Source organism: Streptomyces yamdrokensis (assembly GCF_053890455.1).
Genome location: NZ_CM132679.1, coordinates 1320119 through 1547560, shown reverse-complemented (window position 1 = coordinate 1547560; position 227442 = coordinate 1320119). Strand labels below are relative to the sequence as shown.

The 227442-nt window shown below is 72.1% G+C and carries 207 protein-coding genes, 7 tRNA genes and 6 pseudogenes (2 of these 220 only partly in view); 135 read left to right on the top strand and 85 right to left on the bottom strand.

Annotated features, from left to right (window positions below; translation table 11 throughout):
- Positions 1-706, bottom strand: partial view of a hypothetical protein gene (locus ACWZEH_RS06260; RefSeq protein WP_456196357.1) — the 5' portion only. 119 nt of this gene lie to the left of the window's left edge; only the first 706 of its 825 coding nucleotides appear in the window; the start codon lies at positions 704-706; its stop codon lies off the left edge, out of view.
- Between the two features lie 558 nt (positions 707-1264).
- On the opposite strand from ACWZEH_RS06260, the gene ACWZEH_RS06255 reads away from it, so the two are divergent.
- The 3 genes from ACWZEH_RS06255 (at position 1265) to ACWZEH_RS06245 (ending at position 3656) form a co-directional block, all read left to right on the top strand.
- Positions 1265-1987: a transglycosylase family protein gene (locus ACWZEH_RS06255; RefSeq protein ID WP_456196355.1), complete on the top strand. Its 723-nt coding sequence runs from the start codon at positions 1265-1267 to the stop codon at positions 1985-1987.
- A gap of 125 nt (positions 1988-2112) precedes the next feature.
- On the top strand, positions 2113-3099 hold the full coding sequence (locus ACWZEH_RS06250) for a helix-turn-helix transcriptional regulator (protein ID WP_456196354.1): 987 nt from the start codon (positions 2113-2115) through the stop codon (positions 3097-3099).
- 341 nt (positions 3100-3440) lie between these two features.
- Positions 3441-3656: an I78 family peptidase inhibitor gene (locus tag ACWZEH_RS06245; protein WP_456196352.1), complete on the top strand. Its 216-nt coding sequence runs from the start codon at positions 3441-3443 to the stop codon at positions 3654-3656.
- Positions 3657-3744: 88 nt separating this feature from the next.
- On the opposite strand, the gene ACWZEH_RS06240 is transcribed toward ACWZEH_RS06245, so the two are convergent.
- Positions 3745-4764, bottom strand: a complete 1020-nt coding sequence (locus ACWZEH_RS06240) for a phosphatase PAP2 family protein (RefSeq protein ID WP_456196350.1) — start codon at positions 4762-4764, stop codon at positions 3745-3747.
- A 266-nt stretch (positions 4765-5030) separates the two neighbouring features.
- Positions 5031-6326, bottom strand: a complete 1296-nt coding sequence (locus ACWZEH_RS06235; RefSeq protein WP_456196348.1) for a mannosyltransferase family protein — start codon at positions 6324-6326, stop codon at positions 5031-5033.
- 292 nt (positions 6327-6618) lie between these two features.
- Here ACWZEH_RS06235 and ACWZEH_RS06230 point away from each other — a divergent pair, with 292 nt between their 5' ends.
- Together ACWZEH_RS06230 and ACWZEH_RS06225 are read left to right on the top strand one after the other, a co-directional pair.
- Positions 6619-8286, top strand: coding sequence for an MFS transporter (locus ACWZEH_RS06230; protein WP_456196346.1), 1668 nt, complete (start codon positions 6619-6621; stop codon positions 8284-8286).
- A 129-nt stretch (positions 8287-8415) separates the two neighbouring features.
- Entirely contained in the window at positions 8416-9606 is a 1191-nt protein-coding gene (locus ACWZEH_RS06225) for an acyl-CoA dehydrogenase family protein (RefSeq protein ID WP_456196344.1), read from the top strand.
- 53 nt (positions 9607-9659) lie between these two features.
- Here the strand turns inward: ACWZEH_RS06225 and ACWZEH_RS06220 are convergent, their stop codons facing one another.
- Entirely contained in the window at positions 9660-10097 is a 438-nt protein-coding gene (locus tag ACWZEH_RS06220; protein WP_456196342.1) for a cell division protein SepF, read from the bottom strand.
- Between the two features lie 290 nt (positions 10098-10387).
- Between ACWZEH_RS06220 and ACWZEH_RS06215 the strand changes: the two genes are divergently transcribed.
- The 3 genes from ACWZEH_RS06215 (at position 10388) to ACWZEH_RS06205 (ending at position 14309) form a co-directional block, all read left to right on the top strand.
- Positions 10388-11587 carry a DUF5685 family protein gene (locus tag ACWZEH_RS06215; RefSeq protein WP_456196340.1) on the top strand — a complete coding sequence of 400 codons (1200 nt, stop codon included), beginning with the start codon at positions 10388-10390 and terminating at the stop codon, positions 11585-11587.
- 366 nt (positions 11588-11953) lie between these two features.
- A complete protein-coding gene (locus ACWZEH_RS06210; RefSeq protein ID WP_456196338.1) occupies positions 11954-12859 on the top strand; it encodes a S1 family peptidase in 906 nt (301 codons plus the stop codon).
- Between the two features lie 580 nt (positions 12860-13439).
- On the top strand, positions 13440-14309 hold the full coding sequence (locus ACWZEH_RS06205) for an esterase/lipase family protein (RefSeq protein ID WP_456196336.1): 870 nt from the start codon (positions 13440-13442) through the stop codon (positions 14307-14309).
- A gap of 99 nt (positions 14310-14408) precedes the next feature.
- Here ACWZEH_RS06205 and ACWZEH_RS06200 read toward each other — a convergent pair whose 3' ends face one another.
- Together ACWZEH_RS06200 and ACWZEH_RS06195 are read right to left on the bottom strand one after the other, a co-directional pair.
- On the bottom strand, positions 14409-15488 hold the full coding sequence (locus tag ACWZEH_RS06200) for a lytic polysaccharide monooxygenase auxiliary activity family 9 protein (protein WP_456196334.1): 1080 nt from the start codon (positions 15486-15488) through the stop codon (positions 14409-14411).
- A gap of 228 nt (positions 15489-15716) precedes the next feature.
- Entirely contained in the window at positions 15717-15854 is a 138-nt protein-coding gene (locus ACWZEH_RS06195; protein WP_456196332.1) for a hypothetical protein, read from the bottom strand.
- Positions 15855-15992: 138 nt separating this feature from the next.
- On the opposite strand from ACWZEH_RS06195, the gene ACWZEH_RS06190 reads away from it, so the two are divergent.
- Positions 15993-16613 carry a class I SAM-dependent methyltransferase gene (locus ACWZEH_RS06190; protein WP_456196330.1) on the top strand — a complete coding sequence of 207 codons (621 nt, stop codon included), beginning with the start codon at positions 15993-15995 and terminating at the stop codon, positions 16611-16613.
- A 16-nt stretch (positions 16614-16629) separates the two neighbouring features.
- Here the strand turns inward: ACWZEH_RS06190 and ACWZEH_RS06185 are convergent, their stop codons facing one another.
- On the bottom strand, positions 16630-17130 hold the full coding sequence (locus ACWZEH_RS06185; protein ID WP_456196328.1) for a ribonuclease FAU-1 family protein: 501 nt from the start codon (positions 17128-17130) through the stop codon (positions 16630-16632).
- Positions 17111-18040 (bottom strand): GNAT family N-acetyltransferase, encoded by a 930-nt coding sequence (locus ACWZEH_RS06180; RefSeq protein ID WP_456196326.1) that lies wholly within the window; start codon positions 18038-18040, stop codon positions 17111-17113. Before ACWZEH_RS06180 ends, ACWZEH_RS06185 begins: the two co-directional genes overlap by 20 nt.
- 82 nt (positions 18041-18122) lie before the next feature.
- On the opposite strand from ACWZEH_RS06180, the gene ACWZEH_RS06175 reads away from it, so the two are divergent.
- Positions 18123-18491 carry a GntR family transcriptional regulator gene (locus ACWZEH_RS06175; protein WP_456196325.1) on the top strand — a complete coding sequence of 123 codons (369 nt, stop codon included), beginning with the start codon at positions 18123-18125 and terminating at the stop codon, positions 18489-18491.
- 93 nt (positions 18492-18584) lie between these two features.
- Here the strand turns inward: ACWZEH_RS06175 and ACWZEH_RS06170 are convergent, their stop codons facing one another.
- The 4 genes from ACWZEH_RS06170 to ACWZEH_RS06155 form a co-directional block, all read right to left on the bottom strand.
- Complete coding sequence (locus ACWZEH_RS06170; protein WP_456196323.1) at positions 18585-19682, bottom strand: DUF5925 domain-containing protein; 1098 nt, start codon at positions 19680-19682, stop codon at positions 18585-18587.
- A 96-nt stretch (positions 19683-19778) separates the two neighbouring features.
- Positions 19779-20579, bottom strand: a complete 801-nt coding sequence (locus ACWZEH_RS06165; protein WP_456196321.1) for a polysaccharide deacetylase family protein — start codon at positions 20577-20579, stop codon at positions 19779-19781.
- Positions 20572-21597 carry a glycosyltransferase family 2 protein gene (locus ACWZEH_RS06160; RefSeq protein ID WP_456199467.1) on the bottom strand — a complete coding sequence of 342 codons (1026 nt, stop codon included), beginning with the start codon at positions 21595-21597 and terminating at the stop codon, positions 20572-20574. The genes ACWZEH_RS06165 and ACWZEH_RS06160 overlap by 8 nt, the downstream gene beginning before the upstream one ends.
- A 65-nt stretch (positions 21598-21662) precedes the next feature.
- Positions 21663-22484, bottom strand: coding sequence for a glycosyltransferase family 2 protein (locus ACWZEH_RS06155; RefSeq protein ID WP_456196319.1), 822 nt, complete (start codon positions 22482-22484; stop codon positions 21663-21665).
- Between the two features lie 771 nt (positions 22485-23255).
- Here ACWZEH_RS06155 and ACWZEH_RS06150 point away from each other — a divergent pair.
- Positions 23256-24062: an SGNH/GDSL hydrolase family protein gene (locus ACWZEH_RS06150; protein ID WP_456196317.1), complete on the top strand. Its 807-nt coding sequence runs from the start codon at positions 23256-23258 to the stop codon at positions 24060-24062.
- 74 nt (positions 24063-24136) lie between these two features.
- On the opposite strand, the gene ACWZEH_RS06145 is transcribed toward ACWZEH_RS06150, so the two are convergent.
- The 4 genes from ACWZEH_RS06145 to ACWZEH_RS06130 form a co-directional block, all read right to left on the bottom strand.
- Positions 24137-25810, bottom strand: a complete 1674-nt coding sequence (locus tag ACWZEH_RS06145) for a serine/threonine-protein kinase (protein ID WP_456196315.1) — start codon at positions 25808-25810, stop codon at positions 24137-24139.
- Between the two features lie 51 nt (positions 25811-25861).
- Positions 25862-27520 (bottom strand): urease accessory protein UreH domain-containing protein, encoded by a 1659-nt coding sequence (locus ACWZEH_RS06140; protein ID WP_456196314.1) that lies wholly within the window; start codon positions 27518-27520, stop codon positions 25862-25864.
- Complete coding sequence (locus ACWZEH_RS06135; protein WP_456196312.1) at positions 27517-29205, bottom strand: tetratricopeptide repeat protein; 1689 nt, start codon at positions 29203-29205, stop codon at positions 27517-27519. The genes ACWZEH_RS06140 and ACWZEH_RS06135 overlap by 4 nt, the downstream gene beginning before the upstream one ends.
- Before the next feature lie 189 nt (positions 29206-29394).
- Complete coding sequence (locus ACWZEH_RS06130; protein WP_456196310.1) at positions 29395-30927, bottom strand: DUF4331 domain-containing protein; 1533 nt, start codon at positions 30925-30927, stop codon at positions 29395-29397.
- 241 nt (positions 30928-31168) lie between these two features.
- Here ACWZEH_RS06130 and ACWZEH_RS06125 point away from each other — a divergent pair, with 241 nt between their 5' ends.
- The 3 genes from ACWZEH_RS06125 (at position 31169) to ACWZEH_RS06115 (ending at position 32950) form a co-directional block, all read left to right on the top strand.
- Positions 31169-31714, top strand: a complete 546-nt coding sequence (locus ACWZEH_RS06125) for a sigma-70 family RNA polymerase sigma factor (protein WP_456196308.1) — start codon at positions 31169-31171, stop codon at positions 31712-31714.
- Positions 31711-32550 carry an anti-sigma factor gene (locus ACWZEH_RS06120; RefSeq protein WP_456196306.1) on the top strand — a complete coding sequence of 280 codons (840 nt, stop codon included), beginning with the start codon at positions 31711-31713 and terminating at the stop codon, positions 32548-32550. Before ACWZEH_RS06125 ends, ACWZEH_RS06120 begins: the two co-directional genes overlap by 4 nt.
- 127 nt (positions 32551-32677) lie before the next feature.
- Positions 32678-32950, top strand: a complete 273-nt coding sequence (locus ACWZEH_RS06115; protein ID WP_456196304.1) for a hypothetical protein — start codon at positions 32678-32680, stop codon at positions 32948-32950.
- Positions 32951-33246: 296 nt separating this feature from the next.
- On the opposite strand, the gene ACWZEH_RS06110 is transcribed toward ACWZEH_RS06115, so the two are convergent.
- The 3 genes from ACWZEH_RS06110 to hmgA form a co-directional block, all read right to left on the bottom strand.
- Positions 33247-34488, bottom strand: a complete 1242-nt coding sequence (locus ACWZEH_RS06110) for a type ISP restriction/modification enzyme (protein WP_456196302.1) — start codon at positions 34486-34488, stop codon at positions 33247-33249.
- A gap of 25 nt (positions 34489-34513) precedes the next feature.
- Positions 34514-35263 (bottom strand): GntR family transcriptional regulator, encoded by a 750-nt coding sequence (locus tag ACWZEH_RS06105; RefSeq protein WP_456196300.1) that lies wholly within the window; start codon positions 35261-35263, stop codon positions 34514-34516.
- A 115-nt stretch (positions 35264-35378) separates the two neighbouring features.
- Complete coding sequence (hmgA, locus tag ACWZEH_RS06100; RefSeq protein ID WP_456196298.1) at positions 35379-36692, bottom strand: homogentisate 1,2-dioxygenase; 1314 nt, start codon at positions 36690-36692, stop codon at positions 35379-35381.
- A gap of 175 nt (positions 36693-36867) precedes the next feature.
- On the opposite strand from hmgA, the gene ACWZEH_RS06095 reads away from it, so the two are divergent.
- The 7 genes from ACWZEH_RS06095 to ACWZEH_RS06065 all read left to right on the top strand — a co-directional run bounded on the left by ACWZEH_RS06095 (position 36868) and on the right by ACWZEH_RS06065 (position 46322).
- Positions 36868-37542, top strand: a complete 675-nt coding sequence (locus tag ACWZEH_RS06095) for a hypothetical protein (RefSeq protein ID WP_456196296.1) — start codon at positions 36868-36870, stop codon at positions 37540-37542.
- 134 nt (positions 37543-37676) lie between these two features.
- On the top strand, positions 37677-37997 hold the full coding sequence (locus tag ACWZEH_RS06090) for a hypothetical protein (protein WP_456196294.1): 321 nt from the start codon (positions 37677-37679) through the stop codon (positions 37995-37997).
- A gap of 204 nt (positions 37998-38201) precedes the next feature.
- On the top strand, positions 38202-40451 hold the full coding sequence (locus ACWZEH_RS06085) for a molybdopterin oxidoreductase family protein (protein ID WP_456196292.1): 2250 nt from the start codon (positions 38202-38204) through the stop codon (positions 40449-40451).
- 184 nt (positions 40452-40635) lie between these two features.
- Positions 40636-42126 (top strand): CitMHS family transporter, encoded by a 1491-nt coding sequence (locus tag ACWZEH_RS06080; RefSeq protein WP_456196291.1) that lies wholly within the window; start codon positions 40636-40638, stop codon positions 42124-42126.
- 32 nt (positions 42127-42158) lie between these two features.
- Positions 42159-43433 carry an MFS transporter gene (locus tag ACWZEH_RS06075; protein WP_456196289.1) on the top strand — a complete coding sequence of 425 codons (1275 nt, stop codon included), beginning with the start codon at positions 42159-42161 and terminating at the stop codon, positions 43431-43433.
- 399 nt (positions 43434-43832) lie between these two features.
- Entirely contained in the window at positions 43833-45221 is a 1389-nt protein-coding gene (locus ACWZEH_RS06070) for an aldehyde dehydrogenase family protein (RefSeq protein ID WP_456196287.1), read from the top strand.
- Between the two features lie 15 nt (positions 45222-45236).
- Entirely contained in the window at positions 45237-46322 is a 1086-nt protein-coding gene (locus ACWZEH_RS06065; protein WP_456196285.1) for a Zn-dependent alcohol dehydrogenase, read from the top strand.
- 68 nt (positions 46323-46390) lie between these two features.
- Here the strand turns inward: ACWZEH_RS06065 and ACWZEH_RS06060 are convergent, their stop codons facing one another.
- Entirely contained in the window at positions 46391-47032 is a 642-nt protein-coding gene (locus tag ACWZEH_RS06060; RefSeq protein ID WP_456196284.1) for a TetR/AcrR family transcriptional regulator, read from the bottom strand.
- Between the two features lie 69 nt (positions 47033-47101).
- Here ACWZEH_RS06060 and ACWZEH_RS06055 point away from each other — a divergent pair, with 69 nt between their 5' ends.
- The 3 genes from ACWZEH_RS06055 to ACWZEH_RS06045 all read left to right on the top strand — a co-directional run bounded on the left by ACWZEH_RS06055 (position 47102) and on the right by ACWZEH_RS06045 (position 49404).
- Positions 47102-48253 (top strand): acyl-CoA dehydrogenase family protein, encoded by a 1152-nt coding sequence (locus ACWZEH_RS06055; protein WP_456196282.1) that lies wholly within the window; start codon positions 47102-47104, stop codon positions 48251-48253.
- Between the two features lie 96 nt (positions 48254-48349).
- Positions 48350-48637 carry a YiaA/YiaB family inner membrane protein gene (locus tag ACWZEH_RS06050; RefSeq protein WP_266077523.1) on the top strand — a complete coding sequence of 96 codons (288 nt, stop codon included), beginning with the start codon at positions 48350-48352 and terminating at the stop codon, positions 48635-48637.
- Positions 48638-48756: 119 nt separating this feature from the next.
- Positions 48757-49404 (top strand): TetR/AcrR family transcriptional regulator, encoded by a 648-nt coding sequence (locus ACWZEH_RS06045; protein WP_456196280.1) that lies wholly within the window; start codon positions 48757-48759, stop codon positions 49402-49404.
- An 18-nt stretch (positions 49405-49422) separates the two neighbouring features.
- Here the strand turns inward: ACWZEH_RS06045 and ACWZEH_RS06040 are convergent, their stop codons facing one another.
- A complete protein-coding gene (locus ACWZEH_RS06040; RefSeq protein ID WP_456196278.1) occupies positions 49423-49884 on the bottom strand; it encodes a MaoC family dehydratase in 462 nt (153 codons plus the stop codon).
- A gap of 127 nt (positions 49885-50011) precedes the next feature.
- Here ACWZEH_RS06040 and soxR point away from each other — a divergent pair, with 127 nt between their 5' ends.
- Positions 50012-50512 carry a redox-sensitive transcriptional activator SoxR gene (gene soxR / locus ACWZEH_RS06035; RefSeq protein ID WP_456196276.1) on the top strand — a complete coding sequence of 167 codons (501 nt, stop codon included), beginning with the start codon at positions 50012-50014 and terminating at the stop codon, positions 50510-50512.
- A 53-nt stretch (positions 50513-50565) separates the two neighbouring features.
- Here soxR and ACWZEH_RS06030 read toward each other — a convergent pair whose 3' ends face one another.
- Both ACWZEH_RS06030 and ACWZEH_RS06025 read right to left on the bottom strand, forming a co-directional pair.
- On the bottom strand, positions 50566-51168 hold the full coding sequence (locus tag ACWZEH_RS06030; RefSeq protein ID WP_456196275.1) for a hypothetical protein: 603 nt from the start codon (positions 51166-51168) through the stop codon (positions 50566-50568).
- A gap of 532 nt (positions 51169-51700) precedes the next feature.
- Positions 51701-52996: an exo-beta-N-acetylmuramidase NamZ family protein gene (locus ACWZEH_RS06025; protein WP_456196273.1), complete on the bottom strand. Its 1296-nt coding sequence runs from the start codon at positions 52994-52996 to the stop codon at positions 51701-51703.
- A 243-nt stretch (positions 52997-53239) separates the two neighbouring features.
- Here ACWZEH_RS06025 and ACWZEH_RS06020 point away from each other — a divergent pair, with 243 nt between their 5' ends.
- Together ACWZEH_RS06020 and ACWZEH_RS06015 are read left to right on the top strand one after the other, a co-directional pair.
- Complete coding sequence (locus ACWZEH_RS06020) at positions 53240-54013, top strand: SDR family oxidoreductase (protein ID WP_456196271.1); 774 nt, start codon at positions 53240-53242, stop codon at positions 54011-54013.
- Between the two features lie 194 nt (positions 54014-54207).
- On the top strand, positions 54208-54801 hold the full coding sequence (locus ACWZEH_RS06015; RefSeq protein WP_456196269.1) for a TetR/AcrR family transcriptional regulator: 594 nt from the start codon (positions 54208-54210) through the stop codon (positions 54799-54801).
- 47 nt (positions 54802-54848) lie between these two features.
- Here ACWZEH_RS06015 and ACWZEH_RS06010 read toward each other — a convergent pair whose 3' ends face one another.
- Together ACWZEH_RS06010 and ACWZEH_RS06005 are read right to left on the bottom strand one after the other, a co-directional pair.
- Positions 54849-56063 (bottom strand): acyl-CoA dehydrogenase family protein, encoded by a 1215-nt coding sequence (locus ACWZEH_RS06010; protein ID WP_456196268.1) that lies wholly within the window; start codon positions 56061-56063, stop codon positions 54849-54851.
- 3 nt (positions 56064-56066) lie between these two features.
- Positions 56067-57113 carry a phosphotransferase family protein gene (locus ACWZEH_RS06005; RefSeq protein WP_456196266.1) on the bottom strand — a complete coding sequence of 349 codons (1047 nt, stop codon included), beginning with the start codon at positions 57111-57113 and terminating at the stop codon, positions 56067-56069.
- Positions 57114-57287: 174 nt separating this feature from the next.
- On the opposite strand from ACWZEH_RS06005, the gene ACWZEH_RS06000 reads away from it, so the two are divergent.
- Positions 57288-58232: an NADP-dependent oxidoreductase gene (locus ACWZEH_RS06000; RefSeq protein WP_456196264.1), complete on the top strand. Its 945-nt coding sequence runs from the start codon at positions 57288-57290 to the stop codon at positions 58230-58232.
- 84 nt (positions 58233-58316) lie between these two features.
- Here the strand turns inward: ACWZEH_RS06000 and ACWZEH_RS05995 are convergent, their stop codons facing one another.
- The 3 genes from ACWZEH_RS05995 to ACWZEH_RS05985 are packed head-to-tail and all read right to left on the bottom strand — an operon-like array spanning position 58317 to position 59611.
- Complete coding sequence (locus tag ACWZEH_RS05995; RefSeq protein ID WP_456196262.1) at positions 58317-58652, bottom strand: DUF202 domain-containing protein; 336 nt, start codon at positions 58650-58652, stop codon at positions 58317-58319.
- On the bottom strand, positions 58649-59041 hold the full coding sequence (locus ACWZEH_RS05990; RefSeq protein ID WP_456196261.1) for a YidH family protein: 393 nt from the start codon (positions 59039-59041) through the stop codon (positions 58649-58651). The genes ACWZEH_RS05995 and ACWZEH_RS05990 overlap by 4 nt, the downstream gene beginning before the upstream one ends.
- Before the next feature lie 60 nt (positions 59042-59101).
- Entirely contained in the window at positions 59102-59611 is a 510-nt protein-coding gene (locus tag ACWZEH_RS05985) for an NUDIX domain-containing protein (RefSeq protein WP_456199465.1), read from the bottom strand.
- 267 nt (positions 59612-59878) lie between these two features.
- Between ACWZEH_RS05985 and ACWZEH_RS05980 the strand changes: the two genes are divergently transcribed.
- The 4 genes from ACWZEH_RS05980 (at position 59879) to ACWZEH_RS05965 (ending at position 64045) form a co-directional block, all read left to right on the top strand.
- Complete coding sequence (locus tag ACWZEH_RS05980; RefSeq protein WP_456196259.1) at positions 59879-60829, top strand: hypothetical protein; 951 nt, start codon at positions 59879-59881, stop codon at positions 60827-60829.
- Between the two features lie 105 nt (positions 60830-60934).
- Positions 60935-62476 (top strand): APC family permease, encoded by a 1542-nt coding sequence (locus ACWZEH_RS05975; RefSeq protein WP_456196257.1) that lies wholly within the window; start codon positions 60935-60937, stop codon positions 62474-62476.
- A gap of 260 nt (positions 62477-62736) precedes the next feature.
- The gene (locus tag ACWZEH_RS05970; protein ID WP_456199464.1) at positions 62737-63426 is read left to right on the top strand and encodes a molybdopterin-dependent oxidoreductase; all 690 of its coding nucleotides are present in this window, start codon (positions 62737-62739) and stop codon (positions 63424-63426) included.
- A complete protein-coding gene (locus tag ACWZEH_RS05965; RefSeq protein WP_456196255.1) occupies positions 63410-64045 on the top strand; it encodes a cytochrome b/b6 domain-containing protein in 636 nt (211 codons plus the stop codon). The genes ACWZEH_RS05970 and ACWZEH_RS05965 overlap by 17 nt, the downstream gene beginning before the upstream one ends.
- Positions 64046-64153: 108 nt before the next feature.
- Here ACWZEH_RS05965 and ACWZEH_RS05960 read toward each other — a convergent pair whose 3' ends face one another.
- Both ACWZEH_RS05960 and ACWZEH_RS05955 read right to left on the bottom strand, forming a co-directional pair.
- A complete protein-coding gene (locus ACWZEH_RS05960; protein WP_456196253.1) occupies positions 64154-65551 on the bottom strand; it encodes a GntT/GntP/DsdX family permease in 1398 nt (465 codons plus the stop codon).
- Between the two features lie 79 nt (positions 65552-65630).
- Complete coding sequence (locus tag ACWZEH_RS05955) at positions 65631-66149, bottom strand: gluconokinase (RefSeq protein WP_456196251.1); 519 nt, start codon at positions 66147-66149, stop codon at positions 65631-65633.
- Between the two features lie 137 nt (positions 66150-66286).
- Here ACWZEH_RS05955 and ACWZEH_RS05950 point away from each other — a divergent pair, with 137 nt between their 5' ends.
- Positions 66287-66988, top strand: a complete 702-nt coding sequence (locus ACWZEH_RS05950; RefSeq protein WP_456196249.1) for a FadR/GntR family transcriptional regulator — start codon at positions 66287-66289, stop codon at positions 66986-66988.
- Between the two features lie 49 nt (positions 66989-67037).
- Here ACWZEH_RS05950 and ACWZEH_RS05945 read toward each other — a convergent pair whose 3' ends face one another.
- The 3 genes from ACWZEH_RS05945 to ACWZEH_RS05935 form a co-directional block, all read right to left on the bottom strand.
- A complete protein-coding gene (locus ACWZEH_RS05945) occupies positions 67038-67997 on the bottom strand; it encodes an alpha/beta hydrolase family protein (RefSeq protein WP_456199462.1) in 960 nt (319 codons plus the stop codon).
- 245 nt (positions 67998-68242) lie between these two features.
- Complete coding sequence (locus tag ACWZEH_RS05940; RefSeq protein ID WP_456196247.1) at positions 68243-68617, bottom strand: YchJ family protein; 375 nt, start codon at positions 68615-68617, stop codon at positions 68243-68245.
- Positions 68618-68689: 72 nt separating this feature from the next.
- Positions 68690-68774: transfer RNA gene (locus tag ACWZEH_RS05935), tRNA-Leu, on the bottom strand.
- 254 nt (positions 68775-69028) lie between these two features.
- Between ACWZEH_RS05935 and ACWZEH_RS05930 the strand changes: the two genes are divergently transcribed.
- From ACWZEH_RS05930 to ACWZEH_RS05920, 3 genes are all read left to right on the top strand, one after another.
- A complete protein-coding gene (locus ACWZEH_RS05930; protein ID WP_456196245.1) occupies positions 69029-70357 on the top strand; it encodes a M20/M25/M40 family metallo-hydrolase in 1329 nt (442 codons plus the stop codon).
- A 142-nt stretch (positions 70358-70499) separates the two neighbouring features.
- Positions 70500-70733 (top strand): chaplin ChpH, encoded by a 234-nt coding sequence (gene chpH, locus ACWZEH_RS05925; RefSeq protein ID WP_456196243.1) that lies wholly within the window; start codon positions 70500-70502, stop codon positions 70731-70733.
- A 205-nt stretch (positions 70734-70938) separates the two neighbouring features.
- On the top strand, positions 70939-71625 hold the full coding sequence (locus ACWZEH_RS05920) for a chaplin (RefSeq protein ID WP_456196241.1): 687 nt from the start codon (positions 70939-70941) through the stop codon (positions 71623-71625).
- Positions 71626-71728: 103 nt separating this feature from the next.
- On the opposite strand, the gene ACWZEH_RS05915 is transcribed toward ACWZEH_RS05920, so the two are convergent.
- Positions 71729-71917 (bottom strand): DUF5703 family protein, encoded by a 189-nt coding sequence (locus ACWZEH_RS05915; protein ID WP_383386159.1) that lies wholly within the window; start codon positions 71915-71917, stop codon positions 71729-71731.
- A gap of 47 nt (positions 71918-71964) precedes the next feature.
- Between ACWZEH_RS05915 and ACWZEH_RS05910 the strand changes: the two genes are divergently transcribed.
- Complete coding sequence (locus ACWZEH_RS05910; protein ID WP_456196239.1) at positions 71965-72642, top strand: hypothetical protein; 678 nt, start codon at positions 71965-71967, stop codon at positions 72640-72642.
- Positions 72643-72771: 129 nt separating this feature from the next.
- On the opposite strand, the gene ACWZEH_RS05905 is transcribed toward ACWZEH_RS05910, so the two are convergent.
- Positions 72772-75063 carry an ATP-binding domain-containing protein gene (locus ACWZEH_RS05905; protein ID WP_456196237.1) on the bottom strand — a complete coding sequence of 764 codons (2292 nt, stop codon included), beginning with the start codon at positions 75061-75063 and terminating at the stop codon, positions 72772-72774.
- Entirely contained in the window at positions 75060-76046 is a 987-nt protein-coding gene (locus ACWZEH_RS05900; protein WP_456196235.1) for an aldo/keto reductase, read from the bottom strand. The genes ACWZEH_RS05905 and ACWZEH_RS05900 overlap by 4 nt, the downstream gene beginning before the upstream one ends.
- Positions 76047-76193: 147 nt before the next feature.
- Between ACWZEH_RS05900 and ACWZEH_RS05895 the strand changes: the two genes are divergently transcribed.
- A complete protein-coding gene (locus ACWZEH_RS05895; protein WP_456196233.1) occupies positions 76194-77249 on the top strand; it encodes an LLM class F420-dependent oxidoreductase in 1056 nt (351 codons plus the stop codon).
- Positions 77250-77557: 308 nt separating this feature from the next.
- Positions 77558-78326 (top strand): annotated as a pseudogene (locus ACWZEH_RS05890) (ferritin-like domain-containing protein); the annotation flags it as partial.
- A 93-nt stretch (positions 78327-78419) separates the two neighbouring features.
- Here ACWZEH_RS05890 and corA read toward each other — a convergent pair.
- The gene (gene corA, locus ACWZEH_RS05885) at positions 78420-79415 is read right to left on the bottom strand and encodes a magnesium/cobalt transporter CorA (protein ID WP_456199461.1); all 996 of its coding nucleotides are present in this window, start codon (positions 79413-79415) and stop codon (positions 78420-78422) included.
- 112 nt (positions 79416-79527) lie between these two features.
- On the opposite strand from corA, the gene ACWZEH_RS05880 reads away from it, so the two are divergent.
- The 4 genes from ACWZEH_RS05880 to mshC all read left to right on the top strand — a co-directional run bounded on the left by ACWZEH_RS05880 (position 79528) and on the right by mshC (position 83256).
- On the top strand, positions 79528-80214 hold the full coding sequence (locus ACWZEH_RS05880; protein ID WP_456196231.1) for a histidine phosphatase family protein: 687 nt from the start codon (positions 79528-79530) through the stop codon (positions 80212-80214).
- 78 nt (positions 80215-80292) lie between these two features.
- On the top strand, positions 80293-80883 hold the full coding sequence (locus tag ACWZEH_RS05875; RefSeq protein WP_456196229.1) for a DUF3090 domain-containing protein: 591 nt from the start codon (positions 80293-80295) through the stop codon (positions 80881-80883).
- Positions 80847-81683 carry an SCO1664 family protein gene (locus ACWZEH_RS05870; protein ID WP_456196228.1) on the top strand — a complete coding sequence of 279 codons (837 nt, stop codon included), beginning with the start codon at positions 80847-80849 and terminating at the stop codon, positions 81681-81683. Before ACWZEH_RS05875 ends, ACWZEH_RS05870 begins: the two co-directional genes overlap by 37 nt.
- A 343-nt stretch (positions 81684-82026) precedes the next feature.
- The gene (gene mshC, locus ACWZEH_RS05865) at positions 82027-83256 is read left to right on the top strand and encodes a cysteine--1-D-myo-inosityl 2-amino-2-deoxy-alpha-D-glucopyranoside ligase (protein ID WP_456196226.1); all 1230 of its coding nucleotides are present in this window, start codon (positions 82027-82029) and stop codon (positions 83254-83256) included.
- Between the two features lie 253 nt (positions 83257-83509).
- Here the strand turns inward: mshC and ACWZEH_RS05860 are convergent, their stop codons facing one another.
- From ACWZEH_RS05860 to ACWZEH_RS05835, 6 genes are all read right to left on the bottom strand, one after another.
- Positions 83510-84496 (bottom strand): PAC2 family protein, encoded by a 987-nt coding sequence (locus tag ACWZEH_RS05860; RefSeq protein WP_456196225.1) that lies wholly within the window; start codon positions 84494-84496, stop codon positions 83510-83512.
- A 204-nt stretch (positions 84497-84700) separates the two neighbouring features.
- A complete protein-coding gene (locus tag ACWZEH_RS05855) occupies positions 84701-85372 on the bottom strand; it encodes a FadR/GntR family transcriptional regulator (protein ID WP_456196223.1) in 672 nt (223 codons plus the stop codon).
- Between the two features lie 179 nt (positions 85373-85551).
- Positions 85552-87168 (bottom strand): glycerol-3-phosphate dehydrogenase/oxidase, encoded by a 1617-nt coding sequence (locus tag ACWZEH_RS05850; RefSeq protein WP_456196221.1) that lies wholly within the window; start codon positions 87166-87168, stop codon positions 85552-85554.
- Positions 87169-87186: 18 nt separating this feature from the next.
- Positions 87187-88746, bottom strand: coding sequence for a glycerol kinase GlpK (gene glpK, locus ACWZEH_RS05845; protein WP_456196219.1), 1560 nt, complete (start codon positions 88744-88746; stop codon positions 87187-87189).
- A gap of 86 nt (positions 88747-88832) precedes the next feature.
- Positions 88833-89624 carry an MIP/aquaporin family protein gene (locus ACWZEH_RS05840; protein ID WP_456196217.1) on the bottom strand — a complete coding sequence of 264 codons (792 nt, stop codon included), beginning with the start codon at positions 89622-89624 and terminating at the stop codon, positions 88833-88835.
- Between the two features lie 383 nt (positions 89625-90007).
- A complete protein-coding gene (locus tag ACWZEH_RS05835; RefSeq protein ID WP_456196215.1) occupies positions 90008-90772 on the bottom strand; it encodes an IclR family transcriptional regulator in 765 nt (254 codons plus the stop codon).
- 325 nt (positions 90773-91097) lie between these two features.
- Between ACWZEH_RS05835 and metH the strand changes: the two genes are divergently transcribed.
- The 3 genes from metH to ACWZEH_RS05820 all read left to right on the top strand — a co-directional run bounded on the left by metH (position 91098) and on the right by ACWZEH_RS05820 (position 97620).
- Positions 91098-94610, top strand: coding sequence for a methionine synthase (gene metH, locus ACWZEH_RS05830; RefSeq protein ID WP_456196214.1), 3513 nt, complete (start codon positions 91098-91100; stop codon positions 94608-94610).
- A 219-nt stretch (positions 94611-94829) separates the two neighbouring features.
- The gene (locus ACWZEH_RS05825; protein WP_456196213.1) at positions 94830-95570 is read left to right on the top strand and encodes an HAD family hydrolase; all 741 of its coding nucleotides are present in this window, start codon (positions 94830-94832) and stop codon (positions 95568-95570) included.
- 445 nt (positions 95571-96015) lie between these two features.
- Positions 96016-97620, top strand: a complete 1605-nt coding sequence (locus tag ACWZEH_RS05820; RefSeq protein WP_456196211.1) for an ABC transporter substrate-binding protein — start codon at positions 96016-96018, stop codon at positions 97618-97620.
- 106 nt (positions 97621-97726) lie between these two features.
- Here the strand turns inward: ACWZEH_RS05820 and ACWZEH_RS05815 are convergent, their stop codons facing one another.
- Positions 97727-98398, bottom strand: coding sequence for a response regulator (locus tag ACWZEH_RS05815; RefSeq protein ID WP_456196209.1), 672 nt, complete (start codon positions 98396-98398; stop codon positions 97727-97729).
- Between the two features lie 69 nt (positions 98399-98467).
- On the bottom strand, positions 98468-99439 hold the full coding sequence (locus ACWZEH_RS05810) for a RecB family exonuclease (protein ID WP_456196207.1): 972 nt from the start codon (positions 99437-99439) through the stop codon (positions 98468-98470).
- Positions 99440-99647: 208 nt separating this feature from the next.
- On the opposite strand from ACWZEH_RS05810, the gene ACWZEH_RS05805 reads away from it, so the two are divergent.
- From ACWZEH_RS05805 to ACWZEH_RS05795, 3 genes are all read left to right on the top strand, one after another.
- The gene (locus tag ACWZEH_RS05805) at positions 99648-101360 is read left to right on the top strand and encodes a site-2 protease family protein (protein ID WP_456196205.1); all 1713 of its coding nucleotides are present in this window, start codon (positions 99648-99650) and stop codon (positions 101358-101360) included.
- Positions 101361-101431: 71 nt separating this feature from the next.
- The gene (locus tag ACWZEH_RS05800) at positions 101432-102334 is read left to right on the top strand and encodes a tRNA (adenine-N1)-methyltransferase (protein ID WP_456196204.1); all 903 of its coding nucleotides are present in this window, start codon (positions 101432-101434) and stop codon (positions 102332-102334) included.
- Positions 102335-102542: 208 nt separating this feature from the next.
- Positions 102543-103121 (top strand): hypothetical protein, encoded by a 579-nt coding sequence (locus ACWZEH_RS05795; RefSeq protein ID WP_456196202.1) that lies wholly within the window; start codon positions 102543-102545, stop codon positions 103119-103121.
- A 114-nt stretch (positions 103122-103235) separates the two neighbouring features.
- Here the strand turns inward: ACWZEH_RS05795 and ACWZEH_RS05790 are convergent, their stop codons facing one another.
- Positions 103236-103541: a ferredoxin gene (locus ACWZEH_RS05790; RefSeq protein WP_456196200.1), complete on the bottom strand. Its 306-nt coding sequence runs from the start codon at positions 103539-103541 to the stop codon at positions 103236-103238.
- Positions 103542-103802: 261 nt separating this feature from the next.
- Here ACWZEH_RS05790 and arc point away from each other — a divergent pair, with 261 nt between their 5' ends.
- The 6 genes from arc to prcA all read left to right on the top strand — a co-directional run bounded on the left by arc (position 103803) and on the right by prcA (position 109978).
- Complete coding sequence (gene arc, locus ACWZEH_RS05785) at positions 103803-105569, top strand: proteasome ATPase (protein WP_456196198.1); 1767 nt, start codon at positions 103803-103805, stop codon at positions 105567-105569.
- Positions 105570-105804: 235 nt separating this feature from the next.
- Complete coding sequence (gene dop, locus ACWZEH_RS05780) at positions 105805-107316, top strand: depupylase/deamidase Dop (protein ID WP_456196196.1); 1512 nt, start codon at positions 105805-105807, stop codon at positions 107314-107316.
- 155 nt (positions 107317-107471) lie between these two features.
- Positions 107472-107687 (top strand): ubiquitin-like protein Pup, encoded by a 216-nt coding sequence (locus ACWZEH_RS05775; protein WP_042168504.1) that lies wholly within the window; start codon positions 107472-107474, stop codon positions 107685-107687.
- Between the two features lie 209 nt (positions 107688-107896).
- On the top strand, positions 107897-108340 hold the full coding sequence (locus ACWZEH_RS05770) for an endonuclease VII domain-containing protein (RefSeq protein WP_456196194.1): 444 nt from the start codon (positions 107897-107899) through the stop codon (positions 108338-108340).
- Positions 108292-109137 (top strand): proteasome subunit beta, encoded by an 846-nt coding sequence (prcB, locus tag ACWZEH_RS05765; protein ID WP_456196192.1) that lies wholly within the window; start codon positions 108292-108294, stop codon positions 109135-109137. Before ACWZEH_RS05770 ends, prcB begins: the two co-directional genes overlap by 49 nt.
- A gap of 61 nt (positions 109138-109198) precedes the next feature.
- Positions 109199-109978, top strand: coding sequence for a proteasome subunit alpha (gene prcA / locus ACWZEH_RS05760; protein WP_456196191.1), 780 nt, complete (start codon positions 109199-109201; stop codon positions 109976-109978).
- Between the two features lie 241 nt (positions 109979-110219).
- Here prcA and ACWZEH_RS05755 read toward each other — a convergent pair whose 3' ends face one another.
- Positions 110220-111236, bottom strand: a complete 1017-nt coding sequence (locus tag ACWZEH_RS05755) for a LacI family DNA-binding transcriptional regulator (RefSeq protein WP_456196190.1) — start codon at positions 111234-111236, stop codon at positions 110220-110222.
- Positions 111237-111366: 130 nt separating this feature from the next.
- Between ACWZEH_RS05755 and ACWZEH_RS05750 the strand changes: the two genes are divergently transcribed.
- The 17 genes from ACWZEH_RS05750 to ACWZEH_RS05670 all read left to right on the top strand — a co-directional run bounded on the left by ACWZEH_RS05750 (position 111367) and on the right by ACWZEH_RS05670 (position 128806).
- A complete protein-coding gene (locus ACWZEH_RS05750) occupies positions 111367-112626 on the top strand; it encodes an MFS transporter (protein WP_456196188.1) in 1260 nt (419 codons plus the stop codon).
- Between the two features lie 9 nt (positions 112627-112635).
- A complete protein-coding gene (pafA, locus tag ACWZEH_RS05745) occupies positions 112636-113997 on the top strand; it encodes a Pup--protein ligase (protein ID WP_456196186.1) in 1362 nt (453 codons plus the stop codon).
- Between the two features lie 135 nt (positions 113998-114132).
- Positions 114133-115134 carry an FKBP-type peptidyl-prolyl cis-trans isomerase gene (locus ACWZEH_RS05740; protein ID WP_456196184.1) on the top strand — a complete coding sequence of 334 codons (1002 nt, stop codon included), beginning with the start codon at positions 114133-114135 and terminating at the stop codon, positions 115132-115134.
- A 60-nt stretch (positions 115135-115194) separates the two neighbouring features.
- The gene (locus tag ACWZEH_RS05735; protein WP_257849908.1) at positions 115195-115566 is read left to right on the top strand and encodes an FKBP-type peptidyl-prolyl cis-trans isomerase; all 372 of its coding nucleotides are present in this window, start codon (positions 115195-115197) and stop codon (positions 115564-115566) included.
- A gap of 170 nt (positions 115567-115736) precedes the next feature.
- Complete coding sequence (locus ACWZEH_RS05730; protein ID WP_456196182.1) at positions 115737-116690, top strand: helix-turn-helix transcriptional regulator; 954 nt, start codon at positions 115737-115739, stop codon at positions 116688-116690.
- Positions 116691-116708: 18 nt separating this feature from the next.
- Positions 116709-117704 carry a helix-turn-helix transcriptional regulator gene (locus ACWZEH_RS05725; RefSeq protein WP_456196180.1) on the top strand — a complete coding sequence of 332 codons (996 nt, stop codon included), beginning with the start codon at positions 116709-116711 and terminating at the stop codon, positions 117702-117704.
- Between the two features lie 124 nt (positions 117705-117828).
- A complete protein-coding gene (locus ACWZEH_RS05720; RefSeq protein WP_055627898.1) occupies positions 117829-118089 on the top strand; it encodes a hypothetical protein in 261 nt (86 codons plus the stop codon).
- A gap of 89 nt (positions 118090-118178) precedes the next feature.
- Positions 118179-118373 carry a hypothetical protein gene (locus ACWZEH_RS05715; RefSeq protein WP_456196178.1) on the top strand — a complete coding sequence of 65 codons (195 nt, stop codon included), beginning with the start codon at positions 118179-118181 and terminating at the stop codon, positions 118371-118373.
- A gap of 241 nt (positions 118374-118614) precedes the next feature.
- Complete coding sequence (gene tatA, locus ACWZEH_RS05710; protein ID WP_456196176.1) at positions 118615-118902, top strand: Sec-independent protein translocase subunit TatA; 288 nt, start codon at positions 118615-118617, stop codon at positions 118900-118902.
- A gap of 48 nt (positions 118903-118950) precedes the next feature.
- On the top strand, positions 118951-119901 hold the full coding sequence (tatC, locus tag ACWZEH_RS05705; RefSeq protein ID WP_456196174.1) for a twin-arginine translocase subunit TatC: 951 nt from the start codon (positions 118951-118953) through the stop codon (positions 119899-119901).
- A gap of 30 nt (positions 119902-119931) precedes the next feature.
- Complete coding sequence (locus ACWZEH_RS05700) at positions 119932-120822, top strand: diacylglycerol kinase (protein ID WP_456196172.1); 891 nt, start codon at positions 119932-119934, stop codon at positions 120820-120822.
- Between the two features lie 29 nt (positions 120823-120851).
- The gene (locus tag ACWZEH_RS05695; RefSeq protein WP_456196170.1) at positions 120852-123707 is read left to right on the top strand and encodes a DEAD/DEAH box helicase; all 2856 of its coding nucleotides are present in this window, start codon (positions 120852-120854) and stop codon (positions 123705-123707) included.
- A 419-nt stretch (positions 123708-124126) separates the two neighbouring features.
- Positions 124127-125761 carry a sensor histidine kinase gene (locus ACWZEH_RS05690; protein WP_456196168.1) on the top strand — a complete coding sequence of 545 codons (1635 nt, stop codon included), beginning with the start codon at positions 124127-124129 and terminating at the stop codon, positions 125759-125761.
- Entirely contained in the window at positions 125758-126165 is a 408-nt protein-coding gene (locus ACWZEH_RS05685) for a roadblock/LC7 domain-containing protein (protein ID WP_042168469.1), read from the top strand. Before ACWZEH_RS05690 ends, ACWZEH_RS05685 begins: the two co-directional genes overlap by 4 nt.
- Entirely contained in the window at positions 126162-126569 is a 408-nt protein-coding gene (locus tag ACWZEH_RS05680) for a DUF742 domain-containing protein (protein WP_456196166.1), read from the top strand. The genes ACWZEH_RS05685 and ACWZEH_RS05680 overlap by 4 nt, the downstream gene beginning before the upstream one ends.
- Positions 126550-127170: a GTP-binding protein gene (locus tag ACWZEH_RS05675; protein ID WP_456196164.1), complete on the top strand. Its 621-nt coding sequence runs from the start codon at positions 126550-126552 to the stop codon at positions 127168-127170. Before ACWZEH_RS05680 ends, ACWZEH_RS05675 begins: the two co-directional genes overlap by 20 nt.
- 49 nt (positions 127171-127219) lie before the next feature.
- Positions 127220-128806, top strand: a complete 1587-nt coding sequence (locus tag ACWZEH_RS05670) for a cytochrome P450 (protein ID WP_456196162.1) — start codon at positions 127220-127222, stop codon at positions 128804-128806.
- Here ACWZEH_RS05670 and ACWZEH_RS05665 read toward each other — a convergent pair.
- The 4 genes from ACWZEH_RS05665 to ACWZEH_RS05650 form a co-directional block, all read right to left on the bottom strand.
- Complete coding sequence (locus ACWZEH_RS05665; protein ID WP_456196160.1) at positions 128800-129861, bottom strand: RluA family pseudouridine synthase; 1062 nt, start codon at positions 129859-129861, stop codon at positions 128800-128802. The two genes, ACWZEH_RS05670 and ACWZEH_RS05665, sit on opposite strands and share 7 nt — an antisense overlap.
- A gap of 11 nt (positions 129862-129872) precedes the next feature.
- On the bottom strand, positions 129873-130160 hold the full coding sequence (locus tag ACWZEH_RS05660; protein ID WP_456196158.1) for a hypothetical protein: 288 nt from the start codon (positions 130158-130160) through the stop codon (positions 129873-129875).
- A 209-nt stretch (positions 130161-130369) separates the two neighbouring features.
- Positions 130370-131224, bottom strand: a complete 855-nt coding sequence (locus ACWZEH_RS05655; RefSeq protein WP_456196156.1) for a siderophore-interacting protein — start codon at positions 131222-131224, stop codon at positions 130370-130372.
- Between the two features lie 80 nt (positions 131225-131304).
- On the bottom strand, positions 131305-132234 hold the full coding sequence (locus ACWZEH_RS05650) for a 5'-3' exonuclease (RefSeq protein ID WP_456199459.1): 930 nt from the start codon (positions 132232-132234) through the stop codon (positions 131305-131307).
- A gap of 237 nt (positions 132235-132471) precedes the next feature.
- On the opposite strand from ACWZEH_RS05650, the gene ACWZEH_RS05645 reads away from it, so the two are divergent.
- From ACWZEH_RS05645 to ACWZEH_RS05625, 5 genes are all read left to right on the top strand, one after another.
- Positions 132472-133560 (top strand): quaternary amine ABC transporter ATP-binding protein, encoded by a 1089-nt coding sequence (locus tag ACWZEH_RS05645; RefSeq protein ID WP_456196155.1) that lies wholly within the window; start codon positions 132472-132474, stop codon positions 133558-133560.
- Positions 133553-136177, top strand: a complete 2625-nt coding sequence (locus ACWZEH_RS05640) for an ABC transporter permease/substrate binding protein (RefSeq protein WP_456196153.1) — start codon at positions 133553-133555, stop codon at positions 136175-136177. The genes ACWZEH_RS05645 and ACWZEH_RS05640 overlap by 8 nt, the downstream gene beginning before the upstream one ends.
- A 466-nt stretch (positions 136178-136643) precedes the next feature.
- Entirely contained in the window at positions 136644-137213 is a 570-nt protein-coding gene (locus tag ACWZEH_RS05635; RefSeq protein WP_456196151.1) for a helix-turn-helix domain-containing protein, read from the top strand.
- 5 nt (positions 137214-137218) lie between these two features.
- Positions 137219-137941, top strand: coding sequence for a helical backbone metal receptor (locus ACWZEH_RS05630; protein ID WP_456199457.1), 723 nt, complete (start codon positions 137219-137221; stop codon positions 137939-137941).
- A 24-nt stretch (positions 137942-137965) separates the two neighbouring features.
- On the top strand, positions 137966-138901 hold the full coding sequence (locus tag ACWZEH_RS05625; protein WP_456196149.1) for a LysR family transcriptional regulator: 936 nt from the start codon (positions 137966-137968) through the stop codon (positions 138899-138901).
- 154 nt (positions 138902-139055) lie between these two features.
- On the opposite strand, the gene ACWZEH_RS05620 is transcribed toward ACWZEH_RS05625, so the two are convergent.
- The 3 genes from ACWZEH_RS05620 to ACWZEH_RS05610 form a co-directional block, all read right to left on the bottom strand.
- Positions 139056-139745: a gamma-glutamyl-gamma-aminobutyrate hydrolase family protein gene (locus ACWZEH_RS05620; protein WP_456196147.1), complete on the bottom strand. Its 690-nt coding sequence runs from the start codon at positions 139743-139745 to the stop codon at positions 139056-139058.
- Between the two features lie 32 nt (positions 139746-139777).
- Positions 139778-141172, bottom strand: coding sequence for an ethanolamine permease (eat, locus tag ACWZEH_RS05615; RefSeq protein WP_456199455.1), 1395 nt, complete (start codon positions 141170-141172; stop codon positions 139778-139780).
- Between the two features lie 390 nt (positions 141173-141562).
- Positions 141563-142297, bottom strand: coding sequence for a FadR/GntR family transcriptional regulator (locus ACWZEH_RS05610; RefSeq protein ID WP_456196145.1), 735 nt, complete (start codon positions 142295-142297; stop codon positions 141563-141565).
- Between the two features lie 95 nt (positions 142298-142392).
- Between ACWZEH_RS05610 and ACWZEH_RS05605 the strand changes: the two genes are divergently transcribed.
- The 4 genes from ACWZEH_RS05605 to ACWZEH_RS05590 are packed head-to-tail and all read left to right on the top strand — an operon-like array spanning position 142393 to position 147002.
- The gene (locus tag ACWZEH_RS05605; RefSeq protein ID WP_456196143.1) at positions 142393-143766 is read left to right on the top strand and encodes a glutamine synthetase family protein; all 1374 of its coding nucleotides are present in this window, start codon (positions 142393-142395) and stop codon (positions 143764-143766) included.
- 8 nt (positions 143767-143774) lie between these two features.
- Positions 143775-145259, top strand: coding sequence for an aldehyde dehydrogenase family protein (locus ACWZEH_RS05600; RefSeq protein ID WP_456196142.1), 1485 nt, complete (start codon positions 143775-143777; stop codon positions 145257-145259).
- Positions 145256-146047, top strand: a complete 792-nt coding sequence (locus tag ACWZEH_RS05595) for a 3-oxoacyl-ACP reductase (protein ID WP_456196140.1) — start codon at positions 145256-145258, stop codon at positions 146045-146047. The genes ACWZEH_RS05600 and ACWZEH_RS05595 overlap by 4 nt, the downstream gene beginning before the upstream one ends.
- A gap of 40 nt (positions 146048-146087) precedes the next feature.
- Complete coding sequence (locus ACWZEH_RS05590) at positions 146088-147002, top strand: DUF2510 domain-containing protein (RefSeq protein WP_456199453.1); 915 nt, start codon at positions 146088-146090, stop codon at positions 147000-147002.
- A gap of 233 nt (positions 147003-147235) precedes the next feature.
- Here ACWZEH_RS05590 and ACWZEH_RS05585 read toward each other — a convergent pair whose 3' ends face one another.
- Positions 147236-148438 carry an amino acid deaminase/aldolase gene (locus ACWZEH_RS05585; RefSeq protein WP_456196138.1) on the bottom strand — a complete coding sequence of 401 codons (1203 nt, stop codon included), beginning with the start codon at positions 148436-148438 and terminating at the stop codon, positions 147236-147238.
- 808 nt (positions 148439-149246) lie between these two features.
- Here ACWZEH_RS05585 and ACWZEH_RS05580 point away from each other — a divergent pair.
- Together ACWZEH_RS05580 and mycP are read left to right on the top strand one after the other, a co-directional pair.
- Positions 149247-150404, top strand: coding sequence for a hypothetical protein (locus tag ACWZEH_RS05580; protein WP_456196136.1), 1158 nt, complete (start codon positions 149247-149249; stop codon positions 150402-150404).
- Entirely contained in the window at positions 150401-151576 is a 1176-nt protein-coding gene (gene mycP, locus ACWZEH_RS05575) for a type VII secretion-associated serine protease mycosin (RefSeq protein WP_456196135.1), read from the top strand. Before ACWZEH_RS05580 ends, mycP begins: the two co-directional genes overlap by 4 nt.
- On the opposite strand, the gene ACWZEH_RS05570 is transcribed toward mycP, so the two are convergent.
- Entirely contained in the window at positions 151573-152358 is a 786-nt protein-coding gene (locus ACWZEH_RS05570) for a serine hydrolase (protein WP_456196133.1), read from the bottom strand. The two genes, mycP and ACWZEH_RS05570, sit on opposite strands and share 4 nt — an antisense overlap.
- A gap of 109 nt (positions 152359-152467) precedes the next feature.
- On the opposite strand from ACWZEH_RS05570, the gene ACWZEH_RS05565 reads away from it, so the two are divergent.
- The gene (locus ACWZEH_RS05565; RefSeq protein WP_456196131.1) at positions 152468-153199 is read left to right on the top strand and encodes an SseB family protein; all 732 of its coding nucleotides are present in this window, start codon (positions 152468-152470) and stop codon (positions 153197-153199) included.
- Positions 153200-153216: 17 nt separating this feature from the next.
- On the opposite strand, the gene ACWZEH_RS05560 is transcribed toward ACWZEH_RS05565, so the two are convergent.
- Positions 153217-153594, bottom strand: coding sequence for a DUF1844 domain-containing protein (locus ACWZEH_RS05560; protein ID WP_456196129.1), 378 nt, complete (start codon positions 153592-153594; stop codon positions 153217-153219).
- Between the two features lie 405 nt (positions 153595-153999).
- On the opposite strand from ACWZEH_RS05560, the gene infC reads away from it, so the two are divergent.
- The 10 genes from infC to ACWZEH_RS05510 all read left to right on the top strand — a co-directional run bounded on the left by infC (position 154000) and on the right by ACWZEH_RS05510 (position 165320).
- Positions 154000-154668 (top strand): translation initiation factor IF-3, encoded by a 669-nt coding sequence (gene infC / locus ACWZEH_RS05555; RefSeq protein ID WP_456199451.1) that lies wholly within the window; start codon positions 154000-154002, stop codon positions 154666-154668.
- 120 nt (positions 154669-154788) lie between these two features.
- A complete protein-coding gene (gene rpmI, locus ACWZEH_RS05550; RefSeq protein ID WP_015661694.1) occupies positions 154789-154983 on the top strand; it encodes a 50S ribosomal protein L35 in 195 nt (64 codons plus the stop codon).
- A 100-nt stretch (positions 154984-155083) separates the two neighbouring features.
- A complete protein-coding gene (rplT, locus tag ACWZEH_RS05545; RefSeq protein WP_004933571.1) occupies positions 155084-155467 on the top strand; it encodes a 50S ribosomal protein L20 in 384 nt (127 codons plus the stop codon).
- Between the two features lie 136 nt (positions 155468-155603).
- On the top strand, positions 155604-156464 hold the full coding sequence (locus ACWZEH_RS05540) for a TrmH family RNA methyltransferase (RefSeq protein WP_456196127.1): 861 nt from the start codon (positions 155604-155606) through the stop codon (positions 156462-156464).
- Between the two features lie 130 nt (positions 156465-156594).
- Complete coding sequence (locus ACWZEH_RS05535) at positions 156595-157740, top strand: sensor histidine kinase (protein WP_456196126.1); 1146 nt, start codon at positions 156595-156597, stop codon at positions 157738-157740.
- Positions 157741-157888: 148 nt separating this feature from the next.
- Positions 157889-159013, top strand: coding sequence for a phenylalanine--tRNA ligase subunit alpha (gene pheS, locus ACWZEH_RS05530; RefSeq protein ID WP_456196124.1), 1125 nt, complete (start codon positions 157889-157891; stop codon positions 159011-159013).
- Positions 159013-161523 (top strand): phenylalanine--tRNA ligase subunit beta, encoded by a 2511-nt coding sequence (gene pheT / locus ACWZEH_RS05525; RefSeq protein WP_456196122.1) that lies wholly within the window; start codon positions 159013-159015, stop codon positions 161521-161523. The genes pheS and pheT overlap by 1 nt, the downstream gene beginning before the upstream one ends.
- A 423-nt stretch (positions 161524-161946) precedes the next feature.
- Complete coding sequence (locus tag ACWZEH_RS05520) at positions 161947-163011, top strand: PP2C family protein-serine/threonine phosphatase (RefSeq protein WP_456196121.1); 1065 nt, start codon at positions 161947-161949, stop codon at positions 163009-163011.
- 278 nt (positions 163012-163289) lie between these two features.
- Positions 163290-164630, top strand: coding sequence for an NsdA family TPR-like regulatory protein (locus ACWZEH_RS05515; RefSeq protein ID WP_456196120.1), 1341 nt, complete (start codon positions 163290-163292; stop codon positions 164628-164630).
- Between the two features lie 144 nt (positions 164631-164774).
- A complete protein-coding gene (locus tag ACWZEH_RS05510; RefSeq protein ID WP_456196118.1) occupies positions 164775-165320 on the top strand; it encodes an NUDIX hydrolase in 546 nt (181 codons plus the stop codon).
- A gap of 40 nt (positions 165321-165360) precedes the next feature.
- On the opposite strand, the gene ACWZEH_RS05505 is transcribed toward ACWZEH_RS05510, so the two are convergent.
- Both ACWZEH_RS05505 and ACWZEH_RS05500 read right to left on the bottom strand, forming a co-directional pair.
- On the bottom strand, positions 165361-165618 hold the full coding sequence (locus ACWZEH_RS05505) for a hypothetical protein (RefSeq protein ID WP_456196116.1): 258 nt from the start codon (positions 165616-165618) through the stop codon (positions 165361-165363).
- A 240-nt stretch (positions 165619-165858) separates the two neighbouring features.
- Positions 165859-166719, bottom strand: a complete 861-nt coding sequence (locus tag ACWZEH_RS05500; protein WP_456196114.1) for a 3-hydroxybutyryl-CoA dehydrogenase — start codon at positions 166717-166719, stop codon at positions 165859-165861.
- 203 nt (positions 166720-166922) lie between these two features.
- Between ACWZEH_RS05500 and ACWZEH_RS05495 the strand changes: the two genes are divergently transcribed.
- The gene (locus ACWZEH_RS05495; protein WP_456196113.1) at positions 166923-168182 is read left to right on the top strand and encodes a glycoside hydrolase family 10-like protein; all 1260 of its coding nucleotides are present in this window, start codon (positions 166923-166925) and stop codon (positions 168180-168182) included.
- Positions 168183-168214: 32 nt separating this feature from the next.
- On the opposite strand, the gene ACWZEH_RS05490 is transcribed toward ACWZEH_RS05495, so the two are convergent.
- Together ACWZEH_RS05490 and ACWZEH_RS05485 are read right to left on the bottom strand one after the other, a co-directional pair.
- Complete coding sequence (locus ACWZEH_RS05490; protein ID WP_456196111.1) at positions 168215-168409, bottom strand: DUF1918 domain-containing protein; 195 nt, start codon at positions 168407-168409, stop codon at positions 168215-168217.
- A gap of 126 nt (positions 168410-168535) precedes the next feature.
- Positions 168536-169540, bottom strand: coding sequence for a DMT family transporter (locus tag ACWZEH_RS05485; RefSeq protein WP_456196109.1), 1005 nt, complete (start codon positions 169538-169540; stop codon positions 168536-168538).
- On the opposite strand from ACWZEH_RS05485, the gene ACWZEH_RS05480 reads away from it, so the two are divergent.
- Positions 169539-171041, top strand: a complete 1503-nt coding sequence (locus tag ACWZEH_RS05480; RefSeq protein WP_456196107.1) for an aminotransferase-like domain-containing protein — start codon at positions 169539-169541, stop codon at positions 171039-171041. The two genes, ACWZEH_RS05485 and ACWZEH_RS05480, sit on opposite strands and share 2 nt — an antisense overlap.
- A 104-nt stretch (positions 171042-171145) precedes the next feature.
- Complete coding sequence (locus ACWZEH_RS05475; RefSeq protein ID WP_456196105.1) at positions 171146-171739, top strand: histidine phosphatase family protein; 594 nt, start codon at positions 171146-171148, stop codon at positions 171737-171739.
- On the opposite strand, the gene ACWZEH_RS05470 is transcribed toward ACWZEH_RS05475, so the two are convergent.
- Entirely contained in the window at positions 171736-172254 is a 519-nt protein-coding gene (locus ACWZEH_RS05470; RefSeq protein WP_456196103.1) for a DUF6314 family protein, read from the bottom strand. The genes ACWZEH_RS05475 and ACWZEH_RS05470 overlap by 4 nt on opposite strands.
- Before the next feature lie 164 nt (positions 172255-172418).
- On the opposite strand from ACWZEH_RS05470, the gene ACWZEH_RS05465 reads away from it, so the two are divergent.
- Positions 172419-174926, top strand: a complete 2508-nt coding sequence (locus ACWZEH_RS05465; RefSeq protein ID WP_456196101.1) for an alpha-L-arabinofuranosidase C-terminal domain-containing protein — start codon at positions 172419-172421, stop codon at positions 174924-174926.
- A gap of 75 nt (positions 174927-175001) precedes the next feature.
- Here the strand turns inward: ACWZEH_RS05465 and ACWZEH_RS05460 are convergent, their stop codons facing one another.
- Positions 175002-175556, bottom strand: coding sequence for a DoxX family protein (locus ACWZEH_RS05460; protein WP_456196099.1), 555 nt, complete (start codon positions 175554-175556; stop codon positions 175002-175004).
- Between the two features lie 471 nt (positions 175557-176027).
- A pseudogene (locus tag ACWZEH_RS05455) lies at positions 176028-176171 on the bottom strand (VOC family protein); the annotation flags it as partial.
- 47 nt (positions 176172-176218) lie between these two features.
- On the opposite strand from ACWZEH_RS05455, the gene ACWZEH_RS05450 reads away from it, so the two are divergent.
- A complete protein-coding gene (locus ACWZEH_RS05450; RefSeq protein WP_456196097.1) occupies positions 176219-176338 on the top strand; it encodes a hypothetical protein in 120 nt (39 codons plus the stop codon).
- Positions 176335-176538: a DUF397 domain-containing protein gene (locus ACWZEH_RS05445; protein WP_456196095.1), complete on the top strand. Its 204-nt coding sequence runs from the start codon at positions 176335-176337 to the stop codon at positions 176536-176538. The genes ACWZEH_RS05450 and ACWZEH_RS05445 overlap by 4 nt, the downstream gene beginning before the upstream one ends.
- A gap of 105 nt (positions 176539-176643) precedes the next feature.
- Here ACWZEH_RS05445 and ACWZEH_RS05440 read toward each other — a convergent pair whose 3' ends face one another.
- Both ACWZEH_RS05440 and ACWZEH_RS05435 read right to left on the bottom strand, forming a co-directional pair.
- On the bottom strand, positions 176644-177510 hold the full coding sequence (locus tag ACWZEH_RS05440; protein ID WP_456196093.1) for an AraC family transcriptional regulator: 867 nt from the start codon (positions 177508-177510) through the stop codon (positions 176644-176646).
- A gap of 178 nt (positions 177511-177688) precedes the next feature.
- Positions 177689-179566: a hypothetical protein gene (locus ACWZEH_RS05435; RefSeq protein WP_456196091.1), complete on the bottom strand. Its 1878-nt coding sequence runs from the start codon at positions 179564-179566 to the stop codon at positions 177689-177691.
- Here ACWZEH_RS05435 and ACWZEH_RS05430 point away from each other — a divergent pair.
- Positions 179535-179606, top strand: a pseudogene (locus ACWZEH_RS05430) (hypothetical protein); the annotation flags it as partial. The gene ACWZEH_RS05435 and the pseudogene ACWZEH_RS05430 sit on opposite strands and share 32 nt — an antisense overlap.
- Positions 179607-179684: 78 nt before the next feature.
- Here the strand turns inward: ACWZEH_RS05430 and ACWZEH_RS05425 are convergent.
- Positions 179685-179816: pseudogene (locus ACWZEH_RS05425) on the bottom strand (RNA polymerase subunit sigma-70); the annotation flags it as partial.
- Positions 179817-179863: 47 nt separating this feature from the next.
- A complete protein-coding gene (locus ACWZEH_RS05420; RefSeq protein ID WP_456196089.1) occupies positions 179864-180241 on the bottom strand; it encodes a winged helix-turn-helix transcriptional regulator in 378 nt (125 codons plus the stop codon).
- Positions 180242-180404: 163 nt separating this feature from the next.
- On the opposite strand from ACWZEH_RS05420, the gene ACWZEH_RS05415 reads away from it, so the two are divergent.
- The 7 genes and pseudogenes from ACWZEH_RS05415 to ACWZEH_RS05385 all read left to right on the top strand — a co-directional run bounded on the left by ACWZEH_RS05415 (position 180405) and on the right by ACWZEH_RS05385 (position 188080).
- On the top strand, positions 180405-181400 hold the full coding sequence (locus ACWZEH_RS05415; protein WP_456196088.1) for a nuclear transport factor 2 family protein: 996 nt from the start codon (positions 180405-180407) through the stop codon (positions 181398-181400).
- 606 nt (positions 181401-182006) lie between these two features.
- Positions 182007-182765: pseudogene (locus tag ACWZEH_RS05410) on the top strand (transposase); the annotation flags it as partial.
- Between the two features lie 342 nt (positions 182766-183107).
- Positions 183108-184148, top strand: coding sequence for an N-acetyl-gamma-glutamyl-phosphate reductase (gene argC / locus ACWZEH_RS05405; protein WP_456196086.1), 1041 nt, complete (start codon positions 183108-183110; stop codon positions 184146-184148).
- On the top strand, positions 184145-185296 hold the full coding sequence (gene argJ, locus ACWZEH_RS05400) for a bifunctional glutamate N-acetyltransferase/amino-acid acetyltransferase ArgJ (protein WP_456196085.1): 1152 nt from the start codon (positions 184145-184147) through the stop codon (positions 185294-185296). The genes argC and argJ overlap by 4 nt, the downstream gene beginning before the upstream one ends.
- Entirely contained in the window at positions 185293-186207 is a 915-nt protein-coding gene (gene argB, locus ACWZEH_RS05395; RefSeq protein WP_456196083.1) for an acetylglutamate kinase, read from the top strand. Before argJ ends, argB begins: the two co-directional genes overlap by 4 nt.
- The gene (locus ACWZEH_RS05390; RefSeq protein ID WP_456196081.1) at positions 186204-187412 is read left to right on the top strand and encodes an acetylornithine transaminase; all 1209 of its coding nucleotides are present in this window, start codon (positions 186204-186206) and stop codon (positions 187410-187412) included. The genes argB and ACWZEH_RS05390 overlap by 4 nt, the downstream gene beginning before the upstream one ends.
- 128 nt (positions 187413-187540) lie before the next feature.
- Positions 187541-188080 carry an arginine repressor gene (locus ACWZEH_RS05385; protein WP_257849992.1) on the top strand — a complete coding sequence of 180 codons (540 nt, stop codon included), beginning with the start codon at positions 187541-187543 and terminating at the stop codon, positions 188078-188080.
- 45 nt (positions 188081-188125) lie between these two features.
- Here the strand turns inward: ACWZEH_RS05385 and ACWZEH_RS05380 are convergent, their stop codons facing one another.
- The 5 genes from ACWZEH_RS05380 to ACWZEH_RS05360 form a co-directional block, all read right to left on the bottom strand.
- Positions 188126-188863 (bottom strand): FAD:protein FMN transferase, encoded by a 738-nt coding sequence (locus tag ACWZEH_RS05380; protein ID WP_456199449.1) that lies wholly within the window; start codon positions 188861-188863, stop codon positions 188126-188128.
- A 55-nt stretch (positions 188864-188918) separates the two neighbouring features.
- Positions 188919-190076, bottom strand: coding sequence for an FMN-binding protein (locus ACWZEH_RS05375; protein WP_456196079.1), 1158 nt, complete (start codon positions 190074-190076; stop codon positions 188919-188921).
- A gap of 39 nt (positions 190077-190115) precedes the next feature.
- Positions 190116-191498, bottom strand: coding sequence for a ferredoxin reductase family protein (locus ACWZEH_RS05370; protein ID WP_456196077.1), 1383 nt, complete (start codon positions 191496-191498; stop codon positions 190116-190118).
- A gap of 141 nt (positions 191499-191639) precedes the next feature.
- Entirely contained in the window at positions 191640-192269 is a 630-nt protein-coding gene (locus tag ACWZEH_RS05365; RefSeq protein WP_456196076.1) for a pyridoxamine 5'-phosphate oxidase family protein, read from the bottom strand.
- 136 nt (positions 192270-192405) lie between these two features.
- Positions 192406-193296: a hypothetical protein gene (locus tag ACWZEH_RS05360; RefSeq protein ID WP_456196074.1), complete on the bottom strand. Its 891-nt coding sequence runs from the start codon at positions 193294-193296 to the stop codon at positions 192406-192408.
- Positions 193297-193570: 274 nt separating this feature from the next.
- Here ACWZEH_RS05360 and ACWZEH_RS05355 point away from each other — a divergent pair, with 274 nt between their 5' ends.
- The 3 genes from ACWZEH_RS05355 (at position 193571) to ACWZEH_RS05345 (ending at position 197602) form a co-directional block, all read left to right on the top strand.
- The gene (locus tag ACWZEH_RS05355; RefSeq protein ID WP_456196072.1) at positions 193571-194764 is read left to right on the top strand and encodes an argininosuccinate synthase; all 1194 of its coding nucleotides are present in this window, start codon (positions 193571-193573) and stop codon (positions 194762-194764) included.
- A gap of 128 nt (positions 194765-194892) precedes the next feature.
- Complete coding sequence (gene argH, locus ACWZEH_RS05350; RefSeq protein WP_456196070.1) at positions 194893-196338, top strand: argininosuccinate lyase; 1446 nt, start codon at positions 194893-194895, stop codon at positions 196336-196338.
- 292 nt (positions 196339-196630) lie between these two features.
- Positions 196631-197602 (top strand): aldo/keto reductase, encoded by a 972-nt coding sequence (locus ACWZEH_RS05345; RefSeq protein WP_456196068.1) that lies wholly within the window; start codon positions 196631-196633, stop codon positions 197600-197602.
- 127 nt (positions 197603-197729) lie between these two features.
- Here ACWZEH_RS05345 and ACWZEH_RS05340 read toward each other — a convergent pair whose 3' ends face one another.
- Positions 197730-198401, bottom strand: coding sequence for a lysophospholipid acyltransferase family protein (locus ACWZEH_RS05340; RefSeq protein WP_456196066.1), 672 nt, complete (start codon positions 198399-198401; stop codon positions 197730-197732).
- Positions 198402-198904: 503 nt separating this feature from the next.
- On the opposite strand from ACWZEH_RS05340, the gene ACWZEH_RS05335 reads away from it, so the two are divergent.
- From ACWZEH_RS05335 to ACWZEH_RS05325, 3 genes are all read left to right on the top strand, one after another.
- A complete protein-coding gene (locus ACWZEH_RS05335; protein WP_456196064.1) occupies positions 198905-200101 on the top strand; it encodes a glycerophosphodiester phosphodiesterase in 1197 nt (398 codons plus the stop codon).
- Positions 200102-200213: 112 nt separating this feature from the next.
- Positions 200214-200708 (top strand): sigma-70 family RNA polymerase sigma factor, encoded by a 495-nt coding sequence (locus ACWZEH_RS05330; protein ID WP_456196062.1) that lies wholly within the window; start codon positions 200214-200216, stop codon positions 200706-200708.
- A gap of 57 nt (positions 200709-200765) precedes the next feature.
- Positions 200766-201263: a GNAT family N-acetyltransferase gene (locus ACWZEH_RS05325; RefSeq protein WP_456199448.1), complete on the top strand. Its 498-nt coding sequence runs from the start codon at positions 200766-200768 to the stop codon at positions 201261-201263.
- 51 nt (positions 201264-201314) lie between these two features.
- Here ACWZEH_RS05325 and ACWZEH_RS05320 read toward each other — a convergent pair whose 3' ends face one another.
- Together ACWZEH_RS05320 and ACWZEH_RS05315 are read right to left on the bottom strand one after the other, a co-directional pair.
- Complete coding sequence (locus tag ACWZEH_RS05320) at positions 201315-201761, bottom strand: hypothetical protein (RefSeq protein WP_456196060.1); 447 nt, start codon at positions 201759-201761, stop codon at positions 201315-201317.
- 1 nt (position 201762) lies between these two features.
- Complete coding sequence (locus ACWZEH_RS05315) at positions 201763-202122, bottom strand: hypothetical protein (protein ID WP_456196058.1); 360 nt, start codon at positions 202120-202122, stop codon at positions 201763-201765.
- Between the two features lie 148 nt (positions 202123-202270).
- Between ACWZEH_RS05315 and ACWZEH_RS05310 the strand changes: the two genes are divergently transcribed.
- The 9 genes from ACWZEH_RS05310 (at position 202271) to ACWZEH_RS05270 (ending at position 214759) form a co-directional block, all read left to right on the top strand.
- Entirely contained in the window at positions 202271-202921 is a 651-nt protein-coding gene (locus tag ACWZEH_RS05310) for an HAD family hydrolase (protein ID WP_456196056.1), read from the top strand.
- 430 nt (positions 202922-203351) lie between these two features.
- Positions 203352-204434, top strand: a complete 1083-nt coding sequence (locus ACWZEH_RS05305; protein ID WP_456196054.1) for a methionine ABC transporter ATP-binding protein — start codon at positions 203352-203354, stop codon at positions 204432-204434.
- Complete coding sequence (locus tag ACWZEH_RS05300) at positions 204431-205165, top strand: methionine ABC transporter permease (protein ID WP_456196052.1); 735 nt, start codon at positions 204431-204433, stop codon at positions 205163-205165. The genes ACWZEH_RS05305 and ACWZEH_RS05300 overlap by 4 nt, the downstream gene beginning before the upstream one ends.
- A gap of 86 nt (positions 205166-205251) precedes the next feature.
- Positions 205252-206079 (top strand): MetQ/NlpA family ABC transporter substrate-binding protein, encoded by an 828-nt coding sequence (locus ACWZEH_RS05295; protein WP_456196051.1) that lies wholly within the window; start codon positions 205252-205254, stop codon positions 206077-206079.
- A 184-nt stretch (positions 206080-206263) separates the two neighbouring features.
- Positions 206264-206905 carry a GNAT family N-acetyltransferase gene (locus ACWZEH_RS05290; protein WP_456196049.1) on the top strand — a complete coding sequence of 214 codons (642 nt, stop codon included), beginning with the start codon at positions 206264-206266 and terminating at the stop codon, positions 206903-206905.
- A 147-nt stretch (positions 206906-207052) separates the two neighbouring features.
- The gene (cbiE, locus tag ACWZEH_RS05285) at positions 207053-208261 is read left to right on the top strand and encodes a precorrin-6y C5,15-methyltransferase (decarboxylating) subunit CbiE (RefSeq protein ID WP_456196047.1); all 1209 of its coding nucleotides are present in this window, start codon (positions 207053-207055) and stop codon (positions 208259-208261) included.
- Between the two features lie 381 nt (positions 208262-208642).
- On the top strand, positions 208643-212353 hold the full coding sequence (cobT, locus tag ACWZEH_RS05280; RefSeq protein ID WP_456196045.1) for a nicotinate-nucleotide--dimethylbenzimidazole phosphoribosyltransferase: 3711 nt from the start codon (positions 208643-208645) through the stop codon (positions 212351-212353).
- A 182-nt stretch (positions 212354-212535) separates the two neighbouring features.
- A complete protein-coding gene (gene cobA / locus ACWZEH_RS05275) occupies positions 212536-213801 on the top strand; it encodes a uroporphyrinogen-III C-methyltransferase (protein WP_456196043.1) in 1266 nt (421 codons plus the stop codon).
- A gap of 112 nt (positions 213802-213913) precedes the next feature.
- Positions 213914-214759 carry a TrmH family RNA methyltransferase gene (locus ACWZEH_RS05270; RefSeq protein ID WP_456196041.1) on the top strand — a complete coding sequence of 282 codons (846 nt, stop codon included), beginning with the start codon at positions 213914-213916 and terminating at the stop codon, positions 214757-214759.
- 160 nt (positions 214760-214919) lie between these two features.
- On the opposite strand, the pseudogene ACWZEH_RS05265 reads toward ACWZEH_RS05270, so the two are convergent.
- Positions 214920-216266, bottom strand: a pseudogene (locus ACWZEH_RS05265) (serine/threonine-protein kinase); the annotation flags it as partial.
- A gap of 196 nt (positions 216267-216462) precedes the next feature.
- Here ACWZEH_RS05265 and ACWZEH_RS05260 point away from each other — a divergent pair.
- From ACWZEH_RS05260 to ACWZEH_RS05245, 4 genes are all read left to right on the top strand, one after another.
- Positions 216463-216696, top strand: coding sequence for a hypothetical protein (locus ACWZEH_RS05260; protein WP_042174947.1), 234 nt, complete (start codon positions 216463-216465; stop codon positions 216694-216696).
- Positions 216697-216975: 279 nt separating this feature from the next.
- The gene (locus ACWZEH_RS05255) at positions 216976-217185 is read left to right on the top strand and encodes a hypothetical protein (RefSeq protein WP_257850016.1); all 210 of its coding nucleotides are present in this window, start codon (positions 216976-216978) and stop codon (positions 217183-217185) included.
- A 367-nt stretch (positions 217186-217552) separates the two neighbouring features.
- A complete protein-coding gene (locus ACWZEH_RS05250) occupies positions 217553-218500 on the top strand; it encodes a phosphotransferase (protein ID WP_456196039.1) in 948 nt (315 codons plus the stop codon).
- An 80-nt stretch (positions 218501-218580) separates the two neighbouring features.
- Positions 218581-218874 carry a TFIIB-type zinc ribbon-containing protein gene (locus tag ACWZEH_RS05245; protein WP_257850018.1) on the top strand — a complete coding sequence of 98 codons (294 nt, stop codon included), beginning with the start codon at positions 218581-218583 and terminating at the stop codon, positions 218872-218874.
- Between the two features lie 62 nt (positions 218875-218936).
- Here ACWZEH_RS05245 and ACWZEH_RS05240 read toward each other — a convergent pair.
- From ACWZEH_RS05240 to ACWZEH_RS05220, 5 genes are all read right to left on the bottom strand, one after another.
- A tRNA-Val gene (locus ACWZEH_RS05240) sits at positions 218937-219008 on the bottom strand.
- Positions 219009-219051: 43 nt separating this feature from the next.
- A tRNA-Val gene (locus ACWZEH_RS05235) sits at positions 219052-219123 on the bottom strand.
- Between the two features lie 19 nt (positions 219124-219142).
- A tRNA-Val gene (locus tag ACWZEH_RS05230) sits at positions 219143-219214 on the bottom strand.
- A gap of 1 nt (position 219215) precedes the next feature.
- A tRNA-Cys gene (locus ACWZEH_RS05225) sits at positions 219216-219289 on the bottom strand.
- A 36-nt stretch (positions 219290-219325) separates the two neighbouring features.
- Positions 219326-219398, bottom strand: a tRNA-Gly gene (locus ACWZEH_RS05220).
- 155 nt (positions 219399-219553) lie between these two features.
- Here ACWZEH_RS05220 and ACWZEH_RS05215 point away from each other — a divergent pair.
- From ACWZEH_RS05215 to ACWZEH_RS05205, 3 genes are all read left to right on the top strand, one after another.
- Positions 219554-220603, top strand: coding sequence for a chorismate-binding protein (locus tag ACWZEH_RS05215; protein WP_456196037.1), 1050 nt, complete (start codon positions 219554-219556; stop codon positions 220601-220603).
- The gene (locus ACWZEH_RS05210; protein WP_456196035.1) at positions 220600-221421 is read left to right on the top strand and encodes an aminotransferase class IV; all 822 of its coding nucleotides are present in this window, start codon (positions 220600-220602) and stop codon (positions 221419-221421) included. The genes ACWZEH_RS05215 and ACWZEH_RS05210 overlap by 4 nt, the downstream gene beginning before the upstream one ends.
- A 78-nt stretch (positions 221422-221499) precedes the next feature.
- On the top strand, positions 221500-222318 hold the full coding sequence (locus ACWZEH_RS05205) for a GNAT family N-acetyltransferase (RefSeq protein ID WP_456196033.1): 819 nt from the start codon (positions 221500-221502) through the stop codon (positions 222316-222318).
- A gap of 27 nt (positions 222319-222345) precedes the next feature.
- Here ACWZEH_RS05205 and ACWZEH_RS05200 read toward each other — a convergent pair whose 3' ends face one another.
- On the bottom strand, positions 222346-222870 hold the full coding sequence (locus ACWZEH_RS05200; RefSeq protein WP_456196031.1) for a DsbA family protein: 525 nt from the start codon (positions 222868-222870) through the stop codon (positions 222346-222348).
- Positions 222871-223154: 284 nt separating this feature from the next.
- Here ACWZEH_RS05200 and ACWZEH_RS05195 point away from each other — a divergent pair, with 284 nt between their 5' ends.
- Together ACWZEH_RS05195 and ACWZEH_RS05190 are read left to right on the top strand one after the other, a co-directional pair.
- On the top strand, positions 223155-223667 hold the full coding sequence (locus ACWZEH_RS05195; RefSeq protein WP_456196029.1) for a hypothetical protein: 513 nt from the start codon (positions 223155-223157) through the stop codon (positions 223665-223667).
- Between the two features lie 158 nt (positions 223668-223825).
- Positions 223826-223978 carry a hypothetical protein gene (locus ACWZEH_RS05190; protein WP_167353808.1) on the top strand — a complete coding sequence of 51 codons (153 nt, stop codon included), beginning with the start codon at positions 223826-223828 and terminating at the stop codon, positions 223976-223978.
- Positions 223979-224136: 158 nt separating this feature from the next.
- Here ACWZEH_RS05190 and ACWZEH_RS05185 read toward each other — a convergent pair whose 3' ends face one another.
- A complete protein-coding gene (locus ACWZEH_RS05185) occupies positions 224137-224697 on the bottom strand; it encodes a CGNR zinc finger domain-containing protein (RefSeq protein ID WP_456196027.1) in 561 nt (186 codons plus the stop codon).
- Between the two features lie 281 nt (positions 224698-224978).
- A complete protein-coding gene (locus ACWZEH_RS05180) occupies positions 224979-225392 on the bottom strand; it encodes an SsgA family sporulation/cell division regulator (RefSeq protein ID WP_004002642.1) in 414 nt (137 codons plus the stop codon).
- Between the two features lie 191 nt (positions 225393-225583).
- Here ACWZEH_RS05180 and ACWZEH_RS05175 point away from each other — a divergent pair, with 191 nt between their 5' ends.
- The 3 genes from ACWZEH_RS05175 to ACWZEH_RS05165 form a co-directional block, all read left to right on the top strand.
- The gene (locus ACWZEH_RS05175) at positions 225584-226045 is read left to right on the top strand and encodes a TIGR02611 family protein (RefSeq protein ID WP_456196025.1); all 462 of its coding nucleotides are present in this window, start codon (positions 225584-225586) and stop codon (positions 226043-226045) included.
- Between the two features lie 78 nt (positions 226046-226123).
- Positions 226124-226195 (top strand) — tRNA-Val (locus ACWZEH_RS05170).
- A gap of 422 nt (positions 226196-226617) precedes the next feature.
- Positions 226618-227442, top strand: partial view of an ABC transporter substrate-binding protein gene (locus ACWZEH_RS05165; protein WP_456196023.1) — the 5' portion only. The gene runs 501 nt beyond the window's last position; only the first 825 of its 1326 coding nucleotides appear in the window; the start codon lies at positions 226618-226620; its stop codon lies beyond the right edge, outside the window.

Below are 227442 nucleotides of genomic sequence, written 5' to 3'. Positions count from 1 at the left end.
CGAACAGCAGGACCTGCTGGTGCTTGTTGGCGGCCGCCCGCCAGCCCTCGGTGACCTGGAGCGGCTGGTGCGCCTGCCACCAGGCCACCGGCTGTCCGCCGTTCGGGTTCGGCTGGAGCACCGCGTGCAGTTGCCCCACGGCCAGCAGGACCGACCAGCCGTGCAGCACGGACGGCGCGGTGGACAGCTCGGTCACGGGCGTGAAGCCCTGCTCGACGAGCAGCGGCAGGAAGTCGTCGCCGGACCCGAGTGAGCCGGGCCGCGCCACCGGCGCGGTCGGCTCGACGACCAGCGCCGGGTGCAACTCCCCGGCGATCAGGACCAGCCCGCTGGTCACGCCGAGCACGGCCTGCTCCGGCACGACGTGCTGCGCGACGGCCTGACCGGGAGCGGCCTGCGCGTTCTGCACGGGTGCCGGCAAAGCCGCGGCGTCGCCGTTGATGGACCGCACGGCGCCCTGGAGCTGCGCCTCGGTGACCTGGACCACCTGTGAGGGCAGGCAGGTGGAGTGGGCGAAGGCGAGAACGGCGGTCTCGTCCCCGATGAACAGGACAGTGCTGGTCCGCTCCTGCTCCGGATCGCCCGGTGTGCGGCAGGAGGTGCAGTCGTAACCGCCCGGGGCGGAATCTCCGGCGAGCAGGCGGTCGGCTTCTTCGTCGCCGATCTCGGCGCGTACCTCGTCGCTGACGTCGAGCATGCGCGGCACGGGTGGCTCCCTCGGGATGCGGTGCGTGGCGAGGCCGGGTGGGTCCCGGCCCGTGGTCCGGGACGGGTCCCCGGCTCATACAGATGACAACGGGCGATCTGTGGCGGGAGTCACGCCCGGGAGCGAACGGAATCGAACCATCCCGCGCCCACGGTCACCTGCGGTGTGCGACCGGACACTCAACGTCAAATGACCGCAGTCTCAATGCCGTTGGTCGGGTGAGGTGGCTCACAGAGGACGTGGCCCGTTGGTCGACAAGTCATGAAATCAAGGAATGAAGTGGGTGTCCTGAAATCGCCGATACCGCGGGTAATCGCGAACTGGCCTGCGAGTACGGGGAGTTGCTTGATGCCGGTCCGGCCGGCTGCCTAGATTCCTCCGCCGTGTGCAGCGAGCACCGCTCGGGAACGTCCGCCGACCGCACCAGCCGGATCCATCGCACCACCGGATCCGTCGCACGACCCGACGGCGGGCGGGGCGAGCGCGACCCGCCGTGTCCCATGACGCGGCGACGGCGCTTTGCCCTGGGGGACCCCGGGTCCTTGGAGAGGGAACTACATGTCCGATTGTGCCGACACCACCCGCGACGACGTCCGCAGCACCCGGAAGACCCCGAAGCCCCGTACGGCGGCGGCTCTGGCCGGCGCGGCACTGCTCGCGCCCCTCGGGCTGCTGGCGTCGGCCGGCAGCGCCGCGGCGGCGGACAGCGGGGTGTGGGACCGCATCGCACAGTGCGAGAGCGGCGGCAACTGGCACATCAACACCGGCAACGGCTACTACGGCGGACTCCAGTTCTCCGCCTCCACGTGGCGCGCGTACGGCGGCACGGCCTACGCGCCGACCGCCGACCGGGCCACCAGGGCCCAGCAGATCGCCGTCGCCACCAAGGTCCAGCAGGGGCAGGGCTGGGGTGCCTGGCCCACCTGCTCGGCACGTGCCGGGGCGTCCGGAAGCGCGCCCGGCGCCGGCTCGGTGGCCGCCGGGGAGGCCCCGGCGAAGCCCGCGAAGCCGGCGGAGTCCTCCCCGCGGTCGACCTCGTCGAACCAGTCGGACCAGCCCACCCGGCCGAAGCGGTCGGTCCCGTCGAAGGAGCCGGCCCAGTCGTCGGGCGGCGCGCAGCGGAGCTCGTCCGGCGGTGACTACACCGTCCGCGCGGGCGACACGCTGAGCGCCGTCGCCGCCCGGCACGGCACCACCTGGCAGCAGCTGCACGCCGCCAACGAGGCCGTCATCGGCGGCGACCCCGACGTGATCCTGCCCGGACAGCGTCTCGTGCTCTGATCCGCCCCGGACGCACCGGGCTCCGAGGTGGGGCGAGGTCCCGTCCGGCCACCGGTTTCCGGCCGCCGGGCGGGCCTGCCCCCTTGCGGACAGCAGCTGTCCGCAAGGGCTGACAGACTCGGCCCATGTTGGAGACCTCGGCACGTCTGCTGCGTCTGCTGTCCCTGCTCCAGGCCCACCGTGAGTGGCCCGGCGCCGATCTGGCCGAGCGGCTCGGGGTCAGCTCCCGGACCCTGCGCCGGGACGTGGACCGGCTGCGCGGGCTCGGTTACCCCGTCAACGCCAGCCCCGGAACCGGCGGTGGCTACCAGCTGGGCGCGGGGGCCGAACTGCCGCCGCTGCTGCTGGACGACGACGAGGCCGTCGTCGTCGCGGTCGGGCTGCGTACGGCGGCCGGGCAGGGCATCGAGGGCATCGGGGAGACCTCGGTGCGGGCCCTGGCCAAGCTGGAACAGGTACTGCCGGACCGGCTGCGCCGCCGGGTCGGCGCCCTGAACGCCGTCACCGTGCCGATGCTGCGCGGACCGGGCGCCGACGCCGTCGACCCGGCCCTGCTCACCGAACTCGCCCAGCTCTGCCGCGACACCGAACGTCTGCGCTTCGAGTACCGCGACCATGGGGGCGCGACGAGTCGCCGCACCGTGGAACCGCACCGTCTGGTGTGCTCGGAACGCCGCTGGTACCTGGTGGCCTGGGACCTCGGCCGCGAGGACTGGCGCACCTTCCGGGTGGACCGTGTCAGCCCGAGGCCCCCGCACGGCCCGCGCTTCGTCCCGCGTGAGCCCCCGGCCGGGGACCTGGCCGCCTATGTCTCCCGGGGCATCTCCACGCGCGCGTACGCCTCGCAGGCCGCGGTCCGGCTGCTGGTGCCCGTCGAGGTGGCCGCGGAGCGGATCCCGCCATCCTCCGGCGCGCTCCGGGCGGACGGGCCGGACACCTGTGTCCTGAGCACCGGGGCGGCGAGCTTCGAGGTCCTGATGATCCACGTGCTGCTGCTGGGCTTCGAGTTCGAGGTGCTGGAGCCGGCAGGGCTGACCGACGTGGTGGCCGAGGCCCGCGACCGGCTCTCCCGCGCCCTGTCCCGGGCGGGGGAACCGGACGCGGCGAACTGACGCGGGGCGGGCGGATCGTGTGGGGGAACGGCGGATTTTCCGTGGGGAACCGCCGTCGGGAACGCGCGCCTGTGGTCACCTCGACGGAATGGAATGGCCTGAACGGGCTCCGGGGTACTTCTTCGGGAGCCCTTCCCCGGTTTATCCGCGGCGTCGGCGCGAGGGCCGGGAATTGTGTTGGACCTCCGCATGCAGAGACTCCAAATCACCCATTCGTGTGAGGGTCGTGGGCATAAACGTCTGTCGTGATCCTGTGACAGAAGTGTGACCGCCGGGGGATCCCGGGCAGGTGTTCCCGGTCCGGCCTTCCCCGTCCGCCGGGCAGGGCATAGCGTGACCGTATGGCACCCATTCCGACACCTTCCGCGGAACCCGACGACAGTCCGGACGCCTATGTGGGCCTGCCCGCGGCCCGGGCCGAGCAGCTCGCGCGCGAGCGCGGCTGGGCGACGGTCCGGGCGTTGCCGCCGGGCGCGATCATCACCATGGAGTACCGGGTGGGACGGCTGAACTTCGAGGTGAAGGACGGCACGGTGGCGAGGTCCTGGAAGGGCTGAGACACGGCGACGGCCCCGGTTCCACGAGGGAGCCGGGGCCGGGGCGGGCGGGCGTACCGGGCTGTCGCCGCGGGGCCCGGTGGGGCCGTCAGGGGCGGGTCGCCGGGGTGTTGCCGCGCGGGTGACGCTCGCCGTGCGGCGGGCGGCGGCTCCCGGCGGGGGTGACCGGTGTGCGCTCCCCACGCGTCGAGTGCGGTCCCGGCGTCAGACGGGCGGGTGGCCGACCGGCCGAGCGGGACGCCGAGACCGGCTCGGGGGCCGCGCTGCCCTCACGGCCGGTGAGCGGCTTGAGCATGACCAGGGCCGTGGCGGCGGGGGCCGTGAGTGCCGTCCGGCCCCGCCGGGCCTGTCCGCGGTCCCGCCAGTGGTCGCGCCAGCCGAAGATCCGGTCCTCGGCACGGGCGATCAGCGGCTCGAACCAGGGCAGGGCCAGCAGGATCAGCAGCCCCGCCACCCAGCCCAGCAGGACATCGCTCAGCCAGTGGGTGCCGATGTAGACGGTGGAGAGCCCGACGCCGAGCGAGGTCACCGCGGACAAGGCGGACAACCAGCGCCGGGCCCAGGGAGTGGAGGCCAGATAGGCCAGGATTCCCCAGGTCACCACGGCGTTCGCGGTGTGGCCGCTGGGAAATATACTGCCGCCGAGCCACATCTCGTTGGAGCCGATCTCGGTGGCGTAGTGCGGTCCGAGGCGCCCCATGCCGTACTTCGCGGCGCCTACGGTGACGTTGAGCAACAGCAGGGATACCGCGAGCGCGAGCAGCGGACGCAGGGTGTGCTGCCGCCAGGAGCGCCAGCCGAGCCAGGCCGCGACCATCACCGCGGTCGGACCGCGCTGGCCGAGCACCACGTAGTAGTCGACGAAGGCGTGCAGCTCCGCCCACTGCTCGTACGGGCGGAAGAACATCACCTGCCAGTCCAGCCGGACCAGCCAGGACGTGATGACGACGGCCCACACGATCGCCACGTAGAAGGCCAGGGTGGAGCCGAAAAGCACCGTCCGGTGCCGGCTCATTCGAGGCACGTCGAGGTGGGCCGGTCGTTCCGGCTCACGATCCAGCCTCGCGAACACCCGGTCCAGACGGGTGGTCTTCCGTTCGGTACGCACCCAATCGACGTTACAGGGAGTGAACGTGCTTCTCCGTCGAATCAGTGGCTTTGTGATGACGATGTGATGTGGGATTGCTCTCAAGGCGGCCTTTGTTTTCCGCGAATCGGCAATCTCCGGCCATGGTCGCCCTCAATTCCTTTGATCATTCGAGAGGGCTGCTTTATCGCGCTTTTGGAATGCGTTCACCGAAGGCTGGTGCAGATTTTCCCCGGTGCTCACCGACCGTCGGTGCGGGAGGGGCCGGGCGGGGTCCGCGGGAGCGGTCAGGGTGGCCCGGAGCCGTTCAGCCAGAAGGCGCCGTACACCGCGGAGGCCACCGCGAGGGACCCCACCACCAGCGCCGGCCCGGGCGTACGCAGCCGGGCCAGGGCCAGGGCGGGGGGCAGCAGCAACGGGAAGGCGGGCATCAGCAGACGCGGTTTCGAGCCGAAGTAGCTCGACGCGCACAGGGCGAGGAGGGTGACGACCCCGGCGTACACCAGCAGCGGGAGCGGCTGGCGCTGCCGTACACAGAGCACGTACAGCCGGACCAGCAGTCCGACCCCGAGGATCAGTCCGAGTCCCGCCGGGGCCGACGGAAACGACGTGAACTTCTCCGCCGTGAACCGGGCGAAGGCGAAACCGCCGTCGAACCCGTTCCGCCAGCCCGCCTGCACCGCGAGATACCCGAACAGGCCCTCCCCGGTCCGGTGCCCGACCCACAGAACGTAACCGGCGGCACCGAGCGGAGCGACGAACAGGCCGAGCGCCCGGCGGACACCCGCCCCGGGGGCGCCCGGCGGGACGAACGCGCCCCCGGCACGTGTCATGCGCCGGGTGGCCCCCTCCGGTGCGGCGCGTTCCCCGGGGCGCGCGCCGTTCACCGTCGCCGCGCCACCGCTTCCCCCGAACGGGCGGCGCTCGTCCTCACGGGCGCGGCGCTCGTGCAGGAAGGAGACGACGCCCGCCGCCCAGACGGCCGCGACCACCGCCAGCCCGACCGGGCGGGTCAGACCGGCCAGGGCCGCCAGGACTCCGGCCGTCACCCAGCGCCCGGTCAGCACCGCGTACAGCGACCACGCGGCGAGCGCGGTGAACAGGGACTCGCTGTACGCCATCGACTGGACGATCCCGACCGGCAGCACCGCCCAGAGCATCACCGCGCCCACCCCGGCCCGCGGCCCGTACGCATGGTCGGCCACCGCGAAGATCCCCCAGGCCGCGGCGAGCGAGGCCGATACGGCGACCACGAAGCCCCCGTCCGCGTGCGACAGCGGCGACACCGCCGCCACCAGTCGCTCCAGCCAGGGGAGCAGGGGGAAGAAGGCCAGGTTCGAGTGCACGTCCCCGTTCGCCAGGCGTACTTCGTAGCCGTACCCCAGTTCCGCGACCCTCGTGTACCACAGGGCGTCCCAGCGGGCCGTGAGCAAGGTGTACGCGCTCTTGCCGCGTGCCTCGCTCCACAGGGTCAGGACGAGGAGGCCCAGGGCGCGCACGGCGGCGTACCCGAGGAGCGCCGGCGCGGCCCTGCGCAGTGCTCCGGGGCGGGCCGGCGCGGCACGCGTCTCGAGATCGGTCACGGGCCCGATTATCGACCGGGGGCGCGGCCGGTCCCTCGCACGGGGCGTGCGAACCCCTGGAGCGGGCTGCGGGAAGCGGTGGGCCGTGGTGCGGAAGTGGCGCACGCCACACCTGTGCGCCCGAGATGTGAGAGGCCCGCCACTCGATACCGGCGCGGCCTCGCGTACGCTGCCTGTCACTCGCCGTTCGTCGCGCGGGCCGGAGCCCTACCGCTCCTCTCCGGCCGAGTCACGGGGGAGTCCCCACCCCGTGAGCCCGCCGAGGGCGAGGGAACATCTGGGAGGTCTGTACATGTCCGGGACGACCACGGCCGCCGCGCTGCGCCGTCGGGCGGCCGGGGCCGGTGCCAACCGCTGGGTGGTACTCGTCGTCCTCTGCGCCAGCCTGCTGCTCGTCGCCGTCGACGCGACCGTGCTGCACGTGGCGGTCCCCGCCGTCACGGAGGACCTCAGGCCCGGTGCGATGGAACTGCTCTGGATCGTCGACGCCTACCCGCTGGTCTGCGCCTCGCTGCTGATCCTCTTCGGCACCCTGGGCGACCGGGTCGGCCGCAGACGCGTCCTCCTGCTCGGCTACGCCCTGTTCGGCGTCGCCTCCGCACTGGCGGCCCTCGCGGACAGCGCGCCGGTGCTGATCGCGGCACGGGCGCTGCTCGGCGTCGGCGGCGCGATGATCATGCCCGCGACGCTGTCGATCCTGCGGCAGGTCTTCCCCCACCGGCGCGAGCGGGCGCTCGCCATCGGCATCTGGAGCGCGGTCGCCGCGGTGGGCGCGGCGGTCGGGCCGCTGCTCGGCGGTTTCCTGCTCGAGTACTTCTGGTGGGGTTCGGTCTTCCTCATCAACATCCCGCTGATGCTGGTCAGCCTCCCGGTGGGCAGGATCCTGCTGCCCGAGTCGAAGGGGGACGGCGCCGGCCCCTGGGACGTGACGGGCGCGCTGATGGCCGCCGCCGGACTGTTCGCGGTGGTCCTCGGCGTGAAGCGGCTCGGCGGTGAGTCCGCCGGGGGCCTGTGGACCGTACTGTCGCTGGCCGCGGGCACCGCCCTGCTGGCCGCCTTCGTCCGCCGGCAGCGCCGGCGCACGCATCCGCTGGTCGACCTGCGGATGTTCGCCCGGCCGGCGTTCAGCACTTCGGTGGGCTGCATCGTGCTGGCGATGCTCGCCCTGGTCGGACTGGAACTGATCGCCGCGCAGTACCTCCAGCTCGTCCTCGGACTCTCCCCGCTGGAGACCGGACTCCGCCTGCTGCCGCTGACGTTCGCCGCGATGGCGGCGGGGCTGGCCGGCGCGCGGCTGCTGCGCCGGTTCGGACCGCGCCGCATGGTCTTCTCCGGTTTCTGCCTGACGGCCGCCGCGGTGCTGCTGCTGACCCCGATGGGCGGGCAGGACAACCGCGTCCTGCTGCTGAGCGGATTCGTCCTGCTCGGCTTCGGTCTGGAGACCACCCTGTTCGGGGCGTACGAGTCGATGCTGAGCGAGGCACCGTCGGAACAGGCGGGCGGGGCCGCCGCCATAGGCGAGACCTCGTACCAGCTGGGCGCCGGAATCGGGATCGCGCTCCTCGGCAGCGTCATGAACGCGGCCTACGCGCCCGGCCTCCGGGACGTTCCCGGGGTATCCGCCTCGGAGTCCTCGGCGGCGCGGCACTCGCTGGGCGAGGCCTACGGGGTCGCCGCGCAGCTGGGAGGGCCCGCCGGAGCCGCCCTGAGGGACGCGGCCCGCCACGCCTTCGTGCACGGGTTGCATGTGACCCTGCTGGTCAGCGCGGCCCTGCTGCTGCTCGGGGCCGTCATGGCGCTGCGGCTGCCGCGGACGATGCAGTGCGAGCCGGCGTCCGCGGGGGAGACGTTGGCCGAGGTACCCACGGGCGGACCCGCCCGGGCTCCGGCCGATGTGCCCGCCGAGGCGGCCGGTCTCCCCGCGCCGAGAAAGGCCGCAGAGTCCCGCGTCTCGGTGTGAGGCGTGCCGCGGGGCGACGGGTGGACGTGCGCGGCACCGCGCCGTAACGTCGGCCCGAACCTGACTAGCAGTGCTAGTTGAGCAGCACGAGCCGCATCGGCCCCGGCCCGATCGCCCCGGAGGGTGTCCATGTCCGCGTCCGCGAAGTTGCCACCCTTCGACCCGGCCGACCCGCTCGGCCTCGACGACCTGCTGGAACCGGAGGACCTGGCCGTCCGGGACACCGTGCGTGCCTGGGCGGGTGACCGGGTGCTGCCGTACGTCGCCGACTGGTACGAGAAGGGCGAACTGCCCGGCATTCGCGAGCTGGCCCGGGAACTCGGCGGGATCGGCGCGCTCGGCATGCCGCTCAGCGGCTACGGCTGCGCGGGCGCCTCGGCCGTGCAGTACGGGCTCGCCTGCCTGGAGCTGGAGGCCGCCGACTCCGGCATCCGGTCCCTGGTCTCCGTCCAGGGCTCGCTCGCCATGTACGCGATCCACCGGTTCGGCAGCGAGGAGCAGAAGCGACAGTGGCTTCCGGAAATGGCCGCCGGCGAGATCATCGGCTGCTTCGGGCTCACCGAACCCGACCACGGCTCCGACCCCGCCGCCATGCGGACCCACGCCAAACGCGACGGCGGGGACTGGGTGCTGAACGGCCGCAAGGCGTGGATCACCAATGGGTCGGTCGCCGGCGTCGCCGTGGTGTGGGCGCAGACCGACGACGGGATCCGCGGCTTCGTGGTACCCACCGACAGCGCCGGGTTCTCGGCGCCCGAGATCAGGCACAAGTGGTCGCTGCGCGCCTCCGTCACCAGCGAGCTGGTCCTCGACGACGTACGGCTGCCCGCCGGCGCCGTACTGCCCGAGGTGACCGGTCTGCGCGGACCGCTCAGCTGCCTGACGCACGCCCGGTACGGGATCGTCTGGGGTGCGATGGGTGCGGCGCGCTCCTGCTTCGAGTCCGCCGTCGGCTACGCGAAGTCGCGGGAGCAGTTCGGGCGGCCCATCGGCGGGTTCCAGCTGACGCAGGCCAAACTCGCCGACATGGCGGTCGAACTGCACAAGGGGATCCTGCTCGCCCATCATCTCGGGCGGCGCATGGACGCCGGCCGCCTGCGGCCCGAGCAGGTCAGCTTCGGCAAGTTGAACAACGTCCGAGAGGCCATCGACATCTGCCGTACGGCCCGCACGATCCTCGGCGCCAACGGGATCTCGCTCGAGTACCCCGTCATGCGGCACGCGACGAACCTCGAGTCGGTGCTCACCTACGAGGGCACCGTGGAGATGCACCAGCTCGTGCTGGGCAAGGCACTGACCGGGATCGACGCGTTCCGGTAGGCCGGGCGGGACGTGTGGGCGGGGCAGGGGCGGGGCCGACGAGCGGCCCCGCCTCAGCTCTGGTTGAAGAAGCCGTCCGACCGGTGCGCCGCCGGTTCCCCGCTGACGACCTCGGTGTCGGCCGGGCTCAGCAGGAACACGCGGTTGGACACACGCTCGATGGAACCGCGCAGACCGAAGATCAGCCCGGCGGCGAAGTCGACGACGCGCTTGGCGTCACCGGCCTCCATCGCGGTGAGGTTGATGATGACGGGGACGCCGTCCCGGAACAGCTCGCCGATGGCGCGGGCGTCCCGGAAGCCGTCCGGGGTCACCGTGCCGATGCGGCGGCCCTTCTCCGCGGCGACGTCCGTGGCCACCTTGACCCGCGGATCGGTGACCCAGGCCTCCCCGGGCTCGGTTCCGTCGGAGTAGTCGTCGTCGTAGTAACGCTCGTCTTCGTTGTCGTCGACGAGGCCAAGCCAGGCACTTGCCTTGCGTACCGATCCCATGGACGCCTCCTCTCACAGCGGTCCTTCTTGCTTTCCGCATTCCTATGGTCGTCCATGATGCGGATGGCGCGCCAAGTGATTGGACGCCGCGCGGGGGGTTTGTGACGGTACTGGTGCAGGGCGCATCCGTCGAGAGCCCAAGCCCCCCAAGGGTCCTGATGTAAGCGGATGCTGACTGTGAGTGAAATATGATTCTTCTCGGCGTATGGGTGATCGGCGGCGCGTACGGGTGAACGCGACCATGGGTACGATGCCGCCGCTCCATATCGGATCACCCACGGGGGGACGTCATGTTCGGAATCGTCAGGCCCTGCCGGCACCGGCTCGGTGAACGGCTCACGGCCCAGTGGACGGCGCACCTGTGCGGACTGTGCCTGGCGTTGCGCGGGGACCACGGACAGCTCGCACGCGTCGTCACCAACTACGACGGGCTGCTCGTCTCCGTCCTGACGGAGGCTCAGGCCGAGCAGGCCGATGCCGGACGACGCAGGGCGGGTCCGTGTCCGCTGCGCGGTATGCGGACCGCCTCCGTCGCGCACGGTGAGGGCGCGCGGCTCGCGGCGGCCGTCTCGCTGGTCCTGGCCTCCGCCAAGGTGCGCGACCATGTCGCCGACCGGGACGGGCTGCTGGCCCGTCGCCCGGTGGCTCTCGCCGCCCGCCGCGTGGCTGCGAGCTGGGACCGGGCCGGGGCACGGACCGGTTCGGACGTCGGGTTCGACACGGCCGTCCTGGTCGACGCCGTCGACCGGCAGACCGGTATCGAGACCCTCGCCGGCCCCGGCACCCCGATCCTGACCGTCACCGAACCGACCGAGACCGCCACCGCGGCCGCCTTCGCGCACACCGCGGTACTCGCCGGACGGACGCACAACGCCGGGCCGCTCGCCGAGGCCGGGCGGCTCTTCGGCCGGCTCGCCCATCTCCTGGACGCAGTGGAGGACCGGGAGGCCGACGCCGTGTCGGGCGCCTGGAACCCCCTCACCGCCACCGGCACGCCGCTCGCCGAGGCGCGCCGGCTCGCCGACGACGCCGTGCGTGGCATCCGCCTCGCGCTGCGCGAGGTGGACTGGGGGTCCGGGGTCTCCCCGGAGGGGCACAGCACCGACGGCGGTCTGGCTCACCGGCTGCTCGTCCATGAACTGCCCAACTCCGTAGATCGTGCCTTCGACACCGTTTCTTGTGCCCACGGTTCTCACCCCTACGCACCGCCCGGCGCCCCCGGCACCCCGGGCGGTCCGGGTGGCCCGGTGCCGCCCGGGCCACCCGGGCCCCCGCGCCGGCGCGGGCTGATCGCCGGGTGCGCGGTGTGGGTGGGACTGTTCTGTACGTGTCAGTTGTGCTGCGGGACCTATGAGGACCCCTGGACCGGGGAGCGCAAGGAGGCCTGCTCCAACTGCGACTGCAGCGGGTGCTGCGACTGCTGCAGTTGTTGCGAGTGCTGCAGCTGCTGCGGTGAGGACGGCGGCTGCGACTGCGGGTGCGACTGCTGAACCCGGATGCAGGGCGGCCCGACATGCATCCGGCGGTTGTCGAGTCCTTCGGAGCCTGTTCGGAGAATCGTTCGCAGGAATATTCGGAGGGATTACTTCCGGACATCTCCGGGGTGTGAGCGACCGGTTGCGGCACGGAGGTATCGGCTGGTGACGTGAGGGGGGCGAGGGTCGTGCCGGACGGTCGGTGCGCAGGGCGACGACCGAAAGGCACTCTTGCGTCGACCGGGCCGTGGACCGAATACTCACCCCCAGCGCTTGTCAGGAGCACGGCATGTTCGGAATCCGGGCTACCGGTCCCCTGACTGCGCCTCACGGGCCCCAACCCCACGAGGGCCCCCTACTTCCTTCATGGAGGAACGAGAAGTGAGGATCAAGCGCACCACCCCCCGCAGCGGCATCTCGAGACACACCCGGCTGATCGCCGTCTCCACCGGTCTCGTGGCCGCCGCCGCGATCGCGATCCCCAGCGCGAGCGCGTCCGAGGCTCCCGCCACCTTCAGCTCCGCCGAGCTCAAGAGCGTCAGCGGTTCGGTGCTGGAAGCCGACGTCCCGGGCACCGCCTGGGCCGTCGACAGCAAGACCAACCGGGTTGTCGTCACCGTCGACAGCACGGTGTCCGAGGCCGAGATCGCGCAGATCAAGCAGGAGGCCGGCGCCGACGCCGACGCACTGCAGATCAAGCGCACGCCCGGCAAGTTCACCAAGCTCATCCAGGGTGGCGACGCCATCTACTCGAGCAGCGGGCGCTGCTCCCTCGGCTTCAACGTCCGTAGCAGCAGCGGCGTCGAGTACTTCCTGACGGCCGGTCACTGCACCGCGGGCTCGAGCACCTGGTACTCCAACTCCGCGCGTACCTCGGTCATCGGCTCCACGGCAGGGTCCAGCTTCCCGGGCAACGACTACGGCATCGTGCGCTACAGCGGTTCCGTCAGCCGCCCCGGCACCGCGAACGGCGTGGACATCACGCGTGCGGCCACTCCGAGCGTGGGCACCACCGTCATCCGCGACGGTTCCACCACGGGTACGCGCAGCGGCCGGGTCACCGCCCTCAACGCGACCGTGAACTACGGCAGCGGCCAGGTCGTCTCCGGTCTCATCCAGACCACGGTCTGCGCCGAGCCCGGCGACTCCGGCGGCTCGCTCTACGGCAGCAACGGCACCGCGTACGGTCTGACCTCCGGTGGCAGCGGCAACTGCTCCTCCGGCGGCACGACCTTCTTCCAGCCGGTGACGGAGGCCCTGAGCGCCTACGGAGTCAGCGTCTACTAGGCCGGGCGCCCGCCGACCGGGACCGGCCGGTACCACCGGTCCCGCAGCGCAGGGCCTCACCGCGGCCGACACACGACGACGAGCCCCCGCACGCAACCAGCGCGCGGGGGCTCGCCCTTGCCCTGCCCCGGCGTCACCTTCGAGGGGACGCGCCAGGACGCGCCAGGACGCGCCAGGACGCGCCAGGACGCGCCGGGGCGGGGCCGGTCGCGGGACCGCCTGATGCGCCACTTCGGGCCTGGGGGCCGTGAACGGCCGAGGACGCGGTGACGGTGGGAGCGGGGCCGGCGTCCGCCGGAGCGGTGCATCCGACGGCGGCGCTGGTCGTCACGCCGATCGCCTGGGGCGGGTTGGCCGAGAGGCGGGACATAGCCCTCAACGCGACGTTTTCCGGGGTTCGGTGACGACATATCAGGTGTCATCGGTGTCTCGCCGGGCATCGCCGGAAATTTTTACCGACGCGTAACTTCCCTGTTGGGCTACTCGCTCGTAACTTGACGGGTGAACAACAACCTCGTGATCCGGGTCACAGGGCGCAAGGCCCTCGCATCCTCCCCTTGACGTGCAAGGAGATCACACGATGCTGCCCTGGAAACGAGTGGTCAGATCCCTGGCCACGCTCCTGCTGGCCGCCGCGGCCCTCGTTGTCCCCACCGCCACCGCCACCGACGCCCACGCCCACGCCGCGCCCAGCTCGGGCTGGAACGACTACTCCTGCAAGCCGTCCGCCGCCCACCCCCGCCCCGTCGTCCTGGTCCACGGCACCTTCGGGAACTCCGTCGACAACTGGCTGGGTCTCGCGCCCTATCTGACCCACCGCGACTACTGCGTCTTCTCCCTCGACTACGGCCGACTCGACGGTGTCCCCTTCTTCCACGGCCTCGGCCCCGTCGAGGAGTCCGCGCAGCAGCTCGACGTCTTCGTCGACAGGGTGCTCGCCGCGACCGGAGCGACGAAGGCAGACATCGTCGGGCACTCGCAGGGCGGCATGATGCCCCGCTACTACCTCAAGTTCCTCGGCGGGGCCGACGAGGTGAACGCCCTCGTCGGGATCGCCCCCAGCAACCACGGCACCACCCTCGCCGGCCTCACCAAGCTGCTGCCGCACTTCCCCGGTGTCGGGGACCTGCTGACCGGGGCCACCCCCGCCCTCGCCCAGCAGGTCGCCGGCTCGGACTTCCTCACCAGGCTCAACGCGGGCGGGGACACCGTGCCCGGCGTCCGCTACACCGTCATCGCCACCCGGTACGACGAGGTGGTCACCCCGTACCGCAGTCAGTACCTGAGCGGGCCGAACGTGCGCAACGTCCTGCTCCAGGACCTGTGTCCGGTCGACCTGTCCGAGCACGTGGCGATCGGGCTGATCGACCGGATCGCCTTCCACGAGGTCGCCAACGCCCTCGATCCGGCCCGCGCCAGACCCACCACCTGTGCCTCGGTGTTCAGCTGACACGTGCGACCACCCGTACGCATGTCGGGGCCTGTCCGGCCTGAGCCGCCGGACAGGCCCCGGGTCACGGTCGACGCGAGGTCGGTGATCGGCGCGAGGTCAGCGGCCGTGCCGCCCGCTCGTCGCGCGCCGCCGGGTGGAGGCGAACAGCGCCGCCGAACCGAGCGCCAGGGCGGCGGCCCCGCCGACCATCAGGTACGGGGTGTTCCCGTCGCCGCCGGTCTCCGCGAGGTTCCCCGACGTGCCGGCCGCCTTGGGCTGGTTGACGGTGGCCCCGGGGGTGCCGTCCGCGTCGACGCCCGTAGCGTCACCGTCACCGTCACCGTCACCGTCGGTGACGGTGTCGGCCGGGGCCGGCTGCGCGGTGGTGTGCGGGTCGTCGTCTCCGTGACCGTGGTTCTCGATGGTCGACTTGTCGGTGCCGTCGTCGATCTGCTCCTCGGAGGGCGCGGAGGCGACCGGCGCCGGGGAGGCCTCGTCCTCGGGCGTGTCACCGGCGTCGGACCCGCTTCCGCTGTCGTCGGCGCCCCCGTCCGAATCTCCTCCTCCGCCGAACGAGACGTCCGAGCAGGAGTAGAACGCCTCCGGGCTGTCCGAACGCTGCCACACCGCGTACAGCAGATGCTTGCCCGACCGCTCGGGGAGGGCGCCGGAGAACGTGTAGAAACCGCCGGTCGCGGCCGGGTCGGTGGACGTCGCCACCGGGTTCGCCAGATCCAGGTCGCCCCAGCCCAGCGGTTTCGCCGGGTCGTAGCCGGGCTTGGTGACGTACACCTTGAAGCTGCCCTTGTGCGGAGCGGTCACCCGGTACTTGAAGGTGTACGAGCCGCTGCTCACCGATGTCGTGGGCCAGTCGGCACGGGCCAGGTCGAGCCCCTTGAACGCCTCGTTGCCCGCGCTGCACAGCTTGCCGTCGGGAATCAGCTCCTCATGACGTCCGCCCGCGTCGCCGATGCGTACGCCGTTCCAGTCGTAGAGCGCCTGGGTGCCGCCGGCCGCGACCGCCGCCTGGCACGCCGCCGACTTCGGGCTCTCCGGACCCTCGGCGAAGCACTGCGCGACCCTGCTGACCGGGTCACCCATCGAACCGTGCGCGGCCGCCGGCGAGGCGGACAGCCCGGTCAGGGCGAGCGGGACGATACCGACGGCGGCGACAGCGGCCTTGCGGCGTGCGGGCATGGGGCAGCAACTCCTCGGACGATCAATGGGCTTGGGGGGATCCCGTGGGGGGGATGGCTCAGAAACTAGCCCCAGGGAACCGGGAAATCGCCTGCCGAGGGCCGCTCGCGGAGATCCTTATGGCCCCGTTAAGGGAATGCTCAGGCTGGGATCAGGCAGGAACCCGCGAACGGCCTCGGACGAGGAGGCGCGTGGTGAACGGGAGGAGAGGAAGAGGGACGGCCGTGGTCAGGGAGTGGGCCACCAGGTCCGGGCGACGTCCCTACGGATCTCCGGGCGCGGAGCGGAGCGTTCCTCGGGCTCGTCGCGGACCCGGCGGGCGGCGGTCGTCCTCTTCAGGGGCTTCTGCACGGTGACACGGCGCATGGCTGCCTCCTTCGGGGTCCACGGGTGCGGCGGTCTCGCGGGGGTGGACCTTTCGGGGGAGAGTTCCTCATCGGTCCCGATCCGTCTGTGGCCGCGGTCACCCGTCGAGTGTCAGTGGCGGGTGTCACTCTTGGCCGCATGACCGATGACAGTGACGTTACGGACACGGTGGGTGCCGACTGGGATACGAGGGCGGCCGGCTTCGACGAGGAGCCCGATCACGGGTTGCGCGATCCGCGGGTGCGCGAGGCCTGGGCGGGGCGGCTGCGCTCCTGGCTCCCCGAGCGGGCGAGCGATGTCCTCGACCTGGGCTGCGGCACCGGCAGCCTGTCGCTGCTCGCCGCGGAGCAGGGCCACCGGGTCACCGGAGTCGACCGGTCACCGGCCATGGTGACGCTCGCCCGGGAGAAGCTCGCCGGCCGCGACGCGGTGTTCCTCGTCGGGGACGCCGCGGCACCGCCGACGGGGGAGCGGCGCTACGACGTCGTGCTGGTCCGGCATGTGCTGTGGACGCTGCCCGATCCCGGCCGGGTGCTGCGGCACTGGCGGGGGCTGCTGCGTTCCGGCGGGCGGTTCGTCCTGGTCGAGGGGGTCTGGGGAGCGGTAAGCCCGGTCGGGATACCGGCGGACCGGCTCACCGCCCTCCTGGATCCGCTCGGCGGGCGGGTGAGTGCGGAGCGGCTGTCGGACGACGTGGCGCTGTGGGGCCGGGAGGTGGACGACGAGCGTTACGCGGTGGTCGTGGCGACGGACGACTGACCCGGACCCGGCCCCTTCACGCGAGCAGCGCGCCCAGCCCGCCCTCCCGGGCCAGGGTGTCCAGTTCGTCGAGGGCGGCCACCGCGGCGGCCGCGGCCCCGGGATCCGTCGAGACGAGGCCGCTCGCCTCGAACTCGTCCTCGTCCAGCCGTCGTACCTCCGTGCCGTCCGCCGGGACCCACAGGTCCAGGTCGAGATCCTCGACCACCAGCCGGTTGCCGGAGAGCTCGGCCGGGCGGGTGATGTCGCAGTAGTGGCCCTTGAGGGTGCCCGTGGCGGTGCGCACCTCCTTCACCGCGTACCAGCGGTCGCGCCAGTAGTACTCGGTGAAGACGTCGCCGGGCTCGAAGCGGACGAAGCCGAAGTCCCGCACACCGTCGCCCGCCCAGGGGGCGCGCACGGTGACGCGGGTGCCGTCGTCGGCGAGCAGTTCGGCCGGGTAGCCGATCTTCGTGCGCCCCGCCTTGACGAGGACGACGTCCAGGAGGGCCGGGCGGTCAGCCGAGTTCACGGACATACCGCACCTCCGTGCCACAGACCTCGTAGCCGAACCACTTGTTGATCGCGATCATCGGCTCGTTTCTGGTGTCGTTGCCCGTGAACGCCTCCGTGTACCCGGCGGCGCGGGCGCGGTGCAGGGAGTCGTTCTTGGCGAGCTTGGCCAGACCCCGGCCGCGGTGGGCCCTGGCGGTGCCGGTCATGGCCGTGCCGTACCGGGTGCCACCGTCCGTGCGGGCCGCGGAGAAGGCGGCGGGCCGGCCGTCCACCACCGTCACCGAGGTCAGCTCGGGGCTGAACAGCGGATGCCGCCAGGTCTCCTCCAGCCAGGACTCGTAGTCGGTGAACTCCGTGGCCACGTCGCTCGGTTCGTCCGCCGTCGTTTCCGCGTCCAGCGCGAACAGCGGGCGTGGGTCGTCGGCGAAGTCCGAGCCCGTGCGCAGCTCCACGCCGGGTGGCGGGTCCTGGAGTGGGGGGAGGGTGCCGTTCACCAGGTCCAGGCGGAGGAAGTGGGCGGTGCGGCTCGCCCGGTAGGCGTGCCGCTCGGCGAAGGCGCGATTGCCGGGTTCGTCCAGCACCCAGGCGAACAGCCTGGCCGCCCCGTGCGCGGTCAGGTGCTTCTCGGCGGTGCGCACGAGCGCCGTCCCGGCGCCCCGGCGCGTGTGCCCGGGATGCACGTACACGTTGATGTTGCCCTGGCCCGGCTCGGAGCTCTCGTGGGTCAGGTGCACCTGCGCCGTGCCGATCACCTCGCCGTCGGCCACGGCGACGAGGGGACGGTAGCGGGCGTCGGGGTGCAGACGGGTGAGGTCGTGGGCGAGGGACTCTGGGGTCAGGAGGATGAACGGCAGCGCGGCGTGCCGGACGCGGGCGAAGCCCTCGAGGTCGGCGCGGGCTTCGGGGCGCAGATCGCGGACGGTCACAGTCATGGATGCGCACGCTACGGGGAGACGTGCCGGGACTGCCTCCCATTTTCCGCTCGTTCTGTGCCGGGTGCGGGACAATCGGGCCGTGACCCTGAAGATCCATATCGACGACAGCGCGCCGCCGTACGAGCAGGTGCGGGTGCAGATCTCCGAGCAGGCCAGGTCGGGGGTGCTGCCGGTGGGCCACCGGCTGCCCACGGTACGGGGCCTGGCGCAGAGCCTCGGCCTCGCCGCGAACACGGTGGCCAAGGCCTACCGCGGGCTGGAGGCGGACGGTGTGATCGAGACCCGGGGCCGCCACGGCACGTTCGTCGCCGCCGCGGGCTCGGCCGCGGAGCGCGAGGCCGCGGCGGCCGCCCAGGCGTACGCGGAGCGGGCGCGACGGCTCGGGCTGGACGAGGACGCGGCCCTGGCCACCGCACGGGACGCGCTGCGGGCGGCGTACGAGGCGTAGCCGCGGGCCGTCGTACGGGAGGAGGGGAGCAGGGTGCGGGCGGAGGCCGGCCCGGTCCCGAAGCACCCGCCCCGTGTCCCCGTGCCCCCGTGCCTACAAGTACAGCCCCGCCTCCGCGTCCCCCCGTGGTGGTGGCAGTGCCGTCGGGGAGGTGCCCCTGCGCAGGGCGTACAGTTCGGCCAGGGTGGCGCCCTCGCGGCCGACGCCGTCCTCGCGCCCCAGCCAGTCCACCGCCTCGGCCCGGGTCAGCGACCCCACCTCGATCCGGGCGAGACAGCGGCCGGGGCGGACCACGGCAGGGTGGAGGCGCTCCAGGTCCTCGTTGGTGGTGACGCCCACCAGCACGTTGCGGCCCTGGCCGAGCAGGCCGTCGGTGAGGTTCAGCAGCCGGGACAGGGCCTGCCCCGCGGTGTGCTTGGCCTCGCCGCGGATCAGTTCGTCGCAGTCCTCCAGCAACAGCAGCCGCCAGCGGCCCTTGCCCGTCGTCGTGTCCTCCTCGCCGATCGCGATGTCCATCAGATAACCGACGTCGGAGAAGAGCCGTTCCGGGTCCAGGACGCAGTCCACCCGGCACCAGTCCTGCCAGGAGCGGGCCAGCGTGCGCAGCGCGGACGTCTTCCCGGTGCCCGGCGGGCCGTGCAGCAGGAGCAGCCGGCCCGCGATGTCCTCGGGCGTGGTCTTCATCAGGCCGTCCATGGCGTCCGCCACCGGCGCGGTGTAGTTGGACCGGATCTCCTCCCAGGTCCCCGCGGAGATCTGCCGGGTGGTGCGGTGCGGGCCGCGACGCGGGGACACGTACCAGAAGCCCATGGTGACGTTCTCCGGCTGCGGCTCCGGCTCGTCCGCCGCGCCGTCCGTGGCCTCGTCGAGGACCTTCGCCGCGAGTTCGGCGGTGGTCGCGGTGACGGTGACGTCGGCGCCCCGGTTCCAGCGGGAGACCAGCAGAGTCCAGCCGTCCCCCTGGGCCAGGGTGGCGCTGCGGTCGTCGTCCCGGGCGATGCGCAGCACCTCGGCGCCCTTCGGCAGCAGGGTCGCGCCGGAGCGCACGCGGTCGATGTTCGCCGCGTGCGAGAACGGCTGCTCGCCCGTCGCGAAGCGGCCGAGGAACAGCGCGTCGACGACGTCGGACGGGGAGTCGCTGTCGTCGACGTTGAGCCGGATCGGCAGCGCGTCGTGCGGGTTCGCTGGCATACCGCCATGATCGGGCACACGGACGCCCCCGCGCACCCGGTTTCCCCAAGGCGCGCGGGGGCACGTGCCGTGCGTGAAGCGCGCCGTGCGCCCGCGTCACCGCCGCACGTGTGCCGCCAGCCGCCGCGCGTGCCGCACCCGCCGGAGCACCGCGTACCCCTTGGTCAGGGCCCGGTCCCGGACGAAGACGCGGGTGAGGTCGCGGCCGTCCACCAGCCGCTCGAACTCGGCGGTGTCCGTCGACCGGCGCACGGTCACGCGCCGCAGCGCGTACGGCCCCTGCGCGCGGCGGGCGAGCCCGTTGCCGACGGCGAGTGCCTGTGCGTACCCCGTCTCCCGCACCGCCTCCCGCACCCGGCGGCTGGAGTAGCCGTAGGGGTAGGCGAACGACGTGGGAGTGCGGCCCAGTCGGTCCGAGACGATCTCCTTGCACAGGATCAGTTCGGAGCGCAGCCGCCGGTCGTCGAGCTGGTCGAGCTGCGGGTGGCTGTGGCTGTGGCCGCCGATCTCCACGCCCGCGGCGGCCAGTTCGCGGACCTGCTCCCAGTCGAGCATGGTGTCCGGGCCGCCGCCGGTGTCGTGGGGCCCCCGGAGCCAGCCCGTGGAGACGAACAGCGTGGCGGGGAAGCCGTGTTCGGCGAGGGCCGGCAGGGCGTGCCGGTGCACGCCCTCGTAGCCGTCGTCGAACGTGATGAGGACCGGCCGCGCGGGCAGCGGCCGCCCGGTGCGCCAGCAGGCGGCCAGTTCGGCCGTGCCGACGGGGGTGAGACCCCGCGCGGCGATCACCGCCATCTGTCCGGCGAACGCCCGCGGGGACACGGACAGTGCGCGGGTGGCGTCGTTGGGGTCGTCGGCCACCGAGTGGTACATGAGGATCGGCACCCGTTCGTCAGCCACGGACACCCCCCGGCTCGCTGTCCGGCCGCTCTTTCCCGCGGTGCGCCCCGCCCTCTGGGACCGACACGTCGACCACGGAGAACGTGACCCCGCCCCGCCGGGCCCGCACGCTCCCCACCACGTATCCGCCCGCCGCCGTGAGTACCCCGGCGACGATCGCGCCCGCGCGCCCCGCCCCGCCCGGCCGGGCCAGCAGGGCGTCCCGCAGCCCCCGCGCCACCCCGGCGGGCAGTACCCGTGTGGTGTACCGGCGTTCCGACTCCAGCCCTTTTCCGGCGCCCACGCTGCGCGCCACCAGCGCCTTGGACAGGCCCTCGGCGTAGGCGCGGGTGCGGAAGTAGCGGAAGTGCTCGCGTGCCTCGGGCACCCGGTGGTGGATGACCGCGCGGTCGTCGATCAGCAGGACCGCGTCGGGCCGGGCGCGGCTGAGGCGGATGCACAGCTCCGTCTCCTCCCCGCCCAGTGGGCGTTTGTTCCCGTCCCGTCCGATCCCGGTGGCGAAGCCACCCGCCGCGTCGAAGGCGGTGCGCCGGAAGGAGGCGTTGCCGCCGAGGACGTTGCGCACCCGCACGCGTCCGGCCGGCAGGCCCCGGTAGGTGCAGCCCACCACCCAGTCGAACTCCTCGGGGAACCAGCCGGGGCGCCGCCCCGATGCCCAGAGGGGTTCGGTGCGTCCGCCGACCGCCATCACGCGCGGATCGGCGTACGCCTCGGCGAAGTGCCCGAGCCAGTCGCGTTCGGCCACGGCGTCGTCGTCGAGGAACGCGACGATCCCACCGCGCGAGGCGGCGATGCCGGTGTTGCGTCCCGCGGACAGGCCGCGGGGGCCCGCGTTGGCGAGCACCCGGACGTCGTCGGTCTCCTGGTACTCCCTGGCCAGCCGCTCCAGCAGGACCTGGTTGTGGTCCACGACCACCAGGGTCTCCAGGGCCGGCCGGGACTGCGCCCGCACCGAGGCGACCGCCGCGAGGACGTCCTCCCAGCGGTCCTCGGTGTAGGCGCAGATCACGACCGAGATGCCGGGTGCTCCGGACGGGCCGGACCCGTCCGGCCCGTCCGGAGCACCCGTGATGCCGGGCTCGCTCAAGACACCTTCCCCCGGACCGTGTCGAGCAGCGGGGAGTGGTGCGGGCGGCGGCGCAGCGCACGCCGGTTGGAACGTTCCCGGAGGATCACCCCGAGGACGCGGAACCCGTCCCGCACGGCCCGCAGATTGCTCGCGCCGTGGATGCGCAGGTACTCGTGACTGGGGATCTCCTGCACTCTCAGTCCGGCCTTGACCACCCGGATGTTCATCAGGGTCTCGACCTCGAAGCCGGTGCAGTCGAGGTCGATCTTGTCCAGGCAGTGCCGCCAGAACGCGTTGTAGCCGTAGCAGAGATCGGTGTAGCGGGCGCCGAACTTGCGGTTGACGACCCCGCACAGGACCCGGTTGCCGAGCTTGCGGATGAAGGTCATGTCGTCGGTGCCGCCGCCGTTGGCGAAGCGGGACCCCTTGGCGAAGTCCGCGCCCGAGACGAGGGCGGAGACGTACGACACGATCTCGTTGCCGTCCGCCGAGCCGTCCGCGTCGACCATCACGATGATGTCGCCGGTGCAGGCCTGGAACCCGGTGCTCAGGGCGTCCCCCTTGCCCTTGCCGCGCTGTTCGACGACCTTGACGTCCGGCCACAGCTCGCGGGCCACTTCGACGGTGTTGTCGGTGGAGTTGCCGTCGACCAGGACCACTTCGTGGATCCAGTCGGGAAGCGTCTTGAAGACGTACGGCAGGTTCTCCGCCTCGTTCATGGCCGGTATCACCACGCTCACCGGTGGTGCGATGGCCAGGTGCGAGGAGACGGGCCGGTACTTTCCGGTGGCCGGCGGATTCTGGTCCTCGGTCGCCGGCTGCAGAACGGAACTCATGAGTCTGATCCCTCTCGTCCGGTGGGCCGCCCGCCCCTGGGCGGCCCGGCTGTTCGTCCGGTTCGAAAGGGGGGTTCTCACCCGCGCACGACGCGACAAGAGCTCCGTGCACGCCGGGTGAGCTGGCAAAACTGGCCGACCGCGGCACACGCCGGCCGACCGCGCGGCCCGGCCCGGTCCCCATTGCGGTCACCGAGCACGGCACCCCCCTACCGCGCCCCACGCCGGTACGTCGCGGTCCCGAGCCCTCCCCTGGAGCCGCTTACTGACGGACCGATGCGGGTGAGATGTATTGCGATGTATGACGGTATTGACGATTGAGCCCGTATGGCAAGGCCTGAAACCAGGCCTCACTTTTCTGTCGGTTCGAGTGTTACGTGCGGCTCCGGCTGTGGTGACTCACGCGAAGAGGCGTGCCGGCGCGGATGGTCCGCATGGCCGACTTTGCCCCCTGAAGTGTCGGATGCCGGGCTTCAATCTGACGCAGCCCGTTGTGGGCGTCAAGGGCCGAACAGCACCAAGGCCTGAATTCGTCCGGGATTGAACAGATGTTCCGGTGGCCGGGACGGCGGTCCGGCGGCGCTCCCGTGATGGCCCGTCAGTGGTCCGGTGGCGGCCGGACGGTGGCCCCGTGGCGGTTGTGCGGTGGTTTTGCGGTGAATGAATTGCGGGGTTTCTGAGGAGAGACCGATATTTTTGGCATGGACACTTCCAGTCAACGCGCGTAGTCGCTATGAAGGTTGCGGCAGAGATCCTGCTAAAGGAGGTTCCATGAGACGTTCCCGACTTTCCGTCTATCTCGGTTCCATCCTCCTCGCCGTCGTCACCACCCTCACCGGGGCAGCCACGGCGCACGCGTCCCAACAGGCCGCCGCGGACGGCTATGTGGCGCTCGGCGACTCCTACTCCTCCGGCGTCGGAGCGGGCAGCTACATCAGCTCCAGCGGAAACTGCAAGCGCAGCACGAAGGCCTATCCGTACCTCTGGAACGCCGCCAACTCACCCTCGTCCTTCGACTTCACCGCCTGCTCGGGCGCCCGAACGGATGAAGTTCTGGCGTCGCAGCTCGGCCCGCTCGGCACCAGCACCGGTCTCGTCTCGATCAGCGTCGGCGGCAACGACGCGGGATTCGCCGACGTCATGACGACCTGTGTGCTCCAGTCGGAGAGCACCTGTCTCTCCCGGATCAACACCGCGCGCTCCTACGCGACCTCGACGCTCCCCGGCAAGCTCAACAACGTCTACTCGGCCATCCGCACCCGGGCCCCGAACGCCGAGGTCGTCGTCCTCGGCTACCCCCGCTTCTACCAGCTCGGCACCACCTGCATCGGCCTCTCCGAAGCCAAGCGGGCGGCCGTCAACGACGCGGCCGACCTCCTCAACAGCGTCACCGCCCAGCGTGCCAACGCCCACGGCTTCACCTTCGCCGACGTGCGCACCCCGTTCACCGGCCACGAGATCTGCTCCGGCAACTCCTGGCTGCACAGCGTGAACTGGGCCAACATCGGCGAGTCCTACCACCCGAAGGCGGCCGGCCAGTCCGGCGGTTACCTCCCGGCCTTCAACAGCGCGGCCTGACCCGCCGGGGAAGCCGTCTTCCCCGGGGCGCCGCCACCAGGGCCACGTCGTCCCACGGCCGTAAACCTCATCCCTCAGGGAGCGGCCGCCGAACCAGCAGGAGAGGAGGAGACCCCGTCCGGCGGGGTCTCCGTCCCGCACGTGACCGAGAACGGCACCGGGTCCGACGTCGTGTGCACGGGCTCCCGCACCTCCACCCCGATGCTGTTCTCGAACGTCCCGGACTCCAGGTACGTCGTCACGACCACCGTGTCCTGCTTCGTGCGCCCGCCGCCCTCCGGGAACGACAGCGTCCGCCACCCCGGGTCGGCCACCGACCCGTCCTCGCCCACCCAGCGGTAGGACACCTCCGCCGGCAGCCGCCCCACGGTGAACGTCGCCGTGAACGAGGGCGCCCCCTCCCGCGGTGGGGGACAGGAACCCGAGTACTCCGTGTGCGCGCCCTCCACGGTCACCCGCACCGACTGCTGCGGGGGATTCTCCTCGCCGTCCTCGCCGTCCTCGCCGTCCTCGCGGCCCCTCTCGCCCCCCTCGCCGTCGTGCTCGGAGGTCGCCGGGGCGGACCCGCCGGTCTGCCCGGTGCCGTCGTCGCTCCCGGACCCGCTGTCGTCGTCGCCGGTCCGCGCGGACGAACCCGCCCCGCCCGTACGGCCGTCCGCGCCGTCCCCACGGTTCAGCAGCGCGTACGTCAGACCGGTCAGCGCCAGGGCCAGTACGGCCACGCCCGCGACCAGGACGACGGCCGCCCGGCGACTGCGCCCGGCACGGGCGACCGCGGTGGTCCCGGCGGACGGGGGCGGGGAGGGCACCGGGGCTGCGGGAGCGGGCCGGGGCGCGGGGCCAACGGGCGGGTTCGGGTGCGTGCGGGTCGTCATGGTGGGGACGTACGGGGCCGGTCCCGCCGTACCGGCGTCCGGTGTGCGGCCCGCGCCGAGGAGCCGCAGGTCCTGTTGCGCCTGCACCGCCGACAGTCGCTCGGCCGGGGCCTTGCGCAGCAGACCCTCGATGACCGGGGCCAGCGGTCCCGCCCGGCGCGGGGGCGGCAACTCCTCGTCGACGATCGCGCGCAGCGTGCTCAGCGGGGTGTCCTGACGGAACGGCGAGCTGCCCTCCACCGTCGCGTACAGCAGTACGCCGAGCGACCACAGGTCGGACTCGGGGCCGGGGGTGCGGCCCAGTGCCCGCTCCGGGGCGAGGAACTCGGGTGATCCGACCACCTCACCGGTCATGGTCAGCGCGGAGCTGCCTTCGACCGTGGCGATCCCGAAGTCGGTGAGGACGATCCGCCCGTCGTTCGCGATCAGTACGTTGGCGGGCTTCACATCCCGGTGCAGCACCCCGGCGCCGTGCGCGGCGCGCAGCGCGGCGAGCACCTCCGCGCCGATGTGCGCGGCCCGCCGAGGGTCCAACGGGCCCTCGGCGTCCAGTACCTCGGCCAGGGACAGGCCGCGGACCAGCTCCATGACGATCCACGGGCGCCCGTCCTCGGTCGCCACGTCGTACACCGTCACCACGTTGCGATCGGTGATCCGGGCCGCCGCCCACGCCTCCCGCTCCAGCCGGGCGTACATCCGCTCCACGTCGGACGCCGACAGCCCGGCCGGGGCGCGGACCTCCTTGACGGCGACCTCGCGGTGCAGCACCTCGTCACGGGCCCGCCACACGGTCCCCATGCCGCCCTCGCCCAGTGGTGACAGCAGCCGGTACCGGCCCGCGACCACCCGCTCACTGCCCGGTTCCTCGGACATGGCGCCCCCCATCGCATCCGGGCGAATTCTCCGGTTCCTCATGAACGTAGCTCAGCCGAGTGCGGATGCCGCCCCCCTGAACACCAATCCGGCGCCCAGGGCCACGACGACGAACGCCGATCCCAGGGGCGCGCTCCGGCGCATCAGCGTGACCACCGGGCGTGCGGTCCAGCGCGGGCGCCGGGCCAGAAGCCGGTTCACACCGCTGCCCGCCTTCACCACGGCGTACCCGGCGGCGGTGAGGGTGAGGGCCAGCCCGACGCCGTACGCGACGACGAGCAGCAGCCCGAACCAGGCATGACCGAGCGCCGCGGCGCCCACCAGCACGACCACGGCGGACGGACTGGGCACCAGCCCGCCGGCGAGACCGAGCAGGATCGTGCCGCGCAGGGTGGGGGCGACGGCGTGGGTGTGCGTGCGACCGCCGTGGGTGTGCTCGACGGAGTGGGTGTGCTCGGCCGGGTGGAGGCGGGCGTGGGGGTGCGCGTGCCCGGGGTGGTCGTGGGCGCCGTCCGCGTGAGTGTGCCCGTGGTCGTGCGTGTGATCGTGGCTGTGGTCATGCCCGTGCTCGTGTCCGTGGCTGTGGTCGTGCCCGTGCTCGTGTCCGTGTCCGTGTCCGTGGCGATGCGAGTGGTCCGGTGTGGCCTTCCGGTCGCGCAGGGCCCGGCGGAGGAGGCTCGCGCCCGCCAGGGTGACGAGGGCGCCGCTCGCGATGCCGAGCCAGGCGACGACCGAGGGCGTGGCGGCCGAACCGGCCGTGACCAGCAGGCCGAGCGCCACCACGCCGAGGGTGTGGGTGACCGTCACCGAGGCGGCCATCGGCAGGACGTCCCGCAGCCGGGCCCTGCCGCCCCGGGCCGCGGCGGTCGCGGCCATGAGCGTCTTGCCGTGACCCGGTGCGAGCGCGTGCATCGCGCCCAGGACCACCGCGATCAGCAGCGCGAGCGCCGCGAAGCCCGCCGTGGGATCGTGCCGGGCGACGAGGTCGTCGAGGGCGCGCGTCCACCGGTCCGCGCCGCGGGGCAGCACGGAGGCGGCGGGCGCTTCGGCTTCCTCCCCCTCACCCGTCAGCGCCGGCCCGCCCGTACGCACCCGGAGGGACGCGGTCGCCGTGTCCGCGGGGGAGGACAGCAACTCCTCCGGATACCGGGTCAGTTCGCGTGACAGTGACGTCTCGGGCACGTCCGACGCGGCCAGCGTCATCCGGTCGCCGCGGGCGGTGACCTCCCGCCAGCCGGGACCCGAGGACGCCCCGGCCCCGCGGAAGGAGACGTCCACCGTGTCGTCCTCGGGCAGCGGAGCGGTCAGCCCGCACTCCACGCGCAGCGTGTCGAGTCCGGCCTGACCGGGGCGCACGCGCGCGCGGCTGCTCCGCACGGTGACCGGGGTCTTGCGCCCGTCCACACGGACCTCGCTGTCGCGGGCGGCGTCGGCGCACCGCCGGCGGGCCCACCCGGCCGTGCCCAGCGCCTCGACATCCGGTTTCGCCTGGGTGGCCGGGATCTCGGCGAGGTCCTCGACATGGTGGACGCGGAGTTCGCCCGGCGCGGCGAGCAGACCGTCGTACCGGTTGACGGTGAAGTTGCCGAGCGGATGCGCGCTCGCCGCGGACGCCGGGAGCAGTGTGAGCGCGCAGGCGGCGGCGAGGACGGCGGCACCGGTGGTGCGAGGGCGGCCGGTGCCGTCGGCAGGGGAGCGGCGGAGGTTCACCGTGCCGCCTCCAGGTCCTCGAGGGCGGCACGGGCCGCGCGGGCGCCGAGGGGGGAGAACCCGGGGTTCAGTTCCAGGGCGGCCGTGAGGGACCGGCGGGCGTCGGCGTCGTGGCCGGTGGCGCGTTCGATCATGCCGCGGTGGTGGAGGAAGGCGGCGTTGCGGTAGCCGGTGGCCGTCGCCCGGCGGGCGTAGGGGAGTGCCTCCTCGGAGCGCCCGCTGCGGTGCAGGGCCCAGGCGAGGGCGTCCGCGGTGTGCACGCTGTTCCGGCGGGTCCATTCGGCGCGGGCCGCGCGCAGGGCCGCTTCGGGGTCGCCGTGGTCGGCGGCGGCGAGCGCGGTGTCGAGGTCGGCGTTGACCCCGCCGGCGCGGGCGAGGGCGACCTGGGCGTCGACGAGGGCGTACCGGTCGGCCGCCTTCGTACGGTCGCCGTCGGCGCCCCGGACCTCGTACAGCTCGCCGAGGGCGACCAGCGGGCCGGGCAGCGGAGAGCGGGCGACAACCCGCTCCAGCGTCCCGATCGCGCCCGCGCGGTCACCGCTCGCGGCCTGGGCGCGGGCCCGGCCCTCCAGTGCCGGGAGGTACTCCTCGTCGGCGGCGAGGGCACGGGCGAAGTGGGTGAGCGCGGTCTCGTGGTCGCCCTGGTTCCAGGCCAGTTGGCCGAGAGCGGTCGCCACGTACGCCACATCGGCGGGCGCGGACGCGCCGTCCAGGGCCCGCTCCAGCACCTCGCGCGCGGTCCGCACGTCGCCGCGCAACTCCCGTACGTACGCGTACCGCGTGAAGACGGGCACCCCCGGCCGCCGGCTGTCCGCGGTGTCGGCGGCGTCGGAAGCCTCGTCGTACCGGCCGAGCTCCACGAGGGCGTCGATACGGGAGGACAGGGCGCGCTCGCTGTAGGGGTTCTGCCGCAGGGCCCGGTCGGCGTATTCCAGGGCGCCGGAGAAGTCGTGGCGGGCCGCGGCGAGGGCGGCACGGCCGGCCAGGGCCTGCTCGTTGCCGGGTTCGAGTCCGAGAGAGCGGTCGAACGCCCGATCGGCCTGCGGATAGCGCGACGGGTCCCCCTTGGTCCGCGCCTGCTCGACGTAGGCCAGCCCCAGGCCTGCCCATCCGCCGAAGTCCCTGGGCTGGGCACGGAGGTGGGACTGCAGGGCCCGGATTCCCGCGTCCAGATCGCCTCCGGAGAGCACACCGGCCGCGAGCGCCCCGGCCGCGGGAGCGGCATCGGCACCGGCCCGCGCTCCGTCCCGGCCGCTGCCGACGGCGACCGCTCCGGCGGTCATCGCGACCGCCAACAACGCGGCGCACACCGTGAGATGCGTCCCGCGCGAGCGGCGCGCAGCGGCGGAGAACCGGCGCAGGGCAGCCGCCCGCACGCCGGGCGAGAAGGTTCGGACGGCGGGCTCGGCCGCCTCGACCCCGGCTGCCCCGCCACCGCCACCGCCGGCTCCGGCCCCGGCGTCGGCGTCGGCCCTGGTTTCGGCTTGAGGGCGGGGCCCGACCTTGTTCCCGGTCCCGGTCCCGGTGCCCGTCCGGTCCTCGGGTGAGGTGCCGGGTTCGTCCCCGGCGTCCGGTCGCGCGGGCCCGGCGTCCGGCGGGGCGGTGGGCTCCGGGGTACCGGCGAGCCCGGTCGGCCCGGTGTCCCGGCCGCTCCTCGGGGCGTGGTCGTTCGTACGCGGAGGCATGCCTCTCCTCGGTTGCTCGCTTGCTCACTCGGTGCGGGGGATCGGCGGCGCGGCCCGTGCCGCGGGGGATGGAGGGGGACGGGCCGCGCCTGTCACCGGGGCGGGTCGCAAGGCCCGCCTGCCGGTGGGGAGGGGGCCGAAGACCTCAGCCCCGGGCCCGCCCTGCCCCGCCCCGGCGGGCGCGGTGGTTCAGTACGCCCGGCCGCGCATCCTGCGCCACCACATCAGGGCCCCGCCGATCAGCAGGATCCCGAAGGCTCCCGCACCCGCGGACGCGGCGATCAGAGTGGTGTCGTCGGCGCCCTCGGCCCCGGCCGGGCGCAACGCGTCACCGAGCTGGTTGCGCACGTCGTTGCCGCTGTCCACGCCCTCGGCGAGCGGGCCGCGCGACCCCTCCGTCGGGTTGGCCAGATACGGGAACGAAGCGCCGAACTCCTTGTCGTTGGCGTCGACCGCGTCACCGAGGTCGTTCTTTGCGCCGACCAGCTCGCCCTCGACGACCTGGAGCGCCGCGTCGATCACGTCGTCCGTCAGCCGACGCCCGTTGGGGAAGCCCGCGTTGTCGCCGTCCAGCACACCGAGCCGCTTCGGTTCGGCCGCCGGCTCGATCGACGTGTTGAGGCGCAGCATCTCCGACGGCGTCACGTGCGGCGGCTGGTTGAGTCCCTCGACGCCCTTGAGGAAGACGTCGACGAGGTCGTCGCGCGGCTCGGCGGGCGCCTCGATCTTGTAGATCGCCTCGATGAGCTTCGGCAGCTCGGGGTGGGTGACGTTCTCGAGGAACTGCGCGTCGTCCCACGGTGCGGACGCGTTGAACGTGTCCTTGTCCCTCAGCGGGTTGACGACCTCGTTCACCAGCGGATTGCCCAGCCGCGACACCTGGGTGAACTGCCCCTTGGCGTTCTTGCGCCGGGTCGTGGACCAGATGCCGACGACCGGCTGGTCCGCCGACTCGGCGATCATGTCCGTGGGCACCTGGAGGGCGAGCGAGTTGACGTTGTACCCCTTGAGGGTGTCGTTGCCGACCTCGGAGAGGTTCCCGCCGTACAGCAGGTCGAAGACGCGCAGGTCCAGGAAGAACGGGTCGTCGGCCTGCCCGGCGAACGTCGTGGCACCGCCCGCCAGCTCGTGCACGGCCTGCTTGCGGAGCGTGTCGTAGTCCGGCATGGACGCCTTGCCGACGTTCGACGGCGCCACCGGGACGTCGTCCGCGATCTTCGTACGGGACACCAGGTGCTGGTCCTTCAGCTTGAGCAGCTCGATGTCGTAGGTCTGTGTGATGTTGAGGTCCGGGTCGTCCAGACTGGTGACCGGGCCCGTGTTGTAGAGGAACGTCTTCTCGTTCTTCGTGTGCGTCCGGAAGGTGTAGCGGAACAGCAGTTCGCCCTGCGCGTCGCCGTTGGTGTCGATGTGGAGGTCGTACTGCGCGTCCTCGGCGAACGTGAAGAAGTTCGGTCCGCCGGCCGGCTCCTCGAACGGTATCCAGTTCGCGATGATCGTCGTCGTGTCCGGCTTGTCGGGGCTGACGAACGCGTACAGGTCGGTGTTGTCGTACTGCGGGGTGCCCGAGATCAGCGGGGCCTCCCGGTGGCTGGAGGCGGAGGCCGCCCCCGGTTCCAGCGCCGCAGTGCCGGCGGCGGCGAGCCCACCGGAGGCCAGTGCGCCACAGATCAGGGTCGCGAGGCTCCTGCGTCCCGCGCCGGTCCTGGAGTTAGGTGTCATGCCGTCCGTCCTCAGTGCCAACTTGCCTGACGCACCGGGATTCGGAGCCGGACCCGGACCGGATTGGTCGAGAGGGAAAAAATTTTCTACGGGTCCGCCGCACCTGGACGCTCTTGGTATTTCTCGCTGTTCGACCCGCGTTTTCGGCCCGCTGATCCGTATCTCCCATCCGGGGGCGCGCTCGCTGCGAAGGCCTCGTGCGACCGGGTGGCCCGAAAGGGCGGGGAGAGGAGGGTGCGCGTTGGAGGCGGACGAGCTTCTGGTGCGGGTGGCAGGGGGCGACCAGAAGGCATTCGAGGCGCTGTACGCACTGGTGTCCGGGCCGGTGTACGGGCTGGTGCGAAGGGTGGTGCGCGACCCCGCCCAGTCGGAGGAGGTGGTACAGGAGGTGCTGCTCGAACTCTGGCGTTCCGCCGCCCGGTTCGACCCGGGGCGGGGCAGCGCGCTGTCCTGGGTGCTCACCCTCGCCCACCGCCGGGCCGTCGACCGGGTGCGCAGCGCCCGCGCGGCCGGCGAGCGCGAGCGGCGCGAAGCCGCCCGGCGCGGCAGCGGGCCCGCGTTCGACCAGGTGGCGGAGGAGGTCGAGGCCGGCCTCGAACGCGAGTGGGTGCGCCGCTGCCTGGACCGGCTCACCGCGCTGCAGCGGCAGTCGGTCACCCTCGCCTACTACGACGGCTACACCTACCGTGAGGTCGCCGAACGGCTCTCCCTGCCGCTCGGTACGGTCAAGACACGCATGCGCGACGGCCTGACCCGGCTGCGCGACTGCCTGGGAGGTGCCGCATGAACTTCCTGGACCGGTTGCTCGGCCGCGGGGACCGCGGAGACCTCCACTCGCTGGCCGCCCCCTACGCGCTCGACGCGCTCGAGCCCGCCGAACGCGTCCGTTTCGAGAGGCACCTGGCGACCTGCCGGCGCTGTGCCGCCGAGGTACGCGTCCTCGCCGAGGACGCCGTCCGCCTCGCCTGGTCCACGGCAGCCCCCGCCCCACCCGCCCTGCGCGACCGGGTCATGGCCGCCGTACGGACCACCCCGCAGGACCCCGCCCCCGCACCCGGCTCCCGGGAGCAAACGCGTGCGCGTGCGCCGCAACTCCCGCCCCACGTATGGGGAACCGGGCCCGTGCCACAGGCCGGCAGGCGGCACCGGATGCCGTTGTTCGTGCCCTTCGCGACGGCCACCGCCGCCGCTGCCCTCGTCGTCGCCGCGCTGTTCGCCGTCCAGGCGGACCAGACCCAGGACCAACTGACCGCAGAACGGGACCGGGCACGTGAGATCGCCCACGTTCTCGCCGCTCCCGACGCCCTTGCGAACAGTGGCCGCGACGCACGGGGCGGCACGATCGGAGTGATCGCTTCCGCATCGGAGCGGAGCGCCGTCGTCACCCTCGGCGGATACGACAACCCGCCGAACGGACGTGTGCGTCAGCTCTGGCTCATGCGTCCCGGCGCGCAACCGCGCTCCCTCGGGCTCTTCGAGAGCGGCGCACCCCTCGTCGCCTCCGATCTCGACACCTCCGCGACGTCACTCGCAGTAACCGTCGAGCCGGACGGAGGGTCCCCGCAGCCCACCACGCAGCCGGTTGTTCAACTCGCCCTGAAAACGGTTGGATTCGGAGAGTAATCGTCGCGTGTTCGTCAACCTCCTTACGGGGAAGGTGAATCCTGTGGCCGAGATGCGCGAGTGCCCGGACGGGGCGATAGGGTTACCCTGCCCGGGGCCGGGCGGACTCGTACGGGTGGGGAGTGACATGGATCAGATAACGGTGCGCAGCAGGGCCAGGGTCCCTGCGATCACCTGCGGAAGCAACGCGACCAGTACGCGGCTGGACCGGCACCTCTCGGTGCTGGCGGGACCCGCCGTCCCGCAGCGGGAGGCGGCCGAGGCGACGTCGCTGATGCGCGAGCTGACCGCGCGTGACCGGCACGACCGCGGAGCCAAGGGATCACGGGCGCGGATGAGCCGCGTCTCGCTCTTCGCCCCACTGCGCCGGCTGCGCCGCTCCCTCTTCGGCAGCCGCTAGCCCGCGCCCGCGTCCGGACGGGCCCACCGTCCCGGCGCGACACACCGTGCGCGCCGCCGTCACCCCACGGCGCGCGGCGCCGCCCACCGGTGCGCTCCGGCACGGGTACGTCATCCTCCTCCGGCACCCTTTTCCGATACCTCCCGGTACCTCTTTCCGGTCACGTTCCTCCCTCGGCTCGGCGCCCCGGCCCACCCGGCGGTGATCCGGGGGCGCGAGCGGTCCAGGGGTGTGCGGGCTCCTGCCGCCCCTGCCCGTGAGCGTTGCCGATGCGGCCCGGTCGGAACGGCGTGGTGTCAGATCAGCGCGAGCTGACCCTCCGGTCCCTCCTCGTGTGCGTCCAGGACCGAGGCGGGCCCACGCGCCGACCGCGGTACGGGGAGCACGCCCGCCTGACGCAGCTCCGCCGGGGTGACCGGGTCGGCCGTCGCACCGTCCGCCAACGCGGCCTGCCGAGGGCGTAGTTCGGCGAGCAGGGCGAGGACCGTGATCAACTCCAGGAGTTCCGACGTCCAGGTCTGCGACCAGCCGGCCGGACGGATCGCCTCCAGCGTCCCCGGCCCGCTCTCCTCCGTGCGGGCCGCACACCACCGCTCCAGCACCCGGGCCCCGGCCGCCTCGAAGTCCCAGGCCGCCGGCGGAACCGGCGAGATGCGGCCCTCGTCGAAGCACAGTGCCTCCTCGTCACGGTCGTAGCGGACGGCCGTCGGGCGGGACGGGAGCGGGGCGCGGACATAGGGGCGGCGTCCGCCCGGGAGCCGGGGGCGCTCCCCGTCGCGCCGCATCAGCCACAGCATCCGGCGCCCCACCTGCACACCCGTGTCCCACACGTCGGCGTCCCCGGTGAGGGGCACCGTGAGCCCTCCGGGGCCGGGCCGCACCACGGCCACCGTCCAGGCGAGCACGTCGGTGGCCGGTGCCTCCCGGCCGAGGCGCGCCGTGAGGTGCCCGGACAGGCCCGGAGCCAGGTTCGGCTCCGTGCCCCCGGGCCGGCGGTACAGCGGGCGGACCCGGCCGGGACGGAACACCGGCAGCAGGGACGTGGCGAGCAGCGGCGGACCGGGGGCGCCACCGGATCCGTCGGTGACGCCCCGCGCGCGTTCGCCCCGGGTGCGGCCCCCGCGCCCTGTGGAGGGTTCGGCCTCGACGACGAAGACCTGCCGCTCGTCCGCCACCCGCCACAGCTCCGGGCGGGCCGCGTCGATCAGTCTCTGGTCGGCAATCAGCCACTGCTCGTCGAAGGGGGCGCGCAGCACACGGACCGGATCCGGGCACGGGCCCGAGGCGCGCTCCAGCCGCTCCGTCCCGCCCGGCCGGCCCGGAAGCTGACCGACCGCCGTGCGCCCCGTCCGCGAGCGGGTCGGCTGGAACAGGGCCTCCCTGTCCGGTCCCGCCGCGTTCATCAGGGCGTCCCAACGGGCTTTCAGAGCCGCCGGATCGGGTGCCGCCGGCCACCCCCGGCCGAGTCGCGGCGGTGCGACGGACCACGGCATGAGGTCCGCCAGCAGCGGAGCGTCGTCGTGCGTCACGCTGGGCATCGTACGACCTGACGGGCGGGCGGGGTCAGGTGGCTTCCAGGGTCACGGTGAAGGAGAAGCGGTCGCCCCGGTAGTTGATCACGGCCACGTCCAGAGGGCTGCCGTCGGTGTCGTAGGTGATGCCGGTGTAGTGCAGGATCGGGCTGAGCAGCGGCACCTGGAGGAGCCGGGCGGTCTCCGGGTCCGCGAGCCGCGCCTGAACGGTGTCCGTGATGCGGCTGATGTCCATCCCGACGACGTCCCGCAGCACCTTGGTCATCGGCCAGCGCCGCAGATCCTCCAGGTCGATCCGGGCGGCGAGTTCCGGACGGACGTAGTTGCGGGCGTGATTGGTCGGCTCACCGGTCCTCTCGTCGCTGCGCAGCCGGTGGTAGGCCGCCGTCTCCGTCAGTCCGGGGAAGTACTCGGCGAGTTCGGCCGGCACCGGCGCGGTGCCGTGCTCCAGCAGTTCGGTCGTCATACCGGACTGCTGGGCCACGATCGCGTCCACCGAGCCCAGCAGCCGTACCGGGGCGCCCCTGAGGGCATCGGGCTCGATGAACGTGCCGCGTCGGCGGTGACGGGTGATCAGCCCCTCGTCCTCCAGCTCCTTCAACGCCTGCCGCATGGTCAGCACGCTCACCCCGTAGTGCCCCGCCAGCTGTTCCTCGGTGGGCAGGCGCAGCGGGTCCTGGGGCGAGCGGCCGAGGATCGAGGCACGCAGCGACTGCGACACCTGGTACCAGAGCGGCAACTTGCGATTCAGGACGATCGAATCCGGAGCGAAGGAGGTCACGGGCTATCCGTACCGGTCGGGAACGTTGAGTGCAATGTGAGGCGCAGGGGTGCGCCGACATCGGCTGCGACACCGCGGCGCCGAACCGGACCGCGGGGACCACCCGGGCCACCGGTCACGGCGTGCGGAAGTGGCGCTCGAGGCCCTGCCACACATCGTCGTAGCGCTGCTGCAGGTGCTCCGCGCGTGCCGCCTGCGGCGTCAGGGACACCGGCCAGCGTGTCTCGAACATGAACGCGAGACCGTCGTCGATCTTCTGCGGGCGCAACTCGGCGGCGCTCGCCTTCTCGAACGTCTCCCGGTCCGGCCCGTGCGCCGACATCATGGTGTGCAGCGAGCCGCCGCCCGGCACGAACCCCTCCGCCTTCGCGTCGTAGGCCCCCTCGATCAGGCCCATGTACTCGCTCATCACGTTCCGGTGGAAGTACGGCGGCCGGAAGGTGTCCTCGCCCACCAGCCAGCGCGGCGCGAACACCACGAAGTCCACCCCCGCCAGCCCGGGCGTATCGCTCGGCGCCGTCAGCACCGTGAACACCGAAGGGTCCGGATGGTCGTACGAGATGGTGCCCATCACATTGAAACGGCGCAGATCGTAGGTGTACGGCACGTAGTTGCCGTGCCAGGCGACGACATCCAGCGGGGAGTGGCCGTAGGTGGCCGACCAGAGGTTGCCGCAGAACTTGTTCACCACCTCCACCGGGCCCTCGACGTCCTCGTACGCGGCGACGGGCGCCCGGAAGTCCCGTGCGTTCGCCAGCCCGTTGGCGCCGATCGGGCCGAGGTCGGGGAGCCGGAAGGCGGCGCCGTAGTTCTCGCACACATAGCCGCGGGCCGCACCGTCCAAAAGCTCCACACGGAAGCGCACCCCACGGGGGATCAGCGCGATGTGTCCCGGCTCCACGTGCAGCAGACCGAACTCGGTCCGCAGCAGCAGCCCGCCCTGCTCCGGGACGATCAGCAGCTCACCGTCGGCATCGCTGAACACCCGGTCCATCGACGCGTTCGCGTGGTAGAGGTGCACTGCCATGCCGGCGCGCTGGGTGACGTCGCCGTTGCCGCCCAGTGTCCACAGGCCGGCCAGGAAGTCCGTGCCCTCGTCCGGTGCGGGCAGCGGGTTCCAGCGCAACCGGTTGGGGTCGGGCACCGTCTGGTTGAAGGGTGCGCTGCGGATCGCCCCGTTGCCCGTGCGGGTGAACGCCGGGTGTGCGGCCGACGGGCGGATCCGGTACAGCCACGAGCGGCGGTTGTGGGCCCGCGGCTCGGTGAACGCCGTGCCGCTCAGCTGTTCCGCGTACAGCCCGAGCGGCGCGCGCTGCGGCGAGTTGCGCCCCTCGGGCAGGGCGCCCGGGACCGCCTCGGAGCTGTGCTCGTTGCCGAAACCGGAGAGGTGGCCGAGTCCCTCGGCGGCCTTGCGCGCTTCCCCGCTCATTTCACTGCTCCCTCGTGTGTGATTCCTATGCAGTACCGTAGGATTGCGGTTTCCCCGGCGCAAGAGGGCCACGCGGCCTACATCCTCGGGACTCCGTCCCTCCTCTCGGCGGAGGACACGGAACCCGACTCCAGGGGGATCCGCGCGACCGGACGCCTGTTCTACGCTCCCCCGCATGGTGTGGACGGGGAGGGTGGTCACCGTGCTCGCGGTCTGTGGTGTCCTGATGGCCGGATCCGCGGGCTGCGGCTCGCGCGCCGCCCAGGAACAAGAACGGGGCGCGGAGTCGCCGTCACCGGTCGGCAGGCTCCTGGAGGAGCGGGACGAAGAGGGCCGGCCCTACCGCGAGGTGGGCGAGGAGGACGCCCCCGAGGTCGGCGTCGAGGTCACGCCCGACACCGACGGCGGCTGGGACGTACGGCTGCGCTTACGCAACTTCCGCTTCTCGCCGGACGGCACCGCCCACCGCGCGGTGCCCGGTCGCGGCCTCGCCCACCTCTACGTGGACGACCGCCTCGTCGCCCTGCTGCGGGCCCCCGGTCACCACCTCTCCCCGCACCTGGTCCGGCGGGGCACGCACCAGGTCACCGTCCGCCTCTACGCCGACGACGAATCGGTGTGGGCCGTGCGCGGAAAGCCGGTGGAGAGCACGGCCGACATCACGGTCTCGGAGCGGAGCCCGACCGCGGACACGACCGCGGACACGACCGCGGACACGACCGCGGACACGACCGCGGACACGACCGCGGACACGACCGCGGACACGACCGCGGACACGACCGCGGACCCGGCCGCGACAGGGCGAGCCGGGGGCCGGGGTTCGCCCGGCCGGGACCCGGGAGCATCGTGAAGCCCGTGCCCGTGCCCCCCCCACGACCCCCCTCCGCCGCGCGCCCGGGCAGCGTCGCGGCACCGAACGGCCGGCCGAAATCCTGGACGCCTGCTCCGGAGGCCGCCGTCGGCGTCCCGGACTTGCGGCGGGTCATGGATGTCGTACTCGAGGAGTACCTGGACATGAAGCGCACCGCGCCCGGCTTCTCCCTGGCCGACTTCGGCCACCGGATCCCCGTCGGAACCCGCAGGGCCGAACCCGATCACCGCCTCGCCGGCCGCCTCGCCGACCTGCTGTCCGGCTACCCGGGTCGCGAACCGGACGACGCGCCGCGCCGCGGCTCCCTCATCGCCGTCGAGACCGCCGACGCCCTCGTCCACCTGGCCTTCCGGGTGGCCCCCGAGGGCGAAGAGGAGATCATCGCCGAACTGCGGGAGACGCTGCGCGCCTGTCCGGCACGCGTACCGGACTGATCGGGAGGGCTCCGACGGGAGGCGCCGGCAAACGGCACCGGCAAAAGGCTCCCCCACATGCATACCGGTCGGTATGCTCGGGCTGTCCGTCCGGCCGTCTCCTGGCCCGTCCGTCCGCCGGAGTGTCCGCCCGTCTGTCCAAGGGCCCGTCCCTCCGCTCCCCTGCCTGTCCGTGCGTCACCGCCGCCGTACCCGGGAGGTCCCATGTCCCGCACCGCTCTCCGTATCTGCCCTCTGTGCGAGGCCACCTGCGGCCTGACCCTCACCCTCGACGAGGGCAGGGTCACCGGCGCCCGGGGTGACCGCGACGACGTCTTCAGCAAGGGGTTCATCTGCCCCAAGGGTGCCTCCTTCCCCGCTGTCGACGCCGACCCCGACCGACTGCGCGGCCCGCTCGTCCGGGTCGACGGCGTGTTGCGCGAGGCCAGTTGGGAGGAGGCGTTCGACGCCGTCGCCGCCGGCATCCGGCCCGTCGTCGAACGCCACGGTCCCAACGCCGTCGGGGTCGTCCTGGGCAACCCCAACGTGCACACCATGGCGGGCGCCCTCTATCCGCCCCTCCTGGTGGGCGGGCTCGGCACCCGCAGCCTGTTCACCGCGTCCACCGTCGACCAGATGCCCAAGCACGTGTCCAGCGGACTCCTCTTCGGCGACGCCAACGCGATCCCCGTACCCGACCTGGACCACACCGACCACCTGCTGCTGATCGGCGCCAACCCCCTGGAATCCAACGGGAGCCTGTGCACGGCGCCCGACTTCCCCGGCCGCCTCCGGGCGCTCAGGGCCCGCGGCGGCACCCTCACCGTCGTCGACCCGCGCCGTACCCGCACCGCCCGCCTCGCCGACCGGCACATCGCCGTCCGGCCCGGCACCGACGCCCTGCTGCTCGCGGCGATGGCGTCCGTGCTCGTCGAGGAGCGCCTCGTCGACCTGGGGGACTGCGCTCCCCATGTGCAGGGCCTCACCGAACTCGCCCACGCGGTGCGGGACTTCACCCCCGAGGCCGTTGCCCCGGCCTGTGACGTCGACGCGGGCACCATCCGCACCCTCGCCCGCGAACTCGCCGCCGCCCCCACGGCCGCCGTCTACGGCCGCATCGGCAGTTGCACCGTCCCGCACGGCACCCTGGCCAGCTGGCTCGTCGACGTCCTCAACATCCTCACCGGCAATCTCGACCGGCCCGGCGGCGCCCTCTTCCCCCACGCCGCCACCGACAGGACCCCGCGCCCCGCCGGACCCGGCCGCGGCTTCGCCCTCGGACGCTGGCACTCCCGGGTGAGCCGGCACCCCGAGGCCAAGGGCGAACTGCCGCTCTCCGCCCTCGCCGAGGAGATCGACACGGCCACCGACGCGGGCGAACCGCTGCGCGCCCTCATCGCCGTCGCCGCCAACCCGGTCCTGTCCGCGCCCGACGGCGACCGTCTCGACAAGGCGCTCGGCTCCCTCGACTTCATGGTCAGTGTCGATCCGTACCTCAACGAGACCTCGCGCCACGCCCACGTCGTCCTGCCGCCGCCCCCGCCCGCGCAGAGCCCGCACCACGACTTCGCCTTCAACACCCTCGCCGTACGCAACCAGGTCCGCTACACCCGCCCCGCACTCCCGCTGGAACCCGGCCGCATGGCGGAGACCGAGATCCTGGCCCGGCTCGTCCTCGCCGCCACCGGCGCCCATGGGGCCGCCCCGGAGGACGTCGACCGGCTGGTCGTCGGCCAGACCCTCGGCAGGGCGGTGAACGACCCGCACTCCCCGGTGCACGGCCGCGACCCGAAGGAACTCGCCGGACTGCTCACCGGCCGCGACGGCCCCGAGCGGCGGCTGGACATGATGCTCCGCCTCGGCCCCTACGGCGACGGCTTCGGCGCCGACCCGGACGGCCTCACCCTCGACCGGCTGCTCGCCCACCCGCACGGCATCGACCTCGGACCCCTGCGACCCCGCCTGCCGCAGCCCCTGAAGACCCGCAGCGGCCGGGTGGAGCTGCTGCCGGAACCGATCGCCGCCGACCTTCCCCGGCTGCGCGCCGCCGTCGGCACACGCCCCGACGGCTTCGTCCTGGTCGGCCGCCGCCATCTGCGCTCCAACAACAGCTGGATGCACAACGTGCCCGCCCTCACCGGCGGCACCAACCGGTGCACCCTGCAGATCCACCCCGACGACGCCGAACGCCTCGGCATCCGCGACGGGCAGCCGGTACGCGTCCGGGGCGCCGGGGGAGAGGTGACCGCGCCCGCCGAGCTGACCGACGGGCTGCGCCGGGGCGTGGTGAGCCTGCCGCACGGCTGGGGCCACGACCGGCCCGGCACCCGGCTGCGGCACGCCGCGGCCGACCCCGGCGTCAACGTCAACCAGCTGCTCGACGGCAGCCTCCTCGACCCGCTGTCGGGCAACGCCGTGCTCAACGGGGTGCCCGTCGAGATCGCGCCCGGGGCGGCCCCCGGAACCGCTTCCTGACCGTCCCGTGAGCGAAAAGTGCACCGCGCTGCCACCGCGCTGACCTGAGCAAAGCTGTGACCTGGTGTTTTGCGCTTATTGCTCGCACGTCAACGTCTTGTTAACGCTGCTGAGAGGGACCTAACGTCGTCGCACCGCCGGCCCTGGTGGGATGTTCAAGGGCGAACGTTAGGTAATCCACTCCATGCTGACCATCCTCGGCTTCGCCATGATCGCGACCTTCCTGGTCCTGATCATGGCGAAGAAGATGTCGCCGATCGCGGCGCTCGTACTGATCCCCGCACTGTTCTGCGTGTTCGTCGGCAAGGGAGCCCATCTCGGTGACTACGTCATCGACGGCGTGTCCACCCTCGCCCCGACCGCGGCGATGCTCATGTTCGCGATCGTCTACTTCGGTGTGATGATCGACGTCGGTCTCTTCGATCCGATCGTCCGGGGAATCCTCAGGTTCTGCAGGGCCGACCCGATGAGGGTCGTCGTCGGTACCGCGCTGCTCGCCGCGATCGTGTCGCTGGACGGCGACGGCTCGACCACCTTCATGATCACCGTCTCGGCGATGTACCCCCTGTACAAGCGCCTGAAGATGAGCCTCGTCGTCATGACCGGTGTCGCCGCGATGGCCAACGGCGTGATGAACACCGTCCCCTGGGGCGGCCCCACGGCCCGTGCCGCGACCGCGCTGAAGCTCGACGCAGGCGAGGTCTTCGTACCGATGATCCCCGCGCTGCTGGCCGGTCTGCTGGGCGTCTTCGTCCTCGCGTACGTGCTCGGCCTGCGCGAGCGCCGGCGGCTGGGTGTGCTGACCCTGGACGAGGCACTGGTGACGGAGCCGGCCGACGCCGACGCGGGGGCCGGGGCGGGCGCCGAGCCGCGGGAGCCCGCGACCGTGCTGGCCGGTGCGGGTGCGGGTGCGGGTGCCCGGTCCGGGTCGGGCTCGGGCTCGGGCTCGGGCAAGGGCGCTCTCCCCGCCGGCGGTCCGGGCTCCGGCACGGAGGCCGACGGGCGTGACGACTCCGACAACGACCTCGACGACCTCCGCGGTCTGGACCCCGACCGCCCCACCCTGCGGCCCAGGTTGTACTGGTTCAACGCGCTGCTCACGGTGTGCCTGCTCACCGCCATGATCATGCAGTTGCTGCCGATCCCGGTGCTGTTCCTGCTCGCCGCCGCGCTCGCCCTCACCGTCAACTTCCCGCACATCCCCGATCAGAAGGCCCGCATCGCGGCCCACGCCGACAACGTCCTGAACGTGTCGGGCATGGTCTTCGCCGCCGCCGTCTTCACCGGTGTCCTCCAGGGCACCGGCATGGTCGACAGCATGGCCACCTGGCTGGTCGACACCGTCCCCGAGGGCATGGGCCCGCACATGGCGCTCGTCACCGGACTGCTGAGCCTGCCCCTCACCTACTTCATGTCCAACGACGGCTTCTACTTCGGTGTCCTGCCCGTCCTCGCCGAGGCCGGCGCGGCCCACGGCGTCTCCCCGCTGGAGATGGCCCGCGCATCCCTGGTGGGTCAGCCTCTGCACATGTCGAGCCCGCTCGTCCCCGCGGTCTACGTCCTGGTCGGCATGGCGAAGGTGGAGTTCGGAGACCACACGCGGTTCGTGGTGAAGTGGGCGGCCCTGATCTGCCTGCTGATCCTCGGCGCCGGAATCCTGTTCGGCATCATCTGAGCCACGGGCCCGGCCGGAGGGAGGACCCGACCATGACGCCCGGTGGGAACCGCGGCTGGCTGCTCCGCCTCGTCATCGCCTTCACCTTCGCGCAGGGGGCCGTGTCGATGGCCCGGCCCGCCGTCTCCTACCGGGCGCTCGCACTGGGCGCGGACGAGCGGGCGATCGGTGTGATCGCGGGCGTGTACGCGCTGCTGCCGCTGTTCGCCGCCGTACCGCTCGGCCGTCGCACCGACCACGGCCGTTGTGCCCCCCTGCTGCCCGTAGGCGTGGTCCTCATATCCGGCGGCTGCGCACTCGGCGGGCTCGCCGGCTCCCTGTGGGCGATGGCCCTGTGGAGCGGGGTGATGGGGCTCGGCCACCTCTGCTTCGTCATCGGGGCCCAGTCACTCGTCGCCCGCCAGTCCGCGCCGCACGAACAGGACCGCAACTTCGGCCACTTCACCATCGGCGCGTCCCTCGGGCAACTGGCCGGCCCGATCGCGGCGGGCACGCTCGTCGGCGGTGCCGACAGAGCCGACGGCAGCGCCCTCGCCCTGCTGGCGGCGGGGGCGGGGGCGGCGATCGCGCTCACCTCGCTGTGGCGCACGGAGCGCCCGGCACCGCCCGGCTCCCGCGCGGCACCGGGTACGCGCGTCCCGGTCGGGCGCATCCTGCGGGCCCGGGGCGTCCCCGCGGGCATCTTCGTCAGCCTGGCGGTCCTGTCCGCGACCGACATCCTCACCGCCTACCTCCCGGTGGTCGGCGAGCAGCGGGGCGTCGCCCCGTCCGTCATCGGTCTGCTGCTCAGCCTGCGGGCCGCGGCCACCATCGCCTGCCGGCTGGTCCTCACCCCGCTGCTGCGGCTCGTCGGCCGCACCGTCCTGCTGACGGTGACCTGTCTCCTGGCGGCACTGCTCTGCGCGGGCATCGCCCTGCCGGTGCCCGTATGGGCCCTGGCGCTGATGCTGGCGGTGCTCGGCTTCTGCCTGGGGGTCGGTCAGCCGCTCTCCATGACGACCGTCGTCCAGGCCGCCCCCGCCGGAGCGCGCTCCACCGCCCTCGCCCTCCGCCTCACCGGTAACCGTCTCGGTCAGGTCGCCGCGCCCGCCGGGGCGGGCCTGATCGCCGGGTCGGCGGGTGCGGCGGCCCCGTTCGTCGTGCTCGGCGCGCTGTTGTTCGTCTCCGCGGGGGTGGCGCTGCGCTCACCCTCCCGGCCCGCCGGGCCTCCCGGCCCGCCGGCGCCAGGGGGGACGCCCGCCGCCGACGCGCCGGGCCGGGCCGAGGAACCCGACCCGACCCGCCCGGCCCACCGCACCGCGAACTGACCGGCGGACCCGCCGCGCAAGGACCGGGTGCAGGCAGGGGCGCACGCCGGTACGCGACCGACGAGGTCCGGTTCGTCCGTACGGGTCCGGGCGGCAGAGGTTCGGGCAGCGTGCGGCAGGACGTTCTCCCGCGTGTGCGGCAGGGCCGCGAGGTCCTCGTGGGCCTGCGCTCCGAGGACGCCCTGACGGCTCCCCGGTTCACGGGGACGCGTGAACCGGGCGCGCCCCCGTCCGGACCGGCCCGGTCCCCGTCGGGTGCCGCCGCCCCTCCTGCCCGCCCGCCCGCACCGGCTTCCCGCACAGGCACCGCCGACCCGTATCCTCGTCCCTCTGGCGTCATTAAATTAGCGCCGCTAGTTTATGAGGTGGACGACGACGCCCCGCCCCGGAGGAAGCGCGATGAAGGCATACGACGGCATGTACATCGACGGTGCCTGGCGCCCCGCCGCCGGCCCGGACGTGATCGAGGTCGTGAACCCGGCCGACGGGCAGGTGATCGCCACCGTCCCCGCGGGCACCGCCGAGGACGTGGACGCCGCCGTGCGGGCGGCCCGCGCGGCCCTCCCCGCCTGGGCCGCGACCCCTCCTGCCGAGCGCGCCGCCCGCCTCGCCGCGCTCCGGGACGCGCTGGTGGCCCGGCAGGACGAGATCGCGGAGACGGTGACCGCCGAACTCGGTGCCCCCCTGAAGCTCTCGCAGGCCGTGCACGCGGCCGTGCCGATCGCGGTGGCGGGCTCGTACGCCGAGCTGGCGGCGACGTACCCCTTCGAGGAGCGGACGGGCAATTCGACCGTCCTGCACGAGCCGGTCGGCGTGGTCGGCGCGATCACCCCCTGGAACTACCCCCTGCACCAGATCGTCGCCAAGGCCGCCCCGGCCCTCGCCGCCGGCTGCACGATCGTCGTCAAGCCCGCCGAGGACACCCCGCTGGTCGCCCGGCTCCTCGCGGAGGCGGTGCACGAGGCCGGCGTCCCGGCCGGCGTGTTCAACCTGGTCACCGGCCTCGGCCCGGTGGCGGGCCAGGCCCTCGCCGAGCACCCGGGCGTCGACCTGGTCTCCTTCACCGGCTCCACCGCCGTCGGCCGCCGGATCGGCGCCGTCGCCGCGGGTGCCGTCAAGAAGGTCGCCCTCGAACTGGGCGGCAAGTCCGCCAACGTGATCCTCCCCGGCGCCGACCTGGCCCGGGCGGTCAACGTCGGCGTCGCCAACGTGATGTCCAACTCCGGCCAGACGTGCAGCGCCTGGACCCGCATGCTGGTCCATCGCGACCAGTACGACGAGGCCGTCGAGCTCGCCGCGGCCGCCGCCGCCAAGTACGGCGACCGCATCGGCCCCCTCGTCAACGCCAAGCAGCAGGAACGGGTGCGCGGGTACATCGAGAAGGGCGTCGCCGAGGGCGCGCGCCTGGTCGCCGGCGGGCCCGACGCGCCGCGCGAACGGGGCTGCTTCGTCAGTCCCACCGTCTTCGCGGACGTCACCCCCGACATGACCATCGCCCAGGAGGAGATCTTCGGCCCCGTCCTGTCCGTCCTGAGCTACGAGGACGAGGAGGACGCCCTGCGCATCGCCAACGGCACCGTCTACGGACTCGCCGGCGCGGTCTGGGCCGCAGACGAGGCGCGGGCGGCGGCGTTCGCCCGCCGCATGGAGACCGGTCAGGTCGACATCAACGGCGGCCGCTTCAACCCTCTCGCGCCCTTCGGCGGTTACAAGCAGTCGGGCGTGGGCCGCGAACTCGGTGTGCACGGCCTGACCGAGTACCTCCAGACCAAGTCCCTCCAGTTCTAGGGGAGTCCCACCATCATGGCTGTCCGCGCCGCCGTACTGTCCGCCGTCGACGCCCCGTTGGAGATCACGGGGATCGACCTGCCCGAGCCCGGCCCCGGAAAGGTCCGGGTCCGGCTCGCCGCGGCCGGGGTCTGCCACTCCGACCTGTCCCTGACCAACGGCACCATGCGGCTGCCGGTCCCGGCGGTGCTGGGCCACGAGGGGGCCGGCACGGTCGTCTCCGTCGGTGAGGGCGTCACCCGGGTCGCGCCGGGTGACGGCGTCGTCCTCAACTGGGCACCCTCCTGCGGTGCCTGCCCCGCCTGCGAGCGCGGCGAGGTGTGGCTGTGCGCCGACGCCCTGAGCGGCGCCGCCGCTGTGCACGCCCACCGCGCCGACGACGGCACCGCGCTCCATCCCGGCCTGAACGTCGCCGCCTTCGCCGAGGAGACGGTGGTGCCCGCGTCCTGCGTCCTGCCCGCCCCGGACGGCGTCCCGCTCACCGACGCCGCCCTGCTGGGCTGCGCGGTGCTCACCGGCTACGGTGCCGTCCACCACTGCGCGCGGGTCGAGCCCGGTGAGTCGGTCGCGGTGTTCGGCGTCGGGGGAGTGGGTCTGGCCGCCCTCCAGGCGGCCCGGATCGCGGGAGCGGCCACGATCGTCGCGGTCGACGTCTCCCCGGAGAAGGAGGAGCTGGCGCGCCACGCCGGGGCGACCGAGTACGTCGTCGCCTCGGACACCACCGCCCGCGAGATCCGGGCCCTCACCGGGAAGCAGGGCGTGGACGTGGCCGTCGAGTGCGTGGGCCGCGCGGTCACCATCCGCACCGCCTGGGAGTCCACCCGGCGCGGCGGCCGTACCGCGGTCGTCGGCATCGGCGGCAAGGACCAGCAGGTCACCTTCAACGCCCTGGAGATCTTCCACTGGGGCAGGACCCTGTCGGGCTGCGTCTACGGCAACTCCGACCCCGCCCGCGACCTCCCCGTTCTCGCCGGACACATCCGGTCCGGCCGGCTCGACCTGGGCGCCCTCGTCACGGAACGGATCGCCCTGGACGGCATCCCGGCCGCCTTCGACAACATGCTGGCGGGCAAGGGCGGACGGGCCCTGGTGGTCTTCTGAACCGTTGCGCCGTCCGCCCCGGCACGCGGTAGGGACACTCCGGTGAGGACCGAAGCGCTCGAGAGGCCCTACCCGGTGCCCCGCACCTGCTCGTACTGCCCCGCCAGGCCGTCCAGCAGAGCCGTCAGACCGGTCTCGAAGGCACGCTCGTCGATCTTCTCCTGCTGGTCGGCGAGCAGGTGTGCCTGGCCGAGGTGGGGATAGTCGGCGGGGTCGTAGGCGTCGGCGTCGTCCACGAAGCCGCCGGCGAAGGAGCCGAGCGCCGATCCCATGATGAAGTACCGCATCAGCGCGCCGATGGACGTGGCCTGCGCGGGCGGCCAGCCCGCCTCGACCATCGCGCCGTAGACCGCGTCGGCGAGCCGCAGGGCGGCCGGGCGGCGGCCGGGGCCGCGGGCCAGGACCGGCACGATGTTGGGATGGGCGCGCAGCGCGGACCGGTAGGAGACGGCCCAGTCGTGCAGCGCGGTCCGCCAGTCCCGGCCGTCCTCGAACATCGACAGGTCGACCAGCGCGCTCACCGAGTCGGCCACCGCCTCGAGGATCTCGTCCTTGGTGCGGAAGTGGTTGTAGAGCGAGGGCCCGCTGACCCCCAGCCGTGCCGCGAGCCGGCGCGTGGAGACGGCGGCCAGACCCTCCGCGTCCACGAGCTCCCGTGCCGTCTCGACGATCCGGTCGGTGCTGAGCAGGGGCTTGCGCGGTCGGGCCATGGCGCACATAGTAGGGCTGCACCAGAAAACTAGCAGTGGTAATTAAAATCCCGGGGTTGGGTGACTGTCATGAACCTGGAGCTCAGCGAGGAGCAGAGTGCCGTCCGCCGGCTCGCCCGGGACTTCGTCGAGCGCGAGATCGCGCCCCACGCCACGGCCTGGGACCGCGCCGAAGAGGTCGACCGGGGCATCGTGAAGAAGCTGGGCGACCTCGGTTTCCTCGGGCTGACGGTCGACGAGCGGTACGGCGGCTCGGGCGGCGACCATCTCGCGTACTGCCTGGTCACCGAGGAGCTGGGGCGCGGCGACTCCTCCGTGCGCGGCATCGTCTCCGTGTCCCTGGGGCTGGTGGCGAAGACCGTCGCGGCCTGGGGCAGCGAGGAGCAGAAGCGGGACTGGCTTCCCGGCCTCACCTCCGGCGCGTACGTCGGCTGCTTCGGCCTCACCGAGCCGGGCACCGGTTCCGACGCCGGCAACCTCTCCACCCGCGCGGTGCGCGACGGCGGGGACTACGTCATCAACGGCACCAAGATGTTCATCACCAACGGCACCTGGGCCGACGTCGTCCTGCTGTTCGCCCGGTCCACCGACGCCCCGGGCCACCGGGGCGTGTCCGCCTTCCTCGTACCCGCCGACACCCCCGGCCTGACCCGCCGGGCCCTGCACGGCAAGCTCGGCCTGCGCGGCCAGGCCACCGCCGAGCTGGTGCTGGAGGACGTGCGCGTGCCCGCGTCCGCGATGCTCGCCCCCGAGGGCAAGGGCTTCTCGGTCGCCATGTCCGCCCTGGCCAAGGGGCGCATGTCGGTCGCCGCGGGCTGTGTCGGCATCGCCCAGGCCGCACTCGACACGGCCGTGCGGTACGCGGGGGAGCGCGAACAGTTCGGGAAGACCATCGCCCATCACCAGCTCGTGCAGGAACTGATCAGCGACATCGCCGTGGACGTCGACGCCGCCCGGCTGCTGACCTGGCGGGTCGCCGGTCTGATCGACCGCGGGCAGCCGTTCGCCGTCGAGTCCTCCAAGGCCAAGCTCTTCGCCTCGGAGGCGGCCGTCCGTGCCGCCAACAACGCCCTCCAGGTCTACGGCGGCTACGGCTACATCGACGAGTACCCGGCGGGCAAGCTGCTGCGCGACGCCCGTGTCATGACGCTCTACGAGGGCACCAGCCAGATCCAGAAGCTGGTCATCGGGCGTGCGCTGACCGGGGTTTCGGCGTTCTGAGACCGGACGTGGCCGGCCGGTCCGAGTAGCCCGCCCGGGGCGGATCTGAGTATCCGTACGGATGTGCGCGCTGCCGCGGTCGCCGACCCTGTTCCCATGAGTGACACACCGGTCAAACAGCAGAGCACGGCGGCCTTCTACGGTCAGGCCGTCGTCTCGTTCGCCGTCGCCCTGGGGGCGACCGCCTTCGGCGTCATCCGGCTCGAGGCCGACGCCTGGGTGCGTGGCTTCATGGCGATCGCCGTCCTGTACCTCGTCACCTCCGCCTTCACCCTGGCCAAGGTCATCCGTGACCGCCAGGAGGCCGGCCAGATCGTGAGCCGGGTGGACCAGGCGCGGCTGGAGAAGCTCCTCGCGGAACACGACCCCTTCGAAAAGCTGTGAGCGTTCCGCGGGACGATGCCCGGTCCGCGCTCGGGCGGGCGCTCATGGCGCAAGGACCCCTAAGCGATCGCTCACCCTTGCCGGTATGGTGTTGTCCCTGCCAGTGAACGGGGTGAGCGATGAGTACGGCGGAGGAGACGGCCGGCGCCGAGGCGCAGCCATGGGGTGAGGTCACGCCCGACGCGGCCCGACGGCTGCTGCTCGCCGCCGTCGAGGCGTTCGCGGAGCGTGGCTACCACGCCACGACGACCCGCGACATCGCCGGCCGTGCCGGCATGAGCCCGGCCGCGCTCTACATCCACTACAAGACCAAGGAAGAACTGCTCCACCGCATCAGCAGGATCGGCCACGAGAAGGCCCTGGACATCCTGCGGACCGCGGCCCGCGCCGAGGGCAGCGCGACCCGGCGTCTCGCCGAGGCCGTGAGTTCCTTCGTCCGCTGGCACGCGGGCGGGCGCACCACCGCACGGGTCGTGCAGTACGAACTCGACTCGCTCGGCCCCGACGCCCGCGCCGAGATCATCGCCCTGCGCCGGCAGGTCGACGCCGAGGTGCGCGGGATCATCGAGGAGGGCGTGCGCTCGGGCGAGTTCGACGTCGAAGACGTGCGGGGCACCACCCTCGCCGTGCTCTCCCTCTGCATCGACGTGGCGCGCTGGTTCAACGTCAACGGCTCCCGCACCCCCGAGGAGGTCGGCGCGCTCTACGCCGACCTCGTCCTGCGCATGGTCGGCGCAGAGCGCGCGGACACCGTCCCGGGGGAGTAGGGCACGGCCGGCCCGGGTTCAGAGGTAGTACCGGGCCACCGACTCGGCCACGCACACCGGCTTGTCGCCGCCCTCGCGCTCCACGGTGAACGCCGTGGTCACCTGGACGCCGCCCCCCACCTCGTCCACGGCGGTGACCTTCGCGGTGGCACGCACCCGCGATCCCACCGGGACGGGCGCGGGGAAACGCACCTTGTTCGTACCGTAGTTGACGCCCATCTTCACGCCCTCGACGGAGAGCAGCTGCGGGCCGAACAGCGGCAGCAGCGACAGCGTCAGATAGCCGTGCGCGATGGTCGTGCCGAACGGCCCCGACGCGGCCCGCTCCGGATCCACATGGATCCACTGGTGGTCACCGGTGGCCTCGGCGAACAGGTCGACCCGCTTCTGGTCGACCTCCAGCCAGTCCGTGTACCCCAGCTGCTCGCCCACCGCCGCCCTCAGGTCGTCGACGGAGGTGAAGATCCTCGGCTCTGCCATGTCCCGGCCTCTCGCGTCACGTGGTCGCGCGCCACCGCGCGCATGCCTAAGCGACTGCTTAGCATGGTCGGCCGTGCGGGCGTTGTCAACGGACCGGCCGCCATGCGGGGTGGGTAGCCTTCGAGGCGTGCCCCAGATTCCGGAGAAGATCCACGAACTCACGGTCGGCAGGCTCGCGGAGCGCAGCGGCGCCGCCGTCTCGGCCCTGCACTTCTACGAGTCCAAGGGGCTGATCAGCAGCCGGCGCACCTCGGGCAACCAGCGCCGCTACAGCCGTGACACCCTGCGCCGGGTCGCCTTCATCCGGGCCGCCCAGCGGGTCGGCATCCCGCTCGCCACCATCCGCGGGGCGCTCGCCGAGCTGCCTCAGGAACGTACTCCCACGCGGGACGACTGGGCCCGCCTCTCCGAGGCGTGGCGCGCGGAGCTGGACGAGCGCATCGAGCAGCTCAACCGGCTGCGCGACCACCTCACCGACTGCATCGGCTGCGGCTGCCTGTCGCTCGACTCCTGTGTCCTGTCCAACCCGGACGACGTCTTCGGCGACCGTCTGACGGGCTCACGGCTGCTGGCCGGGAAACGTCCCGCCGGGCCGGGCGCCCCGCAGGCCGATACCGGCACCGCGTGACGGCCGTCACGTGACAGTGGGGGCACGGCATCCCCGGCGCACCCCCACGCCTCTCAGGCCGACACCAGCAGCTTCGACCGTCTGGCGTCCGCCAGCGCCTCGGTCGTCAGAACGGGACGCGGCACCAGGATTCCGCAGTCCGCGCAGACCGGTCCCGCCGACGGCTCGTGGTCCAGGTCGTACCGCCACCTGAGCCGTTCCCCCCGGCACACGGGGCAGGCGCCACCCGGTTCGCGCTCCAGCGCGGCGATCAGCCGCCGCAGCACCTCGGCCAGCGGTTGCCGCGGATGCACCCGCGGGTCGTCGCACCAGGCCACGCCGAAACCGCCCCAGGTCAGCCGGTGCCAGTCGTCCACGGTGCCCGGCCTGCGCAGGCCGCCGTGCTTCTCCTTCCTGCGGCGTTCGGCGAACTCCCCCTCGTAACCCAGCCAGACCGCGCGGGCCTCCTCCAGCTCGTCCAGTGCGGCCACGAGCCGCGCCGGGTCGACGGAGCGGTCCTCGGGGTCGAATCCCGCACGCGCGCACAGGTGGTCCCAGGTCGCCCTGTGCCCGTACGGAGCGAACCGCTCAAGGCACTTGCGCAGCGAATAGCGCCGCAGTGCCGGATCGGACCGCGGATCTCGGACCTGTCTCGCCAGACTTCGGAAACCGGCCATCGTCGTGCACCTCCGTCACACCTGCACCTGTAATCCGGTCACTTCGGCGTCGTCGAACGGACGTCGTCGAATAGACGTATCGACAAGCGAATCGGCTCCATCCTTTTTTCGGCGGCCTCCCCCGGCCGGCCGCGCGGCGCCGTGAATCAACTACCGTGGTCCGTGATTCAGTTGTGGTCTCCCACGGTGTCCCCGTGGTCCGCTCCATGGTCATGTCCGTGGTCGTCTCCCCCGCCGCACCGGTCCCGGCGGCTGTCCAGGGCGGTTGCCCGGGCAGCCCGTTCCCATGCGCGGCGGGAACGTCCCGGAAGTCCGGTTCCCGTCGGGGGAGCCCGTGCCGCGGCGTACCGCGCGCACCACCCTCGACAGACAGAGAACTCCCCACGGCCTCCACGGGTTCCTGAAGACCGCGGCGTTATGCGTGCCGATCGCGCCCCTGATCGCCCCGCGGTCTTCGAAGAACCCCGCCGGGACGGTATCCGCGCAGGTGGCAGCGGTGGAACGTCGGCACGCACCGCCGCCCGAGGCGGGCTCAGCGGTACAGCAGGTACTCCCGCCGCATTCGCCGGAACGCCGCCAGTTCCTCCCGCCAGCCGGCCACCACCTCGTCCGTGTCCGCGCCCGCGTCGATCATCGTGCGCACCCGTTCGGAGCCGGTGAGCTTGTCGATCCAGTGATCCGGGCGCCAGGCGAACCCGCTCCACGTCCGCTTCGCGCTCACCAGCAGCCCCACCCCCGTACGCACCGGATCGAACGCCTCCCGGTCGTGCACGTGGAGCTGCACGCCCCCGACCGTCCTCCCCTGGAACTTGGAGAACGCCGGCGCGAAGTACGCCTCACGGAAGCGCACGCCCGCCAGACCCAGCCCGTTCGCCGCGGCCGCCCAGCGCCCGTCGATCCCCTCCGCGCCCAGAAGCTCGAACGGCCGGGTCGTCCCGCGCCCCTCGGACAGGTTGGTGCCCTCGAACAGACACGTCCCCGCGTACACCAGGGCGGTCTCGGGCGTCGGCATGTTGGGGCTGGGCGGTACCCAGGGCAGTCCTGAGGCGTCGTAGAAGTCGGACCGCCGCCAGCCCGACATCCGTACCGTCTCCAGCCGCACCGGCTCGGTCAGGAACTCGGCGTTGAACAGCCGGGCCAGCTCCGCCACCGTCATCCCGTGCGCCTGCGCGATCGGCTGCCGCCCGACGAACGTCGCGAACTCCGGGTGCAGCACGGGCCCCAGGGCGGCCCGCCCGGTCGCCGGGTTCGGCCGGTCGAGGACCACGAACCGCTTGCCCGCGAGCTGTGCCGCCTCCATGCAGTCGTACAGCGTCCAGATGTACGTGTAGAAGCGGGCGCCCGCGTCCTGGATGTCGAAGACGACCGTGTCGACGCCCGACGAGGTGAAGACGTCGGCGAGCGGCCTGCCGCTCTTCAGATACGTGTCGTAGACGGGCAGCCCGGTCGCCGGGTCGTCGTGGCGGCCCTCCGAGCCGCCCGCCTGCGCGGTGCCCCGGAAGCCGTGCTCGGGGCCGAACACGGCGGTCAGGTCCACACGGTCGTCGGCGTGCATGACGTCGACGATGTGCCGCACGTCCCGGGTGATGCCCGTCGGATTGGTGACCACGCCGACCCGCTCCCCGTCGAGCGGCGCGTACCCGTCCGCGGAGAGCTGCTCGAAGCCGGTGCGCAGGCCGCGGCCCCCGGCCACCGGGGCCGCCCGCCCGGATTCCGCAGGCCCTTCGGCCTGTCCCCGGATGGCCGCCGCGGCGGCCGCGGGAGTCGCGGCGGCAGTCGCGAGGGTGGCTGTGGTGGTGGCGAGCAGGCTCCGTCTGGACAGTCTCATACCGTGACCTCCGTGATCGCTCCCGATGTCATGTCCACGCACGTTAATGCGCGTGAACCGCCCGGGGAACGAGCCGGGCCGCAGCCGTTCGGCTCTTCCCTCTCTCTTCCACCCGACATACCGACCGGTTAGTCTGACGCGACGCGTCGCGTCGTACGACGACGCGGCCGAGCGATCAGGACGGCCGGTGGCCATGCGGTCACGTGGTCGAGGAACAACCGGGCAGCCGCGCCGAAGGAGCCGATGATGGAAGCCGTACAGGGTGCGAAGGTGGTCGTCACGGGAGCCGGGGGCGGCATCGGGGCGGCACTCGCCCGCCGCTTCGCCGGCCAGGGGGCCCAGGTCGTCGTCAACGACCTGGACGCCGACCGCGCCAAGGCCGTCGCCGACGAGATCGGCGGCATCGCGCTCCCGGGCGACGCCTCGTCCGTCCTCCCCGATGCCCGGGACGCGCTCGGCGGCACGGTCGACGTCTACTGCGCCAACGCCGGCGTCGGCCGCGACGGCGGGGAACCCGGCGAACCGCTCGACGAGCGGGGCTGGGCGCTCTCCTGGGACGTCAACGTCATGGCCCACGTCCGCGCGGCGCACGCGCTGCTCCCGGACTGGCTGGAGCGCGGCAGCGGCCGCTTCGTCTCCACCGTCTCCGCCGCCGGACTGCTCACCATGATCGGCACGGCCCCCTACAGCGTCACCAAGCACGGCGCCTACGCCTTCGCCGAGTGGCTGTCGCTGACGTACCGCCACCGTGGGGTGAAGGTCCACGCGATCTGCCCGCAGGGCGTGCGCACCGACATGCTCACCGCCAGCGGCAGCGCGGGCGACCTGGTCCTTGGGCCGACCGCGATCGAGCCGGACGACGTGGCCGACGCCCTCTTCCGAGGCATCGACGAGGACCGCTTCCTGATCCTGCCGCACCCCGAGGTCGCCGAGTACTACCGGGCCCGCGCCGCCGACCCGGAGCGCTGGCTCGGCGGCATGAACCGCATCCAGCGGCACTGGGAGTCCACCAGGTGATGCCGGGCGGCACCGGGTGACGCCGGTACGCGGTGAGGCCCCGCGTACCGCGATGCGATCCTGCCCGACGTGCCGGGGGTGAGGGATGGGAAGATCCCCGTCGGGGACGGACCGCGTCCCCGGGCCGACGGCGAGCGGCAGTATCAGCAGTGTGTGACGACGACCGGCAGCGACACGGAAGGCGGGTGGCGGAAGTGCCCAGGACGACGGACGGCGACGGGCCCCCGGTGCCGCAGCGGCTCCTGGCCGCCGCCACCCGGCTCTTCGCCGAACAGGGCTACGACCGTACTTCGGTACAGGAGATCGTCGAGGCGGCCGGAGTCACCAAGGGCGCGCTCTATCACTACTTCGGCTCCAAGGACGACCTGCTGCACGAGATCTACGCACGCGTGCTGCGCGTCCAGCAGGAGCGTCTGGACGCCTACGCGAACGCCGACGAGCCGATCGACAAGCGCCTGCGGGGCGCGGCGGCGGACGTCGTCGTCACGACGATCGAGAACCTCGACGACGCGTCGATCTTCTTCCGCTCCATGCACCACCTGAGCCCGGAGAAGAACAAGCAGGTACGGGCCGAGCGCCGCCGCTACCACGAGCGCTTCCGCGCGCTGGTGGAGGAGGGGCAGGCGGCGGGCGTGTTCTCCACGGCGACCCCGGCCGACCTGGTGGTGGACTACCACTTCGGCTCGGTCCACCACCTGTCGACCTGGTACCGCCCCGAAGGCCCCCTCACCCCGCAGCAGGTCGCCGACCACCTCGCCGACCTGCTGCTGCGCGCCCTGCGCCCCTGAGGCGCGGCAGGACCCGCCGGGGCCCGCAGGCCCCGGGTCCGCACCCCCTACCGGTACTTCCTGATCTCCCGCCGGGCCAGCGACCGCTGGTGCACCTCGTCCGGGCCGTCGGCGATCATCAGCGTCCGCGCGGCGGCGTACAGCTCGGCCAGCGGGTGGTCCTGACTGACCCCGCCCGCGCCGTACAGCTGGATGGCCCGGTCGAGGATGCCGACGACCGTGCGCGGAGTGGCGATCTTGATGGCCTGGATCTCGGTGTGCGCGCCCCGGTTGCCGACGGTGTCCATCATCCAGGCCGTCTTCAGCACCAGCAGGCGCAGCTGCTCGACGGCGACCCGCGCGTCCGCGATCCAGTTCTGCACGACACCCTGCTGGGCCAGCGCCTTGCCGAAGGCGTCACGGGACACCGCCCGCCGGCACATCAGCTCGATCGCCCGCTCGGCCATGCCGATCAGCCGCATGCAGTGGTGGATCCTGCCGGGGCCGAGCCGTGCCTGGGCGATGGCGAAGCCGCCGCCCTCCTCGCCGATCAGGTTCGACACCGGCACGCGCGCCTGGTCGAAGACCACCTCGGCATGGCCGCCGTGGTAGTGGTCCTCGTAGCCGAACACCCGCATGGCACGCTTGATCGTGACGCCCGGGGTGTCGCGGGGCACCAGGACCATGGACTGCTGACGCCGGATGTCCGCCCCGTCGGGGTCGGTCTTGCCCATCACGATGAAGATCCTGCAGTCCGGGTGCATCGCCCCGGAGATGTACCACTTGCGGCCCGTGACGACGTACTGGTCGCCGTCCCGCTCGATGCGCGTGGTGATGTTGGTGGCGTCGGAGGACGCCACGTCCGGCTCGGTCATCGCGAACGCCGAGCGGATCTCACCGGCCAGCAGCGGCTCCAGCCACTGCTTCTTCTGCTGTTCGTCGCCGAACTGCGCCAGCACCTCCATGTTGCCGGTGTCGGGCGCCGCGCAGTTCGTCGCCGTGGGTGCCAGCTGCGGGGAGCGGCCCATGATCTCGGCGAGAGGCGCGTACTGGAGGTTGGTGAGCCCGGCACCGTACGCGGAGTCGGGCAGGAACAGGTTCCACAGGCCCCGCCTGCGCGCCTCGGCCTTGAGCTCCTCCACCACGGGGGTGTTCGCCCACGGCGAGTCCAGCGCGGCGCGCTGCTCGTCGGCGATGTGCTCGGCGGGCAGGACGTGCTCGTCCATGAAGGCGAGGAGCCCGGCCCGCAGTTCCTCGGTGCGCGCGTCGAACGTGAAGTCCATGGTTCAGTCCTTCCGGAGGCCTTCGCGAAGCGTGGTCAGACCGTGCTCGATGAAAACGGGGACGAGATCGCCGATGCGGTCGAAACCGGGGCCGACGGTCTGCCCCAGCGTGTAGCGGTAGTGGATGCCCTCGAGGATCACCGCGAGCTTGAACCAGGCGAACGCGGTGTACCAGGAGACCGCGGAGACGTCGCGGCCCGAACGGGCGGCGTAGCGCTCGATCAGCTCGGCGGGCGACGGATGCCCGGGGGCCTCGGCGGTCGTGGAGACCGGGGAGTCGGGCATGCCCAGCGGCATGCCGTACATCACCAGCAGGCCGAGGTCGGTCAGTGGGTCGCCGAGCGTGGACATCTCCCAGTCGAGGACCGCCCGGATCGAGTCGGTGCCCCCGCCGGCGCTCGCGATCAGGACGTTGTCCAGGCGGTAGTCGCCGTGCACCACGGCCGGTGCGGGGGAGCGGGGCAGCTCCCGGCCGAGCGCGGCGTGCAGTTCGTCGATGCCGGCCAGGTCCCGGTCGCGGGAGGCGTCCAGCTGCTTGCCCCAGCGCCGCAGCTGGCGGTCCAGGAAGCCCTCGGGACGGCCGAAGCCCGCCAGGCCCACCGCGTCGGGGTCCACGGCGTGCAGGTCGACCAGCGTGTCCACCAGGCCGAGGACCGCCTGCCGGGTGCGCTCCGGGCCGAGCGGCGCCAGCTGGTCCGCCGTCCGGTACGGGGTGCCCTCGACGAACTCCATGACGTAGAAGGGCGCCCCCAGTACCTCCTCGTCCTCGCACAGCAGGACCGTGCGGGGCACCGGGACGGGGGTGGCGTGCAGCGCGCTGATCACCCGGTGCTCGCGCTTCATGTCGTGCGCGGTGGCCAGGACGTGCCCGAGCGGAGGACGCCGGACCACCCACTTGGCGGTGCCGTCGGAGACCGCGTACGTGAGGTTCGACCGGCCGCCCTCGATCAGCCGGCCGGAGAGCGGGCCGTTCACCAGACCGGGCCGCTCCCGGGCGAGCAGCGCGCCCAGCCGGTCGAGATCCAGTCCGGGCGGGTGGTCGGGGCTCATACTCGCTCCTACGGGCCGGTGACAGTACCGAACATATGATGCCGACCAGTCGGTATGCCGTCCAGGGCGGGGGTGAAACGTGATCGGGGCCACGAGCCGGGTGATCGGGCCACACGCGGGTGTGATCGGGCCATCCACTTGCGTCGCGGGAGGCGACGGCGAAGGCTCGGACCCATGAAGGCGATCAGCTATGCACAGTACGGCGGCCCCGAGGTACTCGAACTCACGGAGGTGCCGGAGCCCCGGGTCGGCCCCGACTCCGTGCTCGTGAAGGTGCGGGCGGCGGCCGTCAACCCCGTCGACTGGAAGTGCCGCGAGGGCTACCTCGACCAGATCCTGAGCCCGGTGTTCCCCGTCGTTCCGGGCTGGGACGTCTCGGGCGTGGTGGTGCGACCGGGCGCCGCCGTCCCCGAGTTCGCCGCCGGCGACGAGGTCATCGGCTACGTGCGCGAGGACTTCCTCTCCCGCGGCACCTTCGCCGAGTACGTGGCCGCCCCGGTGCGCGCCCTCGCGCGCAAGCCGCGCAACCTGTCCTTCGAGGAGGCCGCCGGACTGCCCCTCGTGGGACTCACCGCCTACCAGGTGCTGCACAAGGTACTTCGGGTGAGGCGCGGCGAGACCGTCCTGGTGCACGCCGCGGCCGGCGGTGTCGGCTCCGTCGCCGTCCAGCTCGCCGCACACCTCGGTGCCCGCGTCATCGGCACGGCGAGCGAGCGCAACCACGACTTCGTCCGAAGTCTGGGCGGGGAACCGGTGACCTACGGCGACGGCCTCGCCGAGCGGCTGCGGGGCCTCGCCCCGGGCGGTGTGGACGCCGTGTTCGACTCGGTCGGCGGTGACGCCCTGAAGGACTCCGCCACGGCCCTGGCGTCCGGGGGCCGGCTCGCGTCGATCACCGACCCCGCCGTCGTGGAGTACGGCGGCCACTACTGGTTCGTCCGCCCCGATCCGCAGGACCTCGGGCACCTGTCCGAACTGGCGGAGCAGGGCGTCGTGAGCGTGCACGTCTCCGAGACGTTCCCGCTGGAACGCGCGGCGGACGCCCACCGTCTCAGCCAGGAGGGCCGGACCAGGGGGAAGATCGTCGTGACGGTGGACGAGCAGGCGGCCGACGAGTAGACGGCGGACGGGGCGGCGGCGGACGGGGCGGCGGAGGAAGACCGGCACCCCGTCGGGCCGGTCGCCCGTCGGCCACGTACGTCGTCAGCCCTGAAGGACGAGGGCCGCCCCGCACACGGCCAGGGCAGTGACGCAGAGCACCGCCGCGGTGAGGTCCCGCGGGGCGGGCCCGGCCGGGGTACTGGTGGCCGCGAGAGTGCCGATCCGCCGGTGGGCGATCAGGAGGAACCCCAGCCAGCAGGCGCAGCACAGCGCGCACAGGACCACCCCGACGGCCGACACCCCGCCGTGCAGCGCGGTCCGCACCGCCAGTACGGACGTGACCGTGCACGTCAGGGTCGTACGGCGCCAGGCGAGCCGGGTCCGCTCGGGCTGCAGCCCCGGGTCCCGGTCCGCCCGCGCCCCGGCCGGCCCGGTCACCCGCCCCACCCGGCGAGCACCACGACGACCATCGCCAGCGCGACGACGGCGACGACCAGACTCAGCAGCACCGGGAACCGGGACACCGGCAGGTCCTCGCCGCGCCGCATGGCCCGCTCGCAGCGCACCCAGTGGTTGACCGCGCGCAGCGCGCACAGCACCCCCGCGGCGAGCAGCGCCAGCGCGAGCCCGACCCGCCAGCCCCAGCGCAGGTCCGGCAGGAACTGGTCCACGGCGAAGCCGCCGCCGACCAGCGCGAGCGCGGTCCGCAGCCAGGCCAGGAACGTGCGTTCGTTCGCCAGGGAGAACCGGTAGTCGGGCGTGGCCCCCTCCTGCCGCACGTCCTGGGGCGCGAACCACAACCGGACGTTCCGTATGAAGTCGATCACTCTGCGACCCTACCGGCACGCCCGGACGGGAGCGTGACGGGTGCGGGGTCCGCGGTGGGGCTACCCGCGGTGGGCCTTGAGGCGTTCGTACGCTTCCAGGCCGTCCGGAGTCCACGCCCACTCGCCCAGGCGGCGCTCCAGCTCCGGTTCGGTCAGGAAGGCGTGCCAGGCCACCTCCTCGACCTGGGGTCTCACCGGCAGGTCGCAGCGGACCTCGTGGACCGCCGACCACCAGCTCCGTTTGCCACCGTCGTCGTAGAGGAACGTGAAGAGGAACGCGGGCTGCGGCAGCCCGGACACGCCCAGCTCCTCCTCGGCCTCCCGCAGGGCGGCCTCGGCGTAACTCTCGCCGGTGCCCACGACCCCGCCGACGAACATGGCGTACAGGGAGGGGTGGACGAGTTTGGTCGCCGTGCGCCGGTGCACGAAGATCCGGTCCTCGGCGTCCCTGACCAGGATGAACGCGCAACGGTGCCGCAGACCCCGGGCGTAGGCCTCACCGCGTGGGGCCCGGCCGGTCACCCGGTCGTTCCCGTCCACGATGTCGAGGATCTCGTCGGCGGCGGGCACGGGACGGTCGGCAGCAGTCATGCACCCATCGAAGCAGGGTCCGAGCCGAGCCCGTCCGCACGGGTCCCCAGGGCCTGCCGTGTGGCAAGTGATGTGCCTGCGCCGCCTGTTGACGCGTGTAACGCCCCGGGTGCCCTTGACGCCAACTGTTGGCTGGCGGTTTGCTGTCCGTGATCAGCCCATGGCTGACGGCAGCCGACCACTGCCGTACGGGCCGACCACCCGCCATGGGCCGAGCCACCGGAAGAGCGCGTGAGGAAGTCCGCGGTGTCCCCACCCCCGCCTCCCCTCGGCCGTGCCCGCAGACGGGCGGCACAGGCCTTCGACGAGGCCCTCGACGACGACGAACTCGTCGCCGCGCGAACCGCGCTGGCGCAGGGCCGATGGCAGAGCAGCCGCTCGCTGCTGGTGCGCACGGGGGACGACTGGGACCGCCGCGGCCACCGGATCACGGTGCTCGCCCGGGAGCCCTCCTGTGCCGCCTGGGCCCGCGACTGGCTGCTCGCCGACCCCGACTCCGGGGACGGGGCCGTCCTGCTCGCCCTGGCCCAGGTGCGGCGCGCCCTGCGCGGCAAGGAGAAGCCCGCCCCCGCGCGCGAGGCCTGCCACCGGGCCGCCGTCGCGCTGCCCGCCGACCCCACTCCCTGGCTCGGCCTGCTCCTGCTGGAGTGCGCCCGGGGTGCCGAGGGGGAGGCGGTCCGCGTCTTCGAGCAGATCCGCTCCCGGTACGCGGACCACCACCACGCCCACCACCTGGTGGTCGCCTGGCTCGCCGAACGCCGTGTGGAGGCGGGCCCGGACCCGCTGCACGAGGTCTACGACTTCGCCAACTGGTCCGCGGAGCAGGCGCCCGCGGACTCGCCCCTGGCGATCCTGCCGGTCATCGCGCACGCCGAGCGCTACCGCGCCCTCGCCGCCGCCGGGCACGAACGGGCCGACCCGGCAGCCTCCGGACACTGGGTGGGCCGCCGGGCCCGGCAGGTGATGAAGGCCGCCTTCGACTGGTGGCTGGAGTGGGAGCACGAGGACCATCCGCGCCGCCTGATCGACCTGAACTTCCTCGCCCACGCCAAGGTCTGCGAGGGCCGGGGCGCCGAGGCCGCCGCCCTGTTCCACCGGATCGGCGACAAGGTCACCCCGGTCCCCTGGTCGTACCCCGACCGCGACCCGCTCACCGCCTTCCGTACCGCACGGGCCGCCGCCCTCGGCACCCGGTGACCCCCTGCACGGCCCCCGTGAACCACTCGGGAACACCCGGCCCGCTTCCTCCACCACGCCCCATCCAGCACAGGCAACCACTTCCGACGCAAGGACGGTTCCCCGATGACGACGGACAGTTCGCGCACGAGCAGATCCGCAGCGGACGGCATCAGCACCTTCAAGGGGCAGGAGCGCGCCCTGCGTGCGGACCGGCTCGGCACGGGCGGTCTGCTGCTCTCCGTGCTCGCCGCGACCGCTCCCCTCATGGTGGTCGCGGGTGTCATGCCCACCACATTCGCGGTGATGGGCATCGTCGGGCAGCCGCTGCTCTTCGTCCTCCTCGGCGTCGTACTGGTGCTCTTCAGCCTCGGTTACGCCGAGATGAGCCGGCACGTCCACAACGCCGGCGCCTTCTACGCGTACATCTCCCGCGGCCTCGGCGGCACCGCCGGCGCGGGCGCCGCGATGGTCGCGCTGGTCGCCTACAACGCCCTCCAGGTCGGCATCTACGGCATCTTCGGCTTCGAGGTCTCCGGGCTCTTCGCCACCTACGCCGGCCTCGAGGTCGCCTGGTGGATACCGTCGCTGGCGGCCCTGGCGACCGTCGGCACGCTGGGCTGGCTGAAGATCGACGTCAACGCGCGCGTGCTCGGCGTCCTGCTGGTCGTCGAGGTGCTCCTGGTCGTCGTCTTCGACGTCGCCGCCATCGCCGACCCGGGCGGGGAAGGGCTGTCGCTGCACGCCTTCGACCCGGACACCCTCACCGGCGCCGGGGTCGGCACCGCCCTGTGCTTCTGCATCGCCGCCTTCCTCGGCTTCGAACAGGCCCCGGTGTACGCGGAGGAGACCAGCAGGCCGCACGTCCTGGTGCCCCGCGTGATGTTCCTGGCCGTCACCGGCGTCGCCGTGTTCTTCGCGATCAGCAGCTGGGCCCTCACCGTCGCCACCGGCCCGGCGGGCGTCGTCGCCACCTCGCAGGAGCAGAGCGCGGGACTGCTGTTCTTCCTCACCGAGTCCCGGCTCGGCGGCACCTTCACGGACGTCCTGCACGTCCTCTTCGTCACCGGCATGTTCGCCGCGATGCTCAGCTTCCACAACGTCGTCGCCCGGTACGCCTTCGCCATGGGCCGCGAGGGCCTGCTGCCCGCCGCCTTCGGCCGCACCACCAGCACCAGCGGAGCCCCCGGCACCGGCTCGCTGCTCCAGACGGGCATCGCCGCGGTGCTCGTCCTCACCTTCGGGCTCACCGACGACAAGCCGGCCGGCGACCCGACCGTGCCCGTCCTGCGCCTGTTCACCTGGTTCGGCAACGTCGGCGCCCTCGGCGTGATCGTCCTGATGGCGATCGCCTCGCTGTCCGTCGTCGTCTTCTTCGTCCGCCGCGGTGCCGCGGGCGCCCAGGCCTGGCGACTGGTCACCTCGACGCTGTCCGGCCTCGCCCTGGCCGTGATCGCCGGTTACACCGTCAAGGACTTCGACGTGCTCGTCGGCACCGGCCCCGACTCCGCCCTGGGCCTGCTGCTGCCCGGCATCGTCGGGCTGGCCCTCGTCGCCGGCCTGGTCCAGGGCCTGGTCCTGCGCTCCCGCGCCCCCGGGACACACGCCCGTATCGGACTCGGCAACGAGGCGTTCCAGCTGGACAAGGAGGCCGGGCGCACGCCGTAGCCCACACCGGCCGACGTGCAAACGGAACGGGCGGTCCATGCGGCCGGGCAGCTTACGGAAGTCTGACGGGCACCCGCGAACCCTGGCCCCACCGGGGACGCGGGTGTTCGAATAGCACGGTGAACTCCGAACAACCGGAAGCACGTGACCGTCCGGAAGACCACGAACGGCCCACGGCGCACGACCGGCCGGACGACCGGGAACGGCCCGCAGCACGCACACCGCCCGACGAGGCGGCACCCGACGACCGGGGCCGGCCCATCGGCCGCCGGGTCCTCCTGGGCACCCTCGGACTCGGCGCCCTCGGCGTGGCCGCCGCCCCCGTACTCCAGCGCGGACTGGAGTCCTTCCTCGCCGGAGCCTCCGACAAGGACCCCACCGGCCTGACCGGACTGCTCCCGAACGGCGGCGGCTTCCGCTACTACTCCGTCACCTCCTCCGTCCCGCGGAAGGACGCCGGGACCTACCGCCTGACCGTCGACGGCCTGGTCGACCGTCCCGCCTCCTACACCCTGGCCGACCTGTCGGCCCTGCCGCAGACCCGCATGGTCCGTGACGTCCAGTGCGTCACCGGCTGGCGGGTGCCCCGCACGCCGTTCGAGGGGGTACGCCTGTCCCGTCTCCTGGACGCGGCGGGCGTGCGCGCCACGGCCGGTGCGGTGCGCTTCACCTGCTTCGACGGCGCCTACTCGGAGAGCCTCACCCTCGCCCAGGCCCGCCGCGCGGACGTCCTGGTCGCCCTGCGCATGCAGGACGAGGACCTCGGCCACGCCCACGGCGGCCCGGTCCGCCTCTACGTCGCCCCCATGTACTTCTACAAGTCCGCCAAGTGGCTCTCCGGCATCACCGTCACCGAGGACGTCGAACCCGGCTACTGGGAGCAGCGCGGCTACGACACCGACGCCTGGGTCGGCCGCTCGAACGGACGCGACGATGAACCCACGGACTGACCTGCCGCCCACCGCCGTCGCCACCGCGACCGGCGTCCCGCGCTTCACCCGCGCCGCGCGGTGGGCGCACCGCACCACGGCCGCGCTGATGGGCCTCTGCGTGTTCACCGCCGCCTGCCTGTACGTCCCCCAGCTCGCCCAGCTGGTCGGACGCCGCGCCCTGGTGGTCACCGTCCACCAGTGGTCCGGGCTCGCGCTGCCGGTCCCGGTCCTGGCCGCACTGCTCTCCCGGGCCTTCCGCACCGACCTGGGCCGCCTGAACCGCTTCGGCCCGCACGACCGCACGTGGCTGCGGGCCGCGCTGCGCCGCGACGGACGCCCCTCGCAGCGGCCGGCCGGAAAGTTCAACGCCGGACAGAAGATCTACGCGGCCTGGATCGCCGGTGCCACGCTGGTGATGCTCGGCACCGGTCTGATGATGTGGTTCACCCACCTCACCCCGCTGGTGTGGCGCACCGGCGCGACCTTCGTCCACGACTGGCTGGCCCTCACCCTCGGCATCGTCCTCGCCGGCCATGTCGGCATGGCCCTGGCCGACCCGGAGGCCCGGCGGGGCATGCGCACCGGCACCGTCGACCGCGACTGGGCACAGCGCGAGCATCCGCTGTGGCGGCCCTGAGCACAGGGCGAACGGCCGCGGCCGCGGCACCGCTTGGGCGGTGCCGCGGTCGCGGCCGTGTCGGAGGGGAAGCCGCGCGATCAGCCGGACGACCGGCGTGGTGACCGGCTAAATGACCAACGACAGCAGCAGCACCAGCGCCCCGGCGACCACCGAGATGATCGTCTCCATGACCGACCAGGTCTTGATGGTCTGGCCGACACTCAGCCCGAAGTACTCCTTGACCAGCCAGAAACCGGCGTCGTTGACATGGCTGAAGAAGACCGAGCCGGCGCCGATGGCGAGGACCAGCAGAGCGGCGTGCGTGGTCGACAGGTCGGCCGCGAGCGGTGCCACCAGGCCGGCCGCCGAGATGGTCGCCACGGTCGCGGAACCGGTCGCCAGCCGGATCGCCACCGCGATCAGCCAGCCGAGCAGCAGGGCCGGGATCGACCAGTCCTCGGAGATGTCGAGGATCATCCGACCCACACCGGAGTCGATCAGGGTCTGCTTGAAGCCGCCACCCGCGCCGACGATCAGCAGGATGCCGGCGATCGGGGCGAGGCCCTTCTCGACCAGTCCCGAGATCCGCTCCTTGCTGAACCCGGCGGGCAGGACCAGCGTGAAGATGCCGACGAGGACGGACGCGAGCAGGGCGATCATCGGGGAGCCGATGACGTTGAAGACGCGCTGAACGCCGTTCTCCGGGTCGTCGACGACGATCTCCACCAGGGCCCTGGCCAGCATCAGCACGACCGGCAGCAGAATGGTCGCCAGCGTCGGGCCGAACCCGGGACGCTTCTCCAGGTCCTCGGAGGGGCGCTGAGGGATCATCCGGTCCGGGGCGGGGACGTCCACCCAGCGGGCGGCGTACTTGGAGAAGACCGGACCGGCGATGATCACGGTCGGTACGGCGACGAGCACACCCAGCGCGAGCGTCACGCCGAGGTTGGCGTCGAGCGCGTCGATCGCGACCAGCGGGCCGGGATGCGGAGGCACCAGGCCGTGCATCACGGACAGGCCGGCGAGCGCCGGGATGCCGATCCGCATCAGCGAGTAGTTGCCGCGCTTGGCGACCATCAGCACGACCGGGATCAGCAGCACGACGCCGACCTCGAAGAACAGCGGCAGACCGATCACCGAGGCGATCAGCACCATCGCCCACGGCATGGTGCGGCCGTTGGCCCTGGCGAGGATCGTGTCGACGATCTGGTCGGCGCCGCCCGAGTCGGCGAGCATCTTGCCGAGGATCGCCCCGAGGGCGATGAGCACGCCGACACCGGCGACGGTGGAACCGAGCCCGGCGCTGAAACTGGTGATGACCTTGTCCAGCGGCGCCCCGGCGAACGCGCCGAGTGCCAGCGAACCGATGGTCAGCGCCAGGAAGGCGTGCAGCTTGAAGCGGGTGATGAGCACGACGATGACGGCGATGCCCGCCAGGACGGCGATGCCCAGCTGAGCGTGGCCGGCCGAGGTGATCGGCTCGGGTGCGTCCGCTGCCAGCAGCTCGACACTGAGTCTGGTCACGGTGAATCCCTTGTGAGTACGGGGAGTGGGGGGAGCGGGGAGAAGGCCGGGCCGAGTGCCGGCTACTCCGGGGCGGGAGTCAGGAGGCCGCTCCGGAGAGGTTCGCGAGGGCGGTGACCGCCTGTTCGGTGATCTCCTCGGGGCTGCCCGTGACCTCCACGGCGACTCCGCGCTCGTCCGGCTCCAGCGGCTGGAGCGTGGCGAACTGGGAGTCGAGCAGTGCCGTGGGCATGAAGTGCCCCTCGCGGTGCGACATCCGGTCCTCGATCAGCGCACGGCCACCCGTGAGGTGCACGAAGACCACGCCGGGCGCGGCTGCCCGCAGCCGGTCGCGGTACGACCGCTTCAGCGCCGAGCAGCTGACCACGCCGCCGAGGCCGGCCCGTTCGTGCGCCCACCCGCCGATGGCGTCCAGCCAGGGCCGGCGGTCGTCGTCGTCGAGCGGGGTGCCCGCCGACATCTTGGCGATGTTGGCCGGTGGATGGAAGTCGTCGCCCTCGGCGTAAGGGACGCCGTACCGGGCCGCGAGCAGGGGACCGATGGTGGTCTTGCCGGTGCCCGCGACGCCCATGACCACTACGACATGGGGGGTGTTCATCGCTGCCTCACAGTCTGCTGTCGTCGTCGACAACCTGATGTCGAGGCAACTGAAACCCAAAGGTAAGACAAATGCAAGGGGGTGTGACGCATAAGTCTGATCTTTGAAGTCTGTGATCCGCCCCGTACTCTGAGTGGATGAGCACCATGGGCCGGGGGCTGCACGGCCGTGTACTGGACACGCTCGGCCCCGAGATCACAGCGGGCGAATACCCGCCGGGCAGCGTGCTACGCACCGACGAACTCGCACAGCGTTTCGACGTGTCGCGGTCCGTGATGCGTGAGGTGGTACGCGTCCTGGAGTCCATGCACCTCGTCGAGTCCCGGCGCCGGGTGGGTGTGACGGTCCGCCCGGCCTGCGACTGGAACGTGTACGACCCCCAGGTCATCCGCTGGCGGCTGGCCGGCGCGGACCGCCCCCGGCAGCTGCGCTCGCTCACGGTGCTGCGCTCGGCCGTCGAACCGGTCGCGGCGGGGCTCGCCGCCCGCAACGCCACCGCCGAGCAGTGCGCCGAACTCACCGAGTGCGCCCTCGGCATGGTCGCCAACTCGCGCGGCCACCAGCTGGAGGGCTACCTCTTCCACGACGTGGCCTTCCACCGCGTCATCCTCACCGCGTCCGGCAACGACATGTTCGCCCGCCTCGGCGACGTCGTCGCCGAGGTCCTCGCCGGCCGTACCCATCACGACGTGATGTTCGAGGATCCCGACCCGGCCGCGGTCACCCTGCATGTCCAGGTCGCCGAAGCGGTCCGCGGGCGCGACGCCGCCCGCGCGGAGGAACTGACCCGCGAGATCACCGTGGGCGCACTCCAGGAACTGGACATCCTGGCGCCGTGACCGGGCCGGGGCGCCGCCCCGTCCGGTCTGCCGCGCCGGCCCGTCCGGCCTACTTGGACTCGACCCGGCCGAGCGGATCGGGACCGGCCGTCGGTGCGTCGCACGCCTCCTGCCAGGCGGGACCCCCCGGCTGGAACCGACTGCGCAGGTAGGCCCAGGTGAGCCGCGCCACCGCGGCGACCCGCGCGGGGTTCTCGTCCGTGGTCTCGGCGACGTCGTAACCGGAGATCCCGCCGAGCCCGTGCTCCGCGCCGAACAGGGTCAGCAGCGACTTGGGTCCCGGTGCGAGGGTGTACGGATCGGCGTGCCGGTCCGGGCCCCGGACCGGCAGATGGGTGGAGGCGTCCTTGTCGCCGGCGACCACGAGCGCGGGCGTGGCCATCCCGGAGAAGTCCGTGGTCAGGAAGAAGGGCAGGTTCTCGGCCGTGGACGGGGTGAGCGCGTCGCCCCCTCGGCCGGGTGCGGCGAGCAGCACACCCGCCTTGATCCGGGGCTCGGTCAGGTCGACCGCCTTTTCGTCGTCCGGATCGGTGAGCCGGGCGCCCAGCAGCAGACTCGCGGTGTGCCCGCCCATCGAATGCCCGGCCACGGCCACGCTGCCGCGGTCCACCCGGCCGCGAAGCCGCGGCACCGCGGCCTCGATCGCGTCGAACCCGTCGAGGACGCGCGTCATGTCCTCGGCCCGCGACCGCCAGTGCAAGGGGCCCCCGGGGACGGCGGGGTCCAGTTCCAGCGTCCTCGAGCCGAGACGGGTCGGCTGGACGACGACGAAGCCGTGCGCCGCCCAGAAGTGGGCGAGCGGCGCGTAGCCGTTCAGCGAGGAGAGGTTGTTCGAGTAGCCCTGGCCGTGCGAGAGGAGGACGACCGGTAGATCACCCCCGGTCACGGGCGCGGAGACCCGGACCTCCAGGTCCACCGCCCGGCCGGGAGCCGGCACCACCACCGGACCGACGGAGAGGACGAGGGCGGGGCGGGGGAGTGGAGGGCTTCGCGGGCAGGGGAGATCGATGCGCCCATGCGGGAGTTGCCTTTCGATGGCCTCCGCCGCCGGTACTCGCTCTCGTGCGGCCGACGGCGATCGAGGCGGTCAAAAGCGCCCGGCTCCGGCCATGCCGACAAGCGGAACGCTGTTCCGATCGCAATACGGAACGGCGTTCCGCTCTGTCGACGGCGGTCCGGAGCAAGGGGGGACGGCCCCGGCGGGTGGGGGCCCTCTGAGCGGGGGTCGGGTGAGCGGGAGTCGGGCGAGCGGGCTCAGCCCAGGAACTCCCCGTCGAAGTACATCCATGCCCCGTCCACCCGCTCGAAGCGGCTCCGCTCGTGCAGCGAACCGCCCCGGTAGGAGGCCCGGAAGGTCACCGTCCCGGTGGAGTGGAAGGCGGACCCGTCGGCCGCCTCCAGGATCTCCAGCCCGGTCCACCGCGTCCCGGGGTCGAGGTCGACCCGCTCCGGCCGCGTCCGCGGATGCCAGGTCCGCAGCAGATAGCCGGCGTCCAGCCGTACGAAGGCGCAGTACCGCGACCGCATCAGCCGCTCGGCGGTCGGCGCGGCGGCCGCCCCCGAGTGGAAGCGCCCGCAGCACGCCTCGTAGGTCTCGGGGAGCCCGCAGGGGCAGGAGCGAACGGCCATGGTCTTCCTCCGTGACGGGACGCGACAACGCGCGAGGGCCACGACCTGATGGTCGCGGCCCTCGCGTTCATGTGTCCGAGGGGGGACTTGAACCCCCACGCCCGTTAAAGGGCACTAGCACCTCAAGCTAGCGCGTCTGCCATTCCGCCACCCGGACAAGGTGTCTGACGCGCGGGTTTCCCCCGCAGCGACGACGTAAACATTACCAGGCTTTCCGGGGTGGCCGATCACCCCCGGCGGGTGCGTGGCCCGGCCGTGCCCGTCCCGGGCGTGCCCCGTTCCCGGGTGAACGCCGTGTGACGGGCCGGGTCCGGTCTTGGGGCGGGGCCACGCAGGAGAGAGGATGAGGGGAGACCCACGAGCAGTGACGGCGTGCGGGGAACAGTGTGCAGTGACAGCGGGAGGAACCACGTGAGCGCGACGGACGGCACGGCCAAGGGCGTCACCGGTGAGGACGAGGTCGTGGACCTCTGCCGCGACCTGATCCGGATCGACACCAGCAACTACGGCGACCACTCGGGTCCCGGCGAGCGCAAGGCGGCCGAGTACGTCGCCGAGAAACTCGCCGAGGTGGGGCTCGAACCGCAGATCTTCGAGTCGCACAAGGGCCGCGCCTCCACCGTGGCCCGGATCGAGGGGGAGGACCCCTCCCGGCCGGCGCTGCTGATCCACGGCCACACCGACGTCGTGCCGGCCAACGCCGACGACTGGACCCACCACCCGTTCTCCGGCGAGGTCGCCGACGGATGCGTGTGGGGGCGCGGGGCCGTCGACATGAAGGACATGGACGCGATGACCCTGGCGGTCGTCCGCGACCGGCTGCGCAGCGGGCGCAAGCCCCCGCGCGACGTCGTCCTCGCCTTCCTCGCCGACGAGGAGGCCGGCGGCACCTACGGCGCCAAGCACCTGGTCCGCGAGCACCCCGAGCTGTTCGAGGGCGTCACCGAGGCGATCGGCGAGGTCGGCGGGTTCTCCTTCACCGTCAACGAGAAGCTGCGCCTGTACCTCGTCGAGACCGCCGAGAAGGGCATGCACTGGATGCGGCTCACCGTCGACGGCACGGCCGGCCACGGCTCGATGACCAACGACGACAACGCGATCACCGAACTCAGCGAGGCGGTCGCCCGGCTCGGCCGGCACCAGTGGCCGGTACGGGTCACCAAGACCGTACGGGCCTTCCTGGACGAGCTCTCCGACGCCCTCGGCACCGAGCTCGACCCGGAGAACATGGACGAGACCCTCGCCAAGCTCGGCGGCATCGCCCGCATGATCGGTACCACCCTGCGCAACTCGGCGGCGCCCACCATGCTCGGCGCCGGTTACAAGGTCAACGTCATCCCGGGCCAGGCCACCGCCCACGTCGACGGCCGCTTCCTGCCCGGACACGAGGAGGAGTTCCTGGCCGACCTCGACCGGATCCTCGGCCCTCGCGTGAAGCGGGAGGACGTGCACGCGGACAGGGCGCTGGAGACCGGCTTCGACGGCCGGCTCGTCGACGCCATGCAGACCGCGCTCGGCGCCGAGGACCCGATCGCGCGGGCGGTGCCGTACATGCTCTCCGGCGGCACCGACGCCAAGTCCTTCGACACCCTCGGCATCCGCTGCTTCGGCTTCGCCCCGCTGCGGCTGCCGCCGGAGCTGGACTTCGCCGGCATGTTCCACGGGGTCGACGAGCGGGTGCCGGTGGACGGCCTGAAGTTCGGTGTCCGGGTGCTCGACCGGTTCCTGGACGCGTCCTGAACGACCCCTTCACAATCGGGCAGACGTACGGAATTAACTGGGAAGGGTGAATGCGACGATAAGCTCGTAGCCTCATTACTCCCTCCTCGTTACCCGTGATGTGATCCGCGGATTTGGATCGCATTGCCAACGAGGAGGAATAATGATCAAGAAGATCGTCGCTGTCGCCGCCGCCACCGGTGGACTGGTTCTCGCGGGTGCGGGCATGGCCGCCGCCGATTCCGGTGCCCAGGGTGCCGCCGTGAACTCCCCGGGTGTCGTCTCGGGCAACGTCGTTCAGGTCCCGGTGCACGTTCCGGTGAACGCCTGCGGCAACACGGTTTCCGTGATCGGCCTGCTGAACCCCGCGTTCGGCAACACCTGCGTCAACCAGTGACGTTGTGCCTCGCCCGTTAGGGCACGCCCTTTCAGGGTTTGATCCTGTCGGCCCCGCAGTGCGCGCCACGCGCTCCGGGGCCGACCGGTTTTCCCGTACGTCCCGAACACCGGGAACGGAATCCGGGGGAGTCCGAGAAATCCCAGGAATCCCAGGAATCCCAGGAACGCCCTTCCCGGCACTCGTCGAAGGCAGGAATCAGTACATGCGACAGGTCACCCGTAAGGGTCTGATGACCGTGGCAGCCGCGTCCGGTGTGATCGCCGCCGCGGGCGGGCTCGCGCACGCCGACTCCGACGCGCAGGGCACGGCCAAGGGCTCGCCCGGCGTGCTCTCCGGGAACTCGGTCCAGGCGCCGGTGCACGCGCCGGTCAACGTCTGCGGAAACACGGTCTCCGTCGTCGGCGTCCTCAATCCGTCCGTGGGCAACTCGTGCGCCAACCAGGGCGGTTCGGCGTCGAGCGGTCACGGTGGCGCGCAGGCCGACGGGGACACCGCCGGCTCGCCCGGCGTGGCGTCCGGCAACCGTGTCGAGGCGCCGGTCCACATTCCGGTGAACGTCTGCGGCAACAGTGTCGACGTCATCGGTCTCGGCAACGTCGCCCTGGGCGACGCGTGTGCGAACAAAGGCTCCGACGACCAGGAGCCGCCCAGCAGGCCCGGCGACCCCGGCGAGGCCGAGCCGGGCGCACCGGCCACCCCGGGCGAGGCCACCCCCGGTGGCTCCGCGCCCGGCAGCCGGCCGGGCACCCACTCCGCCGCCCGGCCCCAGAGCGACGTGGAGCTCGCCGCGACGGGCAGCGAGCTGCCGATCGGGCTCGCCCTGCCGGTCGGGGCGGGCGTGCTGCTCGCCGGCGTGGTGCTCTACCGCAAGGCGCGAGCCGCAGCGTGACACCGGCCGCGGCAGTGGCCGGACCCGGCTGTGCGGAGCGGACCCGGCTGTGCCGGTGCCCGCTTTGTGGGTGGGGGCGTGGCGGTCGACGGGGTGTTTGGACTCACCAGGTCGCGCGTACCTGGCGGATGATCCGCCGCCGCAGCCGCACCCTGCGGCTCCCGTCGCGCAGCAGACTCAGACGGTCCAACTCCCAGTGACCGTACTCCGCGTGGTCCGTCAGCAGACGGGCCGCCTCCTTGCGGGAGACCCCACGCGGTACGTACACGTCGACAAATTCGTATTCCGGCATCGCATCTATTGTGCGGGCTGGGCCCCGGTACGGATAGCGTCTGCACTATGTCTGATGCTGCGCAGCCCACCGCTGCCGAGGTACGCGCCGCCGCCGAGGCGGTCAAGACCGCGCTCGACCGCCACCTGGCCGCGGTCGAACGCCGGTCGGGAGAGGACGACCCGGCCGTCTACGAGGCGTTCAACGAGCTGGCCGTGGCCGCTGAGGCGTACGACGAACTGCTCTACGACCGCTACGACGAAGTGACCCCCTTCGAGATCCCCGCGGCCGAGGACGCCCTGCCGCCCTACACCGGCCCCGAGGAGCCCAGCGCGCTCAGCGTGCTGATCCGTCGCGACTACGCCGTCGCGGAGCCGCGACGGCTGCTGGCGCACGCGCAGCGGATCGAGGCGGCGGACGACGAGGCCTTCGGCGCTTCCGGTGTTTCGGGCACCGTCCACGGCGCGCTCGGTCTCCTGTTCGGCGAGTACGAACCGGACGAGATCGCGTCCCGGCACAAGGAGTTCGGCCTCGAGGAGGGCGACTCCACACTCTGGGTGACGGCATCGGACGAACCGGCGGAAGCCGGTGAATGGCTCGAGGCACCGTTCGAGCAGGCGGACCCGGCACAGGTCGTGTGCCGCTTCGACGTCAGCGCCGTCTTCGACGAGGACCCCGACGACGAGGTGGACGACCACGACGATCTCGAGGACGGGCCGGTGCCGGCTCTCGACGCCGACCGCTGATCACGCCCCGAGCCGAGCCGACGGGACGAGTGACGACGACAAGAGCGCCACCGACGGCATCGGTGGCGGGGGCGGTGGCACCGAGGGTGTCACCGCCCCCGCGGTCACCGTGGCGGGCGGTGCTCCCGGTCAGCCGGCCGGTGCCGGTACCTGTGGTGCCAGCAGTACCGGAAGCCGGGTCGTGCGGGGCTTCGCCGCCACCTCGGCCACGGCACGCGGCAGGGCCTGCTCCACGCCGTGCACCACGGACAGGTGGCGGTCCGCCCTGCTGAACGCCGTGTACACCCACGGCCGGCTCAACGCCTGCACGGCATCACCGGGCAGCACCACGACCACGGCCGGCCACCGGCCACCCGCCGCCTGGTGCGCAGTCAGCGCCCAGCCGTGCCGTACCGACTGCTCCACCCGCTCCTGCGGTACGACGACGGCCTCGCCCGCGCAGGACAGGTGCAGCCCGTCCGCGTCGGCCTTCACCACCCGGCCCGGCACCGTACGCCCCCGGACGGGGGAGTAGGCGATCCGGTCGCCCGGGTCGAATCCGCCGAAGCGTCCCGGTCCCGGATTCAGCCGCTCCTTCAGCGCCGCGTTCAGCGCGCGCGTGCCCACCGCGCCCCCGTGCCCCGGCGTGATCACCTGCGTCTCCTCCGCCGGTACCCCGATCGCGCGCGGCACCGAGTCGACCACGAGCTGCACCGTCCGGTGCACGGCCTCGCCCGGGTCCCGCACCGGCACGATGACGACCTCCTTGCCGGGCGCCGCCACCTGGTTCAGCTCACCGACCCCGATACCGGAGACCAGCTCACCCAGCGGCCCGGGGTCCGGCCGCCGGGAGGCGACCTGCGGACACGCGCGCGCCGCCAGCAGATCGGCGAACACCCGACCGGGACCGACGGACCACAGCACGCCCGGGTCCCCGGCCAGCAGCAGCCGGGCGCCGTCCGGCAGCGACTCCGTGACCAGCGCGGCCGCCTCGACGTCCAGCCGGGGAGCGTCCAGCACGACGAGCAGGTCCAGCAGCAGCGCCCCGTCGGCGTCCCGCCCCGGCCCCTCGGCACCGGACAGCAGCCCGGCGACGGTGGCGACTTCGGGGCCCTCGGGCCCGGCCTCTCCCGCCACGTCCGCTCCGGCGTTCGCATCCCCCGTGCCCGTGCTCGTGTCCCCGGCCGTGGCGGCCTCCAGCAGGGCCGCGAACCGGGTACGCCCGACGGGGGTGTGGGCGGCGGCCCAGGCGCGCAGCCCGAGACCGTGCGCCGCCCGGAGCAGGGCCGCCGGCTCGGCGAGCGACGCCTCCCCGCCCGTGTGCAGCACCAGCCCGTGACCGGCGACCGCGCGGATCAGCTCCCCCGCGGAGCCGCCCGCCGAGGCGGCGGCCCGTTCCCACTCCGTGCCCGAACCTCCCTGTCCGGGGGAGGAGTTGACGAGCCGGGCCAGCCCGTCGGCGAGGCTCTCCTCGGCCATCGCATACCGCTCGAGCCCCACGAGCACCCTGACGGGCCGCTCCTCGTCCGTGCCGCCCGCACCCTCCCCGCCGGCCGCCGCGTCCTCGCCGTTCCCGGCACCGGCTCGCTGCGGTGCCGGGGCACCCGTTTGGGGCAGCGGGTCCTGGAAGACGAGAACGTCACCATCAAAGACCGCGGTCCGCACGGCCTCCTCGGCATCCGGTACCCCCTGCCGTGCCAGCGCCGCGGTCAGCGTGGACATCTCCAGGGCGGTGTGTCCCGCCTCCGCGGCCTGCTCCAGCAGCCAGCCGGTGACCGCCCGCTCCCGCCGCCCGTCGTCCGGCCCCGCCTCGCCGCCGAGCAGCGCCCGAGCGAAACCGTCCGCCTGCTCGGGCCGCACGCCCGTCACCCGCAACAGCAGCCAGGGATCGTCCCGCAGCGCCTGTGCGGCCCCCTCGCCCAGCACGCCGGCCGCCTGCACGGCGAGCCCTTCGGGCGCGCCGCCCCGGGCGAGCACCCCGCGCACGGCCGCGACCACGTCGGGGGCGAGGGCCGGCCCGACGGTCGCCGACGGCGCCGGCCGCACCGGTTCGGGAGCGGGCCGCCGAGGCGCGGGCCGGGGCTCCTCGAACGCCTCGGCCACCGGCTTCTCGCCGCTCTCCACGGCCCGTACGGCGGCGAGCAGATCGGCCGCCGTGCCGCTCAGCTTGCCGCCGGCCTCGATCGGCCCCTGCCGCTCCGCCTTCCGCCGCTCGATCCGCTCCCGTTCGGCCCGCTGCGCCAGCAACTCGGCCTCGGCCTCGGACACCTGCTGGGCCCCGGGGGCCTGCTCGCCCTCCGCCGCCGCGTTCTGCGGCTCCGCCGGCGTCTTCGAAGAGGCGTCCGCGGTGTCCGTGGCGTCCGTGGTGTCCGTGGGGTCCGCGGCCTCGCCCGGTGTCCCCGGCTCGGCGTCCTCCGTGGTCTCGGGCGGCTCCGTGCTCACAGCGTGCTCCAGTCGTGATCGGGATAGCGGTGCACGGGCGCCGACACATCGTCGAGCGCCCGGCAGATCTCGTCAGGAAGACTAAGCGCCTCCACCGACAACGCCGCCGTGAGCTGCCGTGCGTTGCGCGCGCCGACGACGGGGGCGGTCACGCCCGGCCTGTCCCGCACCCATGCGAGAGCCACCTGGAGCGCGGTCACGGCGAGCCCGTCCGCCGCCGTCGTCACCGCGTCCACGATCCTGCTCGCCGTGTCGTCCAGATACGGCTCCACGAACGGCGCCAGATGCCCGGAGGCGCCCCGCGAGTCCGGCGGCACGGCGCCGCCCCGGTACTTGCCGGTGAGCACGCCCCGCCCGAGCGGTGACGAGGGAATCAGCCCGATCCCGGTGTCGAGGGCGGCCGGCAGCACCTCCCGCTCCACGCCCCGCTGGAGCAGCGAGTACTCCATCTGGGTACTTGCGAGCCGGGACCGCGTGCCGGGCGCGGCGAGCTGCCAGGTCGCCGCCCTGGCCAGCTGCCAGCCGCAGAAGTTGGACACGCCGGCATAGCGGGCCCGCCCGCTGGCGACGGCGATGTCGAGGGCCTGGAGCGTCTCCTCGAGCGGGGTGGCGGGATCGTAGGAATGGATGTGCCACACGTCGACGTGGTCGGTGCCCAGGCGTGCGAGCGAGGCGTCCAGCGCGGAGAGCAGGTGACCGCGCGAGCCGTCGACCCTGCGGTCCGGATCCGGCACGCTCCCGGCCTTCGTCGAGATGACGAGGTCACGGCGCGACACCAGCCCGTCCATGAGCTGCCCGAGCAGATACTCGGCCTCCCCGTCGCCGTACACGTCGGCGGTGTCGACGAGGTTCCCGCCCGCCTCCCAGAAGGTCTTCAAGAGGTCCGCGGCGTCGTGCTCGTCGGTGTCCCGACCCCAGGTCAGGGTCCCGAGACCGATCCGGGACACGCGCAGGCCGGTACGGCCGAGATGCCTCTGCTCCATGGACGCCGAGATTACTGGCCAGACCTTGTGGTGTGGGTACCTGTGGACGACGGTTTTCCCCAGGTACCGGGCCGCCCCGCCGCCCTCGGCCGGGCGGTATAGGGTCTCCGCACAAGCGACGTTACCGATCGGTAAGGGGAGACGGCCATGCAGCTCGGGATCAACCTCGGCTACTGGGGTGCCGGAATGGACGCGGACAACCTCGCCGTGGCGCAGGAGGCAGACCGCCTCGGGTACGCGGTCTGCTGGGCGGCCGAGGCCTACGGCTCCGACGCCGCCACCGTGCTCACCTGGGTCGCCGCCCAGACCGAACGCATCGACGTGGGCTCGGCCATCTTCCAGATCCCGGCCCGCCAGCCCGCGATGACGGCGATGACGGCCGCCACCCTCGACTCCCTCTCCGGCGGCCGGTTCCGCCTCGGGCTCGGCGTCTCCGGCCCGCAGGTCTCCGAGGGCTGGTACGGCGTCAAGTTCGACAAACCGCTCGCCCGGACCCGCGAGTACGTCGAGATCATCCGCAAGGCCATGACGCGCGAGCGCCTCACCCACGACGGCGAGCACTGGACGCTGCCCCTCCCCGGCGGCCCCGGCAAGCCCATCAAGCTCACCGTGCACCCGCAGCGCGAGCACATCCCCCTCTACATCGCCGCGATCGGCCCGAAGAACCTCGAACAGACCGGTGAGATCGCCGACGGCGCCCTGCTGATCTTCCCCTCCGCCGACCACCTCGAGGACACCGCCGTCACGTACCTGAGGGCAGGCCGTGAGAAGGCCGGCAAGACCCTCGAGGGCTTCGACGTCTGCCCCACCCTGCCCCTCGCCGTCGGCGACGACAAGGACGTCGCCACCCTCGCCGACACCTTCCGCCCCTACACCGCGCTGTACGTCGGCGGTATGGGCAGCCGCAGGCAGAACTTCTACAACCAGCTCGCCGGGCGCATGGGATATGAGCGGGAGGCCGCCGAGATCCAGGACAAGTACCTGTCCGGCGACAAGCAGGGCGCCGCCGCGGCCGTACCGCACGACCTGATCGACTCCACCACGCTCCTCGGCTCCGTGGACCGCATCGCGGACCGGATGAGGGCCTACGCGGCGGCCGGGGTCACCACCCTCACCCTCGCCCCGGCGGGCTTCACCCTCGACGAGCGACTCGCGTCGCTGCGCGCCGGCACCGAGGCCCTGGAGCGCGCCGGCCTCGCGTAGTACCGCCGGCGCGGCAGCGAAGGTTCCACGGCCGTGGCGGGGGCTCGGGGGTCCTCCCCGCCACGGCCGTCACCCACACCAACGCCCGGCGGCCCCCGCGGTCACGCCCCGGCGCCCTCTCGTCCCTCCTCTCTTCGCCGCAGTCGCAGGCCACCCCTGTTGCCGTGAGCCACTCCTCGCATTTGACTCCTTCCTTGCGGACCACTTCCGACCACCGCGGGTACCACAAAGCGCCGCAACCGCGGTCCGCGGAACCGCGGAACCGCGGAACCGCGGAACGTGCGGAATCCTTGCGGAGAGGGGCCATGATGCTTTCGGCCAAAAGCCTGTTCCAGGAGATCCTCGACAACGACGAGTCCCTCGCGCTGTGGTGCTCCATCGCCGCCGGCGGCGAGTCCCAGGGCGGCTGGGAGAACGCCCGGATCGCCGCGCTGGTCCCCGCGTCCCGGAGCGCGCTCGCCCCCAAGACCACCCGGCACGGCGCCGACGAGGACAAGCACGGCCGCATCTTCGACGCGCTGATGAAAAAGCGAGGTGTGCGGCCCGTCCCCGTCCCGCCCGAGACCGACTGCACGATGCTCCTCGAACGCGGCGGCATCGGTCTGGCACGACAAGCTCAGGCACGACGAGCCGCTCACCGTCGAGGACATCGTCACCTACCTCGCCCACAGCCGGGTCACCGAACAGCGGGCCTCCGAGCGGATGGGACTGCTCCGCAAGCACTTCTGTGACCACCCCGACCTCGGCCGCGCGGTCAGGATGATCTCCGACGCCGAGGACAACCACCTCGCCTACTGCCACGAGGAACTGCCGCGCTTCGCCCACGCGGGACACGGCCGCGCCATCCGGCGCACCCTGCGCGCGAGCGCCCTCGCCGAGATCCGCGTCCACCGGGACGTCAGCCTCGCCGTGATGGACCGGATGGGCCGCGTCCTCGGCCGGTCCCGGGCCAGGGCGGCCCTCCTGGCCGCCGGCATCCACGCGGTGTACGTCTACGAGCGCCTGGGCGGCCGGCGCCGCATGGTCTCGCTCAGGACGCCGGACCGCCGCGACGCCCTGGGCGGGCCCGGCGGGCCCGGCACCCGGGTTCGCCTGAACCACCGACGGAGCCGGACGCGGCCGCACCGCCTGCCGCGTCGCCTGCCGCCCCCTGCTCCGGTCCGCAGCCCGCTACATCCAGCCACGCCGCTTGAACAGCCGGTACAGCAGGACCTCCAGTACGGCCATCACCACGATCACCGCCGGATAGGACGCCTTCCACCGCAGCTCCGGCATGTGCTCGAAGTTCATGCCGTAGATCCCCGCCAGCATCGTGGGGATCGCGGCCATCGCCGCCCACGCGGAGATCTTCCGCATGTCGTCGTTCTGCCGGACGCTCACCTGGGCCAGATGCGCCGAGAGGATGTCCGACACCAGCCGGTCCAGGCTCTCCACGGACTCGTTCACGCGCGTGAGGTGGTCGTGCACGTCACGGAAGAAGGGCCGCGCCTTCTTGGACACGAAGGGCACCGCCGCGCCGAACGCGCCCGACCCCGCCAGCCGTGCCATCGGCTGCGTCAGCGGCCCGGTCGCCCGGCGGAACTCCAGGATCTGCCGCTTGAACGTGTAGATCCTGGACGCGGTGTGCCGCGCACCGGCACCGTCCGGGCTGAAGACCTCCGCCTCCAGCTCCTCGAGGTCGGTCTGCAGCTCGGCCGCCACGTCGAGATAGTGGTCGACGGCCGCGTCGGCGATCGCGTACACCACCGAGGTCGGTCCCTTCCCCAGCAGCTCCGGCTCGTGCTCCAGACGGCTCCGTACGGCGTTCAGCGGAGAGCCCTCGCCGTGCCGGACGGTCACCACGAACGCGTCCCCCAGGAAGATCATGACCTCGCCGCTGGAGACGGTGTCGCTGTCCGGCTCGTAGGCGACCGGCTTGAGGACCATGAACAGCGAGTCGTCGTACACCTCCAGCTTGGGCCGCTGATGCGCCTTGAGGGCGTCCTCGACCGCCAGCGGATGCAGCCCGAACTCCTGGGAGACCAGGCCGAACTCGTCCTCCGTCGGCTCGTGGAGCCCGATCCACACGAAGCCGCCCGAGGCCCGCGCCTGCTCCAGCGCGTCGGAGAAGTCACCGGGCCCCTCCGTCCGGTGTCCCTCCCGGTAGACGGCGCAGTCGACGATCACAGAACGCACTCTCCCTTCACCGGCCGGCCGGCGCGTCCGGCCCCACCGCACCGGGCAGCGCACCTCGCGACGCGCCCGGCCACATATCTGTGCGTACGCCTACCCTGGCCGCATGCCCACATTGCTCCTGGTCCGGCACGGACGATCCACCGCCAACACCGAGGGACTGCTCGCCGGCTGGACGCCCGGCGTCGCCCTCGACGAACGCGGGGCCGCGCAGGCCGCCGCCCTGCCCGGACGGCTCGCCGCCCTGCCCCTCTCCGAGGTCGTCGCCAGCCCTCTCCAGCGCTGCCAGGAGACGATCCGGCCGCTCCTGGACGCCCGGCCCGGCCTCACCGCCCACACCGACGACCGCATCGGGGAGTGCCACTACGGCGACTGGACGGGCCGCAAGCTCGCCGAGCTGAAGGACGAGCCCCTCATGGAGGTCGTCCAGGCCCATCCGTCGGCCGCCGCCTTCCCCGGCGGGGAGTCCATGCGCGCGATGCAGACACGTGCCGCCGAGGCGGTACGCGAGTGGAACGCGCGCGTGGAGCGCGACCACGGCGGTGACGCCGTCTACCTCATGTGTTCGCACGGGGACATCATCAAGTCCCTCGTCGCCGAAGCACTCGGGCTCCATCTCGACCTCTTCCAGCGGATCTCCGTCGACCCCTGCTCCGTCACCGCGATCCGGTACACGCGACTGCGCCCCTACCTGGTCCGGCTCGGCGACACCGGAGACTTCGCCGCCCTGGCGCCCCAGGGCGAGCCGCCCGCCGACGACGCCACGGTGGGCGGCGGCGCGGGCGCACCGTGATCGTCGCCCGCAGTAGGGTGAAGCCGTCGCGGCAGTGCCGTGGATACAGGTACCCACAACTCTCAATGGAGACAGGACGTGTCCCGTCAGGTGTTCCTCTACGACCAGCCGGAACGTTTCGTGGCCGGTACGGTCGGACTGCCAGGGCGCCGTACGTTCTTCCTCCAGGCCTCAGCCGGCTCCCGGGTGACCAGCGTGGCCCTGGAGAAGACCCAGGTCGCCGCACTGGCCGAGCGCATGGACGAACTCCTCGACGAGGTCGTACGCCGTAGCGGGGGCAGCGCCGCCGTGCCCGCCGTGGCACCGACGGAGATCGCCGACACGGCCCCGCTCGACGCCCCCGTGGAGGAGGAGTTCCGCGTCGGCACCATGGCGCTCGCCTGGGACGGCGAGGAGGAGTGCATGATCGTCGAGGCGCAGGCGCTCGTCGAACTGGACGCCGAGTCCGAGGAGGACCTCGCCGAGGCGGAGGAACGGCTGCTCCAGGACGAGGAGAACGGGCCCCCGATGCTCAGGGTCCGGCTCACCGGCGTCCAGGCCCGTGCGTTCGCCAAACGCGCCCTCGAGGTCGTCAACGCGGGCCGGCCGCCGTGCCCGCTGTGCAGCCTCCCCCTCGACCCGGAAGGACACGTATGTCCGCGTCAGAACGGATACCGACGCGGAGCGTGACCGCCGACGACTCCGCCGCCGCAGTGCTGCTGCTCGCCGAGGGCGAGCTGACCGTGCGCGGACGCATCCGTGAGGCGTCGAACGCGGCGCTGTACTGCACCGTGACCCACGAGGGCCGCGAGGCCGCCTGTGTCTACAAGCCCGTCGCGGGGGAGCGGCCCCTGTGGGACTTCCCGGACGGGACGCTCGCCGGGCGCGAGGTCGCGGCGTACCTGGTCTCCGAGGCGACCGGCTGGGGACTGGTGCCGCCCACCGTGCTGCGGGACGGGCCGCACGGCGAGGGCATGTGCCAGCTGTGGATCGAGACCGCCCCCGACGCGGAACTCCTCGCCCTGGTCGACCGGGAGGAACCCGGCCCCGGCTGGAAGGCGATCGGGTTCGCCGAGGTGGGGGAGGGACGCACCGCGCTGCTCGTGCACGCCGACGACGCGCGGCTGCGCCGGCTGGCCGTGCTCGACGCGGTGATCAACAACGCCGACCGCAAGGGCGGACACCTCCTGCCCACCCGGGACGGCCGGCTCCACGGCATCGACCACGGTGTCACCTTCAACGCCGAGGACAAACTGCGCACCCTGCTGTGGGGCTGGGCGGGAGAGCCCTTGACCGAGGAGGCGCGCGAGGTCCTGGAGGCCCTCGGGAAGGCCCTCGCCGAGGGTGGCCCGCTGGCGGCCTCACTGGCTCCGCACGTCACCCCCGCCGAGATCGACGCCACACGCGCGCGCGTGGCATCCCTCCTCACCACCGGCACCCATCCGGTGCCCGGCGGCGACTGGCCGGCCATCCCCTGGCCACCGGTCTGACCCGGGCTCGCTGCTCCGCCTCGGGCCCGGTGGTCCGGCCCGAGCCGAGCACGGTGGCCTGCCCCGGGTTCGCCGGTCCGCCTGGTCTGCCCCGGGTCCGGCGGTGTGGCCCGATCCCGCAGTTCCGGCCCGAGCGTGGTGGCCTGCCCCGGGTGCCTCAGTCCAACCCGGGTTCGGTGGTCCGGATCCGGTCCGACGCGGGCCGGGGCCGAGCCGGGGCGGCCCCCGCGCTCTCCGCGCGCACGCCACCTGCATCTTCGGCGGTGACGCGCAAGAGTGCCTTCCCGGTCGTCCGGCCCGCTCCGGTTAGTGTCCTGGACCATGGTCCGGTTACGCTCATGACATGCATGCCTGGCCCGCTTCCGAGGTCCCCGCCCTGCCCGGTCAGGGACGCGACCTGAGGATTCACGACACCGCGACCGGGGGGCCGGTCACACTCGACCCCGGCCCCGTAGCCCGTATCTACGTCTGCGGCATCACCCCGTACGACGCCACCCACATCGGACACGCGGCGACGTACAACGCGTTCGACCTGGTGCAGCGCGTGTGGCTCGACACCAAGCGGCAGGTTCACTACGTCCAGAACGTCACCGACGTCGACGACCCGCTGCTGGAGCGGGCCGAGCGGGACGGCGTCGACTGGGCCGCGCTCGCCGAGCAGGAGACCCAGCTCTTCCGCGAGGACATGACGGCCCTGCGGATGCTGCCGCCGCGGCAGTACATAGGTGCCGTGGAGGCGATACCCGGGATCGTTCCGCTCGTCGAACGGCTGCGCGACCTCGGTGCGGCGTACGAACTCGAGGGCGACACCTACTTCTCGGTCGAGGCCGACCCGCACTTCGGGCAGGTCTCGCATCTCGACGCCGCCGCCATGCGGCTGCTGTCCGCGGAACGCGGCGGCGACCCGGACCGTCCGGGCAAGAAGAACCCCCTCGACCCGATGCTCTGGTCGGCCGCCCGCGAGGGCGAGCCCAGCTGGGACGGCGGGTCGCTGGGCCGGGGCCGTCCGGGCTGGCACATCGAGTGCGTGGCCATCGCCCTCGACCACCTGGGCATGGGCTTCGACGTCCAGGGCGGCGGTTCCGACCTGGTCTTCCCGCACCACGAGATGGGTGCCTCGCACGCCCAGGCGCTCACCGGCGGGTTCCCCATGGCCAAGGCGTACGTCCACGCCGGCATGGTCGCCCTGCACGGCGAGAAGATGTCCAAGTCCAAGGGCAACCTGGTCTTCGTGTCCCGGCTGAGGCAGGACGGCGTCGACCCGGCGGCGATCCGGCTGGCGCTGCTCTCCCACCACTACCGAGCCGACTGGGAATGGACCGACCAGGTCCTCCAGGACGCCGTGACCCGGCTCGGGCACTGGCGGGCCGCCGTCTCCCGCCCCGACGGCCCCTCCGCCGAGGCCCTCGTGGACGAGATCCGCGAAGCCCTGGCCAACGACCTGGACGCCCCGGCGGCACTGACCGCCGTCGACCGCTGGGCCGTGGCCCAGGAGCAGCGGGGAGGCACGGACACCGGTGCGCCGGGGATCGTCTCCCGCGCGGTGGACGCCCTGCTCGGCGTGGCGCTGTAGGCCGAACAGGACCTGGCCGTCCGGAGACACAGTGGGGCGCCCCGTCCACCGACGGGGCGCCCCACTGCCGCACGCCGAGCCCTCCGGGACCTTCTCCGGCGGATCATGCCGCAGACGCGGGGCCGGCACACCCGCCCCCGGGCTCTTCGAGCAGGGGGCGTCCCGGCGGCCTTACATCTGAACGCACCGGGCCCCACCCGCCCCAGCTGGACGGACACCGCCGATTGCCTCGACCTGCTCCACCGGACAGGCCCTAGTCCTCCGAGGGATCCTCGCCGTCCGTGTCCGGTTTCGGGGGTTTCGGTGGGCGGGGGCGGCTGCTCGGGGTGTCCCGCCGGAACGACGCGCCGTCCCCGCCGTCGGCCGTGGCGTGGCCGCCGGGCTGCGGCGGACCGGACGAGCCGTCACGGCGCCGCAGATAGCGCTCGAACTCGCGGGCGATCGCCTCGCCCGACGCCTCCGGCAGCTCGGCCGTGTCCCGGGCCTCCTCCAGTGACTGGACGTACTCCGCGACCTCGCTGTCCTCCGCGGCCAGCTGGTCCACGCCCACCTGCCATGCGCGCGCGTCCTCGGACAGTTCGCCCAGGGGGATACGCACGTCGATCAGGTCCTCCAGCCGGTTCAGGAGGGCCAGCGTCGCCTTCGGGTTGGGCGGCTGCGACACGTAGTGCGGGACCGCCGCCCACAGCGACACCGCCGGGACACCCGCGTGCGTGCACGCCTCCTGGAGGATGCCGACGATCCCCGTGGGCCCCTCGTACTTGGTCTCCTCGAGGTCCATGCGGCGGGCCAGGTCCGGATCGGACGTGGTCCCGCTGATCGGGACCGGACGGGTGTGCGGGGTGTCACCGAGCAGGGCGCCCAGGACGACCACCAGCTCCACCCCGAGTTCGTGGGCGAAGCCCAGCAGCTCGTTGCAGAACGAGCGCCAGCGCATGGACGGTTCGATCCCGCGGACCAGCACCAGATCGCGTGGCTTGTCGCCGCCGACCCGGACCACCGACAACCGCGTCGTCGGCCAGGTGATCTTCCGGACGCCGCCGTCCATGAACACCGTGGGCCGGTTGACCTGGAAGTCGTAGTAGTCCTCGGCGTCCAGCGCCGCGAACACCTCGCCCTTCCATTCCCTGTCCAGATGCGCGACCGCGGTGGAGGCGGCGTCGCCGGCATCGTTCCAGCCCTCGAACGCGGCCACCATGACCGGGTCGACCAGCTCGGGAACCCCCTCGAGCTCGATCACCCAGTGCCTCCTTCCGACGTGCCCTCGCGTACCCCCCAACCTTACGGCGTGCCGGGGGAGTGCCCGCAGCCCCCTCGCGGGGGGGAATGCCCCAACACTGCCCCGGCGGAGACCGGGAAACACCACGCATTGATCCGAGCTGTCCGGCAGGGCCGCCCGCTCACGGGGTGGAACGGTCCGGCTCACGGCGCGCACGGCGGGCTCTCACAGCGTGGACCGCAGCCACTGCTCGACGCTCGCGATGTGGACGGTGGCCCACGACCGCGCCGCCTCCGCGTCCCGGTCCCGCAGGGCCGCCAGGATGGCCCGGTGCTCGCGCAGGGTCCGGCCGACGGCGTCCTCCTGGGTGAGCCCTCGCCAGACGCGGGCCCGGGTGGTGGGGCCGGACAGGCCGTCAAGCAGGGAACAGAGCACGGAGTTGCCCGAACCCCGCACGATCCTCCGGTGGAAATCCAGATCGGCTGCCACCAGGGCCTCCACCGACGGTTCGGGGCCCAGCCCGTCCAACTGCTCCGACAGCACGTCCAGTTCCCGCTCGCTGATCAGGGTCGCCGCTGCGGCCGTCGCGGCCGGCTCCAGGATGCGGCGCACGGCGAGGAACTCCAGGACCGTGTCGTCCCGGTGGAAGTCCACGACGAAACTCAACGCCTCCAGCAGCAGTTGCGGATCCAGGCTGGTGACGTACGTGCCGTCGCCCTGCCGCACGTCCAGGATCCGGATCAGCGACAGCGCGCGCACCGCCTCCCGCAGGGAGTTGCGCGACAGCCCCAGTCCGGCCGCGAGTTCGCTCTCCCTGGGCAGCCGGTCGCCGGGACGCAGCGCGCCGGAGACGATCATCCCTTTGATCTTCTCTATCGCTTCGTCGGTGACTGCCATCCCGGCCTCCCTGGGGATCCCCTACGGACCAGACGTCCGATGTATCCGGGCCATTATGCGGGCCCTCCGGGGCGGACCCACAGCGGGAAGGGGCGGCTTCGGACAGGTCCCGCAGGACCTGTCCGAAGCCGCCCCCTCCCGGCACCGTCCCTCGCGCGGGAGGACCGGTGACCGCGCGGTCACCTCTTGTCGAGCAGGCCCTGGACCTCCGCGCGGACCTCATCCGTGGCAAGACCCCGGATCGTCAGCGTCGTACGGCGGCGCAGCACGTCGTCCGCCGTCTCGGCCCACTCGTGGTCCCGGGCCCAGACGACCTGCGCCCAGATTTCCGGGGCGTCCGGGTGGACGCGCCGGGCCAGCGCCGGGTCGTCGTTGGCCAGCCGGGCGATGTCGAAGGCCAGCGAACCGTAGTGGGTGGCCAGGTGCCGGGCGGTGTCCGCGGCCATGCGCGGGCCGGGCGCGGGGCCGTCCACCAGCAGCCGGTGGGCGACGGCGCGCGGGTTGGCGACCCCCGGCAGCGGCAGCTTGCTCGGCAGCGCCGCGACGGGCTCGAAGTCGTCGCCCAGCGGGTGGCCGGGCAGTTCCTGGAGCTTGCGCATCACCGTGCGGCCGATGTGACGGAAGGTGGTCCACTTGCCGCCCGCGACGGACAGCATCCCGCCGCGGCCCTCACTGACGACCGTCTCGCGCTTGGCCTTCGAGGTGTCCCCGGGGCCGCCCGGCAGCACCCGCAGGCCCGCGAAGGAGTACGTGATCAGGTCACGGTCCAGCTGCTGGTCGCGGATGGAGAACGCGGCCTCGTCGAGTATCTGGGCGGTGTCCTTCTCGGTGACCGCGACGTCCGCCGGGTCGCCCTCGAACTCCTCGTCGGTCGTACCGAGCAGCAGCATGTCCTCCCAGGGGAGGGCGAAGGTGATGCGGTACTTGTCGATCGGCGTGGCCAGCGCGGCCCGCCACGGAGCGGTCCGCTTCAGGACCAGGTGCGCGCCCTTGGACAGGCGGATGGACGGCGCCGCCTTCGGGTCCTCCATCCGGCGCAGGTGATCGACCCACGGCCCGGTCGCGTTCAGCACCAGACGGGCGTCGACGCCGAACTCGTCGCCCGACAGCCGGTCGCGCAGCTCGGCACCGGTCACCCGGCCCCTGGTGAACCGCAGACCGGTCACCTCGGCGTGGTTGAGGACGACGGCGCCCGACTCGACCGCCGCGCGGACCGTCATCAGCGCCATCCGCGCGTCGTTCATCTGGTCGTCGCCGTACACGGCCACGGCCTTGAGGTTGTCCGTGCGCAGCTCCGGCACGTCCCGCGCGGCCTTGGCGGGGGAGAGCAGATGGCCCACACCGTCACCGAAGGCCGACAGGGCCGAGTACGCGAAGACACCTGCTCCGAGCTTCGCCGCGCCGTGCGGCCCGCCCTTGTACACGGGGAGGTAGAACGTGAGCGGGTTCGCCAGATGGGGAGCCACCTGACGGGAGACCGCACGGCGCTCGAAGTGGTTCTCCGCCACCAGCCTCACCGCGCCGGTCTGCAGATAGCGCAGACCGCCGTGGAGGAGCTTGGAGGAGGCGGAGGAGGTGGCGCCGGCGAAGTCGCCGGCGTCGACCAGAGCCACCCTGAGGCCGGACTGCGCGGCGTGCCAGGCGGTGGAGATGCCCAGGATGCCGCCGCCGATCACGAGGAGGTCGTACGACGCCTTGGAGAGCTGCTCCCGGGTCTCGGCCCGGCTCGGGTTCGAGCTGGAAGCCGGGTGCGTCCCCAGGGCAGGCACGGACTGCAGGGTGGACTGAGTGGTCATGGCGGGTCTTGCTCCTCGTCAGTCTTCGTCCTCGAGCCAGCCCATGGTCCGTTCGACGGCCTTGAGCCAGCTCTTGTACTCACGGTCGCGGATCTCCGCGTCCATGCGGGGGGTCCACTCGGCGGCCCGGCGCCAGTTGGCGCGCAGGTCGTCGGTGTTGTTCCAGAAGCCGACGGCGAGGCCGGCGGCGTAGGCGGCGCCGAGGCAGGTGGTCTCGGCGACCATGGGGCGCACCACGGGCGCGTCCACGAAGTCGGCGAGGGTCTGCATCAGCAGGTTGTTGGAGGTCATACCGCCGTCGACCTTGAGGGCGGCCAGCTCGACGCCGGAGTCCTTCGTCATGGCGTCGGCGATCTCCCGCGTCTGCCAGGCGGTGGCCTCCAGGACGGCGCGCGCGATGTGCGCCTTGGTGACGTACCGGGTCAGGCCGGCGATCACACCGCGGGCGTCGGAACGCCAGTACGGGGCGAACAGGCCGGAGAAGGCCGGTACGAAGTAGGCGCCGCCGTTGTCCTCGACCGAGAGCGCGAGGGTCTCGATCTCGGCGGCGGTGGAGATCAGGCCCATCTGGTCGCGCATCCACTGCACCAGCGAACCGGTGACGGCGATGGATCCCTCGAGGGCGTAGACCGGCTTCTGGTCGCCGATCTGGTAGCCGACGGTGGTCAGCAGCCCGCTGTAGGAGTTGATGATCTTGTCACCGGTGTTCATCACCATGAAGGTGCCGGTGCCGTACGTCGACTTGGTCTCGCCCTCGGCGAAACAGGTCTGGCCGAACAGGGCCGCCTGCTGGTCACCGAGCGCGGAGGCGACCGGGATGCCGCCGAGCAGGTCGCCCAGGTTCCCGCCCTTGATCTCGCCGTAGACCTCGGCGGAGGAACGGATCTCGGGCAGCATCGCCGTCGGCACGCCGATGGACTCGGCGATCTTCTTGTCCCACTGCATGGTGTGCAGGTTCATCAGCATCGTGCGGGACGCGTTGGTGACGTCGGTGACGTGCTTGCCGCCGTCCACGCCGCCGGTCAGGTTCCAGATGACCCAGGTGTCCATGGTGCCGAAGAGGATGTCGCCCGCCTCGGCGCGCTCCTTGAGGCCCTCGACGTTGTCGAGCAGCCAGCGGGCCTTGGGGCCTGCGAAGTAGGAGGCGAGCGGCAGACCGGTCTCGCGGCGGAAGCGGTCCTGCCCCACGTTGCGGCCGAGCTCGCGGCAGAGGGCGTCGGTACGCGTGTCCTGCCAGACGACGGCGTTGTGGACCGGCTCACCGGTGTTGCGGTCCCACAGCACGGTGGTCTCGCGCTGGTTGGTGATGCCGATGGCCTTGATGTCGTCCCGGGTGATGCCGGCCTTCTCGACGGCGCCGGCGACGACTTCCTGGACGTTGGTCCAGATCTCGGTGGCGTCGTGTTCGACCCAGCCCGGCTTGGGGAAGATCTGCTCGTGTTCCTTCTGGTCGACGGCGACGATGCGGCCGTCGCGGTCGAAGACGATGCAGCGCGACGAGGTCGTGCCCTGGTCGATGGCGGCGATGAACGGACCGTGGCCGTGGGAGGCGATGCCGGCGGTGTGGTCGTCGGTCACTGTGTGCTCCTGGAGGTTCCTTGGTTACGGGGCTGTACGTACGGCGCTTCTACAAGACTGGGGGTTCTGCGGCGGCGGGGTCACCCTCAGGCGAAGGCGAGGTTGTGGACGCCCGCCGCGAGGGCGCCGCCGATCAGCGGACCGACCACCGGGACCCAGGCGTAGGACCAGTCGGAGCCGCCCTTGTTGGGCAGCGGCAGGAGGGCGTGCACGATGCGCGGACCGAGGTCACGGGCCGGGTTGATCGCGTAACCGGTCGGCCCGCCGACGGACAGACCGATGGAGACGACCACGAGGGCCGTGATCAGACCACCCAGCACGCCGAGGCCGTTGCCCTCGTCGTTCAGGCCCTGGGTGAGCACCGCGATGATCAGCACGAAGGTGCCGATGATCTCCGTGGTGAGGTTCTGCACCACGTTGCGGATCTCCGGGCCGGTGGAGAAGACGCCGAGCACCGGGCCGGCGCCCTTCTCCTGGGCCTCGATGGCCTTGGCGTTGGCCTCATCGCCCCGGTCGCCGACGATCTCCTTGTCGGTGAGATGTGCCTGGAACTGGCCGTAGTAGGCCAGCCAGACCAGCGTGGCGCCGATCATCGCGCCGAGGAACTCTCCGGCGAAATAGACCGGAACGTTGCTCCAGTCGCCGTCCTTGATGGCGAGGCCCACAGTCACGGCCGGGTTGAGGTGGGCACCGGAGAGCGGCGCGGAGATGTACACGGCCGTCATGACGCCGAAGCCCCACCCGAAGGTGATGGCGAGCCATCCGGCGTTACGGGCCTTGGAGGCCTTCAGGCTCACAGCGGCGACCACGCCGCCGCCGAGCAGGATGAGTATGGCGGTACCGATGGTCTCGCCGATGAAGATGTCGGAGCTGGACACCCGCGACTCCTTTGTCCTTCGTCCAGGGAAGCCGACCCCCGGGTCCCACCGGGGATTGGCGCCCTCAGGGATGAGAGCGATGTCGGCCCTTGGCGTTGTCACACTCTAACGCGTATTGCCGGTAAGTGTTCGACAATGCCGACCGATGGACGGGAGTCTTTCTCCGCCCTGCCTGCGCGTCAAGGGTTTGGTTGTCGAAAGCGCGATCGTTATCTATTGTCCCGGGATGTCGATCTACGGTATTCGATCCGCGGTGGTATGTCCCAGTTTCCCGCCGGAGGGCACGGCGACGGCCGGAGCGCCGTGCGGCGCCCCGGCCCGGGGCTTCCTGTGTGCCGGTCGTGCCGGTCGTGCCGGTCGTGCCGGTTCTGTCCGCGCCGCGCTCAGAAGCGCCGGGCGCCCAGGTCCCGCGACACCGAGCGGGCGCAGTCGCGGACCGCCGCGATCAGCTCCGGCCGCAGCTCGCCGTCCTGCCGCAGCCGCTCCACCGCGCCCGTGACACCGACCGCGCCGACCGGCATGCGCCGCCGGTCGTGGACGGGGGCCGCGACCGAGGCCACGCCCTCCCAGGTCTCCTCGACGTCCGCCGCGTACCCGCGCGCGCGGGTGAGGTCGAGGATCCGCTCGAACGCGTCCGGATCGCACACCGTACGGTCGGTGAACGCCTTGCGGTCGGCCTCCAGTGCCTCGCTGTGGGCCACCGGGTCGTAGGCCGCCAGCACCTTGCCCAGGGCCGTGGAGTGCAGCGGCTGCATGGCCCCGATCTCCAGGACCTGCCGGCTGTCGTCGGGCCGGAACACGTGGTGCACGATCAGTACGCCCTGCTGGTGCAGCACGCCCAGATAGACGCTCTCGCCGCTGGAGCGGGCCAGGTCGTCCGTCCACACCAGGGCGCGCGCCCGCAGCTCGTGCACGTCGAGGTACGTGGTGCCCAGGCGCAGCAGCTCCGCGCCCAGCTGGTAGCGCCCGGAGGTGTCGTCCTGCTCGACGAAGCCCTCCTGCTGGAGGGTGCGCAGAATGCCGTGGGCGGTCCCCTTGGCGAGGCCCAGCGACGAGGCGATGTCCGACAGGCCGAGCCGCCGCTCGCCGCCCGCCAGCAGGCGCAGCATCGCTGCCGCCCGTTCGAGCGACTGGATGTTCCGTGCCATCCCCGTGCTGCCTCCGTCCCCTTCGACCGCCGCCCCGCGACGCTGCCGCTGTTCGGCAATGCCGAACACTACCGTTCGATGCCGACCTCTTGCCAACGGTCCGCCGTCATCCGCCGTCATCGGCCGTGATCCGTGGCCCGATCCGTCCCCTCACCCGTACGCGGGGCATCCGGGCCCGCCATCATGGTCCGTCCCGTGGACGCCCGGAACATCGGGGCGCGGTCCCCGATACCCTGGCGGCGTGCCCCTGTCCGGGAGGCTCCATCGGGGATCGTTCCGGGCAGCCGCAAAGCCGACAGCCGTCGCACCTGAGGGAGCCCCTTACATGGCCTCGTTGCCGCTGACCCCTTCCCCCGACAGCCGGACCCGTGTGGCCGCGCTCCGAGAGGCCCTCGCCACCCGGGTGGTGGTCGCCGATGGTGCGATGGGCACCATGCTCCAGGCGCAGGACCCCACGCTCGAGGACTTCGAGCAGTTGGAGGGCTGCAACGAGATCCTGAACCTGACCCGCCCGGACATCGTCCGCTCGGTCCACTCCGAGTACTTCGACGCAGGAGTCGACTGCGTCGAGACCAACACCTTCGGCGCCAACCACAGCGCCGCGTCCGAGTACGACATCGCCGACCGTGTGCACGAGCTCTCCGAGGCGGGCGCCCGCATCGCCCGGGAGGTCGCCGACGAGCACGCCGCGCGCGACGGCCGCACCCGCTGGGTGCTCGGCTCGATGGGCCCCGGCACCAAGCTGCCGACCCTCGGTCACATCGGCTACGGCACGATCCGCGACGGCTACCAGGCCAACGCCGAGGGCCTGCTCGCGGGGGGTGCCGACGCGCTGATCGTCGAGACGACCCAGGACCTGCTGCAGACCAAGGCCTCGGTCCTCGGCGCCCGCCGCGCCATGGAGGCGACCGGCGTCGAGGTGCCGCTGCTGGCCTCCATGGCGTTCGAGACCACCGGCACCATGCTCCTGGGCTCCGAGATCGGCGCCGCGCTCACCGCCCTGGAGCCGCTCGGCATCGACATGATCGGCCTGAACTGCTCCACCGGCCCCGCCGAGATGAGCGAGCACCTGCGCCACCTCAGCCGGCACTCCCGCATCCCCCTGCTGTGCATGCCCAACGCCGGCCTGCCGGTCCTCACCAAGGACGGCGCCCACTTCCCGCTCGGCCCCGAGGGCCTGGCCGACGCCCAGGACACCTTCGTCCGCGACTACGGCCTGTCCCTGGTCGGCGGCTGCTGCGGCACCACCCCCGAACACCTGCGCCAACTCGTGGAACGCGTACGGGGTCTCACCCCGCCCGAGCGCACCCCCCAGCCGGAACCGGGCGCCGCCTCCCTCTACCAGAGCGTGCCCTTCCGCCAGGACACCTCGTACCTCGCGATCGGCGAGCGCACCAACGCCAACGGCTCCAAGAAGTTCCGCGAGGCCATGCTCGAGGGCCGCTGGGACGACTGCGTGGAACTGGCCCGCGAGCAGATCCGCGAGGGCGCCCACATGCTCGACCTGTGCGTCGACTACGTCGGCCGCGACGGCGTCGCCGACATGGAGGAACTCGCCGGCCGGTTCGCCACCGCCTCCACCCTGCCGATCGTGCTCGACTCCACCGAGGTCCCCGTCCTGCGGGCCGGCCTGGAGAAGCTCGGCGGCCGGGCGGTCGTCAACTCGGTGAACTACGAGGACGGCGACGGCCCCGAATCCCGCTTCGCATGTGTCGCGCAGCTGGCCAGGGAGCACGGCGCGGCGCTGATCGCGCTGACCATCGACGAGGAGGGCCAGGCCCGCACCGCCGAGAAGAAGGTCGAGATCGCCGAACGTCTCATCGACGACCTGACCGGCAACTGGGGCATCCACGAGGAGGACATCCTCATCGACTGCCTCACCTTCACCATCTGCACCGGCCAGGAGGAGTCCCGCAAGGACGGCATCGCCACCATCGAGGGCATCCGCGAGCTCAAGCGCCGCCACCCCGAGGTGCAGACCACCCTGGGGCTGTCGAACATCTCCTTCGGCCTCAACCCGGCCGCCCGCATCCTGCTCAACTCCGTCTTCCTCGACGAATGCGTCAAGGCCGGCCTGGACTCGGCGATCGTGCACGCGTCGAAGATCCTGCCCATCGCCCGCTTCAGCGAGGAGGAGGTCACCACCGCCCTCGACCTCATCCACGACCGGCGCCGCGAGGGCTACGACCCGCTGCAGAAGCTCATGCAGCTCTTCGAGGGCGCCACCGCCAAGTCCCTGAAGGCCGGCCGGGCCGAGGAACTGGCCGCGCTGCCGCTGGACGAGCGCCTCAAACGGCGGATCATCGACGGCGAGCGAAACGGCCTGGAGGCCGATCTCGACCGGGCGCTCGAGACCCGCAAGGCCCTCGGCATCGTCAACGACACGTTGCTGGACGGCATGAAGGTGGTCGGCGAGCTGTTCGGCTCCGGGCAGATGCAGCTGCCGTTCGTGCTCCAGTCCGCCGAGGTGATGAAGAACGCGGTCGCCCATCTGGAGCCGCACATGGAGAAGACCGACGAGGACGGCAAGGGCACCATCGTGCTCGCCACCGTCCGCGGCGATGTCCACGACATCGGCAAGAACCTGGTCGACATCATCCTGTCGAACAACGGCTACAACGTGGTCAACCTCGGCATCAAGCAGCCCGTCTCGGCGATCCTGGAGGCCGCCGACCAGCACCGTGCCGACGTCATCGGCATGTCCGGACTGCTGGTGAAGTCCACGGTGATCATGAAGGAGAACCTGGAGGAGCTCAACCAGCGCGGCCTGGCCGCCGACTTCCCGGTGATCCTCGGCGGTGCCGCACTGACCCGCGCCTACGTCGAACAGGACCTGCACGAGATCTACCAGGGCGAGGTCCGCTACGCCCGCGACGCCTTCGAGGGCCTGCGCCTGATGGACGCCCTCATCGGCATCAAGCGCGGCGTGCCCGGCGCCCGGCTGCCGGAGCTGAAGCAGCGCCGGGTCCGCGCGGCCACCGTGGAGATCGACGAGCGCCCCGAGGCCGGCCACGTCCGCTCGGACGTCTCCGTCGACAACCCGGTCCCCGAACCCCCGTTCCGGGGCACCCGCGTGATCAAGGGCATCCAGCTCAAGGAGTACGCGTCCTGGCTCGACGAGGGTGCCCTGTTCAAGGGCCAGTGGGGCCTGAAGCAGGCCCGCGCCGGCGACGGGCCGACCTACGAGGAGCTCGTGGAGACCGAGGGCCGGCCCAGGCTGCGCGGCCTGCTGGACCGCCTCCAGACGGACAACCTGCTGGAGGCGGCCGTGGTCTACGGCTACTTCCCGTGCGTCTCCAAGGACGACGACCTGATCGTCCTGGACGACGCGGGCAACGAACGCACCCGCTTCACCTTCCCCCGCCAGCGCCGCGGCCGCCGGCTGTGCCTGGCCGACTTCTTCCGCCCGGAGGAGTCCGGCGAGACCGATGTCGTCGGCTTCCAGGTCGTCACCGTCGGCTCCCGCATCGGCGAGGAGACCGCCCGGATGTTCGAGGCCAACGCCTACCGCGACTACCTCGAACTGCACGGACTGTCCGTGCAGCTGGCCGAGGCGCTCGCCGAGTACTGGCACGCCCGCGTCCGCACCGAACTCGGCTTCGCCGGCGAGGACCCGGCCGTGATGGAGGACATGTTCGCCCTGAAGTACCGGGGAGCCCGCTTCTCACTGGGCTACGGCGCCTGCCCCGACCTGGAGGACCGCGCCAAGATCGCCGAAATGCTCCGGCCGGAGCGCATCGGCGTCCACCTCTCCGAGGAGTTCCAGCTGCATCCCGAACAGTCCACGGACGCCATCGTGATCCACCACCCGGAGGCCAAGTACTTCAACGCCCGCTGACCCCGCAGGCTCTGTCCGGCATGCTCCACCGGACAGGCCCGGGGGAGCGGCCGGCGCCTGCGCGCGGACTCCCGAGCCGCCTCACGGCCCCGCCCCCACGCCGGGGGCCGTGAGACACGAGAAGCGGTCGCGGCGCGCACGACGTACACTGGTCGGTCCACCGCAGGCCGGTTCCCCCAGGGGAACCGGCCTGATCGTCCCTTAGACGGAGGTACGTGGATGACCAGTACGGTTCCCGCGCCCGGCCCCCTTCCCCAGTCCCTCCGGTCCGGCAGACCGCAGAAGCCCCGCACGGCCGAAGGATCCACCCTCCAGGCCGTATTCCTGGACATGGACGGCACCCTGGTCGACACCGAGGGCTTCTGGTGGGACGTCGAGGTAGAGGTGTTCGCCTCCCTCGGCCACACCCTCGACGACTCCTGGCGCCACGTCGTGGTCGGCGGCCCCATGACCCGCAGCGCGGGCTTCCTCCTCGAGGTGACCGGGGCCGACATCCCTCTCGCCGAACTGACGGTCCTGCTCAACGACGGCTTCGAGGACCGTATCGCCGACACCCTGCCGCTCATGCCCGGCGCGGCCCGGCTGCTGGCCGAACTGTCCGAGTACCGCATCCCCACAGCCCTGGTCTCCGCCTCGCACCGGCGGATCATCGACCGGGTGCTCACCTCGCTGGGGCCCCAGCACTTCGCGCTGTCGGTCGCCGGCGACGAGGTTCCGCGCACCAAGCCGCACCCCGATCCGTACCTGGCCGCCGCCGTCGGACTCGGCGTGAACCCCCTGCGGTGCGCCGTCGTCGAGGACACGGCGACCGGTGTCGCCTCCGCCGAGGCCGCGGGCTGCCACGTCGTCGCCGTGCCCTCGGTGGCCCCGATCGAGGCGGCCGCCAGGCGAACCGTCGTCCCCTCGCTGGAAGCCGTCGACCTGACCTTTCTGCACGGTCTGATGACGGAAGTGCGCTAGGCGTTCACCGAGCGTGCGGTGACGTAAGGGCCGGAATTCCAGGGGGCCGCGCCCCGGCCGTCCCGGCGGGTGCCCCAAGGAATTCGGACGGCTACCGAACGTTGAATTCCGGTCCCGCCAGGCCGGATTCAATGTGTGATGTTCACCACTTATGGGGGCCTCGACAGAGGGGGCATCATGTGCTGTCCGCCCCATTTCGGCAGGCCTTCGCATTCCCTTGTGTCCTGATTGGTGGATCACTGCACCAATCCTGCCGCGCCGACGTTCGCCGGTGCGTTCACACCCGGTGCCACTCCGTGATGGAGGCTCAACTCCGGCCGCGGCGACCCTTCACGCGGGTGCGGACTAATCTCGTCGCGAGAACATCGCCCCCATCCCCGTGATCGGTAGCACCACCCCCTGTATGCCGCATACACGGAGTCGACAGCTCTGGAGAAACTCGAGCATGAACCGCAAGACTTTGGTGCTGGCGGCCACGATCGGACTGCTCGCGCCGGTACTCGCCGGCTGTGGCGACACCGATGGCGGGAGCGGCGGCGGTGACGCGATCGTCGTCGGCACCACGGACCGGTTCACCGCCACGGAGGACACCCCCGCGCCGGTCGACCCCGCGTACGCCTACGACGTCGGTACCTGGAACATCCTGCGCCAGACCGTGCAGACCCTGCTCATCCAGCCGCGCGGTGACGGTGAGCCGGTGCCCGAGGCGGCCGAGACCTGCGGCTTCACCGACTCCGGCAACGAGCGGTACAGCTGCACCCTGCGGGAAGGCCTGAAGTTCTCGAACGGTGACTCCATCACCGCCGCCGATGTGAAGTACTCCATCGACCGTGCCCTCGCCATCCAGGCCGACAGTGGTGTGTTCGCGCTGCTGTCCACCGTCGACACCGTCGAGACGCAGGGCGACCGCGAGGTGATCTTCCACCTCAAGTCGGCGGACGCCACCTTCCCGTACAAGCTCTCCACCCCGGTCGCGGGCATCGTCCCCGAGGCCTCCTACGACGGGGACAAGCTGCGCGAAGGGTTCGAGATCGACGGGTCGGGCCCGTACACCTTCGAGACCAAGGTCGAGGACGGTGAACTGGTCAGCGCCACCTACGTCAAGAACCCCTCCTACAAGGGTTCCCTGAAGGTCGGCCACGACAAGATCGAGATGCGCTCCTACGAGAGCGCCGAAGCCATGGGCGAAGCGCTCGAGGGCGATGACATCGACGTCATGACCCGCAGCATGTCGCCGGAGCAGATCCAGGAGCTCGCCAACGCCTCCGATGGCACCGTCGACCTGGTCGAGTCGCCGGGTCTGGAGATCCGCTACCTGGCCTTCAACACCAAGGCCCCCAGTGTGGAGACCAAGGCCGTCCGCCAGGCCATGGCCCAGATCGTCAACCGTGGCGAGCTGGTCGCCAAGGTCTACGGTTCCCAGGCCGAGCCGCTGTATTCGCTGGTTCCCGCGTCCGTCACCGGTCACTCCAACGCGTTCTTCAACAAGTACGGCGACCCTGACGTCTCCAAGGCCCGCGAGCTGCTGGAGGAGGCCGCCATCACCACTCCGGTGAAGATGACGCTGCACTACACGACCGACCACTACGGTCCCGCCACCAAGACGGAGTTCGAGCAGCTCAGCAAGCAGCTCAACGACAGCGGCCTGTTCGACACCGACATCAAGGGCGCGGCCTGGGACACCTTCCGGCCGGACGGCCAGAAGGGCAAGTTCGACGTCTACGGCATGGGCTGGTTCCCCGACTTCCCGGACGCCGACGCGTTCATCGCGCCCTTCCTGGCCGAGGACAACTTCCTCAACTCGCCGTACGCCAACTCCGAGATCCGCAAGGAACTGATCCCGGAGTCCCGCCGTCAGGCCGACCGGCTGTCCGCCGCCGACAGCCTGAACCAGATCCAGGACATCGTTGCCGAGGACGTGCCCGTGCTGCCCCTGTGGCAGGGCAAGCAGTACGTCGCCGCGCACGACGACATCACCGGGACCGCGTACCTGGTCAACTCCTCCTCCTCGCTCCAACTGTGGGAGCTGGGCCGTGGAGTGAGCGGCTGACACGACAGGACCCGGACGGGGCCCGCATGCACCGAGGGCGCCTCCACCTCCCGCAAGCCGGGAGGTGGAGGCGCCCTCGGAGTCCGTCCGTACCGGCGGATGGGCGCTACTGCGCCCCCGGACGCACCAGCCCGCTCTCGTACGCGTACACCGCGGCCTGCACCCGGTCGCGCAGTCCGAGCTTCGTCAGGACATGACCGACGTGCGTCTTCACCGTCGTCTCGCTGACGAACAGGTCCGCGGCGATCTCCGCGTTGGACAGCCCCCGCGCCACCAGCTTCAGCACCTCGACCTCACGGTCGGTCAGCGTGTGCAGCGTGTCCGGCACCGGCTCGTCACCGGACGGCAGATGCGTGGCGTACTTGTCCAGCAGCCGGCGCGTGATGCTCGGGGCGAGCATCGCCTCACCGGCGGCCACCACACGGATCGCCTGCACCAGCTCGTTGGCCGGGGCGTCCTTCAGCAGAAAGCCGCTGGCGCCCGCGCGCAGCGCCTCCACCACGTACTCGTCGAGATCGAACGTCGTCAGCACCAGGACCTTCACCGGGCCGTTCCGCTCGGGGCCGGTGATCTGCCGGGTCGCCTCCACGCCGTCCATCCGCGGCATGCGGATGTCCATCAGCACCACATCGGGCTGCAGCGCCCGCACCTGGTCCTGGGCCTGGAGGCCGTCCCCGGCCTCGCCGACGACCGCGATGTCCTGCTCGGCCTCCAGGATCATCCGGAAGCCGGTGCGCAGCAGCGGCTGGTCATCGACCAGTAGGACGCGGATGGCCACGTAAGTCTCCTTCGTTAGTCCATCCTCATTCTGCCCTGCGTCCCCTGTCCCGCCCGGGCCCGGGGCACATCAGTCCACGGCGGGCCCGGCCGCCCGCACCTGCAGCGGGTAGGGCGGGGGAGTGCCGCCGAACTCCGGGCAGTGCGCCTGGTGGTCGCACCAGCCGCACAGTTTGGTGGGACGCGGCTGCCAGTCACCCGTCTCCGTGGCCTGCCGGATCGCCTCCCAGAGCGCCAGCAGCTTGCGCTCGACGCGCTCCAGATCCGCGCGGACGGGGTCGTACGTCAGCACATCCCCGCTGCCCAGGTACACGAGCTGCAGCCGGCGCGGGATCACCTGCTTCAGCCGCCACACCACCAGGGCGTAGAACTTCATCTGGAACAGCGCGCCCTCCGCGTACTCCGGCCGCGGGGCCTTGCCCGTCTTGTAGTCGACGATCCGCACCTCGCCGGTGGGCGCCACATCCACCCGGTCGATGATGCCGCGCAGCCGCAGCCCGGAATCCAGCTCCGCCTCCACGAACAGCTCCCGTTCGGCGGGCTCCAGGCGGCTCGGATCCTCCAGGCCGAACCAGCGCTCCACCAGCTGCTCCGCCTCCGCCAGCCAGCGCGCCAGCCGCTCGCCCCCCGGATCCCCGGCGAACAGCTCCGCGACCTCCGGGCGCGACTCCCGCAACCGGTCCCACTGCCCCGGGACCAGAGCCTTCGCCCGCGGCACGGTGCGCTCGGCGGCCGGAGCGTCGAACAGGCGCTCCAGCACCGCGTGCACCAGCGTGCCCCGCGTCGCCGCCTCGCTCGGCTTCTCCGGCAGCCGGTCGATGACCCGGAACCGGTACAGCAGCGGACACTGCATGAAGTCACTGGCGCGCGACGGGGACAGCGAGGCGGGCGGCGCGGGGGGCCGCGCGGCAGGCGTCGTGGTGGCTCCGGCCGCCATCGCCGCGTCCCCTCCCGCTGCCGCCTCCCCGGCCGTGGCCGGCGCGTCCGACGCCACGACCGGCATGCTCTCGGACCGCCCCGCGGCCCCGGTGCTCGTCTCCATGTCCACAGACCTTACGGGCCGGCACCGACAGTGACCGCACACGGCAGGGTGACCGAAGGGGGGAAGGGGAAGGAGAGGGGAGCAGGCGCGGTGACGGAGGGGAACGGAGAGGGGTGCCGAGGCGAAACGTGTGGCGAGGGCCGCATACCATCGACTTGAGACCCTCCCGTCCGGCAGGCGCGGGAGACGCAGCGACGAGGGGACACCGGTGGACGCAAGCGGCGGACGCGGGAAGCCGCGCTCCGGCAACGACGAGTCGACCGAGCGCCACGCGGGGCCCCCGGTGGGCGGACCCCCCGCCGACGGAGACCGCTTCGGCCCGGCCGAACCCACCCCGACCGCTCCGGACACCTTCAACAACACAGGTAACACACGCAACACGAATAACAGGGACAGCGCGGACAGCGCGGACAGCGCGGAGGACCGGGCTGCCGCACCGCCGTCTGCCGGCCACGCTCCGGCGAGCTCCGGGAGCGATGCGTCACGGACCGGCAGCACCCCGGCGGCGACCGGGAGCGCGCCTCGGAACGGACCCCCCGAGCAGCACTCCGCCCCGGTGCGACCTGCGGTGAACCGTGACCCGCGGAGCCCGGACGAGAGCGACACCGCCCAGGGCGACGCCCCCGAGGGCCACGCCGCCGGCCGCCGGACCGAGCCCGGCCGGTCCCGCCGGCCCGACCCGTTCCACAAGCCTCAGCAGCACCCCGACCGCACCCACGCCCACGCGGCGCCCGGCAGGGGAACCGTGCCGCAGCGCCCGCCGGAGCAGCAGAGGCGCGGCGGGCTGCTGATGGGACGCCCGTTCGGCGTGCCCGTCTACGTCGCCCCCAGCTGGTTCCTCGTCGCCATCCTCATCACCTGGGTCTTCGGCGGCCAGATCGACCGCGTGCTGCCCGAGCTGGGCGCCGCCAGCTACCTGGTCTCACTGTTCTTCGCCGTCGCCTTCTACGCCTCGGTCCTGGTCCACGAACTCGCCCACACGCTGGCCGCCCTCCGCTTCAAGCTCCCGGTGCGCCGCATCCAGCTCCAGTTCTTCGGGGGCGTCTCCGAGATCGAGAAGGAGGCCGAGACACCCGGACGGGAGTTCGTGCTCGCCTTCGTGGGGCCGCTGCTCTCCCTCGTCCTGTCCGGCCTGTTCTACCTCGGACTGCTCGCGGTGGACCCCGGCTCCGTACCCGGCGTCCTGCTGGCCGGCCTGATGATCTCCAACCTCATCGTCGCCGTCTTCAACCTCCTGCCCGGCCTCCCCCTCGACGGCGGACGCATGCTCCGCGCGGTCGTCTGGAAGATCACCGGCAAGCCGATGAGCGGCACCGTCGCCGCCGCCTGGGTCGGCCGCGCCCTCGCCATCTCCGTCCTGATCGGCCTCCCCCTGCTCACCCAGTCCGGAGCCCTCGGCTCCGACGCCGCCGACAGCGTGGGCATGGACACCGTCCTCGACGCCCTGCTCGCCGCCATCCTCGCGGCGATCATCTGGACCGGCGCCGGCAACAGCCTGCGCATGGCCCGCCTGCGTGAGCACCTGCCGGAACTGCGCGCCCGCGCCCTGACCCGCCGCGCGGTGCCCGTCGAGACCGACACCCCCCTCTCCGAGGCACTGCGCCGAGCCAACGCCGCCGGAGCCCGCGCCCTCGTCGTCGTCGACACCGACGGCACCCCGCTGTCCCTGGTGCGCGAGGCCGCCATCGTCGGCGTACCCGAGCACCGCCGCCCCTGGGTCGCGGTCGGCGGGCTCGCCCAGGACCTCACCGACGGCATGCGCGTCTCCGCCGAACTCGCGGGGGAGGAGCTCCTCGAAGTCCTGCGTGCCGCTCCCGCCACCGAGTACCTGGTCGTCGAGGCGACCGGCGAGATCTACGGCGTCCTGTCCGCGGCCGACGTCGAGCGCGCCTTCGTCAAGGCCATGGCCCGCCCCGCCTGACGCCCGCCGTTGCCCGTCCCCGCACCCCCAGGGTGGTCAGCGGCCCGCGCCGGGACCGGTAGGCTGGTCACATGTCCGAACCGACCGGTGCCGCCCGCCGCCGCGGGCCCTTCAAGGTCGGGGACCAGGTACAGCTGACCGACCCCAAGGGCCGCCACTACACGTTCACGCTCGAGGCCGGGAAGAATTTCCACACCCACAAGGGTTCCTTCCCCCACGACGAGCTGATCGGCGCACCCGAGGGCAGCGTTGTCCGCACCACCGGGAACGTCGCCTACCTCGCGCTGCGCCCCCTGCTCCCCGACTACGTCCTGTCCATGCCCCGCGGGGCAGCCGTCGTCTACCCGAAGGACGCGGGACAGATCCTCGCCTTCGCCGACATCTTCCCCGGCGCCCGCGTCGTGGAGGCAGGGGTCGGCTCCGGCTCGCTCAGCAGCTTCCTGCTGCGTGCCATCGGCGACCAGGGCATGCTGCACAGCTACGAACGCCGCGAGGACTTCGCCGAGATCGCCCAGGCCAACGTGGAGCGCTACTTCGGCGGCCCGCACCCCGCCTGGCAGCTCACCGTCGGCGACCTCCAGGACAACCTGTCCGACACCGAGGTCGACCGGGTCGTCCTCGACATGCTCGCTCCCTGGGAATGCCTGGAGGCCGTCTCCAAGGCCCTCGTCCCCGGCGGCATCCTCTGCTGCTACGTCGCGACCACCACCCAGCTCGCCCGGACCGTCGAGTCCATCCGGGAGATCGGCTCCTTCAACGAGCCGACCGCCTGGGAATCGATGATCCGCAACTGGCACATCGAAGGTCTCGCCGTCCGCCCGGACCACCGGATGATCGGCCACACCGGCTTCCTGCTCACCGCCCGCCGCCTCGCCGACGGCGTGGAACCCCCCATGCGCCGCCGCCGCCCCGCCAAGGGCGCCTACGGCGAGGACTACTCGGGGCCCAACGCCGACGCGGGCACCGCACGCTGACGCGGCCCGCCACCACGACAACGCACGAGCGCCGTGGCGCAGTTCCCCGCCCGCACCGGGAACTGCGCCACGGCGCTCCCGTGTTGACGCGACGGCACCGGGCGGGACCTCCCCGTCACAACCGCGCACCCCGCAGTTCCCCCGCACTGTGACGTGTGGCACGATGCTGGCCACCCCACCGGCACAGCTCTCACAGGAGACACTCCTCGTGCAGTCATCCGCCGTTCCGGAGCTCGCGCACACGCACACCCGCCCGATCCACTGGGTCGCCACCGCCACGGCCGTCGCAGGCGTGGTGGCGCTCTCCTCCCTGATGCAGCCCAGAGCCGCGACGGCGGCCCAGACGCCCGCCCCGGAGACGAAGAGCGCCCCCGCGCACATGGCGCCACCCGACCCGGCGGCCGTCGAGTTCCCGTTCGAGTGCGGTCCGGTGGACGTGGTGGTCAAGAAGCACGCGGCCGGCGACCTGGACGGTGACGGCCGCCCCGAGACGGTGGCGGCCGTCCACTGCGACGCCTCCATGGGCACCCCGCCCGACGGCATGTACGTGCTGACCCAGGCCGCCGGAGCCGACACGCCCCGCGTCGTGGCCACCCTCGTCGACCCCGAGGACCGCACCAATGTCGACGACTTCGCCGTGCGCGACGGCGACATCACCGCGGCGCTCCTCGGCTACTCGTCCCCCGACGTACCCCGTTGCTGCCCCGACGTGCGCAGGAGCGTGAAGTGGCACTGGGACGACGGGGCGTTCGTCCAGTCCGAGCCCTCCGGCGCCCGGAGCGTCTGAACCGGGCGCCGGCAGACCACGCGGAACCCGGAGCACGCGTTCCGGCGCACGCCCACACGCGCTCCGGAGCACGTGAGAGGAAGCGGACAAGGGCGACGAACGGTATGGAACCGGTCACCCGGCGTCCGGGCCGTACACCTCCACGCCGTCCGCCACCCGACGCACATGGATGCACTCGCCCGGGCACTCCCTCGCGGAATCGGCCACATCCGTGAGAACCGGCAGCGGCACGCGCGTCGTCGCCCCCGCGGCCTGCAACAACTCGTCGTCCGAACCCTTCACATACGCCAGCCCGTCGATGTCCAGCTCGAACACCTCGGGCGCGTACTGCGCGCAGATGCCGTCGCCGGTACACAGGTCCTGGTCGATCCAGACCTCCAGGTCCTCGCCCTCGACTCCGGCCTCCTGCTGCACGCTCATCTCTCCCGCCGTCTCCCCGTATCACGGTCCCACGCGTCGGACCGAACGGGAATCCGGCCAGCTCCGACGGGTGTTGAACACATCGACCCTACCTTCGCCGGGGTTCCCGTCACCCTCGGTGGGTATTCCCCTGGCGTGAGGGAGAGCGCAAGGGTGAAGATCGGACACACCCCGACCGTCTTTGTGATCTAGGGGTTTCAATCGACACCCGCCCAGGTAGGGTCTGGAAGCGTCCAGCTCCCCTTGGAGGAGGTGAGGACCGTGGCAGCCCACGACGACGACATGAACCGCGGCATCCGCCCGGGACGCGGGTCCGAGGACCCGGCCGGGCAGATTGCCTATCTCGAGCAGGAGATCGCCGTCCTGCGCCGCAAGCTCGCCGACTCTCCGCGACACACGAGGATTCTCGAAGAGCGGATCGTCGAGCTGCAGACCAACCTGGCCGGCGTGTCCGCCCAGAACGAACGACTCGCCGGCACACTCCGCGAGGCCCGCGACCAGATCGTGGCACTCAAGGAGGAGGTCGACCGGCTCGCACAGCCCCCGGCCGGCTTCGGGGTCTTCCTCGTGGCGAACGAGGACGGCACCGCCGACATCTTCACCGGCGGCAGAAAGCTCCGGGTGAACGTGAGCCCCGGCGTCGACCTCGACGGGCTCCGGCGTGGCCAGGAAGTGATGCTCAACGAAGCGCTCAACGTGGTCGAGGCCATGGAGTTCGAGCGCGTCGGCGACATCGTCACCCTCAAGGAGATCCTCGAGGACGGCGAACGAGCACTCGTCCTCGGCCACACCGACGAGGAGCGCGTGGTCCGGCTCGCCGAGCCGCTGCTGGGCATCACCATCCGCCCCGGCGACGCGCTCCTGCTCGAACCCCGCTCCGGGTACGTCTACGAGGTCGTCCCCAAGAGCGAGGTCGAGGAGCTGGTCCTCGAGGAAGTACCCGACATCGGCTACGAGCAGATCGGCGGCCTCGGCAACCAGATCGAAGCCATCCGCGACGCCGTCGAGCTGCCCTACCTCTACCCGGACCTGTTCAAGGAGCACGAACTGCGTCCGCCCAAGGGTGTCCTGCTCTACGGGCCCCCGGGATGCGGCAAGACGCTCATCGCCAAGGCCGTGGCCAACTCGCTGGCCAAGAAGGTCGCCGAAGTGACCGGAGTGGCCGCCGGCAAGAGTTTCTTCCTCAACATCAAGGGTCCCGAGCTCCTCAACAAGTACGTCGGCGAGACCGAGCGGCAGATCCGCCTCGTCTTCCAGCGGGCCCGCGAGAAGGCCAGCGAGGGCACCCCCGTCATCGTCTTCTTCGACGAGATGGAATCCCTCTTCCGCACCCGCGGCTCCGGCGTCAGCTCCGATGTGGAGAACACGATCGTCCCGCAGCTCCTCGCCGAGATCGACGGCGTGGAGGGCCTGCAGAACGTGGTCGTGATCGGTGCCTCCAACCGTGAGGACATGATCGACCCCGCCATCCTGCGGCCCGGCCGGCTCGACGTGAAGATCAAGATCGAACGTCCGGACGCCGAGGCGGCCAAGGACATCTTCGGCAAGTACCTCACCCAGCGCCTCCCGCTGCACGGCGACGACCTCGCCGAGCACGGCAGCGACCGGGACGTCACGGTCCAGAGCATGATCCAGACCGCCGTGGAACACATGTACGCCGAAACCGAGGAGAACCGCTTCCTGGAAGTCACCTACGCCAACGGGGACAAGGAAGTCCTCTACTTCAAGGACTTCAACTCCGGCGCCATGATCGAGAACATCGTCGGCCGCGCCAAGAAGATGGCGATCAAGGACTTCCTCGAGAAGAGCCAGAAGGGCCTCCGCGTCTCCCACCTGCTCCAGGCCTGCGTGGACGAGTTCAAGGAGAACGAGGACCTTCCCAACACCACCAACCCCGACGACTGGGCCCGGATCTCCGGCAAGAAGGGCGAGCGGATCGTATACATCCGCACCCTCATCACCGGAAAGCAGGGCTCGGACACCGGACGCTCCATCGACACGGTGGCAAACACCGGTCAGTACCTGTAAAAAGCAGGGCGGCTGCGGGTGCCCTCGGCGGGTACCCGCAGCCGACTGTTTTCTGCAGCCACCACCGGAACACAGCAATGACGCAAATGATCTCCCCACCAGCGCAAAGGCGTTCTAGGCTCTTCGGTACCGCCGAGTCGCACAGTGCGGGGACGGGCACCGCACACGCACCGGAGCGCCAGCGGTACTTCAGCAGCGCCCCCGACCGGGGACGCCGCCGAGCAAGGAGGGCCGCATGACCGTACGGCGAGTAATGGGCATCGAGACGGAGTACGGGATCTCCGTCCCCGGCCACCCCAACGCCAATGCCATGCTCACCTCGTCCCAGATCGTGAACGCCTACGCGGCGGCGATGCACCGGGCCCGCCGAGCCCGCTGGGACTTCGAGGAGGAGAACCCGCTGCGGGACGCGCGAGGCTTCGACCTCGCCCGCGAGGCCGCCGACTCCAGCCAGCTCACCGACGAGGACATCGGCCTCGCCAACGTCATCCTCACCAACGGCGCACGGCTCTACGTCGACCACGCACACCCCGAATACAGCGCCCCCGAGGTCACCAACCCCCGCGACGCCGTCCTCTGGGACAAGGCCGGCGAGCGGATCATGGCCGAGGCCGCCGAACGGGCCGCCGCGCTGCCGGGCGCGCAGCCCATCCACCTGTACAAGAACAACACCGACAACAAGGGCGCCTCCTACGGCACCCACGAGAACTACCTGATGAAGCGGGAGACGCCCTTCTCGGACATCGTCCGCCACCTCACCCCGTTCTTCGTCTCGCGCCAGGTCTTCACCGGCGCAGGACGCGTCGGCATCGGCCAGGACGGCCACGAACACGGCTTCCAGCTCAGTCAGCGCGCGGACTACTTCGAGGTCGAGGTCGGCCTCGAGACCACGCTGAAGCGGCCCATCATCAACACCCGCGACGAACCGCACGCCGACGCCGAGAAGCACCGCCGGCTCCATGTGATCATCGGCGACGCAAACCTGTCCGAGATCTCGACCTACCTGAAGCTCGGCACCACCGCGCTCGTCCTGTCGATGATCGAGGACGGCTTCATCGCCGTGGACCTCGCGGTCGACCAGCCCGTACGGACGCTGCACCAGGTCTCCCACGACCCCACCCTCAAGCGGCTGGTCACGCTCCGCAGCGGCCGCACACTCACCGCCGTCCAGCTCCAGATGGAGTACTACGAACTCGCCCGCAAGTACGTCGAGGAACGGTACGGAGCCGACGCCGACGACCAGACCAAGGACGTCCTGACCCGCTGGGAGGACACTCTCAACCGCCTGGAGAACGACCCGATGAGCCTGGCCGGCGAGCTGGACTGGGTCGCCAAGCGGGAAGTCATGGAGGGCTACCGGCGCAGGGACGGCCTGGACTGGGACGCAGCCCGGCTGCACCTCGTCGACCTCCAGTACGCAGACGTACGCCCCGACAAGGGGCTCTACAACCGCCTCGTCGCCCGCGGCCGCATGAAGCGGCTGCTGGACGAGACCGAGGTCGAGCGGGCCCGGACGAAGCCGCCGGAGGACACCCGCGCCTACTTCCGCGGACGCTGCCTGGAGCAGTACGCGGACGACGTCGCGGCGGCCTCCTGGGACTCGGTGATCTTCGACCTGCCGGGCCGGGACTCGCTCCAGCGGGTCCCAACCCTGGAACCGCTTCGCGGAACGCGTAATCATGTCAAGGAACTCCTGGACCGTTGCCGCACAGCGGAAGACCTGGTCAGGGTGCTGTCGGGCAACTGAGCCGGCCCACACGACCGGGCCGCCGGACAGGGTGGAAAGCCCGGCGAAAGGGAATCATCGAAGTGGTCGCCGTACGTTGGAGAAACTGCGGGGCCCATGTCGGATCCTGCTTGTAGGGTCTGATCAAGAACGTCGAACCGAGCGGGGTGAGGGTTATGGCGACCAAGGACACCGGCGGCGGACAGCAGAAGGCGACGCGTTCCACGGAGGAGGTCGAGGAGGCGCCCGAGGCACAGGCATCCGAAGACCTCAAGGAACGCCAGGAGAAGCTGAGCGACGACGTGGACGACGTCCTCGACGAAATCGATGATGTGCTTGAGGCTAACGCGGAGGATTTCGTGCGAAGCTTCGTACAAAAAGGCGGGCAGTAAAGGTCCGCCCGGTCGCTTCTCCTTTGAACCGAAGGTGTCGGGGGAAGGGTGGCCGGCGAGTCGAACCTGAAGCAGTGCAGGAAGCGCAAGCGTGAGCTTCCGGCAGCTTGTTCGCGCGTGACGGGAATCGACGTGATGGCCTTTGGGTGCACTGCCGGCAGTGCGTGGCGAAGTGCAGCGCCGCGCACTGCCGGCGCCGCCGGAGGGCCATGGGGAAGGCCGCGCGCGAGAAGGCGGACGTCCCAGCGGGGCACAAGCTCTGCCGGACGTGCGGCGAGATCAAGCCTCGCGGCGAGTGGCATCGCAACGCGGGCGCGCCCGATGGTCCCTCGGCGCGCCGCAAGGCGTGCAGGGCGGTCCAGGGGCGGCAGGACCACCTGAAGCGCCAGTACGGCACCACCGAAGCCGAGCGCGACGAACCGATCGCCTCGCAAGGAGGCGCCCGCTGCATATGTTTGTCCGTTCCGGCCGCACATGTGGATCACTGCCACGAGACGGGTAGGGTCCGTGGCGTACTGTGCTTCAGCTGCAATGCCGCACTGGGGCAGTTCAAGGATCGGCCCGATGCCATAAGGCGGGCTGCTGCTTACGTGGAAGGAATCGCGTGGAAGCCAACACTCGTAGCACCGGGCGTCTACCAGCTGCCTTCCTGACGCCTGGTTCGTCGTCCTTCATGGACTTCCTCTCCGAGCACCAGCCCGAGATGCTCCCGGGGAAGCGGCAACTGCCGCCGCTCCAGGGTGTGATCGAGGCGCCGCACGGCACCACGATCGTGGCCGTGAGCTTCCCCGGCGGGGTGGTGCTCGCCGGTGACCGCCGGGCCACCATGGGCAATGTCATCGCGCAGCGGGACATCGAGAAGGTGTTCCCCGCGGACGAGTACTCGGCGGTGGGCATCGCCGGCACGGCGGGGCTCGCCGTGGAGATGGTGAAGCTGTTCCAGCTGGAGCTGGAGCACTTCGAGAAGGTCGAGGGCGCGCAGCTGTCCCTGGAGGGCAAGGCGAACCGGCTGTCGACCATGATCCGTTCCAACCTCGCGATGGCCATGCAGGGTCTGGCCGTGGTCCCGCTGTTCGCGGGGTACGACGTGGACCGGGAGAAGGGGCGGATCTTCTCCTACGACGTCACGGGCGGGCGTTCGGAGGAGCAGGGGTACGCGGCCACCGGTTCCGGTTCGATCTTCGCGCGCAATGCCATGAAGAAGCTCTTCCGGGGTGATCTGAACGAGGCCGAGGCGACCACCCTGGTGGTGCAGGCCCTCTACGACGCCGCGGACGACGACTCGGCGACGGGCGGTCCCGATGTCGCCCGGCGGATCTACCCGATTGTCACGGTGATCACCGGGGACGGCTTCCGCCGGCTCTCCGAGGACGAGGCGTCCGAGGTCGCCCGGGCGGTGCTGGAGCGGCGGCTGGAGCAGCCCGACGGTCCGCGCGCCGCGCTGCTGTAGGCGCGGTTCGTCGGTGACGGCCCTCCATCCAGTGACTTCGACAGAAAGGGACGGTTGACCCGTGTCGACGCCGTTCTATGTCTCACCCCAGCAGGCGATGGCCGACCGGGCGGAGTACGCCCGCAAGGGCATCGCGCGTGGCCGCAGTCTGGTCGTGCTGCAGTATGCCGACGGCATCGTGTTCGTCGGCGAGAACCCGTCCCGTGCGCTGCACAAGTTCAGCGAGATCTACGACCGGATCGGCTTCGCGGCCGCCGGTAAGTACAACGAGTACGAGAATCTGCGGATCGGCGGTGTGCGCTACGCCGATCTGCGGGGTTACACCTACGACCGGGACGACGTGACGGCCCGGGGTCTGGCGAACGTGTACGCGCAGACGCTGGGCACGATCTTCTCGAGTGCGGCGGAGAAGCCGTACGAGGTGGAGCTGGTGGTGGCCGAGGTCGGTGAGACCCCGGAGGGCGACCAGATCTATCGGCTGCCGCACGACGGCTCCATCGTCGACGAGCACGGCTCGGTGGCGGTGGGGGGCAACGCGGAGCAGATCAGCGGCTATCTGGACCAGCGCCACCGGGACGGCATGACGCTGGCCGAGGCGCTGGCGCTGGCGGTGCAGTCGCTGTCGCGGGACACGAACGGCAGCGAGCGGGAGATTCCCGCGGAGCGGCTGGAAGTGGCCGTGCTGGACCGTACGCGACCGCAGCAGCGGAAGTTCAAGCGCATCACCGGCCGGCAGTTGGCGCGGCTGCTGGCGGCCGACGGCGCGGAAACGGCGTCCGAGGCGGAGGCCGACGTGGAGGCGGAGGACGAGGCCGGGGGCGCCCCGGAGGGCAAGGGGTAGAACCGGCCCATGCCCGGCTCGTTCGGGTGAGGCGGTGGGCCTGTGCGGCCCGGTGGGGGTGTGCGGCCGCGGTGCGGGCGGGCGCCCCCGTCCGGCCTGCCCGGCGGATCGTGCCGCAGATGCGGGGCCGGCGCGCACTTCGACCTCCGCCCCGCGGCTGCGGGCACCGGACCCGGCCGGCCCGGCCGGGAAGACGCAGCCGGTCACCGCGGCCCTGCTCCGCCGGACAGGCCCTGGTGTGTCAGGGGCGGGTGGCGGGCGGGGCCGTCGAGCCCCGGGTCACCAGGTGGACGGGGATGTCGCCGGCTTCGGGGGTGCGGTGGTCGAGGACCGCGAGGAGGGCCTGCATTCCGCGTTCGCCGAAGAGTTCCGCGTCGAGGCGGACCGTGGTCAGCTCCGGGTCGAGGGCCGTGGCCAGGGCCAGGTCGTCCAGGCCGGTGACGGAGAGGTCGTCGGGAACGCGCAGGCCGAGGCGGCGGGCCGCCTTGTAGGCGCCGGCCGCGAGCTGGTCGTCGTCGCAGACGACGGCGGTGGGCCGGCCCGGGGCGGCCAGGGCGGTGTGGGCGGCGGTGACGGCGCCCTGGATGGAGATGGGCGAGCGGGCGGTGCGCAGGGTGGTGCCGGGGACGGCGGCCAGGCGGGCGGCCAGTTCGCGGGCGCGGACGTCGAAGGTCCAGGAGGGGATGTCGGCCGCCAGGTGGAGGAAGTCTCGGTGGCCCAGGTCCAGGAGATGGCGGGTGATCCGGCGGACGCCGTCGGCGATGTCGAGGTTGACGGTCGCGGCGCCCGGGTTGCTCGTGGGGTCGCTGTCGAGCATGACCAGGGGGAGCTGGTCGCCGCGGATGGCGGTGAGGGCGTCGGCTGCCATGGAGGACGCGATGACGCCGTCGAGGGCGGCCTGCGCGGAGGCGAAGGGGTTGCGGGCGGGGCCGATGCCCTCGGGTGAGGGGTAGAGGACGACGCCGAAGCCGTGCTGGGCGGCGACGCGCGCGGCCCCGGTGTAGACGCCGGCGAAGAACTCGGTGGTGAGGGCCGGGACGACCAGGAGGACGGTGCGGGTGCGGCCGAGGCGCAGGTTGCGGGCGGCCAGGTTCGGGCGGTAGCCGAGGGTGTGCGCCGCCTCGCGTACGCGTTGTGCGGTGGTCTCCGAGACGCGGCCGCGCCATTTGTCGCCCATGACGAGGGAGACGGCGGCCTGGGAGACGCCGGCGGCCTGCGCGACGTCCCGGCTCGTGGGGCGGGTCTGGGCTCTGGCCACCGTGGGACCGCTCCTTCGACTGGACTCCGTCTGGACTGGTGAACAGCGGACATGGTACGTATGAAGACCGAAGTTATACGTACAACGTCGAGGTTCCGAGTGGCCCCGACGGGTGAATGGAGGGTGCCGCATGGCCACGGGATATCTGGAGATTCTCCGGGTGCGGCACGCGACCAGGCTCCTGGTGGGCACGCTGGTGGGCCGGCTGCCCAACGCGACCGCGGCCATCGCGATCGTGCTGTTCGTCCGCGCGGAGGGCGGTTCGTACAGTCTGGCCGGCGCCCTGGCCGCGGTGTACGGCGTGGCCAACGCGGTGGGGCAGCCGGTGCTGGGGCGGTTGGTGGACCTGCGGGGTCAGCCGCTGGTGCAGTTGCCGGCCGCGGTGCTGTCGGCGCTGGCGATGGCGGCCTTCGCGTTCGTGGGGATCGAGCCGAGGGGGGTGGCGTACGGGGCGGTGGCCGCCGCGGGGCTGTTCACGCCGCCGCTGGAGGGCGGGCTGCGGGCCCTGTGGTCCTCCGTGCTGCACCGCGAGGACCACGTGCACCGGGCGTACGCGATGGACGCGGTGGCCCAGGAGGTGATGTTCACCGTCGGGCCGCTGCTCGTCACGGTGTGCGCGTCGCTGTGGTCGCCGCAGGCCGCCCTGCTGGTGCTGAACGGGCTGGGGGTGCTGGGCGCCCTGTCCGTGGTGGTGTCGAAGCCCTCGCGCGCGTGGCGGTCGGCGCCGCGTGCGGCGCACTGGCTGGGCGCGCTGCGCTCGCCGGGGCTGCTGGCTCTGCTGGGCGCCTTCCTGTTCGTCGGCATCGCGATGGGGTCCATCACCGTGGCCGCGGTGCCCTACGGGGACGAGAACGGCGGTGACCACGTGTACGGCTGGCTGATGGCGGGCATGGGGTTCGGCGCGCTCGTCGGCGGCACGGCCTACGGGGCGCGCCAGTGGGCGGGGGAGCCGGCGCGGCGACTGCAGGTGCTGGTGGCGTTCCTGGCGGTGTGTTACCTGCCGCTCACGCTGATGCCGGGTCCGGTGGCGATGACCCTGCTCGCGGTGGTCGCCGGTCTCTTCCTGGCACCGGCGATCGCGTGTGCGTTCGTGCTGATCGACCGGCACGCGCCGGCGGGCACGGTCACGGAGGCGTTCTCGTGGCTGGTGACGACGTTCACGGTGGGCGCGTCGGTGGGAACGGGCCTGGCCGGGCCGGTGGTCGAGGCGGGCGGTGCGCAGGGGGGGTTCGCGATCCCGGCTGCCGCGGGTGGCGCGGCTCTGCTGGTTTTGATGTCGACCGGAAGGGTACTGGCGGTTCCCGCGGACGGGGCCCCGGTCGCGGCCGGTTCGGAAAATGATCCGAACCGTGCCGTCGAACCCCGTTTGGGTTCAGGGGATCGGGCGTAATGTTCAGTCATGGACCGCCGCATTTTCGGGCTGGAGAACGAGTACGGCGTCACGTGCACGTTCAGGGGACAGCGCCGCCTGTCTCCTGACGAGGTGGCGCGGTACCTCTTCCGCCGTGTCGTGTCATGGGGCCGCAGCAGCAATGTCTTTCTGCGCAATGGTGCCCGCCTCTATCTCGACGTGGGTTCGCATCCGGAATACGCCACACCCGAATGCGACAACGTGACCGAGCTGGTCACCCACGACAAGGCCGGGGAGCGCATTCTCGAAGGACTCCTGGTGGACGCCGAACGACGCCTGCACGAGGAGGGAATCGCGGGCGACGTCTACCTGTTCAAGAACAACACCGACTCGGCGGGTAACTCGTACGGGTGTCATGAGAACTATCTGGTGGCCCGGCACGGGGAGTTCTCCCGGCTCGCGGACATCCTCATCCCGTTCCTGGTGACCCGCCAGTTGCTGTGCGGCGCCGGGAAGGTGCTGCAGACGCCGCGTGGCGCGGTGTACTGCGTCAGCCAGCGGGCCGAGCACATCTGGGAGGGCGTCTCGTCGGCGACGACCCGGTCCCGGCCGATCATCAACACGCGTGACGAGCCGCACGCGGACGCCGAGCGGTACCGCCGGCTCCATGTCATCGTCGGCGACTCGAACATGTCCGAGACGACCATGCTGCTCAAGGTCGGTGCCACCGATCTGGTGCTGCGCATGATCGAGGCGGGCACGGTGATGCGCGACCTCACGCTGGAGAACCCGATCCGGGCGATCCGTGAGGTGAGCCACGACATCACGGGCCGCCGCAAGGTCCGCCTGGCGAGCGGCCGTGAGGCCTCCGCCCTCGAGGTGCAGCGGGAGTACTACGAGAAAGCGCTGGACTTCTGCGAGCGCCGCGGCACCCGCACCGGCACGGTCGCGCAGGTGCTCGAACTGTGGGGCCGCACCCTGGACGCGATCGAGGCCGAGGACCTCGACCGTATCGGCACCGAGATCGACTGGGTGATGAAGTACAAGCTGCTCGAGCGGTACCGGGCCAAGCACAACATGACCATGTCGCATCCGCGGGTCGCGCAGATAGACCTCGCCTACCACGACATCCACCGCCGTCGTGGTCTGTACTACCTGCTCGAGAAGAAGGGGCAGGCCGCCCGGATCTGCAACGACATGAAGATCTTCGAGGGCAAGTCCGTTCCGCCGCAGACCACCCGGGCGCGGCTGCGGGGTGACTTCATCCGCCGGGCGCAGGAGCAGCGGCGGGACTTCACCGTCGACTGGGTGCACCTCAAGCTCAACGACCAGGCGCAGCGGACGGTGCTGTGCAAGGACCCGTTCCGTGCGGTGGACGAGCGGGTGGAGAAGCTGATCGCCGGCATGTGAGACGGGTCGTTCCGCGGTTCTCCCGAACAGCGGAACGCCACACGGGCGCCGTACGTTACTCAGTGCGGCGCCCTTCTCACGCCGTAGAGTTGCGCGGACGCCACCGACAAGATCGATGATTACGAGGCCCCCACCGTGCGCCGACGCTCACTCCTCATTGCCGTACCCGCTGGACTGGCCACTCTCGCCGCGTGCGGCGGCGACGGGTCCGATTCGAGCAAGGCCAGCGAGAGCGCCTCGCCGTCCGCGACCGACGCGTCGGCCGCACCCCCGCCGAAGATCGTCGACGGTCCGCTGCCGGCGATCACCGGGGGTGTGGAGTTCGGTGAGAAGCCCACCATGGCCAAGGGCAGCGGTGACCCGTCCAAGGACCTCGCGGTGAAGACCGTCATCGCGGGCGGGGGCAGGACCGTCGCCGAGAACGACTTCGTGGTGGCCCACTACCTGGGCCAGGTGTGGAGCACCGCGAAGGTGTTCGACAACTCCTACGACCGCAAGGCCCCGCTGGCGATCCAGCTGGCGCAGGGCAGCATCATCGACGGCTGGCGGTACGGGCTGACGGGGAAGAAGGCCGGCAGCCGGGTCCAGATGGCGGTTCCGCCCACCTGGGGCTACGGCGCGCAGGGCAATGAGCAGGCGGGCATCAAGGGCACCGACACGCTGGTGTTCGTGGTGGACGTGCAGGACACGTTCAACGCGAAGAGTTCCGCCGAGGGCGGCGAGGTCGCCCAGGACAACGTCGACCTGCCGAAGGTCGGCACGAACACGGACGGGGAGGCGCCCTCCATCGAGGTGCCCGACACGAAGGCCCCGACGAAGCTGGTGTCGAGCTACGTCCTCGAGGGCGACGGCGAAGAGGTCGGTGCCGACAACAGTGTGCTCGTGCAGTACAGGGGCGTCCTGTGGGACGGCGGCAAGGAGTTCGACTCGACGTACGAGCGGGGGCAGTTGACCTCGTTCTCGCTCCAGCAGGTCGTCAAGGGATGGGCGCAGGGGCTGACCGGCAAGAAGGTCGGCAGCCGGGTCCTCATCGTCATCCCGCCGGAGCTGGGGTACGGCGACACGCCGCCGCAGGGCAGTGACATCAAGAAGGACTCCACGCTGGTCTTCTCGGTCGACATCCTCGCGAAGTTGTGACCGCGTGTGATGTAAGACTGTGTGTGTTCGCCTTTCCGTAGACAAGCAGGAGCGTTAGACGTGAGCATCGACAAGCCCGAGATCGACTTCCCGGGCGGCGAGCCCCCGGCGGACCTCGAGATCAAGGACATCTGGGAGGGCGACGGAGAGGTGGCGCAGGCGGGTCAGACCGTCACCGTCCACTACGTCGGTGTCTCCTTCAGCACGGGTGAGGAGTTCGACGCCAGCTGGAACCGCGGTGCTCCGTTCCGCTTCCCGCTGGGCGGCGGCCGGGTCATCCAGGGCTGGGACCAGGGCGTGCAGGGCATGAAGGTCGGCGGCCGTCGCCAGCTGACCATCCCCGCGCACCTGGCCTACGGCGACCAGAGCCCGACTCCGGCGATCAAGCCCGGCGAGACGCTGATCTTCGTGGTCGACCTGCTCGGGGTCTGATCACTCGCCCGATCACCGATCGGTCGCCCGCGCGACGTCACGTCGCGGTTGTGACCGGACTCGATCACCTGGGTCCATGCCTGTCCGGGCATGGACCCTCGGCTTTTGCCGCGCCACCACGGAGCGGTACGGTCATCGGACTGAGCAGCATGAGGAGGCGAAGGGCGTCGATGGCCATTGCCAAGGCCGAGCGGCTGATGAACCTGGCGCTGTGCCTGCTGGGCACGCGGCGGCCACTGAGCAAGCGTGAGCTGCGCGAGTCCGTCGAGGCCTACCTCGAGGCGGCCTCGGACGATGCGTTCAACCGGATGTTCGAGCGCGACAAGGACGATCTGCGCGAACTCGGGCTCGTCATCGAAACGGTGGAGAACCTCGACGGAGAGGTCGGCTATCTGGCCCGGCGGGACAGCAACCGTCTGCCGCCCATCACCCTGGACGCCGAGGAGGCCGCCGCCCTGGGCCTGGCGGCCAAGGTGTGGCAGCAGGCCAGACTGGCCGGAGCGGCCAGCGGCGCTCTGCAGAAGCTGCGCGCGGCGGGACTGCCCGAGGACGTCGACCCGTACGGGGCCCACAGCGCGCTCGAGCCGCGCATCCCGGTGCACGAGGCCGCCTTCGAACCGCTGATGCTGGCCTGCCGCGACCGTCGTTCCGTCGTCTTCGACTACCGCAAGGCCAATGCCGCGCAGCCCGAACCGCGCCATGTCGAGCCGTGGGCGCTGGAGTGCTGGCGCGGCCACTGGTACCTGGCGGGCTGGGACCGCGACCGGGGCGCCGAGCGGGTCTTCCGGCTGTCCCGGATCACCGGCAGGGTGCGCTCGCGCGGCACCCCTTACACCGCCCCGGTGCCGGACGTCGTCACCGTGCGCGAGACGGTGGCGAGCTGGGCGGGGGAGCGCGCGGAGCGCTCCGCGCGGATCCGGCTGCGCACCGACGCGGGGTACCCCCTTCGGGCGAAGGCCACGTCGGTGCGGGAACTCGGCGGGGGCTGGGAAGAGTTGGAGATTCCGTACGGGCACGGCCTGGACGCCTGGCTGGTGGAGTTCGGGGCGGACGTGGTGGTCCTGGAGCCCGCCGAGCTGCGGGCCGACGTGGTGGACCGGCTGCGCGCCGTGGCCAAGGGCTGAGGGGGACGGGACAAGAACGTGGCAGGCAAACCGGTCAGGCCAGTGAACGCCATCGACCAGACCCGGCGGATGCTCTCCCTGGTCACCTACCTGAGGGAGCGTCCCGGGGCCCGGATCGAGGACGTGGCGCGCGCCTTCGGCATCACCGAGGACGAGCTGGTCTCGGACCTCGACGTGCTGCCCATGTGCGGCACCAGTTTCCGCGGCGGCGACCTGCTGGACATCGACACCGACGGGGAGCGCATCTGGTGGCACAACCCGGCCGCGCTCGGGGCGGAGGCCGCGGAGCCGCTCCGCCTCGCCGCGGACGAGGCCACCGCGCTGCTGGTCGCCGCGCGTGCCGTGACCACCCTGCCCGGACTGCGCGAGAGCGACCGGCAGGCGCTGCTGCGGGCCACCGCCAAGGTGGAGGCCGCGGCCGGAGAGGCGGCGGGCGCCAGCGCCCGGCTGTCGGTGACCTTCGAGTCCGAGGGCGGTGTCTTCGCGGACGTCGACCGGGCCATCGCCGAGCGACGCAGACTGTGGATCCGCTACTACTCGCCCGCCCGCGACGAGCTCAGCGAGCGCGAGATCGATCCCATCCGCCTGGTCAGCGTCGGGCACACCTATGTGGAGGCGTGGTGCCGCCGCTCCGAGGCGCGCCGCACGTTCCGGCTCGACCGGGTCGCCGAGATCAGGATCCTCGACGAGCCGTCCGCGCCGCCCGAGGTCGAACTGCGGGACCTGTCGGAAGGGCTGATGCAGCCGGCGGCGGAGGATCCGGAGGTCGTGGTCGAGGTCGGACCGGGCGGCCGCTGGGTCGCCGAGTACTACCCGCACGACAGCGCGGATGAGCTGCCGGACGGCGGGCTGCGTATCACCTTGCGGACACCCGACCCGGCGTCGCTCAAGCGGCTGGCGCTGCGGCTCGGGGGGGACGGCCGGATCGTCACACCGGAAGACCTCGCGGACAGCGCCCGGCGGGCGGCCCGCGAGGCGCTGTCGGCGTACGACGGCGCCGGGGCGGCCGGATGAGCGGGCCGCACACGGTGTGCGCGGTCCGGGGCGGGCAGGACGACAGGCAGGAGCGAGGGCTGTGAGCAAGTCGGCGACCCCTGGAGCACCGACCCCTGGAGCACCGACCCCTGGAGTACGGGGCATGACGGTGGCGTCCGCGTTCTCCGGGATGAGGAGCGTGGCGCCGGTCGTGTTCCGGGCGGGCTGCCCGGACTGCAGAGGGCGTTTCGAGCTGGGCGCGAGCGCGCTGCGCCTGGTCATAGGGGCCAGCAGACGCACCACCTTCTACTCGTTCACCTGCCCCGCGTGCGAGACGGCGGTCCGTAAGCCGGCGGGGGAGCGGGTCGTCGAACTCCTCACCGGTGGCGGGGTCAGCACCCTACGGCTGCACTCGACGGCATAGAGGCCGCTCGGCCCGTGTCCCGGTGGCCCGCGGCTCCCTTCCCGGGCGCCGGGCGTTTCGCGCGGGCGGGGACCGTCTAGGCTCACCCCATGTTCTGGGCGATGTTCGCGGTTGCTGTGGGGTTCCTGGGGCTTGTGGTGCTCGGGGTGTTCGCCGTACGGGTCTTCGTCGAGGCGGAGCGGCTCGGCAGACAGGTCGCGGACTCGGCGAGTCGTATCGGCCGGGCCGCCGAGGACCTGGAGCGGGCGTCGGCCGGCGCGGCCCGTTCCGCACAGGCGCTCTGACCCGCCCCGGGACGGCTGTCCGGGTCCGCACGCCCTGTCGTGTTGCCGACCCGGGCGGGTACGCTGCTGACCGCGGCCCGGAGAACGAGGCCCGGACCGCGGACGGGAGTACGCACGGGGATTGCCCTACGTTCACCCCTGAGCGTTACGATCGCTGACAGCACGGTCATCGGACGCGTGTCCGAACGGTCGGACGGGGCAGCGCCCCACCCCCCAGCAGCCTCGGTGAGAAGGTAAAGAAATGTTCGGAAGGCTCGGAGCTCCCGAGATCATTCTCATCCTCGTCGTCATCATCCTGCTGTTCGGCGCGAAGAAGCTTCCGGACATGGCGCGGTCGCTCGGCAAGTCCGCCCGCATCCTCAAGAGCGAGGCCAAGGCGATGAAGGAGGACAAGGACAAGTCCTCCGCCCCCGCCGACCCGCCGGCCCCCGGCGACGACTCCGCGGCGCAGCGCACCATCCAGGCCGCCCCCGGTGACGTGACCAGCTCCCGCCCGGTCACGGAGCCGACGGACACGACCAAGCGCTGACGCAGGGCCGGACGCCGTCCGGTCCGCCGCACGAGATGGGAACGTGGGTTGCTCAAGTCTGCCCGCAAGCAGGAGAGGGATCCCGATGGGCGGATGCCCCTCGCGGAGCACCTTCGTGAGCTCCGCAACCGGCTCGCGAAGGCGCTGCTGGCCATCGTCCTGGTGACGATCGGCGCGGCCTTCTTCTACAACGAGATCATCAACTTCTTCACCGACCCGGTGCTCAAGTCGGTCGGCTGCGCGAAGTCCTTCGAGGAACTCGCCACCTCGACACGCGGTGAGCAGCCCTGCGCGCAGATCACCATCAACGGTCTGCTCACGCCGTTCACCCTGGCGCTGAAGGTCTCCCTGATGGCCGGTGTCGTCCTGGCCTCGCCGGTCTGGCTGTACCAGCTGTGGTCGTTCATCGCCCCCGGCCTGCACAAGCACGAGAAGAAGTACGCCTACGCGTTCGTCGCCACGGGCTTCCCGCTCTTCCTCGCAGGCGGCTACTTCGCCTACCGGGTGCTGCCGACGACGGCGGAGGTGCTCATCGAGTTCACGCCGTTCAATGTCGACAACCTCCTGCCGCTGGACGACCTGCTCGACCTCGTCACGCGCATGGTGATCGTCTTCGGGCTCTCCTTCGAGCTGCCGCTGCTGCTGATCATGCTCAACTTCACCGGGGCGCTGACGGGCAAGCGCATGCTCGGCTGGTGGCGCGGCATGATCATGGGCATCACGCTGTTCGCGGCCCTGGCCACGCCGAGCACCGACCCGCTGACCATGATGGCCCTCGCCGGACCGATCTGGATCCTGTACTTCCTGGCTGTCGGCGTCTCCCTGTTCAACGACCGCCGCAGGCGCCGTCTGGAGGCCATGGGCCCCGCCGACGACGAGGCCTCCGACCTGGACCTCACACCCGAGGACATCGGCGAGGCCGAACCCGTGCCGGCCAGGCGCGCCCTGCCCGAGCAGGCGAGCACGGACCGGGTCAACGGTTATGACGACGTGACCTGAAGACCGGGCGAGGGCTCGTAGGGTCGCGGGGTGACCAGCGAGATCACCCTCCTCGTCAACCCCACCGCGGGTCGCGGCCGGGGCGTCCGAGCGGCGCGGCCGGCCGCTTCCGCGTTGCGCGCGGCCGGTTTCTCGGTGCGGGCCGTACTCGGTGAGGACGCCGCGGACGCGCTCGCCCGTGCGCGCGGTGCCGTCGAGGAGGGCACCGGAGCCCTGGTGGCCGTCGGCGGCGACGGCATGGCGAACCTGGCCCTGCAGGCCGTCGTCGGCACCGGCACACCGCTCGGCCTGATCGCCGTCGGCACCGGCAACGACTTCGCCCGCTCGCTCGGCATGCCGCTGGGGGAACCGGCCGCGGCCGGCCGGATGATCGCCGACGCCCTCAAGTGCGGACGGGTGCGCGACATCGACCTCGGGCGGGCCGGCGACCGCTGGTTCGGTACCGTCCTCGCCTCCGGCTTCGACTCCCGCGTCAACGACCGCGGCAACCGGATGCGGCTGCCCGCGGGGCGTTTCACGTACGACCTCGCCATGGTCGCCGAACTCGCGGCCCTGCGCCCGATCCCGTACCGGATCACCCTCGACGACGGCGACGTCCGCGAGGTCGAGGCGACGCTGGTCGCCGTCGGCAACGGAGCCTCGTACGGGGGCGGCATGCGGATCTGTCCGGGTGCCGACCTCACCGACGGGCTGTTCGACGTCACGGTGGTCGGCGACTGCGGCCGGGCCGCGCTGCTGCGGATCTTCCCCACCGTGTACCGCGGAACGCACGTCGGCCGGCCCGAGGTGAGCGTGTTCCGGGCGTCGCGGGTGGAGCTGGCCGCCGAACAGGTCACCGGTTACGCGGACGGCGAACCGCTCGGGCCCCTGCCGCTGACCGCGAGCTGCGTACGCGGCGCGGTGCGGGTCGTGGGGCCCTGAGGGGCCGCGTCCGCTCCTGGATCCGGATAATGATCGTCCTGTTGTCAGCGCGGCCCGGTACGCTCGAAAGCACGATGACAGAGGACCTCTCACCGGCCGAGCGGTACGCGGCAGCACGCAGGCGCGCTGCCGAGCAGGCCACCGCACTCGCCTCCTTCCGCGAGATGTACGACTTCGGCCTCGACCCCTTCCAGATCGAGGCCTGCCAGGCGCTCGAAGCGGGGAAGGGTGTGCTGGTGGCCGCGCCCACCGGCTCGGGCAAGACGATCGTCGGCGAGTTCGCCGTCCACCTCGCCCTCCAGCAGGGCAAGAAGTGCTTCTACACGACGCCCATCAAGGCGCTGTCGAACCAGAAGTACGCCGACCTGTGCCGCCGCTACGGCGCCGACAAGGTCGGCCTGCTCACGGGCGACAACAGTGTCAACTCCGGTGCTCCCGTGGTCGTGATGACCACCGAGGTGCTGCGGAACATGCTGTACGCGGGCTCGCAGACGCTCCTCGGCCTCGGGTACGTGGTCATGGACGAGGTGCACTACCTCTCCGACCGTTTCCGGGGCGCCGTCTGGGAGGAAGTGATCATCCACCTGCCCGAGTCGGTGACCCTGGTGTCCCTCTCGGCGACGGTGTCGAACGCGGAGGAGTTCGGCGACTGGCTGGACACCGTCCGCGGCCACACCGAGGTCATCGTCTCCGAGCACCGGCCCGTGCCGCTGTTCCAGCACGTACTCGCCGGGCGCCGGATCTACGACCTGTTCGAGGAGGGCGAGGGCCAGAAGAAGGCCGTCAACCCCGACCTCACGCGGATGGCCCGGATGGAGGCGACCCGCCCGTCGTGGGGCGAGAGGCGCCGCGGCCGGAACATGCGCGAGGCGGACCGGGAGCGGGAGCGCAGACAGCGCACGCGGGTCTGGACACCGGGCCGGCCCGAGGTGATCGAGCGGCTCGACGCCCAGGGCCTGCTGCCCGCCATCACCTTCATCTTCAGCCGCGCCGCCTGCGAGGCCGCCGTCCAGCAGTGCCTGTACGCGGGGCTGCGGCTCAACGACGACCGGGCGCGGGAGCAGGTGCGCTCCCTCGTCGAGGAGCGCACCGCCTCCATCCCCACCGAGGACCTGCACGTCCTCGGCTACTACGAGTGGCTGGAGGGCCTCGAGCGCGGCATCGCGGCCCACCACGCGGGCATGCTGCCGACGTTCAAGGAGGTCGTCGAGGAGCTGTTCGTCCGCGGCCTGGTCAAGGCGGTCTTCGCGACCGAGACCCTCGCCCTGGGCATCAACATGCCCGCCCGCTCGGTGGTGCTGGAGAAGCTCGTCAAGTGGAACGGCGAGCAGCACGCCGACATCACCCCCGGCGAGTACACCCAGCTGACCGGCCGGGCCGGCCGGCGCGGCATCGACGTCGAGGGCCACGCGGTCGTGCTGTGGCAGCGCGGCATGAACCCCGAGCACCTCGCGGGGCTGGCCGGCACCCGCACCTATCCGCTGCGCTCCAGCTTCAGGCCGTCGTACAACATGGCGGTCAACCTGGTCGAGCAGTTCGGCCGGCACCGCTCGCGCGAGCTGCTGGAGACGTCGTTCGCCCAGTTCCAGGCGGACCGTTCGGTGGTCGGCATCTCGCGGCAGGTGCAGCGCAACGAGGAGGGCCTCGAGGGCTACCAGGACTCCATGACCTGCCACCTCGGCGACTTCGAGGAGTACGTGCGGCTGCGCCGCGACCTGAAGGACCGGGAGACGGAGCTGGCCCGCCAGGGCGCGGTCCAGCGGCGCGCGGAGGCGGCAGTCGCCCTGGAGAAGCTCAAGCCCGGCGACATCATCCACGTACCCGCGGGCAAGTACGCCGGGCTGGCGCTGGTCCTCGACCCGGGCCTGCCCGCGGGCCGGGCGGGCGGCCACCGCGGCGTCGAGTACCACGACGGGCCCCGCCCTCTGGTGCTGACCGCGGAGCGGCAGGTCAAACGGCTGGCGTCGATCGACTTCCCGGCGCCCGTCGAGGCGCTGGAGCGGATGCGCATCCCGAAGTCGTTCAACGCGCGCTCGCCGCAGTCCCGCCGCGACCTGGCCTCCGCGCTGCGGACCAAGGCCGGGCACATCGAGCCGGAGCGGCACCGCAAGCGGCGCTCCCAGGCGGCCGACGACCGGGAGATCGACCGGCTGCGCAAGGCGATCCGGGCCCATCCGTGCCACGGCTGCGACGACCGTGAGGACCACGCCCGCTGGGCCGAGCGCTACCACCGGTTGCGGCGGGACACCAAGCAGCTGGAGCGGCGCATCGAGGGCCGGACGAACACCATCGCCCGTACCTTCGACCGTATCGTCGCCCTGCTGACCGAGCTGGACTACCTGCGCGGCGACGAGGTCACCGAGCACGGCAAGCGGCTCGCCCGGCTGTACGGCGAACTCGACCTGCTGGCCAGCGAATGCCTGCGGGAGGGCGTCTGGGAGCAGCTCGGCCCGGCCGAACTCGCCGCCTGTGTCTCGGCCCTGGTGTACGAGGCCCGGGTCAGCGACGACGCGGTGGTGCCCAAGGTGCCCTCCGGCAGGGCGAAGGCAGCGCTCGGCGAGATGGTCCGCATCTGGGGGCGGCTGGACGCCATGGAGGAGGACTTCCGGATCACCCAGACCGAAGGGGTGGGCCAGCGCGAACCCGACCTCGGCTTCGCCTGGGCCGCCTACATGTGGGCATCCGGCAAGGGTCTCGACGAGGTGCTGCGCGAGGTGGAGATGCCGGCGGGGGACTTCGTGCGCTGGTGCAAGCAGGTCATCGACGTCCTCGGCCAGATCTCGGCGGCGGCTCCGGCGGTGGAGGGCTCCACGGTCGCGAAGAACGCCCGCAAGGCGGTCGACGGACTGCTGCGCGGAGTGGTGGCCTACTCGTCCGTGGGGTGACGGCGGACGGGCCCGGCCCGCCCCTCACCCGGTAAGCCCGGTGCGTTCGGTGCGCGCCGGGCTTCCGCGTCCCCGGCGCCCGCCGGCAACGGGACCGGATGGTTCCCCGGCCTTCGGCCGCGTACTTCACCTTTCACGGTGAGTGAGTTTCGTACACCCATGCGCCGTTACGCTCTGCGTCCGAACTCTTCCCGTGCGTGCAAATGGGCTCGAGCGTACTCCTGCCCCAGGGGTCATTTCCGGCACTTGCCGAATATGACACGGCGTTGATCCTGTCGGACTAAGCTCGCCCGCAGCGCACCGAGTTGGGATGAATTCGTGTGTCTGTTCCCTCTTGTGCGGATGATTCCCGTCATTTCCCGGTCCGTCCCCACCCGCACGTCCCCCGACCACCAGCCGATTCGTTTTCAGAGGCCTACATGGTGAGTGTCCAATCCCCGCCCGGTCGACGCGAACTTCCCTACGCACGCGTGCTGTTGCTGCCGGCCATACTGATGGCCGCGGCAACCGGAGCCGCGGTCGCCCTGGTGACGGAGCCCGCCCGGATCGCCGTCGGCACCTGCGGTGTCGTCGCCACCCTGCTGGTGATCGCCGCCGCGGCCGAGGCGGTGCGCCGCGGCCGCGTCCTGCGGGACGAGCGAGCCGAGTGCGAACGTCACCGCGCGTATCTGGAAGCGCGGATCGCCTCCCACGACACGGAGACGCTGCACTTCGCGGACGCCGTCGTCCCCGAGGCCCTGGACTTCCTGCACCGCGGAAACACCCCCAGGGAAGTCCTCCTCCATCTCAAGGAGGTCAACCCGGCCTGGCGTGATCTGCCCGAGTACCAGATCAAGCTGCTCAAGACGATGCTGAAGATCATCGACGACGAGGAAGCCCTGCGCGACTCCTCCCAGCGCTCCTTCGTCAGCATCGCCCGCCGCGTCCAGGCGATCGTCCATCAGCAGGCCAAGGAGCTGAGGGAGATGGAGGAGGACCACGGCCGCAACCCCGAGGTCTTCGACGACCTGCTGCGCATCGACCACGGCACCGCGCTGATCGGCCGCCTCGCCGACTCCATCTCCGTACTCGGCGGCGGCCGCCCCGGACGCCAGTGGCCCGAACCCGTCGCCCTCTACAGCGTGCTGCGCGGCGCGATGTCCCGCATCCTCGAGTACCGGCGCATCGACCTGAAGTCCATCGCCAAGGTCAACATCAAGGGCATCTCCGTCGAGCCGGTCATCCACGCCGTCGCCGAGCTCCTCGACAACGCCACGCGCTACTCGCCGCCCCACACCAAGGTCCACGTCACCGCCATCGAGGTGCAGACCGGCGTCGCCATCGAGATCGAGGACGCCGGAGTCAGCCTCGACGAGAAGGCGCGGGCCCGGATCGAGGACAAGCTGGAGCAGGCCAAGGCGGGTGTCGACCTCCAGGACCTCGGCACGAGCCCCCGTCTGGGCCTCGCCGTCATCGGCCGGCTCTGCTCCGGATACAAGATGCAGGTCTCGCTGCGCGCCTCCGCCTACGGCGGCGTCCGCGCGGTCCTCATCGTGCCCAGCGACATGATGACCACCGAGCCCGGTGTCGGCCTCGCCCACGGCATCGGCGCGACCGCCGTGCCCATGCAGGTCGACGCGCTCCCCGGCCCCAAGCGCGCCCCCAAGAAGCGCCGTCCCACCAGCCCGAGCATCCCCGCCACCGTCTCCATGGAGGACGACGTCCCCGAGGTCACCGAGTGGACCTCCAACGGGCTGCCGCAGCGTCGCAGCCGGATGAAGACGTCGCTGACCCAGCGGTACGCCGAGCAGGCAGCCGCCGAACGGGCCGAGCGGGAGGCCGCCGAGCGGGGCGAGACCGTCAGGTCCCCCTGGCCGGCACCCGAGCCCGAACCGGCCGAGCCGAAGGACGACCGCGAACCCGGGCTGTGGGTCGACGCGTTCTGGGACGGCTTGAAGAAGGACCTCGAACCCGGCGTCCACCCCACCGACTTCACCCGGAACCCGACCGCGTACCTGCATCTGATCAACGAACCGGCCCGCACCGAGGCCGACGACGAGGGGGACCTCAAGTGATCCAGCAACGCGCCAACTTCGACTGGATGCTCAAGGAGCTCGCCGACGGTGTACCCGGCGTCGAGATGATCGTGGTGCTCTCGGCCGACGGTCTGCGCATCGCCCGCTTCGGCGGCGAGCCGGACGCCGCCGACCGGGTCGCCGCCGCCTGTGCCGGCGTGCAGAGCCTCGCCGGTGCCGTCGCCGGGGAACTTCCGCGCAGCGACGGCGAGATGAAGATGGTGATCATCGAGATCAACGGCGGCTACTTCTATCTGATGGCCGCCGGCGCCAACGCCTATCTCGCGGTGCTCTCCGACATGACCTGTGAACCCGGGCGGATGGGGGCCATGATGCGCGACCTCGTCGTCCGTATCGGCGCCCATCTCACCAGTCCGCCCCGCCGGAACGGGACGACCGTATGACTCCTCCGCAACGCCAGAGGCGCTCTCCGCAGGAGGACCCTCCTCCGCCACCGGCCACGGACAAGAAGGAGGACGAACGGCCCAACCCGGAGCGGCTGTACGTCGTCACCGGGGCGGACGGGAACCGCGCGGACCTCGACCTCGTGACGCTGATCGTGGCGGGCGTCGAGGACCCCCCGCACTCCGCCACGCCCGAGCAGGCGGCACTGCTCCGGCTCTGTGCCGCACCCCTGTCCGTGGCCGAACTCTCGGCCTACCTCAGCCTGCCGTTCGGCGTGGTGACCGTACTGCTCACCGAGATGCTGGCGGCGGAACTGGTGCAGGCGCGCGCCCCGATCGTCCGGAAGGCGCTTCCCGACCGTTCCCTTCTCGAAGCGGTGATGCATGGACTTCAAAGGCTCTGAGACCATCCCGGGCCCACGGACCGAGGATCAGCTGCCGCACACGGCCGAGGCCGCGGCGAAGATCGTGATCGTGGGCGGCTTCGGGGTCGGCAAGACGACCATGGTCGGGTCGGTCAGCGAGATCAAGCCGCTGACCACCGAGGAGACCATGACCCAGGCCGGCGTCGGAGTCGACGACAACTTCGGTTCCGCGTCCAAGACGGCCACCACGGTGGCCATGGACTTCGGCCGCATCAAGATCACCGAACAGCTGGTGCTCTACCTGTTCGGCACCCCGGGCCAGGAGCGTTTCTGGTTCCTGTGGAACGGGCTGTTCGAGGGGGCGCTCGGTGCGGTGGTGCTGGTCGACACACGCCGTCTGGAAGTCAGCTTCGACGTCATGGGGCGGCTGGAGGAACGCGGCGTGCCCTTCGTCGTCGCCGTCAACACCTTCCCGGACGCACCCCGTTACCCGTTCGCGGATCTGCGGACGGCGCTCGACCTGCCCCAGGACGTCCCGATCATGGACTGCGACGTACGACGCCGTGCCTCCAGCCGGGACGTACTGATCACGCTGACGAGGTTCCTGCACTCGCTCGCCATGACGGGCTCGCGTACCTGACACCCCGGCCCCCTGCTCTCCTTCCCCCCTGTTCTCCGGAGCGACCACTGTGACGCCTGAATCCCACTCCCCGGCCGGAACGGACGACTCCCGTCCCGTCCCGCCCCCCGGCTGCCCCGCGCACGGCCAGGGCCCCGGGGGACTGCACCGGCTGCACGAATCGGCGGACCTGAAGAAGCTGTACGAGGAACTCCGCGCCGAACACGGACCCGTGGCGCCCGCGCTGCTCCACGACGACGTGCCGGTGTGGGTGGTCCTCGGCCACACCGAGAACCTGCACATGGTGCGCACCCCCGCGCAGTACACCCGCGACAGCCGTATCTGGTCCCCGCTCCGGGACGGCCTGGTCAAACCCGACCACCCGCTGATGCCGCACATCGCCTGGCAGCCGATGTGCGCCCACGCCGAGGGCGACGAGCACCAACGGCTGCGCGGCGCGATCGACTTCGCCCTGTCGACCATCGACTTCCGCAGTCTGCGCCGGCACATCAACCGCTGCACCCAGCGTCTCGTCAACCGGTTCTGCGAAGTGGGCGAGGCCGAGGTCGTCAGCCAGTACGCCGAGCACCTGCCGATGGCCGTGATGTGCCACATCCTCGGCATGCCCGACGAGTACAACGACCGGATGGTCGAGTCGGCCCGCGACATGCTCAGGGGCACCGAGACCGCCATCGCCAGCAACGCGTACGTCATGGACGTCCTGGGCCGGCTCACCGCCCGCCGCCGGCTGGAACCGCAGGACGACTTCGCCAGCCATCTCATCACCCACCCGGCCGGACTGACCGACGACGAGGTCAGGGAGCACCTGCGGGTGGTGCTCATCGCCGCCTACGAGTCGACCGCCAACCTCCTCGCCAACGTGCTGCGGACGGTGCTCGTCGACCCGCGCTTCCGGGCCCAGCTCAACGGCGGTCAGATGACCGTGCCGGAGGCGGTGGAGCAGCTGCTGTGGGACGAGCCGCCGTTCAGCACCATCTTCGCCTACTTCGCCAAACAGGAGACGGAACTCGGCGGCCAGCGCATCCGCCGGGGCGACGGACTGCTGTTCGCCCCGGCCCCGGCCAACGTGGACCCGCGGGTACGCCCGGACCCGACCGCCCACATGCAGGGCAACCGCTCCCACCTCGCCTTCAGCGGCGGCCCGCACGAGTGCCCCGGGCAGGACATCGGGCGTGCCATCGCCGAGATCGGCGTCGACGCGCTGCTGATGCGGCTGCCCGACCTCGAACTCGACGTCGACGACGAGGATCTGCGCCACACCGAGTCGATCGCCTCGCGCCATCTCGTCGAGCTGCCGGTCCGGTTCATGCCCAGGCCGCCGCAGGACATCACCGAACGGCCGAACCACGACGCCCGGCCCACGGCCCCGCGCCGCGACTGGCACATCGGCAGCTCCGCGCCGGGGGAGCCGGCACCGCCGTCCGCCGCCCGCCCCGAGCCGTTCGGACACCACGACGTCCCCGCCCCGCGGCCCGCGGCGCCGGCCGGGACACCGGACCCGCAGCCGGACTCGCGGTCGGCGGCCCGGTCGGCCGAGCCACCGGTCGCCGAGCCGGTGGCCGCCGCCGGCCCCGCGGAACCGGCCCGCGCGCCGGGCGCCTGGCAGCGCTTCCTGAGCTGGTGGCGCGGCTACTGACCGGGGGCGAGGGGGGCCGGGGGCGGCCGGTGAACAGCGGTCCGGGCCGTGGTGGTCCGTGTCCCGGCGGTTCGGTCGTCCGGAGCGTGGTCGTCTTCGGCACGGTCGTCCGTGGCCCAGGCCTCGTACGACGTCCACGCCGTGAGCGTCCGGCCACTGCGCAGACGGTGCCGTGCCCCCGTCACCGGGTCGGTGAACTCCAGTGCTCGCGCAAGCAGTTGCAGCGGGCGCCGGAAGTCACCGGCCGGGACGGGGCCGGTCACCTCCGGATACAGGGGGTCGCCGAGGATCGGCACGCCCAGGGCGTTCATGTGCACCCGCAGCTGATGGGTCTGCCCGGTACCGGGCACCAGCCGGTACCGGGCGAGGCCGTCGGCCCGGTGGTCCAGGAGTTCGACCCGACTGAGCGCGTTCGGCTCGCCCTCGACCTCACGGGCGGCCAGCACTCCGCGCTCCTTCACGATCCGGCTGCGCACGGTCCGGGGCAGGGTGAGCGCCGGGTCGTGGGAGGCGACGGCCTCGTACTCCTTGTGGATCAGCCGGTCGCGGAACAGCGTCTGGTACGCGCCCCGCTCCTCGGGCCGCACGGTGAACAGCACCAGCCCGGCGGTGAGCCGGTCGAGACGGTGCGCGGCGCCCAGCAGCGGGACACCCAGCTCGCGGCGCAGCCGGGCCAGCGCGGTCTGGGCGACATGGCTGCCGCGCGGGGTGGTGGCCAGGAAGTGGGGCTTGTCGGCGACGACGATGTGCTCGTCCCGGTACACGATCTCCAGCGGGAACGGCACCGGCACCTCGGCCGGCAGATCCCGGTGGAACCACACGAACAGTCCTGGCACATAGGGGGCGTCGGCAGGCACGGGCCGCCCGTCCACGCCCACGATCAGCCCCGCGTCGAACATGGCGTCGACGACACCGGAGCCGGCCGGGAGCCGGGCCACGAGATGGTCCCGCACGGTGGCCCACGCCCCCGCGCCGGGCAGCCGCACCCGCACCGGGTCCACACCGTCGCGCTGCGGCAGCGGGGAGGGCGGGACAGTCCTGCGTCTGCGGGTCACGAGGGCCAAGGCTACGCGTCCGCCCCGCCCTGTTCCTCGTGCCGCACCACCCGCCTGACCTCGGCCTCGACCACATGGCGCGGTTTCCCCTCGGCCCGCGCGAACTCACTCACCGACACGTGGACGTCACGGGCGAGGTCGCGCCAGGCCCGCCAGGCCGTCTCCCATGTGGTGGTCTGCCGACTGCTCCACTTGGTGCCCGTGGGAGGCCCGTACGTCTCCCGCAGATGGCGCACGCGCACATGCGCCTCGTCCGCCGCACGCTGCTTGGCCACGAGTTCTTCGAAGGTGACTGTCACGCGCCCGGATCCTCGGGCAGCGGGCGGGGGCGGGTCACCGCGCCACGCCGCCCGCCGCGGCGCGGGGGCCGGGGTTCACCCGACCGGCGCCGCCACGTGTGCCGGCCGGGACACCTGGATGCCGGTTCGGGCAGGACGGCGGACCGGTGGTGGTCCGAGGATGATTCAGGTGTGGCCCGGGGGCGACTCCGCGGCTGCTCGGCGGCGGCTCAGCCGGCCGCGGCCGCCGACTGCGGCTGTTCCTGCTCCGCCTCGACCCGTGCGTTCCACTCCTGCTTCGAGGCCTGCCAGCCGTCCTCGTTGTGACCGCGCCGCCAGTAGCCGGAGATCGAGAGGTCCTCACGCGCGATCTGCCGCTCGACCCGCAGCAGACGGCGCAGCTCCTTCACGAAGTGCGCCTCGCCGTGGACGAAGGCGTGCACCCGGCCCTCGGGGAACTCCAGACCCCGCACGGCCTCCACCAGAGCCTCACCGACCGGGCGGTCCCCCCGGTGCAGCCAGGTGACCGCCGCCTCGGAGTCGATCTTCTGCTCCTCCCGGGGGCCCTCGACCTCCACGAAGGCGTACGCCCTGGCCCCGCTCGGCAGGGCCTCCAGCGACCGGGCGATCGCGGGCAGCGCGCTCTCGTCGCCCACCAGCAGATGCCAGTCGGCGCCCGGGTCGGGGGCGTAGGCGCCGCCGGGGCCGAGGAAGAACACGCTCTCGCCCGGCAGGACCCGCCGGGCCCAGGGGCCTGCCAGCCCTTCGTCGCCGTGGATCACGAAGTCCAGCGTCAGCTCGCGCCGCTCGGCGTCCCAGTGGCGCACGGTGTACGTCCGGGTCACCGGCCACTGGTCGCGCGGGAACTCCCCGCGGATCCGCTGCATGTCGAACGGCTCGGGGTAGGTGACGCCCTCGGCGGGGAACAGCAGCTTCACATAGTGGTCGGTGCAGGTGTCCGCCGTGAAGTCGGCCAGGCCCTCGCCGCCCAGCACCACCCGCTGCATGTGCGGGGTCAGCCGCTCGGTGCGGAGCACCTGCCCGGAGTGGGGCCTGCGCGGCTGGCGTCCCGGTCGCTGTGCCATGGGGTCTCCCTGTCGCTCAGTTAGGTATACCTAAGTTAACACCTCCGTTCCGTGATCACCCGTGCACACCGGCGGTGTCCCTATCGCGCGAGGGTGGCCAGCAGCCGCTCCAGGGAGCCGCCCAGACCCCAGCGGGCCGCCAGTTCCCGTACGGCCTCCGGGTCGCGCGGCGTCCGCGGCAGGGTCGTGTCGACCTCCGGGAGCGGGACGTCGTCCGCGACCCGCACGACCTTCGGGGCGACCGCCAGGTACGGGCCCGCCCCGGTGAGGCGCACTCGCTGGGTCGGGGTGAGTCTGGCCTGCGGATCGTCGACCGCCGCCAGGATCCCGGCCAGGTCGCCGAACTCGGCCAGCAGCTTGGCGGCCGTCTTCTCGCCCACCCCCGGTACGCCCGGCAGGCCGTCGCTCGGGTCGCCCCGCAGCAGCGCCAGATCCGCGTACCCCGAGCCGCCCACCCCGTACTTCTCGCGCAGCACGGCCTCGTCGGTGATCTGGAGCGTGCCGACGCCCTTGAGCGGATACAGCACCCGCACCCCGCGCGCGTCGTCCACCAGCTGATACAGGTCGCGGTCCCCGGTGACGATGTCCACCGGGCCGCGCGCCCGCGCGGTGAACGTGCCGATCACGTCGTCCGCCTCGTACGCGGCGACGCCCACACGCGCGATACCGACGGCGTCCAGCACGGCCTCGATGACCGGCACCTGCGGAGACAGCGTGTCGGGCACCTCCTCCTCGTCGGGGCCCGACGGGCGTTCCGCGGCCACGCGGTGCGCCTTGTAGGAGGGGATCAGCTCCACCCGCCACGCCGGGCGCCAGTCGGCGTCCATGCAGGCCACCAGGTCGTCCGGATGATGGTCCTTGACCAGGCGGTCGATGAAGTCGAGCAGCCCGCGCACGGCGTTCACCGGCGAGCCGTCCGGGGCCCTGACGGAGTCCGGGACACCGAAGTAGGCCCGGAAGTAAAGAGAAGCGGTATCGAGGAGCATCAGTCGTCCGGTCACGCTCCGCATCATGCCGTACGCCACCGACAGGGCCCGGCGGTCGCCCGGCAGTACCGGCCCGGGACGTGCCGCACACGGCGCGACATGGCTTGAATGTGACGCAGGACACGATTGTGTTTGGGGTGAGCGAAAGGGGGGAGGCGCCGCCCCGGAGCGATGCCGGTTGCAGGTTCAACTGTCAGGAAACACATGAACCGTCCCGACGGGCGCCGCTCCTCTTCGTTGCCGTCGAGACAAGAGGTACGCGTGTCATCCAGGCTAGAGGCCGAACACCTCTACAAGGTGTTCGGCAGACGACCGGGCCAGGCGGTCGAGAGACTGCGCCAGAACGAGGCCGACCGTGAGGAGTTGCGTGCCCTCGGCACGACGGCAGCCGTCATCGACGCCTCGTTCACCGTGGAGCCCGGCGAGATCTTCGTCGTGATGGGCCTGTCCGGTTCCGGTAAGTCCACCCTGCTGCGCATGCTGAACGGCCTGTCGGAGCCGACCGCCGGAGCGGTGCGCTTCGACGGTGAGGACCTCACCGCGCTGTCCGACCGCGAGCTGCGCGCGGTCCGCTCCAAGAAGATCAGCATGGTCTTCCAGCACTTCGCGCTGTTCCCGCACCGCAGCGTTCGTGAGAACGCCGCCTACGGTCTTGAAGTGCAGGGCGTGCCCCGCGCCGAGCGCGAACGCCGCGCCGACGAGGCGCTCGCCCTGTGTGGCCTGGCCGGCTGGGAGCACTCCTGGCCCGACGAGCTCTCCGGCGGCATGCAGCAGCGTGTGGGCCTCGCCCGCGCGCTCGCGACCGACGCCGACCTGCTGCTGATGGACGAGTCCTTCAGCGCGCTCGACCCGCTGATCCGCCGCGACATGCAGGACCAGCTGGTGGAGCTGCAGAAGAAGCTGAAGAAGACGATCGTCTTCATCACGCACGACCTCAACGAGGCCATGCGCCTGGGCGACCGCATCGCGGTGATGCGCGACGGCCGTATCGTGCAGATCGGCACCGCGCAGGACATCCTGATCCGCCCGGCCAACGACTACGTCGCCTCCTTCACCCAGGACGTCGACCGTTCCCGGGTGCTGACCGCCGGCGCCGTGATGGAGCGCGAGGTGCGCGGCGACGAGGCCGACTGCACGTGCGAGACCGCGACGGCGCAGACGCCGTTCACCGATCTGTGCGCGATGAGTGCCCGCGCGGCGCACCCCGTGGCGGTCCTCGACGGCGAGGGCACGGTCATCGGCGTCGTGCCCCGGCAGCGGCTCGTCGGTTTCATCGGCGACGAGGAGGGTGCCCCCGGCACCTGCGACTCCCCGCGTGGCAAGGGCGAGAAGGTGATGGCCCGTGCCTAGGATCCCGCTCGGCGAATGGGTCAACAGCGGTGTCGACTGGCTGCTCGCCCATGTGACCTGGTTGTTCGACTTCTTCAAGGCCGTCTTCACCGGCGCCTACGACGGTGTCAACGCCGTCCTCCAGGCGCCCGAGCCGCTGCTGCTCGCCGGTATCTTCGCGGTGATCGCCTTCTGGCTGCGCGGTACCCTCGCCGGTGTCCTCACCTTCCTGGGATTCGCCTTCATCGATTCCATGGAACTGTGGGCGGACTCGATGGTGACGCTGTCACTGGTCCTCGTCGCCACCCTCATCGCGCTGGTCCTCGGAGTGCCCGTGGGCATCTGGGCGGCACGCTCGGACCGGGTCAGCGCCCTGGTGCGGCCGGTCCTGGACTTCATGCAGACGCTGCCCGCGATGATCTACCTCATCCCGGCGATCCTCTTCTTCGGGACGGGCCCCGCCCCCGGCATCGTCGCCACCCTGATCTTCGCGCTCGCCCCCGGCGTGCGCATGACCGAGCTGGGCATCCGCCAGGTCGACAAGGACCTCGTGGAGGCGGCCGAGGCGTTCGGCACCACACCCCGCAACACGCTGCTGCGCGTCCAGCTGCCGCTGGCGCTGCCCACCGTGATGGCGGGCGTCAACCAGGTGATCATGCTCGGCCTGTCCATGGCCGCGATCGCCGGCATGGTCGGCACCGGAGGCCTCGGCGGTGCGGTCATCGAGGCCATCGGCCAGCTCAACATCGGTCTCGGCGCCGAGTCCGGCCTCGCCATCGTCATCCTGGCGATCTATCTCGACCGCATGACCAGCGCCCTGGGCACCCAGGTGTCCCCGCTCGGCCGTCGCGCCGCCGCCAAGGCCCGCGCCGCCCAGGGACTGAAGATCTGGTCCTACCGGCCCCGCCCGCAGGTCGCCGTGATCGGTGTCGTCGTCCTGGCCCTGGTGGCCGGCGGCATGGGCGTCTTCGGCGGCAGCGGCAAGAGCGGCGGCACCGACACCGCCGCCGACACCGGGAACGTCGGCAACGGCAAGAGGATCTCCATCGGTTACATCCCCTGGGACGAGGGCGTCGCCTCCACCTTCCTGTGGAAGGAGGTCCTCGAACAGCGCGGCTTCGAGGTCGAGGCCACGCAGTTCGACGCCGGCCCGCTCTACACCGCGCTCGCGCAGGGCGACATCGACTTCCAGACGGACTCGTGGCTGCCCACCACCCACGCCGAGTACTGGAAGAAGTACGGCGACAAGCTCGAGGACCTGGGCACCTGGTACGAGGAGACGACACTCGAACTCGCCGTGCCCGCCTACATGGAGGACTTCGACTCCCTGGAGGACCTCAAGGGCGGGGCCGACACCTTCGACGGGAAGATCACCGGCATCGAGTCCAGCGCCGGCATGATGGGCCTGCTCAAGGACAAGGTCCTGCCCGACTACGGTCTGGACGAGGAGTACAAGGTCGTCGACAGCTCCACGCCGGCGATGCTGGCCGAGCTCAAGCGCGCCTACAGCAAGCAGGAACCGGTCGTCGTCACGCTCTGGTCGCCGCACTGGGCGTACAGCGACTACGACCTGAAGAAGCTGAAGGACCCCAAGGGCACCTGGGGCGAGGGTGACGCCGTGCACACCCTGGGACGCGAGGGCTTCACCGCCGAGAACCCCACCGTCGGCCAGTGGCTGAAGGACTTCTCGATGACCGAGGAGGAACTCACCAGCCTGGAGGCCGAGATCAACAAGGCCGGCAAGGGCAGGCAGCAGGACGCCGTCCGCGCGTGGCTCAAGGACAACCCGGACGTCGTCGACAGGCTGGCCCCGGTGAAGTCCGGTTCCGCCGCCACCCCGGCCGAGGCGAAGCGCCCTCTGACCGTGGCGTGGTTCCCCTGGGAGGAGGACATCGCGATCACCTACCTGTGGAAGAACGTCCTCGAGCGGCGCGGCTACAAGATGAACCTGAAGCAGATGGAGGTCGGCCCGGTCTACACCGGCCTCGCCGGCGGGGACATCGACCTCAACTTCGACGCCTGGCTGCCGTATGCCCAGAAGAACTTCTGGGACCAGAGCAAGGACAAACTGGTCGACCTCGGCACCTGGTACGAGCCGACATCACTGGAGGTCTCCGTCCCCTCGTACGTCAAGGACGTCAAGTCCCTCGAGGACCTCAAGGGCAAGGCGGACCTCTTCGACGGGCGGATCGTCGGCATCGAACCGGGCACCGGCGAGATGGACCTGCTCAAGAACAAGGTCCTGCCGGGATACGGCCTGGACGAGGAGTACAAGGTCGTCGACGGCTCCACGCCGGCGATGCTGGCCGAGCTCAAGCGCGCCTACTCCAAGAAGGAGCCGATCGCGGTCACCCTCTGGTCCCCGCACTGGTCGTACAGTGAGTACGAGCTGACCAAGCTGAAGGACGACAAGAAGCTCTTCGGCGAGGGCAACACCATCCGCACCATCGCGAAGAAGGCGTTCCCCGAGCAGTACCCCGAACTCACCAAGTGGATCAAGGGTTTCAGGATGAGTGAGGACGAGCTCGGCACGCTCGAGAAGGAGATCAAGGACCGCGGCCAGGGCAAGGAGGAGGAGGCCGTAGCCGCCTGGCTCGAGGAGCACCCGGACGTGGTGGGGCGCATGACCCCGCAGTGACGCCGGAGACCACCGCGTCGATCACCGGTCGCCGAGGTGACACCCGGCACCGCCCGCCCCTCGGGGCATGTACGCCCGGAGCGGACGGGGCGCACGGCCCGCATCGGGCGCAGCGTCACAACGGGCGCACACCGGGCGGGAACACGGCAGGAATCCGGCCAATCACACAGTGTCATGCCCTCCCCGAACCTCCGGGCCTTCGCCGCGACCTCCCGCCCCTCTTCGGGGGACAATGGCGGAAACACCCTGCGTCCTGCGCACATCGAACCGGAGGGCTCGCGCATCGGCTGGCGTGAACTGTGGGTTGTGCGCGATCGCACAGGACGACGACGTGACAGGCGCCTGAAACGGTTTGCCGAACATGCGTAGGGTGCAGACAGCTCGACAGGAGGAGTGCGCCGCCGGACCACGGGGCACGGACGCGGGCACAGGCACAGGGCGACGGGCGAAGGAGGGAGCCGAAGCGATGGGCGACCACAAAGAACAGCCATTGCGCGTGGGCGCGGCCGTGCGGCGGCGACGCCGCGCGCTCGATCTCACGCTTGCCGTCGTGGCCCAGCGCAGCGGCCTGTCGGTCCCGTTCCTGAGCCAGATCGAGAACGAGCGCGCGCGCCCCAGCCAGAGTTCCCTGGAGAAGGTCGCCGACGCCCTGCGCACCACCGCCGTGGAACTCCTCGCCGCCGCCGACCCGGCGTGCAGTGTCGACGTCGTCCGCGCGGAGGCCACCGAGCAGTTGCCGGCCCCCCGTGTCCGGTCCCTGGTGCGGGGCCATCACCAGATGCACGCCTGCGAGTTCACCGGCGACCACGACGCCGGACGTGAATTCCAGTTCCGCAACGACCAGTTGATGTATGTGGCGGACGGTGCCGTGGAGATCGAGGCGGAAGGCCGCGCCTACCGCCTCGGCCGAGGCGACACCCTGTACCTCACCGGAGGTGTCCGGCACCGGTGGCGGGCCACGGTCGCGGAGACCCGGCTGATCGTCGTCGCCGTCGCCGAGCACATCGAGGCGGTCCGGGACAAGCCCCGCCGGTGAGTCGCGTGCGGATCGTCTCCCTCGTCCCGTCCCTCACCGAGGCCGTGGCACTGTCCGCTCCCGGCACCCTGGCCGGCGCCACCGACTGGTGCACGCATCCCGCCGGACTGGACGTCGTACGGGTCGGCGGCACGAAGAACCCGGAGGTCGGCCGGATCACCGCCCTCGCCCCCGATCTGGTGATCGCCAACGAGGAGGAGAACCGCGTCCCCGACCTCGACGCCCTGCGCGCGGCGGGCCTCGAGGTCCTGGTGACGGAGGTACGGACGCTGCCCCAGGCCTTCGGCGAGCTGGCCAGGGTGCTCACGGCGTGCGGCGTGAGCACCCGCCCCCGATGGCTGGACGACGCCGAAGCCGCCTGGGGGGCCGTGGCAGTCCCGGCGACCCGCCGGACCGCGGTCGTGCCGGTCTGGCGGCGGCCCTGGATGGTGCTGGGCCGTGACACCTTCGCCGGTGACCTGCTGTCCCGCCTCGGCATCGACCACCTGTACACGGGCCATCCGGAACGCTATCCCCGCGTACCCCTGGACGCGTTGCGCGCAAAGGCCCCGGATCTCGTCGTGCTGCCCGACGAGCCGTACCGCTTCACCGCCGACGACGGTCCCGACGCCTTTCCCGGACTGCCCTGCGCCCTGGTCGGCGGCCGGCACCTCACCTGGTACGGGCCGTCGCTGGCCGAGGCGGCGGCGGTGCTGCTCCGGGAACTGCGAGCGGCAGGCAGCCGGTAGCACCGCGCGGCATAGGCTGGCGTGATGAGTACGACGGACGGCCACGCGGGACAGCGGCCTGTGACCACGGGATTCCTGGCCCACCGGGTGCCGGACCTCGGAGCGCTGGAGCTGCTGCTTGCGGTGGCGCGGGTCGGGAGCCTGGGCGGCGCGGCGCGCGAGCTGGGCATCACCCAGCCCGCCGCCAGCAGCCGGATCCGGTCCATGGAGCGGCAGCTCGGCGTGGCGCTGGTGGACCGCTCACCGCGCGGATCGCGCCTGACCGACGCCGGAGCGCTCGTCACCGACTGGGCACGGCGGATCGTGGAGGCCGCGGAGGCCTTCGACGCCGGCGCGCAGGCACTGCGGGACCGCCGGGACTCACGGCTGCGGGTGGCGGCGAGCATGACGATCGCCGAGTACCTGCTGCCGGGCTGGCTGCTCGCGCTGCGCGCGCAGCGGCCGGACACGGCGGTCTCCCTGCTGGCGGGGAACTCCGCGACGGTCGCGGAGCGGCTGCTCACGGACGAGGCGGACGTGGGCTTCGTCGAAGGGCTGACCGTGCCGACGGGCCTGGACTCCGTGGTGATCGCCCACGACCGGCTGATCGTGGTGACGGCGCCGTCCCACGCCTGGGCCCGCCGCCGTCGCCCGCTCGCCGCCGAGGAGCTGGCGACCACCCCGCTCATCCTGCGCGAGAAGGGCTCCGGCACCCGGCAGGTCCTGGACACCGCACTGGGCGGCCTGGCCCGCCCGCTGATCGAACTGTCCTCCACGACCGCGGTGAAGGCCGCCGCGGTGAGCGGCGCGGGCCCGGCCGTCCTCAGCGAACTGGCCGTGGGGGAGGAGCTGGCGATGCGCCGTCTCATCCGTGTCCCCGTGGACGGCATCGCCCTGGCCCGCGACCTGCGCGCGGTCTGGCCCACCGGCCACCGCCCCACGGGCCCGGCCCGTGACCTGCTGGCCCTGACCCGGGGCTGAGCACCCGGCGCGCCGGGCACCGGGTGCCGCGCGGTCGGGTCACGGTGGGGCGGCCCCGTGGGTCACGGTGGGGCGGCCCCGTGGGTCACGGTGGGGCGGCCCCGTGGGTCACGGTGGGGCGGCCCCGTGGGTCACGGTGGGGCGGCCCCGTGGGTCACGGTGGGGCGGCCGCCCGGACCAGATGGCGTACCACCCGCGGGTCCTCGTCCATCTCGGGATGCCACTGCACGCCCAGGACCCATGCGCCCGTCGGGAGTTCGGCCGCCTCCACGGTCCCGTCCGCCGCGTACGCCGACGGGATCAGGCCCTCGCCGAGGCGGTCCACCGCCTGGTGGTGGAAGGTCGGTACGGACGTCTCCTCCGGGACGGCGTCGGCGTACCGCGTGCCCGGCACCGGCTTGACCGGGTGCCGGCCGAAGACCCCCGGCGCCCCCCGGTGGCCGTCGAGGTGCTGGACGAGGGTGCCGCCCAGTGCCACGTTCAGCAACTGCAGGCCCCGGCAGATCCCGAGCAGCGGAACGTGGCGGTCCAGCGCCGCCCGGATCAGAGCGAGTTCCCAGGTGTCCCGGGCACGGTCGGGCGGCCCGGTGCGCGGGTCGGGCTCGGCGCCGTAGCGGGCCGGCTCCACGTCGGCCCCGCCGGCGACGACCAGCCCGTCGAGCCGGGCCACCGTCGCCGCGGCCTGCTCGGGCGAGTCCGGCGGGAGCATCGCGGCCAGCCCGCCGGCCCGCTGCACGAGCCGCGGATACCCGATGGGCAGCAGCGCGGCGTCCATCCGCCACACGCCCCACCGGACCCCGGACTCCTCGTACGTGCTGATGCCGATCAGCGGCCTGGCCGTCATGCTCTGTTCCTCCGTCTTCGACGCCGGTCCGGTCAGTCCCGGGACAACTCCGCCTCGGCCGCCGCCAGCGCCGCGAACTCCTCCTCCGGCGCCTTCGCCACCAGATGCCTGCGGCTGTACAGGCCGAAGTACGCCACGGCCACGATGTACACCGCCAGCGCGATGAACGCCGCCGTCACATCCACCAGGAAGGTCGCCACCAGCGCCGCGCAGGCGAGCACCAGCGCGACCGACGAGGTCAGCACCCCGCCCGGCGTACGGTACGGCCGCGGCAGCTCTGGTTCGCGGCGGCGCAGCACGATGTGCGACAGGGACATCAGCGCGTACGAGATGGTCGCGCCGAAGACGGCGACGTTCAGCATGCGCGCGCCGTCGCCCGTGCCGGCGGCCAGCGCGAAGCCGATCGCGCCGGGCACCAGCAGCCCGAGGTACGGGGCCTTGCGGCGGCTGGTGAGGGACAGGAACTTCGGCAGATAGCCCGCACGGGACAGCGCGAACAGCTGGCGGGACCCGGCGTAGATCAGCGAGAAGAACGACGCCACCAGGCCGGCGAGCCCCGCGTAGTTCACGATCCGGCTGAGCACGGTCGCCTCGCCGTCCGGCTGGAGCGCCTCCACCAGCGGGTTGCCCGCGTCCTGCACGGCGGCCGAGCCGCGCGCCCCGGCCGCGGCGAAGAAGGTGACCACCGCCAGGACCACGAGGATGCCCATGGACCAGCGGATCGCCTTCGGCAGAGTCCTGGCGGGGTTCCTGGTCTCCTCGGCGGCGAGCGGTACGCCCTCGACGCCCAGGAAGAACCACATGCCGAACGGGAACGCCGCCCAGATGCCGAGCAGACCCATCGGCAGCCAGGAGTTCGCGCCGAAGGCCGTCGCGTCCACCGGGATGTCGTCGAGCGAGGACGCGTCGAACGAGGGCAGCGCGCCCAGCGCGAAGACGATCAGGGCGGCCACGGCGATCCCGGTGACGACGAAACTGAACCGCAGCGCCTCGCCCACGCCCCACAGGTGGATGCCGATGAAGATCACGAAGCAGGCGAGGTGGACCGGCCAGCCGGACTCGAGACCGAACAGGCCCAGCGACTCGACGTAGTCACCGATGAAGATGGAGATCGCGGCGGGGGCGAGGACGTACTCGATCAGGATGGCGGTGCCGGTGAGGAAACCGCCCCAGGGGCCGAGCGCCCGGCGGGCGAAGCCGTAGCCACCGCCGGCGGTGGGCAGGATCGAGGACAGCTCGGCGAGCGCGAAGACCATGCAGATGTACATGGCGCCCATGAGCACCATGGCGATCGCCAGGCCGCCGAAGCCGCCTTCGGCCAGCCCGAAGTTCCAGCCCGAGTAGTCGCCGGACACGACGTACGCGACGCCGAGACCGGTCAGCAGCAGCCAGCCGGCGCTGCCGCGGCGCAGCTTCCTGCGGTCCAGATAGTCGTCCGGGACACCGCCGGTGCCGTGGTCCGCGCCCCCGGTGGGCGGAGAGGCACAGGAGGACGACGGCGAGGACGACGGTGAGGGAGAGGACGGTGGTGGCGGAAGGCTCACGGGGCGACTCCCCAGGGGGCGGTGGCGAGGAAGCGGGCAATGGATCGGACCCAGACCTTTGTGGGCCCATACCTTCCCGGCGCGGACGGCGGGACGCAAGACCCTCGCACCGGAACCGTGTACGAAGCCCCGCACCGGTTCCTCGCGTCCGAGGCCCCCGCCGGAGCCCGCCCGAATCCTCCGCACCCGCCGCACCCGCACCGAAGCCCCGCGCCGGCCCGCGTGGCGCGTCCCGCGCCCGGGCCGCCGGTACACCGCCCCGTCACCCGGGTGTCACGCCAGGAAACCCCGCAGCAGCGCGGCGGTCCCCGCGCAGTGCTCGCGCGCGATCTCCCGTGCCCCGTCCGCGTCCCCGTCCAGCACCGCCTCGACCAGCGTGGTGTGCTGCCGCTGCGAGTGCTCCAGATTGCGCACCAGCAGGGGGATGCAGTCCAGCAGGTCGTTCACCGTCGCCCGTACGGCCGCGTACTGCGCGGTCAGCGTCGGCGAGCCGGACAGCTCCGCCAGCGTGAGATGGAACAGCGTGTCCAGGCGGCGGTACCCGGCCGGCGGGGCGTCCCGCGTGCCCGTCAGCGCCCCACGGAGCCGCGCCGCCCGCGCGTCCGACAGGCCGTGGTCGGCGCACAGACCCGCCGCGCCCACCTCCAGCACCTCCCGGAACCGCAGTACGTCCTCGATGTCGACCCCGGCGATCCGCCGCCGCAGCTCGGTCCCGCCCGCATCCGTCGGCCGGGGCAGCACGAACGTGCCGCCGTACCTGCCGCGCCGGGACTCCACGAGGCCCTGGTCCTGGAGCACCTTCAGCACCTCGCGCAGCGTCCCCCGGCTGATCCCCAGCCGCCCCGCCAGCTCCCGCTCGGCCGGCAGCCGCTCCCCGCCCGGCACCAGGCCCAGCCGCACCACCTGCAGGATCTGCTCCAGCGCCTCCTCGAAGCCGTTGCCCGCGCGCACCGGCCGCAGCACCGGCCCGAGACCGTCACCGAGCGCGCCGTCCCCTTCCTCCGACATGCGGCCGTCCCCCCTTCCCAAGCAATGGTTCTCCGCAATACCTTATGACTCCCGGCCGACCGAAGAAGCCCGAAGAAGCCCGAGGAGGCTCTCCCGTGGCAGACCCCACGCCCCCGCTCGGTGTCGAGGAGCTGCACGCCCTCGTCGCGGGCGGTGAGATCGACACGGTCGTCCTGGCCTTCCCCGACATGCAGGGGCGGCTCCAGGGCAAGCGGTTCGCCGCGCGCTTCTTCCTCGACGAGGTGCTCCGGCACGGCACCGAGGGCTGCAACTACCTGCTGGCCGTCGACGCCGACATGAACACCGTCGACGGTTACGCCATGTCCTCCTGGGAGCGCGGCTACGGCGACTTCGCCATGTTCCCCGACCTCGACACGCTCCGCCGCGTGCCGTGGAACGAGGGCACCGCCCTGGTCGTCGCCGACCTGGCCTGGGCCGACGGCTCCCCGGTCGTCGCCGCCCCCCGTCAGATACTGCGCCGCCAGCTGGAGCGCCTGGCCGCACTCGGATACACCGCCCAGGTCGGCACCGAACTGGAGTTCATCGTCTTCCGGGACACCTACGAGCAGGCCTGGGACGCCGGCTACCGCGGGCTCACCCCGGCCAACCAGTACAACGTCGACTACTCGGTGCTCGGCACCGGCCGGATCGAACCCCTGCTGCGCCGCATCCGCAACGAGATGGCCGCCGCCGGCCTCACCGTCGAGTCCGCCAAGGGCGAGTGCAACCCCGGTCAGCACGAAATCGCCTTCCGCTACGACGAGGCCCTGGTCACCTGCGACCAGCACGCCGTCTACAAGACCGGCGCCAAGGAGATCGCCGCCCAGGAGGGCGTGTCGATCACCTTCATGGCCAAGTACAACGAACGCGAGGGCAACTCCTGCCACATCCACCTCTCCCTCGCCGGCCTCGACGGCACCACCAGCGCCATGCCGGGTTCGGCCCAGGACCCCGACTCCATGTCGGACGTCATGCGGCACTTCCTCGCCGGACAGCTCGTCGCGCTCCGCGAGTTCTCCCTGCTCCATGCCCCGCACATCAACTCCTACAAGCGTTTCCAGCCGGGCTCGTTCGCGCCGACCGCCGTCGCCTGGGGGTACGACAACCGCACCTGTGCCCTGCGGGTCGTCGGCCACGGCCGCTCCCTGCGCTTCGAGAACCGGCTGCCCGGCGGTGACGTCAACCCGCATCTCGCCGTGGCGGGCATGGTCGCGGCCGGGCTGTACGGCGTCGAACACGGTCTCGAACTGCCCGAGCCCTGCCGGGGCAACGCCTACGCCGCCGGCTTCGAGCACGTCCCGACGACCCTGCGGGAAGCCGCCGAACTGTGGGAGAACAGCACCATCGCGAAGGCGGCCTTCGGCGACGAGGTCGTCGCGCACTACCGCAACATGGCGCGCGTCGAGGTGGACGCCTACGACGCCGCGGTCACCGACTGGGAGCTGCGCCGCTCCTTCGAACGCATGTGAGGCCCCCGTTGCCGCTGCCCGACGCACTGCCCGACGACGTGCCGCTGCCCGACGAGCTGCACGTACAGAACCCCGCCACCGAAGAGACCGTCGCCACCGTTCGCGCCGCCTCCGCGGCCGACGTCGACGCCGCCGTCACAGCGGCCGCGCGGGCGCAGACGACCTGGGCCGCCCTGGGCCCCGGCGACCGCGCCCGGCTGCTGCGCCGCTTCGCCGCCACCGTCGACGAGCACCTGGAGGAACTGGCCCGTCTCGAGGTCCGGGAGGCCGGGCACACCCTCGGCAACGCCCGCTGGGAGGCCGGAAACGTCCGGGACCTGCTCGACTACGCCGCCGGGGGAGTGGAGCGGCTCACCGGCCGGCAGATCCCGGTCCCCGGCGGCCTGGACGTCACGTTCCTCGAACCACTCGGCGTCGTCGGCGTCATCGCGCCCTGGAACTTCCCGATGCCGATCGCGGCCTGGGGCACGGCACCGGCCCTCGCGGCGGGCAACGCGGTCCTCCTCAAGCCCGCCGAGGCGACCCCGCTCACCGCGTTGCGTCTGGCCCGGCTCGGTCTGGAGGCAGGTCTGCCCGAAGGGCTGTTCCAGGTGCTGCCCGGCCACGGGCCGGTCGCCGGCGACGCGATCGTCGGGCACCCCGGCATCGCCAAGATCGTGTTCACCGGCTCGACGGCCGTGGGCCGGCGGGTGGCGGCCAAGGGCGCGGCACTGCTCAAGCCGGTCACCCTCGAACTCGGCGGCAAGAGCCCCAACATCGTCTTCGCCGACGCCGATCTCGAAGCCGCCGCGGCCGCCGCCCCCATGTCCTTCCTGGACAACGCCGGCCAGGACTGCTGCGCCCGTACCCGCATCCTCGTCCAGCGCTCGGCGTACGACCGCTTCCTCGGCCTTCTCGCCCCAGCGATCGAGTCCGTCGTCGTCGGTGACCCGGCCGACGAGCGGACCGACATGGGCCCGCTGATCTCCCGGACCCAGCTGGACCGCGTCCGCTCCTACGTCCCCGACGACGCCGACAAAATCCGCGGCAAGGCCCCCGAGGGCGGCCCGGGCTTCTGGTTCCCGCCCACCGTCCTCACCGGCGTCGACCCGCACGCGCGCGTGGCCGTCGAGGAGGTCTTCGGGCCCGTCGCCGTCGTGCTGCCCTTCGAGGACGAGGCCGACGCGATCCGCCTGGCCGACGCCACCGAGTACGGCCTGTCCGGCTCGGTCTGGACCAGGGACCTCGGCCGCGCCCTGCGGGTCTCGGGTGCCGTCCGCGCCGGGAACCTGTCCGTCAACTCCCACTCCAGCGTCCGCTACTCGACGCCTTTCGGGGGGTTCAAGCAGTCCGGCCTCGGCCGTGAACTCGGCCCCGACGCCCTGGCCGCCTTCACCGGGACCAAGAACGTCTTCATCAGCACCGAAGGCACGGCGAGCAGCGTGAGCACATCAAGCACCGAGAGCACCGAGAGCACCGAGAACACCGAAGGCACGGAGGGCCCCGCGCAGTGAGCGAAGCGACCGAGGACATCATCTGCCGCCGCCTGGTCGGCCGCACCGCCGTCGTCACCGGAGCGGGCAGCGGCATCGGCCTGGCCACCGCCCACCGGCTCGCCTCCGAGGGCGCCCATGTCGTCTGCGGCGACGTGGACGAGGTGCGCGGCAGGGCGACCGCCGAGGAGACCGGCGGCATCTTCGTACACGTCGACGTCACCGACCCCGAGCAGGTCGAGGCCCTCTTCGCGGCCGCCCACGACACCTACGGCAGCGTCGACGTCGCCTTCAACAACGCCGGCATCTCCCCGCCCGACGACGACTCCATCCTGGAGACCGGACTCGACGCCTGGAAACGCGTCCAGGAGGTCAACCTCACCTCCGTCTACCTGTGCTGCAAGGCCGCGATCCCCTACATGCGCCGCCAGGGCAAGGGCTCCATCATCAACACCGCGTCCTTCGTGGCCCGGATGGGCGCGGCGACCAGCCAGATCTCCTACACCGCGTCCAAGGGCGGCGTCCTCGCCATGTCCCGCGAACTGGGGGTGCAGTTCGCCCGCGAGGGCATCCGTGTCAACGCGCTCTGCCCCGGCCCGGTCGACACCCCGCTGCTGCGGGAACTGTTCGCCAAGGACCCGGAGCGCGCCGCCCGCCGGCTCGTGCACATCCCGCTCGGCCGGTTCGCCGAGGCCGAGGAGATCGCCGCCGCCGTGGCCTTCCTGGCCAGCGACGACTCCTCCTTCGTCAACGCCACCGACTTCCTCGTCGACGGCGGCATCTCGGGGGCGTACGTCACACCGCTCTAGGGTCCGTCCGCAGCACAGGCCCTAAAGTGCCCGGATGAGCATGACGCCCGCACCCGGCTGGTACCCCGACCCGCACGCCCCGCGCCTGGAACGCTGGTGGGACGGCACGGCCTGGACCGAACACCGGCGCACCCCCGGGGCCCCCGGCGGGTCGGTGCCACCGTCGCCCGGGGCCCCCGGCGGCCGCACCCGGGCGATCGCCCTCGTCACGGCGGCGGCCGTGCTCGTCGCCGCGATCGTCACCGGCGCGGTGCTGCTGGGCGGCGGTGACGACGACCCGGAGACCAGGACCGGCCCCTCCACCGTGCCGTCCGCCCCCTCACCGGACGGCGACGGCCCCGCGCCGTCCGCCTCCGAGCCGGCGCCCGAGCCCTCCCCCGACGACCCGAACGTCGTCGAGGACCAGCTCAACGGCATCACCTTCCCGCTCCTCGACGGCTGGGTCCGGCCGGAGAACGTCAGCCAGGACGATGTCGTCATGACCACTCCCGGCACTCACGACTGCCCCGGCGAGGGCAGCGTCTGCCGTCACGGCCTCGTCGTCTCCCGCACGGTGACCGCGACCGACGAGACCTCGCCCGAACTGCTCGCCAAGGAGGACGTCTCCGACGCGGCCGAGGACGCCTTCGAGGAGGACGCCCTCGACCAGAGTCCCTACGGCGGTATCGAGAACCACACGGTCCTGAAGTCCGGCCCGGTCGCGGTGGCGGGCCGCGCCGGGTACCACGTCCGCTGGCGGGTGACGACCGGCGAGGGCCCCGGAGGGTACGTGCAGTCGCTGGTCTTTCCCTCCACCGTCGGCACCGGGGCGCCGATCGTCGTCCGCTACGTGTTCGAAGCGGGCGACGACGCACCGCCCCCGGCCGACATGGACCGCATCACCAAGGGCATCCGCGCGGTCGGCGACGCGGACCCGGGCGGCGGCGTGGGCAACAGCGTCGGCCCCACCCCCTGACCCGCGGCGGACCGGGCCCCTCCAGCCGGGGCGGGCCAAGGGGTCCTTGCGCTGTGCCCGCCCGGGTCGCGCGGCCCGGCACCGCACCTCGCCGCGTTGCCACAGAGCCCTGGTGGCTGCGCCACGAGGGCCCTGTGGCGCCTCGCGATGCTCCCCATCTGCCTGAAAGGCGTGGGCGGTACCCCCGGCACCGGACCACACGACCTCATCGGGCGCTCACAGTGCAAGGACCCCTAAAGGAACGTCATGCCCTCGCCACGGTACGTCGGTACGGTGTCCGTCACCGCGTCGCCCTCGACCAGCAGCAGCGCGTCGAACCGCTCGCACAGCTCGCCCGCCTTGGCGTGCCGGAACCACACCTTGTCGCCGATCAGCAGATCGTCGGCCGGCGAGCCCAGCAGCGGTGTCTGGACCTCGCCGGGTCCCTCCTGCGGGTCGTAGCGCAGCCCCTCGGGCAGATACGGCACCGGCAACCGGTCGGTGCCGGCCGCGCCGGAGGCCGGATAACCGCCGCCGAGCACCGTCACCACGCCCACGCCCGGCCGCCGCACGACGGGCAGGGCGAAGAGCGCCGCCGGACGCCCGGTGAACGACGTGTAGTTGTCGAACAGCCGCGGTACGTACAGCCCCGAACCCGCCGCGATCTCGGTGACCGCGCCCTCCTCGGCGGTGTACTGCACGCTGCCCGTGCCACCGCCGTTGACGAACTCCAGACCTGGCACGACCTCCCGTACCGCCCGCACCACCGCCGCTCGCCGCGCGGCGAGCTCCCGCCGGGCGGTGGCCTGCATCAGCCGTACGGCCCGGGACCGCAGCGGCTGCCCGGCCACCGCGTCCCCGACCCCCGCGACATGACCCTCGTACGCCATGATCCCCACGACCTCGAACCCGGGGCGCCGGGCCACCGCACGGGCCAACTCGGCGACCTGCGCGGGGGAGTGGAGCGGGGAACGCAGGGCGCCGACCCGCACCCGTCCGCCGAGCAGCCTCAGCGAGGTGTCCAGCTCCAGACAGACCCGCACCACCTCCCCGCCGCCTGCGCGCGCGGCGTCGATCAGGTCCAGCTGCGCCGGGTCGTCGACCATGACGGTGACGGCGGCGGCGAGCTTGGGATCGGCGGCCAGCTCGGCGTAACCGGAACGGTCGGCGGAGGGATAGGCGAGCAGGATGTCGTCGAAACCGGAGCGGGCCAGCCACAGGGACTCGGCGAGGGTGAACGACATGATGCCCGCGAAGCCGTCCCTGGCGAGCACCCGTTCGAGCAGGGCGCGGCAGCGCACGGACTTGCTCGCCACCCGCACCGGCTTCCCGCCGGCCCGGCGCAGCAGATCGTCCGCGTTGGCGTCGAAGGCGGCCAGATCGACGATCGCGAGCGGGGCGTCGAGGTGGGCGGTGGCCCGGTCGTAACGGGCCCGGTCGGAGGCGCGCGCAGTCATGGACGCAGCCTGCCAGACGGGTTTGCCGCAGGGGTAGGGGGACGTTCCGGGCAGATGCCGCGGGCCTGCGGACTGGTTCCCGTTCGGCCGGTGTCACGCCGTAGAGTGACGCGCACGTCCGGCGGCCCACGCCGGGCAGAGACCCGTGCCGGGATGATGCCTCTCCCGTGCGGGTATCTGTGCCCGGGACGGCTTCGTACCGGGCCCGGCGGCAGACACCGGCCCGCGGCGAGGAAACGGTCCGGGCACGAGGAACGGGGGGTGCATGAGCACGGAAGCGCGGCGCGCCTCCCACCCTCCCCGCCCCACGACCCCTCCGCCGCCGTCCACGCCCCCGCGCCCGCCCCACCCGCCGGCCGACGACACCCGCGAGCCGGACCGACGGCAGCCGGCCGCCGGCACCGGGCCGCGTGGGACGTCCGGCACGACACCCACCGGGGGAGCGGCGAACGGCACCAACGGCACCGCGCCGGCGCAGCCCAAGGGACGGACCTCCGGCGGAACCGGCGCGTTCGACGTGCGCCGGCCGGCCGCGGCACCGTCCGCCGACACCGGCGGAGCGGAGGGCGGCGCGGGGGGTGCGCCCGTGCCCGCCCCCCCTTCCCCGGCGTCCTCACCGTCCCGGCCCCCCTTCCCGGGGCCCGGCGCCGGCGGTCGGAGCGGCCAGGGCGAACCGGCGGGTACCGGTAGTGGCGCGCACGGCGCGGCACCGTCCCCGCCGAGGGCGTCCGCCCGGTTTCCGGACACCCCGCCCGCCGTGGGCCGCGGGAGACCGTCCCCGGCAGCCTCGCCGAACGACCCGGCGACCGTGCCACCGCAGCCCACGCACGGCCCCGACCGGCAGCAGCAGCGCCCCGCCGCGGGCCGCACGGACACCCCCCGTACCGAGGCGCGTCCCGAGACCCCGTCGGAGACGACGACCCGCCTGCGCCCGGTCCCCGTACGGGCATCCGCACCGGCACGGCCGACCGCGCCCCCGCTCCGTCCGAAGCAGGACGGCGCATGGGCCCCGGCTCCGCGCCCGGGTGCCGAGGAGCCGTACGGCTCCGGGCGGGCCACAGCCGCGCACCCTGGCCCGGGCACCCCCGGCCCCGCGTTCTCCTGGAGTGCTCCCACGGCACCCGGCGGTGCCTCCGGCTCCGGCCGGCCGGTCGTGACGTTCGCGCGGCCCGAGGGGTACGACGAGAACGCCCGGCCGCATCCGCTCGGACGGCGGGGCCGCTCCCAGGTCGTGGCCGCCGCGGTCTGTCTCGTCCTCGGCGTGGGCCTGATCGGCGGTGCCGTCGCCGGGAGCCGGCTCGCAGGGGACTCCGGCGGGACGGGGGCGAGCAGCGGCTTCGCCGTCGCCGGAAGCATGTGGCACAACGTTCCGGTCGACGAACTGTTCCCGCCCACCCTCCAGGGCAAGGGTGCCGGCCCCGGCGACGCCGACCGGGTCTGGACCCGGATAGCGGTGGCCCCGGACAGCGGCTGCGAGGGCGCCTTCGACCCGCTGCTGCGCAAGCTGCTCGCCCCCGTCGGCTGCGATCGCCTGCTGCGCGCCACCTACACCGACGCCACCCAGAGTCACGTCACCACCGTCGGCCTGCTGTTCACCAAGGCCGACGCCGCCGCCACGGCCTCCCTCGCCGGCCGGTTCGACAAGGAGCGACTGGACCGCCGTACCGACCTGATGCCCCGCCCGTACGCGGCGAAGGGCACCGCGGCCGCCGGCTTCGGCGCCGGACAGCGTGCCGCCTGGGCGATCTCCGTCCTCACCGACGCCCCGGTCGTCGTCTACGCCGTGTCGGGCTGGGCCGACGGCCGTGGCGTCGACACCCCCCTGCCCGCCGAGGACGCCATGGAGTCCGGCGCCACCACCGCCCCCGCCCAGGCAGGCCTCGGCCACGAGGCGCGGGGCCTCGCCGACCGGGTGGAGCGCGGTCTGCGCAAGAACATCGGTACGGCCACGGAGCAGCCGTCATGAGGCCCGCGACCGCCCGGGCCGCGGCCCTGAGCGTCCTGCTGGCCGCCGGCCTCGCCCTGCTCCCCGCCACCGCCGCGTACGCCGACAGCATCCGCGACCAGCAGTGGGGCCTGGACGCCCTGCACACCGACGAGGCCTGGCGCACCACACAGGGCGCGGGTGTCACCGTCGCCGTCCTGGACACCGGGGTCGACGCCGAGCACCCCGACCTCGACGGCAACGTCCTGACCGGCAAGGACCTGGTCGGCTTCGGCGCGGAGGCAGGCGACCGCGCCTGGGCCCGGCACGGCACCGCCATGGCCGGCATCATCGCCGGTCACGGACACGGCGTCGGGAACGGCGAAGGCGTTCTGGGCATCGCGCCCGAGGCGAGGATCCTCCCCGTCCGGGTGATCCTGGAGGACGGCGACCCCTCCCGCGCCAAGGCCCGCAGCACCCGCGGCAACGCCCTCGCCGAAGGCATCCGCTGGGCCGCCGACCACGGCGCCGACGTCATCAACCTCTCCCTCGGCGACGACTCTGCCTCCGCACACCCCGAGTCCGGAGAGGACGAGGCCATCCAGTACGCCCTCCGCAAGGGTGTGGCCGTCGTCGCCTCCGCCGGGAACGGCGGCGAGAAGGGCGACCGCGTCTCCTACCCGGCCGCCTACCCGGGAGTCATCGCCGTCACCGCCGTCGACCGCTACGGCACCCGCGCCCCCTTCTCCACCCGGCGCTGGTACGCCACGGTCAGCGCCCCGGGCGTCGACGTGATCATCGCCGACCCCGACCGCAAGTACTACGAGGGCTGGGGCACCAGCGCCGCCGCCGCGTTCGTCTCCGGCGCCGTCGCCCTGGTCAAGGCGGCCCACCCCGGGCTGACCCCGGCCCAGCTCAAGAAGCTCCTCGAGGACACCGCCCGCAACGCCCCCGCCGACGGCCGCGACGACTCCCGCGGCTTCGGCTTCGTCGACCCGGCCGCCGCCATGGAGGCCGCCGCCCGCCTGAAGCCCGAGAGCCTGGAGTCGGCGGCTTACGGAGAGCGGTACTTCGGCCCCGGCCCGGACACCGCCGAGTCCGACACCGGCACCGCCGACTGGGCCGCCCCCCTCGCGGGCGGTGCGGGCGGCGTCCTTCTGGTCGCCACGGTCGTCCTGTGGCGCGGCCGCCGGCCGAGCCACGTGGACGCCTAGGGCCGTCTGTCCGGCGGACCGGGGCGGAGGCGAACGGCGGCATTCTCGCGAGTGGGGCGAGCGGGGTCCGGTGAGTGCGGCCGCAACGCCGATACCGCCGCCCGTGCCGCCGCCTCCACCAGCGTGACGCCCCGGGCCATGGTCGGATTGCCGTCGGACAGCGCGGCCACCAGGAGGTCCCGGCCCTCGACCGTGACGCGGCCGACGCTGTTCACGACCCACAGCCCGGTCGCGTCGCGCGGTACCCAGCCGTTCTTCACCGCCCACGCCGCGCCGCCCGCCGGCAACGCGTCCGCCACCCCCGGCACCCCCCACGCCTGCTCCGGGACGACCCGCTCCATCAGCCCCTGTACGTACGCCCGCGAGGCGGCGGTCAGTGCCGAGTCCGCCGGGTTTCCGAACACCTGGCGGAGCAAAAGGAGTTGATCGGAGGCCGTGGTCCGGGTCAGCCCCCAGCGGGGGCCCTCGCCGCCCTCGGTGCCGGTCAGGCCGAGGCGGGTGTGCGCGGCGTCGAGGCCGCCCGCCCGACCGACCGAGCGCCACAGCGCGGACGCCGCGTCGTTGTCGCTGCGCTCGATCATCGCCGCGGCGTACGACCGCTCCTCCCCGCTGAGCGCCCGTCCCGCGTCCTGCGCCGTCAGCAGCAGCGCCACCAGGATGCCGACCTTCACGACGCTCGCCGTGACGAACGCCCGGCCGCCATGGCAGAAACCCGCCCCGGACGCCGGGTCCAGCACCCCCACCGACACCTCGGCGCCGTCCGGCACAGCCACCGCAGCCATCGCCGCCGCCGGCCACGCATCCCACTCGTCCGACCTCACCGGCACCTCCCGCTTCCCGCCGTCCGCCCGCGTGCGAGCCCGCCGCCCCAGGCCGATAGGGTCGACGACCGTGGCGAACAAGAACATTCCCGACCCCGGCTACCGTGACGACGACGGCTCCGCAGACCCCCGGCTGAGCGCGGCGCTCGCCGCCTGGGCCGAGGACGGCAACGCCGTCGCTCCGGTCCTCGACGCGCTCAGGGGCGCCCGGCTGCTGGTCCCCGTGGTGGCCGTCCTCGGCGAGACCGAGGAGGACGAACGAGGGCTGCGCCGCGAGAAGACCAGCGACATGGCCGTCCCCACGCTGAAGGCCGGCGACCGCACCGCGCTGCCCGCCTTCACCTCCACCGACTCGCTCGCCCGCTGGGACCCCCGGGCCCGCCCGGTCGCCGTACCGCTGCACCAGGCCCTGCAGGCCGCCGCGCACGAGAAGGCGGACACGGTCGTCCTCGACCTGGCCGGGCCCGTGCCCTTCGAACTGACCGGCCCGCTGCTGCTCGCGCTCGCCGAGGGGCGTACGACCACCGACCCGCTGGCCGACCCCGCGGTCACCGACGCCCTGCGCGCGGTCGTCGCCGCGGAACCCGCCGTCCTGCGCGCCCACCTCGGGCCGGGACAGGCCGACGGCACCCTCGCCCTGGTCCTCGACCCCGCCGCTCCCGTCGCCGAGGCCGCCCGCGCCGTGGCACAGCGACTCGCCGCCGACGAAACACTGAGGGCCCGCCTGGTGCGAGGCCTGGACCTGGCGGTACTGCCGGCCGGGGCGACGCCACCGGGCGAGCCCTTCTACGTACGCGGGTAGCCCGTCTCCCGCCGCGCTCAGCCGTAGATCGCGCCCGTGTACTTCTCGCCCGGGCCCTGTCCCGGCTCGTCCTTGATGAGCGAGGCCTCTCGGAACGCCAGCTGGAGCGACTTCAGGCCGTCGCGCAGCGGCGCCGCGTGGAAGGAGCTGATCTCGGTCGCGGACGCGTCCAGCAGACCGGCCAGCGCGTGCACCAGCTTGCGGGCCTCGTCCAGGTCCTTGTGCTCGTCGCCCTCCTCGGTCAGACCGAGCTTCACGGCCGCGGCGCTCATCAGATTGACGGCGACCGTCACGATCACCTCGACGGCCGGGACCTCGGCGATGTCTCGGGCCATGGTGTCGAAGTCGGGGGTGTCGGCGGTCGTGGGGGTGTCCGCGGGGGAGGTCTCACTCATGCCCCACACGATAGGGCCCGGCGTGCGCCCCCTTGACAGCAGGAGGTGCGCCGGCCGGGGCACGGCGCGGGCGGTTAGCGAACCCTCGCGGAAGCTGCTAACCTTGTGTAACGACCGGTCGGACCCGTCTGCCCACAGCATGCGTGCCCGGCCCACAAGTGGAGGCTTTCGAACTCCCACCTGACCGTCCCCCGGATGGCAGGTCACCGGTCAGGCGGTCCCGCTCAGCGGCGATCCGCCCGAAAGTGCGCCCCGCGGTGACCGCGGCGGTGCTCCGGTAGTTCGAGGAGCCCCGCCTGTGATCGTCCGGGGCATTTTTGTTGCTTCGGCTTGGTCAGGTCTAACGAATACAGATGTTACGCGGCTGTCCGCCAGGCCGTCGCGTGGTGCTATCTAGGAGGATCCATCAGCGCCGAGCCCCGCATCAACGACCGGATTCGCGTTCCCGAGGTGCGACTTGTCGGTCCCAGTGGCGAGCAGGTGGGCATCGTCCCGCTGGCCAAGGCACTGGAGCTTGCGCAGGAGTACGACCTGGACCTGGTCGAGGTCGCGGCGAACGCCCGCCCGCCCGTGTGCAAGCTCATGGACTACGGGAAGTTCAAGTACGAGTCGGCCATGAAGGCCCGTGAGGCGCGCAAGAACCAGGCGCACACGGTCATCAAGGAGATGAAGCTCCGGCCGAAGATCGACCCGCACGACTACGACACCAAGAAGGGTCACGTCGTCCGGTTCCTCAAGCAGGGCGACAAGGTCAAGATCACGATCATGTTCCGTGGTCGCGAGCAGTCCCGGCCCGAGCTGGGCTACCGACTGCTGCAGCGGCTCGCGGAGGACGTCCAGGACCTCGGGTTCATCGAGTCGAACCCGAAGCAGGACGGCCGGAACATGATCATGGTTCTCGGTCCGCACAAGAAGAAGACCGAGGCGATGGCCGAGGCCCGTCAGGCGCAGGAAGCCCGCAAGGCTGACGCGAAGGCCAACCCCGGCCGCTCGCAGAACGCCGCGGAGGCCGAGGAGTCGGACGACGCCGAGGCGCCGGCCGAAGTCCAGGCCGAGGCTCCCGCGGACGCGTGACCGCATGACCTCGGGGGCCGCAGGCCCTCAGGGACATAACCGATACAAGTACGACGCTCCACCGTGCCCGGTTTTCGTGACCGGGCACCGGAGCGCCACCGACGAGGAGATAACGGCGCCATGCCGAAGAACAAGTCGCACAGCGGTGCCAGCAAGCGCTTCAAGGTCACCGGCTCCGGCAAGGTGCTCCGCGAGCGCGCCGGCAAGCGCCACCTGCTCGAGCACAAGTCGTCCCGTGTGACGCGTCGCCTCACCGGCAACGCCGAGATGGCCCCGGGCGACGCCAAGAAGATCAAGAAGCTTCTCGGCAAGTGACGTGCCGGCGCTCCGGCGCCGTCCGTACGTCAGGACCGGGACCCAATCGATTTCGGGCCGCGTGACCATCAACCGCGGCCCCGCTACAAGGAGTTAACAAGTGGCACGCGTCAAGCGGGCAGTCAACGCCCACAAGAAGCGCCGGGCGATCCTCGAGCAGGCCTCCGGCTACCGCGGTCAGCGTTCGCGCCTGTACCGCAAGGCCAAGGAGCAGGTCACCCACTCGCTGGTCTACAACTACAACGACCGCAAGAAGCGCAAGGGTGACTTCCGCCAGCTGTGGATCCAGCGCATCAACGCCGCTGCCCGCGCGAACGGCATCACGTACAACCGCTTCATCCAGGGTCTGAAGGCCGCGAACGTCGAGGTCGACCGCAAGATCCTGGCCGAGCTGGCCGTCAACGACGCCACCGCCTTCGCCGCGCTCGTCGAGGTCGCCCAGAAGGCGCTGCCGGCGGACGTGAACGCGCCCAAGGCCGCGTGACACCGCGCCGGCCTCGAAACCGGCGTGATCCAACGGACCCGCAGGCGGCGCCTGCGGGTCCGTAGTCTGTCCGGATCCGGAAGCCGGCGTGGCACCCGCGCGGGAGCCGCCGAAGCTGTGAGCGAAAGTGAACCGAATGCCCCCCGCCACCCCCGAGTTGATCTCCTCCCGCTCGCCCCGTGTGCTGGCCGCGCGGCGGCTGGCCAAGCGGAACTTCCGGGGCAAGGAGCGGCTGTTCCTCGCCGAGGGGCCACAGGCCGTACGAGAGGCCGCCGTGCACCGGGACGCCGGCGCCGCCACTCTCGTCGAGCTGTTCGCCACCCCGGAGGCCGCCGAGCGGTACGCCGACATCATCGGCGCCGCCCGGGACGCCGGCGCCCGCATCCACCTCGCCACCGAGCAGGTCGTCGCCGACATCTCCACCACCGTCACCCCGCAGGGCCTCGTCGGGGTGTGCCGCTTCCTCGACACCCCCTTCGAGGAGATCCTCGCCGCCCGTCCCCGGCTCGTGGCCGTCCTCGCCCACGTACGCGATCCCGGCAACGCCGGCACCGTCCTGCGGTGCGCCGACGCCGCCGGCGCCGAGGCCGTCGTCCTGACCGACGCCTCCGTCGACCTCTACAACCCCAAGGCCGTCCGCGCCTCCGTCGGATCGCTGTTCCACCTGCCCGTCGCCGTCGGCGTGCCCGTCGAGCACGCCGTGGCCGCCCTGCGGGACACCGGAGTACGGGTACTCGCCGCGGACGGCGCGGGCGACCACGACCTCGACGACGAACTCGACCGGGACACCATGGGCGGGCCCACCGCCTGGGTCTTCGGCAACGAGGCATGGGGACTTCCCGAGGAGACCCGGGTGCTCACCGACGCCGTCGTCCGTGTTCCGATTCACGGAAAGGCCGAAAGTCTGAACCTCGCCACCGCCGCCGCCGTATGTCTCTACGCGTCGGCGCGTGCACAGCGCGCCGTCGGAGGGTGCCGCTCCGTCACCGAGAGCTAGTAAGGTGACCTGCCCGGGGACCCTCCCCCGGCTCTCGGCCGTGCCCCAGGTTCCCCGGCTCCGACCGGACCGGGGCACCCCGCACGAGCACGGGGCACCCCGAGGGAGTACGGAGAGGTGGGGTACGGGGATGACCGTCGGCACGAGCAGCGCACCGGGAGCACCTCGGGCGGCGTGCCCGCCCGCGCCCCGGTCCGCCGGCCCCGCCGAGCTCGGCATCGATCCCGACCAGCTGCCCGACGGCCTCGTCGTCGCCGACGAGCACGGCAGGGTCATCTGCTTCAACGCCGCCGCCGCCCGCATCACCGCCGTCCCCGCCGAGCGGGCCCTCGGCAGGCGGCTCGAGACGGCGCTGCCGTTGGAGGACCTGGAGGGCCGGCGCTGGTGGCAGCTCACCGACCCCTACGGCGGTCTCGCCATCCGGGTGAGCCAGCCCGAGCGCAACCTGCTGCTGCCCGGCGGCCGGGAGGTCCTCGTCTCCGCGCGCTACGTCCGCACCCGGCCCACCGGACCCGTCCACCGCGTCGTCGTGTCGCTGCGCGACACCGAGGCCCGCCGCCGCACCGAACGCAGCCACGCCGAACTGATCGCCATCGTCGCCCACGAACTGCGCTCCCCGCTCACCTCCGTCAAGGGCTTCACCGCCACCCTGCTCGCCAAGTGGGAGCGTTTCACCGACGAGCAGAAACAGCTCATGCTGGAGACCGTCGACGCCGACGCCGACCGGGTCACCCGGCTCATCGCCGAACTCCTCGACATATCCCGCATCGACTCCGGGCGCCTCGAACTGCGCCGCCAGCCCGTCGACATCGGGGCCGCCGTCGGACGGCACATCCAGGCCCACGTCGCCGCCGGACAGAGCGCCGACCGGTTCCTGCTGCGCGTCCAGCACCCCTTGCCCGACCTGTGGGCCGACCCCGACAAGGTCGACCAGGTGCTCAGCAACCTGCTGGAAAATGCGGTGCGCCACGGCGAGGGAACCGTCACCATCGACATCACGCCCTCGGCGTCCCCCCGCGACCGGGAGGACGGCGGGCACGCGGCCACGTCGGTCACCGTGAGCGACGAGGGCCCCGGCATCCCGGAGGAGTCCATGAACCGCGTCTTCACCCGCTTCTGGCGGGGCAGCAAGCGCGGCGGCACCGGCCTCGGGCTGTACATCGTCAAGGGCATCGTCGAGGCCCACGGCGGCACCATCACCGTCGGCCGCGCCCCCGGCGGCGGCGCGGAGCTCCGATTTACGTTGCCCGTGGCGGCCCCCGCGTATCTCACCTAGCGCGCACCCCGGGCCCCACGGGCGCATTCACGGTCCCTCACCCCGTTAGACTCGGCCCCTGGCACCTTTGTGTCCCACAGACGGAGACGCTTCGGCCACGAGCCGGTGACGGGGACCATCAGCCAGCCAATCGGAAGTACGGGAAGAGATGTCGGCACCCAATAAGTCGTACGACCCTGTCGAGGTCGAGGCGTTGAAACCGGAAGAGATCGAGCGCATGCGGGACGAGGCGCTCGCCGCCTTCGCCGCCGCGGAATCCCTCGACGCACTCCACGAGGCCAAGATCGCCCACACCGGCCCCGCCTCGCCGCTGGCCCTCGCCAACCGGGAGATCGGCGCCCTGCCCCCGCACGCCAAGGCCGACGCGGGCAAGCGCGTGGGCCAGGCACGCGGCGCGGTGAACAAGGCCCTCGCCGGCCGCCAGAGCGAACTGGAGGCCGAGCGGGACGCCCGGGTCCTGGTGGAGGAGGCGGTCGACGTCACCCTGCCCCACGACCGCGTACCGTCCGGAGCCCGGCACCCGCTGACCACGCTGTCCGAGCGCATCGAGGACATCTTCGTGGCCATGGGCTACGAGGTCGCCGAGGGCCCCCAGGCCGAGGCCGAGTGGTTCAACTTCGACGCCCTCAACATCGGCCCGGACCACCCGGCCCGCGGCGAGGCCGACACCTTCTTCGTCGAGACCGCGCCCGACAGCGGCACCGCCTCCGGCGTCGTCCTGCGCACCCACACCTCGCCCGTGCAGGTCCGCTCCCTGCTCGGCCGTGAACTGCCGGTCTACGTGATCTGCCCCGGCCGCGTCTACCGCACCGACGAGCTGGACGCGACCCACACCCCCGTCTTCCACCAGGTGGAACTCCTCGCAGTGGACGAGGGCCTGACCATGGCGGATCTCAAGGGCACCCTGGACCACATGGTGCAGTCGTTGTTCGGCGAGGGCATGAAGACCAGGCTGCGGCCGAACTTCTTCCCCTTCACCGAGCCGAGCGCCGAGATGGACATGCTCTGCTACGTCTGCAAGGGCGAGTCCGTCGGCAACACCGACCGCCCCTGCCGTACCTGCTCCTCCGAGGGCTGGATCGAGCTCGGCGGCTGCGGCATGGTCAACCCGCGGGTGCTGACCGCCTGCGGCGTCGACCCCGAGAGGTACAGCGGCTTCGCCTTCGGGTTCGGCATCGAGCGGATGCTGATGTTCCGCCACAACGTCGAGGACATGCGAGACATGGTCGAAGGTGACGTCCGGTTCACCCGGCCGTTCGGAATGGAGATCTGATGCGGGTCCCGCTTTCCTGGCTGCGGGAGTACGTCGACCTGCCGGCGACTGAGACCGGGCGCGACGTCCAGGCCAAGCTCATTTCGGCCGGCCTCGAGGTCGAGACGGTCGAACACCTCGGCGCCGGCCTCAAGGGCCCCCTGGTCGTCGGCCAGGTGCTCACCATCGAGGAGCTGGAGGGCTTCAAGAAGCCCATCCGCTTCTGCACCGTCGATGTCGGAAGGGCCAACGGCACCGGTGCGCCCCAGGAGATCGTCTGCGGCGCCCGCAACTTCGCGGTCGGCGACAAGGTCGTCGTGGTGCTGCCCGGCGCGGTGCTGCCCGGCGGGTTCGCGATCGCCGCCCGCAAGACCTACGGCAAGGTCTCGCACGGCATGATCTGCTCGGGCGACGAACTGGGCATGGGCGACGACGGCAGCAAGGGCATCATCGTCCTGCCGCCCGAGACCGAGACCGGCACGGACGCCGTCGAACTGCTCGAACTGGTCGACGAGGTCCTCGACATCGCCGTCACCCCGGACCGCGGCTACTGCCTGTCGATGCGCGGCGTGGCCCGCGAGACCGCCACCGCCTACGGACTGCCGCTGCGCGACCCGGCCCTGCTCGACGTCCCCGGCCCGAACGCCTTCGGCTACCCGGTGAAGGTCTCCGACCCCGCCGGCTGCGACCGCTTCACCGCCCGCACGGTGACCGGGCTCAGCCCTGACGCCCGCTCCCCGATCTGGCTCACCCGCCGACTGCAGAAGGCCGGCATGCGCCCGGTCTCCCTCGCCGTCGACGTCACCAACTACGTGATGCTGGAGCTCGGCCAGCCGCTGCACGCCTACGACCGCTCCCTGCTCCAGGGAACCATCGGCGTGCGCCGGGCCGGACAGGGCGAGAAGCTCACCACCCTCGACGGCGTGCGGCGCACCCTCGACGCCGAGGACCTGGTGATCACCGACGAGCGCGGCCCGATCGGCCTCGCCGGTGTCATGGGCGGCGCCGACACGGAGATCGCCGACCACGGCCTCGACCAGGCGACCTCCGAGGTCGTCGTCGAAGCCGCGCACTTCGACCCGGTGTCCGTCGCCCGTACCGCCCGCCGGCACAAGCTGTCCTCCGAGGCGTCCCGTCGCTTCGAGCGGGGCGTCGACCCGCAGGCCGCCGCCGCTGCCGCGCAGCGCACCGTCGACCTGCTGGTGCTGCTCGCCGGCGGTACCGCCGAGGCCGGGGTCACCGAGGTCGTCGCCCCCTCCGCGCCCCACACGATCGCCATCCCGGCCGACCACCCCGACAAGGTCGCCGGTGTCGCCTACGGCCGGGAGACCGTCGTACGCCGCCTCCAGCAGGTCGGCTGCGACGTCTACGGTCAGGACCAGCTGATCGTCACCGTGCCGTCCTGGCGGCCCGACCTCACCGATCCGAACGACCTGGCCGAAGAGGTCATCCGGCTCGAGGGCTACGAGAACCTGCCCGCCACCCTGCCCCGGCCGCCCGCCGGACGCGGGCTGACCTCCCGGCAGCGGCTGCACCGCAGGACCGGCCGTGCCCTGGCCGGTGCCGGATACGTCGAGGCGCCGAACTACCCGTTCGTCGGCGAGCAGATCTTCGACCAGCTCGGTCTGGACGCCGACGACCCGGCCCGCAGGGTGGTGAAGCTGGCCAACCCGCTCAACGACGAGGAGCCCGCGCTGCGCACCTCGCTGCTGCCGGGTCTGCTCGGAGCGCTGCGGCGCAACGACGGACGCGGCAGCCACGACCTCGCGCTGTTCGAGACCGGCCTCGTCTTCAAGCCGCGCGAGGAGCAGCGGACCGCCGTCCGGCTGCCCGTGGACCGCCGGCCCACCGACGAGGAACTCGCCGGCCTCGACGCGGCGCTGCCACACCAGCCGCGGCACGCCGCCGTCGTCCTCGCCGGTGCCCGCGAACAGGCCGGCTGGTGGGGCGCGGGCCGTTTGGCCGGCTGGGCCGACGCGGTCGAGGCCGCCCGCAGCGTCGCCGCCGAGGCGGGCGCCGAACTCGTCGTCCGCAAGGGCCGGTACGGCCCGTGGCACCCGGGCCGCTGCGCCGAACTGGCGGTCACCGTCGACGGCACCGAGCGGGTCGTCGGCCACGCCGGTGAGCTGCACCCGCGCGTGGTGAAGAACCTGGGCCTGCCTTCGCGCACCTGCGCGATGGAGGTCGACCTGGACGCTCTGGAGCAGGCCGGCGAAGGCATCCCGCAGGCGCCGGCCATCTCGACCTTCCCGGTCGCCACACAGGACGTCGCCCTGGTCGTCGACGGGGCCGTGCCGGCCTCGGACGTCGAGGCGGCGCTGCGCGAGGGCGCCGGTGGACTGCTGGAGTCCATCCGGCTGTTCGACGTGTACGAGAACGCCGAGCAGCTGGGCGAGGGCCGTAAGTCCTTGGCGTACGCGCTGAGGTTCCGCGCGGCAGACCGGACACTGACGGTCGACGAGGCGTCCGCGGCCCGCGACGCGGCGGTCGCCCTCGCGGGCGAGCGCACCGGGGCGGTCCTGAGGGGCTGACACCCTCCGGGGTGCGGAGAGCTCGCCGGAGACAACGGGCTCCTCGGGGACCGCGTGATCAGCCGGGCACGGTTCGCCGTGCCCGGCGGGCCGCGCGGGCCGCGCGTTCCTGGGGGCGGGGAGGGCTCGGGGCACCGACCGGTGGATCACGCGGGTGCCGCCGGGACCGGCGCACCCGGCCCGGCTTCACCGGACGGGCACCGCCGACCGCCTCCGGGCTTGATGTGTCGGGCAGGCCCAGCCGTCCCCGGGGACTCATTCACCCCATACACATCTGTTCACATCCGTTCACGACGGTCACCTCACTCGTTCGGATGACATTTCCGGGCGATACGTCCGGATCGGGTGATGCGGTCGACAGAATCGGACCGGCCTTTCCAGGCCGGTCTACGCTGTCAGGGCCAAGAGTGGGGGGCCATCGGCATGAGCCGCTTCAAGGCTGGGGCACCCCGCACGGGGCGGTCCAGGACCATCTCGTCGGGACCGACCACCCCATGGGGGCCCGACCACTGTTGTCCGCTGCGCCGGGCGCTCGCCCGTGGGCTGCAGCCCGGAGTCCTCGGCGCTCTGGGTACCGGGCTGGCCCTGCACGTCGGGCGGAGCCTGCTGCGGGAGGTGCGGCGGAACCGCACGACGGACCGCTTTGCGCAACGGATGCTGCGGCCACCTCCCCGTGTCGACGGGCTGGCCGTCGCCGCCGTCCAGCTGTCCGCCGACCGGGGCGCCCGGGTCGGCGGCGATCTGTATGCGGTGGTCCCCACCGAGTACGGCGTGCGGGCGATCATCGGTGACGTCCGCGGACACGGGATCAAAGCGGCTCCCACCGTCAGCGCCGTTCTGGCCGGCTTCGGTGAGGCCGTGCACGACGAGCCCGACCTGACCGGCGTCCTGCGCCGGCTGGAGCGGGCGATGGGCCGTCACCTGCGGGAGCGGGCGCGTGCCGAGTACCTGTCGGCGGGCGCCGGCCACGGCTTTTGGACCGCCGAGGAGTTCGTCACCGTACTGCTGCTCGAGATCCTTCCCGACGGGGAGATGCGCGCCCTGAACTGCGGGCACCCCTGGCCCCATCTGCTGAGCGGTGCACGGGCCGGCCCGCTCGCCCGCACCGGCCCGCTCCCGCCGCTCGGCTCGTTCCCGCTGCCCGCGAAGCTCCCTGTCGTTTCCTGCGGCAGGCTGCTGCCGGGGGACACGCTCGTCCTGCACACGGACGGAGTCGAGGACGCACGGGACGCCGACGGCACCTTCTTCCCGCTGCCCGAGGTGCTCGCCTCGGCCGCGTGTGAGGCCCCGCCCGCACCGCAGTCCCTCCTGCGGACGATCCTCACGGCGCTGGTCCGCCACACGGGCGGTCCGCCCAAGGACGACGTCGCCCTGCTGATTCTCAGGAACGAGCGCCCGTCCCCCCGCGCACCCTCGAAGCCGCGGAGCACCGCTCGCCCGGACCCGGCGGCCCCCTCCCCGACGGACCCGCTGCAGCACCCGACGTGACCTGCGCGCCCGGCGCGATCGTCATCGTCAGGGCCGGCGGTGCCGTCCGCCCCGCCACGGAGTGTCGGGCAGGCAGCCGGGCGGACGGCGCACGAACGGGCCGCCGCACTGTACGAGGGGGAGCCGGCGGCCCGGCCGGCCTCTTTCGAGGCACCTCAGTCAACCGGTCGGCGACTCTCCGCGACAGCGCGCACACCCTGCGGATGCGAGTACTCCGTTCGCACCCCGTGTGAACGCCCACCCACTACTCTGTCGGCACCGATCCCCCGGGGGGCCTCATGCAGCCCAACACCCTGCTCGACGCGGTCCTGGACGAGGCCGGTGTCTCGCACGCGGGCCTGGCCGCGCACGTCAACCAGGCCGGCCGGACGCGCGGACTGTCCCTCAGATACGAACACACCGCCGTGGCGCGCTGGTTGAAGGGGCAGCGGCCCCGGGGCCAGGTGCCCGACCTGATCTGCGAGGTGCTGGCCGCCCGGTTGCGGCGCCCGATCACCCTCGACGACATCGGCCTCGGCGTCCCCGGCGAACCCGCGGCCCCGCACGCGGGCACGCTCTGTGGCTTCGTCGAGCGGGCCACCGCGCTGTGGCGCTCCGACCAGCAGCGGCGCCCGCACATACTGGGCGCGCCCGCCGTCACCGGCACCCCCGCCGTGATGCCCGTCTGGGAGTGGGAGAACCCGCCCGAGGACGTCGACGTCTCGCGCGGCGGCCGGCACCGGGTCACCCCCGGCGACCTGGACATGCTGCGCGCCGCCCGCAGCCACTACGAGCAGATGTACCGCAAGGCCGGCGGCGTCGCGACCCGTGACCGCATCGTCGGCTTCCTCAACACCGAGGCCGCCCCGCTGCTCCGCGGCGGTTACACCGATGCCATGGGCCGTCAACTGCACCGGGCCACCGGCGGGCTGGTGGCCGTCGCTGGGATCTGCGCGTACGACTCCGACGCCCACGGCCTCGCCCAGCGCTACTTCCACCAGGCACTGAGGCTGGCGAAAGCCAGCGGAGACCGGGGACTCGGCGCGTACGTGATCGCACTCCTCGTCAACCAGTCGCTGTTCATGCGGGAGTACCGGCAGGCCGTCGCCTTCGCGGAGGCCGCGCTCCGCGCCGCCGGCAAGCACATCACCCCGGCACTCGCCTCCGACCTGTACGCGATGCAGGCCAAGGCATACGCCCACCTCGGCGACAGCACCGGCGCGCTGTCCTGCATCCGGCGTGCCGAGCAGGCCGCCGAGCGCATCCGGCGCGGCCACGAACCCGACGAGACCGGCTATGTCCAGCCCGGCCTGGTCAACGTGCAGGTGGCGGAGGCCCTGCTCAGCCTCGGCGAGCTGGCCGCGGCGGGCGAGCACGCGGCCGCCGCCGTCGACAACCCCGCGCACGACCGGGGCCGGGTGCACCGGCTCGCCATGCTCAGCACCGTCGAACTGCGGCAGGGCAACGCCGACAAAGCGGTAGCCGTCGCCGTGCAGATGGCCGAACAGGCCCGGGGGATGGAGTCGCAGCGGCTGCGCGACAGACTCCGCGCCGTGCGTGAGCACCTGGTGCGCAACGGCTGTGAAGGGACCGCCGAGGCGGCCGAACTCATCGACGGAGCACTGCGCGTACCGCTGTAGTCGTGGCCGGAGCCACAGTCGGGTGCCCCGTGCCGTGCGCCCGTGCCGCGCCGCCCGCTGCGCCGCGGGCGCACTCCTGTGCGCCTGCTGTCGAACCGTGACTGCTGCGATATTGCCACCTACCGAACGGAAGGTGGCATAACCGTGCAATGGACGAGCAAGAACGAACAAACCGTGTACGCCAACCGCTGGTTCAGCGTCAACCTCGCGGATGTCGAGCTGCCGGACGGCCGACAGCTCGACCACTTCCTCATCCGGCTGCGGCCCGTCGCCGTGGCCACGGTGGTGAACGAGGCCAACGAGGTCCTCCTCCTGTGGCGCCACCGTTTCATCACCGACAGCTGGGGGTGGGAACTCGCGGCCGGAGTCGTCGAGGACGGCGAGGACGTCGTCCGGGCCGCGGCCAGGGAACTGGAGGAGGAGACCGGCTGGCGGCCGGGGCCCCTGCACCACCTCATGAGCGTGGAGCCGTCCAACGGGCTCACCGACGCCCGGCATCACATCTACTGGGCCGACGAGGGCGAGTACCTCGGACACCCGGTGGACGACTTCGAGTCGGACCGCCGGGAGTGGGTACCGCTCAAGGTGGTCCCCGACCTGGTCGCCCGTGGCGAGGTCCCGGCCGCCAACATGGCGGCCGCGTTACTCCTGCTGCACCATCTCAGGCTGGGTCAGGACACCATGCCCTGACCCCTCCGCGGCCGTCAGCCGTCCGGCCCTGGTGCGTGGTTCAGCGGCCGAACGCCTGCCAGGCCGCCACCACGAGTGCGCCCACGGCCGTGACGGCCGCGACCGCCTGGAGCGGCCAGCGGGCGTGCTCCAGGGTGACGATCCGGGTGTTCAGCTCGTCCAGCTCCCTGGCCGCCTCCTCGGTGCGATGGCTGAGCAGCGCCAGTCCGCCCTCGACGCGGGCGTATGCCACATCGAGGCGGCGCCGTAACTCCGCGACTTCACCCTGGACGGGGGGCTGTTCGGGATCAGCGGTCACAAGTCCGCTCCTCTCCGTCATCCTTCTCATCCCTTGCCTGCGGGGGGTGAGTCAACTCCCCTGGTGGGCGCGGGGTAAGAGTGTGCGGGAGGCATATGCGAGCCCGGAGCGCACACGGTGTGTGAACGCCGCGGGCCCGGTGCCCCTGGTGGTCCAGGGGCACCGGGCCCGTTCGCGCGGCCGGAATGTGACGGCCGGTGAACGCGTGGGGGCGTCAGTTCTCCGTCACGGGCGACCGTCTCAGCCGTAGCTGTAGAAGCCGGAGCCGCTCTTGCGGCCCAGGCGGCCGGCGTCGACCATGCGCTGGAGCAGCGGGGGAGCGGCGTAGAGCGGCTCCTTGTACTCCTCGTACATCGAGTACGCGACCGAGGCCACCGTGTCCAGACCGATCAGGTCGGACAGCTTCAGCGGGCCCATCGGGTGGGCGCAGCCCATCTCCATGCCGTTGTCGATGTCCTCGCGGCTGGCGATGCCCGACTCGAACATCCGGATCGCGGAGAGCAGGTACGGGATCAGCAGCGCGTTCACGACGAACCCGGAACGGTCCTGGGCGTGGATCGCGTGCTTGCCCAGCACCTTCTCGGCGAAGAGCTGCGCCCGGCTGATCGTGCCCTCGGAGGTGGTGAGCGCCGGGATCAGCTCGACCAGCTTCTGCACGGGGGCCGGGTTGAAGAAGTGGATGCCGATGACGTGGTCCGGCCGCGAGGTGGCGACCGCCAGCTTCACCAGCGGGATGGAGGAGGTGTTCGAGGCCAGGATCGCGTCCGGCCGGGTCACCACCTGGTCGAGCACCAGGAAGATCTCCGCCTTGACCTGCTCGTTCTCGACGACGGCCTCGATCACCAGATCGCGGTCCGCGAACTCGCCCAGGTCCGTGGTGAAGCTCAGCCGGGCCTGGGTGGCCTCCAGCTCCTCCGCCGTGATCTTGCCGCGCTCGGCCGCCTTCGTCAGCGAGTTGAACAGCCGGGTGCGGCCGATCTCCAGGGCCTCGCCGGTGGTCTCGGCGACCATCACGTCCAGTCCGGCGCGGGCGCACACCTCGGCGATCCCTGCGCCCATCTGACCGCAGCCCACCACTCCGACGCGTTCGATGTCGGTCACATCGTCCCTTTCGCTTCCTGGCGCGGCACCGGTCCTTCTGGCCTGCGCCGTCTACGACTCCTGGCAGGAGCACCGGGTTCCGGCCGCCTGCTCCGTTCGTGCACGTTACCCGGAAGTATCGATGATCGATCGCCGGGGGAGGGCATTCTGGGCGAGGAGCGGTCCGCGACCGGGCGGATCGCGGCTTTTGTGACGGGTGTGAAATGGGACGAGTGTCACGCAGGGCGTTCGCGGCGGCGGCGCTGTCGGCGGTGACGATGATGACGGCCGCGTCGGCCGCCCCGGGCCGGCCGACGTCCGGACCGGCGGGCGCGGCGGGCGGCCCGGGTGCGGCCGCCGGTGAGATGCGGGGCGTGTGGCTGGCGACCGTCGCGGGCCGGGACTGGCCGTCCCGCCCGGGGCTGAGCGCCGCCGGACAGCGGGCCGAGCTGATCACCCACCTCGACGCGGCCGTCCGCAACCGTCTCAACACCGTGATCCTCCAGGTGCGCCCCACTGCCGACGCCCTGTGGCCGTCCCCGTACGAACCCTGGTCCGCCTGCCTCACCGGCACCCAGGGCGTACACCCCGGCTGGGACCCGCTCGGCACCGCCGTCACCGAGGCCCATGCCCGTGGCCTGGAACTGCACGCCTGGTTCAACCCGTACCGGATCGCCACGCACACCGACCCCACCCGGCTCGCCGCCACGCACCCGGCCCGCAGGAACCCCGGCTGGGTGGTTCCGTACGGGGGGAAGCTCTACTACAACCCCGGTCTGCCCGAGGTCCGTGCCTTCGTCGAGGACGCCATGCTCGACGCGGTGCGCCGCTATCCCGTCGACGCGGTCCACTTCGACGACTACTTCTACCCGTACCCGGTGGCGGGCCAGACCTTCGACGACGACGCCGCCTACGACGCCCACGGCGGTGCCTTCCCCGACCGGGCGGCCTGGCGGCGGGACAACATCGACCTGCTGGTGCGCGAGACGGCGGCGCGGATCAGGGAAACCAGACCCGGCACCCGCTTCGGCATCAGTCCCTTCGGCGTCTGGCGCAACGCGGCGACCGATCCCCTCGGCTCGGACACCCGGGCGGGCGTGCAGACCTACGACGACCTGCACGCGGACACCCGCCGATGGGTGCGGGAGAACTGGATCGACTACATCTGCCCCCAGCTCTACTGGAACATCGGCTTCGCCGCCGCCGACTACGCGAAACTGCTGCCCTGGTGGTCCGCCGTGGTGGAGGGCTCCGGGACGCGGCTGTACGTGGGGGAGGCGCTCTACAAGGCGGGAGACCCGGCGCAGCCCGCCGCCTGGCAGGACCCGGCCGAGCTGTCCCGGCACCTCACGCTCGCGGCGTCCTACCCGCAGGCGCGCGGGCACGTCTTCTTCGCCGCCCGGGAAGTGGCCGCCGACCCGGCCGGCGCGATGGCCCGGGTGGTCGCCGACCACTACGGGCAGCCGGCACCACCTCCGGCCTGACGGGACGAAGGAGCGGCGGGCCGGTCCTTCGCCTAGTGCTGGCGGTTCCTGTGCCGGATCTCGGAATCCGGGCCGGGTGAGCACACGGCCTCGTGTCCGTCCTCGAAGCGGACGCGGTAGGGCGGATCACCCTGCCGGCCCATCACCTCGACGATCTCGGCGACCTTGTCGTGCTGACCGACCACCCTGCCGTGCTGGACAAGCTGGTCGCCCACGGTTGCGCGCATCGGGGTCTCCTCACCACGTGCGGGAGCAGCGGTCCGTGGTATCGAGTCTACGGCGGAGCCGGCCACCCGGCAGGGCGTCCGACGGGAACCCGGCACTTCGCTGCCCGGTGCGTGCGGCGGGGCTCCTCAGCCGCGGGCCCGCTGGGTGACGGCGATGCACACCAGTACCGCCGCCGCCGTCAGCGGGGCGGCCGCGGTCAGGTGCTCGCCCAGGAGGAGCACCGACCACACCAGGGTGAGCAGCGGCTGGGCGAGCTGGAGCTGGCTGGCCCGGGGAATGCCGATCGCCGCCATGCCCCGGTACCAGACGACCAGCCCCAGGAACTGGGACCCCGCCGCCACCCACAGGACTCCGGCCACGCTGTGCGCGGTCAGCCGCACCGGCTCGACGGCCAGCGCGAGGGCCGCGGCCGGTACGGTGAGCGGAAGGCACAGCACCAGCGCCCAGCCGATCACCTGCCAGCCCGGCATCACCCGGGCCAGCCTGCCGCCCTCCGTGTACCCGGCCGCGCACACCACCAGCGCCGCGAAGAGGTACAGATCGGCCGTGGTCAGCGCGCCGCCGCTCTGCCGCACCGTGAAGACCGCCACCGCGGCGGCACCCGCCAGTGCCGCGGCCCAGAAGGTGCGTGACGGGCGGGAGCCGACACGCAGGGCGGAGAACAGCGCGGTGGTGAGCGGGAGCAGGCCGACCACGACCGCCGCGTGCGCGGTGGTCGACGTCTGCAGGGCCAGCGTGGTCAGCAGCGGGAACCCGAGGACGACCCCGGCGGCGACCACCGCGATCCCCGGCCAGTGCCTGCGGGCGGGCAGCGGCGCACCGCGCCACCGCGCCGGACCCTTCCGGGGCGCATCGGCGCGCACCGGGGCACCCGTCGCCCCCGCCTTTGGGGTCCTCGCCCGCTTCCCCGCCGCGAGCAGGCAGCCGCCCGCGATCAGCCCCGCCAGGACGCAGCGCACGGCCACCAGCGACCAGGGGCCGAAGCCCTCCAGCCCCCAGGCGGTGGCCGGGAAGGTGAGGGAGAAGGCGATGACGCCGAGGGCGGCCTGCAGGATGCCGAAGCCGGCCCGCTCCCGTCGGGCGGGGACCGCTATCGGGGTTGCGACAGTAGCGCTACTCTGTGTTCTCATGCATGAGCGTAGCAGCGTTGCCGAACTGGCGGACCGGCTGCGACAGGAGCTGGACCGCTACTCGCCCGGTGGAAAGCTCCCGTCGAGCCGGGCCCTCGTGGAGCGGTTCCGGGTGAGCCCCGTGACCGTCTCGCGGGCGCTGGCGCAGCTCGCCGCCGAAGGGCTGGTGGTGACCCGGCCCGGCGCCGGCGCGTTCCGTGCCGCCGCCCGGCCGGCCTCCCCGGCCGCCGCGACCGGTGACACCTCCTGGCAGGAGGTCGCCCTCAGCGCCGACGGTGCCGCCGATCTCGTCCCGCGCTCGGTCGACGCCTCCGGCGTCCTGGTCTCGCTCGCCGCCCCGGCGCCCGGCGTGATCGAGTTCAACGGCGGCTACCTGCACCCCTCGCTGCAGCCGGAGCGCGCGATGGCGGCGGCGCTCTCCCGGGCCGGGCGCCGGCCGGGAGCCTGGGGGAGACCGCCCGTGGAGGGGCTGCCGGAGCTGCGCGAGTGGTTCGCCCGCAGCGTCGGGGGCGCGGTCACCGCGGCGGGGGTGCTGATCACCGCGGGCGGCCAGTCCGCGCTGACCACCGCCCTGCGCGCGCTCGCTCCGCCCGGTGCCCCCGTCCTCGTGGAGTCGCCCACCTACCCCGGCATGCTGGCCGTGGCCCGCGCCGCCGGGCTGCGCCCGGTGCCCGTTCCGGTGGACGCGGACGGCGTACGGCCAGAGCTGCTCGCCGACGCCTTCCGCGCCACCGGCGCCCGGGTCCTCGTCTGCCAGCCCCTGTTCCAGAACCCCACCGGCGCCGTGCTCGCCCCCGAACGGCGCGGCGAGGTGCTGCGCATCGCACGCGAGGCGGGGGCGTTCGTCGTCGAGGACGACTTCGTCCGGCGCCTGGTCCACGAGGACGCGGGCCCACTCCCGCGCCCGCTGGCCGCCGACGACCCCGATGGCGTCGTCGTCCACGTCTGCTCGCTCACCAAGGCGACCTCGCCGAGCTTCCGGGTGAGCGCCCTGGTCGCGCACGGCCCGGTCCTCGAGCGGCTGCGCGCCATCCAGATCGTCGACACCTTCTTCGTCCCCCGCCCTCTCCAGGAGGCCGCGCTCGAACTCGTCGGGTCGCCCGCCTGGCCACGCCATCTGCGTTCGGTCTCCACCGAGTTGAGAACCCGCCGGGACGCGATGACCGCCGCGCTCCGGCTCCGGCTGCCCGAACTGGCCCTGCCGCACGTCCCGGCCGGCGGCTACCACCTGTGGCTGCGCCTGCCCGACGGCGCGGGGGACACCTCCCAGGCTTTCGGCCCCGGGGGAGAGTCCGCCCTGACCGCGGCGGCCCTGCGCGCCGGTGTGGCGGTCACCCCGGGCCGCCCGTACTTCAGCGCCGAGCCCCCGGCCCCGTACCTGCGGCTGAGCTTCGCGGCGGTCGCGGGCACCGGGGAGATCACGGAGGGCGTAGGGCGACTGCGTGCCGCCTGCGACGAGGTACTGGGGCAGGCGGGGCGCGGGCGCAGGAGCTTCGCGTGACTTGTCCGGCAGGTCCCGATCGGTGCCGCACCACCTGATGGACTCCGGGTAACGCCCTGGCCGTACCCCTTGATTTGCGTACTTCGGAGGCCGACCATCGCGGCATGGCACTTCGGGTCACGTTCGTTGCCGCAGCGGGGAGCGCCTCGCGACTGACCGAGCGTTTCGAGGACGACCGGCCACTGGATCATGCAGGGTGGAGCGATGTGCAGCGAGTGGCCCGTGAGCTGCTTCCGCTCGCCGCGGCCGATCTGCGCTACTGCTCGCCGAACCCGCGCAGCCGTGCCACCGGGGAAGGCCTCGGCTACGCCCCGCTGGTCCAGCTCGCCCTGCGCGACTGCGCCATGGGCCGCTGGCGCGGGCTGACCCTGGGGGAGGCCATGGCCCGCGAACCGGAGTCCGTGGACGCCTGGCTCGCCGACCCGCGCGCCACCCCGCACGGCGGGGAGTCGCTCCTGGACTTCATCACCCGCGTCGGCAACTGGCTCGACACCCGGCCGGCCGAGGAGGACTGCCGGGTCGTCGCGGTGGCCGAACCGTCCGTCATCCGTGCCGCGCTGGTATACGCGCTGAAGGCACCGCCCGCGACCTACTGGAACATCGACGTCCGCTCGCTGTCACGGGTCGGCGTCACCGGACGGGCGGGCCGCTGGAGCCTGCGCATCGAAGGGGTCGCCGCCCGGCCGACGCGGATCTAGGGTCCTTTCACCGCCCGGGCGGCGGTGACCGTCCGCCGGTCGGGGACAAAGACCGGTCGGCCCACGCGGACGTAGCCGGTGTCGAGTACGAGGTCCTTGACCGGACCGCGCACCCGCCAGACCGTCCGCCAGTGGTCCTCGTCGCGGACGGTGAACTCGCCCCGGTAGAGGTCCGCGGAACAGGGGTGGTCGGCGACGTACCGGCCTGCCGAGAGGTCCAGACGATGGAACGGCCGGCCGTCCGCGAACCGCACGTCCACCGCGCCGCCGGGACGCGATCCGCTGCTCGTCACCGGCAGGAAGCGCAGAGTGCGTTCCGCGGGCCGGGTGACGCCCTGCCAGGTGAAGGCGCCGGACTCCTGGTGCAGCAGGCCGCCGTCCTCCGACGGGCCGAAAAACGTGGTGCCCCCGAACCGTCCGAGGTCGCCGCTCGCCAGGTCCCGCACGGTCCGGGTCACCCGCCAGCTCCCCCTCAGGAAGGCCAGTGCGTCCGGCACCGGCCAGAACTCGCCCATCCCGCACCGCTCCCGTCGTCTCCGTCGCGCACGAACCATTGACGTGCTCCTGCCTCCTCCCTATCTTGCCGTTCGAAGTGCTGACCATCGCTCGAGATATCGAACACATCTCGAGAACGCCAGGCGAAGCTCCACCCACTCCCACCGAGAGCCGCGGAGTATCCATGTCACGCACCGCCCGCACCCGTCCACGCGCCCGCGCCCGCGCCCGTCTCAGAACGGGGCTCACCGCCACCGCGTTACTGACCGCCGCCGCCCTGCTGCCGGCCCCCGCGCACGCCGAGGACGTCACCGACTACACGATCACCGTCGACCCGCGCGCCGAGGGCGCCGCGATCGACGACACGATGTACGGCGTCTTCTTCGAGGACATCAACCGCGCCGCCGACGGCGGGCTGTACGCCGAGCTCGTACAGAACCGGTCCTTCGAGTACTCCACCGCCGACAACGGCTCCTACACGCCCCTGACCTCCTGGACGGCCGGCGGCACGGCCGAGGTGCGCGACGACTCCGGCCGGCTCAACGAACGCAACCGCAACTACCTCTCCCTGGGCGCCGGTTCCTCCGTCACGAACGCGGGCTACAACACCGGCGTCCGGGTGGAGCAGGGCAAGCGGTACGACTTCTCCGTCTGGGCCCGAGCCGAGAGCGGCAGCACCCTCGCCGTCACGCTCAAGGACGCCGCCGGCCCTCTCGCGAACGCCCGCCGGGTGGCCGTCAGGGGTGGCTGGGCCCGGTACGAGGCCACCTTCACCGCCACCCGCACCAGCAACCGCGGCCGCCTCGCCGTCGCCTCCTCCGGCGCAGCCGCCCTCGACATGGTGTCGTTGTTCCCACGAGACACCTACAAGGGGCAGCGAAACGGCCTGCGCAAGGACCTCGCCGAAAAGATCGCCGCCCTGAACCCCGGATTCGTCCGCTTCCCCGGCGGCTGCCTGGTCAACACCGGCTCCATGGAGGACTACAGCGAGGACTCCGGCTGGCAGCGCAAGCGCTCCTACCAGTGGAAGGACACCGTCGGACCGGTCGAGGAGCGTGCCACCAACGCCAACTTCTGGGGCTACAACCAGAGCTACGGCCTCGGTTACTACGAGTACTTCCGATTCGCCGAGGACGTCGGGGCGATGCCGCTCCCGGTCGTGCCCGCACTGGTCACCGGGTGCGGACAGAACAGGGCGACGGACGACGAGGAACTGCTGGAGCGGCACGTCCAGGACACCCTCGACCTGATCGAGTTCGCCAACGGCCCGGCCGACTCGACCTGGGGCAGGGTGCGTGCCGAGATGGGCCACCGGAGGCCCTTCGGCCTCACCCACATCGGGGTCGGCAACGAGGAGAACCTGCCCGGGGAGTTCTTCTCCCGCTTCGAGCGGTTCCGCGCGGCGATCGAGGCCGAGCACCCGGACATCACCGTCATCTCCAACTCGGGCCCGGACGACACCGGTACGACCTTCGACACCCTCTGGCAGCTCAACCGCGACGGCGACGTCGACATGGTCGACGAGCACTACTACAACAGCCCGCAGTGGTTCCTGCAGAACAACGACCGCTACGACTCCTACGACCGCGGCGGCCCGAAGGTCTTCCTCGGCGAGTACGCCTCGCAGGGCAACTCCTGGAAGAACGGCCTGGCCGAAGCCGCGTTCATGACGGGCCTGGAACGCAACGCGGACATCGTCGAACTCGCCTCGTACGCACCGCTGCTGGCCAACGAGGACTACGTCCAGTGGTCGCCGGACATGATCTGGTTCAACAACCACGCCTCGTGGGGCTCGGTCAACTACGAGGTCCAGAAGCTGTTCATGACCAACGCCGGTGACCGTGTCGTCCCGTCGAAGGCCAGCAGCACCCCGGACGTCAGTGGTCCCATCAGCGGCGCGGTCGGCCTGTCGACCTGGGCCACCAGCGCCGCGTACGACGACGTGCGGGTGACCGCCGCCGACGGCGCGCCCCTGCTGAGCGACGACTTCTCGGGTGGCGCCCCGCAGTGGACGCACAGCGGCGGCGGCAGCTGGAGCGTCCAGGACGGTCAGTACGTCCAGACCGACGAGGCCGCCGAGAACACCCTGGTCACGGCGGGCGACCCGGCCTGGCAGAACTACGACCTGCACGTGAGGGCGACCAAGAAGTCCGGCAAGGAAGGCTTCCTCGTCGCCTTCGGGGTCAAGGACACCGGAAACTACTACTGGTGGAACCTGGGCGGCTGGAACAACACCCAGTCCGCCGTCGAACAGGCCTCGGACGGCGGCAAGTCGACGCTGATCTCCAAGGCCGGGTCGATCGAGGCGGGCCGCGCCTACGACATCGACATCAAGGTGCGCGGTCGCCAGGTGACCCTCTACCTCGACGGACAGGAGTGGGGCGGCTTCACCGACGACAAGCCGGCCGAGCCGTTCCGTCAGGTCGTCACCGAGGACGACCGCACCGGTGACCTGGTCGTCAAGGTCGTCAACGCCCAGCCGGCCGAGGCCCGCACGACGATCGGCCTCGGCGGCGCGAGGACCGCCACCACCGCCCGGGTGACCACCCTGGCCGCCGACGCGGACGCGGTGAACACCGAGACGGACACGCCGGTGACCCCGGTCGCGTCCACGTTCCGGGGCGTGTCCGACAGGTTCACGTACACGTTCCCGGCCAACTCGGTGACGTTCCTGAGGATCAAGCAGCGCTAGCGGAAGGGGTGCGGGCCGCCGTCCAGGAGGCGACGGCCCGCACCCGGCACCGACCGGGAACCCGCCTGCCGTGCCTCAGTGACGCAGCAGCAGGGTGACGCCGGCCAGCACGGCACCGAGCACGACCGCTGCGACGCCGTACGCGAGGCGGTGGGAGCGCAGCCGGGGCAGCAGCCGGTCCACGGCGATCCGGCCGGGGCCGGTCAGGGCGAGCGCCACCGCGGCCAGGGCGACGAGGAGCTCGTACTCCACGCCCTCCGGGGCGAAGAAGCCGCCGCCCCACTTCACGACGATCGCGTTGACCAGCGTGCCGGCGACGGCCGCGGCGGCGAGCGGGGTGAGCAGGCCGAGTGCGAGGCCGAGTCCGCCGAGGGTCTCGGTGAGCCCGGCCACGACGGCGAACGCCTCGGGCGAGGGGTAGCCGAGGGACGTGAAGTACATCCCGGTGCCCTCGATCCCGCCCCCGCCGAACCAGCCGAACAGCTTCTGCGCGCCGTGCGCGGCCATCGTCGGACCGAGCACGAGACGCAGCACCAGCAGTCCGACGTCGTAGGCGCGGGCGGGGGCGGCGGGGGCGTCCTGATCGGAGGCGGTGGCGGGCCGGGACAAGGTGGTGGTGGGACTGGTCATGGGGGGACTCCTCGAAAGGGGACGGCGAAGACGGTGGGAGGCGCCGCGCGTCACTGAGCGGCGACCCGTCCCGGCAAACTTGAATATTCAAGCTAAACCACGATCGCCTTTGCTTCAACTTTCAAGCAATAGGAATGTGCTCGGCCGTACCAGACCTCGAGCCGAAGTCCGCGCCCGCGCCTTGCCCCGCCCCGCACCCTCCGGGGAGTGCCGTGGTCATGCCGTGTGCCGCCGCCCCCCCACGGTCGCTCGATTCGTCGGACCCGGCCGCAGGCCCGGTGCGCCACTGGCCGTCGCCCCGCACGGGCGGAGAGCGGGCGAGGCGTCGTTCGCGCGGCTCGCGCCGCATCTGCCGCAGGGCGCCACGGTGGCTTTCGTGCGCGCCCCGGTGCCCCCGGGGTCTTAGGGGTCCTTGCACTATGCCCGCCCGGACCACGCGACCTCATCGGGCGCTCATAGTGCAAGGACCCCTTACTCGCTGTGCACGATCTGGACCAGGTTGCCGCAGGTGTCGTCCAGAACCGCGGTGGTGGCCCCGCCCATTTCCAGCGGCTCCCGGGTGAACCGCACCCCGAGCCCGCGCAGCCGGTCGAACTCCGCGTGTACGTCGTCCACGGGCGAGGCGGAGGATCGCCTGCACAGAGGTTCAGAGCGACAGCCGGTTGCACACGGAGCGGGCGAGGGTGAGGGAGCTGGAAGCCGCCTACGGAACGCTGTGTGCGCAGGCGCTCACTCCGCAGGAGTCACTGGCCTTGGTTGGGAAGCTACTGAGGGAGGAATGAGCGTGGACCGTTCCAGGTACGAGACCGATGACCTTGCCTGGTTCAAGAGCGGTTACAGCGCCGGAGATGGGGGACAGTGCGTCGAGATAGCCGTCTGCCCCGATGTCGTCCGCGTGCGTGACTCCAAGGAAACAGGCCATCCGGGCGTCGCGGTTCCTTCGGACAGCTGGTCGGCGTTCGTCGGTTTCGCGGCCCGGTAGGGCTGTTTCCGCGGCTGCGCCTCCGGCGGGGCCGAGCGCTTCAGCCGGCCCGCCCGCCCGGCCGAAGCGCTCGTACTGGTGGCAGTCGGCGCCCCGGCGCTGTGTTCACTCCCGCTCCCGCTCCACCGGCAGCCACAGTTCGGCGTCTGCTTCGGTTCCGTCCGGGGAGAGGCGGGTGCGCAGGATTTCCGGGCCGGGGCGGCCGCGGTACGGGTTCGACGGGAACCACTGGGCGAACACGTCCCGCCACAGCTCCTGGATGGCCTGTGGGGCCGGCCCTGAGGTGGTGAAGACGGCCCAGGTGCCGGCCGGGACGGCCAGGGACGTCGTCCCCTCGGGGGCGGACGCGGACGTGAGCACCCCGTGGTAGTAATCGAGTTCGGTACCTTCGGCACGGCTGGGGTCCAGGTCGTCGCAGACCGCGACGATGCCCTGCGGATCCTGGTCCGACAGTTTCTCCAGGCGTTCCACGGTCCGCGGGTCGATGCCGCGGACGAAGTCGATGATCGCCCGGTTCGGCCCCGAGTGCACCAGTGGTACCCGGGCCTTGGGACCGACGACGGTGAAGGCCGGCCGGTCCACCACTCGATAGCGCATGCTGCTGCTCCCTTCGACGGTGAGGCGGAAGGTCAACCGGGGCTGGGAGACGAGTGCGCAGCCGGTGCGCCGGGCCTCGCCCGGACCGACACCGTGCATGGCGCGGAACGCCCGTGCGAACGCCTCCCCGGAGCCGTACCCGTAGCGCACCGCGACCTCCAGCAGCGACTCACGGCCGGCGAGCACCTCGGCGCCCGCCACGGTCAGCCGCCGACGCCGGACGTACTCCGACAACGGCATGCCCGCCAGCGCGGAGAACATCCGGCGCAGGTGATACTCCGAGGTCGTCGCGGTACGCGCCAGCCCCGCCACGTCGACGGGCCCGTCGAGGTGGCGCTCGATGTGCTCCATGGCCTGGTTGAGCCGCTCCAGCACGCCCGGTCCCCTTCCTTCTCGTGTGCGACCACCACGCTAGGCAGCACACACCCCGCCGGACCCGACATCCTGTGCCCGATCCGGTCGGGCGCGGCACGGCCGCCCCGCCGCTGTGCTGTCACCGAGCGCTTCGGGTGGCCCGGCAGTGCACTGCCCACATCACCGACGGACGAAGCTGTCAGCGGGTCGTGATGAGCAGTTCGTCGACGGCGGTGCGTATGGACTCGTCCTCGGTGAAGGCACGCCAGCCGCCGAAGTAGTGGAGGCGGCGGTCACGGTTCGGCAGGTCGCGCAGGAGATGCGCCGCGGGCCGGGCTGCCGTGCCGATCCGGGCCAGATGGCGCACCGCGGGGAGCATGACCGGCAGGTAGGTGTCCTCGGCCAGCTCCTGCACGGCCTCCACCAGGATCGGGACGGTGCTTCCCGTGTCGCCGGTCGTGGCCCACAGGGCGTGTGCGGCCTCGACCCTGGTCCAGGGGTCGGTGGCCCCGGTCATCGTGCGGAGCAGGTCCGCCATGCCGGCGGCATGGGGGCCGAGGCCGGCCAGCTTGCGCAGGGCCGGGTGGGGGTAGCTGTCCTCGGCAGCAGCGGTCCCCAGCACTTTCAGGACCGGCCCCGGCTCCCCTCCGACCTGCCAGTACGCCCAGGCGGCAAGCTCCGCGTCAGAGCCTGGGCCTGCGGCGGTCGATCGGGCCAGCAGCAGTTCACGTCCCGCGCTGCCCGCCGGCCCGATCCCGGCAAGGGCCGTCGCCGCCGCGGTCCATCTCTCGTTGTCGCCCAGCAGGTCGAGCAGGTGCGGCACTGCCGGCCGCGCGACAGTCCCCCAGGCGGCGAGCACGCCGCACAGGCGCCGGAGCACGTGAATGTCCGTGGCGGTGCCGAGCCGGTCGCAGATCGCCGGCAGCAGCAGCTCGGCGTGGTCCGGCAGGCGAACGAGCACCTCGTCGAGGGCGGGGAGGACGGGGTCGTGGAAGGCGCCGCGGGCGCTCCCGGAAAAGGCGGAGGTCGATGCGAAACCGGACCGGGCGCCGGCGATGATGTCGGCCAGGCCCGGCAGGCAGCGCGGATCGTTCATCCGGGCCAGCGCCCACAGCGCCGCCTCGGCGACCGTCTCCGCCCCGCGTGCCGTCCGGGCCGCGGTGTCGCCGAGGAGCCCGGCGACCGCGTCGGCATGGGCGGCGGCCGACGGGCCGAGGCAGGCCAGCAGCTCGGTCGCCCGGTAGCGCACCTCGGTGACCGGATCGTCCAGCCGGGTCGCGACGGCCGGCAGCAGCGCCTCGGCCGGCGAGCGCCACTGCGACAGCAGCCCGCCCGCCTGTGCCAGACCACCGATCCGCTGCCCTTCGTCGGGATGGTCGGCCAGCAGGCCTTGCGTGAAAGCAGTGGAGGCGGCGAAGGCGGTGGAAGCGGTGGAGGCGCCCGTGAACAGCGCCGCCGTCCAGCCCTGGACACCCTGCGCCCCGCTCTCCAGGGAGCTGGTGCGCTGCCACAACTCCACGCTCGGATCGCGGACGGCGTCCAGCACGAGGTCCAGCCGCCTCGCCGCGAGGCCCGGGTCGCCCGCCGCGAGCGCGTGCACCGCTGCCAGACGAAGCTGGGACTCCGGAGAGCCGAGCAGCGAACGGAGGAGGGAGACTGCCTCGTCGGACCGGTCACCGGCCGGCTCCCGCCGGAGCGCCTGACCGAGTGCGAGGACCAGGTCGAGGCGGGTCACCGGATCCCTCTCCGCCCGCCAGCACCGCAGGAGTCCGGGCAGCAGGAGCGCACCGGGGCTGGTGCAGACACCGGCCACGTCGGCCGCGGCGCGCCGGATCTTTGGCTCGGGGTCGGTCAGCAGGGCCAGCACCCCGGGCAGCACCTGCTCCCACGCCGGCGCCCAGCCGGGATCCATGAACCTTTCGGTGACCTGGCCGGCCTCCGCCGCCAGCATGGCCACCAGTTCCAGCACCGTGCGACGGCTCGGCACCTGCGGGTCGGCAGCCAGACGAAGCAGAAAAGGCAGCGCGGCCGGGGCGGCGGAGCAGATCCAGCCGCCCTGGAAGGAGCTCGTCCGCACCTCCCGGCTCGCCGAGCACCTGGAGCCCGTCAACCGGCTCGGGTCCGAGCACGGCCTGGGACACGGCCATGCCGACGCCCTCGTCGCCCGCACCCCCGACGAGGAGGCCGGCAAACAGTCAGCCCCGATCTCCGAGTCGCACGTCCTCGCCCACGTCGTCCGGCAGGCCGAAGAGCGGGAAGAGGCGCTCGGTGTCCCGGAAGGCCGTGATGCCGGTGATCCGGTCGCCGGAGAACTCCACGACTTTGAGATCGGCCCTGCTTTCGGATTCCCGACAGGGGTCAAGTTTGTGCCGGATCAGGCGGTGTCCGCGGAGTCGGGGCCGATCCATCGATCTCCCCAGGCGAGGAGCGGCTCGATCGCCTCTGCCAGCTCGGTTCCGCGTGGGGTCAGGTGATAGGTGATCCGGACAGGCGTGCTCGGGATGACGTTCCTCTCGATGACCCGGGCCTGCTCCAGTTCCTTCAAACGCTGTGCAAGCAAACGCTCGGACAGGCCGGGCACGGCGTCGAGCACATCCTTGTACCGGTCGGCCCCGCGGATGATCGCCAGCAGGATCGCGCCGTTCCACCGGCGTCCGATCAGCTCGACCGTCGAGTGGAATTTCGGACAGTAGCGGGACCCCTCGCGCAAGGGGCCGGGGCGCGGTGCTTCCCCTGCGGCAGGTGCGTCCACCGTATCCACTCCTCTCATTTCCCTGGTGGAAGCAGGGTAGGACGCTGAACCCGGAGTATGCCACTTGACGAAAAGTAAGTTACTAACTTTACTTACCGTGCCGTCGTTGGTGATCACATGACTCACGGCAGGTACCTGACACCACACTCATGGGAGAACTCTGATGACCAAGTCCGCTGACAAAGTGACGCACCACCGCCGAACACTGCTGACCACAGCCCTGGGCGCCGCCGTAGGTCTGTCCACCGGCGTGGCCGCCGCTGCTGCTCCGCGCCAACGCGCCACCGAACACACCCGGATCCTCGGCCGGGACGTCGACGTCACCCGGGCAACCCCCGGCGTCGTCCGCGTCCTGACGTCCTATTTCGAGGCGAAGACAGCGGCAGACCTCGGTGCCACGATGGCGCACTTCTCGCGAAATGTGACGTACGTCGATGCCACGCTGGGCTGGTCCTGGTACAGCCGGAAGGAGCTCTACGACCTGTTCGCCCAGCTGATGCCGACCTGGCCCAAGACCGCGGCCTCGTACCCCACCCGGATCGTCGGGAACACCGACAGCGCCCTGGTCTTCTTCACGGACACTCCCGAACTGTTCGGCCATGAGATCCGCCCTGTCGGAGCTGTCAACTTCGAAGGTGGCAAGATCGTGCGCTGGGTCGACTACTGGGACGGCAGGGCCTTCACCATGGCCGACATCGCCAAGCAGCGCACACCCGCCGACCGGTTCCCGACCGACTTCGGTGAGAAGAACCTGGCGAAGACAGCACCACGGACGATCAGGTCGACTGTAAAGGCCCTCTCCGGCGCTTTGAGCTCAGGAGACACGCACAGCGCGGTGCCTCTCTTCCACCCGGATGCGCTGCTCGAGGACCTCGGCCTGCACACCACCGTCGAAGGACGGCACTCCATCGAGTCGTTCCTGAACTCCGCGCTTCGGTCACTTCCATACGGCCCCGGGGCGAGAGTGCGCCACGTGTCCGGCAGCGGCCGGGGAGGCGGCTACGAATGGGTCAATCCCTCAGCCCCGGCGCCCAGGGGCATCACTGCCCTCGAACTGGACAACGCTGGGCTGGTCACGCGAATGACGTCGGCCTGGGACAGTTCGCTCTGGTCGGGCGGAGCCATCACCGGAGCGCAGTCCGCAACCATCCTGCAGTGACCGAGCCACAGGGCGCACGCCGGCACCATTCGACCAAGTGACTCGCCCGTGTGGTCGGGTTGCCGACCCATTCAGCCAGGGCGGCTGCCGGGGAGCCGCTCGGTGTTCCGCCCGTGAACCGCACGGCTCTCGGCCCGGTGTCGTGCCCGGTGGTCTTCGAGGGGCCACCGACACCAGCCAGGACCGTCCTGCCCTTATATGTACTTCCTCTACGTCCCCGGCGGCATGGACGGCATGTTCCGGGAGATCGGCCGCCCCGGTGTTCGGGGCTGGATTGCTCCCCTCCCCGACCAGGCCGACGTGGTCGTCATGGGCGAGGTCGCCGAGAAGTACGGCTACACCCTCGGCCGAACGGTCGCTCCACCGGTGTGCTCCGTCAGAACGGGGTCTCGCCGGGCGCCGCGCGGTGGTATGTGTCGCCGGATCGTGGTGGCACCCGGCGTTCCACCGTGCTCCGGTCCGCACGCACTCGAAGGTCATCCGACCTGCTGATCCGCGGTTCCTCCCGGGACAGCCGGGGCGGCCGTTCTCCACGCTTCGAGATGTCGAGTAACGAAGCACGAGAGAACAATCGAGTAACGAAGCACGAGAGAACAGCCGCTGCGTATGAGTCTCCCCGTCGGCGCGCCCGCAGGCGACGCATTGGGCATCCTGTCCCGCTTTCGGGTCGAGTTCTACGAATGCCTCTACGCCCGCCAGGACGCGCTCTTCGAGCTCACGGACGCGGTGTTGTGCACGGGCGGGCCGGTGAAGACCCTGGTCGAGCTGTCGCCGGCGGTCGAGCACCGGCGCGGGCACGGCGCCCTGTACGCGGCTTCGGACCGCGGTTGGCTTGAGCCGACGCGGTTGCGCCGCACGCTGGCCGGCCTGCCGCTGCCGAAGGCGGCCGACGGGCGGATCGTGCTGGCCGTGGACGTGAGCAACTGGCTCCGTCCCGATGCCCCGACCAGCGGCGATCGGCTGTTCTGCCACGTCTACGGACGTGGCGACCGCAGGGCGGACCAGTTCGTGCCGGGCTGGCCGTACTCCTTCGTTGCCGCGCTGGAGTCCGGCCGCACCTCCTGGGTCGCGCTGCTGGACGCCGTCCGTCTGGGGCCCGCCGACGACGCGACGCTCGTGACCGCTGCCCAACCGCTCGACGTCGTCGAGCGGTTGACGCAAGCCGGGCACTGGCGGCCGGGCGACCTGGAGATCCTGATCGTGATGGACGCCGGCTACGACGTCACCTACCTCTCCCACGCCCTGGCCGACCTGCCGGTCGTGCTGGTCGTGCTGGTCGGGCGTCTGCGCTCGGACCGGGTCATGCTCCGCGACGCAGGCCCCGCGCGTTCCGGCCCGAAGGGCGGGCGGCCCCGTCGGCACGGCGGTGTCCTCACCGTCTCACCCCGCCCGCGTCCGCCGGGGGTTTCGCAACGTCCACGCGACGGCGGCCCGTCCGGCGGCCGCACCGAAACCGTCCAAGCCGGGACCGGGACGGCCTCCCGGCTCGAAAAACAAGCACCGGGCCAAGCGCCACGACGTCGGCAAGACGGTCAAACGCGCCGAGTCGATCAAGGAATGCCAAGCCCGCCGAGGATAAACGCCAGGCTCAGACCATGATTCGCCAACTAAAAATCCCGGTCACAGCCGACGCGCACCGGCAGCCCGACCTGCGTTGCATAAACGTGCGCATGTACGTATAGTCATGCCATCGATGAGGAGGTTTCCGTGAGCGTACGAGTGGCTGTGGCCGGGGCCAGTGGATATGCGGGCGGGGAGCTCTTGAGGCTGCTGCTCGCGCACCCGGGGGTGGAGATCGGGGCGCTGACCGGGAACTCCAACGCCGGGCAGCGGCTCGGGAGCCTGCAGCCGCACCTGGTGCCGCTCGCCGAGCGGGTGCTGGAGCCGACCACGGCCGAGGTGCTCGCCGGACAGGGCCGACGGCATGACGTGGTCTTCCTCGCGCTGCCGCACGGCCAGTCCGCCGCCGTCGCCGAGCAGCTCGGGCCGGACGTGCTCGTCGTCGACATGGGCGCCGACCACCGGCTCACCGACGCCGGTGACTGGGAGAGGTTCTACGGCTCCCCACACGCCGGTACCTGGCCCTACGGCCTGCCCGAACTGCCGGGCGGCCGCGCCGCGCTGGAGGGGTCCAAGCGCATCGCGGTGCCAGGTTGCTACCCGACCGCCGTCTCGCTCGCCCTGTTCCCGGCGTACACGGCGGGCCTCGCCGAGGCCGAGGCGGTGATCGTCGCCGCCTCCGGCACCTCCGGCGCCGGCAAGGCGGCCAAGCCGCATCTGCTGGGCAGCGAGGTCATGGGGTCGATGTCGCCGTACGGCGTCGGCGGCGTCCACCGGCACACCCCCGAGATGATCCAGAACCTCAGCGCCGCGGCGGGGGAGCGGGTCCTGGTCTCCTTCACCCCGACGCTCGCGCCGATGCCCCGCGGCATCCTCGCCACCTGCACCGCCAAGGCCCGGCCCGGCGTCACCGCCGCGGCCGTCCGGACCGCCTACGAGAAGGCGTTCGCCGACGAACCCTTCGTCCACCTCCTCCCCGAGGGCCAGTGGCCCGCGACGGCGTCCGTCCACGGTTCCAACGCCGTTCAGGTCCAGGTCGCGTACGACGGGGCCGCGGGACGGATCATCGCGATCAGCGCCATCGACAACCTCACCAAGGGCACCGCGGGCGGCGCTCTGCAGAGCATGAACATCGCCCTCGGGCTCGACGAGTCCACCGGACTGACCACGATCGGAGTCGCGCCGTGAGTGTGACGGCAGCAAAGGGATTCACGGCGGCGGGCATCGCCGCCGGGATCAAGGAGAACGGCAACCCCGACCTGGCCCTCGTGGTCAACAACGGACCGCGCCGCGCGGCCGCGGGCGTCTTCACCTCCAACCGCGTCAAGGCCGCGCCCGTGCTCTGGTCCGAGCAGGTGCTCAAGGGCGGCCGGGTCGGCGCCGTCGTCCTCAACTCCGGTGGTGCCAACGCCTGTACGGGGCCCAAGGGATTCCAGGACACCCACACCACCGCCGAGCGGGCCGCGGAGATCCTCGGCACGGGCGCGGGGGAGATCGCCGTCTGCTCCACCGGGCTCATCGGCGTCACCCTTCCCATGGACAAGCTGCTGCCGGGGCTGGGGACGGCCGCCGGTCAGCTGTCCGAGCACGGCGGTGAGAAGGCAGCCATCGCCATCAAGACCACCGACAGCGTGCACAAGACCGCCGTGGTGACGAAGGACGGCTGGACCGTCGGCGGCATGGCCAAGGGCGCCGGCATGCTCGCCCCCGGCCTCGCCACCATGCTGGTCGTCCTCACCACCGACGCCGATGTCGAAGCCGGGGCACTGGACCGGGCCCTGCGCGCCGCCACCCGGGTCACCTTCGACCGCGTCGACTCCGACGGCTGCATGTCCACCAACGACACCGTGCTGCTGCTCGCCTCCGGTGCCACCGGCGTCACCCCCGGGTACGAGGAGTTCGCCGAGGCCGTACGCGCCGTCTGCGGCGACCTCAGCCAGCAGCTCATCCGTGACGCCGAGGGCGCCAGCAAGGACATCAAGGTCGAGGTCGTGGGCGCCGCGACCGAGGACGACGCCGTCGAGGTGGGCCGCTCCATCGCCCGCAACAACCTCCTCAAGTGCGCCATCCACGGCGAGGACCCCAACTGGGGCCGGGTGCTGTCCGCGATCGGCACGACGAAGGCCGCCTTCGAGCCCGACGCGCTCGACGTCGCCATCAACGGCGTCCGGGTGTGCAAGAACGGCGGCGTCGGCGAGGACCGCGACAAGGTCGACATGCGCTACCGCGAGGTCCACATCGTCGCCGACCTGGGCGCCGGTGACGCGACCGCCACCATCTGGACCAACGACCTCACCGCCGACTACGTCCACGAGAACAGCGCGTACTCCTCATGAGCACCACCCGCAAGCACACCGCCCTGCCCAAGGCGCAGATCCTCATCGAGGCGCTGCCCTGGCTGACCCGGCACCACGGGAAGACCGTCGTCATCAAGTTCGGCGGCAACGCCATGGTGGACGAGGAACTGAAGAACGCCTTCGCCCAGGACGTGGTCTTCCTGCGGCACGCCGGACTCAAGCCCGTCGTCGTGCACGGCGGCGGCCCGCAGATCAGCGCCGCGCTCGACCGGCACGGCATCGTCAGCGAGTTCAAGGCCGGCCTCAGGGTGACCACCGAGGACGCCATGGACGTCGTACGGATGGTGCTGGCCGGACAGGTGCAGCGTGAGCTGGTCGGACTGCTCAACCGGCACGGACCCTTCGCCGTCGGCCTCACCGGCGAGGACGCGCACACCATCACCGCGACCCGCCACCGGCCCGAGATCGACGGCGAGTTCGTCGACATCGGACGGGTCGGGGAGATCACCGAGATCGACACCGGTGCCATCGAGGCCCTGCTCGCCGACGGCCGTATACCGGTCGTCTCGTCCATCGCCCGGAGCCAGGACGACCACCATGTCTACAACGTCAATGCTGATACGGCGGCTGCGGCACTCGCTGCTGCTCTGGACGCCGAGACCCTCATGGTCCTCACCGACGTCGAGGGGCTCTACGAGGACTGGCCGAACTCCGACGAGGTGATCAGCCGGCTCACCGCGTCCCAGCTCGAGAAACTGCTGCCGGAGCTGTCCTCGGGCATGGTGCCGAAGATGGAGGGCTGCCTGCACGCCGTACGAGGCGGCGTGACCACCGCCCGCGTCATCGACGGCCGGGTCCAGCACTCGATCCTGCTGGAGATCTTCACCGACGAGGGCATCGGCACCATGGTCGTGCCCGACGGGGCACCGCACGCGCAGGGGGAGTCATGAGCAACGAGGAGCTGAGCGCGCGGTGGCGGGGCGCGCTCATGAACAACTACGGCACTCCGAAGCTGTCCCTGGCCGGTGGCGCGGGCGCCACCGTCCGCGACGCCGACGGCAAGGAGTACACCGACTTCGTCGGCGGCATCGCCGTCAACGCGCTCGGCCACGCCCACCCGGCCGTCGTCGAGGCCGTCAGCCGGCAGATCGCCTCCCTCGGCCATGTCTCCAACCTGTTCGTCGCCGAACCGCCCGTCGCGCTCGCCGAACGGCTCCTGAGGCTCTTCGGCCGCGACGGCCGGGTGTACTTCTGCAACTCGGGCGCCGAGGCCAACGAGGCCGCGTTCAAGATCGGACGGCTCACCGGCCGGGCCCGCATGGTCGCCACCGACGGCGGCTTCCACGGCCGCACCATGGGCGCCCTCGCGCTCACCGGCCAGCCGGGCAAGCGGGAGCCGTTCGCGCCGCTGCCCGGGGACGTCACCCATGTCCCCTACGGCGACGCGCAGGCCCTGGCCGCCGCGGTCACCGACGACACGGCGCTGGTGATCATCGAGCCGATCCAGGGCGAGAACGGGGTCGTGGTGCCCCCGCCCGGTTATCTGAAGGCCGCCCGCGCCATCACGGCCGCCACGGGCGCGCTGCTCGTCCTGGACGAGGTGCAGACCGGCATCGGCCGCACCGGCAACTGGTTCGAGTACCAGGCCCACGAAGGTGTCCTGCCCGACGTCGTCACCCTCGCCAAAGGACTCGGAGGCGGGCTGCCGATCGGCGCGACGGTCGCCTTCGGACGCGCCGCGGACCTGCTGCACCCGGGCCAGCACGGCACGACCTTCGGTGGCAACCCGGTCGCCTGCGCCGCCGGACTCGCCGTCCTCGACACCATCGAGAACGAAGGACTGCTCGAGAACGTCAAGCGGCAGGGCGAGCGGCTGCGCGACGGGATCGAGTCCCTCGGCAACCCGTTGATCAGCCATGTCCGGGGCGTCGGCCTGCTCCTGGGTATCGTGCTCACCGAACCGCTCGCGCCCCGGGTGCAACAGGCGGCTCAGGACGCCGGTTTCCTGGTGAACGCGCCCGCCCCCGATGTCGTACGGCTCATGCCGCCGCTGATCCTCGGGACCGACGCGGTGGACGCCTTCCTCGGGGCGCTGCCCGGCATCCTGGACGCAGCCGGCCGGGCGGCGGGCGCAGAAGGACGAGCCGGACAGTGAGCCGGACGACGAGCCGGACAGTGAGCCGGACGACGAACCGGGCGAGACCCGGACGACGAGCAGGGCGATGAACCGGATCACGAGCCGTCCGGAGCACGCCCCGAGGACGACCGGAGAATGAGACGACGATGAGCCACGATCAGGACCACGGACAGCCTGCCGGGCCTGCCGTACCGCAGACCCGCACCGCGCGCCACCGCCGGATCGTGGACATCCTCAACCGGCAACCCGTGCGCTCGCAGAGCCAGCTGGCGAAGCTGCTCGCCGACCACGGACTGACCGTCACCCAGGCGACGCTCTCCCGGGACCTGGACGAGCTGAACGCGGTGAAGATCCGCGACACCGACGGCGACCTCATCTACGCGGTGCCGAGCGAGGGCGGCTTCCGCACTCCGCGCGCACCGCTCGGGGAGTCCGCGAAGGAGGAACGGATGCGGCGGCTCTCCCAGGAGCTGCTGATCTCCGCGGAGGCGTCCGCCAATCTCGTGGTCCTGCGCACCCCGCCGGGCGCCGCCCAGTTCCTGGCCTCGGCGATCGACCAGGCAGAGCTGCACGACATCCTGGGGACCATCGCCGGTGACGACACCCTCATGCTGATCAGCCGCGACCCGGTGGGCGGACAGGCGCTGGCCGAGCACATGCTGAGACTGGCGCAGAACGGGAACTGAACGGGCCGCAGGGCCGCCTGCCGCTCACGGGCCGCCCGGCGTCACTCACCCCAGCCGGGCGGCCAGCCCTCCCGTGCAGCGCACCTCGTCGCCCGCGGTGATCAGCAGCGCCTCCACGCCGGGCAGGGTCTCCAGCCACGCGAGGCCCTCCCGCGACCCCATCGCGAAGGCGGCCGTGGCCCAGCAGTCGGCCCAGGTCAGCCTGGGCGCCACCACGGTCACCGCGACCAGGTCGGTGACCGCGGGGCGGCCGGTGCGCGGGTCGACGATGTGGTCGCCGCGCTCGACGGTGCCCGAGGTGGCGACGGCCAGTTCGTCGGCCCCGGCGGCGGAGACGACGGCCGCGAGGCCGCCCGGACGGAGTGGGTCCGCCACCCCCACCCGCCACGGCCGCCCGGCGCCCGGCGTACCCAGCAGTTGCACGTCACCGCCGCCGTTGAGGCTCACACCGACCGCCCCGGCCCGAGCGAGCCGTCGCGCGGCCCGCTCGGTCGCCCAGCCCTTGACGATGCCGGTCGGGTCGAGCCGGCCGCGGTAGCGCGTGCTGAACCAGCCGTCGCTCACCCGCTCAGCCTCCGCGGCCAGCTCCAGGACCTCGGCGACCTCGGGGTCGCATTCCCCGACCGTCAGCTCGCCGCGCGCCAGCCGCGAGATCTGCGAGTCGTCGCGGTAGGTGCTGAACACCTCGTCGACGCGGCGCAGCCCGGCGGCCGCGTCCTCCAACGCCGCGTGCACGGCGGCGGGTTCCCCGCCGCGGACGTCGAAGGAGAAGACGGTCCCCATCGTCTCCTCCGTGCGACGCACCGCGGCGGGAGCCTGTGCGGACTCGGCCACCGTCTCAGCCACCGGCCTGGTCCAGTGCGGACTGCAGCGACTTCTTGTATCCGGCGCTGGTGTACGTGGCGCCCGACACGGCGTCGATGTCCGCGCCGCCGGTCTTCACGACGGCCTGGTTGAGCCTCGGGACCGACAGGTTGGTGACCCGGTCGCTCTGGCCGCCCTTGGGTGCCTGGACGGCCTCGGCCTTGGTGATCCTCCCGCCCTCGACGGTGATCCGGACCTGCACGGCTCCGTACTCCGTCTGCGCCGCGTCACCGGTCACCGTGCCGTCCTCGAGGGAGGCCCGGGCACTGCCGCCGCCTTCGCCCTGCCCGCTCCCGGCGGAACCGTCACCGGCGGAGGCATCCCCGGCGGCGTCGCCCCCGTTCCCGGCGGCTCCGGCCGATCCGGCGGCCTTCGCCTGGTCCAGTGCGGACTGCAGCGACTTCTTGTATCCGGCGCTGGTGTACGTCGCACCGGACACCGCGTCGACGTCCGCGCTGCCGGCCGCGACCGCGGCCTGGTTGAGCTTGGGTACGGCGTTGGCGGTGATCTGGTCGCTCTGGCCCCCCTTGGGTGCCTGCACGGCCTCGGCCTTGGTGACCTTCCCGCCGCTCACCGTCAGGCGCACCTGCACCGCGCCGTACTGGGTGTCGGCCGCCTCACCGGTGACCGTGCCGTCCCCGAGGGCCTGCGCGTTCCCCGCGCCGCCCTCGCTCTCGGCCGATCCGGCGGCCTTCGCCTTGTCCAGTGCGGACTGCAGCGACTTCTTGTATCCGGCGCTGGTGTACGTCGCACCGGACACCGCGTCGATCTCGCCGCTCTGCGCGGCGACCGCGGCCTGGTTGAGCTTGGGTACGGCGTTGGCGTTGATCTGGTCGCTCTGGCCGCCCTCGGGGGACCGGACGGCCTCGGCCTTGGTGATCCTCCCGCCGCTCACGGTCAGGCGCACCTGGACCGCGCCGTACTGGGTGTCGGCCGCCTCACCGGTGACGGTGCCGTTCGCGATGGCCTGGGCGCCGCCCTGCGGGGACTGCGCGGCCGCGGGCGGGACGGCGCCGGCCGCGTCCGCCGGGCCCTGGTCGGAATCGGGCTTCAGCGTCAGCAGCAGCACGATCCCGGAGACGGTGGCGGCGGTGGCCAGCACGGCACGCCGGACGGGGTGACTCTTCCTCATCGTTTCTCAAGCTCCTGATGGGTGTGGATGACCCGTCGCTCACATCTCGAACGACTCGTGGTGGATACGGCGGGCGGGGACCCCGGCGCCGCGCAGTGCGTCGTAGACCGACTGGGCGAACCCGGGCGGGCCGCACATGAAGACGTCGTGGTCGTCGATGTCGGGAATCTTGCGGCGCAGGCTCTCCGCGGAGATGTCGGGGCGTTCCCCCTCGGGGCTGTTCACCGCGTACATCAGACGGGCGCCGCGCTCGTCGGCGATCTTGGCCAGCTCGCTCCACAGGGCCAGGTCGTGGGTGCTGTTGGCCCGGTAGAGCAGGGTGATGTCGCCGGAGGCGCCGGGCAGCGTCTCGAACAGGGCCCGCATCGGCGTGATGCCCACACCGCCGGCGACCAGCAGCACCTTGCCGCGGCTGCGGCGCTGGGCGGTCAGCGCCCCGTAGGGGCCCTCCGCCCACACCCGGGTGCCGGGCTCCAGTTCGCGCAGCCGGGTGGTGTGGTCGCCGATCGCCTTCACCGTGATCCGCAGCATGTCGGGGCGGGGCGCCGCCGACAGCGAATACGGGTGGGAGCTGAACCGCATCCCCGGCGCCAGGAACCGCCAGCGGAAGAACTGCCCCGCCTCGGCACCGATCCGGTGCAGCCTGCGCCCGCCGATCAGCACCGACACGATGCCCGGCGTCTCCTCGATGACCGCCTCGACCCGCATCCGGTGCCGCAGGTTCAGCCGGATCGGGGTGATCACCCGGTACCAGAGGACCAGCGCGGTGACGACGCCGTAGAGCCCGTACCAGAAGGTCTTCGCGGACGGCTCCACGGCGAACTCGTTGCCGGTGGTGATCTGGTGCCAGAACGTCAGATACATCGCCGCGTACGTCAGCAGGTGCACGTGGTACCAGCTGTCGTACGGCAGCCGGCGGCGGACCGGGCCGATCGAGAGGAGGGCGATCAGGAACAGCAGACCCGTGCCGATGGCGGCCTTGCCCATGTCCGGCAGCTGATCGACCGAGGTGATCGTCTGCTGGACGATGTCGCCGAGTCCCTTGCCCGCCTGGAGGGCGTAGCCCCACATGATGAGGAAGACGTGGGCGACGACCAGGCTGACGGTGTAGCGCCCGCTCATCGCGTGCCAGCGGGCGACCCGGTCCGAGCCCACCCGGCGCTCCAGTGCGGGGACCCGGGCCATCTGCAGCACCACGAGGGCCATCAGGTAGCCGCCCAGCAGACCGGTGATGCGGCCCGCGGCGATGATCCGGCCGGTGGTGTCCGAGATGGACGGTGTGTTGTTCCACCACAACCACAGCACGGCCACCGCGCCCGCCCCCACGGCGAGCAGCAGGGGCACGGCGGGGGAGCGGCGCGGACGGATGCGGCGCATCGTCTGGCGGCGGGCGGCACGTCCGCCTGCGAGCGTGGTGGTCACGGTTCCTCCGTGGGACTTGACCCTTGGCCCACACATACGTGCCGTGGGACGGGAGCGTTCAGTGGTGTCCGGAGGCAGGGGGCAGGAAGTGGGACGGCGGCGTGCGGCGGCGCCCGGAGGCAGGGCGGGAGCGTGCGGCCGTCACCCGTCCCGGGGCGTGGACGTGGGCGTGGGCATGGAGGAGGGGCGCGGGGACGGGGGCAGCGGCAGGGGCAGCCCGGGGAGGCCGTCGAGGCTCGTCGCGACGTGGTCCTTCCTGGTGAAGTACGCGTCCAGCGAGGCGTCGTCCTCGCGTGCGAACCGCTTCCCGTGCAGGTCGCGGTCCGCCTCGTACGCCATGCAGGGGACGGCGTAGCCGCAGGTGTCGCGGATGAGGTCGGCGGTCACGACGACGACCGCGCGCAGGCCGTGGGCCGTCGGATCGATGGCGGGGAAGCGGGCGAGCAGTTCCAAAAAGCGCGGGTCGTCCCGGAAGACGGGCTCGCCGTGGCCGTGCACGCGCACGATGGTGGGCGGCCCCTGGAAGGCGCACCACATCAGGGTGATGCGGCCGTTCTCCCGCAGATGGGCGATGGTCTCGGCGTTGGAACCGGCGAAGTCGAGATAGGCCACGGTGAGTTCGTCGAGAACCGCGAAGGACCCCGTGAGGCCCTTGGGCGAGAGGTTGACCGTGCCGTCGGCGGACAGGGGTGCGGTCGCGGTGAAGAAGACCGGCTGCGCCTCGATGAACGTGCGCAGGCGGCCGTCTATGCGCTCATAGGTCTTTCCCATGCCGCCGAGTATGGACCCGGTTCGTTCGCCTGTCCGAGGAAAAGGAAAGGGGTGGAGAGGGAGTCCGGACGGCGCCGGGGCCTCGCCCGTGGCCGCCCCGGCCGGCGTGTGCGGGGCGGCCACGGCGCCTGTCACGTCACTTGGTGAGCGTGCAGGCGGCCAGGGAGTCGAGTCCGGCGGGGCGTTCGGCGGTGCGGCCGATGGCGGTGGCGATGCGGTTGACGGCGGCGACGCGCTTGTCTTCCAGGGGGCCGAGGATGGCGTTCTGGACGAAGGCGGGTCCGCCCTGGCCGGCGGTGTCGACGAGGCGCCGGTTGGCTTCGTCGATCTGGGTGTCGAGCTGGCCGAGGTTGCGGTCGACCTCGGCCTGGGCGGAGGCGGGGACCGCGGGAAGCTCCGGGGCGACGGCGGGGCAGCTGATCGTGCCCACTCCGGCGTTCCCGGCATCGCCCGCGCCGTCCCCGCCCTCCTGGCCCGCGTCGCCCCGGTCCGCTCCCTGACCGGCGCCGTCGGCGGGCGGGGCGGTGGCTTCCTCCCCGGCGCCGTCACCGCCTGCCTCCCCGCCCGTGCCCGTCGCGCCCTGGGCGTCGAGCGTGCAGGCGGCCAGGGAGTCGAGTCCGGCGGGGCGTTCGGCGGTGCGGCCGATGGCGGTGGCGATGCGGTTGACGGCGGCGACGCGCTTGTCTTCCAGGGGGCCGAGGATGGCGTTCTGGACGAAGGCGGGTCCGCCCTGGCCGGCGGTGTCGACGAGGCGCCGGTTGGCTTCGTCGATCTGGGTGTCGAGCTGGCCGAGGTTGCGGTCGACCTCGGCCTGGGCGGAGGCGGGGACCGCGGGAAGCTCCGGGGCGACGGCGGGGCAGCTGACCGTGCCCGGTCCCGCGAGCGTCCGGGCGTTCGCCTCGTTGTCGTCGGACGACTCGCCGGCGAGGGCGGATCCGGCGATCACCGCACCGGACAGCGCCACCGCGGCGGCGCCGCCGATGAGACCGACGCGACGCTTGTTGTACTTCGGAAGGGCCCTGGACATGCGAATGCCTCACTCGGGTCGGGGTCGGGTTCGGGGTTGCGTGGGGGAGAGCCCGTGGGGGTGGGCCCGGCTGTGCCGACGCGGCGCCTGCGTCCGGCGGGAGATACGGGAAAGCGATTACCCGTGTTCAACCATTCGCCGGATCGACCCCGGACTCCGCCCGGAATCGACCCTTCGGTTCGGATTCGGACCCTCCGGACGGAGCTGGATTGACGAATCATGCACCCTCCTGCATACTCATGCATGTCAGCGAATGCACTGTAAGGAGAATCCCGTGACCGAGCGCGTCGTACTCGCCTATTCGGGCGGTCTGGACACCTCCGTCGCCATCGGCTGGATCGCCGAGGAGACGGGCGCCGAGGTCATCGCCGTCGCGGTCGACGTCGGCCAGGGCGGCGAGGACCTGGACGTCATCCGCAAGCGCGCGCTCGCCTGCGGTGCCGTCGAGGCCGAGGTCGCGGACGCCAAGGACGAATTCGCCGACGAGTACTGCCTCCCGGCGATCAAGGCCAACGCCCTCTACATGGACCGCTACCCGCTGGTCTCCGCGCTGTCCCGGCCGACGATCGTCAAGCACCTCGTCGCCGCCGCGCACAAGCACGGCGCCGGCATCGTCGCCCACGGCTGCACCGGCAAGGGCAACGACCAGGTCCGCTTCGAGGCCGGCATCGTCGCCCTCGCCCCCGACCTGAAGTGCATCGCCCCGGTCCGTGACTACGCCATGACCCGCGACAAGGCCATCGCCTTCTGCGAGGACAAGGGCCTGCCGATCGCGACCACGAAGAAGTCGCCGTACTCCATCGACCAGAACGTGTTCGGGCGCGCCGTCGAGACCGGCTTCCTCGAGGACATCTGGAACGCGCCGATCGAGGACGTCTACGAGTACACACAGAACCCCGCCGTGACGCGCGAGGCCGACGAGGTCGTCATCACCTTCAAGGAGGGTGTGCCGGTGGCCGTCGACGGCAAGCCCGTCACCGTCCTCCAGGCCATCCAGCAGCTCAACGAGCGCGCGGGCGCCCAGGGCGTCGGCCGGATCGACATGGTCGAGGACCGCCTCGTCGGCATCAAGTCCCGCGAGGTGTACGAGGCTCCCGGCGCCATCGCGCTGATCACGGCCCACCAGGAGCTGGAGAACGTCACCGTCGAGCGCGAACTCGCCCGCTACAAGCGGCAGGTCGAGCAGCGCTGGGGCGAACTGGTCTACGACGGCCAGTGGTTCTCCCCGCTCAAGCGCGCCCTGGACGGCTTCATCACCGAGGCCAACCAGCACGTCGACGGCGACGTACGGATGACGCTGCACGGCGGCCGGGCCGTCGTCACCGGCCGGCGCTCCGAGTCGTCCCTGTACGACTTCAACCTCGCCACCTACGACACCGGCGACTCGTTCGACCAGGCGGCGGCCAAGGGCTTCATCGACATCTACAGCCTGTCGTCGAAGATCGCCGCCAAGCGCGACCTCGCCTGACCGGCTGACGAGCCGTCACGCACTACTCTGACACCGCCTCCTCACTCTCCTGCGCCTGAGTGAGGAGGCGGTGGCACATCCACGATGTGGCCCATCCATGATCTGCCTGTCTTCGAGGAGCAACGCAAGTGAGCAGCAACAGCGGTGACGTACGGCTCTGGGGCGGCCGTTTCGCCGACGGTCCCGCCGAGGCCCTGGCCAAGCTGTCCGCGTCCGTCCACTTCGACTGGCGGCTCGCGCCCTACGACATCGCCGGTTCACGGGCGCACGCGCGCGTACTGCACGGGGCGGGCCTGCTCACCGAGGACGAGCTCACCCGCATGACCGAGGGCCTCGACCGGCTGGAGGCGGACGTCGCCGACGGCTCGTTCACCGGCACCATCGCCGACGAGGACGTGCACACGGCCCTGGAGCGCGGTCTGCTGGAGCGCCTCGGCCCCGACCTCGGCGGCAAACTGCGCGCCGGACGGTCGAGGAACGACCAGGTCGCCACCCTGTTCCGGATGTACCTGCGGGACCACGCCCGCACGCTCGGCGGGCTGATCGCCGAGCTCCAGGACGCCCTCGTCGGCCTCGCCGAGGCCCACCCGGACGTGGCCATGCCCGGCCGCACCCACCTCCAGCACGCCCAGCCGGTGCTCTTCGCCCACCACGTCCTCGCCCACGTCCAGGGTCTGTCCCGGGACGCCGAACGGCTGCGCCAGTGGGACGAGCGGACCGCGGTGTCGCCGTACGGCTCGGGCGCGCTGGCCGGCAGCAGCCTCGGGCTGGACCCCGAGGCGGTCGCCCGCGACCTCGGCTTCGAGCACGGCAGCGCGGCCAACTCCATCGACGGCACCGCATCCCGGGACTTCGCCGCCGAGTTCGCCTTCATCACCGCGATGATCGGCGTCAACCTCTCCCGGATCGCCGAGGAGGTCATCATCTGGAACACGAAGGAGTTCTCCTTCGTGACCCTGCACGACGCCTTCTCCACCGGCTCGTCGATCATGCCGCAGAAGAAGAACCCGGACATCGCGGAGCTGGCGCGCGGCAAGTCGGGCCGGCTGATCGGCAACCTGACCGGCCTGATGGCCACCCTCAAGGCCCTCCCGCTCGCGTACAACCGCGACCTCCAGGAGGACAAGGAGCCGGTCTTCGACTCCATCGACCAGCTGGAGATCCTGCTGCCGGCCTTCACCGGGATGATGGCCACCCTCACCGTGCACCGTGAACGCATGGAGGAGCTGGCCCCGGCGGGGTTCTCGCTGGCCACCGACATCGCCGAGTGGCTGGTCAGGCAGGGCGTGCCGTTCCGTGTCGCGCACGAGGTGGCCGGCGAGTGCGTCAAGGCCGCCGAGGCCGAGGGCAAGGAACTCGACGAGCTGACCGACGAGCAGTTCGTGAAGATCTCCGCCCACCTCACTCCCGAGGTGCGCACCGTCCTCAACGTCCCCGGCGCCCTGGCCTCCCGGGACGGCCGCGGCGGCACGGCACCGAGCGCGGTCGCCGCCCAGCTCGCCGAGGTGAAGGCCGACGTGGCCGCCCAGCACGCCTGGGCCCACGCCAGGAGCAAGCGGGACGCCGGGAAGTAGACCGGTCGCCGGGAGGCCGCCGGTCCGGTTCCGGAGGGGCATCGCGGGCCAGGGCCTGTCCGGCGGGTCGAACCGGAGAAGACCGGCAGTACCCGCCGAGCACGGTGCGCGGGATCCGGTGCGTACGGTCGCAAGGCGGAGGAGGGAGCCGGCGAGTGACGACGCCGCCGGGGGCGCCGCCTGCTCGAAGAGCTCGGGGAGGGCGTGCCGTCCCCCGCGTCTTCGGCATGATCCGCCGGACAGGCCCTAAGTTGGTCGGGCAGCCGCAAGGAGTCGATCGATCGGAGCCCCGATGCCCTTCGCCAAACTGGCTTCGGCCACCACCCCGACCTGCCACATCGGCCTGGGACTCGCCGCCGTCGGCCGGCCCGGCTACATCAACCTGGGCCGCGACGACGACCTCGGCGGCGATCGCAGCGTCGAGGCCCTGCGCACCCGCACCCACGACCTCCTCGACGCCGCCTACGCCCAGGGCGTCCGCTACTTCGACGCGGCCCGCTCGTACGGCAGGTCCGAGGAGTTCCTCGCGGACTGGCTGACGAAACGGCCCGACGCCGACGACGTCGTCATCGGCAGCAAATGGGGCTACACGTACACCGCGGACTGGTCCACCGACGCCGAGCACCACGAGATCAAGGAACACTCCCTCGCCGCCTACGAGCGGCAGCGCGCCGAGTCCGACGCGCTGCTCGGGGACCGGCTCGACCTCTACCAGATCCACTCGGTGACCCCGGACAGTCCCGCCCTCACCGACGAGGACCTCCACGTCCGGCTCGCCGAGGCGGCGGCCCAGGGCCTCACCGTCGGTTTCTCCACCAGCGGCCCGGCCCAGGCCGAGGCCATCCGCGCCGCGCTCGCCGTCACCGTCGACGGCGAACCCCTCTTCCGCACCGTCCAGTCGACCTACAACGCGCTCGAGACCTCCGCCGAGTCCGCGCTGGCCGAGGCCCATGACGCGGGGCTCACGGTGATCGTCAAGGAGGGCATGGCCAACGGGCGGCTGGCCGGGGCCCACGCTCCCGACGCGCTCGGGTCCGTCGCCGAGGAGACCGGCCTGGCATGCGATGCCGTCGCCCTCGCGCTCGTACTGCGTCGGCCCTGGGCGGGCGTGGTCCTCTCCGGCGCCGCCACCACCGCGCAGCTCGCCTCCAACCTGCACGCGGCGGTCGTCGACCTCGACGACGAGCAGCTCGCCCGCCTCGCCGCGCTGCCCGAGGACCCGCACGCGTACTGGGAGCGGCGCGGACGGCTGGCCTGGCACTGAGGAGTCCACCGCCCAGGTGTTCCTCCGATGACGGGCCGCGGCCGCAGCGGCCCGGTTCCCGCCGCGGTGCCGGGCGCCCGTGAGGTCCCGGTGCCCGTGCCCCGCGGAGGTTCCGGGGCGCCGGGCGTCAGGCCGCCTTCGCCTTGCTGGCGTACATGTCCACGTACTCCTGGCCGGACAGGCGCATGACCTCGGTCATCACCGAGTCGGTCACGGCCCGCAGGACGTAGCGGTCGCGGTCCATGCCCTCGTAGCGGGAGAACTCCATCGCCTCGCCGAAGCGGACCGTGACCCTGCCCGGCCGGGGCAGGCCCGCGCCGCCCGGCTGGAGCTTGTCGGTGCCGATCATGGCGAACGGAACGACGGGCGCGCCGGTCATCAGGGTGAGCCGCGCGATACCGGTGCGGCCCCGGTAGAGGCGGCCGTCGGGGGAGCGGGTGCCCTCCGGGTAGATGCCGAAGACCTTGCCCTCCTCCAGGACCTGACGACCGGTCATCAGCGCCGCGACCCCGCCCCGGCCGCCGTCGCGGTCGACCGGGATCATGCCGACGCCGGTGAAGAACCATGCCATCAGCCGGCCCTTGAGACCCTTGCCGGTGACGTACTCGTCCTTGCCGATGAAGAAGACCTGACGCCCGCAGACCAGCGGCAGGAACATCGAGTCGATGAAGGTGAGATGATTGCCCGCCAGGATCACCGGACCGTCACCCGGGATGTGCTCCAGGCCCTCCACCCGTGGGCGGAACATCAGGCGCATGACCGGGCCGAGCACTGCCTTGATGAGCGCGAAGCGGGACAACGGGTCCTCCGGTGTCGGGAATGCGGTATGAGTCTGTGCAGGTAAGGACATTACTCGCGGCGGAGGGGGTCCCGCACGCCGGGTTCACCTGGTATCGCACGATGTCCACGCATGTTCACCTGCGGTGACACGGTGTTGTGCGGCCGTAACACGCGCGCCGGGATGTGAGACATGTCGCGTCCGCGGAAGCCGGTGCCGCCGGTCCGGGGTGCGGACCGCCGTCGGCCGGGGTACGGGCACGGCCCGGATGGAACCACACGCGCCCCGCGGAGTGCGGGAGGCGCGCCGCCGCCCCTCCGGACCGGCCGGGCGCACCGGTGCGGCGCCCCCGATCCCGACGGGATGTCAGAGGTTCCGCCCCCTACGCCCGTTCGGGTCGCGGCCGGTCCGCGCGACATCCCGTACAGCCGTATCCCCCGTGTGTTCCGGCCGCGGTCTCCCGTTCGTCATGTACGCGCCCCTACGATCGCCCCGCACTGACGGTCAACGGCAGGAGGGTCCCCATGGGAACGCAGGAGTCGGGCGAGCGGGCGGAAACAACGGCGTCCGGCGGAACCGGACGGCGGGCGCTCCTCGGCGCGGCGGTGCTCGGCGCGGGCGGCACGGTCCTCGGGCTGAGCGGCACGGCGGGAGCCGCCGGGCACCGGCACGGCGAGTCCCGGCACGGCGGGCGAGGGCTGAAGGGCCTGCCCGTCCCGACGATCATCGGCCACCGGGGAGCCAGCGGTTACCGGCCCGAGCACACCTTCGGCGCCTACGACCTGGCCCTCGACCTGGGCGCCGACATCGTCGAGGCCGGTGACCTGGTGCCCACCAGGGACGGCCACCTCGTCTGCCGGCACGAACCGGAGATCGGCGGCACCACGGACGTCGCGGACCACCCCGAGTTCGCCGGCCGCAAGCGTACGAAGCTGCTCGACGGTGTCTCCGTCACCGGCTGGTTCACCGAGGACTTCACCCTCGCCGAACTGAAGCGGCTCCGCGCCGTCGAGCGCATTCCGGCCAACCGCCCGCACAACACCCTCTACGACGGCCGGTGGGAGATCCCCACCTTCGAAGAGGTGCTCCGCTGGCAGAACGAGCAGACCCGGGGGCGCGGCAAGCAGGTCTGGATCTACCCCGAGCTCAAGCACCCCACCTACTTCCGCAAGCTGGGCCTGGGTACCGAGGAACTCCTCGCCCGGCTGCTGCGCAGGCACGGCAAGGACAAGAGGAACTCGCCCGTCGTCATCCAGTCCTTCGAGCCCACCAGCATCCAGCGGATGAGCCGGCTCGTCGGCAACCCGCTCGCCGTGCTGCTCTCCGGTGCGGACAGCCGCCCCTGGGACTTCGTCGAGAACGGCGACCCGCGCACGGTGGCCGACCTCGTCACGCCGAGGGGCCTCAAGGAGATCGCCTCCTACGCGCAGGGCATCGGCCCGACCCTGGACCTGATCATCCCCAAGGACGCCGCAGGAAACCTCACCGGGCCCACGACCCTGGTCCGCGACGCGCACCGGGCCGGCCTGATCCTGCACCCCTACACGATGCGCAACGAGAACCCCTTCCTGCCCGCGGACTTCCGCAAGGGCAGCGACCCCGACGCCTACGGTGACGTCTTCGGCGCCTTCCGGGCCTACTTCGCCACCGGCATCGACGGCGTCTTCACCGACCACCCGGACACCGGTCTGCTGGCCCGCGAGGACTTCCGCACCGGCTGAGTCCGAACAGCGCCAGGTCCCGGCGTCAACCGCCGGGCCGTTCCGCCCCGGTTGGGGTGAGTTCCGGCCGCCCCGGGCAACCCGGCCGGGGGCGGCCGGCGTCGTTGCGCGTATGACGCACGACCTGGTCACCGCCCTTGGCCCGCTGCTCGCCGCGGAGGCCTCCGCCGAGGCATGCGCGTCCGGCGCCGAACCCGCCGACCTGGAACAGACGGTCTGGCTGCGCCTGCTGGAACGTCTCGACGCGCACGACCCGCCGCACGACCTCCCGGGCTGGCTCCGCCGGACCGTCCGCACCGAGGCCCGCCGCACCCGCCGCGCCACCCGGCACGAGACGCCGTGGGCCGGCGAGCCCGCCGACACCGGCGAGGAAGACCCCGAACTCCTGGCCCTCGCCGCCGCCCGACGCCGCGCCCTGAGGGACGCGGTGCGCCGGCTGCCCGGCCGCTGTCCCGGGCTGCTGGAGGCGCTGCTGTCCCCGCACGACCCGACATACCGGGAAATCGCAGGGGAGTTGGGTATCTCACAAGGCAGCCTGGGGCCGGAACGCTCCAGATGTCTGGGATGTCTGCGTCGTTTGCTCGCGCCGGAGGTTGCGTCGGGGTGAGGACGGGGATAGGAGTGAGGGACCACAGGTGATCAGGTGAGCGGGAGGCGTGCGCACATGGGCATGAGCGTGACCATCTCTGCGGCGACGGAGCAGGACGCCGAGCAGATCTTCAGGTTGCAGTACCTGTGCTTCCAGAGCGAGGCGGCGCTGTACGGAAACTACCGCATCGCGCCGCTCGTCCAGAGTCTGGACTCGGTCCGCGAGGAGGTCACCACCGACCTGGTCTTCGTCGCCCGGCTCGGCGACGAGATCGTCGGCTCGGTGCACGGCAGGAGCACCGAGGACGCCGCCGCGGCCATCGGCAAGCTCTGCGTCCACCCCCGCCTCCAGGGCCACGGCATCGGTGCCCGGCTCCTGCGCGCCGCCGAGTCCGCCCTCGCCGGCGAGCGGGGCGCCAGGATGTTCCGCCTCCAGGCCGGCCACCGCAGCGAGAGCAACCTCCAGCTGTACAGCAAGGTCGGCTACCAGCGGGTCGGGACCTCCCGGGGCACGGACGGCGTACCGATGATCGTCCTGGAGAAGACGGCGGACTCGTACGCGGCCACCGCCTGACCGGGAAGCGACCTGGCGTGTGACGGCCGCCGCCCGATCGGGCGGCGGCCGTCACACCGTGCGGGTGCGGGCCTTGCGCAGCCAGTACAGGGCGGTGAGGGGCAGCAGGACCGGGATGAACAGGTAGCCCATCCCGTAGTCCGACCACACGGTCGCGTCGGGGAAGGCGGACGGATCCGCCAGGGTCCAGGTGCCGACCGTCAGGACGCCCACCAGCTCGGCCGCGCAGCACACCAGCGCCGCCCGGCGGGCCGTCTCCCCGCCGCGGACCAGGGTGTACGTGATGAATCCGTAGACCACTCCCGCGATCGCCGAGAGCGAGTACGCGAGCGGTGCCCGGTCGAACTCGGTGGCGATCTGGTACGCCGAACGCGACACGGCGCCGACGACCATCACGCCGTACAGCCACACCAGCAGCAGTCCGGGCCCGCCGATCAACCGGGTGCCGGCCGGTTTCCGCTCCGGCCCCTGCTCCGGTCCGTGTTCCGTCGCGGTCATCTCAGCCCTTCCAGATGTCATAGAGCCGCACCTCGAGCACGGCCAGCACGACACCGCTCGCGGCCACCGTGACCGAGCCCCACCGGGTGCGCTCGGCCAGTGACATGAAGCCCGCCGCCGGGACGCACGCGAACGAGCCCAGCAGATACGCCACGAAGATGACCGTCCCCTGCTCCGGCTCCTCGCCCCGGGCCAGCAGCACGACCCCGACCACCAGCTGAACCAGCGTCAGCAGGGTGACCACGGCCATACCGATGAAGTGCCAGTCCTTCGTCGGCTGGTCGCGGTAGGCGGCCCAGCCGCACCACGCGGCGAGCAGCAGCGCGGCGAGACCGGTCGCCGACGTCAGGGCATCAAGCATGGCAGCGACCCTATTACGCCGTAATGACCCCGCCGTGCCCGGCCCCGCCCACCCGTGCCCGGGTGCGCGCCCGTGCGCGGTGGGGCCGTGCGCGGTGGGGCCGGGCGCGGGCACCGTGGTGGGGCCGGGGCACCGTAGGGTCGATGGCATGACCATCCATGCCCAGGCCCTCCTGTTCGACAACGACGGCACCCTCGTCTCCTCCCTCGAATCCGTGCAGCGCTGCTGGACCCGGTGGGCCGTCGAGTACGGGATCACGGCCGAGGAGTTCGGGCGGATCGAGCTGCACGGCCGCCCGGCCGCCGAGATAGCCGCCGATCTGCTGCCCGCCCATGTCGTGCCCGAGGCCGTCGCACGGATCGAGGACCTGGAGGTGGAGGACGTGCCGAACGGCGGGGCGATCCTGCTGCCGGGCACCCGGAACCTCCTCGACGTGCTGCCGGCCGAACGCTGGGCCGTCGTCACCTCCGCGACCCGACGGCTGGCCGAGGCCCGCCTCGCCGCCGCCGGCATCCGGCCCAAGACCCTCGTCGCCGCCGACGACATCACCCGGGGCAAGCCCGACCCCGAGCCCTACCTGCTGGCCGCCCGCACCCTCGGCGTGGACCCCGCCCACTGCGTCGTCCTCGAGGACGCCCCCGCCGGACTCCAGGCCGGCCGGGCGGCCGGGATGACGACCGTGGCCTTGACCACAACCCACCAGGCCCACGAACTGACCGCCGATCTCGTGGTCGGGGACCTGTCGGCCCTGTCCGTACTGGTCACGGACACCGGGGTGGAGATCGTCGCACGTCCCTGACGTGCGATCGCGGGCGTCCATGGCTGTCCGGAATGTGGACAGCCGTGTCCGGTCAGGACCGAACATCTGGTTTACTGCTCGCATGACCACGACGAGCGACCGCATCCCTGCAACCGAGGCGCGTATGCCGCTCGGTGCCGGATGTATGTGTCCGCTCCGAATGCGCGTCCTCTAGAGGGCCCCCGCAGCATCTGAGCCTCGCGCCCCGAAGCGAGAGCCGGTCCGTCCCGCACGCGAGTCCCCCGCGTCCCGCATGCGCGACCGGACCCCGCCCCGCGCACACCTCTCCGCCGCTCCCTTCGCGGCGCCCGCGAGAGACCGTGTCGCGTCCGGGCCGTCCCAGGCCGCCCCCTCCCGCACGCTTCACCCCTGAATGCCTCGTGCCCGGCACCCACGACGTGCCGCGTACTCGACAGTGACGGATACCCACGTGATCACCACCTCGGGCCTCACCAAGGTCTACCGCTCACGCGGACGCGAGGTCACCGCCCTGGACGGCGTCGACCTGCACGTCCGCGAAGGAGAGGTCTACGGCGTCATCGGTCAGTCCGGCGCCGGAAAGTCCTCGCTCATCCGCTGCGTCAACCTGCTGGAGCGCCCCACCTCGGGCACCGTGACCGTCGCCGGACAGGACCTCACCGCCCTGGCCGGACGCGGGCCGCGAGCCGGCCGGGAACTGCGGCAGGCGCGCAGCCGTATCGGCATGGTCTTCCAGCACTTCAACCTGCTCTCCTCGCGCACCGTGCAGGACAACGTCGAACTGCCGCTGGAGATCCTCGGCCGTTCGGGCAGGGAGCGTTCCCGCAAGGCGCTGGAACTGCTCGACCTGGTCGGTCTCGCCGACAAGGCCAAGGCCTACCCCGCCCAGCTCTCCGGGGGCCAGAAGCAGCGCGTCGGCATCGCCCGCGCCCTGGCCGGCGACCCCAAGGTGCTCCTGTCCGACGAGGCCACCAGCGCCCTCGACCCGGAGACCACCCGCTCCGTCCTGGCCCTGCTGCGCGACCTCAACCGCCATCTCGGCCTGACCGTCCTGCTCATCACGCACGAGATGGACGTCGTCAAGTCGATCTGCGACTCCGCCGCGCTGATGGAACACGGCCGCGTCGTCGAGTCCGGCACCGTCACCGACCTCCTGGCGACCCCCGGCTCCGAACTGGCCTCCGCGCTGTTCCCGGTCGCCGGCGAGGCCTCGGGCGACCACCGCACCGTCCTGGACATCACCTTCCAGGGCGAGAGCGCCACCCAACCGGTCATCTCCCAGCTGTCCCGCACCTACAACATCGACATCTCCATCCTCGGCGCCGCCATCGACACCGTCGGCGGCCTCCAGGTGGGCAGGATGCGCATCGAACTCCCGGGCCGCTACGAGGACAACGTCGTACCGGTCGGCTTCCTGCGCGGACAGGGGCTGCACGTCGAGATCGCGGGCCGGTCGCGGAAGGCCCCACCGGAACCGCGGGTGGCCGGGGCGGCACGGGTTTCGTCGGCGCTCGTGAAGGAGGAGGCCAAGTGACCTGGTCCCAGATGCAGCCACTGCTGGTGCAGGCGTGTCAGGAAACGTTGGTCATGGTGGGCTGCTCCACCCTGATCGCGGTACTCGTCGGCCTGCCGATCGGTATCCTGCTCGTCCTGACCGACCAGGGCGGACTGCTGCAGAACGCACCCGTGAGCAAGGTCATCGGGCAGGTCGTGAACGTCGGCCGATCGATGCCGTTCATCATCCTCATGGTCGCCCTGACGAGCTTCACACGCTGGATCACCGGGACGTCCATCGGCAGCGAGGCCGCGATCGTGCCGCTCGCCATCAGCGGCATCCCCTTCTTCGCCCGCCTCGTCGAGACGGCCGTACGCGAAGTGGACCACGGGCTCGTCGAGGCAGTGCAGGCCATGGGCGGCAACACCTGGACGATCGTCCGCAAGGTCCTCGTCCCCGAGTCGCTGCCCTCGCTGATCGCCGCCACCACCACCACGATCATCGCCCTCATCGGCTACTCGGCCATGGCAGGCGCCGTGGGCGGCGGCGGTCTCGGCGACTTCGCCGTCCGCTACGGCTACCAGCGCTTCGACAGCGAGCTGATGTGGATCACCGTCGCGATCCTCGCCGTGGTCATCTCGGTCATCCAGTTCGCCGGCGACCTCGCGGCCCGCTCCCTGCACCGCCGCGGCCGCTCGGGTGCCGCGCCCAGGCTGTGGCTGCTCAGGGCCAAGGAGCCCGTGCCGGCCGACGCCGGCAGGAGCGCATGACCCCTCCGGCCCCCGCACCCCACTCCCCGCCAGATCCCCGCACCACAGAGGCGGGGCAGCACCACCCACCAGGAAAGGCACTTTTCGTGCGTAACACCACCAAGACCGTCACCGCCGTTCTCGCCGCCGGGGCCCTGACCCTCGGTCTCTCCGCCTGCGGCTCGGACAGCGAATCCGGCTCCGACGCCTCCGGCCCGCTGATCGTCGCGGCGAGCCCCGTGCCGCACGCCGAGATCCTCACCTTCGTCAAGGACAACCTGGCCGAGGAGGCCGGCCTCGACCTCGAGGTCAAGGAGTTCACCGACTACGTCACGCCGAACACGGCGACGGAGGACGGCTCGGTCGGTGCGAACTTCTTCCAGACCCAGCCGTACCTCGACGACTTCAACAAGAAGAACGGCACGCACATCGTGTCCCTCGTCGACGTGCACCTGGAGCCGCTCGGCCTGTACTCGAACAAGGTCGAGAAGGCCGACGAGCTGAAGAACGGCGCGACCGTCGCCGTCCCGAACGACACCGTCAACGAGGGCCGCGCGCTGCAGTTGCTCGCCGCCAACGGCCTGATCACCCTCAAGGAGGGCGTCGGCACGGCGGCGACCCCCGCCGACGTCACCAAGAACCCGAAGAACCTCGAGTTCAAGGAGCTGGAGGCGGCCCAGACGCCGCGCTCCCTCGAGGACGTCGACGCTGCGGTGGTCAACGGAAACTACGCCATCGAGGCCGACCTCAAGCCGTCCGAGGACGCCCTCGTCCTGGAGTCCGCGAAGGGCAACCCGAACATCAACCTCCTCGCCGTCAAGGAGGGCAACGAGGACGACCCGCGCGTGAAGCAGCTCGCCGAGCTCCTCACCTCCGACGAGGTCAAGAAGTTCATCGAGGACACGTACGCGGGCTCCGTCGTCCCCTCCTTCTGATCCTTTTGAACCCGTTCCCCCGACCACCCGCACGGCGCTCCGCGCCGCGCCCGGCACCCGTTCGGCACTCTCGGGGTCCACTCCGGTACACGGAGTGGACCCCGAGAGTGCGGCCCGGTGCTTTCATGCTGCATGCTGGGCAGTTCAGCGGTATCTGACGGTCACGAAGGTTATGGAGCGGCGCATGACGAGCAGCACCTTCCCCAACATCTCCATCAGCACGGAGCGGTTGGTGCTGCGTCCCCTCGACGCGGACGACGTGCCCACCCTGACCGAGATGATGAACGACGAGCAGATCGCCGCCTGGACCGACGCCCCCCAGCCCTTCACCGAGCAGGCGGCCCGTACCTGGATCACCGAGTACGCCCCCGCCGAACGCGCGGCCGGACGGGGACTGGACCTCGCCGTCACGGAGTTCCTCACCCAGCGTCTGGTGGGCATCATCCAGCTCACCAAGACCAACTGGCACGTCCGCTCCACCGAACTCTCGTACATCGTCGCCCCCTGGGCACGCGGCGAGGGCTACGCCTCCGAGGCCGCCATGGCCACCGCCCAGTGGCTCTTCGGCGACCAGAAGCTGGAACGCGTCGAGCTGCGCACCGCCGCCGACAACACCGCCTCGCAGCAGGTCGCCCAGAAGATCGGCTGCATCAGCGAGGGCGTCCTGCGCAACGCCTGTATAGCCCACGTCCGCGGTGACGACGGCGTCTGGACGGACGTACGCACCGACTTCATCGTGTGGAGCCTGCTGCCGGAGGACCTCGAGGGCTCGGCCGAGCACCTGGCCGACACCGGAGAGTTCACCGCCTTCACCGACTGGAACTGAATCCCTCCCGGGGGACGGCCGGCGGCAGGTCGCCCCGGTCGACGGCAGTACCGGGTACTCTCACCAAGCCCGCCCGCCCGCGGGCGAAGCGGCCGACCGCGCCCCGCACACCCAAGACGCCCCGCGCACACCAGGAGACTGACAACGATGGCCGACCGGGTCACGGTGATCGGCTGGGACGGTTCGCCGCTGACCGCAGCGGCCCGCGCCGCACTGGGCGCCGCCACTCTGGTGGCAGGCGCCGCGCACCACCTGGAACTCCCCGAGGTACCCGCCGGCGCCGAACGCATCCGGCTCGGCAGCGCCGCCCTGGCCGCCCGCCGGGTGGCCGGCCACCGTGGCACGGCGGTGGTCCTCGCCGACGGCGACCCCGGCTTCTTCGGTGTCGTGCGGACCCTGCGCGCACCCGAGTTCGGCCTGGAGGTCGAGGTCGTCCCCGCGGTCTCCTCCGTCGCCGCCGCCTTCGCCCGAGCCGGGATGCCCTGGGACGACGCACACGTGGTCGTCGCGCATCCCCGAACCCTGCGACGCGCGGTGAACGTGTGCCGGGCCCACACCAAGGTGGCGGTCCTCACCTCACCCGGCGCCGGCCCCGCCGAACTGGGCCTGCTCCTGGAGGGGGTCCACCGCACCTTCGTGATCTGCGAGGAACTCGGCACCACGCGCGAGCAGGTCAGTGTCGTCACCTCCGACAGGGCCGCCGACCACACCTGGCGGGACCCGAACGTCGTCATCGTCATCGGCGGCCAGGCCGCCACCGCGTCCGGGGGCTGGATCGCAGGCCGCGACCCCGCCGCCGGCCCGCGCGGCTGGACGCTGCCGGCCGACGCCTACGGCGGCGACCTCGGCGAGGGCGAACGGGAGCCGCTGCGCGTCTCCCAGCTCGCCAGGCTCGGACCGGGGACCGGTGACCTCGTATGGGACATCGGCTGCGGAAACGGAGCCTTCGCCACCGAGGCGGCGCGGGCCGGTGCCGCGGTCATCGCCGTCGACAGCGACCCGCGGGCCTGCGCGCGCACCGACGCCACCGCCCGTCGGCACGGGGTCCAGCTCCAGATCGTGCACGGCACCGCCCCGCAGGCGCTGGAAGACCTCCCCGAACCGGACGTCGTCCGGGTCGGCGGCGGGGGAGCGGCCGTGGTCCTGGCGGTCGCCGACCGCCGCCCGCAGCGCATCGTCACGCACGCCGCCACCCGCGACGCCGCCGAACGGATCGGCCGGGAACTGTCCGAGCACGGCTACCGGGTCGAGTGCGCCCTTCTGCAGTCCGTCGAACTCGACACCAAGGCCTGGACGGAGACCGAACGGAGCGTCGCGTTCCTGCTCAGCGGTGTGCTGCCGGCGCGTACTCCCTGATCGCGCGGCCCTGTCCCGATGCCGTCCCCGCGATCGGATTGTCATACCGCTCGCGGTAGGCTGGCCGATCGTTGTACCGCAACTCGGACGCCCGCCGACTCGTCGGCCGATGTCCTGAAAACACGCCCGTTCCGAGGCGTGTGTGGTACGGCACAACCCAAGGACGCGCAACGTGGCGCAGTCCACAGCGGAACCGTCGCGGATCAAGCTGACGCGGCGGTCGTACGGCAGCGACAATGCCTGTGAATGGCTTTGTCGCCATTTTGGGCAGGCTGTTCGTGCCGCTGGGGACGCACGCTCGTTCTTCAGTGTGGGGCGGTCGGGTGCGCCGTTCCGGGTGAGCTGGTCGTAGGAGCACTAACCGATGGGCGAGGGGTACGCATGACCGACACCGGCCAGGTCCCGGGCGAGGGACAGCCGGAGAACGCAGGCATGGTGGAGCAGCCGGGCGTCCTCGCGCCCGACTCGTACACCTACCTCTCCGAGAGTTCCGCCGAGGACGAAGACCTGCTGCTCCCGGGTGCCCAGGGTGCCTGGGGCAACGAGGTCGCACCACCCGCGCCGGAGCCGGTCGTCGAGACCGTGCACGAGCCGGGGCCGCACGAGACGGGCGGCCGGGACACCGGTTCGGTCGACCTCGGGGGTGTCCGGCTGCCCGAACCCGGGCAGCCGCAGGCGCCCGGTCCCGCGGTCACGCACGAGTCGCAGACACCGGCCGCACCGCGCCGTCCACTGCACCTCGGCCCGCCCATCCCCAGCACCACCGCCGGCCCGGTCCGCTCCCTCGCAGACCGCGGCCCGGCCGACGTGCCGGTGCGTCAGGTCGGCCCACCGACCGTCGGCCCCGAGTACCTCGACGTGCCGCGCACCCGGGAGACGGCCCCGCAGGCGGCACAGCCCTGGGGCGCCCGGACCGCGGTGGGCGCGACCGCCCAAGCGGAAACGGTTGCTCCGCCTCAGCGGTCCCTGGGCGCCGCCCAGGCGCTGGTCGCGCGCGTCGCGACGGAGGCGGGAGCCGGTCAGCCGCAGAACGCGCCGCGGTCCGCCGTGGCCGCGGCGGACCGGCAGGACGCCCCGGGGGATCCCGAGGGCTTCCCCGTACCGACGGCCGATGCGACCGGGTCCGATCCGGGTCCGGGTACAGGCCCGCATCCGGGTCCGGATGCGGGTGCGGCGGCCGATGGGACCGCCGGGCTGCCCGAGGACCCCGGACACGAAGCCGGGCCCGCCGCGGACGCCGCACCGTCCCTCGTCCCGGACGCGGGTCAGGGGGCCGGGTCCGTTCCCGAGCCGGCTGCCGAGGCGCAGGTGCCCGACGGGGCACAGGCTCCCGAAGCGGACGCCGGCCCCGTCGTCGCCATGGCGCCGGAGGCCCCGGTACCGGAGGCCGTGGCCGTGGCCGTCCAGGAGCCGGAGGGCGTCACCGCCACCGACGGACCCGACGCCACATCCGTCGCGGCCCACGAACCCCAGGGCCCGTCCACCGGTCCGGCAGATCCGCAGGCAGCCGTCGCTGTCGCCCGGAGCGACGGCGGCACCGAGGCCTGCGCCCCCGCCGAACCGGACGCACCCGCCGAGGAGGCACAGGCTCCCGAAGCCGCGGTCCTTCGGACGCCCGAGCACGCCGAGGCGCCGGAGCCCGTCGTCCCAGCTCCGGAAGCAGCGCCGGCTCCCGTCGCGGAGCCCGCCCCCGTCGCGGCAGCCGAGCCCGTGGCCGAGGAAGCGAGCGGTCAGTACGTCCCGGCCGCGCACCCGGTCCAGGGGCTCCGGCAGACCTCGGCCACCCCCTCCGCCCCGCCCGCCCAGGAGGCGTGGACGCCGCTTCCCGTGCCGCCCGCCCCGCCGGGTCCCGAGGCCCCCGCCACCGACCCGGCCGCCCCTGCCGTGCCCGCTCCCGACGGCACCGCCACGCCGCTTCCCGGCAGCGTCCCCCTGGCGGCGGTGCCGGACCAGACGCTGGGGGAGTTCGTCCCCGTCGAGGGAGCCGTGCCGACCACCCCGCATCTCGTGCCGACCCCGCCGCAGCCCCTGAACCCCACCACCGAGGAACAGCCGGAACAGTCCGGGCCGGAGGCCGTCGCCCCGGTTCCCGCGCCGCGCCAGGCCGACACCGGCGCCGTTCCCGTGGCTCCCGCCCCGGAACCGGCCGCCGAACCGCCGGCCCAGCAGGGGCCCGCCGAGAGCGCGCCGGCCGGACACCCGCCCACGGAGCCCGAACCGGTCCAGGCCGAACCGGTCCAGGCCGAACCGGTCCAGGCCGAACCGGTCCAGGCCGAACCGGCCCCGGCCGAACCCGCCCAGGAACCCGACGACCTCGACACCCAAGGCGCCGGAGTGGCGGACGCCGCGCCGCCCGCCGGCCCCGCCGCCCCCGGCTACGACGACGCCGAGCGCGCGGCCGTGCAGAAGGTCATGCGGGAGCGCCGGGACATCCGTAACGGCTTCCGTGACGACCCCATCCCGCACGAGGTCCTGCTCCGCGTCCTGGAGGCCGCCCACACCGCGCCCTCCGTGGGCCACTCGCAGCCCTGGGACTTCGTCGTCATCCGCTCCGCCGAGACCCGGCGCAGCATGCACGAACTGGCCGAGCGCCAGCGCGACGCCTACGCGCAGTCACTGCCCAAGGGCCGGGCGAAGCAGTTCAAGGAACTGAAGATCGAGGCCATCCTCGACACCCCGGTGAACATCGTCGTCACCGCCGACCCGACCCGCGGCGGCCGGCACACCCTGGGCCGGCACACCCAGCCGCAGATGGCGCCGTACTCCTCCGCCCTGGCGGTCCAGAACCTGTGGCTCGCCGCGCGTGCCGAGGGCCTCGGGGTCGGCTGGGTCAGCTTCTTCGACGAACGCGAAATGGTCCGCTCGCTGGGCCTGCCCGAGCACCTCGAAGTGGTCGCCTACCTGTGCGTGGGCTACGTCGACGAGTTCCCGGCCGAGCCCGAGCTGATGCAGGCCGGCTGGTCCAAGCGCCGCCCGCTGTCGTGGGTCGTGCACGAGGAGACGTACGGCAGGCGCGTGCTGCCCGGCGAGGAGCCGCACGACCTGCTCGCCGAGACCGTCGCGCAGATCCGCCCGCTGGACGCCAAGGCGCTCGGCGAGGCCTGGGAGCGGCAGAAGCGGATGACCAAGCCGGCCGGCGCGCTCGGCATGCTGGAGATCATCTCCGCGCAGCTGTCCGGACTGTCCCGCCAGTGCCCGCCGCCCATCCCGGAGCCCGCGGCCGTCGCGGTCTTCGCGGGCGACCACGGTGTCCACGCCCAGGGCGTCACCCCGTGGCCGCAGGAGGTCACCGCCCAGATGGTGGCCAACTTCCTCGGCGGCGGAGCGGTCTGCAACGCCTTCGCCACCCAGGTGGGCGCCGAGGTCTGCGTGGTCGACGTCGGCGTGGCCTCCGACCTTCCGGCCACCCCGGGACTGCTGCCGCGCAAGGTCCGCGCCGGCACCTCCGACATGACCGCCGGCCCCGCGATGACCCGCGAGGAGGCCAAGCAGGCCATCGAGGTGGGCATCGAGACCGCACGCGACCTGGTCGCCGCCGGCAACAAGGCACTGCTCACCGGTGAGATGGGCATCGCGAACACCACCGCGTCCGCCGCCCTGATCTCCGTCTTCACCGGCGTGGACCCGGGCGAGGTCACCGGACGGGGCACCGGCATCAACGACGAGACCCTGGCCCGCAAGACCGACGTCGTGCGCCGCGCCCTCGAACTGCACCGGCCGGACCCGGCCGACCCCATCGGCGTCCTCGCCGCCGTCGGAGGGTTCGAGCACGCGGCCATGGTGGGCCTGCTCCTCGGCGGTGCGTCCCTGCGTACGCCGGTGATCCTGGACGGTGTCAGCGCCGGGGCCGCGGCCCTGGTGGCCCGTGCCGTCGCCCCCGAGGTGCTGGCCGCCTGCATCGCGGGACACCGCAGCGCCGAGCCCGGCCATGTGGCGGCCCTCAACAAGCTGGGCCTGCGCCCGCTGGTCGACCTCGACCTGCGCCTCGGCGAGGGTACGGGCGCGCTGCTCGCCCTGCCGATGGTGCAGAGCACCGCGCGCGCCATGCACGAGGTGGCGACGTTCGACTCGGCCGGCGTCACCGAGAAGTAGAAGCAGGAGGAGCAGGCACCCCGAAGTGGGGTGGGGCACGGCGGCAGCTGTTCCGTCGCCGTCGTCCCACCCTCCGCCGTACGCTGATCCCGCAACCACACACACCCGCACACCGCACGTCAGGGCCGCTCCAGTGCCGTAGCGCCCCTCGCACGCCCGCCTGTACGAGGAGCCGCAGCCTCATGGCCGAACACCCCGCCTACCCCGTGGGCCTCCGCCTCACCGGCCGTCGAGTCGTGGTGCTCGGCGGCGGCCAGGTCGCCCAGCGCCGGCTGCCCGCCCTGATCGCAGCCGGCGGGGGCATCGTCCTGATCTCACCCGAGGCGACGCCTTCCGTGGAGGCGATGGCGGAAGCCGGCGAGATCACCTGGGAGCGGCGCCGCTACACCGAGGGCGACCTCGCGGACGCCTGGTACGCGCTGATCGCCACCAGCGACGGCGAGGCCAACGCCCTCGCCTCCGCCGAGGCCGAACGCCATCGCGTCTGGTGCGTCCGATCCGACGACGCGGACCGGGCCACGGCCTGGACCCCGGCCACCGGGCACAGCGAGGGCGTCACGGTCGCCGTCCTCACCACGGACGCCAAGGGCCGCGATCCCCGCCACACCGCCGCGATCCGCGACGCCGTGGTCGAGGGCCTGCGCGACGGCACACTCGTCGCCCCGCACCACCGCACCCGCACCCCGGGCGTCGCCCTCGTCGGCGGCGGCCCCGGCGACCCGGACCTGATCACCGTGCGCGGACGCCGGCTGCTCGCCGAGGCGGACGTCGTCATCGCCGACCGGCTCGGCCCGCGCGACCTGCTGGCCGAACTCCCGCCGCACGTCGAGGTGATCGACGCGGCGAAGATCCCGTACGGCCGGTTCATGGCGCAGGAGGCCATCAACAACGCGCTGATCGAGCACGCCCGACAGGGCAAGTCGGTCGTCCGGCTCAAGGGCGGCGACCCGTATGTCTTCGGCCGCGGCATGGAGGAGCTCCAGGCGCTCGCCGAGGCGGGCATCCCGTGCACCGTGGTCCCCGGTATCTCCAGCTCCGTCTCGGTCCCGGGCGCCGCCGGGATTCCGGTCACCCACCGCGGCGTGGCCCACGAGTTCACCGTGGTCAGCGGCCATGTCGCGCCCGACGACGAGCGTTCCCTGGTCGACTGGCCGTCCCTGGCGAAGCTGACCGGCACCCTGGTGGTGCTCATGGGCGTCGACAAGATCGGCCGGATCGCCGAGACCCTCGTGGCGCACGGCAGGTCGCCGGACACCCCGGTCGCCCTCGTCCAGGAGGGCACCACGGCGGCCCAGCGCCGCGTCGACGCCACCCTCGCCACGGTCGCCGAGACCGTCCGCGCCGAGGAGGTCAGGCCGCCGGCGGTCATCGTCATCGGCGAGGTCGTGCGCGTCGGCCCCCCGGCCGCGCAGGCTGCGAAACCCTCACAGTCCGCGCAGCCCTCGTAAGCCTGCGCAGTCCTCGCGGACCCCGGGCGGCGTACCCGAAAGCACCCCCCCGGTAAGGCGGCCGGACCCGGCCGTCGGCACCACACCACCCAGGACAAGGCAGTATCACCCCGTGGCCGATCTCATCACCGTCGAGGACCCCGACGACCCGCGCCTGCACGACTACACGGGCCTGACCGACGTGGAGCTGCGCCGCACACGCGAACCCGCCGAGGGCCTGTTCATCGCCGAGGGCGAGAAGGTCATCCGACGCGCCAGGGACGCGGGCTACGAGATGCGCTCCATGCTGCTCTCGGCCAAGTGGGTCGACGTCATGCGCGACGTCATCGACGAAGCCCCCGCGCCGGTCTACGCGGTGAGCCCGGAAATCGCCGAACAGGTCACCGGCTACCACGTGCACCGCGGTGCGCTCGCCTCCATGCAGCGCACCCCCCTGCCCACGGCGGCCGAACTGCTGCACACCGCCCGCCGGGTGGTGATCATGGAATCGGTCAACGACCACACCAACATCGGAGCCATCTTCCGCTCGGCGGCGGCCCTCGGCATGGACGCGGTCCTGCTGTCCCCGGACTGTGCCGACCCGCTCTACCGCCGCAGTGTCAAGGTCTCCATGGGCGCGGTCTTCTCCGTGCCGTACGCCAGGCTGGACAGCTGGCCCAGGGGCCTGGAACCGGTCCGGGAGGCGGGCTTCAGGCTCCTGGCCCTGACCCCCGACGAGAAGGCCCGCAGCCTCGACGAGGTCGCCCCGCACCGGATGGACAGGGTCGCCCTCATGCTGGGGGCGGAGGGCGCAGGGCTGACCGGCCGGGCCCTGGCCGCCGCCGACGAACGGGTCCGCATCCCGATGTCCCACGGGGTCGACTCGCTCAACGTGGGCGCGGCGGCCGCGGTCGCCTTCTACGCGGCGGCGACGGGCCGGCCGACGGGACAGGACGAGGTGAGCCCACCGGCGCCGTGAGCCCACCGAGGCTGCCGGGCCGCGGGCGGGTACCCAGGGAGGGACCCGGCGGGGGCCCCGGCCGCGCCGGCGAGCCCGAGCCGGCCGGCGTCCTGCTCCAGCGGCCGGTGGCCGTTTTGCCCCTGCAGCCGTCGCCGAGACCGCGGGCCGACCCCTGTCAGCCCTGGATCAGGGCGATGCCGACCGCGACCACCAGCGTCACCACGACGAACACGAACAGTCGCTGCGCGAGCAGCCGCGGATTGGCCGGCCGCAGGCCGGTACCCCTCGTCCGGGGCCCGGGACGACGGGAACCGGTGCCCGACCGCGTCGAGTTCCGCGACCCCGATGCGGGCCGGGAACCGGACGTCGACCGTGACCCGGACCGGGAACCCGATGTCGACCGTGACCCGGACCGGGACGGCCTGCCGCCGCGCGAGGCTCCACCGCGCGAGGCACTGCCCCCGCGCGACGACGGCACGCTCCGGTCGCCGCGCCGCGACGGCGCCCCGCCCCCGGCCGGACCGGCACCGCGACCCGCAGCCGCGCCGTGCGGAGGGGGAGCGACCTGTCCTTCGGACGCGCCCCGCCGCCCCGTCGTGCGACGCTGCGCACGGTCCGGGTAGGTGTCGGCCAGGCTCCCGGCCCCCCGCTCCGGCTCCGCGCCGCGCGGAGCCGGCGGACGTACGTCGGTGAATCCCTGCCCCTCCCGCGTGGCGATCTCCTTGAGCCGCAGCGACAGCTGGAGCGTGCTGGGCCGCTCCTCGGGGTCCTTCGCGAGGCACGCGCGCACGAGCGGCGCCAACGCGTCCGGGACATCCTGGAGATGGGCCTCCTCGTGCACCACGCGGTACAGCATCACCTCCGAACTGCCGTGTCCGAAGGGTGAGTCGCCCATCGACGCGTACGCCAGTGTGGCACCCAGCGAGAACACGTCCGTGGCCGGCGTGACGGCCGCGCCGCGCACCTGCTCCGGCGCGAGGAAGCCGGGCGAGCCGACCGCCGTACCGACGTGGGTGAGCGTCGAGGCGCCGGTGGCCCAGGCGATGCCGAAGTCGATGATCCGCGGCCCCTTCGGGGACAGCAGGATGTTGGACGGTTTCAGATCCCGGTGCACGACCCCGGCCTCGTGCACGGCCACCAGCCCTTCCGACAGGGCCGCGCCGACCGCGGCGACCTCGGCCGCGCCGAGCGGCCCCCCGTCGGCGACCCGGTCGTGCAGCGACGGGCCGGGAACGTACTGCGTGGCGAACCACGGCCGGTCCGCGTCGAGGTCGGCGGCCACCAGCCGGGCCGTGCACCCGCCGCGGATGCGGCGCGCCGCGGACACCTCCCGCGCGAAACGCGAACGGAACTCCTGGTCCTCCGCCAGATCGGGCCGGATGACCTTCAGTGCGACCCGCTGCCCCTTCTTGTCGGAGCCGAGATAGACGACGCCCATCCCGCCCGCGCCGAGCCGTCGGTGAAGTCTGAAAGAGCCGACGACGCGCGGGTCCTCGCGCCTCAGGCGCATCATCGCCATGTTCATCCCCGCTGCCCGGTCCTGTGACGTGCCACAGCTTACGTTTCCCCGGGCGCCCTTGCGCAGAGGCCGCGCCCTCTCGGAGCAACGGATTGTCAGTGGTGGGTGGGAGACTTGAAGAGTGGTCGGGGGACGTGCGGACAGGCCGGGTCCGCAGGTCATGGCAGTCCCAACCACTCGATTCCGAAGGGGGATTGATCAAATGAAGGGTGACCGGGTGGAGATAGTCGTGGACGCCGGGGACACGACGCGCACGTACGAGGTGGTGGCGAGCAGGGCGGGCCGCAGAGTGGAGACGGCGGTGCGCCGGGGCGTGGTCGAAGTGAGTGAAGTCACGCGTACGGGAACGGCGGTGCGCACGGCCAGGTTCATGGCGAACCGGGTCCTCGCGCTGGTCGAGCACCCGGTGCCGCGGGTGGACGACTCGGAGACATGAGCGACGGGAAGAAGCGGGCCGGACGCCCCCTCGGGGATGTCCCTGACACGGAGGGGCTCGTCTCCACCCAGGGGAGTACGCCGCAGGTCACGGCTCATCCTCCGGGAGGCCCGGCAATCGGTACGAGGGCATGACGTCCGGGAAGTGCCGGGCCCCTAGATTTGAGGTCAAGCGGCGGGTGCGGTACTCGTCCCCCGAGGTCGGACGCCCGCCGCTGCCAAAGGTTCGCGCACAGCACCCGAGGCACCACGACAACAAGAAACGGTCAGGAGAGGGGTCATGGCCCACACGGCATCGCGGACAGTCGTCCGCACACGGGCACACAAGGCGGGCGCCGCCATGTTCCGCCCGAGCCGCGAGGGCCGTCGCCACCCCGTGGTGGCGACACTGATGGCTCTTCCCCTGGCGGTCCTGCTCCTCCTCGTTTTCGACGGGTGGGAGACAGTGGCCATACAGGCGTCGTCCGTGGGAGAGATGCTGGGGCGCTGAGCGGCGACCCCAGGCCCGGAAGAGCGGTCCGGGCGGGGACATCCACCCATGAAACCCCGTGGGGACGGGGGTGCGGCGGACGGCAGGAATGCCGGCGCAGCTGGGGAGCTGCGCCGGCATCTTTCCGTGCCTGAACCGGCGTGCTTTCGCGGAGGTGGCCGCGGGCTGTGGGGATTCCTCAACGAGTGGTTGCGGTGTCTACGAGGGTGTTGCGGCGGGCGGTGTCCGTGCGTGCTGCCGAGTCGCGCAGCCGCCACCGCCCACCGGCGCCCCGTCACTGCGGGCAGTCGTGCCTTTCCCTGCGTGAACGGCCAACACCGGTCACGCTCCCGCGTACCCTCTTCCCAGGCCGCACCCAGGGAGCCCCGTGACAGCCACCACCCTCCTTCCCGAACTCGCCGCCCGGGCCGAAGGCATCGCCCACACCCGTACCCCCACCTGCCCCTGCGGAACGAGCGGCACCCTCGCCGACCGCCCCGACGGCACCGTCGTCCGGCACGCGGACACCGTCGCGAAGGCCCACGCACCGGACGCCGACGCAGCCGGGCTGTCCTGGCGCCTCACCCTCGCCTCCCGCCTCCCGGACGTGTTCCTGCCCCCGCTCGGTCCGGCACCGGCCGACCTGCACGGCAGGCTCGTGACCTTCTGGCCGTACGGCACCCCGGTCGACCCGGACGCCCCGGACGCCGCCCCCTGGGAAGCCGTCGGCACCCTGCTCGCCCTGCTGCACCGCGCACCCGTCCCCGAGCCGGCGCCGGTCATGCGCGGTCCCCTCAAGGCGGCCCGTGCCGTCGCAGGGCTCCGTGCGGTCGGCGCACACCCGGCCGTGGCTCCCGTACTGGCCGCCTGGGCGACCCTGCCGGCCTGGGCGCGCGCCGAGGCACCCATGCCGCAGCCGGCCGCCCTGTGCCACGGCGACCTCCACCTCGGCCAGCTCGTACGGGTACCCGGAGCGCGGGCGCCCGAAGGGTCCTGGCGGCTGATCGACGTCGACGACCTGGGCGCGGGCACCCCGGCCTGGGATCTCGGGCGTCCCGCCGCCTGGTTCGCCTGCGGGCTGCTGGAGCCGCAGGAGTGGGGGCGGTTCCTCGGCGCCTACCGGGCCGCCGGCGGGCCCGCACTCGGCGCCGCCGGCGACCCCTGGGCCGTCCTGGAGGTCCCGGCCCGCGCCCTCACCGTGCAGACCGCCGCGCGGACGGTCACCAAGGCGGTGGCGGACGGGCGGCCCCTGGACGAGGTGGACCACGCCCTGGTCGACGCCTGCCGGCGAATAGCCGCGATCCCGGCCGAATTGGCGCACGAATCGTCGAAGTAGGGTGCAACCGAATCCAGTAGGACAGAGTCTGTCCTGGAGATATCCGAAGCAGGTCCGACCGGCGAGGAGTTGAACCGATCATGCAGTGTCCGAAGTGCCGTGCGCCGATGCACACCTACAACCGCAACGGTGTCCAGATCGAGCAGTGCAGCGGATGTCGAGGGATCTTCCTCGACTACGGCGAGCTGGAGTCGCTGACCAGGCTGGAGTCGCAGTGGTCCCAGCAGGCCGCGCCGCCGCCTCCCGCGGCCCCGCAGGCGTACCCGGCGGCGCCCCAGCCCGCGTGGGGCGCCCCGCACGGCGGTCACCACGGGGGCCACCACCACGGCCACCACCGGAACAAGGGCTTCGGCCGCATGCTCTTCTCGTCCTGAGCGGACCCTGACACGACGACGGAACCCCCGGCCGCCTGAGCGGCCGGGGGTTCCGGGCGATGTGGACGATACTGGGATTGAACCAGTGACCTCTTCCGTGTCAGGGAAGCGCTCTCCCGCTGAGCTAATCGTCCTCGGGGCCACGATCACTCCGAGGAGCGGATCACGGGCGGTGCGTGCGCGATACTGGGATTGAACCAGTGACCTCTTCCGTGTCAGGGAAGCGCTCTCCCGCTGAGCTAATCGCGCGGAGGATCCGAGGATCCAGTGGACGATACTGGGATTGAACCAGTGACCTCTTCCGTGTCAGGGAAGCGCTCTCCCGCTGAGCTAATCGTCCGTGGAGGTGGAGACGGGATTTGAACCCGTGTAGACGGCTTTGCAGGCCGTTGCCTCGCCTCTCGGCCACTCCACCAGGAGTGCAGGGGCCCGGGAGGCCCCCGATCCTTCGAGCGGACGACGAGGTTCGAACTCGCGACCTCAACCTTGGCAAGGTTGCGCTCTACCAACTGAGCTACGTCCGCCTGTCGGTCCGGCCCGCTTGCGCGTTCCGGCGACGTGGTGAACTCTAGCGGATTCCGGGGCCAGCACAAAAACCCGTTTGTGCAGCGTGCTGCGCCGCGCCTGCTCACGGACACGGCCGGGTCACCCCGACGACCACCGCCATAGACTCGACGGCGTGCTCGACCTGACACCTCTCGCCCGCTTCGGCAGCCGCGTCGCCACCGGCCTCCTCGACGTCACCGACGACCCGGCCGCCCTGGAGTCGCACGGATTCTGGGCCGTCTGCGCGGACTTCGAGGGCCGTCTGACCTGCGCACGCTTCCGCGACGTACACGAGCAGCAGGTGCCCGCGCCGGTCCCGGGCCGCTGGCGCGGGCCGGCCGCCGGTGACTGGACGTCCTCCCTGGACCACGCCGCGTACGTGGCCGGCGTGCGGCGCGTCCGCGAGCACATAGCCGCCGGCGAGGTGTACCAGGCCAACCTCTGCCGTGTACTCTCCGCCCCCGTCCCGGCCGACGCCGACGTGGACGCCCTCACCGCCCTGCTGGCCCGCGGCAACCCGGCACCGTACGCAGGAACGATTCGCCTGCCGGGGCACGGTGTGGAGATCGCCACCGCGTCGCCCGAACTCTTCCTGAGCCGCGAGGGGCGCGTCGTCGAGTCCGGGCCGATCAAGGGAACCGGACGCACCGAGGCCGACCTCCTCGAGAAGGACCACGCGGAGAACGTGATGATCGTCGACCTGGTCCGCAACGACCTCGGCCAGGTCTGCGCCACCGGCAGCGTCACCGTGCCCGACCTGTGCGCCGTCGAGAAGCACCCGGGGCTGGTGCACCTGGTGTCGACGGTGCGGGGCGAACTGCGCTCCGGGGCCGGCTGGCCCGAGCTGTTCGCCGCCGCGTTCCCGCCCGGCTCCGTCACCGGCGCGCCCAAGTCGAGCGCCCTGCGCGTCATCGACGCCCTGGAGCCGGTGCCCCGGGGCCCGTACTGCGGGGGCATCGGCTGGGTGGACGCCGACCGGGGCACAGCCGGCCTCGCGGTGGGCATCCGTACCTTCTGGATCGACCGGGAGCCGGACGGCGCCCGGCTCCGGTTCGGCACCGGCGCCGGCATCACCTGGGGTTCCGACCCGGAGGGGGAGTGGCGGGAGACCGAGCTGAAGGCGTCCCGGCTGCTCGCGGTAGCGTCGGGCAGGTACGAGGTGAGTGAAGGGACCCTGAGGTGAAGATCTGGCTCGACGGCGGACTGCAGGACATCGAGTCCGCCCACGTCTCCGTCCTCGACCACGGACTGACCGTGGGTGACGGCATCTTCGAGACGGTGAAGGCCGTGGACGGCAGGCCGTACGCGCTGACCCGGCATCTCGACCGGCTGGCCCGCTCGGCCCGGGGCCTCGGCCTGCCCGAACCGGACCTCGACGAGGTCCGCCGCGCGTGCGCGGCCGTTCTCGAGGCCAACCCGATGCCGCTCGGCCGGCTGCGCATCACCTTCACCGGCGGCCACGGACCCCTCGGTTCCGACCGGGGCGAGCACGGCCCGACCCTCGTCGTCGCCCTGGGCGACACCACCCGCCGCCCCGACTCCACCGCCGTGATCACCGTCCCGTGGACCCGCAACGAACGCGGCGCGCTCACCGGCCTGAAGACCACCTCCTACGCCGAGAACGTCGTCGCCCTCGCCCGCGCCCGCGAACAGGGCGCCTCCGAGGCGCTGTTCGGCAACACCGTCGGCCGGCTCTGCGAGGGCACGGGGTCCAACGTCTTCGTCGTCCTGGACGGCGAGATCCACACCCCGCCGGTCGCCTCCGGCTGCCTCGCGGGCATCACGCGGGCGCTGGCCGTCGAGTGGACCGGTGCCGCCGAGACCGATCTGCCGATGGACGTCCTCCAGCGGGCCGACGAGGTCTTCCTCACGTCCACCCTGCGCGACGTGCAGGCCGTGCACCGCGTCGACGACCGTGAGCTGCCCGGCGCCCCGGGCCCGGTGACGGCCAAGGCCATGCGGATCTTCGACGAGCACGCGGCAGCCGACCTCGACCCGTGAGGAGGCCGGGGCCCGGGGGACGGGACCGGTGCGTGACATGCGGCTGATCCGAGCGGCCGCATGGGTAGAACACCTGTGATGACCACGACCCTGCGGCCGGCCGAGCCGCTCCAGCAGAATCCCGACGGCACCCGCTCCCGCCCCTACCAGGTGTGCGTCAACAGCCGTCCCGTCGGACACATACACATCGGTACGCATCCCGTCTTCGGTGACGCCGTGGCCCGGATCACGGACCTGCGGATCGAGGAGCCGGACCGCGGGCGCGGCCGGGGCACGGTGGCCGCGCTCGCCGCCGAGGAGATCGCGCGCGGCTGGGGCTGCCGCCGCATCGAGGTGAGGGTCCCCGCCGGGCCCGCGTTCCGCCTCGCCACGGCGCTCGGCTACGTCGTGCGCAACTACACCATGGAGAAGGCGCTGGGGGACGCTTTGCCCGCTCTGCCGCAGGGCAGCCGCGGACGGCCGATGACCGCCGCCGAGTACGGTCCGTGGTCGGTCACGAGCGAGGCGGAGTACGCGCGAAGCTGGACCGAACGCGGTGTGCCGGAGGCCGAGGCGCGGGCCAAGGCGGCCAAGGACCGCGCGGCTCTGCTGCCCGACGGACGGGATTCGGAGGGCATGACCCTCAGCGTCCTCGAACACGAGGGCACCCCCGTGGGCACGCTGTGGCTCTCGGTACGCGCGGAACAGGCCTTCGTGTTCGACGTCGAGGCCGATGCCGCGCACCGCGGCCGGGGGCACGGACGCTCCCTCATGCTGCTCGCCGAGGCGCAGGCGATCTCCGCGGGGAAACGTGTCATCGGGCTCAACGTCTTCGCGGGCAACACCCCGGCGGAGCGGCTCTACGCCTCACTCGGCTACGGGACGACGCAGTACACGATGTACAAGCACCTGCTGTGAGGGGCGGGCGGCGGCGGAGCTCCCCGGTCAGCCGCCCTGTTCGTCGAGGAGCCGGTCCGCGATCTCCTCGACGCGCTCGCGCAGGCCCTCCTGGCTCTTGCCGCCGTCGAGACGCTCGCCGCCGATGACATAGGTCGGGGTGCCGGTCACCCCGATCGCCTTGCCTTCGGCCTGGTCGGCGTCCACGATCAGGATGTGCCGGCCGTCGATCAGCGCGGTGTCGAACTCCTCGGCGTCCAGCCCGAGTTTCCGGGCGACCTCGACCAGGAGGGGTTCGCCCCCGCGGTCCAGCTCCTCGACCCGCCCCAGCACCGCCTCGGCGTAGGCCCAGCCCCGCCCCTGTTCGGCCGCCTCCTCGAAGGCCTGGGCGGCGGCGAAGGCGTGCTTGTGCTTCTCCAGCGGGAAGTGCCGCAGTCGCAGCTCCAGACGGTCGCCGTACCGGGCGCGCAGGGCGCGGAGATCGTCGAGGGCGTCACGGCAGTCCGAGCACTGCAGCTCGCACCACACGTCGAGCACGGGGGCGATGGCACGGCCGGGGGAGGAGTCGCTCATGACCGACAGTCTTCCAGCCCCGCCCCGCGGTACCCAACCGGACCTGGGGTTCGTCGGGCCCGTGGGCCTGTCCCGGCGGTTCACGTCGAAAGGGCCGGCGACGCGGCTGGAGAGACCCCTGCCCGAGGAGCTTGGGGGAGAGGGCGTGCCGGGCCTCGCGGATCCGGCATCACCCCCGAAGGCCGGGGAGGAGTACGCGGCACCGGCACCCGCGGAGGAGCCGACCCGGAGATGTCCCTGATCTACGGCCGGAGCATGGCCCGGCCGGGCCGGGAAGGTGCAGGATGGAAGGGACGAAGTGCCCGATGCCGCCGAACCCCTGCCTGGAGGACCGGATGATTGCCGAGACCGTCTGCTCCGCCGCGTCCGCGGCAGGCCTGGGCATCGCGCTGATCACCGCCTACCGCAAGCGCTTCCTCACCGCGACCCGCATCGCCGCCTATGCGCTCGTTCCCATCGGCCTGGTGATGACCGGTGTGGTCGAGTGGCTGGCCGACACCGCCATCAGCCTCACGGCCTGGGCGGGCTTCGGCGTGCTGGGCCTGTCCTGGGTGCTGTTCATGACCACGCGCGCGGTGGAGCGCCGGCGCGGCGGCACCCGCCAGGAGCGCAAGGAACACAAGCAGCGGCGTCGTGCGGCCGGTGCGTCCACGCAGCCCGGAGCAGTGGCGCCCACGGCCTCGGCCCCCTCCCTGGGCCCCGGCTCCCGTCAGGCCGAACCCCGGCCCACGGCCGCGCCCAAGGGCGACGACGACTTCAGCGACATCGAGGCGATCCTCAAGAAGCACGGCATATGAAGGTGGCGCGGACGGACGCGCCGAAGCGTCACAGGCGGTCCCAGGACGTGCGTAAACGATCACAACCCGGACCATGACCGGCCCGAACGACGCACGTGCGTTCAGTCCGTGAGTGGTGATCGCGTCGAGGGCTCCCGATGCGTCATGATCGCCGCGAGATGCTGGACACGACACAGAGCGAGGCCGCGCCGCCGCAGGACGAGCCGCGCGGATGCCTCTTCGCCCTTTCCCAGCCACCGCTGATGATCTTCCTTGCGGTGATCGGGTGTCTGCTGCTCACGGCTGCCCTGCACGACCTGCTCTGGCTGTGAGCCGTACCCGCGGTACCCGGCGCCACCCGTCGGGACCGCGTCGGCACGGCATCAGAAGGCCCCCCGCGGCCACGCCCGGCTTACGCGGCTCAGCCGGTTCGCCTCGGTCGCTTACGGCTCCGGGGTACCGGGATGCGGCCCCTTCCCGCTGCGTACGCTCAGCCCGCCGCCTCCTTGCGGCGTGCCCGGTACGCGGCGACGTGCAGGCGGTTGCCGCAGGTTCGGCTGTCGCAGTAGCGGCGTGAGCGGTTGCGGGAGAGATCGACGAAGGCGTGCCGGCAGTCCGGGGCCTCGCAGCGCCGCAGCCGCTCCTGCTCACCGGCGACCACGAAGAACGCCAGAGCCATCCCGCAGTCGGCCGCCAGGTGATCGCTGACCGAGGCACCGGGGGCGAAGTAGTGCACATGCCAGTCGTAGCCGTCGTGGTCGGTGAGCCGGGGGGTGGTGCCCGCGGCCGCGATCAGCTCGTTGATCAGTCTGGCGGCGCTGTGGGCGTCGGGAGCGGCGAAGACCGACGCGAACCGTCCGCGAATCCTGCGTACCGCCGAGAGATCGAACTCCGTGAGGACCCCGACCTCGCTGACCTCGTGGCTGCGCACGAAGGCCTCGAGAGCCGGGACGTCCGGCAGTCCGTCCGGTGCCGAGTCGTCCTCCGGCGCGGAGTTCACCAGATCCACCACGGTCTCCAGCGCGCACCGGGTGTCGTGGGTGATCAGCACGATTCGCTCCCTGGCCTGATGGTCGGGCGGACGCCCGCCGATGCTGGCCGATGGTAGTGGCTCACGCGAGTCCGTGAGCGCCCCTCGCTCGCACGCGGCTTCGAAAACTGCTGAGGAACACCCATCGCTTCGCCGGGGTTTCCCGCCGGGAGGGCGCACAGCACAACGGCGCCGCCCGCGGTGCTCCGCGGCGTCGGCGCCGTTGCAAGCCGTCGTACGGCTGTCAGGGCCCGAGCCGTCACCCCGAGTCGACGGCGCCGGGCAGCTTGGTGAACCCTCGCCTAGCTTTCCGCCAGAATGTGCGAGAGCTCCTGATCGAGATCGAAGTGCCGATGTTCCGTGCCGGGGGGCACGGCGGCGTCCGTACGCTTCAGGAAGGACTCCAGAGCCCGTGCCGGGGCCTCGAGCAGGGCCTCGCCCTCCGGAGAGCTCAGGGCGATGCAGACGACGCCCTGACCATGACTGCGCGACGGCCAGACGCGGACGTCGCCGGTGCCCGTGGGACGGTGAAGCCCCTCCGCGAGGAGGTCGCGGGCGAACACCCACTCGACGGTTTCCTCGGCTCCGGTGTGGAAGGTGGCGTGCACGGCGTAGGGGTCGGCCGTGTCGTACCGCAGGCCTGCGGGGACAGGCAGGGAGGACTCGCTCGACACAACGAGGCGCAGGTGCAGCTCGCAGCTGACCGTGGTGTTCATAAGCGCCAGGGCCTTTCGCTCAGTGTGCGCTCGGGGATTCGCACGTCGGCGAAATCGACATGCCACCTACGGTGCCGTTGTAAACCCCTCTGAGCGTTTTGCATGGATTTACGTAGCTCGACCGGCCGAAAGATCGTTCGCGAGCTGCGCCCGTTCCGGTGACGTGATGGGCTCCGGTAGTGTTTGGCTGTATGAACACGGGGAGTGACACACCCGGCGAGGCGGCCATGACGGCGGATCGAGCGGGGATGGACAGGGCTGACCAGGCATCGGACGAACGGGCGCTGGGCTCCAGGGCGCCGGCCTTCGTCAAGGCGCGCCGCACCTTGCATCTGAGCTGGCAGGCGGGCGTCTTCATCGTGGGGCTCGCGGTCGTGGTGGCCGGTGTCGCCATGCTGGTCCTCCCCGGGCCGGGCTGGGTGGTGATCTTCGGCGGCATGGCGATCTGGGCGACCGAGTTCGTCTGGGCCCAACTGGTGCTCCGGTGGACCAAGCGCAAGGTCACCGAGGCGGCGCAGCGCGCACTCGACCCCCGGGTGCGGCGCCGGAACATCATCCTGACCACCGCCGGGCTCGTGATCGCGGCCGCGCTGGCCGGGGTCTACCTGTGGAAGTTCGGCCTCGAGATGCCCTGGAAGATCGAGAGCCAGTGAGCCCCGGCGGAGGCGCGGCCACCGGGACCCGCCCGTCACGGGCACTCCCTGACATGGGGTAATGTTCTTCCTGCGTCCGGGCGATTAGCTCAGTGGGAGAGCGCTTCGTTCACACCGAAGAGGTCACTGGTTCGAACCCAGTATCGCCCACCGGATCGCGCCGCGGCCCGGCTCACCGACAGTGAGCCGGGCCGCGGCGCGTCTGTGTGCCCGGCCTGCGCGCGGGCGCCTGGTGGGCGGGTCCGTGCGGCGCCCTCGCCGTTCGCCCGTGCCGGCCCGGTGGGCGGTGAGACCCTCCTGTCTGTGCCCTCCTTCACTCAACCGTGACCTTCCGGGCCCCGCGTTCCGGTGGGCCCCGCGGTGTTCGGTCCGTCGGCCGGACCGCGTGGACCTGGGTGTTTGCGCCGGTGTCGGCCGAAAGGGCGCGGGCTGCCGCGGACGGCGTCCGGCCGGTGCGCCCATCAATTCCTGTCCGAATCATTGACGCGCCCGTGGGTCCTCCGTACTTTGTGCCAGCAAGCGCTTACTTGAAACGATTCATGAGGCGGACGCGACGTCGTGGGGAGGCTCGTATGCAGCAGGGCGGGAAATCGAAGAGGCGGGTCGAGGGGTGGGTTGCGAGGCAGGCCGGGAGGCGTACGGTCCTCAAGGCGGCGGGGGCCTCGCTGGCCGTCGCGGGGCTGGGTGCCACGACCACCGCGTGCGGCGGCGGAAGCGGATCGAGCGACGGAACGGTGACGCTCCGTTATTCCTGGTGGGGTGCCGAGGACCGGGCCGAGCGCATCAACAAGACCATCGCGCTCTTCGAGAAGAAGTACCCGAAGATCAAGATCAAGACCGACTTCCAGCCGTACCCCGACTTCTGGAAGAAGTTCAATACGCAGGCCTCCGGGGGGAATCCGCCGGACGTCTTCCAGAATGCCATCGGATTCCTGCGTAAATACGACGCGAAGAATGTGCTGCTCGATCTCAGTGGGCAGGTGGAGGCCGGCAACCTCTCCATGGACGGATTCCGGGCCGGCCTGGAGAAGTTCGGCGAGGTGGACGGCAGGCTCCTCGGTGTGCCCGTCGGGTCGAACTCGCTGGCCCTGGTCATCGACAAGCCGGTCTACACCCGGGCCGGCGTCAAGCCCGAACAGGGCTGGACCTGGGACGACTTCGACGACGCGATGGTGAAGATCCGCGACAAGGCCGGGCGCGCCGGGGACAGCGGCATGTACGGCGTCATGTACCTCTACGACCTGTATCTGCGGCAGAACGGCAAGGCGTTCTTCACCGAGGACGGCCTGGGTTTCACCGAGGCGGATCTGACCCGGTGGTGGACCAAGGCCGAGAAGGGCGTCAGGACCGGCCTGTTCGCCGATCCGAAGAAGGTCGCCCAGATCAAGCCCAAGTCG

Bases quoted from the DNA above. Each gene is read 5' to 3' on its own strand.
- ACWZEH_RS06255 (WP_456196355.1), top strand. From the start codon at position 1,265: ATGTCCGATTGTGCCGACACCACCCGCGACGACGTCCGCAGCACCCGG.
- ACWZEH_RS06250 (WP_456196354.1), top strand. From the start codon at position 2,113: ATGTTGGAGACCTCGGCACGTCTGCTGCGTCTGCTGTCCCTGCTCCAG.
- ACWZEH_RS06245 (WP_456196352.1), top strand. From the start codon at position 3,441: ATGGCACCCATTCCGACACCTTCCGCGGAACCCGACGACAGTCCGGAC.
- ACWZEH_RS06230 (WP_456196346.1), top strand. From the start codon at position 6,619: ATGTCCGGGACGACCACGGCCGCCGCGCTGCGCCGTCGGGCGGCCGGG.
- ACWZEH_RS06225 (WP_456196344.1), top strand. From the start codon at position 8,416: ATGTCCGCGTCCGCGAAGTTGCCACCCTTCGACCCGGCCGACCCGCTC.
- ACWZEH_RS06220 (WP_456196342.1), bottom strand. From the start codon at position 10,097: ATGGGATCGGTACGCAAGGCAAGTGCCTGGCTTGGCCTCGTCGACGAC.
- ACWZEH_RS06215 (WP_456196340.1), top strand. From the start codon at position 10,388: ATGTTCGGAATCGTCAGGCCCTGCCGGCACCGGCTCGGTGAACGGCTC.
- ACWZEH_RS06205 (WP_456196336.1), top strand. From the start codon at position 13,440: ATGCTGCCCTGGAAACGAGTGGTCAGATCCCTGGCCACGCTCCTGCTG.
- ACWZEH_RS06200 (WP_456196334.1), bottom strand. From the start codon at position 15,488: ATGCCCGCACGCCGCAAGGCCGCTGTCGCCGCCGTCGGTATCGTCCCG.
- ACWZEH_RS06195 (WP_456196332.1), bottom strand. From the start codon at position 15,854: ATGCGCCGTGTCACCGTGCAGAAGCCCCTGAAGAGGACGACCGCCGCC.
- ACWZEH_RS06190 (WP_456196330.1), top strand. From the start codon at position 15,993: ATGACCGATGACAGTGACGTTACGGACACGGTGGGTGCCGACTGGGAT.
- ACWZEH_RS06185 (WP_456196328.1), bottom strand. From the start codon at position 17,130: ATGTCCGTGAACTCGGCTGACCGCCCGGCCCTCCTGGACGTCGTCCTC.
- ACWZEH_RS06180 (WP_456196326.1), bottom strand. From the start codon at position 18,040: ATGACTGTGACCGTCCGCGATCTGCGCCCCGAAGCCCGCGCCGACCTC.
- ACWZEH_RS06170 (WP_456196323.1), bottom strand. From the start codon at position 19,682: ATGCCAGCGAACCCGCACGACGCGCTGCCGATCCGGCTCAACGTCGAC.
- ACWZEH_RS06155 (WP_456196319.1), bottom strand. From the start codon at position 22,484: ATGAGTTCCGTTCTGCAGCCGGCGACCGAGGACCAGAATCCGCCGGCC.
- ACWZEH_RS06150 (WP_456196317.1), top strand. From the start codon at position 23,256: ATGAGACGTTCCCGACTTTCCGTCTATCTCGGTTCCATCCTCCTCGCC.
- ACWZEH_RS06145 (WP_456196315.1), bottom strand. From the start codon at position 25,810: ATGTCCGAGGAACCGGGCAGTGAGCGGGTGGTCGCGGGCCGGTACCGG.
- ACWZEH_RS06135 (WP_456196312.1), bottom strand. From the start codon at position 29,205: ATGCCTCCGCGTACGAACGACCACGCCCCGAGGAGCGGCCGGGACACC.
- ACWZEH_RS06130 (WP_456196310.1), bottom strand. From the start codon at position 30,927: ATGACACCTAACTCCAGGACCGGCGCGGGACGCAGGAGCCTCGCGACC.
- ACWZEH_RS06120 (WP_456196306.1), top strand. From the start codon at position 31,711: ATGAACTTCCTGGACCGGTTGCTCGGCCGCGGGGACCGCGGAGACCTC.
- ACWZEH_RS06115 (WP_456196304.1), top strand. From the start codon at position 32,678: ATGGATCAGATAACGGTGCGCAGCAGGGCCAGGGTCCCTGCGATCACC.
- ACWZEH_RS06110 (WP_456196302.1), bottom strand. From the start codon at position 34,488: ATGCCCAGCGTGACGCACGACGACGCTCCGCTGCTGGCGGACCTCATG.
- hmgA (WP_456196298.1), bottom strand. From the start codon at position 36,692: ATGAGCGGGGAAGCGCGCAAGGCCGCCGAGGGACTCGGCCACCTCTCC.
- ACWZEH_RS06095 (WP_456196296.1), top strand. From the start codon at position 36,868: ATGGTGTGGACGGGGAGGGTGGTCACCGTGCTCGCGGTCTGTGGTGTC.
- ACWZEH_RS06090 (WP_456196294.1), top strand. From the start codon at position 37,677: ATGGATGTCGTACTCGAGGAGTACCTGGACATGAAGCGCACCGCGCCC.
- ACWZEH_RS06085 (WP_456196292.1), top strand. From the start codon at position 38,202: ATGTCCCGCACCGCTCTCCGTATCTGCCCTCTGTGCGAGGCCACCTGC.
- ACWZEH_RS06080 (WP_456196291.1), top strand. From the start codon at position 40,636: ATGCTGACCATCCTCGGCTTCGCCATGATCGCGACCTTCCTGGTCCTG.
- ACWZEH_RS06075 (WP_456196289.1), top strand. From the start codon at position 42,159: ATGACGCCCGGTGGGAACCGCGGCTGGCTGCTCCGCCTCGTCATCGCC.
- ACWZEH_RS06070 (WP_456196287.1), top strand. From the start codon at position 43,833: ATGAAGGCATACGACGGCATGTACATCGACGGTGCCTGGCGCCCCGCC.
- ACWZEH_RS06065 (WP_456196285.1), top strand. From the start codon at position 45,237: ATGGCTGTCCGCGCCGCCGTACTGTCCGCCGTCGACGCCCCGTTGGAG.
- ACWZEH_RS06060 (WP_456196284.1), bottom strand. From the start codon at position 47,032: ATGGCCCGACCGCGCAAGCCCCTGCTCAGCACCGACCGGATCGTCGAG.
- ACWZEH_RS06055 (WP_456196282.1), top strand. From the start codon at position 47,102: ATGAACCTGGAGCTCAGCGAGGAGCAGAGTGCCGTCCGCCGGCTCGCC.
- ACWZEH_RS06050 (WP_266077523.1), top strand. From the start codon at position 48,350: ATGAGTGACACACCGGTCAAACAGCAGAGCACGGCGGCCTTCTACGGT.
- ACWZEH_RS06045 (WP_456196280.1), top strand. From the start codon at position 48,757: ATGAGTACGGCGGAGGAGACGGCCGGCGCCGAGGCGCAGCCATGGGGT.
- ACWZEH_RS06040 (WP_456196278.1), bottom strand. From the start codon at position 49,884: ATGGCAGAGCCGAGGATCTTCACCTCCGTCGACGACCTGAGGGCGGCG.
- ACWZEH_RS06030 (WP_456196275.1), bottom strand. From the start codon at position 51,168: ATGGCCGGTTTCCGAAGTCTGGCGAGACAGGTCCGAGATCCGCGGTCC.
- ACWZEH_RS06025 (WP_456196273.1), bottom strand. From the start codon at position 52,996: ATGAGACTGTCCAGACGGAGCCTGCTCGCCACCACCACAGCCACCCTC.
- ACWZEH_RS06020 (WP_456196271.1), top strand. From the start codon at position 53,240: ATGATGGAAGCCGTACAGGGTGCGAAGGTGGTCGTCACGGGAGCCGGG.
- ACWZEH_RS06010 (WP_456196268.1), bottom strand. From the start codon at position 56,063: ATGGACTTCACGTTCGACGCGCGCACCGAGGAACTGCGGGCCGGGCTC.
- ACWZEH_RS06005 (WP_456196266.1), bottom strand. From the start codon at position 57,113: ATGAGCCCCGACCACCCGCCCGGACTGGATCTCGACCGGCTGGGCGCG.
- ACWZEH_RS06000 (WP_456196264.1), top strand. From the start codon at position 57,288: ATGAAGGCGATCAGCTATGCACAGTACGGCGGCCCCGAGGTACTCGAA.
- ACWZEH_RS05975 (WP_456196257.1), top strand. From the start codon at position 60,935: ATGACGACGGACAGTTCGCGCACGAGCAGATCCGCAGCGGACGGCATC.
- ACWZEH_RS05965 (WP_456196255.1), top strand. From the start codon at position 63,410: ATGAACCCACGGACTGACCTGCCGCCCACCGCCGTCGCCACCGCGACC.
- ACWZEH_RS05955 (WP_456196251.1), bottom strand. From the start codon at position 66,149: ATGAACACCCCCCATGTCGTAGTGGTCATGGGCGTCGCGGGCACCGGC.
- ACWZEH_RS05950 (WP_456196249.1), top strand. From the start codon at position 66,287: ATGAGCACCATGGGCCGGGGGCTGCACGGCCGTGTACTGGACACGCTC.
- ACWZEH_RS05940 (WP_456196247.1), bottom strand. From the start codon at position 68,617: ATGGCCGTTCGCTCCTGCCCCTGCGGGCTCCCCGAGACCTACGAGGCG.
- chpH (WP_456196243.1), top strand. From the start codon at position 70,500: ATGATCAAGAAGATCGTCGCTGTCGCCGCCGCCACCGGTGGACTGGTT.
- ACWZEH_RS05920 (WP_456196241.1), top strand. From the start codon at position 70,939: ATGCGACAGGTCACCCGTAAGGGTCTGATGACCGTGGCAGCCGCGTCC.
- ACWZEH_RS05915 (WP_383386159.1), bottom strand. From the start codon at position 71,917: ATGCCGGAATACGAATTTGTCGACGTGTACGTACCGCGTGGGGTCTCC.
- ACWZEH_RS05910 (WP_456196239.1), top strand. From the start codon at position 71,965: ATGTCTGATGCTGCGCAGCCCACCGCTGCCGAGGTACGCGCCGCCGCC.
- ACWZEH_RS05900 (WP_456196235.1), bottom strand. From the start codon at position 76,046: ATGGAGCAGAGGCATCTCGGCCGTACCGGCCTGCGCGTGTCCCGGATC.
- ACWZEH_RS05895 (WP_456196233.1), top strand. From the start codon at position 76,194: ATGCAGCTCGGGATCAACCTCGGCTACTGGGGTGCCGGAATGGACGCG.
- ACWZEH_RS05880 (WP_456196231.1), top strand. From the start codon at position 79,528: ATGCCCACATTGCTCCTGGTCCGGCACGGACGATCCACCGCCAACACC.
- ACWZEH_RS05870 (WP_456196228.1), top strand. From the start codon at position 80,847: ATGTCCGCGTCAGAACGGATACCGACGCGGAGCGTGACCGCCGACGAC.
- mshC (WP_456196226.1), top strand. From the start codon at position 82,027: ATGCATGCCTGGCCCGCTTCCGAGGTCCCCGCCCTGCCCGGTCAGGGA.
- ACWZEH_RS05855 (WP_456196223.1), bottom strand. From the start codon at position 85,372: ATGGCAGTCACCGACGAAGCGATAGAGAAGATCAAAGGGATGATCGTC.
- ACWZEH_RS05850 (WP_456196221.1), bottom strand. From the start codon at position 87,168: ATGACCACTCAGTCCACCCTGCAGTCCGTGCCTGCCCTGGGGACGCAC.
- ACWZEH_RS05835 (WP_456196215.1), bottom strand. From the start codon at position 90,772: ATGGCACGGAACATCCAGTCGCTCGAACGGGCGGCAGCGATGCTGCGC.
- metH (WP_456196214.1), top strand. From the start codon at position 91,098: ATGGCCTCGTTGCCGCTGACCCCTTCCCCCGACAGCCGGACCCGTGTG.
- ACWZEH_RS05825 (WP_456196213.1), top strand. From the start codon at position 94,830: ATGACCAGTACGGTTCCCGCGCCCGGCCCCCTTCCCCAGTCCCTCCGG.
- ACWZEH_RS05820 (WP_456196211.1), top strand. From the start codon at position 96,016: ATGAACCGCAAGACTTTGGTGCTGGCGGCCACGATCGGACTGCTCGCG.
- ACWZEH_RS05810 (WP_456196207.1), bottom strand. From the start codon at position 99,439: ATGGAGACGAGCACCGGGGCCGCGGGGCGGTCCGAGAGCATGCCGGTC.
- ACWZEH_RS05800 (WP_456196204.1), top strand. From the start codon at position 101,432: ATGTCCGAACCGACCGGTGCCGCCCGCCGCCGCGGGCCCTTCAAGGTC.
- ACWZEH_RS05790 (WP_456196200.1), bottom strand. From the start codon at position 103,541: ATGAGCGTGCAGCAGGAGGCCGGAGTCGAGGGCGAGGACCTGGAGGTC.
- dop (WP_456196196.1), top strand. From the start codon at position 105,805: ATGACCGTACGGCGAGTAATGGGCATCGAGACGGAGTACGGGATCTCC.
- ACWZEH_RS05775 (WP_042168504.1), top strand. From the start codon at position 107,472: ATGGCGACCAAGGACACCGGCGGCGGACAGCAGAAGGCGACGCGTTCC.
- ACWZEH_RS05770 (WP_456196194.1), top strand. From the start codon at position 107,897: ATGGGGAAGGCCGCGCGCGAGAAGGCGGACGTCCCAGCGGGGCACAAG.
- ACWZEH_RS05750 (WP_456196188.1), top strand. From the start codon at position 111,367: ATGGCCACGGGATATCTGGAGATTCTCCGGGTGCGGCACGCGACCAGG.
- pafA (WP_456196186.1), top strand. From the start codon at position 112,636: ATGGACCGCCGCATTTTCGGGCTGGAGAACGAGTACGGCGTCACGTGC.
- ACWZEH_RS05730 (WP_456196182.1), top strand. From the start codon at position 115,737: ATGGCCATTGCCAAGGCCGAGCGGCTGATGAACCTGGCGCTGTGCCTG.
- ACWZEH_RS05720 (WP_055627898.1), top strand. From the start codon at position 117,829: ATGACGGTGGCGTCCGCGTTCTCCGGGATGAGGAGCGTGGCGCCGGTC.
- ACWZEH_RS05715 (WP_456196178.1), top strand. From the start codon at position 118,179: ATGTTCTGGGCGATGTTCGCGGTTGCTGTGGGGTTCCTGGGGCTTGTG.
- tatA (WP_456196176.1), top strand. From the start codon at position 118,615: ATGTTCGGAAGGCTCGGAGCTCCCGAGATCATTCTCATCCTCGTCGTC.
- ACWZEH_RS05695 (WP_456196170.1), top strand. From the start codon at position 120,852: ATGATCGTCCTGTTGTCAGCGCGGCCCGGTACGCTCGAAAGCACGATG.
- ACWZEH_RS05690 (WP_456196168.1), top strand. From the start codon at position 124,127: ATGGTGAGTGTCCAATCCCCGCCCGGTCGACGCGAACTTCCCTACGCA.
- ACWZEH_RS05680 (WP_456196166.1), top strand. From the start codon at position 126,162: ATGACTCCTCCGCAACGCCAGAGGCGCTCTCCGCAGGAGGACCCTCCT.
- ACWZEH_RS05675 (WP_456196164.1), top strand. From the start codon at position 126,550: ATGGACTTCAAAGGCTCTGAGACCATCCCGGGCCCACGGACCGAGGAT.
- ACWZEH_RS05655 (WP_456196156.1), bottom strand. From the start codon at position 131,224: ATGGCACAGCGACCGGGACGCCAGCCGCGCAGGCCCCACTCCGGGCAG.
- ACWZEH_RS05650 (WP_456199459.1), bottom strand. From the start codon at position 132,234: ATGCGGAGCGTGACCGGACGACTGATGCTCCTCGATACCGCTTCTCTT.
- ACWZEH_RS05635 (WP_456196151.1), top strand. From the start codon at position 136,644: ATGGGCGACCACAAAGAACAGCCATTGCGCGTGGGCGCGGCCGTGCGG.
- ACWZEH_RS05625 (WP_456196149.1), top strand. From the start codon at position 137,966: ATGAGTACGACGGACGGCCACGCGGGACAGCGGCCTGTGACCACGGGA.
- ACWZEH_RS05620 (WP_456196147.1), bottom strand. From the start codon at position 139,745: ATGACGGCCAGGCCGCTGATCGGCATCAGCACGTACGAGGAGTCCGGG.
- ACWZEH_RS05610 (WP_456196145.1), bottom strand. From the start codon at position 142,297: ATGTCGGAGGAAGGGGACGGCGCGCTCGGTGACGGTCTCGGGCCGGTG.
- ACWZEH_RS05590 (WP_456199453.1), top strand. From the start codon at position 146,088: ATGACGCCCGCACCCGGCTGGTACCCCGACCCGCACGCCCCGCGCCTG.
- ACWZEH_RS05585 (WP_456196138.1), bottom strand. From the start codon at position 148,438: ATGACTGCGCGCGCCTCCGACCGGGCCCGTTACGACCGGGCCACCGCC.
- mycP (WP_456196135.1), top strand. From the start codon at position 150,401: ATGAGGCCCGCGACCGCCCGGGCCGCGGCCCTGAGCGTCCTGCTGGCC.
- ACWZEH_RS05570 (WP_456196133.1), bottom strand. From the start codon at position 152,358: ATGGCTGCGGTGGCTGTGCCGGACGGCGCCGAGGTGTCGGTGGGGGTG.
- ACWZEH_RS05560 (WP_456196129.1), bottom strand. From the start codon at position 153,594: ATGAGTGAGACCTCCCCCGCGGACACCCCCACGACCGCCGACACCCCC.
- rpmI (WP_015661694.1), top strand. From the start codon at position 154,789: ATGCCGAAGAACAAGTCGCACAGCGGTGCCAGCAAGCGCTTCAAGGTC.
- ACWZEH_RS05540 (WP_456196127.1), top strand. From the start codon at position 155,604: ATGCCCCCCGCCACCCCCGAGTTGATCTCCTCCCGCTCGCCCCGTGTG.
- ACWZEH_RS05535 (WP_456196126.1), top strand. From the start codon at position 156,595: ATGACCGTCGGCACGAGCAGCGCACCGGGAGCACCTCGGGCGGCGTGC.
- pheS (WP_456196124.1), top strand. From the start codon at position 157,889: ATGTCGGCACCCAATAAGTCGTACGACCCTGTCGAGGTCGAGGCGTTG.
- pheT (WP_456196122.1), top strand. From the start codon at position 159,013: ATGCGGGTCCCGCTTTCCTGGCTGCGGGAGTACGTCGACCTGCCGGCG.
- ACWZEH_RS05520 (WP_456196121.1), top strand. From the start codon at position 161,947: ATGAGCCGCTTCAAGGCTGGGGCACCCCGCACGGGGCGGTCCAGGACC.
- ACWZEH_RS05515 (WP_456196120.1), top strand. From the start codon at position 163,290: ATGCAGCCCAACACCCTGCTCGACGCGGTCCTGGACGAGGCCGGTGTC.
- ACWZEH_RS05495 (WP_456196113.1), top strand. From the start codon at position 166,923: ATGGGACGAGTGTCACGCAGGGCGTTCGCGGCGGCGGCGCTGTCGGCG.
- ACWZEH_RS05490 (WP_456196111.1), bottom strand. From the start codon at position 168,409: ATGCGCGCAACCGTGGGCGACCAGCTTGTCCAGCACGGCAGGGTGGTC.
- ACWZEH_RS05480 (WP_456196107.1), top strand. From the start codon at position 169,539: ATGCATGAGCGTAGCAGCGTTGCCGAACTGGCGGACCGGCTGCGACAG.
- ACWZEH_RS05485 (WP_456196109.1), bottom strand. From the start codon at position 169,540: ATGAGAACACAGAGTAGCGCTACTGTCGCAACCCCGATAGCGGTCCCC.
- ACWZEH_RS05475 (WP_456196105.1), top strand. From the start codon at position 171,146: ATGGCACTTCGGGTCACGTTCGTTGCCGCAGCGGGGAGCGCCTCGCGA.
- ACWZEH_RS05470 (WP_456196103.1), bottom strand. From the start codon at position 172,254: ATGGGCGAGTTCTGGCCGGTGCCGGACGCACTGGCCTTCCTGAGGGGG.
- ACWZEH_RS05465 (WP_456196101.1), top strand. From the start codon at position 172,419: ATGTCACGCACCGCCCGCACCCGTCCACGCGCCCGCGCCCGCGCCCGT.
- ACWZEH_RS05460 (WP_456196099.1), bottom strand. From the start codon at position 175,556: ATGACCAGTCCCACCACCACCTTGTCCCGGCCCGCCACCGCCTCCGAT.
- ACWZEH_RS05445 (WP_456196095.1), top strand. From the start codon at position 176,335: ATGAGCGTGGACCGTTCCAGGTACGAGACCGATGACCTTGCCTGGTTC.
- ACWZEH_RS05415 (WP_456196088.1), top strand. From the start codon at position 180,405: ATGACCAAGTCCGCTGACAAAGTGACGCACCACCGCCGAACACTGCTG.
- argB (WP_456196083.1), top strand. From the start codon at position 185,293: ATGAGCACCACCCGCAAGCACACCGCCCTGCCCAAGGCGCAGATCCTC.
- ACWZEH_RS05390 (WP_456196081.1), top strand. From the start codon at position 186,204: ATGAGCAACGAGGAGCTGAGCGCGCGGTGGCGGGGCGCGCTCATGAAC.
- ACWZEH_RS05385 (WP_257849992.1), top strand. From the start codon at position 187,541: ATGAGCCACGATCAGGACCACGGACAGCCTGCCGGGCCTGCCGTACCG.
- ACWZEH_RS05380 (WP_456199449.1), bottom strand. From the start codon at position 188,863: ATGGGGACCGTCTTCTCCTTCGACGTCCGCGGCGGGGAACCCGCCGCC.
- ACWZEH_RS05375 (WP_456196079.1), bottom strand. From the start codon at position 190,076: ATGAGGAAGAGTCACCCCGTCCGGCGTGCCGTGCTGGCCACCGCCGCC.
- ACWZEH_RS05365 (WP_456196076.1), bottom strand. From the start codon at position 192,269: ATGGGAAAGACCTATGAGCGCATAGACGGCCGCCTGCGCACGTTCATC.
- ACWZEH_RS05360 (WP_456196074.1), bottom strand. From the start codon at position 193,296: ATGTCCAGGGCCCTTCCGAAGTACAACAAGCGTCGCGTCGGTCTCATC.
- ACWZEH_RS05345 (WP_456196068.1), top strand. From the start codon at position 196,631: ATGCCCTTCGCCAAACTGGCTTCGGCCACCACCCCGACCTGCCACATC.
- ACWZEH_RS05335 (WP_456196064.1), top strand. From the start codon at position 198,905: ATGGGAACGCAGGAGTCGGGCGAGCGGGCGGAAACAACGGCGTCCGGC.
- ACWZEH_RS05330 (WP_456196062.1), top strand. From the start codon at position 200,214: ATGACGCACGACCTGGTCACCGCCCTTGGCCCGCTGCTCGCCGCGGAG.
- ACWZEH_RS05325 (WP_456199448.1), top strand. From the start codon at position 200,766: ATGGGCATGAGCGTGACCATCTCTGCGGCGACGGAGCAGGACGCCGAG.
- ACWZEH_RS05320 (WP_456196060.1), bottom strand. From the start codon at position 201,761: ATGACCGCGACGGAACACGGACCGGAGCAGGGGCCGGAGCGGAAACCG.
- ACWZEH_RS05315 (WP_456196058.1), bottom strand. From the start codon at position 202,122: ATGCTTGATGCCCTGACGTCGGCGACCGGTCTCGCCGCGCTGCTGCTC.
- ACWZEH_RS05310 (WP_456196056.1), top strand. From the start codon at position 202,271: ATGACCATCCATGCCCAGGCCCTCCTGTTCGACAACGACGGCACCCTC.
- ACWZEH_RS05290 (WP_456196049.1), top strand. From the start codon at position 206,264: ATGACGAGCAGCACCTTCCCCAACATCTCCATCAGCACGGAGCGGTTG.
- cbiE (WP_456196047.1), top strand. From the start codon at position 207,053: ATGGCCGACCGGGTCACGGTGATCGGCTGGGACGGTTCGCCGCTGACC.
- cobT (WP_456196045.1), top strand. From the start codon at position 208,643: ATGACCGACACCGGCCAGGTCCCGGGCGAGGGACAGCCGGAGAACGCA.
- cobA (WP_456196043.1), top strand. From the start codon at position 212,536: ATGGCCGAACACCCCGCCTACCCCGTGGGCCTCCGCCTCACCGGCCGT.
- ACWZEH_RS05260 (WP_042174947.1), top strand. From the start codon at position 216,463: ATGAAGGGTGACCGGGTGGAGATAGTCGTGGACGCCGGGGACACGACG.
- ACWZEH_RS05255 (WP_257850016.1), top strand. From the start codon at position 216,976: ATGGCCCACACGGCATCGCGGACAGTCGTCCGCACACGGGCACACAAG.
- ACWZEH_RS05245 (WP_257850018.1), top strand. From the start codon at position 218,581: ATGCAGTGTCCGAAGTGCCGTGCGCCGATGCACACCTACAACCGCAAC.
- ACWZEH_RS05205 (WP_456196033.1), top strand. From the start codon at position 221,500: ATGACCACGACCCTGCGGCCGGCCGAGCCGCTCCAGCAGAATCCCGAC.
- ACWZEH_RS05200 (WP_456196031.1), bottom strand. From the start codon at position 222,870: ATGAGCGACTCCTCCCCCGGCCGTGCCATCGCCCCCGTGCTCGACGTG.
- ACWZEH_RS05195 (WP_456196029.1), top strand. From the start codon at position 223,155: ATGGAAGGGACGAAGTGCCCGATGCCGCCGAACCCCTGCCTGGAGGAC.
- ACWZEH_RS05190 (WP_167353808.1), top strand. From the start codon at position 223,826: ATGCTGGACACGACACAGAGCGAGGCCGCGCCGCCGCAGGACGAGCCG.
- ACWZEH_RS05180 (WP_004002642.1), bottom strand. From the start codon at position 225,392: ATGAACACCACGGTCAGCTGCGAGCTGCACCTGCGCCTCGTTGTGTCG.
- ACWZEH_RS05175 (WP_456196025.1), top strand. From the start codon at position 225,584: ATGAACACGGGGAGTGACACACCCGGCGAGGCGGCCATGACGGCGGAT.